General features: G+C 57.7%; 247 protein-coding genes, 2 tRNA genes and 2 pseudogenes. 122 read left to right on the forward strand and 129 right to left on the reverse strand.

Features of this window, described 5'->3' with window-relative positions:
* From ACR0AD_RS09830 to ACR0AD_RS09840, 3 genes are all read right to left on the reverse strand, one after another.
* The coding region (locus tag ACR0AD_RS09830; RefSeq protein ID WP_215675807.1) for a GTP-binding protein at window positions 1-91 on the reverse strand (91 nt) is incomplete at its 3' end.
* A 112-nt stretch (window positions 92-203) separates the two neighbouring features.
* Window positions 204-797 (reverse strand): hypothetical protein, encoded by a 594-nt coding sequence (locus ACR0AD_RS09835; RefSeq protein WP_480487110.1) that lies wholly within the window; start codon window positions 795-797, stop codon window positions 204-206.
* Window positions 798-893: 96 nt separating this feature from the next.
* The gene (locus ACR0AD_RS09840) at window positions 894-3,242 is read right to left on the reverse strand and encodes a DNA topoisomerase IV subunit A (RefSeq protein ID WP_480487112.1); all 2,349 of its coding nucleotides are present in this window, start codon (window positions 3,240-3,242) and stop codon (window positions 894-896) included.
* 201 nt (window positions 3,243-3,443) lie between these two features.
* On the opposite strand from ACR0AD_RS09840, the gene ACR0AD_RS09845 reads away from it, so the two are divergent.
* The 6 genes from ACR0AD_RS09845 to ACR0AD_RS09870 all read left to right on the forward strand — a co-directional run bounded on the left by ACR0AD_RS09845 (window position 3,444) and on the right by ACR0AD_RS09870 (window position 7,709).
* A complete protein-coding gene (locus ACR0AD_RS09845) occupies window positions 3,444-4,073 on the forward strand; it encodes an SH3 domain-containing protein (RefSeq protein WP_480483740.1) in 630 nt (209 codons plus the stop codon).
* Window positions 4,074-4,142: 69 nt separating this feature from the next.
* Complete coding sequence (locus ACR0AD_RS09850; RefSeq protein WP_480483741.1) at window positions 4,143-4,970, forward strand: SDR family NAD(P)-dependent oxidoreductase; 828 nt, start codon at window positions 4,143-4,145, stop codon at window positions 4,968-4,970.
* Between the two features lie 76 nt (window positions 4,971-5,046).
* Window positions 5,047-5,250 (forward strand): twin transmembrane helix small protein, encoded by a 204-nt coding sequence (locus ACR0AD_RS09855; protein WP_480473850.1) that lies wholly within the window; start codon window positions 5,047-5,049, stop codon window positions 5,248-5,250.
* Entirely contained in the window at window positions 5,250-5,822 is a 573-nt protein-coding gene (locus ACR0AD_RS09860) for a cob(I)yrinic acid a,c-diamide adenosyltransferase (protein ID WP_480483742.1), read from the forward strand. Before ACR0AD_RS09855 ends, ACR0AD_RS09860 begins: the two co-directional genes overlap by 1 nt.
* Before the next feature lie 199 nt (window positions 5,823-6,021).
* On the forward strand, window positions 6,022-6,780 hold the full coding sequence (locus ACR0AD_RS09865) for an electron transfer flavoprotein subunit beta/FixA family protein (protein WP_209506332.1): 759 nt from the start codon (window positions 6,022-6,024) through the stop codon (window positions 6,778-6,780).
* Entirely contained in the window at window positions 6,780-7,709 is a 930-nt protein-coding gene (locus tag ACR0AD_RS09870; RefSeq protein WP_480487114.1) for an electron transfer flavoprotein subunit alpha/FixB family protein, read from the forward strand. The genes ACR0AD_RS09865 and ACR0AD_RS09870 overlap by 1 nt, the downstream gene beginning before the upstream one ends.
* 59 nt (window positions 7,710-7,768) lie before the next feature.
* Here ACR0AD_RS09870 and ACR0AD_RS09875 read toward each other — a convergent pair whose 3' ends face one another.
* Window positions 7,769-8,572: a DUF6473 family protein gene (locus ACR0AD_RS09875; RefSeq protein WP_480487116.1), complete on the reverse strand. Its 804-nt coding sequence runs from the start codon at window positions 8,570-8,572 to the stop codon at window positions 7,769-7,771.
* 165 nt (window positions 8,573-8,737) lie between these two features.
* Here ACR0AD_RS09875 and ACR0AD_RS09880 point away from each other — a divergent pair, with 165 nt between their 5' ends.
* Window positions 8,738-9,613 carry a 3-hydroxybutyryl-CoA dehydrogenase gene (locus ACR0AD_RS09880; RefSeq protein WP_209506328.1) on the forward strand — a complete coding sequence of 292 codons (876 nt, stop codon included), beginning with the start codon at window positions 8,738-8,740 and terminating at the stop codon, window positions 9,611-9,613.
* A 47-nt stretch (window positions 9,614-9,660) separates the two neighbouring features.
* Here ACR0AD_RS09880 and ACR0AD_RS09885 read toward each other — a convergent pair whose 3' ends face one another.
* Genes ACR0AD_RS09885 through ACR0AD_RS09915 form a run of 7 tightly spaced genes read right to left on the reverse strand, consistent with a single transcriptional unit; the run spans window position 9,661 to window position 15,082 of the window.
* A complete protein-coding gene (locus tag ACR0AD_RS09885) occupies window positions 9,661-10,560 on the reverse strand; it encodes a lysophospholipid acyltransferase family protein (protein ID WP_480487118.1) in 900 nt (299 codons plus the stop codon).
* Window positions 10,561-10,600: 40 nt separating this feature from the next.
* Window positions 10,601-10,870 carry an HPr family phosphocarrier protein gene (locus ACR0AD_RS09890; RefSeq protein ID WP_209506323.1) on the reverse strand — a complete coding sequence of 90 codons (270 nt, stop codon included), beginning with the start codon at window positions 10,868-10,870 and terminating at the stop codon, window positions 10,601-10,603.
* 16 nt (window positions 10,871-10,886) lie between these two features.
* Complete coding sequence (locus ACR0AD_RS09895) at window positions 10,887-11,279, reverse strand: PTS sugar transporter subunit IIA (RefSeq protein ID WP_480487119.1); 393 nt, start codon at window positions 11,277-11,279, stop codon at window positions 10,887-10,889.
* A complete protein-coding gene (rapZ, locus tag ACR0AD_RS09900) occupies window positions 11,276-12,157 on the reverse strand; it encodes an RNase adapter RapZ (protein ID WP_480487121.1) in 882 nt (293 codons plus the stop codon). The genes ACR0AD_RS09895 and rapZ overlap by 4 nt, the downstream gene beginning before the upstream one ends.
* The gene (locus ACR0AD_RS09905; RefSeq protein ID WP_480483747.1) at window positions 12,154-12,624 is read right to left on the reverse strand and encodes an HPr kinase/phosphorylase; all 471 of its coding nucleotides are present in this window, start codon (window positions 12,622-12,624) and stop codon (window positions 12,154-12,156) included. Before ACR0AD_RS09905 ends, rapZ begins: the two co-directional genes overlap by 4 nt.
* 3 nt (window positions 12,625-12,627) lie before the next feature.
* Complete coding sequence (locus ACR0AD_RS09910; protein WP_480483748.1) at window positions 12,628-14,346, reverse strand: ATP-binding protein; 1,719 nt, start codon at window positions 14,344-14,346, stop codon at window positions 12,628-12,630.
* 31 nt (window positions 14,347-14,377) lie between these two features.
* Window positions 14,378-15,082, reverse strand: coding sequence for a response regulator transcription factor (locus tag ACR0AD_RS09915; RefSeq protein WP_267364197.1), 705 nt, complete (start codon window positions 15,080-15,082; stop codon window positions 14,378-14,380).
* Window positions 15,083-15,427: 345 nt separating this feature from the next.
* Here ACR0AD_RS09915 and ACR0AD_RS09920 point away from each other — a divergent pair, with 345 nt between their 5' ends.
* From ACR0AD_RS09920 to ACR0AD_RS09930, 3 genes are all read left to right on the forward strand, one after another.
* Window positions 15,428-17,026, forward strand: coding sequence for a phosphoenolpyruvate carboxykinase (locus tag ACR0AD_RS09920; RefSeq protein WP_480487123.1), 1,599 nt, complete (start codon window positions 15,428-15,430; stop codon window positions 17,024-17,026).
* Window positions 17,027-17,306: 280 nt separating this feature from the next.
* Window positions 17,307-17,693 (forward strand): hypothetical protein, encoded by a 387-nt coding sequence (locus ACR0AD_RS09925; protein WP_480483750.1) that lies wholly within the window; start codon window positions 17,307-17,309, stop codon window positions 17,691-17,693.
* A gap of 33 nt (window positions 17,694-17,726) precedes the next feature.
* Window positions 17,727-18,272: a hypothetical protein gene (locus ACR0AD_RS09930; RefSeq protein ID WP_267364195.1), complete on the forward strand. Its 546-nt coding sequence runs from the start codon at window positions 17,727-17,729 to the stop codon at window positions 18,270-18,272.
* Between the two features lie 4 nt (window positions 18,273-18,276).
* Here ACR0AD_RS09930 and ACR0AD_RS09935 read toward each other — a convergent pair whose 3' ends face one another.
* Entirely contained in the window at window positions 18,277-19,041 is a 765-nt protein-coding gene (locus tag ACR0AD_RS09935; RefSeq protein WP_480483751.1) for a sulfite exporter TauE/SafE family protein, read from the reverse strand.
* A gap of 144 nt (window positions 19,042-19,185) precedes the next feature.
* Here ACR0AD_RS09935 and ACR0AD_RS09940 point away from each other — a divergent pair, with 144 nt between their 5' ends.
* The 3 genes from ACR0AD_RS09940 to ACR0AD_RS09950 all read left to right on the forward strand — a co-directional run bounded on the left by ACR0AD_RS09940 (window position 19,186) and on the right by ACR0AD_RS09950 (window position 22,116).
* Window positions 19,186-20,877: an acyl-CoA dehydrogenase family protein gene (locus ACR0AD_RS09940; RefSeq protein WP_480487125.1), complete on the forward strand. Its 1,692-nt coding sequence runs from the start codon at window positions 19,186-19,188 to the stop codon at window positions 20,875-20,877.
* Window positions 20,878-21,128: 251 nt separating this feature from the next.
* Window positions 21,129-21,683: a hypothetical protein gene (locus tag ACR0AD_RS09945; protein ID WP_480487127.1), complete on the forward strand. Its 555-nt coding sequence runs from the start codon at window positions 21,129-21,131 to the stop codon at window positions 21,681-21,683.
* A gap of 40 nt (window positions 21,684-21,723) precedes the next feature.
* Entirely contained in the window at window positions 21,724-22,116 is a 393-nt protein-coding gene (locus ACR0AD_RS09950; protein ID WP_480487129.1) for an META domain-containing protein, read from the forward strand.
* Here the strand turns inward: ACR0AD_RS09950 and recO are convergent.
* The 4 genes from recO to era form a co-directional block, all read right to left on the reverse strand.
* Window positions 22,100-22,825 carry a DNA repair protein RecO gene (gene recO, locus ACR0AD_RS09955; RefSeq protein WP_267366372.1) on the reverse strand — a complete coding sequence of 242 codons (726 nt, stop codon included), beginning with the start codon at window positions 22,823-22,825 and terminating at the stop codon, window positions 22,100-22,102. The genes ACR0AD_RS09950 and recO overlap by 17 nt on opposite strands.
* 188 nt (window positions 22,826-23,013) lie before the next feature.
* On the reverse strand, window positions 23,014-23,802 hold the full coding sequence (locus ACR0AD_RS09960; protein WP_480487131.1) for a metallophosphoesterase: 789 nt from the start codon (window positions 23,800-23,802) through the stop codon (window positions 23,014-23,016).
* A 193-nt stretch (window positions 23,803-23,995) separates the two neighbouring features.
* Window positions 23,996-24,325: a DUF1491 family protein gene (locus ACR0AD_RS09965; protein ID WP_480487133.1), complete on the reverse strand. Its 330-nt coding sequence runs from the start codon at window positions 24,323-24,325 to the stop codon at window positions 23,996-23,998.
* The gene (gene era / locus ACR0AD_RS09970) at window positions 24,322-25,230 is read right to left on the reverse strand and encodes a GTPase Era (RefSeq protein ID WP_209506233.1); all 909 of its coding nucleotides are present in this window, start codon (window positions 25,228-25,230) and stop codon (window positions 24,322-24,324) included. The genes ACR0AD_RS09965 and era overlap by 4 nt, the downstream gene beginning before the upstream one ends.
* A gap of 160 nt (window positions 25,231-25,390) precedes the next feature.
* Here era and ACR0AD_RS09975 point away from each other — a divergent pair, with 160 nt between their 5' ends.
* The gene (locus tag ACR0AD_RS09975; protein ID WP_480487135.1) at window positions 25,391-26,773 is read left to right on the forward strand and encodes a multicopper oxidase family protein; all 1,383 of its coding nucleotides are present in this window, start codon (window positions 25,391-25,393) and stop codon (window positions 26,771-26,773) included.
* Window positions 26,774-26,824: 51 nt separating this feature from the next.
* On the opposite strand, the gene ACR0AD_RS09980 is transcribed toward ACR0AD_RS09975, so the two are convergent.
* The 4 genes from ACR0AD_RS09980 to acpS all read right to left on the reverse strand — a co-directional run bounded on the left by ACR0AD_RS09980 (window position 26,825) and on the right by acpS (window position 29,451).
* Window positions 26,825-27,301 (reverse strand): hypothetical protein, encoded by a 477-nt coding sequence (locus tag ACR0AD_RS09980; protein ID WP_480483757.1) that lies wholly within the window; start codon window positions 27,299-27,301, stop codon window positions 26,825-26,827.
* A gap of 154 nt (window positions 27,302-27,455) precedes the next feature.
* The gene (gene rnc, locus ACR0AD_RS09985) at window positions 27,456-28,133 is read right to left on the reverse strand and encodes a ribonuclease III (RefSeq protein ID WP_480483758.1); all 678 of its coding nucleotides are present in this window, start codon (window positions 28,131-28,133) and stop codon (window positions 27,456-27,458) included.
* Window positions 28,130-28,969, reverse strand: coding sequence for a signal peptidase I (gene lepB, locus ACR0AD_RS09990; RefSeq protein WP_480487137.1), 840 nt, complete (start codon window positions 28,967-28,969; stop codon window positions 28,130-28,132). The genes rnc and lepB overlap by 4 nt, the downstream gene beginning before the upstream one ends.
* Before the next feature lie 62 nt (window positions 28,970-29,031).
* Window positions 29,032-29,451 carry a holo-ACP synthase gene (gene acpS, locus ACR0AD_RS09995; protein WP_209506227.1) on the reverse strand — a complete coding sequence of 140 codons (420 nt, stop codon included), beginning with the start codon at window positions 29,449-29,451 and terminating at the stop codon, window positions 29,032-29,034.
* 126 nt (window positions 29,452-29,577) lie between these two features.
* Between acpS and ACR0AD_RS10000 the strand changes: the two genes are divergently transcribed.
* On the forward strand, window positions 29,578-30,426 hold the full coding sequence (locus ACR0AD_RS10000; RefSeq protein ID WP_480487138.1) for a CE1 family esterase: 849 nt from the start codon (window positions 29,578-29,580) through the stop codon (window positions 30,424-30,426).
* Between the two features lie 66 nt (window positions 30,427-30,492).
* Here the strand turns inward: ACR0AD_RS10000 and ACR0AD_RS10005 are convergent, their stop codons facing one another.
* From ACR0AD_RS10005 to folK, 7 genes are all read right to left on the reverse strand, one after another.
* The gene (locus tag ACR0AD_RS10005; protein WP_480487140.1) at window positions 30,493-30,975 is read right to left on the reverse strand and encodes a hypothetical protein; all 483 of its coding nucleotides are present in this window, start codon (window positions 30,973-30,975) and stop codon (window positions 30,493-30,495) included.
* On the reverse strand, window positions 30,972-31,598 hold the full coding sequence (locus tag ACR0AD_RS10010) for a LysE family translocator (RefSeq protein ID WP_209598778.1): 627 nt from the start codon (window positions 31,596-31,598) through the stop codon (window positions 30,972-30,974). The genes ACR0AD_RS10005 and ACR0AD_RS10010 overlap by 4 nt, the downstream gene beginning before the upstream one ends.
* Window positions 31,595-32,341 carry a pyridoxine 5'-phosphate synthase gene (locus ACR0AD_RS10015; RefSeq protein ID WP_480483761.1) on the reverse strand — a complete coding sequence of 249 codons (747 nt, stop codon included), beginning with the start codon at window positions 32,339-32,341 and terminating at the stop codon, window positions 31,595-31,597. The genes ACR0AD_RS10010 and ACR0AD_RS10015 overlap by 4 nt, the downstream gene beginning before the upstream one ends.
* Entirely contained in the window at window positions 32,341-33,033 is a 693-nt protein-coding gene (locus tag ACR0AD_RS10020; RefSeq protein ID WP_480473877.1) for a DUF2062 domain-containing protein, read from the reverse strand. Before ACR0AD_RS10020 ends, ACR0AD_RS10015 begins: the two co-directional genes overlap by 1 nt.
* Before the next feature lie 16 nt (window positions 33,034-33,049).
* Window positions 33,050-35,182 carry a RelA/SpoT family protein gene (locus ACR0AD_RS10025; RefSeq protein WP_480487142.1) on the reverse strand — a complete coding sequence of 711 codons (2,133 nt, stop codon included), beginning with the start codon at window positions 35,180-35,182 and terminating at the stop codon, window positions 33,050-33,052.
* Between the two features lie 26 nt (window positions 35,183-35,208).
* Window positions 35,209-35,562: a DNA-directed RNA polymerase subunit omega gene (gene rpoZ / locus ACR0AD_RS10030; RefSeq protein WP_209506215.1), complete on the reverse strand. Its 354-nt coding sequence runs from the start codon at window positions 35,560-35,562 to the stop codon at window positions 35,209-35,211.
* Window positions 35,563-35,656: 94 nt separating this feature from the next.
* On the reverse strand, window positions 35,657-36,226 hold the full coding sequence (gene folK, locus ACR0AD_RS10035) for a 2-amino-4-hydroxy-6-hydroxymethyldihydropteridine diphosphokinase (protein WP_480487144.1): 570 nt from the start codon (window positions 36,224-36,226) through the stop codon (window positions 35,657-35,659).
* A 145-nt stretch (window positions 36,227-36,371) separates the two neighbouring features.
* On the opposite strand from folK, the gene ACR0AD_RS10040 reads away from it, so the two are divergent.
* The 7 genes from ACR0AD_RS10040 (at window position 36,372) to ACR0AD_RS10070 (ending at window position 40,867) form a co-directional block, all read left to right on the forward strand.
* Window positions 36,372-36,947, forward strand: coding sequence for a LabA-like NYN domain-containing protein (locus tag ACR0AD_RS10040; RefSeq protein ID WP_209506211.1), 576 nt, complete (start codon window positions 36,372-36,374; stop codon window positions 36,945-36,947).
* Between the two features lie 189 nt (window positions 36,948-37,136).
* Window positions 37,137-38,087, forward strand: a complete 951-nt coding sequence (gene ispH, locus ACR0AD_RS10045) for a 4-hydroxy-3-methylbut-2-enyl diphosphate reductase (RefSeq protein WP_480483764.1) — start codon at window positions 37,137-37,139, stop codon at window positions 38,085-38,087.
* Complete coding sequence (locus ACR0AD_RS10050) at window positions 38,084-38,536, forward strand: DUF3429 domain-containing protein (protein ID WP_480487145.1); 453 nt, start codon at window positions 38,084-38,086, stop codon at window positions 38,534-38,536. Before ispH ends, ACR0AD_RS10050 begins: the two co-directional genes overlap by 4 nt.
* Window positions 38,533-39,120, forward strand: a complete 588-nt coding sequence (locus ACR0AD_RS10055) for a class I SAM-dependent methyltransferase (RefSeq protein ID WP_480487147.1) — start codon at window positions 38,533-38,535, stop codon at window positions 39,118-39,120. Before ACR0AD_RS10050 ends, ACR0AD_RS10055 begins: the two co-directional genes overlap by 4 nt.
* The gene (gene rnhA, locus ACR0AD_RS10060; RefSeq protein WP_480487149.1) at window positions 39,113-39,580 is read left to right on the forward strand and encodes a ribonuclease HI; all 468 of its coding nucleotides are present in this window, start codon (window positions 39,113-39,115) and stop codon (window positions 39,578-39,580) included. The genes ACR0AD_RS10055 and rnhA overlap by 8 nt, the downstream gene beginning before the upstream one ends.
* Entirely contained in the window at window positions 39,577-40,200 is a 624-nt protein-coding gene (locus tag ACR0AD_RS10065) for a trimeric intracellular cation channel family protein (RefSeq protein WP_267364069.1), read from the forward strand. Before rnhA ends, ACR0AD_RS10065 begins: the two co-directional genes overlap by 4 nt.
* A gap of 64 nt (window positions 40,201-40,264) precedes the next feature.
* Complete coding sequence (locus ACR0AD_RS10070) at window positions 40,265-40,867, forward strand: COG3904 family protein (protein ID WP_480487151.1); 603 nt, start codon at window positions 40,265-40,267, stop codon at window positions 40,865-40,867.
* 61 nt (window positions 40,868-40,928) lie between these two features.
* Here ACR0AD_RS10070 and ACR0AD_RS10075 read toward each other — a convergent pair whose 3' ends face one another.
* From ACR0AD_RS10075 to def (ACR0AD_RS10095), 5 genes are read right to left on the reverse strand one after another with little or no spacing between them, the layout of a single operon-like run.
* Window positions 40,929-41,147: a GlsB/YeaQ/YmgE family stress response membrane protein gene (locus tag ACR0AD_RS10075; RefSeq protein ID WP_480487153.1), complete on the reverse strand. Its 219-nt coding sequence runs from the start codon at window positions 41,145-41,147 to the stop codon at window positions 40,929-40,931.
* A 1-nt stretch (window position 41,148) separates the two neighbouring features.
* Window positions 41,149-41,385: a hypothetical protein gene (locus ACR0AD_RS10080; RefSeq protein WP_267364066.1), complete on the reverse strand. Its 237-nt coding sequence runs from the start codon at window positions 41,383-41,385 to the stop codon at window positions 41,149-41,151.
* A 10-nt stretch (window positions 41,386-41,395) separates the two neighbouring features.
* On the reverse strand, window positions 41,396-42,304 hold the full coding sequence (gene fmt, locus ACR0AD_RS10085) for a methionyl-tRNA formyltransferase (RefSeq protein ID WP_480487155.1): 909 nt from the start codon (window positions 42,302-42,304) through the stop codon (window positions 41,396-41,398).
* 53 nt (window positions 42,305-42,357) lie between these two features.
* Window positions 42,358-42,852, reverse strand: coding sequence for a peptide deformylase (gene def, locus ACR0AD_RS10090; protein ID WP_480487157.1), 495 nt, complete (start codon window positions 42,850-42,852; stop codon window positions 42,358-42,360).
* Window positions 42,849-43,367, reverse strand: a complete 519-nt coding sequence (gene def, locus ACR0AD_RS10095; RefSeq protein WP_209506185.1) for a peptide deformylase — start codon at window positions 43,365-43,367, stop codon at window positions 42,849-42,851. Before def (ACR0AD_RS10095) ends, def (ACR0AD_RS10090) begins: the two co-directional genes overlap by 4 nt.
* Before the next feature lie 94 nt (window positions 43,368-43,461).
* Between def (ACR0AD_RS10095) and ACR0AD_RS10100 the strand changes: the two genes are divergently transcribed.
* Window positions 43,462-44,634, forward strand: a complete 1,173-nt coding sequence (locus tag ACR0AD_RS10100) for a MalY/PatB family protein (protein ID WP_480487159.1) — start codon at window positions 43,462-43,464, stop codon at window positions 44,632-44,634.
* A gap of 151 nt (window positions 44,635-44,785) precedes the next feature.
* Here ACR0AD_RS10100 and ACR0AD_RS10105 read toward each other — a convergent pair whose 3' ends face one another.
* Entirely contained in the window at window positions 44,786-45,139 is a 354-nt protein-coding gene (locus ACR0AD_RS10105; RefSeq protein ID WP_209506181.1) for a hypothetical protein, read from the reverse strand.
* Between the two features lie 212 nt (window positions 45,140-45,351).
* Here ACR0AD_RS10105 and ACR0AD_RS10110 point away from each other — a divergent pair, with 212 nt between their 5' ends.
* Complete coding sequence (locus ACR0AD_RS10110) at window positions 45,352-46,341, forward strand: glutathione S-transferase family protein (protein ID WP_480487161.1); 990 nt, start codon at window positions 45,352-45,354, stop codon at window positions 46,339-46,341.
* Here ACR0AD_RS10110 and ACR0AD_RS10115 read toward each other — a convergent pair.
* The gene (locus tag ACR0AD_RS10115) at window positions 46,323-46,685 is read right to left on the reverse strand and encodes a response regulator transcription factor (protein ID WP_209506176.1); all 363 of its coding nucleotides are present in this window, start codon (window positions 46,683-46,685) and stop codon (window positions 46,323-46,325) included. The genes ACR0AD_RS10110 and ACR0AD_RS10115 overlap by 19 nt on opposite strands.
* Before the next feature lie 185 nt (window positions 46,686-46,870).
* On the opposite strand from ACR0AD_RS10115, the gene cobD reads away from it, so the two are divergent.
* Genes cobD through ACR0AD_RS10130 form a run of 3 tightly spaced genes read left to right on the forward strand, consistent with a single transcriptional unit; the run spans window position 46,871 to window position 49,928 of the window.
* Complete coding sequence (gene cobD / locus ACR0AD_RS10120; RefSeq protein ID WP_480487163.1) at window positions 46,871-47,836, forward strand: threonine-phosphate decarboxylase CobD; 966 nt, start codon at window positions 46,871-46,873, stop codon at window positions 47,834-47,836.
* The gene (gene cbiB / locus ACR0AD_RS10125) at window positions 47,833-48,753 is read left to right on the forward strand and encodes an adenosylcobinamide-phosphate synthase CbiB (RefSeq protein WP_480487165.1); all 921 of its coding nucleotides are present in this window, start codon (window positions 47,833-47,835) and stop codon (window positions 48,751-48,753) included. The genes cobD and cbiB overlap by 4 nt, the downstream gene beginning before the upstream one ends.
* A gap of 11 nt (window positions 48,754-48,764) precedes the next feature.
* Complete coding sequence (locus tag ACR0AD_RS10130) at window positions 48,765-49,928, forward strand: lytic murein transglycosylase (protein ID WP_480487167.1); 1,164 nt, start codon at window positions 48,765-48,767, stop codon at window positions 49,926-49,928.
* Between the two features lie 75 nt (window positions 49,929-50,003).
* On the opposite strand, the gene ACR0AD_RS10135 is transcribed toward ACR0AD_RS10130, so the two are convergent.
* From ACR0AD_RS10135 to ACR0AD_RS10155, 5 genes are all read right to left on the reverse strand, one after another.
* Window positions 50,004-50,804 carry a hypothetical protein gene (locus ACR0AD_RS10135; protein ID WP_480487168.1) on the reverse strand — a complete coding sequence of 267 codons (801 nt, stop codon included), beginning with the start codon at window positions 50,802-50,804 and terminating at the stop codon, window positions 50,004-50,006.
* Between the two features lie 271 nt (window positions 50,805-51,075).
* Window positions 51,076-51,426 carry a hypothetical protein gene (locus ACR0AD_RS10140; RefSeq protein ID WP_480487333.1) on the reverse strand — a complete coding sequence of 117 codons (351 nt, stop codon included), beginning with the start codon at window positions 51,424-51,426 and terminating at the stop codon, window positions 51,076-51,078.
* A gap of 53 nt (window positions 51,427-51,479) precedes the next feature.
* Window positions 51,480-54,935 carry a chromosome segregation SMC family protein gene (locus ACR0AD_RS10145; RefSeq protein WP_480487170.1) on the reverse strand — a complete coding sequence of 1,152 codons (3,456 nt, stop codon included), beginning with the start codon at window positions 54,933-54,935 and terminating at the stop codon, window positions 51,480-51,482.
* 140 nt (window positions 54,936-55,075) lie between these two features.
* Window positions 55,076-55,483 (reverse strand): hypothetical protein, encoded by a 408-nt coding sequence (locus tag ACR0AD_RS10150; RefSeq protein WP_480483776.1) that lies wholly within the window; start codon window positions 55,481-55,483, stop codon window positions 55,076-55,078.
* 44 nt (window positions 55,484-55,527) lie between these two features.
* The gene (locus ACR0AD_RS10155; RefSeq protein WP_480487172.1) at window positions 55,528-56,721 is read right to left on the reverse strand and encodes an aminotransferase-like domain-containing protein; all 1,194 of its coding nucleotides are present in this window, start codon (window positions 56,719-56,721) and stop codon (window positions 55,528-55,530) included.
* 150 nt (window positions 56,722-56,871) lie between these two features.
* Between ACR0AD_RS10155 and ACR0AD_RS10160 the strand changes: the two genes are divergently transcribed.
* Window positions 56,872-57,642, forward strand: a complete 771-nt coding sequence (locus ACR0AD_RS10160) for an FCD domain-containing protein (protein WP_480487174.1) — start codon at window positions 56,872-56,874, stop codon at window positions 57,640-57,642.
* 23 nt (window positions 57,643-57,665) lie between these two features.
* Here the strand turns inward: ACR0AD_RS10160 and ACR0AD_RS10165 are convergent, their stop codons facing one another.
* The 7 genes from ACR0AD_RS10165 to ACR0AD_RS10195 form a co-directional block, all read right to left on the reverse strand.
* Window positions 57,666-58,499: a hypothetical protein gene (locus ACR0AD_RS10165; protein WP_480487176.1), complete on the reverse strand. Its 834-nt coding sequence runs from the start codon at window positions 58,497-58,499 to the stop codon at window positions 57,666-57,668.
* Window positions 58,500-58,700: 201 nt separating this feature from the next.
* Window positions 58,701-59,261 carry a F0F1 ATP synthase subunit B gene (locus ACR0AD_RS10170; RefSeq protein ID WP_480487178.1) on the reverse strand — a complete coding sequence of 187 codons (561 nt, stop codon included), beginning with the start codon at window positions 59,259-59,261 and terminating at the stop codon, window positions 58,701-58,703.
* 5 nt (window positions 59,262-59,266) lie between these two features.
* Entirely contained in the window at window positions 59,267-59,818 is a 552-nt protein-coding gene (locus ACR0AD_RS10175) for a F0F1 ATP synthase subunit B' (RefSeq protein WP_209506152.1), read from the reverse strand.
* An 86-nt stretch (window positions 59,819-59,904) separates the two neighbouring features.
* Entirely contained in the window at window positions 59,905-60,129 is a 225-nt protein-coding gene (locus ACR0AD_RS10180) for a F0F1 ATP synthase subunit C (RefSeq protein WP_005981269.1), read from the reverse strand.
* A gap of 48 nt (window positions 60,130-60,177) precedes the next feature.
* A complete protein-coding gene (locus ACR0AD_RS10185) occupies window positions 60,178-60,963 on the reverse strand; it encodes a F0F1 ATP synthase subunit A (RefSeq protein WP_267366759.1) in 786 nt (261 codons plus the stop codon).
* Between the two features lie 2 nt (window positions 60,964-60,965).
* Complete coding sequence (locus ACR0AD_RS10190) at window positions 60,966-61,298, reverse strand: AtpZ/AtpI family protein (protein ID WP_480483780.1); 333 nt, start codon at window positions 61,296-61,298, stop codon at window positions 60,966-60,968.
* 184 nt (window positions 61,299-61,482) lie between these two features.
* The gene (locus ACR0AD_RS10195) at window positions 61,483-62,394 is read right to left on the reverse strand and encodes a DMT family transporter (RefSeq protein ID WP_480483781.1); all 912 of its coding nucleotides are present in this window, start codon (window positions 62,392-62,394) and stop codon (window positions 61,483-61,485) included.
* Window positions 62,395-62,478: 84 nt separating this feature from the next.
* Between ACR0AD_RS10195 and ACR0AD_RS10200 the strand changes: the two genes are divergently transcribed.
* Complete coding sequence (locus ACR0AD_RS10200) at window positions 62,479-62,814, forward strand: ArsR/SmtB family transcription factor (protein WP_480487180.1); 336 nt, start codon at window positions 62,479-62,481, stop codon at window positions 62,812-62,814.
* On the opposite strand, the gene ACR0AD_RS10205 is transcribed toward ACR0AD_RS10200, so the two are convergent.
* The 3 genes from ACR0AD_RS10205 to ACR0AD_RS10215 form a co-directional block, all read right to left on the reverse strand.
* On the reverse strand, window positions 62,811-63,224 hold the full coding sequence (locus ACR0AD_RS10205; protein WP_480483783.1) for a universal stress protein: 414 nt from the start codon (window positions 63,222-63,224) through the stop codon (window positions 62,811-62,813). The genes ACR0AD_RS10200 and ACR0AD_RS10205 overlap by 4 nt on opposite strands.
* 125 nt (window positions 63,225-63,349) lie before the next feature.
* Window positions 63,350-64,264: a DMT family transporter gene (locus tag ACR0AD_RS10210; protein WP_480487182.1), complete on the reverse strand. Its 915-nt coding sequence runs from the start codon at window positions 64,262-64,264 to the stop codon at window positions 63,350-63,352.
* Window positions 64,261-65,139 (reverse strand): LysR family transcriptional regulator, encoded by an 879-nt coding sequence (locus tag ACR0AD_RS10215; protein ID WP_480487335.1) that lies wholly within the window; start codon window positions 65,137-65,139, stop codon window positions 64,261-64,263. The genes ACR0AD_RS10210 and ACR0AD_RS10215 overlap by 4 nt, the downstream gene beginning before the upstream one ends.
* A gap of 119 nt (window positions 65,140-65,258) precedes the next feature.
* On the opposite strand from ACR0AD_RS10215, the gene ACR0AD_RS10220 reads away from it, so the two are divergent.
* Window positions 65,259-65,840: an FMN-dependent NADH-azoreductase gene (locus tag ACR0AD_RS10220; protein WP_480487184.1), complete on the forward strand. Its 582-nt coding sequence runs from the start codon at window positions 65,259-65,261 to the stop codon at window positions 65,838-65,840.
* A gap of 72 nt (window positions 65,841-65,912) precedes the next feature.
* Window positions 65,913-66,650 carry an aspartate/glutamate racemase family protein gene (locus tag ACR0AD_RS10225; protein ID WP_480487186.1) on the forward strand — a complete coding sequence of 246 codons (738 nt, stop codon included), beginning with the start codon at window positions 65,913-65,915 and terminating at the stop codon, window positions 66,648-66,650.
* Here the strand turns inward: ACR0AD_RS10225 and ACR0AD_RS10230 are convergent, their stop codons facing one another.
* Window positions 66,651-67,181 carry a prolyl-tRNA synthetase associated domain-containing protein gene (locus ACR0AD_RS10230; protein WP_480483787.1) on the reverse strand — a complete coding sequence of 177 codons (531 nt, stop codon included), beginning with the start codon at window positions 67,179-67,181 and terminating at the stop codon, window positions 66,651-66,653.
* 87 nt (window positions 67,182-67,268) lie between these two features.
* Between ACR0AD_RS10230 and ACR0AD_RS10235 the strand changes: the two genes are divergently transcribed.
* On the forward strand, window positions 67,269-67,784 hold the full coding sequence (locus ACR0AD_RS10235) for a hypothetical protein (protein WP_480483788.1): 516 nt from the start codon (window positions 67,269-67,271) through the stop codon (window positions 67,782-67,784).
* A gap of 3 nt (window positions 67,785-67,787) precedes the next feature.
* On the opposite strand, the gene ACR0AD_RS10240 is transcribed toward ACR0AD_RS10235, so the two are convergent.
* Complete coding sequence (locus ACR0AD_RS10240; protein ID WP_480487187.1) at window positions 67,788-68,675, reverse strand: sulfotransferase domain-containing protein; 888 nt, start codon at window positions 68,673-68,675, stop codon at window positions 67,788-67,790.
* Window positions 68,676-68,933: 258 nt separating this feature from the next.
* Here ACR0AD_RS10240 and ffh point away from each other — a divergent pair, with 258 nt between their 5' ends.
* From ffh to trmD, 10 genes are all read left to right on the forward strand, one after another.
* Window positions 68,934-70,442 carry a signal recognition particle protein gene (gene ffh, locus ACR0AD_RS10245; protein WP_209506127.1) on the forward strand — a complete coding sequence of 503 codons (1,509 nt, stop codon included), beginning with the start codon at window positions 68,934-68,936 and terminating at the stop codon, window positions 70,440-70,442.
* The gene (locus ACR0AD_RS10250) at window positions 70,442-70,996 is read left to right on the forward strand and encodes a GNAT family N-acetyltransferase (protein ID WP_480487189.1); all 555 of its coding nucleotides are present in this window, start codon (window positions 70,442-70,444) and stop codon (window positions 70,994-70,996) included. Before ffh ends, ACR0AD_RS10250 begins: the two co-directional genes overlap by 1 nt.
* The gene (locus tag ACR0AD_RS10255) at window positions 70,993-71,535 is read left to right on the forward strand and encodes a GNAT family N-acetyltransferase (RefSeq protein ID WP_480487191.1); all 543 of its coding nucleotides are present in this window, start codon (window positions 70,993-70,995) and stop codon (window positions 71,533-71,535) included. The genes ACR0AD_RS10250 and ACR0AD_RS10255 overlap by 4 nt, the downstream gene beginning before the upstream one ends.
* Window positions 71,532-71,828, forward strand: coding sequence for a chorismate mutase (locus ACR0AD_RS10260; RefSeq protein WP_209506121.1), 297 nt, complete (start codon window positions 71,532-71,534; stop codon window positions 71,826-71,828). The genes ACR0AD_RS10255 and ACR0AD_RS10260 overlap by 4 nt, the downstream gene beginning before the upstream one ends.
* Before the next feature lie 122 nt (window positions 71,829-71,950).
* Window positions 71,951-72,340, forward strand: coding sequence for a 30S ribosomal protein S16 (rpsP, locus tag ACR0AD_RS10265; protein WP_209506119.1), 390 nt, complete (start codon window positions 71,951-71,953; stop codon window positions 72,338-72,340).
* A gap of 12 nt (window positions 72,341-72,352) precedes the next feature.
* Window positions 72,353-72,988 carry a 5,6-dimethylbenzimidazole synthase gene (gene bluB / locus ACR0AD_RS10270; protein ID WP_480487193.1) on the forward strand — a complete coding sequence of 212 codons (636 nt, stop codon included), beginning with the start codon at window positions 72,353-72,355 and terminating at the stop codon, window positions 72,986-72,988.
* 6 nt (window positions 72,989-72,994) lie between these two features.
* Window positions 72,995-73,144: a hypothetical protein gene (locus ACR0AD_RS10275; protein WP_209506115.1), complete on the forward strand. Its 150-nt coding sequence runs from the start codon at window positions 72,995-72,997 to the stop codon at window positions 73,142-73,144.
* On the forward strand, window positions 73,137-73,640 hold the full coding sequence (gene rimM / locus ACR0AD_RS10280) for a ribosome maturation factor RimM (protein WP_267365325.1): 504 nt from the start codon (window positions 73,137-73,139) through the stop codon (window positions 73,638-73,640). The genes ACR0AD_RS10275 and rimM overlap by 8 nt, the downstream gene beginning before the upstream one ends.
* Window positions 73,640-74,455 (forward strand): hypothetical protein, encoded by an 816-nt coding sequence (locus ACR0AD_RS10285; RefSeq protein WP_480487195.1) that lies wholly within the window; start codon window positions 73,640-73,642, stop codon window positions 74,453-74,455. Before rimM ends, ACR0AD_RS10285 begins: the two co-directional genes overlap by 1 nt.
* Window positions 74,452-75,261, forward strand: coding sequence for a tRNA (guanosine(37)-N1)-methyltransferase TrmD (trmD, locus tag ACR0AD_RS10290; RefSeq protein ID WP_480487197.1), 810 nt, complete (start codon window positions 74,452-74,454; stop codon window positions 75,259-75,261). Before ACR0AD_RS10285 ends, trmD begins: the two co-directional genes overlap by 4 nt.
* Before the next feature lie 125 nt (window positions 75,262-75,386).
* On the opposite strand, the gene ACR0AD_RS10295 is transcribed toward trmD, so the two are convergent.
* The gene (locus ACR0AD_RS10295) at window positions 75,387-76,187 is read right to left on the reverse strand and encodes a glycoside hydrolase family 25 protein (RefSeq protein ID WP_480487199.1); all 801 of its coding nucleotides are present in this window, start codon (window positions 76,185-76,187) and stop codon (window positions 75,387-75,389) included.
* 379 nt (window positions 76,188-76,566) lie between these two features.
* Between ACR0AD_RS10295 and rplS the strand changes: the two genes are divergently transcribed.
* Both rplS and rpmE read left to right on the forward strand, forming a co-directional pair.
* Window positions 76,567-76,950, forward strand: coding sequence for a 50S ribosomal protein L19 (gene rplS / locus ACR0AD_RS10300; protein WP_267366771.1), 384 nt, complete (start codon window positions 76,567-76,569; stop codon window positions 76,948-76,950).
* An 11-nt stretch (window positions 76,951-76,961) separates the two neighbouring features.
* The gene (rpmE, locus tag ACR0AD_RS10305; RefSeq protein WP_267366773.1) at window positions 76,962-77,183 is read left to right on the forward strand and encodes a 50S ribosomal protein L31; all 222 of its coding nucleotides are present in this window, start codon (window positions 76,962-76,964) and stop codon (window positions 77,181-77,183) included.
* A gap of 54 nt (window positions 77,184-77,237) precedes the next feature.
* Here the strand turns inward: rpmE and ACR0AD_RS10310 are convergent, their stop codons facing one another.
* Window positions 77,238-78,848, reverse strand: a complete 1,611-nt coding sequence (locus ACR0AD_RS10310; RefSeq protein WP_480487201.1) for an MFS transporter — start codon at window positions 78,846-78,848, stop codon at window positions 77,238-77,240.
* Between the two features lie 486 nt (window positions 78,849-79,334).
* Between ACR0AD_RS10310 and ACR0AD_RS10315 the strand changes: the two genes are divergently transcribed.
* Entirely contained in the window at window positions 79,335-80,144 is an 810-nt protein-coding gene (locus ACR0AD_RS10315) for a division plane positioning ATPase MipZ (protein WP_480487203.1), read from the forward strand.
* A gap of 46 nt (window positions 80,145-80,190) precedes the next feature.
* On the opposite strand, the gene ACR0AD_RS10320 is transcribed toward ACR0AD_RS10315, so the two are convergent.
* The 3 genes from ACR0AD_RS10320 to ACR0AD_RS10330 all read right to left on the reverse strand — a co-directional run bounded on the left by ACR0AD_RS10320 (window position 80,191) and on the right by ACR0AD_RS10330 (window position 82,678).
* Window positions 80,191-80,733: a hypothetical protein gene (locus ACR0AD_RS10320; RefSeq protein ID WP_480487205.1), complete on the reverse strand. Its 543-nt coding sequence runs from the start codon at window positions 80,731-80,733 to the stop codon at window positions 80,191-80,193.
* A gap of 181 nt (window positions 80,734-80,914) precedes the next feature.
* Entirely contained in the window at window positions 80,915-82,186 is a 1,272-nt protein-coding gene (locus ACR0AD_RS10325; RefSeq protein ID WP_480487207.1) for an adenylate/guanylate cyclase domain-containing protein, read from the reverse strand.
* Between the two features lie 39 nt (window positions 82,187-82,225).
* Window positions 82,226-82,678, reverse strand: a complete 453-nt coding sequence (locus tag ACR0AD_RS10330; protein ID WP_480487209.1) for a MarR family winged helix-turn-helix transcriptional regulator — start codon at window positions 82,676-82,678, stop codon at window positions 82,226-82,228.
* A gap of 57 nt (window positions 82,679-82,735) precedes the next feature.
* Here ACR0AD_RS10330 and hmgA point away from each other — a divergent pair, with 57 nt between their 5' ends.
* The 7 genes from hmgA to ACR0AD_RS10365 all read left to right on the forward strand — a co-directional run bounded on the left by hmgA (window position 82,736) and on the right by ACR0AD_RS10365 (window position 89,621).
* Window positions 82,736-84,091: a homogentisate 1,2-dioxygenase gene (gene hmgA, locus ACR0AD_RS10335; protein WP_480487210.1), complete on the forward strand. Its 1,356-nt coding sequence runs from the start codon at window positions 82,736-82,738 to the stop codon at window positions 84,089-84,091.
* 215 nt (window positions 84,092-84,306) lie between these two features.
* The gene (gene fahA / locus ACR0AD_RS10340; protein ID WP_480483799.1) at window positions 84,307-85,563 is read left to right on the forward strand and encodes a fumarylacetoacetase; all 1,257 of its coding nucleotides are present in this window, start codon (window positions 84,307-84,309) and stop codon (window positions 85,561-85,563) included.
* 87 nt (window positions 85,564-85,650) lie between these two features.
* On the forward strand, window positions 85,651-86,601 hold the full coding sequence (locus ACR0AD_RS10345) for an MBL fold metallo-hydrolase (protein WP_480487212.1): 951 nt from the start codon (window positions 85,651-85,653) through the stop codon (window positions 86,599-86,601).
* A 134-nt stretch (window positions 86,602-86,735) separates the two neighbouring features.
* Window positions 86,736-88,346, forward strand: coding sequence for an FAD-dependent oxidoreductase (locus tag ACR0AD_RS10350; protein WP_480487214.1), 1,611 nt, complete (start codon window positions 86,736-86,738; stop codon window positions 88,344-88,346).
* A gap of 5 nt (window positions 88,347-88,351) precedes the next feature.
* Window positions 88,352-88,549, forward strand: coding sequence for a DUF2783 domain-containing protein (locus ACR0AD_RS10355; protein ID WP_209506076.1), 198 nt, complete (start codon window positions 88,352-88,354; stop codon window positions 88,547-88,549).
* Window positions 88,550-88,560: 11 nt separating this feature from the next.
* Entirely contained in the window at window positions 88,561-89,199 is a 639-nt protein-coding gene (maiA, locus tag ACR0AD_RS10360) for a maleylacetoacetate isomerase (RefSeq protein ID WP_480487216.1), read from the forward strand.
* Window positions 89,200-89,285: 86 nt separating this feature from the next.
* Window positions 89,286-89,621, forward strand: coding sequence for a DOPA 4,5-dioxygenase family protein (locus ACR0AD_RS10365; RefSeq protein WP_267365057.1), 336 nt, complete (start codon window positions 89,286-89,288; stop codon window positions 89,619-89,621).
* On the opposite strand, the gene ACR0AD_RS10370 is transcribed toward ACR0AD_RS10365, so the two are convergent.
* Window positions 89,618-91,246, reverse strand: coding sequence for an acyl-CoA synthetase (locus ACR0AD_RS10370; RefSeq protein ID WP_480483804.1), 1,629 nt, complete (start codon window positions 91,244-91,246; stop codon window positions 89,618-89,620). The two genes, ACR0AD_RS10365 and ACR0AD_RS10370, sit on opposite strands and share 4 nt — an antisense overlap.
* A 221-nt stretch (window positions 91,247-91,467) precedes the next feature.
* On the opposite strand from ACR0AD_RS10370, the gene ACR0AD_RS10375 reads away from it, so the two are divergent.
* Window positions 91,468-92,859 carry an aminotransferase family protein gene (locus ACR0AD_RS10375; protein WP_480487218.1) on the forward strand — a complete coding sequence of 464 codons (1,392 nt, stop codon included), beginning with the start codon at window positions 91,468-91,470 and terminating at the stop codon, window positions 92,857-92,859.
* Between the two features lie 91 nt (window positions 92,860-92,950).
* Here ACR0AD_RS10375 and ACR0AD_RS10380 read toward each other — a convergent pair whose 3' ends face one another.
* From ACR0AD_RS10380 to ACR0AD_RS10405, 6 genes are all read right to left on the reverse strand, one after another.
* Window positions 92,951-93,541, reverse strand: coding sequence for a YeeE/YedE thiosulfate transporter family protein (locus ACR0AD_RS10380; RefSeq protein ID WP_209598820.1), 591 nt, complete (start codon window positions 93,539-93,541; stop codon window positions 92,951-92,953).
* Between the two features lie 4 nt (window positions 93,542-93,545).
* Entirely contained in the window at window positions 93,546-94,094 is a 549-nt protein-coding gene (locus ACR0AD_RS10385; RefSeq protein WP_209506064.1) for a YeeE/YedE thiosulfate transporter family protein, read from the reverse strand.
* Window positions 94,095-94,318: 224 nt separating this feature from the next.
* Window positions 94,319-94,684, reverse strand: coding sequence for a 50S ribosomal protein L20 (rplT, locus tag ACR0AD_RS10390; RefSeq protein WP_039523695.1), 366 nt, complete (start codon window positions 94,682-94,684; stop codon window positions 94,319-94,321).
* A gap of 15 nt (window positions 94,685-94,699) precedes the next feature.
* Window positions 94,700-94,900, reverse strand: a complete 201-nt coding sequence (gene rpmI, locus ACR0AD_RS10395) for a 50S ribosomal protein L35 (protein ID WP_010443552.1) — start codon at window positions 94,898-94,900, stop codon at window positions 94,700-94,702.
* Between the two features lie 183 nt (window positions 94,901-95,083).
* Complete coding sequence (locus tag ACR0AD_RS10400) at window positions 95,084-96,634, reverse strand: alanine/glycine:cation symporter family protein (protein WP_480487220.1); 1,551 nt, start codon at window positions 96,632-96,634, stop codon at window positions 95,084-95,086.
* Window positions 96,635-96,647: 13 nt separating this feature from the next.
* The gene (locus tag ACR0AD_RS10405) at window positions 96,648-97,085 is read right to left on the reverse strand and encodes a universal stress protein (RefSeq protein ID WP_209506060.1); all 438 of its coding nucleotides are present in this window, start codon (window positions 97,083-97,085) and stop codon (window positions 96,648-96,650) included.
* A 208-nt stretch (window positions 97,086-97,293) separates the two neighbouring features.
* Between ACR0AD_RS10405 and ACR0AD_RS10410 the strand changes: the two genes are divergently transcribed.
* A complete protein-coding gene (locus ACR0AD_RS10410; RefSeq protein ID WP_480483856.1) occupies window positions 97,294-97,728 on the forward strand; it encodes an Lrp/AsnC ligand binding domain-containing protein in 435 nt (144 codons plus the stop codon).
* A 32-nt stretch (window positions 97,729-97,760) separates the two neighbouring features.
* On the opposite strand, the gene pyk is transcribed toward ACR0AD_RS10410, so the two are convergent.
* On the reverse strand, window positions 97,761-99,206 hold the full coding sequence (gene pyk, locus ACR0AD_RS10415; protein ID WP_480483807.1) for a pyruvate kinase: 1,446 nt from the start codon (window positions 99,204-99,206) through the stop codon (window positions 97,761-97,763).
* Window positions 99,207-99,349: 143 nt separating this feature from the next.
* On the opposite strand from pyk, the gene ACR0AD_RS10420 reads away from it, so the two are divergent.
* The 3 genes from ACR0AD_RS10420 to ACR0AD_RS10430 all read left to right on the forward strand — a co-directional run bounded on the left by ACR0AD_RS10420 (window position 99,350) and on the right by ACR0AD_RS10430 (window position 100,816).
* Window positions 99,350-100,087, forward strand: coding sequence for an N-formylglutamate amidohydrolase (locus ACR0AD_RS10420; RefSeq protein WP_480483808.1), 738 nt, complete (start codon window positions 99,350-99,352; stop codon window positions 100,085-100,087).
* Window positions 100,088-100,173: 86 nt separating this feature from the next.
* Complete coding sequence (locus ACR0AD_RS10425; RefSeq protein WP_480483809.1) at window positions 100,174-100,413, forward strand: DUF6868 family protein; 240 nt, start codon at window positions 100,174-100,176, stop codon at window positions 100,411-100,413.
* A gap of 88 nt (window positions 100,414-100,501) precedes the next feature.
* Entirely contained in the window at window positions 100,502-100,816 is a 315-nt protein-coding gene (locus ACR0AD_RS10430) for a DUF1244 domain-containing protein (RefSeq protein ID WP_267365127.1), read from the forward strand.
* 43 nt (window positions 100,817-100,859) lie between these two features.
* Here the strand turns inward: ACR0AD_RS10430 and ACR0AD_RS10435 are convergent, their stop codons facing one another.
* From ACR0AD_RS10435 to dgcN, 3 genes are all read right to left on the reverse strand, one after another.
* Window positions 100,860-101,720 carry a D-amino-acid transaminase gene (locus ACR0AD_RS10435; protein WP_480487222.1) on the reverse strand — a complete coding sequence of 287 codons (861 nt, stop codon included), beginning with the start codon at window positions 101,718-101,720 and terminating at the stop codon, window positions 100,860-100,862.
* Window positions 101,721-101,730: 10 nt separating this feature from the next.
* The gene (gene dgcA, locus ACR0AD_RS10440; RefSeq protein ID WP_480487224.1) at window positions 101,731-102,696 is read right to left on the reverse strand and encodes an N-acetyl-D-Glu racemase DgcA; all 966 of its coding nucleotides are present in this window, start codon (window positions 102,694-102,696) and stop codon (window positions 101,731-101,733) included.
* Between the two features lie 75 nt (window positions 102,697-102,771).
* A complete protein-coding gene (dgcN, locus tag ACR0AD_RS10445) occupies window positions 102,772-103,773 on the reverse strand; it encodes an N-acetyltransferase DgcN (protein ID WP_480487226.1) in 1,002 nt (333 codons plus the stop codon).
* Window positions 103,774-104,068: 295 nt separating this feature from the next.
* Between dgcN and ACR0AD_RS10450 the strand changes: the two genes are divergently transcribed.
* The gene (locus ACR0AD_RS10450; protein ID WP_480487228.1) at window positions 104,069-105,031 is read left to right on the forward strand and encodes an L-malyl-CoA/beta-methylmalyl-CoA lyase; all 963 of its coding nucleotides are present in this window, start codon (window positions 104,069-104,071) and stop codon (window positions 105,029-105,031) included.
* Window positions 105,032-105,082: 51 nt separating this feature from the next.
* Here ACR0AD_RS10450 and ACR0AD_RS10455 read toward each other — a convergent pair whose 3' ends face one another.
* Both ACR0AD_RS10455 and ACR0AD_RS10460 read right to left on the reverse strand, forming a co-directional pair.
* Window positions 105,083-105,661: a PA14 domain-containing protein gene (locus tag ACR0AD_RS10455; RefSeq protein ID WP_480487229.1), complete on the reverse strand. Its 579-nt coding sequence runs from the start codon at window positions 105,659-105,661 to the stop codon at window positions 105,083-105,085.
* Window positions 105,662-105,780: 119 nt separating this feature from the next.
* Window positions 105,781-106,233: an Lrp/AsnC family transcriptional regulator gene (locus tag ACR0AD_RS10460; RefSeq protein WP_480487230.1), complete on the reverse strand. Its 453-nt coding sequence runs from the start codon at window positions 106,231-106,233 to the stop codon at window positions 105,781-105,783.
* A 73-nt stretch (window positions 106,234-106,306) separates the two neighbouring features.
* On the opposite strand from ACR0AD_RS10460, the gene ACR0AD_RS10465 reads away from it, so the two are divergent.
* Together ACR0AD_RS10465 and ACR0AD_RS10470 are read left to right on the forward strand one after the other, a co-directional pair.
* On the forward strand, window positions 106,307-106,903 hold the full coding sequence (locus ACR0AD_RS10465) for a LysE family translocator (RefSeq protein ID WP_480487232.1): 597 nt from the start codon (window positions 106,307-106,309) through the stop codon (window positions 106,901-106,903).
* Window positions 106,904-107,088: 185 nt separating this feature from the next.
* Window positions 107,089-108,051: an acetyl-CoA carboxylase carboxyltransferase subunit alpha gene (locus tag ACR0AD_RS10470; protein WP_480487234.1), complete on the forward strand. Its 963-nt coding sequence runs from the start codon at window positions 107,089-107,091 to the stop codon at window positions 108,049-108,051.
* Between the two features lie 3 nt (window positions 108,052-108,054).
* Here ACR0AD_RS10470 and ACR0AD_RS10475 read toward each other — a convergent pair whose 3' ends face one another.
* From ACR0AD_RS10475 to ACR0AD_RS10485, 3 genes are all read right to left on the reverse strand, one after another.
* Complete coding sequence (locus ACR0AD_RS10475; RefSeq protein ID WP_480487235.1) at window positions 108,055-109,185, reverse strand: lytic murein transglycosylase; 1,131 nt, start codon at window positions 109,183-109,185, stop codon at window positions 108,055-108,057.
* 113 nt (window positions 109,186-109,298) lie between these two features.
* Window positions 109,299-109,946 (reverse strand): GntR family transcriptional regulator, encoded by a 648-nt coding sequence (locus ACR0AD_RS10480; protein WP_480473964.1) that lies wholly within the window; start codon window positions 109,944-109,946, stop codon window positions 109,299-109,301.
* 30 nt (window positions 109,947-109,976) lie between these two features.
* Window positions 109,977-110,672 (reverse strand): M48 family metallopeptidase, encoded by a 696-nt coding sequence (locus ACR0AD_RS10485; protein ID WP_480483820.1) that lies wholly within the window; start codon window positions 110,670-110,672, stop codon window positions 109,977-109,979.
* 100 nt (window positions 110,673-110,772) lie between these two features.
* Between ACR0AD_RS10485 and ACR0AD_RS10490 the strand changes: the two genes are divergently transcribed.
* The 7 genes from ACR0AD_RS10490 (at window position 110,773) to ACR0AD_RS10520 (ending at window position 114,638) form a co-directional block, all read left to right on the forward strand.
* Window positions 110,773-111,099 carry a TIGR02300 family protein gene (locus tag ACR0AD_RS10490; protein ID WP_267366159.1) on the forward strand — a complete coding sequence of 109 codons (327 nt, stop codon included), beginning with the start codon at window positions 110,773-110,775 and terminating at the stop codon, window positions 111,097-111,099.
* Window positions 111,100-111,242: 143 nt separating this feature from the next.
* Window positions 111,243-111,318 (forward strand) — tRNA-Ala (locus tag ACR0AD_RS10495).
* Between the two features lie 784 nt (window positions 111,319-112,102).
* The gene (locus ACR0AD_RS10500; protein WP_480487238.1) at window positions 112,103-112,444 is read left to right on the forward strand and encodes a hypothetical protein; all 342 of its coding nucleotides are present in this window, start codon (window positions 112,103-112,105) and stop codon (window positions 112,442-112,444) included.
* Between the two features lie 95 nt (window positions 112,445-112,539).
* Window positions 112,540-112,971 (forward strand): c-type cytochrome, encoded by a 432-nt coding sequence (locus tag ACR0AD_RS10505; protein ID WP_480483822.1) that lies wholly within the window; start codon window positions 112,540-112,542, stop codon window positions 112,969-112,971.
* A gap of 10 nt (window positions 112,972-112,981) precedes the next feature.
* Window positions 112,982-113,323: a copper resistance CopC family protein gene (locus tag ACR0AD_RS10510; RefSeq protein WP_480483823.1), complete on the forward strand. Its 342-nt coding sequence runs from the start codon at window positions 112,982-112,984 to the stop codon at window positions 113,321-113,323.
* A gap of 2 nt (window positions 113,324-113,325) precedes the next feature.
* Window positions 113,326-114,192 carry a copper resistance D family protein gene (locus ACR0AD_RS10515; RefSeq protein WP_480487240.1) on the forward strand — a complete coding sequence of 289 codons (867 nt, stop codon included), beginning with the start codon at window positions 113,326-113,328 and terminating at the stop codon, window positions 114,190-114,192.
* A gap of 11 nt (window positions 114,193-114,203) precedes the next feature.
* A complete protein-coding gene (locus ACR0AD_RS10520) occupies window positions 114,204-114,638 on the forward strand; it encodes a c-type cytochrome (RefSeq protein ID WP_480483825.1) in 435 nt (144 codons plus the stop codon).
* A 338-nt stretch (window positions 114,639-114,976) separates the two neighbouring features.
* Here ACR0AD_RS10520 and ACR0AD_RS10525 read toward each other — a convergent pair whose 3' ends face one another.
* The 6 genes from ACR0AD_RS10525 to ACR0AD_RS10550 form a co-directional block, all read right to left on the reverse strand.
* Entirely contained in the window at window positions 114,977-115,636 is a 660-nt protein-coding gene (locus ACR0AD_RS10525) for a DUF2461 domain-containing protein (RefSeq protein WP_480483826.1), read from the reverse strand.
* A gap of 12 nt (window positions 115,637-115,648) precedes the next feature.
* A complete protein-coding gene (locus ACR0AD_RS10530) occupies window positions 115,649-115,987 on the reverse strand; it encodes a TfoX/Sxy family protein (RefSeq protein WP_480556421.1) in 339 nt (112 codons plus the stop codon).
* Window positions 115,988-115,992: 5 nt separating this feature from the next.
* Window positions 115,993-116,214: an MAPEG family protein gene (locus tag ACR0AD_RS10535; RefSeq protein WP_480487245.1), complete on the reverse strand. Its 222-nt coding sequence runs from the start codon at window positions 116,212-116,214 to the stop codon at window positions 115,993-115,995.
* A gap of 24 nt (window positions 116,215-116,238) precedes the next feature.
* Window positions 116,239-116,625: a VOC family protein gene (locus ACR0AD_RS10540; RefSeq protein ID WP_480483829.1), complete on the reverse strand. Its 387-nt coding sequence runs from the start codon at window positions 116,623-116,625 to the stop codon at window positions 116,239-116,241.
* Between the two features lie 68 nt (window positions 116,626-116,693).
* On the reverse strand, window positions 116,694-117,929 hold the full coding sequence (locus tag ACR0AD_RS10545) for an RNA polymerase sigma factor (RefSeq protein ID WP_480487247.1): 1,236 nt from the start codon (window positions 117,927-117,929) through the stop codon (window positions 116,694-116,696).
* Window positions 117,930-117,932: 3 nt separating this feature from the next.
* Entirely contained in the window at window positions 117,933-118,304 is a 372-nt protein-coding gene (locus tag ACR0AD_RS10550; RefSeq protein ID WP_480483831.1) for a YciI family protein, read from the reverse strand.
* Between the two features lie 227 nt (window positions 118,305-118,531).
* On the opposite strand from ACR0AD_RS10550, the gene ACR0AD_RS10555 reads away from it, so the two are divergent.
* Entirely contained in the window at window positions 118,532-120,754 is a 2,223-nt protein-coding gene (locus ACR0AD_RS10555; RefSeq protein ID WP_480487249.1) for a HEAT repeat domain-containing protein, read from the forward strand.
* A 99-nt stretch (window positions 120,755-120,853) separates the two neighbouring features.
* Here ACR0AD_RS10555 and ACR0AD_RS10560 read toward each other — a convergent pair whose 3' ends face one another.
* On the reverse strand, window positions 120,854-121,759 hold the full coding sequence (locus ACR0AD_RS10560) for a LysR substrate-binding domain-containing protein (RefSeq protein ID WP_209598847.1): 906 nt from the start codon (window positions 121,757-121,759) through the stop codon (window positions 120,854-120,856).
* 178 nt (window positions 121,760-121,937) lie between these two features.
* Here ACR0AD_RS10560 and ugpB point away from each other — a divergent pair, with 178 nt between their 5' ends.
* The 5 genes from ugpB to ACR0AD_RS10585 all read left to right on the forward strand — a co-directional run bounded on the left by ugpB (window position 121,938) and on the right by ACR0AD_RS10585 (window position 127,044).
* A complete protein-coding gene (gene ugpB / locus ACR0AD_RS10565; RefSeq protein WP_480487251.1) occupies window positions 121,938-123,248 on the forward strand; it encodes a sn-glycerol-3-phosphate ABC transporter substrate-binding protein UgpB in 1,311 nt (436 codons plus the stop codon).
* A gap of 63 nt (window positions 123,249-123,311) precedes the next feature.
* Window positions 123,312-124,193 carry a sn-glycerol-3-phosphate ABC transporter permease UgpA gene (ugpA, locus tag ACR0AD_RS10570; protein WP_480473981.1) on the forward strand — a complete coding sequence of 294 codons (882 nt, stop codon included), beginning with the start codon at window positions 123,312-123,314 and terminating at the stop codon, window positions 124,191-124,193.
* Window positions 124,194-124,213: 20 nt separating this feature from the next.
* Window positions 124,214-125,050, forward strand: a complete 837-nt coding sequence (gene ugpE, locus ACR0AD_RS10575) for a sn-glycerol-3-phosphate ABC transporter permease UgpE (protein ID WP_209506351.1) — start codon at window positions 124,214-124,216, stop codon at window positions 125,048-125,050.
* A gap of 3 nt (window positions 125,051-125,053) precedes the next feature.
* Window positions 125,054-126,109: a sn-glycerol-3-phosphate ABC transporter ATP-binding protein UgpC gene (gene ugpC / locus ACR0AD_RS10580; RefSeq protein WP_480487253.1), complete on the forward strand. Its 1,056-nt coding sequence runs from the start codon at window positions 125,054-125,056 to the stop codon at window positions 126,107-126,109.
* Window positions 126,109-127,044, forward strand: a complete 936-nt coding sequence (locus ACR0AD_RS10585) for a glycerophosphodiester phosphodiesterase family protein (RefSeq protein WP_480487256.1) — start codon at window positions 126,109-126,111, stop codon at window positions 127,042-127,044. The genes ugpC and ACR0AD_RS10585 overlap by 1 nt, the downstream gene beginning before the upstream one ends.
* A 73-nt stretch (window positions 127,045-127,117) precedes the next feature.
* Here ACR0AD_RS10585 and ACR0AD_RS10590 read toward each other — a convergent pair whose 3' ends face one another.
* Both ACR0AD_RS10590 and ACR0AD_RS10595 read right to left on the reverse strand, forming a co-directional pair.
* Window positions 127,118-128,803 (reverse strand): tryptophan halogenase family protein, encoded by a 1,686-nt coding sequence (locus ACR0AD_RS10590; RefSeq protein WP_267365576.1) that lies wholly within the window; start codon window positions 128,801-128,803, stop codon window positions 127,118-127,120.
* A 65-nt stretch (window positions 128,804-128,868) separates the two neighbouring features.
* Window positions 128,869-130,395 carry a malonate--CoA ligase gene (locus ACR0AD_RS10595; protein ID WP_480487258.1) on the reverse strand — a complete coding sequence of 509 codons (1,527 nt, stop codon included), beginning with the start codon at window positions 130,393-130,395 and terminating at the stop codon, window positions 128,869-128,871.
* A gap of 280 nt (window positions 130,396-130,675) precedes the next feature.
* On the opposite strand from ACR0AD_RS10595, the gene ACR0AD_RS10600 reads away from it, so the two are divergent.
* The 3 genes from ACR0AD_RS10600 to ACR0AD_RS10610 are packed head-to-tail and all read left to right on the forward strand — an operon-like array spanning window position 130,676 to window position 134,425.
* Window positions 130,676-132,202 (forward strand): DUF4153 domain-containing protein, encoded by a 1,527-nt coding sequence (locus tag ACR0AD_RS10600; protein ID WP_480487260.1) that lies wholly within the window; start codon window positions 130,676-130,678, stop codon window positions 132,200-132,202.
* Between the two features lie 13 nt (window positions 132,203-132,215).
* Complete coding sequence (locus ACR0AD_RS10605; protein WP_480487262.1) at window positions 132,216-132,908, forward strand: response regulator; 693 nt, start codon at window positions 132,216-132,218, stop codon at window positions 132,906-132,908.
* Window positions 132,893-134,425, forward strand: coding sequence for a sensor histidine kinase (locus ACR0AD_RS10610; protein ID WP_480487264.1), 1,533 nt, complete (start codon window positions 132,893-132,895; stop codon window positions 134,423-134,425). The genes ACR0AD_RS10605 and ACR0AD_RS10610 overlap by 16 nt, the downstream gene beginning before the upstream one ends.
* 363 nt (window positions 134,426-134,788) lie before the next feature.
* On the opposite strand, the gene ACR0AD_RS10615 is transcribed toward ACR0AD_RS10610, so the two are convergent.
* Window positions 134,789-135,346 carry a DUF3604 domain-containing protein gene (locus ACR0AD_RS10615; RefSeq protein ID WP_480487266.1) on the reverse strand — a complete coding sequence of 186 codons (558 nt, stop codon included), beginning with the start codon at window positions 135,344-135,346 and terminating at the stop codon, window positions 134,789-134,791.
* A complete protein-coding gene (locus ACR0AD_RS10620) occupies window positions 135,343-136,203 on the reverse strand; it encodes a DMT family transporter (protein WP_480483840.1) in 861 nt (286 codons plus the stop codon). The genes ACR0AD_RS10615 and ACR0AD_RS10620 overlap by 4 nt, the downstream gene beginning before the upstream one ends.
* Before the next feature lie 116 nt (window positions 136,204-136,319).
* On the opposite strand from ACR0AD_RS10620, the gene ACR0AD_RS10625 reads away from it, so the two are divergent.
* Entirely contained in the window at window positions 136,320-137,708 is a 1,389-nt protein-coding gene (locus tag ACR0AD_RS10625; protein ID WP_480483841.1) for an aminotransferase-like domain-containing protein, read from the forward strand.
* An 83-nt stretch (window positions 137,709-137,791) separates the two neighbouring features.
* On the opposite strand, the gene ACR0AD_RS10630 is transcribed toward ACR0AD_RS10625, so the two are convergent.
* Both ACR0AD_RS10630 and ACR0AD_RS10635 read right to left on the reverse strand, forming a co-directional pair.
* Window positions 137,792-138,232, reverse strand: a complete 441-nt coding sequence (locus tag ACR0AD_RS10630) for a VOC family protein (protein WP_480483842.1) — start codon at window positions 138,230-138,232, stop codon at window positions 137,792-137,794.
* A gap of 67 nt (window positions 138,233-138,299) precedes the next feature.
* Window positions 138,300-138,776, reverse strand: a complete 477-nt coding sequence (locus ACR0AD_RS10635; RefSeq protein WP_480483843.1) for a cupin domain-containing protein — start codon at window positions 138,774-138,776, stop codon at window positions 138,300-138,302.
* 90 nt (window positions 138,777-138,866) lie between these two features.
* On the opposite strand from ACR0AD_RS10635, the gene ACR0AD_RS10640 reads away from it, so the two are divergent.
* Window positions 138,867-139,442, forward strand: a complete 576-nt coding sequence (locus ACR0AD_RS10640) for a hypothetical protein (RefSeq protein WP_480483844.1) — start codon at window positions 138,867-138,869, stop codon at window positions 139,440-139,442.
* 335 nt (window positions 139,443-139,777) lie between these two features.
* Here the strand turns inward: ACR0AD_RS10640 and ACR0AD_RS10645 are convergent, their stop codons facing one another.
* From ACR0AD_RS10645 to ACR0AD_RS10680, 8 genes are all read right to left on the reverse strand, one after another.
* Window positions 139,778-140,110: a GlcG/HbpS family heme-binding protein gene (locus ACR0AD_RS10645; RefSeq protein ID WP_480487270.1), complete on the reverse strand. Its 333-nt coding sequence runs from the start codon at window positions 140,108-140,110 to the stop codon at window positions 139,778-139,780.
* 696 nt (window positions 140,111-140,806) lie between these two features.
* Entirely contained in the window at window positions 140,807-142,855 is a 2,049-nt protein-coding gene (locus ACR0AD_RS10650) for an OmpA family protein (protein ID WP_480487272.1), read from the reverse strand.
* A gap of 9 nt (window positions 142,856-142,864) precedes the next feature.
* Window positions 142,865-143,233 carry a hypothetical protein gene (locus ACR0AD_RS10655; RefSeq protein ID WP_480487274.1) on the reverse strand — a complete coding sequence of 123 codons (369 nt, stop codon included), beginning with the start codon at window positions 143,231-143,233 and terminating at the stop codon, window positions 142,865-142,867.
* 7 nt (window positions 143,234-143,240) lie between these two features.
* Entirely contained in the window at window positions 143,241-143,681 is a 441-nt protein-coding gene (locus ACR0AD_RS10660; RefSeq protein WP_480487275.1) for a hypothetical protein, read from the reverse strand.
* Window positions 143,678-144,364 (reverse strand): extensin family protein, encoded by a 687-nt coding sequence (locus ACR0AD_RS10665; protein WP_480487277.1) that lies wholly within the window; start codon window positions 144,362-144,364, stop codon window positions 143,678-143,680. Before ACR0AD_RS10665 ends, ACR0AD_RS10660 begins: the two co-directional genes overlap by 4 nt.
* The gene (locus ACR0AD_RS10670) at window positions 144,354-144,593 is read right to left on the reverse strand and encodes a hypothetical protein (protein WP_480487279.1); all 240 of its coding nucleotides are present in this window, start codon (window positions 144,591-144,593) and stop codon (window positions 144,354-144,356) included. Before ACR0AD_RS10670 ends, ACR0AD_RS10665 begins: the two co-directional genes overlap by 11 nt.
* A 277-nt stretch (window positions 144,594-144,870) precedes the next feature.
* Window positions 144,871-145,518 carry an N-acetylmuramoyl-L-alanine amidase gene (locus ACR0AD_RS10675; protein WP_480487280.1) on the reverse strand — a complete coding sequence of 216 codons (648 nt, stop codon included), beginning with the start codon at window positions 145,516-145,518 and terminating at the stop codon, window positions 144,871-144,873.
* Window positions 145,519-145,806: 288 nt separating this feature from the next.
* Entirely contained in the window at window positions 145,807-146,796 is a 990-nt protein-coding gene (locus tag ACR0AD_RS10680) for a helix-turn-helix transcriptional regulator (protein ID WP_480487337.1), read from the reverse strand.
* A gap of 596 nt (window positions 146,797-147,392) precedes the next feature.
* Here ACR0AD_RS10680 and ACR0AD_RS10685 point away from each other — a divergent pair.
* Window positions 147,393-148,298, forward strand: a complete 906-nt coding sequence (locus tag ACR0AD_RS10685) for a hypothetical protein (protein WP_480487282.1) — start codon at window positions 147,393-147,395, stop codon at window positions 148,296-148,298.
* 230 nt (window positions 148,299-148,528) lie between these two features.
* On the opposite strand, the gene ACR0AD_RS10690 is transcribed toward ACR0AD_RS10685, so the two are convergent.
* Both ACR0AD_RS10690 and ACR0AD_RS10695 read right to left on the reverse strand, forming a co-directional pair.
* Window positions 148,529-149,341 carry a nucleotidyltransferase domain-containing protein gene (locus ACR0AD_RS10690; RefSeq protein WP_480487284.1) on the reverse strand — a complete coding sequence of 271 codons (813 nt, stop codon included), beginning with the start codon at window positions 149,339-149,341 and terminating at the stop codon, window positions 148,529-148,531.
* A 213-nt stretch (window positions 149,342-149,554) separates the two neighbouring features.
* Window positions 149,555-150,661, reverse strand: coding sequence for a hypothetical protein (locus tag ACR0AD_RS10695; RefSeq protein ID WP_480487286.1), 1,107 nt, complete (start codon window positions 150,659-150,661; stop codon window positions 149,555-149,557).
* A 104-nt stretch (window positions 150,662-150,765) separates the two neighbouring features.
* Here ACR0AD_RS10695 and ACR0AD_RS10700 point away from each other — a divergent pair, with 104 nt between their 5' ends.
* Entirely contained in the window at window positions 150,766-151,725 is a 960-nt protein-coding gene (locus ACR0AD_RS10700) for an IS481 family transposase (protein ID WP_480484919.1), read from the forward strand.
* Window positions 151,726-151,754: 29 nt separating this feature from the next.
* Here ACR0AD_RS10700 and ACR0AD_RS10705 read toward each other — a convergent pair whose 3' ends face one another.
* From ACR0AD_RS10705 to ACR0AD_RS10715, 3 genes are read right to left on the reverse strand one after another with little or no spacing between them, the layout of a single operon-like run.
* Entirely contained in the window at window positions 151,755-153,176 is a 1,422-nt protein-coding gene (locus tag ACR0AD_RS10705; RefSeq protein ID WP_480484920.1) for an FGGY family carbohydrate kinase, read from the reverse strand.
* Window positions 153,173-154,423, reverse strand: a complete 1,251-nt coding sequence (locus ACR0AD_RS10710; RefSeq protein WP_480484921.1) for an NAD(P)/FAD-dependent oxidoreductase — start codon at window positions 154,421-154,423, stop codon at window positions 153,173-153,175. Before ACR0AD_RS10710 ends, ACR0AD_RS10705 begins: the two co-directional genes overlap by 4 nt.
* Window positions 154,413-155,840: an FAD-dependent oxidoreductase gene (locus ACR0AD_RS10715; protein WP_480487288.1), complete on the reverse strand. Its 1,428-nt coding sequence runs from the start codon at window positions 155,838-155,840 to the stop codon at window positions 154,413-154,415. Before ACR0AD_RS10715 ends, ACR0AD_RS10710 begins: the two co-directional genes overlap by 11 nt.
* A 147-nt stretch (window positions 155,841-155,987) precedes the next feature.
* Here ACR0AD_RS10715 and ACR0AD_RS10720 point away from each other — a divergent pair, with 147 nt between their 5' ends.
* The 8 genes and pseudogenes from ACR0AD_RS10720 (at window position 155,988) to ACR0AD_RS10755 (ending at window position 163,521) form a co-directional block, all read left to right on the forward strand.
* Window positions 155,988-156,749: a DeoR/GlpR family DNA-binding transcription regulator gene (locus ACR0AD_RS10720; RefSeq protein ID WP_480487289.1), complete on the forward strand. Its 762-nt coding sequence runs from the start codon at window positions 155,988-155,990 to the stop codon at window positions 156,747-156,749.
* Window positions 156,750-156,825: 76 nt separating this feature from the next.
* Window positions 156,826-158,064, forward strand: a complete 1,239-nt coding sequence (locus ACR0AD_RS10725; RefSeq protein ID WP_480484924.1) for an NAD(P)/FAD-dependent oxidoreductase — start codon at window positions 156,826-156,828, stop codon at window positions 158,062-158,064.
* Window positions 158,065-158,180: 116 nt separating this feature from the next.
* Window positions 158,181-158,273 (forward strand): annotated as a pseudogene (locus tag ACR0AD_RS10730) (tripartite tricarboxylate transporter permease); the annotation flags it as partial.
* A gap of 137 nt (window positions 158,274-158,410) precedes the next feature.
* Window positions 158,411-159,289 (forward strand): GNAT family N-acetyltransferase, encoded by an 879-nt coding sequence (locus ACR0AD_RS10735; RefSeq protein WP_480487291.1) that lies wholly within the window; start codon window positions 158,411-158,413, stop codon window positions 159,287-159,289.
* Between the two features lie 33 nt (window positions 159,290-159,322).
* A complete protein-coding gene (locus ACR0AD_RS10740; protein ID WP_480487293.1) occupies window positions 159,323-159,790 on the forward strand; it encodes a VOC family protein in 468 nt (155 codons plus the stop codon).
* A gap of 449 nt (window positions 159,791-160,239) precedes the next feature.
* Window positions 160,240-161,268, forward strand: coding sequence for an SIR2 family protein (locus ACR0AD_RS10745; protein ID WP_480487294.1), 1,029 nt, complete (start codon window positions 160,240-160,242; stop codon window positions 161,266-161,268).
* Window positions 161,269-161,278: 10 nt separating this feature from the next.
* A complete protein-coding gene (locus ACR0AD_RS10750) occupies window positions 161,279-162,976 on the forward strand; it encodes an ATP-binding protein (RefSeq protein ID WP_480487296.1) in 1,698 nt (565 codons plus the stop codon).
* Window positions 162,973-163,521 carry a hypothetical protein gene (locus ACR0AD_RS10755; RefSeq protein ID WP_480487298.1) on the forward strand — a complete coding sequence of 183 codons (549 nt, stop codon included), beginning with the start codon at window positions 162,973-162,975 and terminating at the stop codon, window positions 163,519-163,521. Before ACR0AD_RS10750 ends, ACR0AD_RS10755 begins: the two co-directional genes overlap by 4 nt.
* Window positions 163,522-164,211: 690 nt before the next feature.
* On the opposite strand, the gene ACR0AD_RS10760 is transcribed toward ACR0AD_RS10755, so the two are convergent.
* From ACR0AD_RS10760 to ACR0AD_RS10775, 4 genes are all read right to left on the reverse strand, one after another.
* Window positions 164,212-164,288: transfer RNA gene (locus ACR0AD_RS10760), tRNA-Arg, on the reverse strand.
* Between the two features lie 64 nt (window positions 164,289-164,352).
* A complete protein-coding gene (locus ACR0AD_RS10765) occupies window positions 164,353-165,735 on the reverse strand; it encodes an ATP-binding protein (protein WP_480484751.1) in 1,383 nt (460 codons plus the stop codon).
* Between the two features lie 18 nt (window positions 165,736-165,753).
* Window positions 165,754-167,172 (reverse strand): dihydrolipoyl dehydrogenase family protein, encoded by a 1,419-nt coding sequence (locus ACR0AD_RS10770; protein WP_480484752.1) that lies wholly within the window; start codon window positions 167,170-167,172, stop codon window positions 165,754-165,756.
* A 3-nt stretch (window positions 167,173-167,175) separates the two neighbouring features.
* Window positions 167,176-167,907 carry a TVP38/TMEM64 family protein gene (locus ACR0AD_RS10775; RefSeq protein WP_480487299.1) on the reverse strand — a complete coding sequence of 244 codons (732 nt, stop codon included), beginning with the start codon at window positions 167,905-167,907 and terminating at the stop codon, window positions 167,176-167,178.
* 296 nt (window positions 167,908-168,203) lie between these two features.
* Between ACR0AD_RS10775 and rpmH the strand changes: the two genes are divergently transcribed.
* Genes rpmH through yidD form a run of 3 tightly spaced genes read left to right on the forward strand, consistent with a single transcriptional unit; the run spans window position 168,204 to window position 169,020 of the window.
* Entirely contained in the window at window positions 168,204-168,338 is a 135-nt protein-coding gene (gene rpmH, locus ACR0AD_RS10780) for a 50S ribosomal protein L34 (protein WP_005980833.1), read from the forward strand.
* Window positions 168,339-168,364: 26 nt separating this feature from the next.
* Window positions 168,365-168,790, forward strand: coding sequence for a ribonuclease P protein component (gene rnpA / locus ACR0AD_RS10785; RefSeq protein WP_267366122.1), 426 nt, complete (start codon window positions 168,365-168,367; stop codon window positions 168,788-168,790).
* Window positions 168,787-169,020, forward strand: a complete 234-nt coding sequence (gene yidD, locus ACR0AD_RS10790; RefSeq protein ID WP_480484753.1) for a membrane protein insertion efficiency factor YidD — start codon at window positions 168,787-168,789, stop codon at window positions 169,018-169,020. The genes rnpA and yidD overlap by 4 nt, the downstream gene beginning before the upstream one ends.
* Here yidD and ACR0AD_RS10795 read toward each other — a convergent pair.
* Complete coding sequence (locus ACR0AD_RS10795; protein ID WP_480484754.1) at window positions 169,017-169,952, reverse strand: alpha/beta fold hydrolase; 936 nt, start codon at window positions 169,950-169,952, stop codon at window positions 169,017-169,019. The two genes, yidD and ACR0AD_RS10795, sit on opposite strands and share 4 nt — an antisense overlap.
* 114 nt (window positions 169,953-170,066) lie before the next feature.
* Between ACR0AD_RS10795 and ttcA the strand changes: the two genes are divergently transcribed.
* The 8 genes from ttcA (at window position 170,067) to ACR0AD_RS10835 (ending at window position 178,031) form a co-directional block, all read left to right on the forward strand.
* A complete protein-coding gene (gene ttcA, locus ACR0AD_RS10800) occupies window positions 170,067-170,960 on the forward strand; it encodes a tRNA 2-thiocytidine(32) synthetase TtcA (RefSeq protein ID WP_480484755.1) in 894 nt (297 codons plus the stop codon).
* A gap of 44 nt (window positions 170,961-171,004) precedes the next feature.
* Window positions 171,005-172,561, forward strand: coding sequence for a putative bifunctional diguanylate cyclase/phosphodiesterase (locus ACR0AD_RS10805; protein WP_480484756.1), 1,557 nt, complete (start codon window positions 171,005-171,007; stop codon window positions 172,559-172,561).
* Window positions 172,562-172,687: 126 nt separating this feature from the next.
* Entirely contained in the window at window positions 172,688-174,517 is a 1,830-nt protein-coding gene (gene yidC / locus ACR0AD_RS10810; protein ID WP_480484757.1) for a membrane protein insertase YidC, read from the forward strand.
* Window positions 174,514-175,251 (forward strand): MOSC domain-containing protein, encoded by a 738-nt coding sequence (locus ACR0AD_RS10815; RefSeq protein WP_480487303.1) that lies wholly within the window; start codon window positions 174,514-174,516, stop codon window positions 175,249-175,251. The genes yidC and ACR0AD_RS10815 overlap by 4 nt, the downstream gene beginning before the upstream one ends.
* Window positions 175,248-175,901 (forward strand): ribosome biogenesis GTP-binding protein YihA/YsxC, encoded by a 654-nt coding sequence (gene yihA, locus ACR0AD_RS10820; RefSeq protein WP_480474029.1) that lies wholly within the window; start codon window positions 175,248-175,250, stop codon window positions 175,899-175,901. Before ACR0AD_RS10815 ends, yihA begins: the two co-directional genes overlap by 4 nt.
* A 60-nt stretch (window positions 175,902-175,961) precedes the next feature.
* Window positions 175,962-176,825, forward strand: a complete 864-nt coding sequence (gene argB, locus ACR0AD_RS10825) for an acetylglutamate kinase (RefSeq protein WP_480487304.1) — start codon at window positions 175,962-175,964, stop codon at window positions 176,823-176,825.
* Between the two features lie 22 nt (window positions 176,826-176,847).
* Window positions 176,848-177,534 carry a ferredoxin gene (locus ACR0AD_RS10830; protein WP_480487306.1) on the forward strand — a complete coding sequence of 229 codons (687 nt, stop codon included), beginning with the start codon at window positions 176,848-176,850 and terminating at the stop codon, window positions 177,532-177,534.
* Entirely contained in the window at window positions 177,531-178,031 is a 501-nt protein-coding gene (locus tag ACR0AD_RS10835; protein WP_480484761.1) for a SixA phosphatase family protein, read from the forward strand. Before ACR0AD_RS10830 ends, ACR0AD_RS10835 begins: the two co-directional genes overlap by 4 nt.
* A 44-nt stretch (window positions 178,032-178,075) precedes the next feature.
* On the opposite strand, the gene ACR0AD_RS10840 is transcribed toward ACR0AD_RS10835, so the two are convergent.
* The 17 genes from ACR0AD_RS10840 to rplO all read right to left on the reverse strand — a co-directional run bounded on the left by ACR0AD_RS10840 (window position 178,076) and on the right by rplO (window position 193,944).
* Window positions 178,076-178,867 (reverse strand): amino acid ABC transporter ATP-binding protein, encoded by a 792-nt coding sequence (locus ACR0AD_RS10840; RefSeq protein WP_480484762.1) that lies wholly within the window; start codon window positions 178,865-178,867, stop codon window positions 178,076-178,078.
* A gap of 12 nt (window positions 178,868-178,879) precedes the next feature.
* Window positions 178,880-180,178: an amino acid ABC transporter permease gene (locus tag ACR0AD_RS10845; protein WP_480487308.1), complete on the reverse strand. Its 1,299-nt coding sequence runs from the start codon at window positions 180,176-180,178 to the stop codon at window positions 178,880-178,882.
* Window positions 180,179-180,181: 3 nt separating this feature from the next.
* Window positions 180,182-181,414, reverse strand: coding sequence for an amino acid ABC transporter permease (locus ACR0AD_RS10850; protein WP_480487310.1), 1,233 nt, complete (start codon window positions 181,412-181,414; stop codon window positions 180,182-180,184).
* A gap of 123 nt (window positions 181,415-181,537) precedes the next feature.
* Window positions 181,538-182,554 (reverse strand): amino acid ABC transporter substrate-binding protein, encoded by a 1,017-nt coding sequence (locus tag ACR0AD_RS10855; protein ID WP_480474036.1) that lies wholly within the window; start codon window positions 182,552-182,554, stop codon window positions 181,538-181,540.
* Between the two features lie 205 nt (window positions 182,555-182,759).
* Entirely contained in the window at window positions 182,760-183,467 is a 708-nt protein-coding gene (locus ACR0AD_RS10860; RefSeq protein WP_480484764.1) for an ATP12 family chaperone protein, read from the reverse strand.
* A 3-nt stretch (window positions 183,468-183,470) separates the two neighbouring features.
* Window positions 183,471-184,142, reverse strand: a complete 672-nt coding sequence (locus tag ACR0AD_RS10865) for an HAD-IA family hydrolase (protein WP_480487312.1) — start codon at window positions 184,140-184,142, stop codon at window positions 183,471-183,473.
* The gene (locus tag ACR0AD_RS10870) at window positions 184,139-185,182 is read right to left on the reverse strand and encodes an RluA family pseudouridine synthase (protein WP_480487339.1); all 1,044 of its coding nucleotides are present in this window, start codon (window positions 185,180-185,182) and stop codon (window positions 184,139-184,141) included. The genes ACR0AD_RS10865 and ACR0AD_RS10870 overlap by 4 nt, the downstream gene beginning before the upstream one ends.
* A gap of 186 nt (window positions 185,183-185,368) precedes the next feature.
* Window positions 185,369-186,679, reverse strand: coding sequence for a replication-associated recombination protein A (locus ACR0AD_RS10875; protein ID WP_480484766.1), 1,311 nt, complete (start codon window positions 186,677-186,679; stop codon window positions 185,369-185,371).
* A gap of 3 nt (window positions 186,680-186,682) precedes the next feature.
* Window positions 186,683-188,068, reverse strand: coding sequence for a trypsin-like peptidase domain-containing protein (locus ACR0AD_RS10880; protein WP_480484767.1), 1,386 nt, complete (start codon window positions 188,066-188,068; stop codon window positions 186,683-186,685).
* Between the two features lie 65 nt (window positions 188,069-188,133).
* Window positions 188,134-188,541: a hypothetical protein gene (locus ACR0AD_RS10885; protein ID WP_480487313.1), complete on the reverse strand. Its 408-nt coding sequence runs from the start codon at window positions 188,539-188,541 to the stop codon at window positions 188,134-188,136.
* Between the two features lie 109 nt (window positions 188,542-188,650).
* Window positions 188,651-189,073 (reverse strand): 50S ribosomal protein L17, encoded by a 423-nt coding sequence (gene rplQ, locus ACR0AD_RS10890; protein WP_480474043.1) that lies wholly within the window; start codon window positions 189,071-189,073, stop codon window positions 188,651-188,653.
* A gap of 175 nt (window positions 189,074-189,248) precedes the next feature.
* The gene (locus tag ACR0AD_RS10895; RefSeq protein ID WP_480484769.1) at window positions 189,249-190,265 is read right to left on the reverse strand and encodes a DNA-directed RNA polymerase subunit alpha; all 1,017 of its coding nucleotides are present in this window, start codon (window positions 190,263-190,265) and stop codon (window positions 189,249-189,251) included.
* A 114-nt stretch (window positions 190,266-190,379) separates the two neighbouring features.
* Window positions 190,380-190,769, reverse strand: a complete 390-nt coding sequence (rpsK, locus tag ACR0AD_RS10900; protein WP_170462414.1) for a 30S ribosomal protein S11 — start codon at window positions 190,767-190,769, stop codon at window positions 190,380-190,382.
* A 15-nt stretch (window positions 190,770-190,784) separates the two neighbouring features.
* Window positions 190,785-191,153: a 30S ribosomal protein S13 gene (rpsM, locus tag ACR0AD_RS10905; protein WP_209505862.1), complete on the reverse strand. Its 369-nt coding sequence runs from the start codon at window positions 191,151-191,153 to the stop codon at window positions 190,785-190,787.
* A 201-nt stretch (window positions 191,154-191,354) separates the two neighbouring features.
* Window positions 191,355-191,999 (reverse strand): adenylate kinase, encoded by a 645-nt coding sequence (locus ACR0AD_RS10910; RefSeq protein WP_209505861.1) that lies wholly within the window; start codon window positions 191,997-191,999, stop codon window positions 191,355-191,357.
* The gene (gene secY, locus ACR0AD_RS10915; RefSeq protein ID WP_209505860.1) at window positions 191,996-193,360 is read right to left on the reverse strand and encodes a preprotein translocase subunit SecY; all 1,365 of its coding nucleotides are present in this window, start codon (window positions 193,358-193,360) and stop codon (window positions 191,996-191,998) included. Before secY ends, ACR0AD_RS10910 begins: the two co-directional genes overlap by 4 nt.
* Window positions 193,361-193,470: 110 nt before the next feature.
* Window positions 193,471-193,944, reverse strand: a complete 474-nt coding sequence (gene rplO / locus ACR0AD_RS10920; RefSeq protein ID WP_480487315.1) for a 50S ribosomal protein L15 — start codon at window positions 193,942-193,944, stop codon at window positions 193,471-193,473.
* A 319-nt stretch (window positions 193,945-194,263) separates the two neighbouring features.
* Here rplO and ACR0AD_RS10925 point away from each other — a divergent pair, with 319 nt between their 5' ends.
* Together ACR0AD_RS10925 and ACR0AD_RS10930 are read left to right on the forward strand one after the other, a co-directional pair.
* Window positions 194,264-195,298: a fatty acid desaturase gene (locus ACR0AD_RS10925; protein ID WP_480487316.1), complete on the forward strand. Its 1,035-nt coding sequence runs from the start codon at window positions 194,264-194,266 to the stop codon at window positions 195,296-195,298.
* Between the two features lie 19 nt (window positions 195,299-195,317).
* Window positions 195,318-195,398, forward strand: a pseudogene (locus ACR0AD_RS10930) (50S ribosomal protein L23); the annotation flags it as partial.
* 54 nt (window positions 195,399-195,452) lie between these two features.
* Here the strand turns inward: ACR0AD_RS10930 and ACR0AD_RS10935 are convergent.
* Window positions 195,453-195,992, reverse strand: coding sequence for a hypothetical protein (locus tag ACR0AD_RS10935; RefSeq protein ID WP_480487318.1), 540 nt, complete (start codon window positions 195,990-195,992; stop codon window positions 195,453-195,455).
* A complete protein-coding gene (locus ACR0AD_RS10940) occupies window positions 195,985-196,272 on the reverse strand; it encodes a hypothetical protein (RefSeq protein ID WP_480487320.1) in 288 nt (95 codons plus the stop codon). The genes ACR0AD_RS10935 and ACR0AD_RS10940 overlap by 8 nt, the downstream gene beginning before the upstream one ends.
* Window positions 196,273-196,986: 714 nt before the next feature.
* Here ACR0AD_RS10940 and rplB point away from each other — a divergent pair.
* The 18 genes from rplB to rpmD all read left to right on the forward strand — a co-directional run bounded on the left by rplB (window position 196,987) and on the right by rpmD (window position 205,701).
* Window positions 196,987-197,829: a 50S ribosomal protein L2 gene (gene rplB, locus ACR0AD_RS10945; protein ID WP_170531634.1), complete on the forward strand. Its 843-nt coding sequence runs from the start codon at window positions 196,987-196,989 to the stop codon at window positions 197,827-197,829.
* Between the two features lie 3 nt (window positions 197,830-197,832).
* Window positions 197,833-198,111, forward strand: a complete 279-nt coding sequence (gene rpsS, locus ACR0AD_RS10950) for a 30S ribosomal protein S19 (RefSeq protein WP_005980699.1) — start codon at window positions 197,833-197,835, stop codon at window positions 198,109-198,111.
* A gap of 3 nt (window positions 198,112-198,114) precedes the next feature.
* A complete protein-coding gene (gene rplV, locus ACR0AD_RS10955) occupies window positions 198,115-198,495 on the forward strand; it encodes a 50S ribosomal protein L22 (RefSeq protein WP_209505855.1) in 381 nt (126 codons plus the stop codon).
* A complete protein-coding gene (gene rpsC, locus ACR0AD_RS10960) occupies window positions 198,495-199,205 on the forward strand; it encodes a 30S ribosomal protein S3 (protein ID WP_209505853.1) in 711 nt (236 codons plus the stop codon). The genes rplV and rpsC overlap by 1 nt, the downstream gene beginning before the upstream one ends.
* Window positions 199,206-199,217: 12 nt before the next feature.
* Complete coding sequence (gene rplP / locus ACR0AD_RS10965; protein WP_267364819.1) at window positions 199,218-199,631, forward strand: 50S ribosomal protein L16; 414 nt, start codon at window positions 199,218-199,220, stop codon at window positions 199,629-199,631.
* A gap of 236 nt (window positions 199,632-199,867) precedes the next feature.
* The gene (locus ACR0AD_RS10970) at window positions 199,868-200,488 is read left to right on the forward strand and encodes a 2OG-Fe(II) oxygenase family protein (protein WP_480487322.1); all 621 of its coding nucleotides are present in this window, start codon (window positions 199,868-199,870) and stop codon (window positions 200,486-200,488) included.
* 149 nt (window positions 200,489-200,637) lie between these two features.
* On the forward strand, window positions 200,638-201,141 hold the full coding sequence (locus ACR0AD_RS10975) for a hypothetical protein (protein WP_480487324.1): 504 nt from the start codon (window positions 200,638-200,640) through the stop codon (window positions 201,139-201,141).
* A 202-nt stretch (window positions 201,142-201,343) separates the two neighbouring features.
* On the forward strand, window positions 201,344-201,550 hold the full coding sequence (gene rpmC, locus ACR0AD_RS10980) for a 50S ribosomal protein L29 (RefSeq protein ID WP_209505847.1): 207 nt from the start codon (window positions 201,344-201,346) through the stop codon (window positions 201,548-201,550).
* A 4-nt stretch (window positions 201,551-201,554) separates the two neighbouring features.
* On the forward strand, window positions 201,555-201,785 hold the full coding sequence (gene rpsQ, locus ACR0AD_RS10985) for a 30S ribosomal protein S17 (RefSeq protein ID WP_209505845.1): 231 nt from the start codon (window positions 201,555-201,557) through the stop codon (window positions 201,783-201,785).
* Window positions 201,786-201,860: 75 nt separating this feature from the next.
* Window positions 201,861-202,229, forward strand: coding sequence for a 50S ribosomal protein L14 (gene rplN, locus ACR0AD_RS10990; RefSeq protein WP_005621870.1), 369 nt, complete (start codon window positions 201,861-201,863; stop codon window positions 202,227-202,229).
* A 2-nt stretch (window positions 202,230-202,231) separates the two neighbouring features.
* Window positions 202,232-202,543, forward strand: coding sequence for a 50S ribosomal protein L24 (gene rplX / locus ACR0AD_RS10995; RefSeq protein WP_480474055.1), 312 nt, complete (start codon window positions 202,232-202,234; stop codon window positions 202,541-202,543).
* The gene (rplE, locus tag ACR0AD_RS11000) at window positions 202,536-203,096 is read left to right on the forward strand and encodes a 50S ribosomal protein L5 (protein WP_480484777.1); all 561 of its coding nucleotides are present in this window, start codon (window positions 202,536-202,538) and stop codon (window positions 203,094-203,096) included. Before rplX ends, rplE begins: the two co-directional genes overlap by 8 nt.
* Window positions 203,097-203,115: 19 nt before the next feature.
* Window positions 203,116-203,421: a 30S ribosomal protein S14 gene (rpsN, locus tag ACR0AD_RS11005; protein WP_142639784.1), complete on the forward strand. Its 306-nt coding sequence runs from the start codon at window positions 203,116-203,118 to the stop codon at window positions 203,419-203,421.
* Window positions 203,422-203,434: 13 nt separating this feature from the next.
* Window positions 203,435-203,827, forward strand: a complete 393-nt coding sequence (rpsH, locus tag ACR0AD_RS11010; RefSeq protein ID WP_209505841.1) for a 30S ribosomal protein S8 — start codon at window positions 203,435-203,437, stop codon at window positions 203,825-203,827.
* An 11-nt stretch (window positions 203,828-203,838) separates the two neighbouring features.
* Window positions 203,839-204,372: a 50S ribosomal protein L6 gene (gene rplF, locus ACR0AD_RS11015; RefSeq protein ID WP_039523384.1), complete on the forward strand. Its 534-nt coding sequence runs from the start codon at window positions 203,839-203,841 to the stop codon at window positions 204,370-204,372.
* A gap of 11 nt (window positions 204,373-204,383) precedes the next feature.
* A complete protein-coding gene (gene rplR, locus ACR0AD_RS11020) occupies window positions 204,384-204,743 on the forward strand; it encodes a 50S ribosomal protein L18 (RefSeq protein WP_010437103.1) in 360 nt (119 codons plus the stop codon).
* Window positions 204,744-204,930: 187 nt separating this feature from the next.
* Window positions 204,931-205,500, forward strand: coding sequence for a 30S ribosomal protein S5 (gene rpsE / locus ACR0AD_RS11025; RefSeq protein WP_209505839.1), 570 nt, complete (start codon window positions 204,931-204,933; stop codon window positions 205,498-205,500).
* Between the two features lie 12 nt (window positions 205,501-205,512).
* On the forward strand, window positions 205,513-205,701 hold the full coding sequence (gene rpmD / locus ACR0AD_RS11030; RefSeq protein ID WP_267364815.1) for a 50S ribosomal protein L30: 189 nt from the start codon (window positions 205,513-205,515) through the stop codon (window positions 205,699-205,701).
* A 101-nt stretch (window positions 205,702-205,802) separates the two neighbouring features.
* Here rpmD and ACR0AD_RS11035 read toward each other — a convergent pair whose 3' ends face one another.
* Window positions 205,803-206,234, reverse strand: coding sequence for a MarR family winged helix-turn-helix transcriptional regulator (locus ACR0AD_RS11035; RefSeq protein ID WP_480484778.1), 432 nt, complete (start codon window positions 206,232-206,234; stop codon window positions 205,803-205,805).
* 77 nt (window positions 206,235-206,311) lie between these two features.
* Between ACR0AD_RS11035 and ACR0AD_RS11040 the strand changes: the two genes are divergently transcribed.
* The 3 genes from ACR0AD_RS11040 to ACR0AD_RS11050 all read left to right on the forward strand — a co-directional run bounded on the left by ACR0AD_RS11040 (window position 206,312) and on the right by ACR0AD_RS11050 (window position 207,541).
* On the forward strand, window positions 206,312-206,680 hold the full coding sequence (locus ACR0AD_RS11040) for an antibiotic biosynthesis monooxygenase family protein (protein WP_171638091.1): 369 nt from the start codon (window positions 206,312-206,314) through the stop codon (window positions 206,678-206,680).
* A 21-nt stretch (window positions 206,681-206,701) separates the two neighbouring features.
* Window positions 206,702-207,163, forward strand: a complete 462-nt coding sequence (locus ACR0AD_RS11045; RefSeq protein ID WP_480487326.1) for a hypothetical protein — start codon at window positions 206,702-206,704, stop codon at window positions 207,161-207,163.
* Window positions 207,164-207,328: 165 nt separating this feature from the next.
* Entirely contained in the window at window positions 207,329-207,541 is a 213-nt protein-coding gene (locus tag ACR0AD_RS11050; protein ID WP_209505835.1) for a DUF1127 domain-containing protein, read from the forward strand.
* 283 nt (window positions 207,542-207,824) lie between these two features.
* On the opposite strand, the gene ACR0AD_RS11055 is transcribed toward ACR0AD_RS11050, so the two are convergent.
* From ACR0AD_RS11055 to ACR0AD_RS11080, 6 genes are all read right to left on the reverse strand, one after another.
* Entirely contained in the window at window positions 207,825-208,121 is a 297-nt protein-coding gene (locus ACR0AD_RS11055) for a 50S ribosomal protein L23 (protein WP_170609990.1), read from the reverse strand.
* Window positions 208,118-208,735, reverse strand: coding sequence for a 50S ribosomal protein L4 (rplD, locus tag ACR0AD_RS11060; protein ID WP_480487328.1), 618 nt, complete (start codon window positions 208,733-208,735; stop codon window positions 208,118-208,120). Before rplD ends, ACR0AD_RS11055 begins: the two co-directional genes overlap by 4 nt.
* Window positions 208,732-209,457, reverse strand: coding sequence for a 50S ribosomal protein L3 (rplC, locus tag ACR0AD_RS11065; protein WP_480487330.1), 726 nt, complete (start codon window positions 209,455-209,457; stop codon window positions 208,732-208,734). The genes rplD and rplC overlap by 4 nt, the downstream gene beginning before the upstream one ends.
* Window positions 209,458-209,475: 18 nt before the next feature.
* A complete protein-coding gene (gene rpsJ / locus ACR0AD_RS11070; protein ID WP_008756422.1) occupies window positions 209,476-209,790 on the reverse strand; it encodes a 30S ribosomal protein S10 in 315 nt (104 codons plus the stop codon).
* A 175-nt stretch (window positions 209,791-209,965) separates the two neighbouring features.
* Entirely contained in the window at window positions 209,966-211,693 is a 1,728-nt protein-coding gene (locus tag ACR0AD_RS11075; protein ID WP_480484782.1) for an amidohydrolase, read from the reverse strand.
* A 240-nt stretch (window positions 211,694-211,933) separates the two neighbouring features.
* On the reverse strand, window positions 211,934-212,124 hold a 191-nt coding region (locus tag ACR0AD_RS11080), incomplete at its 5' end, for an EF-Tu C-terminal domain-related protein (RefSeq protein ID WP_480487331.1).

The raw sequence follows: 212,124 nt of genomic DNA on the forward strand, positions 1-212,124 counted from the left end.
CTGCGGTCAGCGTCGTCTTGCCGTGGTCAACATGCCCAATCGTGCCGATGTTGACGTGCGGTTTTGTACGCTCAAACTTTTCCTTTGCCATTCCTCAGGCGCCCTTTTGCGATTTGGGGGACCCTTGGTCCCAGGTTACTATCTGCGCGCGCGAGATATTTGGTTCAAAGGGGAAAATCAAGCACATCCTGAGGGAAATGCGCTTATCCCGCCGGATTTTGCGTAACCTCGGTGGAATCGAGGGGCTGGATCAGGTCTGGCCGTTTTTCGAACCAACCTTTGTCTTCATGTTCTTCAGCCAGCCACTCTTCGACCCGGTCGGCAACTTTCAATGACAGACCGGCCATTTGTTCTTCTTTGGTGCGCTCGTGCCCCGACCCTTTCAGCGCACTGCCTCCGGTCGTGTCTTCCAGCACCTGGAACTGCTTTCCCTTGGCCAGAAACTTTTCTTTCTTCACGTCATAGACGTTGACCAACACAATCGCGGTGCTTTTGGGATTGTAGATGATCGGGATTCCCGGAGGCGCCAGCATGTAGCCTTCCAGGCTGATCCCGATGTCGTATTCCTGCGTGCCTTCATAACGGCCCAGACGAATATCGACCGCATTCTGGATGGCCTTCGTCCATTCGTCGGGCGTTGCGTCGCGCGACACTGGCCCTTGCACGGCCTTGTCAGCGAAGGCGTAGTTGACCCGCAGCTTGAATTCCCCCAGTGACTCGGGCGGTTCATAAACCTGTGTCTGGGTGCAAGCGCCCATCAGGGCCAATCCGGTGATCAGGGTCAGAATGCGCAACATGTCTCTTCTCGATAGGCCTGTTTTTCTTTGGTCTAGCGCACCGATACGGGTTGTGCCAAGCCGTATCGGTGGATTTCTACCGCAACCGAGGCCGGATCACGAAAACTTATAGTCCCGCGGGAAACCATAGGGCGCTTTTTTCCCTACGCTGGCGCGCTTGGACAGCCATTGGGACATATCTGCCTCATGCCGGGTCTTGTCGCCCCCCATGGACCATTTCAGGCCTTCCTCCCAGTTGAAGGTGGTGATGTCAGACAGACCGCCATCCAGCTCCAGCGTCCCCTGTCGCCCGCGTGCCATATTGTATTTTTGCAGGCGCACGCCCTTGCCGCGGGTCATTTCGGGCAATTCCTCGATCGGAAAGACAAGGAACTTGCCGTTCTGGGACACGATTGCAACGTGGTCGCCCTCGACCGGTATACAGATCACTGCTGTTTCGTTGTCCTTGACGTTCAGCACCTGCTTGCCGTTTCGCGTCTGGGCCAGCACGTCATCTTCGGGCACCATGAACCCGTTGCCCGCATCCGAAGCCACCAGCAGCTTGCGCCCCGGCTTGTGAATCAGGATATCGATGATCCCTGCCTCGTTCGGCAGGTCGACCATCAGGCGCAGGGGTTCGCCCATACCCCGCCCGCCGGGCAGGTTGGCCGCGCTGACTGTATAGAACCGCCCGTTCGAAGCGAAGACCAGCAACCGGTCGGTCGTTTCCGCATGGAAAATAAAGCGCGGCCCGTCGCCATCCTTGAACTTCAATTCACGGGTCAGGTCGATATGACCGGTCATGGCGCGAATCCAACCCATCTGAGAGCAGACGACCGTGATCGGTTCGCGGTCGATCATCGCCTCAAGCGGCACTTCTTCGACCTCGCCCGCTTCGGCGAACCGCGTGCGGCGTGCGCCGCCTTCGTAATCTTTGCCGAAGGTCTTTTTCGTCTCTTTCAACTGCTCGGCAATCCTGGCCCATTGCAGGCCTTCGTCGGCCAGCAGGTCTTCGAGGTTGGCGCGTTCCAGCATCAACTCATCACGTTCGCGGACCAGCTCCATCTCTTCCAGACGACGCAAGCTGCGCAGGCGCATGTTGAGGATCGCGTCAACCTGAATCTCGGACAACTCGCCCTCGCCCGGTTTGGGTGAGACATAGTCGGCCTCGCTGGTGGCGCGGATGTGGTCGATCCCCCAATCCTCGCGCATAAGCGCGGCTTTGGGGTCGTCGTCATAGCGGATGATGTCGATCACACGGTCGAGGTTCAGGAAGGCAACGATAAAGCCTTCGAGCACTTCCAGCCGGTGGTCGATCTTGGCCATGCGGTGGCGCGAGCGGCGGATCAGCACCTCTTGCCGGTGATCAAGGAAAGCGCGCAGCACTTCCTTCATCGAGCAGACTTTGGGCGTCACCCCGTCAATCAGCACGTTCATGTTCAGGCTGAACCGCACCTCGAGGTCCGAGTTGCGATAAAGCATGCCCATCAGCACTTCAGGGTCCACGTTCTTGGAGCGCGGCTCGAGGATCAGGCGGATGTCATCGGCGGATTCGTCGCGCACATCGGCAAGGATCGGGATTTTCTTGGTCTGGATTAGCTCGGCGATCTTCTCGATCAGCTTGGACTTCTGAACCTGATAAGGAATCTCGGTGACGATGATCTGCCATTGGCCGCGCCCCAGATCCTCAACCTCGTACTTGCAGCGTAGCCGGAACGAGCCTCGGCCAGTTCGATAGGCTTGCGCGATGTTCTCGGGCGGCTCGACAATCACGCCTCCGGTCGGGAAGTCAGGGCCGGGCACGTAGTTCAGCAACGTGTCATCGCGCGCGTCCGGCGTCTTGATCAGATGCAGACAGGCGTCGCAGAGTTCCGAGATGTTGTGCGGCGGGATATTCGTCGCCATCCCCACCGCGATACCACTTGCGCCATTGGCCAGCAGGTTCGGGAACTGTGCAGGCAGCACGACCGGTTCGGTCAGGGTGCCGTCGTAATTGTCGCGGAAATCAACGGCGTCTTCGTTCAACCCTTCCAGCAGCGCCTCGGCCACGATGGTCATCCGTGCTTCGGTATAGCGCGAGGCCGCCGGGTTATCGCCGTCGATATTGCCGAAATTGCCCTGCCCGTCGACCAGCGGATAGCGGACGTTGAAATCCTGTGCCAGACGCGCCATCGCGTCGTAAATCGCGGCGTCGCCATGCGGGTGATAGTTGCCCATCACGTCGCCGGAAATCTTGGCAGACTTCCGGAAACCTCCGGTTGCACTGAGTCGCAACTCTCTCATCGCATAGAGGATTCGGCGGTGAACCGGCTTCAACCCGTCCCGCGCATCGGGCAGCGCCCGGTGCATGATGGTGGACAGCGCATAGGTCAGATACCGCTCACCAATCGCACGGCGCAGCGGTTCCGCCACCTCGCCCCCACCTGTGGGGGCCTGCATGTTGGGGTCATCGATCGTATCGTTCATATATGATGTGATACGACGCAAGTGCGCCTTGGTAAAGCGAGCAGCACATAAATTGCTGGGGAAAAGTCGTGCTTTTTGCAACAGGGGGAGACACCGTGTTGTTTTCCCCCATTTTTCGACTCGTCCCCCGAAATATGCTAAGATCTCATCAATTGATTTGCTGCCATTTGTTGATGTTACGATTGCTTTGGGGGATGCGCCATGACGCGCCTGATACTTGTTACCTTTGCCGCGCTCGGCTGGACCTTTTACGTGATGAGCGGTGGCCCTGATTTTGAACCGCGCGGCGTGCGCCCTGCCAAACCGGGACGCGTGGCCGTAGTGGCAGAACCGGTTGCCCCGGTCGTTGAGCCTGCACCTGTCGAAGATTTGGTCACCCGTGCCGCAGTCAAACCCGCTCTGGTGGTTCCACCTGTTGCCGAGGCGGTAACCCAATTGGGTGAGACCGAAACAAAGGCCCTCCTCTCGCAGGTCGCGGCTGGCCTGAAAGCCAATCCCTCGCTGTTTCAAGACGAAAGCGTGACCCTGACCCTGGCATCACTGGAACAGGGTGTGACCGCACTGGAGCAGGTGGTCACCGACGCCGAGTTGCCCACAGTCGAACTGCCCACGCCTGCCGAGGCCCAGACCGACATCCGCGAGATTTCGGGCACCCGGGTCAATCTGCGCGATGGCCCCGGCACGATCTATCCCATCATCGGCAAGGCCGCGCTTGGCCAAAGGGTCGAGGTCCTGAGCGATTCCGGCACCGGCTGGCTGCGCCTGCGCGTGTTGCCCGCGCAACAGGTCGGGTGGATTTCAGCATCACTTGTCCGGAAAACATCAAACTGACGCCCGGACGTCATTGCCCTGCCGCAAACCCCGCCCTAGCTTTTGGCGGGGTTCAGCTTCGGAAGGCACATGCAGAAATCGATTCTTATTACGGGATGCTCGTCGGGCATTGGGCTGGACGCAGCACACGGAATGCGTGCGCGAGGCTGGCGTGTGTTTGCATCCTGCCGACAGCAGCGCGACTGTGATCGCCTGCGCGCGCAAGGGTTTGAAAGCCCCAGAATCGACTATACCGAGCCCGACAGCATTTCCTCGGGATTGTCATATGTACTTGAGGCAACGGGCGGAACACTGGACGCGCTGTTCAACAACGGCGCGCACGGGCTGCCCGGTGCGGTTGAAGACGTCCCGACAGACGCTCTGCGTCATATCTTTGAAACCAATGTCTTTGGATGGCACGAACTGACCCGACAGGTTATTCCCGTCATGCGGGAACAGGGTCACGGCCGGATCGTGCAATGTTCCTCGGTACTTGGTCTTGTTGCCTTCCCCTGGCGCGGCGCATATGTCGCCACCAAATACGCCATCGAAGGACTGACCGACACCTTGCGGCTGGAGCTGCGGGATACAGACATTCAGGTCGTTTTGATCGAGCCGGGCCCGATCACCTCAAAGCTCAGGGAAAAGGCAATCCCGGTGTTCGAAAAATACATCGACTGGGAGAACTCGGCCCTGCGGGAAAAATACGAAGGTTCGCTGCTGAAGCGACTATACGAAAACAGTGCGCCCGACTGGTTCGAACTGCCCGCCTCTGCCGTCACCGACAAGCTGGCCCATGCGGTCGAGGCGCGCCGCCCCAAACCACGCTACTATGTGACCACCCCGACATATGTCGCAGGGGTTCTGCGCCGGATTCTGCCCACAAAAGCCACGGATCGCATCCTTTCGGATATCTGAGACGTTATTTCCCGTTCGCTTTTCGTCACCTTGACGCTAGATGGGGATAATCGAAAAAACCGGACGGTGACTTTAAATGGACCCTTTAATGGTCATTCTGCTTCTGGCCATGGCGGCAGTTGTCGTTGTGTTAGCCCTGGGCATCGCGAATTTCGGCAAAGGCGGCATGGAAGCAGCTAAGAAAAGCAACAAGATGATGCGCCTGCGTATCCTCTTTCAGTTCATCGCCGTTATTTTGATCGTGCTATACGTCTATCTACGCGGGCAAGGGGTACAGTAATGGTTGTGCTCAACAAAATCTACACGCGCACCGGCGACGATGGCAAAACCGCTCTGGGCAATGGCGAGCGTGTGGCAAAGTATTCGGGCCGCGTTGCCGCCTACGGAACAGTGGACGAGCTGAATTCTTTTGTTGGCGTGGCCCGTACCGAGGCCGAAGGCAAAGTCGATGCCGCCTTGTCGCGGATTCAGAACGACCTGTTTGATCTTGGCGCGGATTTCTGCCGCCCTGAAATGGAGAAGGATGCCGAAGCGGACTATCCACCGCTGCGAATCGTATCCGCTCAGATCGACCGGCTGGAAGCCGAAATTGACATCATGAACGAAACACTGGAACCGCTGCGCAGCTTCATCCTGCCGGGGGGGTCGCGGCTGGCCGCGCATTTGCACGTGTGCCGCACCGTATCGCGTCGCGCCGAGCGATTGGCAGTCGAGTTGACAAATATGGAACCGGTTAACGACGTGGCCGTCAAATACCTCAACCGGCTAAGTGACTGGTTTTTCGTCGCGGCCCGTTGCGCAAACAATGATGGCAAGGACGACGTGCTGTGGGTTCCTGGCGCGAACCGCTGAATATTTCCCAGAAAATAGGCACAATGCGGGCAACAATCTTGCGTGCCTCAAGGTAAAAAACTGCAAAACGCGACGTCCCGACGCGACGACGTGACGATTTTGCTCTGTTTTGCGGGTGCAGCAGACGTTATCAAGTCCGACGAGAGCATTGGTGGAGTCGCCTTCGCGGCTTGCCGTTTTTTGAGGAGAAAGCGCTACAATGAAGGTACTGGTACCTGTCAAACGCGTGATTGACTACAATGTGAAGGTCCGCGTGAAAGCGGACGGTAGCGGTGTTGATCTCGCCAATGTCAAAATGTCGATGAACCCGTTCGACGAGATTGCGGTTGAAGAGGCCATTCGCCTGAAAGAGGCTGGCAAGGCAGACGAAGTTGTTGCCGTTTCAATTGGTGTGAAGCAGGCGCAGGAGACGCTGCGGACCGCGCTGGCCATGGGGGCTGATCGGGCGATTCTGGTTGTTGCGACGGATGATGTGCACACCGATATCGAGCCGCTGGCAGTTGCCAAGATCCTGGCCAAAGTGGTCGAGGAAGAGCAGCCCGGCATCGTTCTGGCGGGCAAGCAGGCGATCGACAACGACATGAACGCCACCGGTCAGATGCTGTCGGCCCTGTTGGGCTGGTCGCAGGGCACCTTTGCCTCGGAACTGGATATTGAAGGCGACAGTGCCAAGATCACCCGCGAGGTGGATGGCGGGTTGCAGACTATCAGCGTCAAGATGCCGACCATCGTGACCGTTGACCTGCGCCTGAACGAGCCGCGCTATGCGTCGCTGCCCAACATCATGAAGGCGAAGAAAAAGCCGCTGGATGAGAAAACCGCCGCCGATTACGGCGTCGACGTCACGCCGCGCCTGGAAATCGTCAAGACCGAAGAACCGCCGGCACGTGCCGCAGGTATCATCGTTGGCTCGGTGGATGAGCTGGTTTCGAAACTCAAAGAAGTGGGGGCTGTGTAATGGCTGTACTTCTGCTTGCCGAAGTCAATAATGGCGAACTGGCGCTGGACGCCACTGCCAAGGCAGTAAACGCTGCCAAGGTGCTGGGTGACGTGACCGTTCTGGCCGCAGGTGGCTCGGCCGCCGCTGCCGGCGAGGCTGCCGCCAAGATCGACGGCGTGTCCAAGGTGCTGGTTGCCGAAGACGCATCGCTGGGTCATCGCCTGGCGGAATCGACCGCCGCGCTGATCGTGGGTCTGGCCGATGGGTACGAGCATATCGTGGCCCCCGCGACCACCGACGCCAAGAACGTGATGCCGCGCGTCGCAGCCCTGCTGGACGTGATGGTGATCTCGGATGCCTCGGGCGTGGTCGATGGCTCGACGTTTGAGCGCCCGATCTATGCGGGCAACGCGATCCAGACCGTGAAGTCGAACGACGCCAAGAAGGTCGTCACCATCCGCACCGCGTCCTTCGATGCGGCGGGGACCGGCGGCTCGGCTGCGGTCGAGACCGTCTCGGTCGGCGACAATCCCGGCCTGTCGTCGTGGGTCGAAGACAAGGTGGCTGCAAGCGACCGTCCGGAACTGACCTCGGCTGGCGTTGTTGTCTCGGGCGGCCGTGGTGTCGGCTCGCAAGACGACTTCAAGCTGATCGAAGCTCTGGCTGACAAGCTGGGTGCCGCGGTTGGCGCATCGCGCGCCGCTGTGGACTCGGGCTATGCCCCGAACGACTGGCAGGTGGGTCAGACCGGCAAGGTTGTTGCCCCCGATCTTTATGTCGCGGTCGGCATCTCGGGCGCAATCCAGCACCTTGCGGGCATGAAGGATTCAAAGGTCATCGTTGCGATCAACAAGGACGAAGAAGCCCCGATCTTCCAGGTCGCCGACTTCGGACTGGTTGCCGACCTGTTCCAGGCAGTCCCGGAACTGACCGAAAAACTCGGCTGACCACAGCCCGGGATCTGAGCCCCACAATCACCAAAGGCCCGCCACCAAGCGGGCCTTTTTCAATTTAACCCCCTCAAAGCCACCTCAAGCTTCAAAGCTATCTCCCTGTGCGCGGAGGGGCCGAGCATATGCTCGGCCACAGGCTGTTGCAGCGTCCCGAACAACACGTCCTCGATCTCGTCTGACAAGGAGGACACACAGACCGTGCATTCCACTACATCGGCACACAACGGTCGAACCTGTTCGATCATGTCAGCATCGGGCAAGACAAGGTCGCGATGCCGGTCCTCCTGTCGCTGTATATGCAGCCAGAGAAGAACAACCCGTGGCTTGATCCGTCGCACCAGCTCGGATGTGTTGCGCAACCAAGTCTCTCGCAACTCCTGCGCCACAACCTCAAAACGCGCGTCCTTTATGGCCCGCAATCTCTCCAGTAAATGCCTGACAAAGTGGATTTCCGTGAAATCGACCTCAGGATAAAGGTCCTGCAAGTCGCACGAGGGTTCAAGAAACCGATCATTCCGACGCGAATGCACGCGATAAAACCTGTTCGACTGGTACGGCACGTCCAGCACTTGCAGCACACAAAGGTCTGATCCATTGACATGATTTAAGACCCCCGGATCAGCAAGCAACGCATCAGCCCCACAAAAAAGACTGCCAAAATTGATACAGGGTTGCGGCAATCTTTTGGCAAGCAATGCCGGGTACGGGTATTCCACGAACCGGCCAAACGTCTCTTCTCCACCCAGACAGGCCACATAAGGCGTCTCAAGATTTCCGTGCGGCGCCCGAAACCAAAGGTTTGATCCTGCATATTGGCACGCGGCCTCTGTGCCGTCGCTTACCCGATGAAAGCTCATACCAAGCCCCCCAAATTTTTCACCCAATTGCCAATTTGCGGCCTTAGGTATTGAGAATCTCCTAATGCGCGCATTTGAAGCAAAATTGACCGGTTCGATCCCCTTGCCGCCCGCCCCGGTCTGCCGATACTGTCCCGGTATCCTCCAGGGCAAAGGCAGCTGAACATGGAAGTTAAATCGGTCGGGGTGATTGGTGCGGGTCAGATGGGCAACGGCATTGCTCATGTTCTGGCTTTGGCGGAATACGATGTCTTGCTGAATGATGTCAGTCAGGATGCGTTGAACAGCGCAATGGCCACGATCGAAGGCAACATGGCGCGTCAGGCGTCACGCGGCAAGATCACTGACGATGCGATGCAGGCAGCCCTGAAGCGTATTACAACCACCCTTGAATTGCCGCAGCTGGGGCAGACAGATCTGGTGATCGAGGCCGCGACCGAGCGGGAAACGGTCAAACAGGCCATTTTCGAAGATCTGCAACCTCACCTTCTGCCGCATACGATCCTGACGTCGAATACGTCGTCCATTTCCATCACGCGTCTGGCCAGCCGCACGGACCGGCCCGAACGTTTTATGGGTTTCCACTTCATGAACCCGGTTCCAATCATGCAATTGGTGGAACTGATCCGCGGCATCGCAACGGATGAGGAAACCTTCAAAGCCTGCAAGGCGGTCGTGGACCGGCTGGGCAAAACGGCCGCCAGCGCCGAAGATTTCCCGGCTTTCATCGTTAACCGCATCCTGATGCCGATGATCAACGAAGCCGTTTATACGCTTTATGAAGGTGTCGGAAGCGTCCAATCCATTGATCAATCGATGAAGCTGGGCGCGAATCATCCAATGGGGCCATTGGAATTGGCGGACTTCATCGGGCTGGACACATGTCTTGCCATCATGAACGTCTTGCATGATGGTCTGGCTGATACCAAGTATCGCCCCTGCCCGCTTTTGACCAAATACGTCGAGGCAGGATGGCTGGGGCGCAAGACGCAACGCGGTTTCTATGACTATCGCGGCGAGGTGCCGGTTCCGACCCGCTAACAAAACCGCCCTTGCCAAGCACGGTGTCGGTCAGATGAAGACACGGGTCAGGATTGACCTGACTTGCCCAGCGACATTGTATGGTTTCTGAGCCACATCATGAAACCACGCGGGTCACGTTCCAGCTGTTCCATGTCCTGATCCGAGATCGGATTGCCAATGACCGGCGATTGCGGTTTTTTGCACGAGCGGACGATTTCATGCAGCAGCAACCCTTGCCGGAGGATCGGCGACAGCTTGTTTGCAATCTGATACCAGCGCGAGTTGCTGCCGGGAAAGAATATAGGCAGCACGCGCGCACCCGAACGGCGGATCATCTTTGCAGTGAACACATTCCACTCGCGCTCGACCGCGGGGCCGAACCAGTCATCCGAGGACATGACGACGCCGGACGGGAACAGCGCCACGACGCCGCCGTCTTTCAGATGGTCCATCGCCTTCCCACGCATTTCCAGCATCTTGGCCTGCGCCTCGGGGTCATGCGGAAACGGAACCGGGATCATGAAAGACGTCGCTGCCTCATCAAGACCCGTCAGGACCGAGCGGGTCAGAATGCGATAATCACTGCGGACCCGCCCGATCAACTCGGCCAGAATCATACCGTCCACCATCCCGTGAGGGTGGTTGGCAACGACAACCACGGGGCCGGTTTTTGGGATACGGGCGATCTGTTCTTGCGGTGTGGTCAGGTCAATCCCCATCACCTCAAGCGCGCCACCCCAGAACCGCTGCCCCCGGTAAAGTTCGTTCTTTTTCTCGAATTTATTAACCATCCGCAGAATGGTCAGCTTGCCCGTACACCATTCGATTGCGCGAATGGCCGTCGAAGTCCAGGCATCGTCGAAAGAGTTCGCATAGGTCAGAGTTCTACGATCGTAGATCTCGCCCTGATCTGCGGTCCCATCCACCACCGGGCTTGTCTTGGTCTCGTGCGTCGTTTCCGCCAATTCCTGGCCTTCCCGTTCTTTCTGTCCTGGCGAGGGCGGCTTAGAACCCCTCTCCGAACTTGTCGTTCACAAGCGCTTCCAGAGCTTCTGCCAATGCTTCAGCATCCGGTCCGGAGGTCTCGACGTCAATAGTTGTTCCGCGTGATGCTGCCAACATCAAAAGGCCCATAATACTGTCGCCTGACGCAGAAATCCCGTCCTTCGACACCTCGGCATGCGCATCGAAACCTTCCACTACCTCAACCAGCTTCGCCGAAGCGCGGGCATGCAGACCTTTTTCATTTATTATTTTCAGGCTTCGAGTGGTCATATTCATCAATCCGATTTTAGTCCAATGTCACATTTTGCGCATTGATGTATTTCCGTCCAGCTTCCATTGCCTGACGAACAGCATCACCAACGGGTAAGTGGCGGCTTTTGGCCAATTTAATGAGCATTGGCAGGTTTGCCCCATACAATATCCGCCGATCCTGAGGGGCGCAGGCCCGCAGACTCAGATTTGAAGGGCTGCCGCCGAACAGGTCGGTTACAACAACAACACCGTCGCCCATATCCACTTCGTCAGCCGCACAACAGATTTCCGCCTGTTTTTCATCCCTGTCGTGGTCGGGTTCGATCGCAATGGCCACAAGGCCGGGCTGCGGTCCGACCACATGCTGTGTGGCGGCCAGGTATTCCTGGGCCAAACCGCCATGCGCAACGATCACAATTCCGATCAATCCGACCTCACATTCAACGACCGACGTTCCATCTCGCGATGCCTAATTGCCACCTGCTGCCCATCCTCTGCAAGGGCCTTTGCAACGGCTTCTGCCATTGCGACGGATCTGTGTTGCCCACCCGTGCATCCGAAAGCCACCGACAGATGTGCTTTTCCTTCGGCCCGAAAGGCCGGCAGCAACAAGGTTAGCAAATCCATCACCCGTCCAAGAAAGGGTTCGTAATTCTTATCCGATTGGACATAGCGCGCAACGTCCGAGTGTCGCCCATCCGCCGCCCGCAACTCGGGGCGCCAATAGGGGTTTGCCAGAAACCGGCAATCAAAGACCATGTCCAACCCGCGGGGAAGGCCCCGCTTGTACGAAAACGACTCGATTGAAACTGCCAGATGTCGCCCCCCTTGAGGCGCAAACCAGTTTTCAACTTCTTCCCGTAACTGGTGCACGTTCAGTTGGCTTGTATCGATCAGGGTATCTGCAATTTCGCGAATGGGGGCCAACAGCTCTTTTTCACGCTGAACACCGGTCTCAGGGCTGGCATCTTTGGCGACGGGATGCCGCCTGCGGGTTTCCGAGAACCGGCGCACCAATACGTCGTCGCTGCAATCCAGATACAGAACGGTCAGATCCACCCGCGCCATGCGGCCCAGGCTTTCGGCCAGTTCGATAAACCCTATTGTCGAGAAATCGCGATTGCGGGCGTCAATGCCCAGCGCCATTGGGCGGTCGCTGTCCGCACTGTCCAGCAGGCGCAGCAACAGGCCCATCGGCAGATTGTCGATGGCCTCAAAACCCAGGTCTTCCAGTACATGAATGGCTGTGGATCTTCCCGCCCCTGATGGGCCTGTTACCAGCACGATCCGCCGTTGCTCTGTCATTTGTTCGGCCATTCCGGGTGTACACGCCCATTCTTCAGAAGCTGCATCAACGCTGCGGCCAAGTTGGGCACGCCCGCCCCACGAAGCAAGGGAACAGTTTGCCCCAGCAGCACGATTGTCGCCTCGGCAGGTAACCTTTGTGGCTCGTTTTGATCCAGATCCACAACATAGTCCAAGGGGACCGGTCCGAATACATCCGCTTTGATCAAACCAATGTGACGGGCCTCGATCAAACCCTGTATCTGCGGCACGGCGGCGGCAATGACCTGATGGTCCTGCCTTGACAGGTCGACCCGATCATCCGCGACCAGACCCGCCCCATAGGCCATCATCTGCAATGCTAGAGCCGATTTTCCCGCGCCCGAAGCACCGACAATCAACAGCCCGCGCCCGGCCACTGTTACGCATGAAGCGTGCACACAAGCGCTGTCCCGGTCTTTGGCGTCTGACAGAGAACCTGCTTGCATGAGTTATACAGGTAACCCCACTACAAAGCGTGCCCCTAGCGGGTCTGATGTAATATCCGCTTCGGTCGGGCGGATATTCTCAGCCCAGATTACGCCGCCATGGGCTTCGACAATCTGTTTCGAGATGGCCAGACCAAGCCCCGAATTGTTACCGAAGTGCTCTGCCGGGCGTTGCGAATAGAAACGCTTGAACACTTTGGTCAAGGCCTGTTCCGGAATACCCGGCCCGGTGTCTTCGACCACGACAAGAACACGGTTGTCTCGCTGACGTACCCAGACGCGGATGGCATCACTTTCTTCACAGAAGGAAATGGCATTGGTGATCAGATTGACGAACACCTGCGCCAGCCGTGCCTCAAGCCCGTTGATGACAATCGGTTCGGATGGCAGATCGGTGATATAGTCGATCCCCTTGGACCGCGCGTCTTCACCCAGATATTGACCGATATTGCCAATCAGCTTGAGCAGATCAAAGGGTTGTTCTTCTTCCTTAACCAGTTCCGCATCAAGACGTGACGCGTTCGAGATGTCGCTGACCAGCCGGTCCAGGCGCCGAACGTCATGTTCGATTACACCCAGCAGCTTGTCGCGCTGATCTTCGCGCTTGACCATGCGAAGCGTGCCAACAGCGGATTGCAGGCTGGCCAAGGGGTTCTTGATTTCATGGGCGACATCAGCGGCGAACTGTTCGTTTGCGTCGATCCGATTATACAGAGCAGTCACCATGCCCCGCAGAGCGCGGCTGAGGCGACCGATTTCATCCGGACGGGCGCTAAGATCAGGTATGCGAATGCGCCCCGGATTGACCCCTGTGCCCCGATCCTTACCCATTTCCGCCGCTGCGGCCAGGTCTGCCAACGGGTTGGCGATGGTCGAAGCCAGCACAAGGCTCAGGCCCACCGAAACCAGCAAAGCCACCACGAACATTTGCAGAATGCGCTCCTGCTCACGGCGGGCCAGTGCGTCGATCTCACCGGCGGGGCCTGTGATGGCAACTGCTCCGGCAGGGGTATCCTCGTAAAGAATCGGAGCAGCGGCTACGATCACGGTCTCACCTGCGGCGTCCTGAACTGCCTGAACCTGCCTTTGACCTGCCAGCGCCTGTGGGATAATTCCCTGCACCCGCTGTGCCAGAGTCGGTGCCTCGACCTCGGTCGACCAGTTGAGAAGGTTCGACACACCGATCCAGACCGCGTTCAACGTGTCGCTGATCACCGTGCTGCCGGTTTGCAGCTCGGAATTGGTTTGCAGAAGAACCGGCATGGCCGACACTTGCGGGGCACCGCGTGTCCAGCCAATCAGGGTGCCACTGGCGTCATAGACAAAGACTTCCCCGCCTTCAGGAAGTGTCAAACCTGACAGCGTATCTCTGACGTCGAGGTTGCCAGCATCCTGCGCGGTGTGCTGCGCACCCTGGCGCAGCTGGGTTTCAAAGACGTTGCTGACCAGCTGCGCATCGCCAAGCAGATTGCGCGCCGTCTGCTGAACCGTCTCTTTCCGCGAATCGTCCAGATACAGCAATCCTGTAACCAGGATCACCAGCGCGATCAGGTTGAAGGTGATGATCTTGCGCGCCAAAGGCGAGCCTCGCAGAGAAAACAGGTTTCTCTGGGACCGCTTTTCCCTCAGTTCCGCTGACTCGGTATCGTCGGGAATGACCCAGTCATCCCCGAGTACGACGTCACCGTCACGTAGTTCGCTGGCTGCTTCGGTGTCGCGCACGAGAGCCCATTACCCCTTGCTGGCGTGGCGCCTATTCTTCGTTGTACCGATAACCGATACCATAAAGGGTTTCGATCGCCGAAAACTCGGGATCAGCCGCGCGCATCTTCTTGCGCAGACGCTTGATGTGGCTGTCGATCGTCCGGTCATCCACATAAACCTGATCATCATAGGCCACATCCATCAGCTGGTCGCGGCTTTTGACGAAACCCGGACGCTGGGCAAGTGCCTGAAGAAGCAGGAATTCGGTCACGGTCAGGGATACATCATTCCCTTTCCAGCTGACCGCATGGCGCAGCGGGTCCATCCGCAAGTCGCCGCGTTCCATAACCTTTGTGTCGTTGCTATTGGCCGCAATCGCGTCGCCGCTTGTTGCTTCTTGCCGACGCAGCAGAGCGCGGATGCGCTCAACCAGCAACCGTTGCGAGAAGGGCTTTTTCACATAGTCATCCGCGCCCATGCGCAGACCCAGAACCTCGTCGATTTCATCATCTTTCGAGGTCAGAAAAATCACCGGCATCTGCGTTTTCTGACGCAGCCGTTGCAGCAGATCCATGCCATCCATTCGCGGCATCTTTATATCGAGTACGGCCATATCAGGCAGCTTTTTGTTGAACGCATCCAACGCGGCCTGGCCATCATTATAAGTTTCAACCTCGAAACCTTCGGCTTCGAGTGTCATGGATACAGACGTCAGAATGTTTCTATCGTCATCCACAAGTGCAATCTTTGACATCGGGCTCACCCCTATTCCTGCTCACTCGCGCAATAATTCGCTTATTTGTAAGGCATTGTTGGCGGTTTTAAGACGCCGAATCAATCCGTAACTGCGAATCGTGCCTTTGTTGCGGCAGGTCTGCGGCAAATTTGCCTTTATGCCCGCAAAAATATGCCCGGTTCTCGGTCATTGAATTTGTGATGGCGCTAAACCCGAACTTGGTTGCGCTAACTGCGTCAAACCCGCCTGTTCATGTCCTGAACGACCGTGGTAAGACGCGCCCAACCGCCGGTTTTCCCGGTACACTGCCCCAAAGGCGCCTCAGGGCCCAAAGCCCCCGCGCCGCCACAGGAGAAGATACACATGACATCTGGACGGGTTAACCCGCAATTCCGCCTCGAGGATCAGGGCATCGAGGGTCTGGGCAATGTCTATTATAACTTCATGGAACCGTCGCTGATCGAAGAAGCGCTGAAGCGCGGCGAAGGTACACTTGGGAATGGCGGTGCCTTTCTGGTCACCACTGGCAAGTTCACCGGTCGCTCGCCCAAGGACAAGCACGTCGTCAAAACCAGCAGCGTGGCTGACACTGTCTGGTGGGAAAACAATGCCGAGATGACCCCCGAGGGATTTGACGCCCTCTACCAAGACATGCTGGCCCATATGAAAGGCCGCGACTATTTCGTGCAGGATCTCGTCGGTGGTGCCGATCCGACCTACGCGATCAACGTGCGCATGGTGACCGAGCTTGCCTGGCACAACCTGTTCATCCGTCACCTGCTGCGTCGCCCGGATCGCGAGGATCTGGACGAGTTCACCGCGGACTTCACCATCATCAACTGCCCCAGCTTTCAGGCTGACCCGGCCAAACATAACTGCCGTAGCGAGACGGTTATTGCGCTGAACTTCGACCGCAAGCTGATTCTGATCGGCGGCACCGAATACGCGGGTGAGAACAAGAAATCCGTCTTTACCCTGCTGAACTACATGCTGCCGGAAAAAGGCGTGATGCCGATGCACTGCTCGGCCAACCATGCTGTCGGAAACGCGGTCGATACCGCCGTGTTCTTTGGTCTGTCCGGCACCGGCAAGACAACCCTGTCCGCTGATCCTTCGCGCACGCTGATCGGAGATGACGAGCACGGCTGGTCAGATCGGGGCACCTTCAACTTCGAAGGCGGCTGCTATGCCAAGACCATCAACCTGAACGCCGAAGCCGAGCCGGAAATTTATGCGACCACCTCGAAATTCGGCACAGTGATCGAAAACATGGTCTTTGACCCCGAGACCAAGAAACTGGATTTCGACGACGACTCGCTGACAGCGAACATGCGTTGCGCCTATCCGCTTGAGTATATCTCGAACGCCTCCAAAAGCGCGCTGGGTGGTCATCCGAAGAACATCATCATGCTGACCTGCGATGCCTTTGGTGTACTGCCTCCGATCGCGCGGCTGACGCCTGCACAGGCAATGTATCACTTCCTGTCGGGCTTCACGTCAAAGGTGGCGGGGACCGAGCGTGGCGTTACAGAACCGCAACCCACCTTCTCGACCTGCTTTGGTGCGCCGTTCATGCCGCGTCGCCCGGAAGTCTACGGAAACCTGCTGCGCGACAAGATCGCCCAGCACGGCGCGACCTGCTGGCTGGTCAATACAGGCTGGACCGGTGGCGCCTATGGTGTCGGCAGCCGGATGCCGATCAAGGCCACCCGCGCCCTGCTGACCGCAGCGCTGGATGGTTCACTGCGCGACGCCGAGTTCCGCAAGGACGCCAATTTCGGCTTTGACGTTCCCGTCTCTGTCCCGGGCGTCCCCGAAGTTCTGCTTGACCCGCGTCGGACCTGGGATGATCAGGCCGCATTCGACAAGCAGGCCGAGAAACTGGTGCAGATGTTTGCCGAGAACTTTGAGCAGTATCTGCCGTTCATTGACGACGACATCAAAGCCGTCGCAATCGGATAAACGAAAAAGGGGCCGTCAGGCCCCTTTCTTTTTGCCGATCCGTAGCTTTTTTGCTGTCCGCCGAATACTCATCTTATAGTTGTATGTCGTTAAAAGCACATACAAGTGCGTTGTTTCAAAGTGCGATCTGCGCTAGGCATATTTACTGTTGAGACGAAAAAGCCCGGCACATTCGCGCCGGGCACTGACTGAAAGGACTTTATGGAAGCTCATATGCGCACACTCACAACGCTGGATTGAGCAACCTAATCAGGCTTCTAGTCTAAGTAAACGGGGATGAGTGTCAACATGGGACTGGCTGGTTGGTATTGCTATCAGTGTGGTTCAAATGGTCGCGGACATGCGGCGGTTGGCACAGAAAACTACAGGTAACACCATGACGGAAATCTCGAAACTCACCGAACTACGCAAATTGATGCAAAGCATGGAGCGGACGCTTGGGCTGGAAAAACTATCTCCGGTTGAGCGCGACATCTATTACGCCGCGGAAGAGCTTTCAAAATCCACTCAGGAGGTGCGTACGTTCGGTTTGATCGAGCATACTTTGGTCCAAAGCATTTCACGCCCAACTTTTTTCCGCGCGCTGAAATCGCTGGTCGAAAAAGGCTATCTTTCGCAAAGCGGCAGCGCCAATCGCGGGCGGTACATCGTTCATGCCCCCAGATGACGCGCCCCGTGCGCGCACGGTGATGTGATCGCAATGCGCGGCTGGGCGACTGACACCCTTGCGGCTTCACTGGCTTATGTGCTGGCGTCGATACTGACCTTCGCCGTGCTTATGCCAATGCAGAACGTGTTTTTTCCGGAATACCCAAGCCGGGCGAGCCTGCTGTTTTTGCCACATGGCGTGCGGGTTCTGTCGGCCTGGCTGCTGGGGTGGCGCGCGGTATTTGCGTTGCTGCCGGGTGTGTTCATCGTCTTTGCTTATCTGGCGGGAACGGATGTTTTCCTGCCCACCCGCCTGCTGGCAATTGCTGTCGCGGTTCTGACAGTTCCTGCGGTTTTCTATCTGCTCAAGGCTGTCGGATGGGACCTGTTCCCCAACCCGAACCGCAAACCCTGCTGGATTTGCGTTATGGGCGTGGGCATAGCCACATCCATTCTGGTCTCTGGCCTGACCAATCTGGTCTTTGGCAGTGCAACGGTTGAGTACATCGCCTTCCTGATCGGCGACATCTCGGGCCTGTTCTTTCTGATGCTGGGTCTGTATTTCGCGTTCCGATTTGCAGACAGGCGACCGGGCTAGCGCCTTAGCCCATCAGGCCACGCCGCAGCAGGTTCAATCCCGCCACCAGTAAAACGAACAGCGTGGCCTTGCGAAAGCTGGCCTGATCGATGCGATCCTGCAGTTTCAAACCAACCCACATGCCAAGCATGGCGGGAAAGATCAGTATTACTGAAAACGGAACCGTTTGCACCCGCAGAAAACCGGACCAGACATGCGCGGCCAGTAACATGACCGCCCCCAATCCATAGATGACGCCCTGAATTCGGATCTGCTCGGCCTTCGGGGTATTCAAAGCCGTCAGATAAGCAACTGTGGGAGGACCCCAGATGCCCGACATGCCACCCACGAACCCGGCGACGCCGCCAACAATAGCCTCAACACCGGTTGATGGATGATGTAGCACCAGCCTGACGCCCAGAACCTGCACAAGGGCGAAGAAGGACACGAATGCACCGATCAGCAGCAGGAAGACCGAGCCGGGCACCAGCGTAACCAGCTGTGCGCTCAGCACCAGAAAAATACCGCCAACGACCAGGAACACCCGAAATCGTCGAATAGAGCTGAGTGCGGCGCTGGCGCCCCCGCGAAAAGCCTGAACGCCGTTGGTGACAAGGGTCGGCAGAATAAGCCCTGCCAGGGTCAGATCCGGTGGCAGAAACGAATTCAGGCCAGATACAAACACCATGGGCATGGCAAATCCAACCATGCCCTTGACCCATCCGGCGGCAAAGGCGACGGCGATGGCAAGTAACAGCTCTTGCGGCGACAGAAGGGAAAACAGGTCCATGCCTTCTAGATATCATCTGGATTTTCTTCTGCATTGCAAAAATGATAAGGTAATTTTTGAACTTTCTAGCAGCAAATTGAGTATTTTTGTTGCGCTGCACGTGCAGCATGATATGACCAGACGACCGAGGAAAGGACGCGATTCATGGCCCATGACGGACAGGATATGACCCAAATGACAACTGATGCAGTTTTGCCCGATCTTCTGGATTTAACGCGGGCCGCCGTGCCTGCTGTGGACGCCGTTTTTGAAAAAGCCCGCGCATCCGTGCGTGGCATGGTGACTGCTGAGGGCCGGGTTTCTGGCGCATTGATCGAAGCAAATCAGACCGCCGCGCATGGTCTGGCCTGGCTGGCGACATATTCGCAGTCGCTGCAACAGATGCAGCGCTGGGCAGAAGCGCTGCAAGCCGATGGTAAATTTGGCGAGATCGAGCAGTTGCTGCACCAGATAGCCTTTGGCGAATATCTGCATCAGGTCGCGGGCGGTATTCTGATGAACCAGGGCGAGGTGGTGCGTCTTCAGGATATGGGTCTTGGCTGGGACGCGCTGTCGGGCTTTCAATCGACCGAAGTACAGACCCTGATGGCACGGGCCAATTCTCAGGCCGCACGTAGCCGTCTGGTTGCGCTGATGCAGGATCAGGCCGGAGCTACGATGTTCGGCGCGTCCGGTCTGGATGAAGAGCTTGAGATGATCCGGGACCAGTTCCGCCGCTACGCGCAGGAAAAGGTCGAACCAAACGCGCATGACTGGCACCTGAAGGATGAACTGATTCCGCTGGAAATCATTGAAGAACTGGCGGAAATGGGCGTTTTTGGTCTGACCATCCCCGAGGAGTTCGGTGGGTTTGGCCTGTCCAAAGCGTCGATGTGCGTGGTGTCCGAGGAACTGTCGCGTGGCTATATCGGCGTGGGTTCGCTGGGTACCCGATCCGAGATTGCGGCCGAGTTGATCATCGCGGGCGGCACCGACGCGCAAAAGGCACAGTGGTTGCCAAAGATCGCCAGTGCCGAGATCCTGCCGACCGCCGTTTTCACGGAACCTAACACCGGTTCAGACCTTGGCAGCCTGCGCACGCGCGCGGTCAAGGATGAGAATGGCGATTACAAGATCACCGGCAACAAGACCTGGATCACCCACGCCGCGCGAACCCATGTGATGACCCTGCTGGCGCGGACCAACCCCGACAGCACCGACCACCGCGGCCTGTCCATGTTCCTGGCGGAAAAGACACCGGGCACTGACGAGAACCCCTTCCCGACCCCCGGCATGACCGGTGGCGAGATCGAGGTTCTGGGCTATCGCGGCATGAAGGAATACGAGCTGGGTTTTGACGGCTTCCACGTCAAGGGTGAGAACCTGCTGGGCGGAGAAGAAGGCAAAGGTTTCAAACAGTTGATGGAAACCTTCGAAAGTGCGCGCATCCAGACCGCCGCCCGGGCCATCGGTGTGGCACAGTGTGCGCTGGACATCGCCATGCAATATGCGATCGACCGCAAGCAGTTCGGAAAATCTCTGATCAACTTCCCGCGCGTGTCCGGCAAGCTGGCGATGATGGCGGTCGAGATCATGATCGCGCGTCAGCTGACCTATTTCAGCGCATGGGAAAAAGATCACGGCCAGCGCTGTGACCTTGAGGCCGGTATGGCCAAGCTGCTTGGTGCACGTGTGGCCTGGGCTGCGGCGGATAACGGGTTGCAGATTCATGGCGGCAACGGCTTTGCGCTGGAATACAAGATCAGCCGCGTTCTGTGTGACGCGCGTATCCTTAACATTTTCGAAGGGGCTGCCGAAATTCAGGCACAGGTCATCGCACGACGTCTGCTCGGGTGACCCATTTCGGCAGTCCTGTTTCCCCGACTGGCCCGGCGCTTGCGCCGGGTCTTTTTCCTGTATTGTACAATCTGTACGCGGTCCGAACCGTGCAGAGTACGTTTTGTACAAAACATTCCAATGCCCCTCGTGGCCCGCGTGACGGTCACAAATGACCCTCGTGCTTCAAAACTTCCCCCTTTGATCCCGCCCCTTTCACCGGTAGAGCATCAGCCGGACACGAGACGGAAAAATAACTTTTGGGAAACCGCATGACCCGATCTTTCCTTGCCATTTGGGCCGTTCTTGCGGCTCTTGCTCTGGCGGCTTGCACCACCTCGCAGCCGACGGTGAGCCGGAGTGATGTGGACGCGCTGGCGCAATCGATCCGGGGGCTTGGGGCGGATGTCGATCCGGCCGAGGCACAGCAAGCGGCCACGATTGCCTTTGCCTATTCGCAGCAGCTGAAGCAGGACTGGAATGTCACCGACCCGGCGATCATCCACAATGCCAAGATCATCAACGGGTTCCGCGAAAAGGGCCTGTGCAATGACTGGGCCGAAGCGATGACCAAACGCTTGCGGCAGGAAAATTTCCGGACGCTGGACCTGAACTGGGCCACGTCGCCTCCAACCCCGTTTCGCATCATCCACCATTCGGCATCGATCAGCGCCAAGGGGGACACGATGTATGACGGTATCATCCTCGACCCCTGGCGCAACAGCGGTGCCTTGTTCTGGGCGCCGGTGCGCGAGGATACGCGATACAACTGGGCACCCCGGCTGGAAGTGCGCGAGCGGCTTCTGAACGGGTCTTTGCCCTACTGACCCGGTTTCGCCGACAGGGCTGATACGCTAGAACCCTGCCATGACACGCCTGATCCTGACCCTGCCTTTGATGGCCCTGTTTCAATGCGACAGGGATGAAACCGTCGCCGCCTATGGCGCGGCAGACCGGACATGGGCGTTGCAGGAGATCGACGGACAGCCCTTTGCCGCCAGCGCCCTGCTGCGGTTCCCCGAAGAGGGCAGGATCGCCGGAAATGCCCCCTGCAACGGCTATGAGGGCACGCTGAACGCGCCCTACCCGTGGTTCGAAATTCAGGACCTGAGAGCAACGCGGGCCGCCTGCGCCGGGCTTGAGGCCGAAGGGGTCTATTTCGCCGCCCTTTTGGCCATGACCCAATCCGAAGTGTCGGGCGATGTGCTGATCCTGCGCAATGAGGACGGGCACGAGATGGTGTTCACAGCCGCCGAGTGACCTGATCCACGAACCGCGCGCGCGCCTCGGGCAAAGGGTTATGCCCCAGCGCAGGGGCGACGCGGTGGTTCAGGAAATATCCGGTTGTGCGCAAAGCCTCGGCAATCTCGGCATCCGGCGCGGTGCCTTCACCCCGCAGACAGGGCGGCAGCGGCAACAGCTTGTCTGCCCATTCCCCCGCTCCTTTGACACTGACAGCGCGCCCGGTCTTGGGCGACACATAAACCAGCCCCTCGGTCGTGCCGGTCGCGGCGCAGGCGGTCAGATCAAGGCCAAAGCCAAGCTCGTCCAGCAACGCCAGTTCCCATCGCAGGTAGGCCAGCGGCCATATCTCATCCTGTCCCAACAGGTCCATCAACCGCTCGGTCCGGGTATAGAGCGCCGGGTGCGCCTCTCGTTCGGGCAGGCAGAAGGACAAAAGCGACACGACGGCGTTCAGCCCGGACAGGGCCAGCCGCCCGGAAAACGCTGCCGCCGCGCGCGAGCGCAGGGGTTCGACCTGAAAGGTGCCGATATGTTCTTCCAGCCGCGCACGCCACAGCACATCCAGTTGCGCGCCGGGTTGCAGGATGGGTGCGATCTTGCGGCTGGTCCCGCCCCGCACCACACCGGCATGACGCCCGTGGGATTCGGTAAAGACCTCGATAATCGCCGAGGTTTCGCCGTGGCGGCGAGAGGTCAGTAGGATGCCGTGATCGCGCCAGTCCAATTCGGGGTCCTGTCGGTGATTAAGTTGTGGTGTTCCCAGAAAATCGTGAAGGGGTCCGTTCTGCAATGGTTTTGCACATCAAACGCGGAAAGATACGTCAATCGCTTGGTCCGACGGCAGGGGGCTAGTGGTTTAAGTGGGACGAAGTGCCAATTCGCTGCGGATGCGCCGAGGTCTACTATTCCCGCTTAGTCGTCCATACCGAGGGTGAAATCGCAGAATTGCGTATATTGCAGGGTCACGTTGCCGTTCGATATTTCAAGCACTCCGTATTGTGGTGCTTCTTTAGCAGGCTTGAAGCTATCCCAATCCCAAGGAGGACGCGGTGCTGGCGCTTGAAACGACAACGCACCCAATGTCGCGAAAGGGATACCACGAACTGTCCCACAGGTAGGCCTATGAACATGCCCCATGAATAAGTGCTTCACGTTTGTATGGCGGCAAACGACATTCAAAAAAGCTTCTTCGTCCTCAAGTCTGATTTCATCTTGTTTAGGCAATCCAAGCGCGAACGGCGGGTGATGCATGAAGATGTAAGCGGGGCGATCGTCATTCCTGCTCAACAGGCTATCCAACCAGCCTCGCCGCACTTCGCAAAATTGGCCTGCGTGGGAGCCAACCTTATGGGTGTCCAAGCAAACCACTGTACCGTCAGCGGTCTCTAGGGCGAATTGGATAAAATCAGGCATCGTGTCTTCGGGCAAAGGAAGATGGGATCTAAATCCACCCCTGTCATCGTTGTTTCCCATCATCGGATAGATATGCAACTTAGACTTGGCGAGGTATCCCGCCAATGCGGTGTAGTCACCCTCGATATCATCCCCAACCAAATCTCCGGACAGTATCGCGAAATCAGCGTCAGCGTGATGGGTGTTTGCATGATTGATGGCAGCAGCGAGCCGCGCTCGTGGGTTTAGCCCGTCGATTGTACCTTCATTCTGGAAATGAGGATCGGACATCCAAATGATTTTGGTCATTCTAATCCCTTAAACTTAGATTAAACAATTGTCGCCAGCTTCGGGTACGCTAACTGCAATAGCGAGTAGCTGCCAGTCTTGTATGGAGATTCCAGCCATTCCGCGACGACGGCAGCTTCGCGCGGAACTGGTACAGTTTGCTCTGTATGCAGCATCAGCGACTTGGCCTCAAAGCCGACATGCGTCTGGCCCGCTACTCCAGCCCCTCTTCGCCCAGCAGGTGTCGGCCTTGCCGGTCTTCGACCTCAATCACCCAGAGGTCGGGGTCAAAGCTGCGCTGGCGCTGGATGGCGTGATCCACGTCGCTCTCGGGGCCAGAGGAAAGTTCGACCCATGTGCGTTCGCCGCTCATCAGATCAAAGCTGCGTTGAAAGGCGGTGGCCTGCCCGTCGAGCGTGTTGAGCTTGACCAGAACCGCGCCCGCGGTGTCATCGCCATGGGCCACGACAAAGGCGGGGATTTCCTGAAACCGGAGCCGCGCCAGATAGGCGTGAACCCAGAAATCGGCGGTCAGGCGGGTCATGCGTTGCCGTCTTTGAAATCCAGACCCATTTCCGAATAGCGCTCGGATTCCTCAAGCCAGTTGGGCCGGACTTTCACTTGCAGGAACAGGTGGATCTTGCGGTCGAGGAACTCTTCCAGTTCCGCCCGCGCGGCCTGACTGACGGCCTTGATCGTCTCGCCCTTCTTGCCCAGAACGATGCCCTTGTGGCCGTCGCGCATGACATAGATGACCTGATCGATTCTGGCCGAGCCGTCCTTGCGTTCTTCCCAGGTCTCGGTCTCGACCGTCAGTTGGTAGGGCAGTTCCTGATGCAGGCGCAGGGTCAGCTTCTCGCGCGTCATTTCAGCGGCGATCATGCGCAGGGGCAGATCGGCGATCTGATCTTCGGGGTAAAGCCACGGGCCTTCGGGCAATTCGCCCGCCAGCCATTTGCGCAGGTCGTCGACGCCGTGGCCTTTTTCGGCCGAGATCATGAAGGTTTCGGCAAAGGGGTAGCGCGCATTCAGGTCGCTGGTCAGGGCCAGCAGTTTCTCGGACGGCACCTTGTCGATCTTGTTGATGGCCAGCGCGATGGTGCGGCCCTGCCCGATCTCGGCCAGCCCTTCGAGGATGCGTTCGACCCCTTCGGTGATGCCGCGATGCGCTTCGACCATCAGCACGACGATATCGGCATCGGCGGCCCCGCCCCAGGCGGCGGCGACCATGGCACGGTCCAGACGGCGGCGCGGTTTGAACAGACCCGGCGTGTCCACAAAGACCAGTTGCGCATCGCCTTCCATCGCAACGCCGCGGATACGGGCGCGGGTGGTCTGCACCTTATGGGTCACGATCGAGACCTTGGCCCCGACCATGCGGTTCAGGAGGGTGGATTTGCCTGCGTTGGGCTCTCCGATCAGGGCGATAAATCCGGCGCGTGTGGTCATGTGTCTGGCAATCCTGTCTGCAACTGCGCCCCCGTATAGCAGAAAGGTCCGGCGGGCCAGAGGGATTTGTCGCATTGCGGCCCTGCGTTTGCGGTGGCAGGACAGGCATAGATGCCCAGCCAGTTCCAGCCCGGCAGCAAATCCTTTCAATGAGGTTTTCATGAAACGTCGCGAGTTTCTTCTTGGAAGCGGTGCTGCCGCCGGTGCGTTCGGGTTGGGCGGATGGTCGCTGGCGGCAGGTGATGCAGCACAGGAGCTGGTGCTGCAACCTGCCAGTTACCGGCTGCGAGAAGGGCTGACCACAGGGATGGTCAGCCTGTCGCCCGATGCGCCGCCGCCGGTTCTGCATGGGCGGCAGGGCGAGCCTATGCGGCTGAGTGTGCGCAATACGCTGCCGGATTATACCTCGATGCACTGGCACGGGCTGCGCATTCGCAACGAGATGGACGGGGTGCCTTACCTGACCCAGATGCCCATCGGCGAGGGCGAAAGTTTCACCTATGAATTCACGCCACCGGATGCGGGGACCTACTGGTATCACCCCCATTGCATGACGATGGAGCAGATGGCGCGCGGGCTGACCGGCGTGATGGTGATTGCCGAGCCGGACGAGCCGGGGTTCGACAGCGAACAGGTGATCAATCTGCGGGATTTCCGTCTGGACGAGGATGACGCGTTCCTGCCTGCCTATACGGCGCGGGGTGCGGCGCGGGCGGGCACGTTTGGCACGGTGCAGACCGCCAACTGGCAGAGCACAGCAATTTATGAGCACGCGGCGGGCAGTCTGGTACGGCTGCGGGTGGTCAACACGGACACGACCCGCATCTATAAGCTGCATCCCGAGGGGGCCGAGACCCGGATCATCGCCTGGGACGGGCATCCGGTCGAGATCGACCTGCCGGTGCCAACGGCGGATGAACCGCTGTTGCTGGGCCCCGGTCAACGGGTGGATTTTGCCGTCCGGATGCCCGAGGGCGAAGGGCGGTCGGCGGACCTGATGGCCAAGTTTCCCGGCCAGCCGCACCGCGCCATGGCGCGCTTGCGGGCTAACGGCGCATCAGCGGCGCGCGATCTGCGAGAGCTGCGCCCGCTGCGTGCAAATCCCGTTGTGCGACCTGATCCAAACGGCGCGGAGCTGCATGAGTTCGTCTTTGGCTGGACCCCGGAGGGCGGTGCCCCGAATGACGGGTTCTGCGGCACGCTGGGGTATAGTTTCTGGTCGATCAACCGCAAACCCTGGCCGGGTGATGCAGCGCAGGGCACCGGGCCGCTGGCGGTTCTGGAACAGGGCAATAGTTATGTCCTGCGATTGCGCAACGAGTCGCCCAACCTGCATCCGATCCACCTGCACGGGCTGGCCTTCGTGCCGCTGCGATCCAACCTGCGCACCCTGCCTCCGCTGATGACCGACACGATGCTGCTGTTGAAGGATGAGGTGGCGGACATCGCGCTGGTGGCGGACAACCCCGGCGACTGGGCCTTTCATTGCCATGTGATCGAACATCAGAAAACCGGGCTGACCGGGTTTTTCCGGGTGGAGTGATAAATGAAAGCCGTCGGCCCGACACCGGACCGACGGATAGAACGGATCAGATCACGGGTGACGGCGCAGGATGGGGTTCAGCACGGCAACAAACACGATGCCGTACAAAACGTGGCCGATCAGCGCGACCCATGTGATCCCGACGAAGTTCAGGAACGGCGGCAGACCGGCAAAGGTCGTGACACCTCCGATTGCAAACACCCACAGACCGAATCCATAGATTGCCGAGGCTGCCAACATGTGGACCGGACCCAGTACCTTGACCCAGATTGGCTGGAAAATAAGGAACCAACCCAAAGGATAGGCAATCAGGCCGACAATGTAGAAATGCACGAAGAAGCCCAGAAAAGCGTTGCTGGGCAAACCCAGACTGGACAGCAAACTCTGCGCCAGACCTTCGGGTGACAGGTTGGCCCAGCCGATCCCCGGACTGACAACTTGCCCCCAGAAATCGAAGGCCATGGTTGCCACAAACCCGGCAATGAACAGGAAGCCGATATTGACGAGCGAGAGTTTTGCACGTTGCATTGGATTGCCTTAATACGTTGTTTCCCGAGTGCTTTGACCTGCCGCAGTCTGACGGGTGCCAAAACGACTGATACCCAGATACAGGTCGTCTGTCGTGGCTTCTATAGTCTTCAAGTTAGATTGAAGTTTGTGACAGGCCGAGCTTCAACAGGGATCAGCCGACCCGCTCCAGCAACGCCTTGGCAGCCGCTTGTTCGGCCTGGCGTTTGGAGCCCGCGGTGGCTTGTGCTTCGGTTCCGTCCTGAAGGCGGGCGGCGATGGTGAAGACGGGGGCGTGGTCGGGGCCGCTGCGTTTGACCTCGACATAGCTGGGCGGTTTCTGGCCGCGCGCCTGTGCCCATTCCTGAAGCGCGGTTTTGGCGTCGCGGGCGTCGGCCTCGACCTTGTGGATGCGGTCGCCCCAGAGGGCGAGGATGACATCGCGGGCGGCTTCGAACCCGGCGTCGCGGTAGATGGCGGCAATCACCGCCTCCATCGCGTCGCCCAGCAGCGCCTGTTTGCGGCGCCCCCCCGAGAGCATCTCGGACCGGCCCAGTTTCAGCACCGCGCCCAGATCGATCTGGCGGGCGACATCTGCACAGGCTTCTTTGCGGACCAGTGCGTTGAATCGGGGCGCAAGCTGGCCTTCGGAGGCTTTCTTGTCGGCCTCAAGCAGCGCAGTGGCCATGACAAGGCCCAGCACGCGGTCGCCCAGAAATTCAAGCCGCTGATTGTCGGGCCGGGTCGACGATGAGACCGAGCCGTGGGTCAGCGCACGCACCAGCAACTCGGGGTTGGCAAATTCATACCCCAAACGCTGCTGGAAAGCCTTTATCTCGGCTGAGAGCTTCAATTGACCGCCTTGAAGAAGCGATCCCCACGCCAGGTCCAGAAGAACAGCATGGACCGCCCGGCAGACGAGAACATGATCCGGTCGGCGCGACCGATCAGGTTTTCGTAGGGCACATAGCCAACCCCGCCAGCGGATTGCGGCAGGCGGCTGTCAGCCGAGTTGTCGCGGTTGTCGCCCATGAAGAAATAATGGCCCTCGGGCACGGTATAGATGCCGGTATTGTCCGAGCCCTGATTGCCGATATTCAGCACGTCATAGGTGACGCCGTTGGGCAGGGTTTCGATCAGGCGCGACTTTTCACAGGCGCCGCCAACACCGACGGGGCCGTTTTCGCAGCGGGGGCGCAGGCGTTGCGGGCCCTGCGGTTCGGCGATTTCGGTGAATATGCCGTCAGGCTGTTGCGGAACCGGTGTGCCGTTGAGGATGATCTGCCCCTCGCGGACCTGAATGCGGTCGCCCGGCAGGCCGATCAGGCGCTTGATATAATCGCGCCCGCTAACCGGGTGGCGGAAGACGATGACATCGCCGCGCACGGGATCGCCGCCCCAGATGCGGCCGCCGTCGTCGCCCTGCATCCAGCCGCAGAGATCTTCGGCGTCGATATTCAGGCCGACACTGGGAATGATCAGGCTGGGGCATGAGGCGTAGGAATAGCCGTAGGCCATCTTGTTGACGAAGAGGAAATCGCCGATCAGCAGCGTCTGCTTCATCGAACCGGAGGGAATCCAGAACGGTTGAAAGAAGAGGGTCCGGAACACGCCCGCGATCAGCAGGGCATAGACGATGGTCTTGATCGTTTCCCAGACGCCGCTTCCGGTTTTGGCTTCGTCGGCCATACTGCTCTCTCCAGTTCTCTGTGCTTGGCTTCGCTGCTACATGCGGGGGGGATGGGGTCAAGTCAAGGCTGTGTGACGTGATCTTGCAGAGGACGCGCCTCGATCACGACAAAGGCCTGTGCCCAGGGGTGGTCATCGGTCAGCGTGACGTGGATGATCGCCTCGTGCCCTGCGGGGGTCAGTTCGTTCAGGCGTTCGGCGGCCCAGCCTGTGACATGCATCACCGGCTGCCCGGTGCGCAGGTTGGTGACGGCCATGTCCTTCCACGAAATGCCCATGCGCAGGCCGGTGCCGAGCGCCTTGGAACATGCCTCTTTCGCGGCCCAGCGCTTGGCATAAGTACCTGCGGTATCCGCACGGCGTTCGGCCTTGCGCTGTTCGGTGTCGGTAAAGACACGGTTGCGGAACCGGTCGCCGAAACGGTCAAGCGTACCCTGAATGCGGTCGATATTTGCAAGGTCTGTGCCGATGCCGAGGATCATGTGGCTCTCATTTCTCTGGTCGGGCCAATCAACGGCAATTGATGACCACGCGCAAGCGGTTGGTTGCCGCATTCCGTGATATACTTTACCGGAATGTTCAATTTTTACGTTGGTGCGGGGGACGCAATGTCGAAAATTCCGTTCATGGCAATCGCGGTGGCTGGCATTGTCGCAAGCACCGTTTCCCCCGCTTTTGCACAGGATTGCGGAACCGAGGATACCCCCTGTCAGGTAGGAGAGTTGTCCTATCGGGTGGTTCTGCCCGAGGCCGCGCCCGAGCCGCCAGCTGTTATCTATCTGCATGGCTATGGGGCAACGGCGAATTCAGCCGTGAATCTTTCCGGCCTCGCGGCGGGCTTTACCGACCGCGGCATCGCCTTTATCGCGCCGAACGGTCAGGTCGACATTGGCAACCCCAAGGTGTTGGATTGGGGGGTGCATGATGGCTATCGCTGGCCGCGGGATGATCTGGCCGCGCTGGAGCAGATCAAGGAAGACGCCATTGCCCGTTTCGACCTGAACGCAGATCGCATTTTGCTGGCGGGGTATTCACGCGGCGGATCACTGGTTTGGGACAAGGCCTGCACGGATCATTCCTTTGCCTTTGCCTATGCCTCGGCATCAGGGGCCTTTTGGGAGCCAATGTGGCGGCGGTGCAGTGGCCCGGTTCACATGCATCATTCCCACGGATTTGCAGACCGGACCGTCCCGCTGGAGGGGCGTTTTGTGACCTTTGGGGACTATGATTTCGAACAGGGCAGCGTTTTGAAATCCATTGAAATTCTGACCAGAACCAATGGATGCGGGCAGATGGCAAACAGCGTTGCAACAGAGGGCGCAACCTGGCGAAAGAAGTGGACCGAGTGTCAGGACGGCTCTGTCACCCTGGCGCTTGGGCCACATGGCCACGGCAGGCAGCCCGGTTGGGGTGATGCCGTGGCGGAATGGTTTCTGGAAATCTCGAACGCGCCCTAGCGCCTCCACCGGAATTTGCCGAGATCTATTTGCGTGCGTTTGCCAGGTCTGTACCGATACCGAGGATCAGTTGTGTGAGCTTCTTTCACCGCCAAAAAGCGTTCGTTTTGCCTGTATCGATTGCGATAGCACGGCTCGGCAGATGCCTATAGAAACCGCTGCCCAAAACAGCAAAGCACCGTTTCTTAAAGCGAAAGCCGAAAAACCAAATTGGTGCCAATACCTGAAGTGGTAAAACAATGCTGCGAGTTGCATAGCCCACAACACCGCCACTGAAAGACCAACCATGTAGGCTGCGTTGTACCACAATGTGGCGTTTGCGGTTGTTTCAGAAAACCTCTTTGACCATGGATGTGTGAGAACCACTGCTGCCATAATGCTGGGGGTCACAAAGAAATCGACCGGAAAGAAAAACACACCTTCGAGGCCCAGTTTTTCCCGGGCAAAGCCCGACGAAACCGACAGCATCATACTAACAACGAAACAAACCACGTACCAAACCCGGTTAAACAACAAGGTTTTTTGCTCGGATGTCCAAAGGTTGATCACGACAACCGCACCGTCAGGATCTTGTAACTCGCCACGCCAAAGAACCCGGCGAAGGCGAAATCGAACCAGCGGCGGGCGCGGCGGTAGGTGCGGACCATGCGGGCGGATGAGAACAAAAACGCATAGCCGATGAAGATCATCAGTGATCCCGCGTACAGCATGGCGAAATAGCCCAGCAGCATCGGCAGGCTGGCATCGCTTGGCGCGACGATGGCATAGATCGACCCCCAGCTGAGGATTGCTTTGGGGTTGGTCAGGTGGATGGCGGCACCTTTGGCAAAGATCGTGGGCAGCGTGCCGGTGACCGGTTTGCCCAATGCGACCTCATCATCCGAGGTCATCGCGCGTTTCAGGGCCTTCAGCGCCAGCCAGCCCAGATAGGCCACGCCGACATAGCGGATCACTTCGAACAGCCAGACATTGGCCAGCATGACCGCCGACAGGCCCAGCGCTGCGGCAATGCCCCAGGCGGCCGATCCGGCGCAGATGCCAAGGGCAAAGGCCAGCCCCGCGGTGCGGCCTTCGTTCATGGCGGTTCCTGCAATGCCCATGGTGGCCGGGCCCGGCGAGCCCCCCGCCATCAGCCAGGCGAACCAGATGGCGATAAAGCCGGGCGTGATCACGCGCGCGCCTCGTCCATCAGGCGGCGCATTTCCCGAATGGCGGGGGTGAGACCCAGAAAGATCGCCTCGCCAATCAGGAAATGCCCGATGTTCAGTTCCATGACCTCGGGGAAGGCGGCAACCGGCTTTACGGAGTCGTATGTCAGGCCATGGCCTGCATGAACCTCGAGCCCCAGCGAATGGGCGAAGGTGGACATCTGGCGCAGCGATTCAAGCTCGCGCGCGGCGGCGTCCATGCGGCCTTCGGCGTGGGCGTCGCAATAGGCGCCGGTGTGCAGTTCGATCACCTCGGCACCGATACGGTGCGCGGCCTCGATCTGGCGCTGATCCGCGGCGATGAAGATCGACACGCGGCACCCGGCCTCGCGCAGGGGGGCGATGAAATGGGCCAGCTTGTTTTCCTCGCGCGCGACTTCGAGCCCGCCTTCGGTGGTGCGTTCCTCGCGCTTTTCGGGAACGATACAGACGGCGTGCGGTTTGTGGCGCAGGGCGATTTTCTGCATCTCTTCGGTGGCGGCCATTTCAAAGTTCAGAGGCACCGACAGAACCTCCATCAGCCCGTCGATATCGGCGTCCGAGATATGGCGGCGGTCTTCGCGCAGATGCGCGGTGATGCCGTCGGCGCCGGCCTCCTCTGCCAGCTTGGCGGCGCGCAGCGGGTCAGGATAGGCCCCGCCGCGCGCGTTGCGCACGGTGGCGACATGATCGATATTCACACCCAGACGCAGACGGCTTTCGGACATCATTTGGTTCCTTTTGCAGATTTTCGCCCCGACCTTAGCGATCTTGGCGCGGGACCGGCAGGTGTTTCTTCGGCCCGGCGTTTGATTTCTTCAAACTTTGCCTTGATCTTGGCGCGGCGGCGCAGCTGGTAGGTCAGGATCAGCGGCAGGCTGAGGTAGTAGCAGATGATGCCCGCCACGATACCGGGAATGATGCCGCCAATCATGTAGGGATAGAAAACGTCATCGTAGAACTGACCCAGCCCGTGCCAGTCGGCCACGCGGTCCGTGAACAGGGCAAGAAGATTGTCCTTGAGGTCGCCGATGGCGTCGGCAAACTTGCCCATCAGCCCCTGCGTGTCGCCTTCTTCATATTCGGTGCCCAGCAGGAAATGCCCGGTTTGCAGGCAGATCACCCCAATCGGGACATAGGTCAGGGGGTTGCCGAAGAACGTACCGCTGAGCGCGGCCAGAATATTGCCCTTGATCAGCCGCGCACCAATTGCGGCGACCAGAAAGTGCAGCCCATAAAACGGCGTGAAGGATGCGAAAACGCCCGCCCCGATGCCGCGGGCAATCCGGTCAGGGGAATCCGGCAGGCGGCGGACACGGTGTTTGACATAGTGGAAGGCGCGGGTCCATCCGCCACGCGGATAGACGAGTTCCGAAGCGACCTGAACAGGAGAGCGTCGGTCTCGGCGCTTGAATACCACCCGTGATCACCCCTTCTCAGCCAGCCGCGGTCGCGGTTTTGGTCCGGTCCCGATAACGCTCGACCGCTGCAACGTCGCTTTCAGCCTCAAGCATCAGCATCAGCGAATGCAACTGTTCAAGGTCGCGCAGTTCGACATTGATCAGCAGGCGGTAAAAATCCGGTTTGCGGTCCACAAATTCCAGGTTTGAGATATTGGCCTTTTTCTCGCCGATCAATGTGCAAATGCGCCCCAGAACCCCGGCATCGTTGCCGATGGTCAGATCCAGTGTCGCCCCATAGACGGCCGGGTGCGTGCCCGAATGCCAGTGCAGATCGACCCAGCGTTCCGGTTCGCTTTCATATTGGCTGAGCTTGTCGCAGTCGATGGCGTGCACCACAACGCCCTTGCCCCGGTAGGTAATGCCGACGATCCGTTCGCCCGGCAGCGGCTGGCAGCAGGGCGCGCGGTCGAATTTCTGGCCGGGCTCAAGACCGATCACGGCACGCCGCAGCGGGATGGCGTCGCCTTCATCCTTGGCCAGTTCTGGATAAACGGCCTGAACCACCTCATGGGCGGTCAGTTCGGCACTGCCCAAACGGGCCAGCAATTCATGCCGGTCTTTCAGGCGCAGGTGCTTGGCGGCGGTATCAAGCGCCTTGTCGGTGGCCTTGCGCCCCACATGGTCAAAGCCCGAGCGCGCCAGTTCCTTGCCCAGCTTGATGAACCGTTCGCGATCCACCTCGCGCAGGGCGCGACGGATGGCGGTACGGGCCTTGCCGGTGACTGCAATCTCAAGCCACGTGACCTGCGGTGTCTGCCCGTCAGCGGTGATGATATCCACGGACTGGCCGTTCTTCATCCGCGTCCAGAGCGGCACGCGAATGCCATCGACCTTGGCCCCCACGCAGGCATGGCCGATCCGGGTGTGGATGGCATAGGCGAAATCGATCGGGGTCGCGCCCCGCGGCAGTTTCACAACGTCGCCCTTGGGGGTGAAGCAAAAGACCTGGTCCGAATACATCTCGAGCTTGACGGCTTCGAGGAAATCTTCGTGATCATCCTCGTTGTCAAATTGCTCGGTCAGGTTGGATATCCACTTCGCCGGGTCGACGGCAAAGGGGTTTTCCGTGCGCACCCCGTCCCGGTAGGACCAGTGCGCCGCAACGCCGGTTTCGGCCACATCGTGCATCTGGCGGGTGCGGATCTGAACCTCGACCCGTTTGCCGTCGCGCCCTGAAACCGTGGTATGGATTGAACGGTAGCCGTTCGATTTCGGCTGGCTGATATAGTCCTTGAACCGCCCCGGCACCGCGCGCCAGCGCTGATGGATGGCCCCAAGCGTGCGATAGCAGTCTTCTTCCGTCTGCGTGATGATGCGGAACCCGTAGATGTCCGAGAGGCGCGAGAAGCCCTGATCCTTTTCCTGCATCTTGCGCCAGATCGAATAGGGTTTCTTGGCGCGGCCAAAGACTTCGGCCTCAATGCCTGCCTTTTCCAGCTCGTGGCGCATGTCGCCGGTAATGCGGTGGATCACATCGCCGGTTTCGCGTTGCAGCGTGATAAAGCGACGGATGATCGACTGGCGGCCTTCGGGATTCAGGACGCGGAACGCGAGGTCTTCAAGCTCCTCGCGCATCCATTGCATCCCCATGCGGCCCGCAAGCGGCGCGTAGATATCCATCGTCTCGCGCGCTTTCTGAACCTGCTTTTCGGGCCGCATCGCCTTGATGGTGCGCATGTTGTGCAGACGGTCGGCCAGCTTGACCAGAATGACCCGCAGGTCCTTGGACATGGCCATGAACAGCTTGCGGAAATTCTCGGCCTGTTTGGTTTCGCGGCTGGACAGTTGCAGGTTGGTCAGCTTGGTGACGCCATCGACCAGTTTGGCGACCTCATCCCCGAACAGGTCGGACACCTTGCCGTAATTGGCCTTGGTGTCTTCGATCGTGTCGTGCAGCAATGCGGTGATGATCGTCGCATCATCCAGACGCTGTTCGGTCAGGATGGCGGCAACGGCAACAGGGTGGGTAAAGTAGGGCTCGCCAGAGTGGCGGAGTTGCCCTGCATGCATCTGCTGGCCAAACTCATAGGCCAGCGCGAGACGTTCAGCATTCGTCTTGGGATTGTAGTTGCGGACCAGCGCAATCAGATCGTCAGCAGAAATCATCCGGCCCGCACCTTCGTCTTTGGAGCTTACCCCTGCCCTTGAGCCTCCATCAGAGCGCGCAGGAGCTTTTCTTCGGACATGTCGTCCATCGCAGGCTTGTCCGACTCGGCACCCATCAGCAGCGCCATCTGATCTTCTTCCGGCTCATCAACCTCGATCTGGGTCTGGTTGGCCTCGATCAGGCGTTCGCGCAGGGCGTCCGCGCCTTGGGTCTCGTCGGCGATTTCGCGCAGGGACACGACAGGGTTCTTGTCGTTGTCGCGGTCAACGGTAATCGCGGCACCGGCAGAAATCTCGCGCGCCCGATGGGCGGCCAGCATCACCAGTTCGAACCGGTTTGGAACCTTGTCTACGCAATCTTCAACCGTCACGCGGGCCATTGGGCGCTCTCCGTTTCTGAGTCCATGTCAGGAAGAGGTTTATCTAAGCGCGATTCCGCGCCTTGACAAGCAGGAAATGCTGCATTTGCAGGGATCACAGCGGCGTGACCGCTGCAACCTCGGATGGGGGCAGGTCGGCGACCATCTGGGAAACCGTGCGATCAAGCACGGGGTGGCGCCAGTCGGGCACAATATCCGCCATCGGCACAAGCACAAAAGCGCGGTCCTGAAGGCGCGGATGCGGCAGGATCAACTGTTCCGGTGCTTCTTGCCGCTGTGCCTCGGGCGGCAGAGTCAGCCAGCGGTCGAACAGGGCGCGGTCGGGCAGAATCTGATCGCCATAGCACACAAGATCCAGATCCAGCGTCCGCATTCCCCAGCGCTGCACCCGTTCACGACCGAACTGGTGTTCAACCTCGTGCAGTACGCGCAAAAGCTCGGCCGGGGATTTGTCGGTTTCGATCAGCACAGCCGCATTCACGTAATCCGGACCAGCGCCAGCGGGGAAGCAAGGCGTCGCAAAAAACCGGCTGACAGAGCGAATCACTACGCCCTGCTGCGAAAGTGCGTCAATTGCGCGCTGTAGCGTTACAGCGGGCCCATTTCCTCTCAGATCGAGATTTGCGCCCAATGCCACAACAGCGTTTGGCAATGAATTGTGCATATGCTACCCTATATTCGACACATTGCATACTTGCGATAACGGCCAAAAGTTCTAACTATAAGCCCACCAGATTGCGTCAATTTATAAAACACCCACTCACTCACGTAACGCGGCGCAGTCTGGATTATACCGGAAGGACCTATTTATGTTTTATAAGGACGAACGGCTAGCGCTGTTCATCGACGGCTCGAACCTTTATGCCGCGGCAAAAGCACTCGGTTTCGACATAGACTACAAACTTCTGCGGCAGGAATTCATGCGCCGTGGCAAGTTGCTTCGGGCTTTCTACTATACAGCGCTGCTTGAAAACGACGAGTATTCACCGATCCGCCCATTGGTTGACTGGCTTCATTACAACGGCTTCACCATGGTCACAAAACCGGCCAAGGAATACACCGACAGCATGGGGCGTCGGAAAGTCAAAGGAAACATGGATATCGAACTGACTGTCGATGCCATGGAACTGGCACCGCGTGTGGATCATATCGTGCTGTTCTCGGGTGACGGGGATTTCCGCCCGCTGATCGCCAGCCTGCAACGTCAGGGCGTTCGCGTGTCGGTCGTGTCAACGATCCGCAGCCAGCCGCCAATGATTTCGGACGAGCTGCGCCGTCAGGCCGACAACTTCATCGAGTTGGAGGATCTGCGTGACGTGATCGGTCGCCCGCCGCGTGAAATGCCGGCAGAGCATCGCAGCGTCGCGGTTGCAGGCGGCAGCTGATCCGGCACCACTGCCTGTTGATGGGAAAAATTCGCGCGGTCAGGACCGGGGTCCTGGCCGCGCTTCTTTAACTAAGGATTGGTGCTGAAACATCCTCTGACTAACAACGATTCGTGTCAGATGAATGACAATGTCCTGTCTGGACCAAGGCCGGGAAAAGACTTACCTGTGCCCTAAGGAGACAGCCGAATGACCAAGCCGCCACTGACACTTTATCTGGCCGCCCCCCGCGGGTTCTGCGCCGGTGTGGACCGCGCCATCAAGATCGTTGAAATGGCCCTGCAGAAATGGGGGGCACCGGTCTATGTGCGCCACGAGATCGTGCATAACAAATTCGTGGTCGACGGGTTGCGGGCCCAAGGTGCTGTGTTTGTCGAAGAACTGCATGAATGCCCCGATGACCGCCCGGTGATCTTTTCCGCCCATGGTGTTCCTAAATCGGTACCAGCCGAAGCCGCGCAGCGTGAGATGATCTATGTGGATGCCACCTGTCCGCTAGTGTCGAAGGTTCATGTCGAGGCGCAGCGCCATGCGGATGCGGGATTGCAGATGATCATGATCGGCCACAAGGGCCATCCCGAAACCGTTGGCACCATGGGACAGCTGCCCGAGGGTGATGTGCTGCTGGTCGAAACGGTCGAGGATGTGGCCGCCGTGCAGGTGCGCGACCCCGACGCGCTGGCCTTTGTCACCCAGACCACCCTGTCGGTGGATGATACCAAGGACATCATCGCAGCCCTTCAGGCCCGGTTCCCGGCCATTGTCGGCCCGCATAAGGAAGACATTTGCTATGCCACGACCAACCGGCAGGAGGCCGTGAAGGCCGTGGCCCCCAAGGCCGATGCGCTGCTGGTTGTGGGGGCTCCGAACTCGTCCAATTCCCGCCGTCTGGTCGAGGTTGCATCGCGCGAGGGGTGCAAATACGCGCAACTGGTCCAGCGCGCGACCGAAATCGACTGGCGCGCTTTGCAGGGCATCAAAAGCGTTGCGGTGACCGCTGGCGCATCGGCCCCGGAATTGCTGGTGAACGAGGTGATCGACGCCTTCCGCGATCACTATGATGTCACTGTCGAGCCGGTCGAGACCGCAACCGAAAACGTCGAGTTCAAAGTACCGCGCGTGTTGAGGCAACCGGCGTGATCGGCGTGCCGAAGGCGCCGCTCTATCTGGGGCTGGCGGGACTGGTCCCGTTTGTCTGGGGCGCGCTGACCTATCTGAACGGTGATCTGAACGCCTGGGGCGCGCGCAGCTTTGGCCCACGCTTTGTTGGCCCTTATGTGCAGCTGTTCTATGGCTCGGTCATCCTGAGCTTTATGTCAGGTGTGCTGTGGGGCTTTGCCACCAAGACCTCGGGCAGCAAGGCGGCGCTGTGTTATGGGCTGTCGGTCCTGCCTGCGCTGTGGGCCTTTGCCATGACAAGCGGCGGGCCGGTCACTGCAGGCACCAATCTGATCTACGGGTTCACCGGCTTGCTGCTGCTGGACGCCCTGTTTTCATACTGGCGGCTGACGCCGGTCTGGTGGATGCAGCTGCGTATCCTGCTGACCGCAATCGTTCTGGCCAGCCTAGCCGTAGGAGTGTACCTGTGAGCGACAAACGCACGATTGATGCCTATACGAACAGAGTAAACGAATATCTGGCCATTCCTCTGCCAGCCGAACAGCTCAAGACCCGTCAGGATTTTGCCGATGCGGTCGGTGCGGGCGGCTATGTGCTGGATCTGGGGTCAGGCCCCGGATCGGACAGCGGTTTCCTGATGCGTCAGGGGCTGAAGGTGCGGGCGCTGGATGCCACCCCCGCCTTTGTCGAACATGCCCGCCAGAACGGGGTGGACGCGCATCTGGGTACGTTCGACGATGTTACCGAAACCGCCGAATATGATGGAGTTTACGCCAGTTTTTCCCTGCTGCACGCGCCGCGTGCGGATTTTCCGCGTCACCTGAAAGCGATCCACACGGCCCTGAAGCCCGGCGGCCAGCTGTTTCTGGGCATGAAGCTGGGCACGGGCGAGCATCGTGACGATCTGGACCGCTATTACACCTATTACTCGGAAGCCGAGATCCGAGAGGCGCTGACCCAGGCCGGGTTCACGGTTGACCGCACGGTCGAAGGGATGGGCAAGGGTCTGGCCGGGTCGTACGACGGGTTTATTCTGGTGTTCGCCCATGCCTGAGTTGTTTGCCTATACAGATGGCGCCTGTTCCGGCAATCCCGGCCCCGGAGGCTGGGGCGTGCTGCTGCGCGCGATGGACGGGGACAGCGTTCTGAAAGAGCGGGAACTGAACGGCGGCGAGGCCGAGACCACCAACAACCGGATGGAGTTGCTGGCTGCCATCAGCGCGCTGGAGACGCTGGAGCGCCCGTCAAAGATCACCATTGTCACCGACAGCGCCTATGTGAAGAACGGCGTCACCGGCTGGATATTCGGCTGGAAGCGGAATGGCTGGAAAACCTCGAACAAGAAGCCGGTCAAGAATGTCGATCTGTGGCAGCGACTGGACGAGGCACAGGGTCGCCACGACGTGACGTGGGAATGGGTCAAGGGCCATGCGGGCCATCCCGAAAACGAAAAGGCCGATGAACTGGCCCGCGCAGGCATGGCGCCCTTCAAGCCGAAAAAGGCGCAGGCGTGAGCGCGCTGACGCTGCTGGATTATGCCTCGGTTCTGATCTTTGCGCTGACCGGGGCGCTGGTGGCCAGCCGGGCTCAGCTGGATCTGGTGGGCTTTGCCTTCATGGCCTGCCTGACCGCAGTTGGCGGCGGCACGGTGCGCGACCTGCTGCTGGACCGGCACCCGATCTTCTGGGTCGGCCAGCCGGATTACATCCTGATTGCCGTCGCGGCGGCGGTGTTTGTGTTCTTTACCGCGCATCTGGTGGAAAGCCGCTATAACTGGCTGGTCTGGCTGGACAGTTTCGCGCTGTCGGTCGCCGTTGCGGCCGGAACCGGTGCCGCGCTGTCACTGGATCAGCCCGGTATCATCGTCGTGCTGATGGGAGTGACGACCGGGTGTCTGGGCGGGCTGATGCGCGACGTGGTCTGCAACGAGGTGCCGCTGGTGCTAAAACAGGGCGAACTTTACGTCTCGTGCGCATTTGTGGGGGCGTTGACGGCGGTACTTGCGGTCAGGCTGGGGCTGGAGCCTGCCTTTGTGCTGGGCCTGTGCGCCCTTGTGTGCTGGGCCTTGCGGGCCGGGTCGCTGGTGTTTGGCTGGCAGTTGCCCGTCTACAAAAGCCGCCCGCCCCGCAACTGAACCTGTCGGTGGACGCGACCGGGGCGGGCTGATAGCTGTTTGGAACGCGCAGCCCGGAGGCCAAATGCCGTTCAGACTTACATCGATTGCGGTCTCACTGGCTTTGCTGGCCTCCTGCGGCGCATATTATGCGCCTGTCCACTTTGTTGCCGAGGGTGACCGGATCATCGCCTCGGGCACGATTGACGAAACGACGCTGTCCGCTTTTGAAGACGTCACCGCCGAAAATCCCGAAGCGCGCACGCTGGTGCTGCAATATATTGAGGGATCGGTGGATGACGACGCCAATGTCATCTTCAGCCGCGAGGTGCGCAGGGCCGGGTTCGATACCGTCGTGCCGTCGGACGGTCTGGTTGCCAGCGGCGGCACCGATCTGTTCCTGGCCGGACGCCGCCGCGTTTTGCAGCCGGGGGCCTGTGTGGGCGTGCACAGCTGGGCCGGATCGGGGCTGGTGGCCACGGAGCTGCCCGAGGATGACCCGGAACATGACCGCTATCTGGATTATTTCAGGGACATTGGCGTCGATGAGGCGTTTTACTGGTACACGCTGTATGCGGCCCCCGCCGACAGCATCCACTGGATGACCGCCGCCGAGGCGAACCGGTTCGATATGACGACGAAAGCCGCCCCGGCGCTTGGTTCAGCGCTGGAGTGCGACGAGCGCTGATCTGCTGCACTATCTTGTCGAGTGAAGGTTTCCGGGACGGAATGCGGGGCCAAGGAATATGCTAGCGGCGCAGGTAGGTCAGCCAGATCCAGATCACCAGCAATGCGCCCAGAACCGCGCCCGCAAAGCCCGACATCCAGCCAGCGTCGGGTATCAGAGACCACAGAAGGGGCCCACCGATCATAGCCCCAACAATGCCGATCAGCATCGTCGCCGGGAGCAACCTGGCGAGCAAAACTTCAAGCGCAGCTTGGATGATGATCAGAGCGACGATGGGCATGTCATTTTCGCCAATGGGTCGGCACGATGATCAGCGCGCCGATAGACGAGATCACCGCATCCAGACCGGGAGGGCCAAAGCTGATCCCGAACATGATGCGGATGAAGTAGAACAGGAACGCCCCGCCCACGCAGATGATGATCGACTGAAGATAGCCGTTATGAGTGAACCCGGTCTGTTCGGACAGATATCCGACGATCCCGGCAATCACGACGGTCCCCATCATCACCATGAACATCGGGCTTCTCCTAGGTCAGGCGGGTGCCGGTGGGAATGGGCCAGCCCCGCAGGAAGGTTTCCCTATCCTGCGCGCCTTTGCCCGCCCGTTGCAAGCGCAGCAGTTCGACCGCGCCCTGACCACAGGCCACGTGCAGGTCGTTGTTCAGAACCTCACCCGCTGCGCCCTGCCCGTCTGCCAGCCGCGATGCCAGCAGCTTGACGCGTTCGCCATTCATTTCGGTCCATGCGCCGGGAAAGGGTGACAGCCCGCGGATTTGCCTGTCGACCTCGACCGCCGGGCGTGCCCAGTCGATGCGGGCCTCGGACTTGTCGATCTTGGCGGCATAGGTCACGCCATCCTCGGGCTGCGGTTCCGGTATCAGGTCCGGCAGCTTGGCCAGAGCCTCGACGATCAGCGCGGCCCCCATGGCCGAGAGCCGGTCATGCAGGTGCGCGGTGGTTTCTTCAGCCTCAATCGCGGTTGCCTGTCGCAGCAGGACCGGGCCGGTGTCCAAACCGGCCTCCATCTGCATGATGCAGATCCCGGTTTCGGCATCGCCGGACATAATCGCCCGGTGGATCGGGGCGGCACCGCGCCAGCGCGGCAGCAGGCTGGCGTGGATGTTCAGGCAGCCGTGTCGCGGCGCGTCCAGAATGGGTTGCGGCAGGATCAGGCCATAAGCGACGACGACGGCGATATCGGCGTTCAGCGCGGCAAATGCGGTTTGTTCGTCAGCGGATTTCAGAGAGGTTGGGTGGCGAACGGGCAGGCCCAGCGCCTCGGCCCGGGCATGAACCGGTGTCGGGCGGTCTTTCTTGCCGCGTCCGGCGGGGCGCGGGGGCTGACAGTAGACGGCGGCGATGTCGTGCCCGGCCCTGACGAGTGCGTCCAGCACCGGGACCGAAAAATCAGGGGTTCCCATGAAGATGATGCGCATCGTTGGCTCCGGCAGTTGGGACGGGTGCCGGGCTGAAGCCCGGCCTACGGATGTCAGGGTTGTTTGCGGGCCTTGCGCAGCAGCATGTCACGTTTGACCTTGCTGAGCCGGTCGAAATACATCCGCCCGTTCAGGTGGTCGATCTGATGTTGTACGCTGGTCGCGTCGATCCCGACGAAATCGCGGCGGTCCAGCATGCCATGTTCGTTCAGGAACTTCACGGTCACCGCGCGCGGGCGTTTGATTGTGGCCGAGACGCCGGGCAGGTTCGGGCTGGCCTCTTCATGTTCGCGCAGTTCGATCGAGCTGTGCAGGATTTCCGGGTTTGCCAGACGCACGGCCCGGCCCCGTTCGGCAGAACCGTCAACAACGGCCAGCCGCAGCATCACCCCGATCTGTGGCGCGGCAAGACCGACGCCGGGCATCGCCTCCATCGTGTCGATCATGTCGTCCCAGATGGCGCGGATCTCATCGGTGATCTCGGGCACCTCATCCGCCTTGGTGCGCAGGCGTTTGTCAGGCCATGGCAGGCAGGTACGAACGGTCATGCACGGGCCCGTTCGCGTTTGAGCTTTTGCATCTTGCGGGTGATCATCTGCCGTTTCAGCGGCTTGAGATAGTCGATGAAAAGCTTGCCGTCCAAATGATCGATCTCGTGCTGAACACAGGTGGCCCAGAGCCCGTCAAAGGTTTCCTGTTGCAGGTTTCCGTCGCGGTCCATCCATGTCACATCGACCACTTTGGGGCGCGTCACCTCGGCGTATTGATCAGGGATCGACAGGCAGCCTTCCTCGTAGACATTGGTTTCTTCCGAGGCCGCGATGACCTGCGGGTTGAACATGATCAGGGGGCGCGGAGCCTCGCCTTCTTCCTTGACGCAATCCAGCACGATCAAGCGATCCAGCACGCCGATCTGTGGCGCGGCAAGGCCAACACCGGGGGCGTCATACATCGTTTCCAGCATGTCATCGGCCAGCGCGCGCAGGTCGTCCGTGAGGTCGGCCACGGGGGCGCAGACCTTCTTGAGACGGGGGTCGGGATAGATCAGGATGTTACGTTTCATGAGGCTGATTTAGGGCATCGTGCCCCGCGCCGCAACGCCCCCCTTGCACCTGCCCGATTTGCGGTTAGCTTTCGGTCGAGAAAATGGAGCAGACATGACTTTCAACGACCTGATCGACCGCCGGGGCACCAACAGTACCAAATGGGACAAGATGGAGATGCTGTATGGCGTCTCGCCCGAGGACGGGCTGGCCATGTGGACGGCCGATTCCGATTACCCGACAGCCCCCTGCGTGATCGACGCGGTGCGCAAGGCCGCGGATCACGGCGTGTTCGGGTATTCCTGGGCGCACCCGGAGTATCTGGCCTCGGTCCAGTGGTGGATGAAAACCCGCCACGATTGGGAAATCGACACGGACTGGGTTCTGACCACTCAGGGCTTGGGCAATGCAATCGCCCTGTCGCTGGATGTCTGGACCGATCACGGTGATGGCATCGTGATCTTTACCCCCGTTTACCATGAGTTTGCCCACAAGGTGAACAAATCGGGCCGCCGGGTCGTGGAATGCCCTTTGGTGCGGGACGGGGAAAGTTATGGCCTTGACCTGGACGACGCCCAGTCGCGGCTGGACGGGTCCGAGAAGATGTTGCTGTGGTGTTCGCCGCAGAACCCGTCGGGCCGGGTCTGGACACCGGAGGAACTGCGCGCCGTTGCCGCATTTGCCGAGCGTAACGGGCTGATCCTTGTGTCAGACGAGATTCACCACGATCTGGTCTATCCCGGCGCCAAATTTGTGCCGATGGATGTGGCGGCCCCGGATGCACGCCCGTGGACAGTGACGCTGACTGCGGCATCGAAGACCTTCAACATCGCCGGGCAGCGGACCGGCAACATGATCATTCCCGACCCCAAACTGCGCGAGGCGATGAAGCATCGGCTGGCAACGCTGGATTATGGCCCCAGCGCGTTGGGTGTGGCGATGATCACCGCCGCCTACAGCCCGGCCGGCGCGGATTGGGTGGATGCGCAGATCGCGCATCTGCAAGGAAACCGGCGTCTGTTCGATCAGACCATCGCCGAGATTCCGGGCCTGTGGTCGATGCCCTTGCAGGCAACCTATCTGGCCTGGGTCGATTTTTCCGGCACCGGCATGGATCACGCTGAATTTGTCCGCCGATTGCGCGAGGACGCGCGGATTGCAACCTCGTCCGGGCCGGGCTTTGGCACTGGCGGAGAGACCTTCGAACGGTTCAACCTGGCCACGCAACGGGCGCGGGTCGAGGAAGCTTGCGTGCGACTGAAACGGGCCTTTGGTGACCTGCAATAATCCAGGCGGTGGCTGGGTTGGCTGGCCTCACAATGGACCGCGCCTGTTGGCCGGGCGCGGACCTGAATGGCGAAATCCATAGCGATAGCCAGCCTAACGGCCTGTTGGGCGTTACCCTGACCTAACCCGGTACTACGATAGAACTCCGATCCTAGTCTTCGTAGCCCAGCAACGCGATGGGCGCATCCGGGGCGCGGTAGAAATCCAGCGGTGCCTTGTCATGGGCGGCGGTGCTGCGTTTGAATTCATACCGCATCTCGCCGCCTTCATCCTGATCGGCAATGATCAGGCATTGATACAGAAGATTGGCCCCGTCATAAATATCGACCAACCCGCGCAGGCGCGGTGTTGTTTCCGCCTCAACCGTGAAACCATCTTTCCACAATTTGAGAATTTTGTAGGTATTGTCGCCCATCTGGACACGAAGGCGACTGGCCTTTTTCAATGTGGCGATTCGGGCCGCGTCCAACTCGGCGCGTATTTCCTTTGAAACATAAGTACTCATAAAATCACTCCCCCGCTAATGACCTCTATTGTGCGGGAACTGTTGTAAAAATCCAGTGAACGCGTTCACGCAACGGGCTGTGCCTGCGGTTTGTTGCACAGAAATCCCAGCATTGCCTGTGCGCGCATGCAGGTCTTGTGCGCGGGCAAATGCATAGGAACAGGCGGGGCTTGGACCTATCTTTGGCCAAACGCCTATGCGGAGGATGAGATATGGGCCTGCTGGTCGATGGAAAATGGCAAGACACCTGGTATGACACCAAATCCACGGGTGGCGCATTCAAACGCAGCGCGGCGCAGTTTCGCAACTGGCTGACCGCCGATGGCCGCGCGGGACCGTCGGGCAAAAGCGGGTTCCGGGCCGAAGCCGGGCGGTATCACCTGTATGTCAGCCACGCCTGCCCCTGGGCGCATCGCACCTTGATCTTTCGCGCGTTGAAGGGGCTGAGCGATCTGGTTTCGGTCTCGGTCGTGCATCCCGACATGCTGGGTCACGGCTGGACCTTTGAGGCGGATGATCACGGTGCCACGGGTGACCGTCTTTACGGGCTGAGCTATGCACATCAGATCTATACCAAGGCGGATCCGTCCTATTCCGGTCGCGTCACGGTTCCGATCCTGTGGGACAAGGCGCAGGAGACCATCGTTTCGAACGAAAGTTCGGAAATCATCCGCATGTTCAATTCGGCCTTCAACGATATCACTGGCAATACGGACGATTACTGGCCCGAGGCGATGCGGGACGAGATCGAAGAGGTCAACACGCGCATCTATTCAGACGTCAACAACGGCGTCTACAAGTCGGGCTTTGCCACCACGCAGGACGCCTATGACGCTGCCGTACACCCATTGTTCGACACGCTGGACTGGCTGGAGGAGCGTCTGGCCCGGAACCGTTACCTGATGGGGGATCGGATCACCGAAGCCGATTGGCGGTTGTTCACAACCCTGATCCGCTTCGACCCGGTCTATCACCTGCATTTCAAGTGCAACTGGCGGCGCCTGGTCGATTACCCGAACCTATGGGCCTATACGCGTGAGCTGTATCAATGGCCCGGTGTCGCCGAGACCGTGAACATGGCCCACATTGTGCGCCACTATCACTACAGCCATGACAGCATCAATCCGCACCGGATCATTCCGGTGAACCCGGTACTGGATTACATGGAGCCGCATGGACGCGGTCAGCGCCCCGCAGCGTAATGTTCGACCATCGCCGCCAGATCCTCTGGCGGCGTTTCGCTTTGAACATAGGCACAGGCATTGGGACTGTGCGCAAAAATCGACCCGTCGGAAAAGAAGGTGGTGTTGGTGACAAAAATCACCCGCGCCTCGGGGCGGCGATAGCTGGCAAAATCGGCCACAGCCAATGCGCTTCCGGTTTCCAGAACCAGATCCAGCACGATGATATCAAAATCCGTGCCATAGAGCGCCAGAATGGCGGCCTCCTGAGCGTCAACCAGCGTGACTTCAGCGTCTTGCCGCTCCAGATGTCTTTTCCAGACCCGACCAAGGTCGGGGTTACTCTCAACAATCAGAACTTTCATTTGCAACAACCTCGGCACTTGGTATGGTGAGTGGTGCCGACCCCCGTGGTCCGTGATCTCGTTATTTCCTTAACAAAGTGTTAACAGCAGCCGCACGCTTGCGTGTTCGGGCGGATTTGCTTGTGTAAATGGCAAAAATCCGCTTGAAGCACCCCGAAACCGGTCAATCCCCGCAGAGAGAGCAGATGAGTACACTTGATCACGGCTTGGACCCCCGCGCAGTTCGCGACCACGGCGGGGGGCTGGACAGGGCGATTGTCAGGTATGGCGGAGCGCGTGCAGATTGGATCGATCTGTCGACCGGAATCAATCCGCATCCTTACGCCGTTGCGGGCCTGACCGCCGGGGATTGGGCCGAATTGCCGGATCACGGTGCCTTTGAACGGCTGAGTGATGCGGCCCGCAGGTTCTGGAACGTGCCGCAGGGGGCTGCAATCCTGCCGGCACCCGGTGCATCGGCTGTCATCTCTCGTATTCCGGCGCTGGCCGCGCCAGGGCGTGTCCAGATCACGCCGCCCACCTACAACGAACACGCCGCCGCCTTTTCGGCGCAGGGGTGGCGTGTTCAGCCTGAGAGCGCGACTGACGCCCGCGTGATCGTGCATCCCAACAACCCGGACGGGCGTATCTGGCAGGAAAGCGACGTCTCGGCCCCGCTGACCGTGATCGACGAGAGCTTTTGCGATGTCATGCCAGAGGTATCGTTGATCCATCTGGCGGAACGTCCCGGCGTGATCGTGCTGAAGAGCTTTGGCAAGTTCTGGGGGCTGGCCGGGATGCGGCTTGGGTTTGCCATCGGGCGGCCTGAACTGATCAACCGCCTGAACGACCTGACCGGACCCTGGTCGGTGTCCGGCCCGGCCCTACGGGTTGGGACACAGGCCTTGTCGGACGATGACTGGGCTGATGCCACGCGCGCGCGACTGGCGGATGAGGCGGCCCGGCTGGATGCGCTGATGCTGACCAGGGGCGCGGAAATTGTCGGTGGCACCAGCCTGTTTCGTCTGTATCGGGTTGATGACGCCTTGGGGTGGCAGGACCGGCTGGCCCGCGCCCATATCTGGAGCCGTATCTTTCCTTATTCAACAACCTTTCTGCGTCTGGGTCTGCCACCGGAAAAGGGGTGGGACAGGCTGGAGGCCGCGCTGTGAGCCCTGGCCTGATGCTGGTCTGCGCCATGTGTCTGGACGCCACTCTGGGAGAGCCCGACTGGCTCTGGTCCCGCGTCAAACACCCGGCGGTGATGATCGGCAACCTGATCGGATGGCTGGACAAACGCCTGAATTACGGGCGCGGTCGGCGGTTGAAGGGGGTGGCGGTGCTTGCCCTTCTGATCGGCGGCGCATGGGGCCTTGGGTGGGGTCTGTCCCTACTGGGGCCGGTGGTTGAAATTCTTGGCTGCGCGATTCTGCTGGCGCAAAAGTCGCTGGTTGCCCATGTCCGCGCGGTTGGTGACGGGTTGCAAACCTCGCTGGAAGACGGGCGGGCGCAGGTGGCTATGATCGTCTCGCGCGACACGCAGGATATGACCGAAGCACAGGTGGCGCGTTCCGCCATAGAAAGCGCGGCTGAAAACCTGAGCGACGGGGTCATTGCCCCTGCATTCTGGTTTCTGGTCGCCGGGCTTCCGGGGTTGCTGGTGTACAAGGCGGTGAACACCGCCGACAGCATGATCGGCTATCGCACCGAAACGTACTGCGATTTTGGCTGGGCCGCGGCCCGGTTCGACGACCTGCTGAACCTGATCCCTGCCCGCCTGACCTGCGTGATGATCGTGGCACTGTCCGGCCAATGGTCGCGCTGGTTTGAGATGGTGCGGGATGCGCAACGCCATATTTCGCCCAATGCTGGCTGGCCCGAAGCCGCCATGGCCCGCGCCCTGAATGTCGCGCTGGCAGGGCCGCGCAGCTATGACGGGCAGGTGCGCGATCTGGCCTGGGTTAATGGCGACGCCCCGCGCGAGATCGGCGCATCAGAAGTTTTTCGCGCATGTGACATGCTCTGGCGGGTTTGGGGGCTTGCGCTTGCGCTCGTGTCAGTGTGGGTTGGGGCCGAACTGATATTCTGACGGACCTTTTCATGCGTATACTCTCTGGCCTGATCGCCGCCGCCCTGTTTACCTCACCTGCGCTGGCGCAATGTGGAGGTGGATTTAACTCCTTTGTCAAAGGGCTGAAGACCGAAGCCGTGCAGCTGGGTTTGGACAAATCAGCGGTGAACGGGTTTTTTGACGGGGTGCAGCAGGACAGCGCCGTGCTGAAGGCCGACCGGGCGCAGGGCGTGTTTCAGAAGCCCTTTGTTGAGTTTTCCCGTCGTCTGATTTCGCAAAACCGGATTGAGCGCGGGCAAGCGATGTCGCGCAAATACGATGCGGTCTTTGATCGGATCGAGCGCGAGTATGGCATTTCCCGCGGGGTGCTGCTGGCCTTCTGGGCATTTGAAACCGATTACGGATCGTTTCAAGGCGACTTCAACACCCGCAACGCTTTGGTGACACTGGCCCATGACTGCCGCCGCCCGGAGCTGTTCCGGCCGCAGATCTTCGCCGCCATCGAGCTGTATCAGAACGGTGATTTCGACCCGGCCCGCACCACCGGCGCATGGGCCGGAGAGATCGGCATGGTGCAGATGCTGCCGCGTGACATACTGGAAAACGGCGTCGATGGTGACGGTGACGGGCATGTCCGCCTGAAGAGCTCGGCCCCTGATGCGCTGATGTCGGGGGCCAGAATGCTGTCTCATCTGGGATGGCGCGCGGGTGAGCCTTGGTTGCAGGAAGTCACCGTGCCCGCGCAGATGGACTGGTCCCTGTCCGGCCCCGGCAAACCGCTTTCGGTGGCGGAATGGCAGGCGATGGGCGTTCAGGCGCGTAGCGGGTCCTTGGCCAACCTGCCCGCCTCGCTGATCCTGCCACAGGGGCGCAACGGGCCTGCCTTTCTGGCCTACCCCAATTTCGACGTCTATTTCGAATGGAACCAGAGTTTTGTCTATGTTCTGACCGCCGCATATTTCGGAACACGGCTTGAGGGCGGCCAGATCTATGACGCGGGCAATCCCGCGCAGGGCCTGAATGGCGCACAGATGAAACAGTTGCAGACCAAGCTTCAGGCCAAAGGATATGATGTAGGCAAGATCGACGGGATCCTGGGGGCCGGAACACGGGATGCAACGCAGGCCGAACAGAACCGTCTGGGCCTGCCTGCGGATGCGTGGCCAACGATGGAGTTGCTGGAAAAACTCTGAGCCAGCGGCTCGCACTGCTGCGGTATGGCGCAAAACCCCAAGATTATTCGACGATATCGGCACCGACGCCGCTGATTATGTGACCGGATATTTCTCGGGGTCAATTCCATGTCTTTGACAAACAATATCAATGTAACTTCCCTTTGGAGGAATACCGCCGAACTTGCTGCGAATACCACTGCGGGTTTCGCCCTGGAAGTGGTGAAACCGGGCCCAATCGGGTTCGTAGTCTTCAATGTTCTCGACCGGGTCCAGAAACCCGCGACGCGGCCAATACAAATGCCAATGCTGGCCTCGGTCGATTTCACCGGTGACCCCCAGCGCCCAGCGGGTCACACTTGGGCCGGTTGTCGTCCACGGAAGATCGTAGAGCGTGATTGTCTCGCCCGCCTCATAGCGTTTGACCAGTTTTTCGATGTGATCACTGCCCAACCAAAACGGGATCGGGACTTCTGATTCAAGGAAATTCAGGATCAGCTTCAAGGCCAGAGATGTCTTGGGAAGGCGCAAGACGCAATTGTTCATCGCCTTGTTGCGCCAGACGACACCAAACAGATAGTCCGGTGGAACATCCAGCGGCCGGACGCAGTAGATATCCAGATCAACCCACACATAGTCGGTTTTTTGCAACATGTGGATCCGGAAGATGTCTGAATAGACCGCCATCCGTCTCCGGCCACCGGTCAGGTTTTCCGTGGTTTCATCTGTATAGATTCCGCGGGCATCATGAACGACGACGCCGTCGGGAACATCTATGTTCATATCCAGCACGTACAGGTTGAAGACATAGCCATGATCCAGAAAGGACTGAATGCATACTCTTTCAACGCAAGATAACGGCGCACCAAACCAGAAACTTGCAACTTGAAAATCCAAAACAGCACCTCTTGCCCAAAGCCGAAACGGGATCGCTGCTGCACTAACGAAGCGGTGCGTGGGTCGTCAACCGCGGCTGCTGTTTTGGCGCGACTTACCCTGCCTTGCGTCAGCGCGTTGTGTCGAGGTGCCCACAGTTTGGTTCTGGCCCCTCATTGGGCGCGCAATTTTAGGCTGGTGTTCCCAACAAAGCCGTTGACGTCTGCCGCGGGTTCAGATTGCTGCGCGGGTTGGTCCGTTGCCAACATGGCCGGCCCAAATTGTGACTTCTTTATTTGGGCCGCACCGGGTACCTATCCCCTTTCTGATCGATCAGGATCAGCCGCTCGCCACTGTGGACATACAGGTCGCAGCGGCTGAACCCGTTGCGATACGCGATGCAGACGGAACCGTCATCGGCGATGGAGTAGGTTCCGAATGCAGACCCCCCGCCCGCGTAGGTATAGGAATAAGCGCCCCCCGCCGAAAACTTGGCCTGACCATCATCGTAGAAGGTCAGCGTCTGGCCCGCGAGGGCGTCAAGCTCGGCCACTGTCAGCGGGACATCGCCAGATTTGACGGGCCAGTCAGCGGCGACAACCGGAGTGGCGGCGATGAGGGCGGGGATCAGGAAACGCGTCATGAGGCCAAGGTAGCGCGTTATGCCTGCAATCATCATAACGTTGCAGTGAGCGGTCAGGCCACCATCTGCTCGGCCTTCTTCAGGTCAACCGAGACCAGCTGGCTGACGCCCTGTTCCTGCATGGTGACGCCGAACAGACGATCCATGCGCGCCATGGTCACCGCGTGGTGGGTGATGATCAGGAAACGGGTGTCGGTCTGGCGGCACATCTCGTCCAGCAGGTCACAGAAACGGGTGACATTGGCATCGTCCAGCGGCGCGTCAACCTCGTCCAACACACAGATCGGGGCCGGGTTGGCCAGGAAAACGCCGAAGATCAGCGCGGTCGCTGTCAGGGTCTGTTCGCCGCCCGACAGCAGGCTGAGGGTCGACAGTTTCTTGCCCGGCGGCTGGCACATGATTTCCAGCCCCGCATCCAGCGGGTCGTCGCTTTCGACCATGACGAGATTGGCCTCGCCACCGCCGAACAGGTGCTTGAACAACATCGCGAAATTCGAGTTCACCTGTTCAAACGCGGTCAGCAGACGTTCGCGGCCTTCGCGGTTGAGGCTGGAGATGCCGCTGCGCAAGGCTTTGATCGCCTCTTCCAGATCGGCCTTTTCACTGCTGAGCGTGTCGAATTCTTCCTGAACGTCCTTACTGTCTTCCTCGGCCCGCAGGTTCACTGCGCCCATGGCGTCACGCTGGCGCTTGTGGCGGTTCACTTCGGCCTCCAGCGCATCCGCGGCGGGCATCTGGTCGGGGTTTACGTCCAGCTGGTTCAGCAGCTGGTTCGGGGTCAGTTGCTGGTCTTCGGCAATTCGTTCTGCTGCCGCAAGCACGCTTTCCTTTGCCGCGTCACTACGCGCCTCGGCTGCGGCGCGGTTTTCGCGAGCTTCCGAGGCCAGGCGTTCCGCCTCACGCTCGGCCATCACCACTTCGCGCAACTGTGTTTCTGCTTCGGCCAGCTTGTCGGCGGCATCGGCCCGCCGGGCTTCGGCGGCTTCGATCAACTCGTTGAGCTCTTCCCGTGCCTCGGCGATTTCGCCGGGGGCGGCCATGGCCTCGGTCAGTTCCTCTTCCGAGCTTTCCTTGCGCTCGGCCAGTTCCGAAATCCGTTTCTCGGCCGTTTCCAGACGGTGCCGCCAGCCACTCAGGTCCTTGGTGACCTCCTGCGTGCGGCGGGTGCGGGCGTCGCCTTCACGGCGCAGCTCATCATGGGTCGAGCGGTGGGTCAGCATGGTGATCCGCGCCGCCTCGACTGTCTGTTTGATGTCCTCAACCTCAGCGCGGGCGCTGTCGAGGTCACCCAGATCGTTCAGCGCCGCCTCGGCCTCGCGCAGCTGCACGCGGGCGGACATGGCGTCTTCCTTGTGACGGTCCACGGCAAGGGTCAGGGTTTCCAGCTTGCCCTGCGCGAGGTTGCGATCCGCCTCGGCGCGGCTGAGCTGGCGTGCGGTTTCGGCCATGCGCTGATCAGCGGCGCGGCGGGCTTCGCGCGCGCGGCGGTCGGCCTCGGTCACGTCCGCCAGTTGCTGCGACAGGGTTTCATGCGCGGCGCGGGCGCCATCGGCCTGCGCCTCGGTGCGGGCCAGTTCCTGTTTCAGCGCCTCAAGTTTATTGAGCTGCTCCAGCCGCAGCGCCGCCGCACTTGGCGCATCCTCGGCCCAGGCGCGGAACCCGTCCCAGCGCCACAGGTCGCCCGAGCGGGACACAAGACGCTGGCCCGGCTTCAACGACGCCTGCAGCCGCGCGCCCTGATCCGCATCGACCAGCCCGATCTGCGCGATGCGACGGCTGAGCCTGTCCGGCCCCGACACGTGCAGCGCCAGCGGGTCGACCCCATCGGGCAAGGGCTGATCGCTGTCATAACCTGCAACATGAACCCAGCCGGACGGGCCGTCACCTTCGACCAGCGGTGCACGGAGGTCATCGGCAAGCGCAGCACCCAGAGCCTTCTCAAAACCCGGTTCCACGCGCAGCAGGTCCATCACCTGCCCGCCTTCGGCCGTGTCGCGTTCCACCAGCTTGGCAAGCGCGGTGGTTTCGGCGCGGATTGCACCCAATTCACCTTCGGCCTCGGACCGTTGCGCGCGTGCCTCGGCTTCGCGGGCCTGCGTTTCATTGCGCAGCTCATCTGCGGCGGCCAGCGCCTCTTCGGCGGCCTCGGCGGCTTCGCGGGCTTCTTCCTCACCCTCCTGCGCGGTTTCAAACGCCTCGCTGGCGCGGGTCAGGGCTGTTTTGGCCTCATCCACGGCCAGCCGGGCTTTTTCCTCTTCCCCCTCAGAGCGAGCCAGTGTCTTGCGGCTGTCTTCGACCAGACGCTGCGCCGACTGGTGACGGGCGACAAGACGCGCCATATCTTCGGTCTGCTGCGACAGGTGGTCTTCGCGGTCCTGAAGGATCGAAGCCGCTTCGCGGGCAATTTCTGCGGCTTCCGCCACCTTCGCGTCATGCCCTTCTGCAGCCTTGGCCAGTTCGCGGGCTTCCCATTCCAGCCGTTCGATCATCTGGCCCGCATCGCGGTTCAGGCCGGTTTCCCGTTCGATATCCTTGCCGAGCTGATGGATGCGGCTGGTCAGCGTCTCAATGGTCTGGCGCGCGCGGGTTTCCTGATCGGTCAGTTGATCGCGCTGCACCTGCTGGCGTTGCAGGACAGCGGCGGCGATGGCCTCTTCCTCGCGCAGGGGGGGCAGGGTTTCTTCGATCCCGGCCCTTTTTGCTGCGGCGGCGCGGGCTTCGGCCTCGGCGCGGGAGGCCTCGGAAATCCGGTCCCTCAGCTTGTCTTCGGCCTGCTGGCGGGCCATGTCGGCCTCTTTCCAGCGGCGATAGAGCAGCATCCCCTCGGCCTGACGCAGCTGTTCGCCGATTTCGCGATAGCGTGCGGCCTGACGGGCCTGACGGGCCAGTTGCGCAAGCTGCCCGCCCAACTGCTCGAGCACGTCATCGACGCGGGTCAGGTTGGACTCGGTCGCTTTCAGCTTCAGCTCGGCCTCATGCCGGCGTTGGTACAGCCCCGAAATCCCGGCGGCCTCTTCCAGAATGCGGCGGCGGGCGCGGGGTTTGGCGCTGATCAGCTCGGCGATGCGGTTCTGCCCTACAAGCGCCGGGGAATGGGCACCGGTCGAGGCATCCGCGAACAGCATCTGCACATCGCGCGCGCGCACATCCTTGCCGTTGGTCTTGTAGGCGCTGCCGACATCGCGGGTGATCCGGCGCACGATTTCAAGCTGGTCGGTGTCGTTGAACCCCGCAGGCGCCAGACGTTCGGAATTGTCCATGGTCAAGACAACTTCGGCGAAATTGCGGGCGGGCCGTGTGGCGGCACCGGCAAAGATCACATCCTCCATCGCGCCGCCGCGCATGGATTTGGGGCGGTTTTCACCCATCACCCAGCGCAAGGCTTCCAGAAGGTTGGACTTGCCACAGCCGTTCGGACCCACCACACCGGTCAACCCGTCCGCGATGATCAGATCGGTCGGATCAACAAAGCTTTTGAAGCCGGTCAGTTTGAGCTTGCTGAAACGCAATGGCCGCGTGTCCCGTGATTCCTATGAATTGAAAGTCTGCGCAAGGGATGGGGTCCGAGTCAACGCAGTTGCGCAGGATATGGGAGATCAGTGCAAGTTATCCACAACATCTTGCCGAAATGCGCAGGAACACGCGTATGTCAGTATGGGCTGCATTCGAAGACCTGATAGCCGCTGTCGCCCCCGACATTTTCATAGATACCATAGTCGATACATTCATACCGGGGCGTCGAGACAGCGGTCAGCAACAGCCGTTCCCCCGCCTCGCGGTCACACCCCAGTACACCAACCGTGACAGCCGCGTCACCCAGCACGTCGAGGATCGGGCAGCCTGAAACCTGCGCCATGGCCAGCGCGGCGCGATCCCGAACAGGGCCAAGCCGCGGGGCGTATTGCGCGTTGATCCGCACCGCCTCGGCCAGATCGCCGCGCACGCGCACGTCGAACACACTACCGTTCACCGCCACGCGGGTGGCCGGAACGTCGCGGAAATGCGGGGTCCCGGCGGCGCAGGCGGCCAGCAGGAGCGGAGCGAGAAACCGGATCATGCCGCAGAGTTGCAGCAATTTGGTTAACAGAACCTTTCTGGACGTCAGGCGCGCAGAACTTCGCCTAACCGGCGGATACCTTCGCGGATCGTCGCCTCGTCCGAGTTCGAGAAGCTGAGCCGGATCGTGTTCGCCCCGCTGCCGTCGGGGAAAAACGCCTGCCCCGGCACAAAGGCCACTTTCACCGTATCCAGCGCCTGCGCCAGCAGGTCAGACCCGCTGATTCCCGACGGGAGTGTCACCCAGACGAACATGCCGCCTTCGGGGCGCGTCCAAGCCACCCCGTCGGGCATGTGCTGTTGCAGCGCACCCAGCATCGCATCACGGCGCGCGCGGTAAGTGTCGCGCACTTTCGGGATATGGGTGTCAAAGCACGCTTCCGCCACCTGATGCACGGCCATCTGGTTGATGGTCGCCGAATGCAGATCCGCCGCCTGTTTCAGCAGAACCATCTGCGAGATGATCGGCTTGGCCGCAACAACCCACCCCATGCGCAGACCCGGTGACAGGGTTTTCGAGAAGCTGCCACAGTAGATCGTCCGGCAGTTTTCGATCGATCCCTTGCGCTCCTGTTCCAGAGCCAGGATTGGCGGGATCGGATCGCCGTCATAGCGCAGTGCCTGATAGGCGCCGTCTTCGATCAACGCGCAGTCCAGTTCGTCGGTCAGGTCCAGCAATGCCTCACGACCCGGGCGGGTCAGGGTTTCGCCTGTCGGATTGGCAAAATCGGGCGACAGATAGGCGAATTTCACAGCGCCATCCCCTGCCGCAACCCTGAATTCATCGGCCCCCTTGTTGCCATTGAGCCGGTCAAAGCGCGGCTCATACGCGTTGAACGCGGCAAGCGCGCCCAGATAGGTGGGCCACCCGACCAAAGCCGTGTCGCCGGGGGACAGGAACAGCTTGCCCAGATAATCCAGCGCCTGCTGCGAGCCCGAGGTGATCAGGACGTTGTCCATGTCACATTCCACCCCGATTTCGCGCATGTGCTGCACCAGCCACCGGCGCAGGGGGGCATAGCCTTCGCTGACCGAATATTGCAGCGCCTGCGCCTGCATGTCCGGCCCCAATGCCTGCTGAAACGCCTGAGCGAAAGCTTCAGCCGGGAAAAGCGCGGGGTCCGGAATGCCACCTGCAAAGGAAATGATACCGGGCTGATCGAGCAGTTTCAGCAGCTCGCGGATTTCTGACGCCTTCATCCGGGAAGCCCGGGTGGCAAACAAAGGGTGATGGGACATGAGGCTCCTCCGATCTCATTTCGGCGCAGCCTATGCTTTCTCAAATTAAAGTCAACACTTCTGACCTAATATTTCAGCGGATGTGACCGGGTATTCTTGAACAGCCCCCCTGTCCATGGTCAAATGAGTTGACCAATTTCGGAACGGACCATGCCATTTCAGAAAGTTCAGACGGAAAAACTGTCACTTGCGGTCGTTCGCCAGATCGAGCTGTTGATCCTGCGCGGCATCCTGCGCCCCGGGGAGCGCCTGCCGCCCGAGCGTGAGTTGGCCGAACGGATGGGTGTGTCGCGCCCGTCCCTGCGCGATGCGGTGTCCGAGCTTCAGGAACAGGGGTTGCTGACAACAAAAGCCGGCTCCGGGATCTATGTGGCCGAGGTTTTGGGCTCGGCCTTTTCGCCGGCGCTGATCCGGTTGTTCAGCAGCCATGACGAGGCCGTATTCGATTACCTGTCCTTTCGCCGCGACATGGAGGGGCTGGCGGCGGAACGGGCCGCGCGGCTGGGATCAGAAAGCGACCTGAAGGTTGTTCAGACGATCTATGACAAGATGCGGGCGGCCCATGACCGGAACGCTGCGGACCAAGAGGCGCAGCTGGATGCCGAGTTTCATATGGCCATCATCGAAGCCAGCCACAATGTGGTGATGCTGCATATGATGCGGTCAATGTATGACCTGCTGGTGCAGGGTGTGTTCTATAACCGGCGGACAATGTTCCGGCAGCGCGCGACCCGCGAGGCCATTCTGGACCAGCACAGCACTATCAACGCAGCCCTTCAGGCCCGCGATCCGGCAGCCGCACGTCAGGCCGTCGAAACGCATCTGAGCTTTGTCGAACGCTGCATGATCGATCAGCAGAAGGCCGAGCGGAACGAGGCTGTTGCGCAGCAAAGGTTGCAGCACGAAACCCGTCAGGCCTAGCGCTTTCCAAGTGCCCTCAGGGATCAGGCGGCCCCGGTCTCGGGCTGGATCAGGTGTGACGGGAAAGGTGCGCCGCTGCCTTCGCCCAGATCGTCATTCGGGGCGATGGTTGTCAGGGCCGGGTCGATGAACAGCCGCGCGCCCCGGTCCCTGAGGTGTTTATGCAGCATCACATGCTCGCACACGAGGTCGCCCTTTTCGTCCCGGCAGGAATAGCGCAGGCCACGCAAGGCGCGGGTCTTGTACATTCCTGCACCGCCGAAGGCGCTGTCGACCGGTATCAGGGGCATATCGGACGGGATGTGGTACTGCCGGTCGAAAACCGCTGATTTCAGAAGAACTTTCCGCCACTTTCGGCGCCCGAACAGCGGTTTGCGCGTTGTCTGAATTCTTTGCCAGACGTCTTCGTCACACCAGCCCGCGCAACGCAGGGCGTAGATATCGTAATAGGCCGGTTGGGAATTGGCGAAGACACCTTCCCAGCGCGGTACGGACCGTTGTGCGGCAGTCAGAACCGTCTGAACGTCCAGACAGACATTCGGCCCGTTCAGATCCAGCACCAGTGTCAGGTCGTGACCGCTGTCGCGTTCTTCCAGCCTGTTGAGGACTGCGTTTCTGGCCGCCGTGATCCGCTCGACCCGGTCTGGCAGTCTGGACGCCAGACCATCCATGCGGACAAGGTCCACATTCGGGTCGCGGCGCGCGAATTCGGACAGAACCCGATCTGTACGATCGGCGTTGTCGTTTGTCGCGATGGTCACGGAATAGCGGTGCAAGCGGGTGGTCAGGTCTTCGATCCTGTTGATGCTTTCGATCAGCGCGGCCCCGCCGTTCCTGACCACCCCAACAATATTCATCGAAACGTCTTCGCCTGCCACGGCCCGTCTTTCCCTGCTCTTTTCGCACCCTTAGACCCCAAGCGGAACATTCAGACCCTCTGAAGGGTACAGAATCCGGGTGATGTTGCGGTCAATACAATCAGCCCCGTCACCAAAACAAAAGACCCGACAGCGCAATGCTCTCGGGTCATCTGCGTTTTTTACCGGCCGGTGTCCCCGTCAGTGCAGCTTGGCGCCCACATCTGCGATCGAGGCATCGATCAGCTTGTTCGCCTGCGCGGCTGTCATCTGCTTGGCCAGAACCGAGCTGGCAGCGGCAATCGCAACCGAAACGGCCTGATCGCGCACGTCTTTAACGGCAGAGGCTTCGGCCGAGGCAATCTGGTCCTGCGCAGCAGCCAGACGGCGTTCGATCGACTTTTCGAGATCGACCTTCGCCTGGTCCGCAGCCAGAGCCGCGTCCTGTTTGGCCGCCTCGACTATCGCGTCGGCCTGTGCCTGCACTTCACGCTGCTTGCGCTCGTACGAAGCCAGCAGGCTGCGTGCTTCTTCATGCAGGGCGCGGGCTTCGTCCAGCTCGGCCTTGATGCCTTCGGCACGGTTGTCCAGCGCACCGCCGATCATGCCCGGCACCTTGAAGTAGAACAGGACCGCGATGAAAACGATGAAGCCCAGAAGGACGACAAAGTCAGTATTGCCAAGCGAGAAGAACGGACCGCTTGCAGCCAGCGCGGGGCTGGCGGCACCAACGGTCAGGATAAGGGCAAGAGTGTTCCGCATGTCACTTATCCTTTCATCTGCGCGTCAATGGCACTGTCGATGGCTTTGGCATCCGCCTCGCCGCCCAGCGCGGTGACCAGTTCAGCCGCCGTATCCTTGGCGACCACTTGAATGCTTTCCAGCGCACCGGCACGGATTTCGGCAATTGCCTTTTCCGATTCAGCCGCCTTTGCAGCGATTTCCGCATCCGCCCTGGCAATCGCATCATCCAGACCAGCCTGGATTTCTGCGCGTGCTTCTGCCGCGATACGCTGCGCTTCGGCACGGGCATCGGCCAGCGCCTTGTTATAGGCCTCTTCGGCCTCGACCGCTTTGGCCTTCAGATCTTCGGCCGCAGCCAGGTCATTTGTAATGGTCCCCCGGCGCTCGGCCAGGATTGCCGCGATGCGGGGCAGAGCCACGCGAGACAGGACCAGAAAGATGACGACCAGCGTAATGACCAGCCAGAAAATCTGGTTGGGGAACCAATCGAAGCAGAGCTGCGGCATCCCGATGGCAGAGCCATGCGAGTCAACGCACGCGCCAACTACTTCTTCGCTAATGGGTTCAGTCGCCATGATGTCCTCCGTCGGAACGTTGTCTTTACAACAGGTGGGCCGCTATGGCTTGGACCCACCTGCGCGTAAGGATCAGGTTCCGCAGATTAGACGGCGAACATCAGCAGCAGCGAGACCAGGAATGCGAAGATCCCCAGGGCTTCTGCGAATGCGATACCGATGAACAGGGTTGCGGTCTGCGAAGCAGCCGCCGAAGGGTTGCGCAGGGCGCCGGCCAGGAAGTTGCCTGCAACGTTGCCCACCCCGATTGCGGCTGCGCCGGAACCGATTGCTGCCAGGCCTGCGCCGATGTGTGCGAGATCGCCTTCCATGATGTATCTCCTTACGAATTGGAAGTTTCGATGTTGGGTTATCGGACCTTAGTGCGAAGGATGCAGCGCATCTTTCAGATAAACACAGGTCAGAATGGTGAATACGTAGGCCTGAATGAAGGCCACCAGGACCTCGAGACCATACATTGCGGTGATCGCCAGAACTGACACAGGCGAAATCAGGGAAATTGCGGCAAAGCCTGCAAACACCTTGATCACCGCGTGGCCTGCCATGACGTTACCGGCAAGACGAATGGAGTGGCTGACGGGGCGTACGAAGTACGAGATCAGCTCGATGATCGCCAGGATCGGGCGCAGCGCCAGCGGCGCGCTGGAGACCCAGAACAGGCCCAGGAACGCGGCACCGTTCTTGACGAAACCCAGAATGGTCACGGTCAGGAACACGGCCAGCGCCAGCGGGATTGTCACGGCGAAATGCGATGTGGTGGTGAACGAGGTTGGGATCAGACCCAGGAAGTTCGCGGTCACAATGAACATGAACAGGGTCATGACATAGGGGAAGAACTTGACGCCGTCCTTGCCGCAGATGTCTTCCAGCATCTTGTAGATGAAGCCATAGGCCAGTTCCGCGATCGACTGCATCCGGGTCGGGACGATGGCACGCTTTGACGTGCTGAGAACCAGCAGGCCAAAGATCGCCACGATGGCCAGGAACAGCCACAGGGTCACGTTGGTGGGCGTGTACCAGGCAATCTCGCCACCGAACAGCGGCTTGACGATGAACTGGTCCATCGGGTGAAACACCAGGCTGCTGGCTTCTGCTGCGTGGTCTGCGCCTTCGGCGCCGTGTGCTGCGGTGGTCTCGCTTGCCACGTTCAGTCCCTCTCGTCCTTTTCGGCCTGCATATGGGCCGCTTGTTTATCTTGAACCTCTTTCGCGCTGCGGAGCATAACCTTCACGCCCGCGACAAGGCCCAGCAATGTGAACAGCACCAGAAAGATCGGGATTGTCCCGAGCAGGCTGTCCAGCCCGTATCCGATGCCAAATCCGATCCCCAGACCGGAAACCATTTCGATGACCATCCTCCAGGCAAGCTCGCCCCCGGATATGTCACTGTCAGCGCGGGCAGCCGGTTGTCTGGCCTTTTTCGCCGCGTCGATCTTGGCCTCAAGCTGCGCCATACGCTGCTTTTGGTCGTCATCGGTCACGGACGGAATCCTCGCGCTGTCTTGCGCATGGTGCTAAGGCGCGAAAGGCCCAGAGTCAACGGCGTTGATGGCGTGAAATGACGCAGGTTAGTGTGTTGTTTTTAAACTGTTATTACTGGTTAACTCGTCCAGCCAAATTGCTTGCCCATGCCCTGAACGGCAACAATCTCCCAAAAACCCATATTCAACCTTTTGGTTGATCTTTGTGCGTGCGCTGAGGCCACAGGTGTCGAACAAGGCGTCCGTCGATCAGCAAGAGCCCGGCAAAAATCGCCGCCATGCCCATCAAATGTTCGGGTTGCAGAGTTTCCCCCAGAACCCAGGTTCCAAGTATCAGGGCGGAAACCGGCGCGATCAGCGTGACGGTCGAAATGTTGGTTGGCCCGACTCTGGGCAGCAACCAGTAGAAGGCAATGAAAGCGGCCGAGGTCAGCACAAAACCGATCATCAGCAACGAAAGCCATGTTTCAGTGTGCTCGATCACCGGCAGGCCTTCACGCCAAAGCGCCAGGGGTAAAATCGCCAATGTCGCTCCTGTCAGGGCAAGGGCGACCAGCACCACCGGCTGCATGTCACGGAAGGCCCGCGCAATGTTGACGGAAAACGCGTAACAGATCGGCGCGCACAGGGTCAGCAGAACCGCCCAGAACTGAGAGGTTTCGCCATTGTGCAAAATCGGGACGGACAACACGACAATCCCGATGAAGCCGCACAACACGCCAAGGGATTTCAACAGCGTCGCACGCTCGCTTCCCGGCCAGAAATGCGAAACGATGACGGCAAAGGCCGGTGTTGTCGCATTCACGATCCCCGCCACGCCGGACGCGATATGCTGCTGCCCAAGCGCATAGAACGCAAATGGTGCGGCATAGCTGAGCGCCCCGAACCCCAGCAGACCGATGGCGCGCCCGAGTGTCAGGTGAACCGGCATACGGGCAGCAATCACATAGATCCAACAGCCCAGCGCCCCAAATGCAACACGCCCCAATGACACGGATAGCGGCCCAAGTTCGCGCAGCAATATGGCGTTGAACATGAAAGACATGCCCCACCCGATGCCAAGGACGCAGATCACCAGCCAGTATTTCAGCGCCATAGCCGCCCCCCTTGCGCATCACCGCTGCACAGTGACGTGATGGGGGAAATTGTCAAACGGGTTCTCGCCCATTAGGAAAGACCCATGTCCAACGATCTCGACACCGTGTTTGCGGCCCTTGCCGACCCCACCCGCCGCACCATTCTGGCGATGCTGCTGGAGGACGATATGGCCGTGACGGATGTGGCCGAGCCGTTCGAGATGTCGCTGGCGGCGATCTCGAAACATCTGGTCATCCTGACCAAGGCCGGGCTGATATCACAGGAAAAGCGCGGCCGGGTGAAATGGTGCAAGCTGGAACCCGACGCGCTGCGCACCGCTTCGGTCTGGATGCAGGGGTTCGGTCAGTTCGAACCCATCAACCTGGATGCGTTCGAACGGTTTCTGGAAGTCGAGCTTCCGATCTCGGACGAGACCTAGCGCACCACAAAGACCGACATGCTGGCATGTTTGGCCAGATATCCGGCGTGGCTGGAAAAGATGTAATCGGTGATCCGGGGCGCATGGGTGCCCACGATGATCAGGTCTGCACCGATCTCTTCTGCCGCGCGGGTCAGATCGCTGTCCACTTCGGCAGCAACATCGACCGAGTGTATCTTGCGCACCGCAACTTCGGCCGCGCCTTTTGATGCAAGCTGTTCGGTGAAGTCGGCCAGTTGCTTGTCGATCTCGGCCTCGGTTTCCGAGGATGCACCCATATGGGCCCCGCTGACACTGACCAGAGTGATCTTGGCGCCCTGCCATTTTGCCACCTGCGCGGCGACATCTGCGGCCTTGCGAACCTCGGGCGGCAGGTGGCGGTCAATCGGCAGCATGATATGTTTGAACATAATCTCCTCCTTTTGTCCGCCTTCCAAGGTAGTCCTGAGACCAAGGGCCTGCCTTGATCTGGCTCAACAGATTTTGCCTTTGGAATTCGTGGGCAATCCGTTCCGGTTTCAGACCGGAAGCGGCCTTATTCAGCTGCCCGGCGTTGAGGGCTGGGGCGCGGGGCCTCTTCTTTCAGCAGCATCAGCAGGGCAATGACCGTCAGCGCCACACCGCCCAGGATCAATCCCGTCGGGACAGGTTTGCCCAGCGCGATTTCCCACAGGATCACCCAGCTTGGCACCAGATAGGTATAGGCCATGACCTTGGCCGACGGCAGCCGAAGCGAGGAGAATTGCACCAGAACGAAACTAGCCGCTGTTGCGAAGAATGAGATATAGAACAACCCGATCCAGACGATGGCGGGAAGGGCTGCCCATTCGGTCGCCTTCAGGTCGGACCAGCCGAACAGGACCAATAACAGGCACCCGGCAACCAGCGTTCCGAACGTGAACACGACGGCAGGTTCTCCGCGGTTCAGCCTGCGGATCATGGGGGTGTAAATCGCGTGCGCGACACATCCCCAGAAATAGATGATCTCGCCCCCGCCGATCTGGAAGGCGCGGAACATCTGCCAGTCGGCCCGAAAGATCACCCATAGCGCCCCAATCGCACCGATGGTCAGGGCCATTGCCATGCGCGGCGTGGTGATCTGGCGCAGCAGGACCCAGCCCGCAATGGCCGAGACAACGGGGGTCAGGGTGAAAACCGCGGCAGCGCTGACCGGCGGGGCGGTTTGCAACCCGTAAAACATCAGGACAAAGTATGTGGCGAACAACCCGCCCAGCACCAGAAACCGCCAGGGCGCCTGCGCGGCACTGCGGGGCAGACCGGTTGTCGCCAATGCCGCCACACCAATCACCACAGCCGCGATGGCAAAGCGCACCGCGTTCAAGGCAGCAGGGGCAATTTCGTTGGCAATCATCGACCCAAGCGAGAAACTGCCTGCAACAAGGGCCGAAAAAGTCAGCATGGCCAGATGGCCGCGCATCTGCGGATTCATGGGCACCAGCCTTTGGAGGCCTCTTTCAAAAAACTCAGGAACGTTTGCACCTTGGTGGTTCGGTGCAGGTCCACATGGGTCACCAGCCACAGGTTGCCGAACCATTCCGGAAGCGGGTCGATCACTTCGACCAGAGTGTCATGACGGGCGGCCTCCCAACGGGCCATAAAGCCGATACCGGCACCGGCCAGAACGGCCTCGCGCATACAGAAATTGTTGGTGCAGCGAAAGGTGATGCGGTCGGCGGATACCGTGTTGCGCAGCCACCGGGTGAACGGCGCGCGGCTGCTTTCATCGTCAGAGCTGACGAAGTGGTGGTTTCCGAAATCCTCGATGCCCGAAGGTTTGCCGTGCCGTTCGATATACGAGATGCTGGCATAGAGGCCGACTTCTTCCTGCCGGAAGGGCTGCACAACGTTGTCGGGTTGATCCGGGGCCGATCCCGCACGGATTGCAACATGCGCCTCGCCATATTCCAGCCGGAACAGACGGTCTCCGGTCAGGTAGCGCACGATCAGCTCGGGGTGCATCTTTTGAAATTCGGTCAGCGTCGGCACCACCAATGGCGCGATGGAGCCCAGCGACGTCACCACCAGTTCGCCGGACACATCGTCACCGCGCCCCTTCATCCGGCCGACAAGCTGGTTGAACTGGTCTTCGGTAGCCTGCGCCACGCGCAGCAAATCGTCGCCCGCTTCGGTCGGGGTGTATCCCCGCGCATGGCGCTGGAACAGTTTGACACCCAACCGGGCCTCGATCGCGTCGATGTGGCGGATCACCGTGGCGTGGTGCACGCCCAGAACCTCGGCGGCACCGCTGACGGTTCCCATGCGTGCCACCTGATAGGCGGTCCTCACCTCATCCCAATTGTCCATCGTCACACCGCTCTGTGCAATTTCCAACAATAACTGTTGATGTATCCGAGTTTTGTTCGCAAACGCAACAGCCATATTGGGACCAGAACAAGATTACCCTGACCTTAAGGACCCAGAAAATGGCTAAAACCATCCTGCATATCGACGCCTCTGCCCGCCGCGTTGCTTCGACCACCCGCGACCTGTCTGACAGCATCGTCCGGCAGTTGGGTGCGGACCGCATCATCCGCCGCGACCTGGCTACCCCCCTGCCCCTGCTGACCGAAGACTGGATCGCCGCCAACTTTACCCCTGCCGAGCAGCGCGACGACCTGCAGCGCGACCGGCTGGCCCTTTCGGACGCGCTGGTGACCGAATTGCAAGAGGCCGATACCATCGTTATCGGCCTGCCGATCTACAACTTCTCGGTCCCCGCTGCATTCAAGGCCTGGATCGACCTGGTCGCCCGCGCGGGCCTGACCTTTTCCTATTCGGAGAACGGCCCAAAAGGGTTGCTGGAGGGGAAACGCGCCATTCTGGCAATCGCGTCGGGCGGTACTGCCGTCGGATCCGAGATCGACTTTGCCACCAACTATGTGCGTCACGTTCTGGGCTTTATCGGCATCCATGATGTGGCGGTCATCGCCGCGGATCAGATGGCGGTGAACCCCGAAGCCGCGCTGGAAAGCGCCAAAAAGGCGGTGACAGAACTGGCGGCCTGATCGCCTCTGGTCATTGAGCCCTGAAACGTCCAGTCTGCTGGTCAGATGGAACTGGCGGACTGGATGGCGCGCATGAAAAAGATCGGAATTCTGGGCGGTGTGGGCTGGGCCTCGACCGTGGACTATTACCGTGCCATTGCCGAGGGTGCCGGGCGTCACTTTGCGGCGCGCGGCCACGGCGCGCCCTTGCCGATCCCTGCCATGACCATCGAGTCCGTCACACAGGCCAAGACCCGCGCCTTGCGAGGTGTCGCCGGGGACGAAGCCAGCTGGGCGGCGTTTGATGCGGTGTTTCGCGACGCGCTGCTGACGCTGGAGCGCGCGGGATGCGATTTTGGCATCATAGCGTCCAACACCCCGCACGCGCGGCTGCACGCGATCAGACAGGGTGTTTCCATGCCCATCCTCAGCATTTTCGATGCAACGGCAGAGGCCACGGCCAGCACAGGTGTGTCAAACGCATTGGTGCTGGGAACAACCGTGACAATGCAGGCCACCAACTATGCGGATCGTCTGGCGGCCGAGGGGATCACCGCGAATGCGCGGCTGCCCGACTCCGAGATTTCCGAGATGCAGGCGATGATCGACAGTGATTTCTACGGTGGTGCCTCTGATGCGGCCCGCGCAAGACTGCTGGCCTTTTGCAACAAACATGCCCGTCCCGGAACCGCCATCCTGCTGGCCTGTACCGAGCTGCCGCTGGCCTTTCCAAAGTATCTGGATGACCCGGTATTCGAGGCCGATGGGCACCTGTTCATCAACCCGTCCGCCGCGCATGTCGCCGCCGCGCTGAAACTGGCGCTTGAGTGATCAGGGCAGCCACGTAATGGTGCAACCGATGCGATCGAAGAACGCCATCACGTCGGATTGTTTCATCACAACGGTACGGTCATTGACCAACGGGTGCATATAAATCACCTCGGCCCCTTGGGCGGCGGCGTCCATGAAGAATTGCACATTGTTCTGCACACCGTTGATCATCGCCAGCGGGCTGACCGCACCGGGGCGAATACCAAGGTTCTGCAACAGCCGGTCTGCCGACCCAAAGGACAGGGCGCCGACACCCAGTTCTGCGCCCAGCGCCTTTAGGTCAATCTCGCGGCTTTGTTCCAGCGTCACCAGGTAGTTGCGCTTTTTCTTGTCGCGCAGGTACAGGTTCTTGACCCGCAACGCGTTCTCGCCCGGCACCATGAACTGGCCTTCCACGGCCTTGGAGTCCTCGACCGTGCGCAAGGGAACATGGGTATGCAGGCGGTAGGGCAGCCCCCAGTCATCCAGCTGCGCCAACAGCGCGTCAGAACTGAGCGGCAATGTATCCTGAAATGTGGATGATGCGTCCATGGGGCCCTCCTGTTTGTAGCGCTCATCGCGCAACATGGCGGCGAATTCAAGCTGGGGCAGAGCAGAAAACGGTGTTAGCGTGCCGCCATGAAAGTCACACGAAACACTCCGACCCAACTGATCCTTGCCGACACGCCCTGGTTCATTGGAATCATGCTGGTCTTTTTCATATTGACCTTTGTCGGCGCAGGGCTGGTCATGGTCAGTGACGGCGGCGAGAATATCTGGTTCGGGCTGTTCTTTGCTCTAATCGGCGGCGGGCTAGGTGTCGGGGCGTTCTGCGTTTTCGTGCGGCGGGTTCAGGTCATTCTGGACCGCACAAAGAACCGCATTCTGATCCGCAGGCAGTCTGTCTTTGGCTATGAAGCGGTCGAGCATCAGCTGTCCAGCCTGTCCCATGCCGAAGTTGAAAGCTCGACTTTCCGCAGCGACAGCAGCAGTTCGACGCTGTATCGCCCGGTTCTGGTGCTGGACAAGGGAATGAGCGAAGGGCGTCATCCGATTGTCGATGCGTTCTCGAACGGGCGCGGCGCGCATAAACTGGTTGACGCGGTCAACGCATGGCTGCCCGCGCAGCAGGAAGACACGAAGGAACAGGCCTGACGATTACAGGACTTGTCCGTGCTCCAGCCAGGCTCGATCGGCCGGTGTCACCATTTCGGACAGGCGCGCGTCGTATCGGGCCATGTCATCGGCGGTCAGCTTGCCCTCCCATTTGTTGCTGGTCCCGGACGAGAAGAACTGCGCGTAGTCCTGAAACGCGCTTTTGAAACCAGGCTGCTGCGAAGCGCGCCGGGCGTTTTCCTTCATTGAACCAAAGCTTGCGGCCTCAGCGATATCGTCGATCATTTCTGGTGCGATCTCGGTCCCCAAGATGTTTGCGATCCGCGCCGCCTGCCCCGGCAAATCGCGGCTGAGTTCCGCGTAATGCAGGAAATGAATGTTTGGCAGATGCCGGAACGCGCGGAATGAACGGTAATGGTGGAGGTATGAGGCCAGTGTCAGATCGTCGGTGCCCTTTGACGAGGCGGGCCGGTCCAGAAACATCGCGAAGGCTTCGGAAAGATCATCTGGAAACAGGTAGTCCAGCCAGTCGTCTTTCATGTTTTCCACATGGCGGCGCAGCGAGAAATGCACGTCAACCGGATGACGATGCACCACCAGATAGGTCGCATCCGGGGAATAGGTGATCCCGTCCAATGGCGTGTGGGTCTTGATGCATCGCCTGTGCGTTTGTGCGGCAAGTATTCTGTCCTGCTCCTCACGATTTCTGAAACCGCAATCCAGCCAGGGTGAGACCGCGTTGTTGTACACGGCTGGATCCGCGGTTTTGGTGATCAGCATTCGTACCAGCGTCTGCGTCCACGTGGTGCCGCATTTGGGAGGCGTGCAGACAAAGATGTCGTCGGGACGGATTATGAAGTCGGACCAGATATCGGTATTCGTGACTTCACCGACATAATCCTTGGTGCGCTGCGGCAATGGTTGACTCATGACCAAACTCCAAAACTGACCCCGACCTTTGGACGCTACACCAAGTGGCCAGATGCTCAAAGCGTTTGCCTTGACTCGCAGCGCCCAGAGGCGTAGATGACCTCCAAACATCCGGAAGCGTCTTGATCTTCCGGTCCCTTGAGTCGTTCAGGGATCGCCCCCCACCAGCGAGTTTCGCCCGTGGGGGCGTTTGTGCATTTAACCGACGCATCCTATCTAGGGCGCGCCATCAGATAACCGGCTAAGGAGGCCGAAGGCATGTTTGAAAATCTATCCGAACGCCTTTCCGGCGTCTTTGACCGGTTGACCAAACAGGGTGCTCTGTCTGAAGAAGACGTCAAGACCGCCCTGCGCGAGGTCCGTGTTGCCCTGCTTGAGGCCGACGTCTCGCTGCCGGTGGCGCGTGAATTCGTCAAGAAGGTGCAGGACCAGGCAACCGGTCAGGCGGTGACCAAGTCGATCACCCCCGGCCAGCAGGTCGTCAAGATCGTGCATGACGCGCTGGTCGATACCCTGCGTGGTGAGGAAGACCCCGGCAAGCTGAAGATCGACAACCCGCCTGCCCCGATCCTGATGGTCGGTTTGCAGGGTTCGGGTAAGACCACCACCACTGGTAAACTGGCCAAGCGCCTGAAAGAGAAAGAGGGCAAGAAGGTCCTGATGGCCTCGCTCGACGTTTATCGCCCGGCGGCGATGGACCAGCTGGCGGTTCTGGGCGCGCAGGTCGGCGTTGATACGCTGCCGATTGTACCGGGCCAGAAACCCGTCGACATCGCCAAGCGCGCCAAGCAGCAAGCCACATTGGGCGGCTATGACGTCTACATGCTGGATACCGCCGGTCGCCTGCATATCGACGAAGTGCTGATGGACGAGGTCGAGCAGGTCCGCAATGCGGTTGACCCGCGCGAGACCCTGCTGGTTGTTGACGGCCTGACCGGTCAGGTCGCCGTTGAAGTGGCCGAAGAATTCGACGCCAAGGTCGGTATCTCGGGCGTGGTCCTGACCCGGATGGACGGGGACGGGCGCGGTGGTGCGGCGCTGTCGATGCGCGCAGTGACTGGCAAGCCCATTCGCTTTGTCGGTCTGGGCGAGAAGATGGACGCGCTGGAGACCTTCGAGCCGGACCGGATCGCCGGACGTATTCTGGGCATGGGCGACATCGTTGCCCTGGTCGAAAAGGCCCAGGAAACGATGGAGATGGAACAGACCGAGCGCATGATGAAGCGCATGGTCAAAGGTCAGTTCAACATGAACGACCTGAAAATGCAGCTGGAACAGATGATCCAGATGGGTGGCATGCAGGGCATGATGGGCATGATGCCGGGCATGGGCAAAATGGCCAAGCAGATGGATCAGGCGGGTCTGGACGACAAGATCCTGCGCCAACAGATCGCCTTGATCCAGTCCATGACCAAACGCGAGCGCGCCAACCCGCAGCTGCTACAAGCCAGCCGCAAGAAACGGATTGCAGCCGGTTCGGGGATGGAGGTCAGCGACCTCAACAAGCTGCTCAAGATGCACCGGCAGATGTCGGACATGATGAAGAAGATGGGCAAGATGGGCAAAGGCAAGATGCTGAAACAGGCCATGAAGGGCATGTTCGGCAAAGGCGGCCCCAGCCCCGAAGACATGGCAGCCGGCATGGACCCCAAGGCACTGGAACAGGCGGCCAAGGCAATGGGCGGCAAAATGCCCGGCGGACTGCCCGGCCTGGGCGGCGGCATGGGGCTGCCTCAGGGCCTGAGCGGGTTTGGCAAGAAGAAGTAATGAACGCCGTCGCCCAACATATCCCCCGGCTTGAAACCGAGCGCCTGATCCTGCGCGCGCCGTCCGAGGCTGAACTGGACGCCGATAGCGCGTTTTTCGCCAGCGATGCGGCGAAGTTCGTCGGCGGGCCACTGCGCCGGGATGAGGTCTGGCGACTGATCGCTTCGCTGCTGGGCCACTGGTCCCTGCGCGGTTACGGGTTCTGGAGCGCTGAGGAAAAAGCCTCGGGCACTTATGTCGGGCGGATCGGGCTTTGGTGCCCCGAAGGCTGGCCCGAACCCGAGATCGGCTGGACACTGATGAACCATGCCACCGGCAAGGGTTACGCGACCGAGGCGGCACTGGCCGCACGGTCTTATGCGTATGATGTTCTGGGGTGGGAAACGGCGATCTCGCTGATTGATCTGGACAATCATGCCAGCAAGGCGGTGGCGAAACGGCTGGGCGCGCAGTTCGAGTATCACTATGACCACCCCAAATTCGGCAAGTCCGAGATTTGGCGGCACCCCGCGCCTGCCGATCTGGTGAATGGCGGGATGGAGGCCTACGCATGACCGCGTTCACCATCCCCACCGTTGAAACCGAACGCCTGATCCTGCGTGCCCCGCATCTGGATGATCTGCCTGCGCTGACCGCATTCTTTGCGACCGAGCGCAGCCATTTGGTGGGCGGACCCCGGGACGCGCTGGAAAGCTGGGGCATGTTGGCCAGACGCCTTGGGCACTGGGCGTTGAAAGGATTTGGCCTTTGGCACCTGACCGAGAAATCCAGCGGTCGGTTCGCAGGCAACGTCGGACTGATTGACGCCCCCGGCTGGGACGAGCCTGAACTGGGCTGGACCGTGATGGAAGATTTCGAAGGCAAAGGGTTTGCCTATGAGGCGGCGCTTGCCGCCCGGTCCTATGCGGCGCGGCATCAGGGCCTGAACGGGTTGATTTCGTATATCGCCCACGAAAACGACCGCTCGCGCGCTTTGGCCGAACGGTTGGGTGCAACGCTGGAGCGCGACAATGCCGAACTGCTGGGCCAGCCCTGCCAGGTGTGGCGGCACCCCAAGATTGACGTTTCGACACCCGAAAGGACCGGCCAATGAACAACCCCGTGACACGCGCGGCTGCATTGCTGAAAGAGCATCGCGAAAGCATCGACCGGCTGGACGCGATCCTTGTCTATACGCTGGGCGAGCGGTTCAAACACACACAGGCCGTTGGCAAGCTCAAGGCCGAACACAACCTTCCCCCGTCCGATCCCTCGCGTGAGGCCACGCAGATCGCACGGCTTGAAGACCTGGCGAAAGAGGCCGATCTGGACCCCGATTTCGCCAAGGCTTTTCTGAATTTCATCATTCAGGAAGTCATCCGACACCACAGGAAACACCAAGGGTGAACCAGAGGTTCAGCAAGTTAGAAGTGAACCAGAGGTTCAACAAACACCAGAATTAACCGGAAAAGACACCGGCCAATCAAATACACGCCTCCGGCGTGATGCCATTCAAAGGAGATACCACCATGGCAATGAAAATTCGTCTCGCCCGCGCAGGCTCGAAAAAACGTCCGTTTTACCGCATCGTGGCGGCTGACAGCCGGATGCCGCGCGACGGCCGTTTCATCGAGAAACTGGGCACCTACAACCCGCTGCTGCCGAAAGACAGCGAAGAGCGTGTGAAAATGGACATGGAACGCGTTCAGCACTGGCTGGATCAGGGCGCCCAGCCCACCGACCGTATCGCGCGTATGCTGGAAGCAGCCGGCACCCGTGACAAGGCCGAGCGCAACAACCCCAACAAGGGCACCCCGGGCAAGAAAGCTCAGGAACGCGCGGAAGAGAAAGCTGCAAAGGCTGCGGAAGCTGCCGAAGCGGCTGCTGCACCGGCTGAAGAAGCGGCTGCAGAAGAATAAGCAGGCCGAAGCGTGCGGGATCAGACCTTTACTGACGCATTTCGCACGCAGTTCGATCTGTTGTTGCGGCTCCGGCGCGATGTGCGCCGGTTCCGCGGCGACGCAGTAGACGAGGCAGTGCTTGCGCGCTGCCTCGACGCGTTTCGGCTGGCCCCATCCGTGGGGCTGAGCGAACCCTGGCGCGTGATCCGCGTCGAAAGCGCAGCGGCCCGGGCTGCGGCGCTAAGGAATTTCCAAACCGCCAATGATGACGCCCTGGCGGGCTATTCCGGCGACAGGGCGCAGCTTTACAGCCGCCTGAAACTGTCGGGGATGCAGGAAGCGCCGGTGCAACTGGCCATCTTCTGCGACGACAACACCGACAAGGGAATGGGTCTTGGCGCGGGCTCGATGCCCGAGATGCGGCGCTATTCCGTGGTCTCTGCGATCACCCTGTTCTGGCTGGCCCTGCGGGCCGAGGGGCTGGGGCTGGGCTGGGTATCCATTCTGGACCCCGAACAGATGGCGCGCGATCTGGATGTGCCGGGCAACTGGCGTCTGATCGGGTATTTCTGTGTCGGATGGCCGGAACAGATCTCTGACACCCCCGAACTTGAGCAGGTTGGCTGGGAAAACCGGGCCGACAGCCTGAAGATCGAAACAAGGTAGGGCCGCATGTTCGGATTGATACGCCTTCCCATTCTGCTGCTGATCGCCTTTATTGTGGGCGTGTTCTTTGAGCGCAACAATCAGCGCGAAGCCTGCGAAGGGCTTGGCGAGTGGAGAAACGGGATCTGTTTGACGACGGGGGCTGCCAATGAATGATCTGATCTGCGTCGGCAGCGTCGCGGGGTCTTATGGTGTACGTGGTGAAGTGCGCCTGAAAAGCTTCTGCGCCGTTCCCGAAGATATCGAGACGTATTCGCCACTGACGGATGAAACCGGCAAGGAACGTTATCCGGTGGTTCTGACGCGTACGATCAAGAACGGTTTTGCCGCCCGTCTTGGCGGCGTCGAAACCAAGGAACAGGCGGATGCCCTGAACGGTTTGCGCCTGTTTGCGCGGCGCGATCAGTTGCCCTCGTTACCCGATGACGAGTTCTACCACACAGACCTGATTGGGCTTGAGGTCTATGACACCGGCGGCACCCTTCTCGGCAAGGTCAAATCCGTGCAGAACCACGGGGCCACGGACCTGCTGGAACTACACGGGCCGGGCCTGAAGGCGACGGTTCTGCTGCCGTTCACGATGCAGGTGGTGCCAACCGTCGATCTGGAACAGGGCCGCATCGTGGCCGACCCGCCCGAAGGCCTGATCTGATGCGACGTGTTCTGCTGCATCTGGGTTTTCACAAGACCGGCATGACGGCAGCACAGTCCTTTCTGCATGAAAACCGCGAGCTGATCTGGCCTCATTTCGCTCTGGTCCTTCCGTATAAGACCCGCAAGGCCGGTTTAAGCGAAGCGGCCACGCGCCATTCGATCTATCGACTGGATGACACGCTGGCGGGTTTTGGCGGTCAACTGCACACTTTTTTCGACGGTCTGGATTTCGGAGCACGCCGAGGATTGATCCTGAGCGAAGAGAATTTTCTGGGCCTGCGCCCCAGCAGGAACAAAATCGAAGGATACGGGGCCGCACCCGAACTGGCGGAAACGGTCGTCAGCGTGCTGCGCCGCCGTCTGGTGGGCGAAGAAACCGACATCACCGTCTACCTGTCGTTACGCAATCGCGATGTGTGGTTGCGCAGCCTTTGGGCCCACGATCTGCACCTGTCGCGCATGGTTCAGGACCTGGACGGCTATTGCGCTGATCTTGCGCACCTGCCATCGCTACAGAACACGGCAGACCGGATCAGGGACCGGTTGCCAACTGTCACGGTACGGACCGCGTGGATGGAAGCGCTGAAAGGCCACCACCTTGGATTGGGCGCACCATTTGCCGAATTTCTCGCCCTGCCACCCGGGAAATCTGCGCAGCTTGTGAAGCCCGTGCATGAAAGCCCTCAGCTGTCCGACGACGTTCTGAGGGAAATGCTAGCCCTGAACCGATCATCGCTGGACGAAGCGGCATTGATCACTCAGAAAAAGGCCCTGATTCGAACCGCCCAACATGAACTGGCCCGCCAGAAATGACTGACAAACCCGGCAAATCCCATGGTCGCAAGGCGATCCGGGCCACGCTGAAACCGCGTGAGCTGATGACACCCACCCCGGACCTGCACGGCGTCTGGAAAGCCAAGGTTATCACCCTGTTTCCAACTGCCTTTCCGGGCGTTCTGGGGGAAAGCCTGACCGGCAAGGCCCTGCAGGAGGGGTTGTGGCAGCTGGAAACCGTGGATTTGCGGCAATTCGGCGTCGGCAGGCATCGCAACGTGGACGACACGCCCGCCGGGGGCGGCGCGGGTATGGTTTTGCGGCCCGATGTGTTGGGCGAAGCCATCGAGCACACCATGGCGGGCATTCAGGGCAACTGGCCACTGATTTACCTCAGCCCGCGCGGGCGGCGCATGGACCAGCGCATGATGCAGACCCTTGCACGCTGCGATGGCATGACCCTGCTGTGTGGCCGGTTCGAAGGCGTGGATGAGCGCGTGCTGGAGCATTACGGTGTGCAGGAGGTCTCGTTGGGGGATTTCGTGATGACCGGCGGTGAGATTGCAGCACAGGCCCTGATTGATGCCACGGTGCGCCTGATCCCCGGCGTTCTGGGCAATCAGGCCTCGACCGAAGAGGAAAGCTTTTCCTCGGGCCTGCTGGAGCATCCGCAGTACACCCGTCCTGCGGATTGGAAAGGCCGCCCGATACCCGAGGTTCTGATGTCGGGCCACCACGGCCGCATCGCCGAATGGCGTCACAAGATGGCTGAGGACGTTACCCGCGAGCGGCGCCCGGATATCTGGGCCGACTATGAAAAATCCTGGTCGGATTCGTCTGAGTGATAGGCCGGATTGTTGCGCACTTGCCGCAGGTCTAGTGTGCGCAACGCCTTTGGGGAAGAGCGGGAGCGCCGGTTGGACCATCTGGTTGGCGGCGGCACTATGGAAACCTACGGCGCACCAAAGACCTAACCCCCGGCCTTCCATCTGGCCCAGACGTCTGGCGTGCCGTTGAAGGTGTTGATGTCTACCCGGCCCTGAACGCCTGGCACCAGACCGGTGCCGGTATATTGCCAGAACCGCCAGACCGCGCGGGGATAGACAGTGCGGGGGTGGCCCGCAACCGATCTCAACCAGAACTCGGTCTTGGGCAGGCGCCCGATATCGGTGTCTTCAAAGAAATCCACCGTGGTATAGACGATCGGGCGGCGGCCATAATGTCGTTCGAGAATGTCCAGAAAACGCTGCGCCTCGGCGCGGACGGTTCTGCCATCGGGTCGCAGCGTGCAGGTCTTGGAATGCGGCGTCCATTCCATATCCAGCACATGCGGCAGGTCTGCCCCTTTGGGCACGTTCTGGATGAACCAGCGGGCCTGTTCCCGGGCCGAACGGCAGAAATAGTAATAGTGATAGGCGCCCCAGGGCACACCAGCCGACTGTGCGCCGCGGCGGTGATCATCGAACAGGGGATCGGCCACGTCGCCGCCTTCGGTCGCTTTCAGAAACACAAAGCTGACGCCTGATGCCCGGGCCGTGCGCCAGTCAATCGGCCCCTGCCAGCGTGAAACGTCAAGGCCATGGATCGGGTATTGTCCGGGGTGACGCCCTTCCCAGTCATGGGGATCCGCGTCGCCGAAATCGGGGTAGATCACAAGCGGTGCTGTCCTGTCCACGCCCGGAACGGGTTCGACGGCCTGAGGTTTCGGGCCGCCCCGCCCGCAAGACATCAGCGCGACGGCCGTTATGGCCAGCATGAATGCCAATCGCATCATAGGGTCCTGTCTGAAATATCTGCTCATATTATTTGCCTCAGAATGCCTGATCTGGGCCGCTTGGCAACGCCTTACTTTCAGGCTGGCGGATTCCTACCGGCGCCTTGGGCAAGACAGGGCGTTTTTCCCTTGATCCCTGCCGGCAATACCCTTAAACGACCGCAATCCGGTGCCGCGTTCTGCGTCTCCGGTGTTTTGGTTTGCACCATGGCGTGACGTCCCGTTTTCTTCGGCAGGGATGCGTCGGGTCAGGCCAGACCAAAGGAACATTCGATCTGACCTCTGGCGGGCTGTACGCAGGACCCGGTGAAGACCAAGAGCTCTCAGGCCGTGCCCAACTTCGTGGACCAACCACGAGCAGATAGGAGAAACTGCGATGGACCTGATCGCACAGCTTGAGGCGGAACAGATTGCCGCCCTGGGGAAAGACATCCCCGATTTCAAAGCCGGTGACACTATCCGTGTCGGCTATAAGGTGACCGAAGGGTCGCGCACCCGTGTGCAGAACTACGAAGGCGTCTGCATCGCGCGCAACAACGGCAGCGGCATTGCCGGTTCGTTCACCGTTCGCAAAATCTCGTTTGGCGAAGGCGTGGAGCGTGTGTTCCCGCTGTATTCGACCAATATCGACAGCATCACCGTTGTCCGCCGTGGTCGCGTTCGCCGCGCCAAACTGTACTATCTGCGCTCGCGTCGCGGTAAATCCGCACGTATCGCAGAGGTCACCAACTACAAGCCCAAAGCTGGCGCCGAAGCGTAAGGAGCGGAAAGATGAAAAAAGACATCCATCCCGATTATCACGTCATCGACGTCAAGATGACCGATGGCACCGTCGTTCAGATGAAATCCACCTGGGGCAGCGAAGGCGACCAGCTGGCACTGGAAATCGACCCTTCGGTACATCCTGCATGGACCGGTGGTTCGTCGCGCCTGTTGGACGCTGGCGGCCGCGTGTCGAAGTTCAAGAAGAAATACGAAGGCCTGGGTTTCTGAACCTTTGCCACAGTCTTTCAAAGGAAGGTCGCCAGCGGGCGGCCTTCTTTCGTTTCAGGCCCCTGCTTTCCCCGGTTTCTGATCCTTGGGTTTCGTGAGTTCGGCCGCGTCGTGCAATGGCGGAACCGGACCGCGCAGCAACAGCAGCGCGATCACCAGCCCGATACAGGCCGCGATAGCAGCCATGAGCATCGCCGCATCAAACGCATTATCCCGCAGGTCACGCAATGCTTTGGCCAGTGTTGAACCTGTTGACGGGTCAAGCCCGGCAATCAACTGTTCCACCTGTGTTGCCGTGCCATGCGTCAGGGCGCGCGCAAGGTCGCCGCGCTGTGCCGACCCGTCGGGTAGCGCCGCGATGACTTCGGACAGGCCGGAGCGGATGGTCAGGGATGCGGCCAGACCGCCAACAACCGATCCCATCGTGGCCCCGAAATACAGGAATGTGTTGATCACCCCGGACCCCTGTCCGACATGTTCGTCGGGCAGCAACCGAAGCCCGAGACGGGGCAGCAACGAAAAACAAATGCCGATGCCAACCCCCACAATGATCAGCTTCCACCAGATTTCAGCATAGCTGTCGATGTTCGAGGTTGTTGTCAAAAGCAGGAAGCCGCAGGCCATCAATCCCATTGCGACGGTCACCGGCCATTGAAAACTGTATGGCGCAAGCAGGCGCGGAGCGGTGACGGAAATGACAAACATGCTCAGGCTTAGCGGCAGTATCGCGACGCCTGCCTCAACCGGTGAATAGCCGAACGCGTCCGGGGATTGGACGAACACGTTGAAATAGATAAAGAAACAAAACAACGCAAATCCCACAAAGAACATCCCCGTTGCCGCCATAAGGTAGCGCGGGTGCCGGAAATATCGGAACTCGACCAGCGGATCGTCGCTGCGCCGCGAGGTATAAACCAGACCGACAGCCGCCAAAGCGGCGACCCCCAAAGGAACAATGGTCAGGGCATTGTCCCATCCGCGTGCTTCACCGTTGCTGAGTGCGAATGACAATGGACCCAGAAGCAAGACAATGGCTATCGCCCCTGCGGTATCGAATTTCGCACCCTGAAGGCGCGTATCCGGGACATAGTTTTTCCTGCTGACCTGCAGGCCGATCACAAACGCAATGGCAAGCAACACAAGGTCCGTGGCGAATACACCGCGCCAGCTCAGGAAGTTGGCAAAGCTTCCTCCGACTATGGGCCCGACGCCTATCGCAAGGCCCACGATTGCGCCCCAAACACCGGTCACGCTGGCCCGTTGTTCCTCGGGCGTTGCGGCGGTCAGCAGGGACAATGAGGTGCCGAACAGGGCCGCCGCCCCCGCCCCCTGCGCGCCACGCCCAATCAGCAGCATCGCCGCGTTCTGTGAAAACAACACAGAAGCAGAGCCGCAGGCAAACACGATCATGCCAAAGAAAAAGACACCCATCTTGCCCGTGATGTCCCCAAGCCGACTTACAATCGTCACAAGGGTCGCGCTGGCCACTGTGTAGATCGCCATCACCCATTGCAGGCCCGAAGGCGTCAGGTCGAACTCGGCCTTCAGATACGGAAGGATGGTCGCAACAGCGGTGGTGTTGAAGCCAACGACCATCATGCAAATGGCCGTCATTGCAAGAACAACGCGTGAACCGCCTGAACTTTCCGCAGCAGTGTCCGGCATGCCAATGCCCCTTTCACCTGCTTTGAAGATGAACCGAAGAGGACCCGTGCAAAGCCTGCAAGGTTATTCGGTGTAAATCTGTTTGGTATTTAACCAAATTTTCCGCCCCCCGCATAGTTTTCACGATCCGGACCAAGCGGCGTCACCGCGAAAGGACCCTTTGGGAGCGCGATCTGTACATGTGTGAATCAGGCAAACGGCGCGATTGATTCCAGTGCGGATCGTTGCAGGCAGCGGTTGTTCAAGATGTTCGGGACTAGGCGCCGACACGGCGATATCGCTGCCAAGACCGTGATCGGATAGCCGATCAAGGCAGATCACCAGACTGGTGCCTTCCCGTAACCCGCGCACTGCGCTGTGTTTTCCAAAATAGAGTCCGATAATGCCCAAAAGCGCCGCTTGAGGTTCTTTTCATCGCAGGCGACACAACATATAGTGGGTGCCAACAACGTGTAGTCAAACACGGCAAGACTTGGGAATACAAGCATGGCACATATCATTGTGGTCGGTAACGAAAAAGGCGGCGCTGGCAAATCGACCGTGTCGATGCATGTGGCAACCGCATTGGCCCGACTGGGGCACAAGGTCAGCACGCTTGATCTGGACCTGCGGCAACGCAGCCTTGGACGGTATTTCGAGAACCGGAACAACTTTCTGAAAAGCGCGGACCTGACACTGCCCAGCCCACGCCATCACGACCTGCCCGAGATTGATGCCAGCACGTTGAAGCCGGGCGAAAACATCTATGACCACCGCCTGTCTGCTGCCGTGTCGCAACTAGAAAGCGACAGTGACTTTATCCTGATCGACTGCCCCGGCTCTCATACCCGGCTGAGCCAGGTGGCCCATTCGCTGGCCGACACGCTGATCACCCCTTTGAACGACAGTTTCATCGATTTTGACCTGCTGGCGCGGATTGATTCAAAGGGTGAGAAAATCCTTGGCCCGTCCGTCTATTCCGAGATGGTCTGGAACGCCCGGCAATTGCGAGCGCAGGCCGGGCTGAAGCCCATCGACTGGGTCGTTGTGCGCAACCGCGTCGGCACCCAGCGCATGGTCAACAAGGAAAAGATGCAGCGCGCGATCGAAATGCTGTCGCAGCGTATCGGCTTCCGCGTCGCGTCGGGCTTTTCCGAACGGGTGATCTTTCGCGAACTGTTTCCCCGCGGCCTGACCCTGCTGGACCTCAAGGATATTGGCGTCAAACAGCTGAACATCTCGAACATCGCAGCACGGCAGGAACTGCGCGACATGATGCGAGAGCTGAACCTGCCGGGTGTCGAAGTCGATTTCTGATCAGCTGTATTGGAGGCTGGGACGCGGACGAAGCGGATATCTATCGTCAATGAATATCGTTCTGGTGTGCGGGAACTCTTGGCACATCAATCGCCAAGGAACTGACCCATTTACATTCGTGGCCGTTACGAGCAGCGACGATCCGGTCTTCAACATGACTTGCTTCCCAAACAGCAACGCATTCCAATCCAAGGCACTCGCTCAGAAGCGCTGGCCGTTCCCAGCCTTGCTCCGCAAAGTCTGAATGATAAAGCGAAAGAGCCCCGGAAACATTGTCCTGCTTGAAACGGTAGTCTTCCTTCATCACATCACTTCGAGGCTCAACCCAGCCAACTTTCAGCCAAAAACCTCTGCTAATAACGTCACGGTAGACAAAGGACTTGAACAATATCGGTAGGTGAATCAGATCTTTGATTGCCGGGCGCTCTGAGAAATATCCTTCAAAAACCGCGACGAAATACTCTTCCCCAAGTTGCCCATATGCCCAACAGTTTTCAGCTATTGGAATCTCAACTAACGCCCCAGCTTGCCAGCGCTGCCGTTTTGTAGCTTGGCCTCTTTGTGCTCGTAGAAAGTTATTCGTGCCCATGCTTCGTGCATCGCACGCTCAGCACCTATTCTCAATGTCAAAGAAGGCCTCAAACCAGCCCTTCGTTCAAGGCCTCACTGCCCTCGAACATCCGCTCCAACCCGCCGTTCTTGTCCGGCAGAACAAATGTGCTCCCTCACGGCTTTCAGCTTTGGAACCGCTGAACGGAATAGCCTCGGTTTCACCCGGTAACTGATGGCCCGCCGGAACTGTATACCGTGAACAGCTCTTTGGGTTCGTTCACCCCGCGCAGCATGTAGCGCCCGACCGAGATGAGGTCTTGCGCGCAGGGGCGTGCCGCGACCGCGACGTCGTCCGAGATCAGGATTCGCTGACCCAGCGACCGGTGCATTCCCGCGATGCGGGCGGCCTGATTGACGGCGGGGCCGATCACCGTGAAATCCAGCCGTGTTTCGGACCCGATATTGCCATACAGGATTTCGCCGGAATGCAGGGCCAGCGTGAAATTCGCAACCGGCAACCCCTGCGCCTGACGTCTGGCGTTCAATTCATCCATACGGGCTTGCAGCAAGGGCACCGCGCTGAGCGCGGCACGGGCGTCCTCGTCGATTTCGCCGACATCGAACATGGCCATCAGCCCATCGCCCATGAATTTCAGGATATTCCCACCCTTGTCGTGCACAACGCCCACGGCCACGGCCAGGTAATCATTGAGCATGTCGATGATCTCGTGACCCGGCAGATCTTCAGACAGGTTGGTGAACCCTTCCAGATCGAAATTCCAGATCACCGCATCGATCTGCTGCAATGATCCGCGACGAATCTCACCCGACAGGACGCGGCGCCCGGCATCACGACCCAGATAGACCCGCATCAGGTCTTCGGTCAGGTTCTGGTTCTTGGCGGATTTGAGCGCCAGCCCCAGATGCGGCAATACCGCATGAATGTGCCTGAGATCGCTGTCATCAAACCCGGACGGCGCATCGCTGGCCCAGGACATCAGGACGCCATCACTGACTTTTTTGGTACCGTCGGGGCGCATCTTCCCCGACCCCTCATACGAGATGCCGGTGGCATAATAATCGGTCGCCCCAACCTCTCTCAGGTCGTTCAACAACGGAAATCGGCTGGGTTCATTATGGTCGACCAGTTTGACCCGGATTTCATCCAGATCCTCGTTCAGCAGCGCATAAAGCGGGCTTTGTTGCCACATTTCGCTGGGCGTATCCGTGTTTTCAAACTTCTCGGATTCACCGCCGGTGCTTTTGTACCAGCTATATCCGGTTCCGCCATAAACCGGGTGCAAGGTCGACTGCGCCGCATGAAACCGCATCAGCGGAATGCCCATATCGACCAGGCTGGTGCAGAAGCCTTCCAGCAACTCTTCCTGCCCGGCACCCTCAAGCCCCTTCTGGACCAACCAGTCGATCAGGGTGTGTGTGGACACCTTGGCAGGTTCGAATGACGTCATTTCAAATTCCGTATCAAGCATGACACATATCTGGGGACGGCAGGTGCCAATTACCAGTGGTCAGTCCACACCAGCCAACCGTCGCAACATCTGGCGCAGCAAGGCGGCCTCTTTTTCGCTGAACAGGTCCGACAGCCTGGCGTCATAGCTTGCCGCCACCCCGTACAAGTCGCGATACACGGCTTGCCCGGCGGGTGTCAGTGTCAGCCATTCCGCCCGCCGATCAGCCTCGTCCCGTGTGCGTTTCAGGTACCGGCGCTCCTCGAGCTTGGAGACTGCACGGCTGATCTTGGTCTTGTGCATTCTGGCCCGTTCACCAATTTCCTTGGCGGTCATTTCGCCAAACAGCCCCAGATGGAACAGCACCCGCCATTCGGTTCTGAGCATTCCGTACCGCCCCTTGTAGACAGCCTGAAATTCCAACGAGGCGCGCTCGGCCGCCTGGTTCAGCAGGAACGGCAGAAAATTCTGCAGGAAAAAGTCATCATTTTTTTCAGATTCGTCATGTGTCATGCTTGTTAGTTACAAAATCAACTATTAACCGACAAGCAGCAAACGGAGGAATACGTAATGAACCGTCCGACGGATCCGCATTCATTGACGCAAGCAGCAACGCCTGTTGGTACCCATGCCGGTTACATGCCCGGCTTTGGCAACGACTTTGAAACCGAGGCGCTGCCCGATGCGCTGCCGCAGGGGATGAACAGCCCGCAAAGGTGCAACTACGGGCTTTACGGTGAACAGCTGAGCGGCACGGCCTTTACCGCCAACCCGCCTGAACGCACCTGGTGCTATCGTATTCGCCCGTCGGTAAAGCATTCGCACCGTTACGAAAAAATCGACCTGCCCTATTGGAAATCGGCCCCCTGCATCGACCCGAATGTGATCAGCCTGGGCCAGTATCGTTGGGATCCGGTGCCGCATTCCGACGAAGGTCTGAACTGGATGACCGGGATGCGGACCATGACGACGGCGGGGGACGTGAACACCCAGGTTGGCATGGCCTGCCATATCTATCTGGTCACCGAATCCATGGTCGACGACTATTTCTTCTCGGCCGATTCCGAGTTGCTGGTGGTGCCACAGGAAGGACGCCTGCGCTTTGCGACTGAACTGGGAATCATTGACCTTGAGCCCAAGGAAATCGCGATCATCCCGCGTGGACTGCTCTACCGGGTTGAAGTCCTGGAAGGCCCGGCACGCGGCTTTGTCTGCGAGAATTACGGCCAGAAGTTTGAACTGCCGGGTCGCGGTCCGATCGGGGCCAACTGCATGGCCAACCCGCGTGATTTCAAAGCTCCGGTCGCTGCCTATGAGGATCGTGAAACCCCGTCGACCGTGACGATCAAATGGTGTGGCCAGTTTCATACCACTAAAATCGGACACAGCCCGTTGGATGTGGTGGCGTGGCACGGCAATTATGCACCCTACAAATACGATCTGCGCAACTATTGCCCGGTTGGCGCGATCCTGTTTGACCATCCCGACCCGTCGATCTTTACCGTTCTGACGGCACCCTCTGGCCAGCCCGGCACCGCAAATATCGACTTTGTCCTGTTCCGCGAACGCTGGATGGTGATGGAGGATACGTTCCGCCCGCCCTGGTATCACAAGAACATCATGTCCGAGCTGATGGGCAACATCTACGGTCAATACGATGCGAAACCGCAGGGCTTCGTTCCCGGTGGCACCAGCCTGCACAACATGATGATCCCGCATGGCCCCGACAGGGAAGCCTTTGACAAGGCGTCCTATTCCAATCTGGGGCCGGAAAAGCTGGACCAGACGATGTCGTTCATGTTCGAAACCCGGTTCCCCCAGCACCTGACACCGTTTGCCGCCAATGAGGCACCGCTGCAGGACGACTATATCGACTGCTGGACATCGCTTGAGAAGAAGTTCGACGGCACACCGGGCAAGAAATGACCCTCAGACCGGGTTCGCCAGACGGCACCCGTCCTGACGGCGATGAACATACCCATTCCGGTTGCAGACGTCTTGTCGCCGCAACCGGAAAACAAAGACGGGACCCTGGCAGTCGACATGCTGCAACTGCGCCCGCTGTGGGCTTTGGCGCCTGTCTATTCGGGGTTATGATCGTTTCGAACCACGTACCAAATATAGCAAAATAGGGGCAAAATATGCCTTTGATGAAGTCCTGGGTGGCCTCGGCCAATGACGCGGCGCATCCGTTTCCACTGAACAACCTGCCTTACGGTGTCTTCTCGACCGAAGGCAATGATCCGCGCTGCGGCGTGGCCATCGGTGACATGATCCTCGACGTTACCGCCGCCGAAGCCGAGGGGTTAATCACCCTAAGCGATGAGCCGCTGTTCGATCTGCCGTTCTGGAACCCTTTGATGGAGGAAGGCCCCGCCGTCTGGGCGGCCCTGCGTGAGCGGCTGATCAGCATTCTGGCCGAGGGCTCGGACGAGCAAAGCAAGATCGAACCGCTGCTTGTACCGCAGGCCGAAGCCCAGATGCACTTGCCCTTCGCGGTCAGCGAATACACCGATTTCTACGCCGGGCGAAACCATGCCTTCAACGTGGGCACCATGTTCCGTGGCCCGGAAAACGCGCTGCCGCCGAACTGGTTGCATATTCCGATTGGCTATAACGGACGGGCGTCCTCGGTCGTGGTGTCCGGCACGGATATCCGCCGCCCGTGGGGACAGCTGAAATCCCCCGATCAGGACCTGCCCGCCTTCCTGCCCTGCCGCCGCTTTGATATCGAGTTGGAGATGGGCGCCATCGTGGGCACGCCCTCGGATGGCCCGATAACCGTGCAGGAAGCTGACGACCATATCTTCGGCTACGTTCTGCTGAACGACTGGTCGGCACGTGATATACAAGCCTGGGAATACCAGCCGCTGGGCCCGTTTCAGGCCAAGGCAACCGCAACCTCGATCAGCCCCTGGATCGTGACCAAGGCTGCACTCGAGCCGTTCCGCTGTGACACGCCAGCCCGCGAGTTCGCGCTGCTGGACCACCTCAAGGATTGCGGCCCGATGCTGTATGACATCGATTTGGCCGTCTCCATGGCACCCGAAGGCCAAGACGCCACGACCATCGCGCGAACCAACTACAACCAGATGTACTATTCCGCCGCGCAACAACTGGCCCACCACACCACATCGGGATGCCCGATGAACACGGGCGACCTGCTGGGGTCAGGCACCATATCCGGCCCAACCAAGCCCGAACGCGGATCACTTCTGGAACTCAGCTGGGGCGGGAAAGAGCCGCTGACGCTGGACACAGGTGAAACCCGAAGCTTCATCGAAGACGGCGACACGATGACCCTGACCGGCGCTGCCAGGGGCGACGGCTATACTATCGGGTTCGGCGACTGTACCGGCACCGTTCTGCCTGCACTCAACTCCCCATTCGAACGATGACGCACTGAGCTTCATCTTTTTCCAAATACTCCCGCCGGAGGCATCCAACCCCTGCCTTCCGCGCAACCGCAAAAGGACAAAACCAAGATGGCCAAAGCATTCGCGTCCCAGGGGGACATGTCGGAAAAGAAAATCTCGTTCACTGAAGTGGGCGAAGGGCTTTATGCCTTTACCGCCGAGGGCGACCCGAACTCGGGTGTGATCATTGGCGATGACAGCGTGATGATCGTCGAGGCGCAGGCGACCCCGCGCCTGGCCAACAAGGTGATCGAATGCGTGCGGTCTGTGACCGACAAGCCGATCACCCATGTGGCGCTGACCCACTACCACGCCGTACGCGTGCTGGGCGCCAGCGCATTTGGTGCCGGTCAGGTGATCATGTCCGACACCGCCCGCTCGATGGTTGTGGAACGCGGGCAAGAGGATTGGGACAGCGAATTCCAGCGCTTCCCGCGCCTGTTCGAAGGGCATGAAAGCATTCCTGGCCTGACCTGGCCCACCACCACCTTCAGCGACACGATGACTGTTTATCTGGGCAACCGCCGGATCGACCTGATGCATCTGGGGCGCGCCCATACCGCCGGTGATATCGTCATCCATGTGCCTGACCAGAACGTGATGTTCACCGGCGACATCGTCGAATATCACTCGGCCTGCTATTGCGGTGACGGGCATTTCAGCGACTGGGGCGACACGCTGGACGAGATCAAGTGGTTCGATGTCGACGCCATCGCACCGGGACGCGGCGACGCGCTGGTTGGCAAGGACATGGTCAATGCCGCCATCGAAAACACCCGCGATTTCGTCGAAAGCACCTACCGCCCCGCAGCCAAGGTTGCGGCGCGCGGTGGCAGCCTGAAAGAGGCTTGGGACGCAGTCCGCGCCGAATGTGACCCTAAATTCGCCAGTTACGCGATCTACGAACACTGCCTGCCGTTCAACGTCGCCCGCGCCTATGACGAAGCCCGCGGTATCGACACGCCTCGCATCTGGACCGCCCAACGCGATCTTGAGATGTGGGAGGCCCTGCAAGGGTAAGGAAAAACGGCCCAGTTTGATCCAGATCGTTTTAGGCGGCAGGATTCAGTGAAACCATATGCCAAAGGCTTCGGCACGTGCTGCCGGGGCACAGGACATGCAGCACTTTGGCGCATCTGCTTGGGGGGAAGCCCATGAACAAGATCTTTGAAACTCCGCTTTACGGCTATGAACGCAGCCCCGATCAGGACAGCCCGACGCCGGTTCGGCACAAGGTTATCGTGATCGGCGCGGGTCCGGTTGGTCTGGCCGCCGCGATTGATCTGGCGCAGCAAGGGGTCGACGTCGTGGTTCTGGACGAGAACGACAAGGTCAGTTTCGGCAGCCGCGCCATCTGTTTCTCGCAACGCACGCTGGAAATTGCCGACCGGCTGGGATGCGGACGCCGACTGGTCGACAAGGGCGTCCTGTGGGATCGGGGCAAGGTGTTCTTCGATGACCGACAGGTCTATGACTTCAACCTGCAACCGGATGAAGGTTATGCCAACCCTGCCTTCATCAACCTTCAGCAATACCATTTTGAGAACTATTTCGTTGAACGGGTCCGCGAGTTGCAGGCAGAAGGCGCACCGATTGAGATACGCGGGCGCAACAAGGTCGAGGCGATTGGCACGCATGACGATCACGTGCGGCTGGAGGTCGGGACGCCCGAAGGACCTTACACAATCGAAGCCGATTGGCTGATTGCCTGTGATGGCGCGACATCCCCTGCCCGGCGGATGTTGGGCATTGATTTCGAAGGACGGATTTTCGAAGACAACTTCCTGATTGCAGACGTGATCATGGATGCCGATTTTCCGTCTGAACGCTGGTTCTGGTTCGATCCGCCGTTCAATCGCGGGCAATCCGCATTGTTGCATAAACAGCCCGACAATGTATGGCGCATCGACCTGCAACTGGGTTGGGACATCGACAAGGAACGCGAAAAGCGCCCCGAGAACGTGATCCCCCGCCTCAAGGCGATGCTTGGGGATGATGTCGAATTTGAGCTGGAATGGGTCTCGATCTATACGTTCCAGTGCCGTCGCATGGAAAGCTTCCGCAAGGGCCGTGTCCTGTTTGCGGGCGACAGCGCGCATCAGGTCAGCCCCTTTGGCGCGCGCGGGGCCAATTCCGGCCTTCAGGACACCGACAACCTGTGTTGGAAACTGAAGCTGGTTCTGGATGGGAAAGCGCCTGAAACTCTGCTGGACAGCTACAACACAGAACGCGTGTACGGGGCCGACGAGAACATCCTGAATTCCAGCCGGTCGACCGATTTCATCACCCCAAAATCCGAAATGTCGCGGATCCTGCGCGATGCGGTTCTGGACCTGAGCGAACATTATGACTTCGCGCGCCCGCTGGTGAATTCGGGCCGCCTGAGCCAGCCCTGCACCTATGACGGATCCTCGCTGAATTCCGCGGACGCGCTGAACGGCCCGGCCGGAACGCGCCCGGGTTCGGCCTGTCCCGACGCTCCGCTTGGTGACGAGTTTCTGCTGCCCAAGCTTGCAGGCAAGTTCACGCTTTTGACCATTGATGCAGACGCCCCTGATACCCTGGAAGAAGATGGGATCGAGGTCACGCGACTGGCGCTGTCGGTCAAGGATGATATGACGCTGGCCCTCAAACGCCGCTATCTGGGTGACGCGACCAGCGCGGTCTACCTGATCCGCCCGGACCAGCATGTGGCGGCCCGGCGTGACAGTTACGAAGAAAACACCTTCCGGCACGCGATCCGCAGAGCCTGCGGTAAGGAGTAAGCCCCATGTCAGACCTGATCCTAACCCCGAACATCAAAAACGCCGATGACTTCTATGCCGAACTTCTGGCCGCGCATGAAGGCCTGGAAAAAGCAGACAGCGACGCGCTGAATGCGCGGCTGGTGCTGGTGCTGGCCAACCACATCGGTGACAGTACGGTTCTGACGGACGCCCTTCGCGCTGCCGCTTTGACTGACAGTTGACAGGCCCGGACGTGAGCGACGTCGTCCTTTATGACTATTGGCGGTCCTCGGCCAGTTATCGGGTGCGGATCGCCCTGAATCTGGCCGGGATCGCGTATCGCCCGGTTGTTGTCGATCTGGTGGGCGGCGCACAAAAGGGCGATGAACATATCGCGCGAAACCCACAGGGCTTTGTGCCGGTTCTGGATATTGACGGGCTACGGCTGACGCAATCGCTTGCCATCCTCGACTATCTGGACCGGACCCGGCAGTTGAACCTTCTGCCTGATGATCCGGCGGAACGCGCGCGTGTTCAGGCGCTGGCTTATGCGATCGCCGTCGACATCCACCCAGTCTGCAACCTGTCGGTTGCGCGCTATGCCACGACCCTGAGCCATAACGCCCCCGACATGCCCGGCGACTGGATGCGGAATTTCATCAAACCCGGGTTGCAGGCGTTCGAAACCATGTTGGGTGATTTCGAACAGGCCCCCTACTGTGTTGGGTCAAAGCCCGGTCTCGCCGACCTCTGCCTGATCCCGCAGATCTATAACGCGCGCCGGTGGCAGGTTGATTTGTCGGATATGCCCCGCCTGCTGCGGGTTGAAGAGGCCTGCGCCGATCACCCCGCCTTTGTCGCGGCGCATCCCGACGCACATGCGCCGCACTAAACCTGCACAGACCCTGTTTGCATGTGCAGCTAGGTTTTTATCGTTTTGAGCCTTAGCTTTGAGCCAACAAAGCAGATGAGGTTTCTATGCCCGAGATCACCGGCTATCACGCCCATATCTATTTCGATGCCGACACGCAGGACACCGCGCAGCAGGTCTGTGAAGAGGCGGCCCGCCTGTTCCCTGTTCAAATGGGCCGGATGCACGCCCGAAACGTCGGCCCCCATCCTCGCTGGAGCTGCCAGCTGGGCTTTGCCGCTGGGGCGTTCGATCAGGTCATCCCATGGCTGATGCTGAACCGGCAGGGTCTGACGGTCTTCACGCACCCGGAAACCGGTGAACATCTGGAGGATCACCGCGACCGCGCGATCTGGATGGGTGAGATGCTGGCGTTGGACCTGTCGATATTCGACAACCTTTAACCCAGCGCCCGTGCCTGATCCCGCAGAACGAATTTCTGCACCTTGCCGGTTGATGTCTTGGGCAGGGTGCCGAACACCACCGTTTTGGGTGCCTTGAAATGGGCCATCCGGTCGCGACAGAAGGCGATAAGCTCTGCCTCGGTTGCTGCTGCGCCGGGTTTCAACTCGACAAAGGCGCAGGGCGTTTCGCCCCATTTCTCATCGGGACGGGCCACCACGGCAGCCTCCATCACCGCCGGATGCTTGTAGAGGATGCCTTCGACCTCAACAGATGAGATATTTTCGCCGCCCGAGATGATGATGTCCTTTGAACGGTCCTTGAGCGCGATATAGCCATCGGGGTGCATGACACCCAGATCACCGGACGCGAACCAGCCACCGTGAAAGGCCTTGTCGGTAGCGTCGGGATTCTTGAGGTATCCTTTCATCACCACGTTGCCCTGCATGAATATCTCACCCATGGTTTCGCCATCAGCCGGAACCGGTTCCAGCGTTTCCGGATCGGCCACCATCAGTCCGGACAACGCGGTATAGCGCACCCCTTGCCGCACCTTGAGGGCCGCGCGGTCTTCAGGCCCTTTGCTGTTCCATTCGTCTTTCCATGCGCAGACAACCGAAGGCCCATAGGTTTCGGTCAGGCCATAGACATGCGTGACCTCGACACCCATCGCCTCCATCGCTTCGATCACGGCCGCAGGCGGCGGGGCACCTGCCGTCATCACCTTGATCTGGTGGTCAAAGTCCTTCAACTCATCCGGAGCGTGGGCCAGCATGTTCAGAACGATCGGCGCACCGCAGAAGTGGGTCACTTTCTCGTCCCGGAAAGCAGCATAGATCGGTTCGGCCCGCACCGCGCGCAAGCAAACGGAAACACCTGCATTGGCTGCCATGGCCCACGGGAAGCACCAGCCGTTGCAGTGGAACATCGGCAGAGTCCACAGATAGACCGAATGCTTGGGCATATCCCAGTCCAGCAAATCGGACTGCGCATTCAGGGTCGCGCCGCGATGGTGGTAAACCACGCCCTTGGGGTTGCCCGTGGTGCCCGAGGTATAATTCAGGGTGATCGCGTCCCATTCGTCCGCTGGCAGTGACCAGTCAAACGCGGGGTCGCCTTCGGCCAGCAGGGCATCATAGGTCAGGCGGCCCAGCTTTTCACCGCCGTCGAAGGTGGGGTCTTCGATATCGATGACCAGAATGTCATGATCGACCTGTTGCAGCGCATCTTTCACCACATCCGAAAACTCGGGGTCGACCAGCAGCGCCTTGGCTTCGGCATGGCTCAGGATGAATGCGACAATCGGCGCATCCAGCCGTGTGTTGATTGCGTTCAGAACAGCGCCCGTCATGGGCACGCCAAAATGCGCCTCGTACATTTCCGGGATGTTGGCCGCGATTATCGAAACGGTATCGCCCCGTCCAATCCCACGCGCTGTCAACGCACTCGCCAGACGCCGGCAACGGGCATAGGTTTCAGCCCAGGAATACCGGCGATCCCCATAAACCACGGATGGATAATCCGGGTAGACCTGCGCCGTCCGTTCAATGAACGTAAGGGGCGACAGGGGTGTGTAATTTGCCCGGCATTTGTCCAAATGACGCTCGTAGATATGTGTCGCTGCCATCCGCTGTCCTCCCGAAACGCAGTTTGGGCGAATTGAGCACAAAGTTCGCGTTCTGACAAACCCGTAGAAATACGGCGGCAAAACTGACTGGCGATACGGGATGATACGATCTGGCCCTATCTACATCCGGGCTTTCGCGGTGATCTGAAGCATCTTAAACACATGCCGGGATGAGGCATTTCCATATCCCGTGCACCGCTTCCTCACTGAAAGGACATGTCATGGACGGCACGTTCAACGAAAACGATCTTTCCCGCGTGGTCGAGGCCGACCGCGCCCATATCTGGCACCATCTGATCCAGCATAAACCCTTTGAAACCAATGACCCACGCATCATTGTCGAGGGCAAGGGCATGCGTGTCTGGGACCAGAAAGGCAAAGAGCATCTGGATGCGGTTTCCGGCGGCGTCTGGACCGTCAACGTCGGCTATGGCCGCGAATCGATCTGCAAGGCGGTTTACGACCAACTGATGAAGCTGTGCTATTTCGCCAATTCGGCCGGTTCGATCCCGGGTGCGCTGTTTGCCGAGCAACTGATCGACAAGATGCCGGGCATGAGCCGGGTCTATTACACCAACTCAGGTTCCGAGGCGAACGAGAAGGCGTTCAAGATGGTGCGCCAGATCGCGCACAAGAAATATGGCGGCAAGAAAACCAAGATCCTGTACCGCGATCGGGACTATCACGGCTCGACGCTGGCGACCATGTCGGCAGGCGGTCAGGACGAGCGCACGGCGCAATACGGCCCCTTCGCACCTGATTTCGTGCGCGTGCCGCATTGCATGGAATATCGCAAGCATGAGCTGGATGGCGCACCCGAAGAGAATTTCGGCGAATGGGCCGCAGATCAGATTGAAGCCGTCATCCTGCGCGAAGGCCCCGATACCGTAGGTGCGCTGTGCCTTGAGCCTGTAACAGCGGGTGGTGGTGTAATCGAAGCGCCTGAAGGATACTGGCAGCGCGTGCAGGAGATCTGCAAGAAATACGATGTGCTGCTGCATATCGACGAGGTTGTCTGTGGCGTGGGCCGCACCGGCACATGGTTCGGGTACCAGCAATACGGTATCAAACCCGATTTCGTGACCATGGCCAAGGGCGTTGCATCGGGTTATGCCGCGATTGCCTGCATGGTTACCACCGAGGAAGTCTTTGACTTGTTCAAAGACGATGCCGCGGACCCGATGAACTATTTCCGCGATATCTCGACCTTTGGTGGGTGCACCGCTGGTCCGGCAGCGGCCATCGAGAACATGCGCATCATTCAGGATGAAAACCTGTTGCAGAACTGCACGGACATGGGCGCGCGTATGACGAACAACCTTCTGGCGCTGATGGACAAGCACAAGGTCATCGGCGATGTGCGCGGCAAAGGCCTGTTCCTGGGGGCCGAACTGGTTGTGGATCGTGGCACCAAAGAGCCGGTGGACGAGAAACTGGCGCAGGCGGTTGTGGCCGACTGTATGGCGCAGGGTGTGATCATCGGCGTGACCAACCGCTCGATCCCCGGTCGCAACAACACGCTGTGCTTCTCGCCTGCGCTGATAGCTACAGCCGATGACATTGACCAGATCACCGACGCGGTTGACGGCGCGCTGGGGCGTGTGTTCGGGTAAGATCACCGATATTGGCTAAAAAGAAACCGGCGCGTGTTGCGCCGGTTTTTTTGTCGGGATGCCGGTCGTGAATGTGTACGCTCAGCCGTGATTATTCGGCCGCAACACCAACCTTTTCGCCAGTTGCGATCAGGCTGTCCGGAAGAACGAAAGCAACCAGAACAAAGACGGCACCCAGTGCGATACCGAGAATATCGCCGGACATTAACAAAACACCCTCGTAAGCGGATCCCGGAACTGTACCCAGGGTGACTTTGCCGCCAGCAATTCCATCGAGCAGACCCGTGGCCTTCCAGGCCGGATATGTCGCCATGTAGGCCGCAGCACCCAACAAACCACCGACGATGAAGAACAAGGCGTCACGGCGACCGGACGCAGCGGCGCAGACCCCTGTTCCCGGACAGTAGCCCGATGCAGCCCAGCCCGCACCCAGTAACAATCCGCCAATGAAGACACCGACATAGGCCGATTTCACCGACATATGGCCTACATCCACAAACCCCAGCATTTGCCCGCCAAACATGAGGATCGAACCGGTTCCGATTGCCAGGAGGATCGTTTTCATCAGGTGGAGTCGACGCAGTGTCAACATACCCACAATCCAATTTGGATTCGCCGCGCCAATCCGGTCAAGTACGGCTCCGAAAGCGGCGCCAATGATGATCGCAAGAATGATTTCCATCGCCTTATCCTTTCCGGTAGATCAGCATTGCTGTAGGAATTGCCGCTGCAAATGCTCCGGCTGCAAAGATATAGCCTGACAGGGCTGTCTGCATCATACCGGACATCATGTGACCGGATGTGCACCCACCCGCCAACCTGGCCCCATAGAGGACGACAAAGCCGCCCAATAGCGCGACCAGGTTTCGGGCCCAGGGCGTGTCGCCATAGTTTTCGCGCCAGATCATGGGCAGCTTGCCCTCGCCGCGTTCCAGACCGCCGCGCGCCTTGACCGACAAGAACGCCCCTGCGGCCATAGCCAAAACGAAGACAAAGCTGTAATTCAACGGATTGGATACGTATTTGGCGTATTTGCCATTGGATTTCGCCATGTATGCGTTGCTTGAACTGTAACCGTCATCCGTCTGTGTTACGAATTCTGAATTGACGGTGTCCGCAATAATTCCGTCAAGGATGACGAATTGGGTCGAAACACCGATCGGCTTCACCAGAAGAACTGCCCCGAAGAACACGAGCCCTAGCAGAACACCTCCAACTTTCCAGTTTAGTGTCATGATTTCACCCTTCTCACTTATATTCATAAAATCATATATAATATGATCCGAGGGCTGTTACATGATCTAGATCAAACCGGTCATGCCTGAAACTGGTTGGCGTCATCCCAATGCAGAAGGGATGGATGCCCTGATCCAAGAAGCGCTTGGAATGCACCGCATGTTGCAACAAAAAAGACCGCCCCAAAGGGACGGCCTTTCTTTCACTGTCTCTTTTCAGAGGTTCAGGCAGCCAGAGCAGCCTGAGCTTTGGCGACGATCGCGCCGAACGCTTCCGGTTCGTGCACGGCCAGGTCGGCCAGAACTTTGCGGTCCACTTCGATACCGGCCAGGTTCAGACCGTTGATGAAGCGGGAATATGTCAGAGCCTCGTCATGGCTGCGCACAGCAGCGTTGATCCGCTGGATCCACAGCGCGCGGAAGTTGCGCTTGCGGTTCTTGCGGTCACGGGTCGCGTACTGGTTGGCCTTGTCGACGGCCTGAGTTGCGACTTTGAAGTTGCTCTTGCGACGACCATAATAGCCTTTTGCGGCCTTGATGATCTTCTTGTGACGGGCGTGAGTTACGGTTCCACCTTTAACGCGGGACATCTCTTACATCTCCTCTTAGCGGTCGTAGGGCATGTAGCCCTTGACGATCTTTGCGTCGGGGGCGGACAGGGTGGTGTTGCCACGGGCGTCGCGGATGAATTTCTTGGTCCGCTTGATCATGCCGTGCCGTTTGCCGGCCTGGCCAGCAAGGACCTTACCGGTCGCAGTCACCTTGAAGCGCTTCTTGGCGCTTGATTTGGTCTTCATCTTAGGCATTTCCGTCTCCTTTTTCGGGTTCGGTTTCAGACGCGACTCGGCATGCCATCTCGGCCGGTCACGCGATCAGAAGCGCCGTTTACGCAAGTTCGGTCATACTGGCAAGGGGGTTTGGACCAGAATCTGTGCTTTTTGCAGCCTGGTCAGGCACCGGGGCGACACAAGCCGCCCCGGTGATTGGATTTAGTGTTCGAATTTGCGGATTTCACCGCTTTTCAGCCTTGCGGAGTAGGACGCCAGTTCCTGCCGCACCACTTTCATCAGGAAGTAGAGAGCAAAGACGTTCACAACCGCCATCGCAAAGATCGCCGCATCCGAGAAGTCGATAACGGGGCCGAGGTTGGCCGCAGCGCCGATCACCACGAAGACACAGAAGATGACCTTGAAGATCAGCTCTTTTGTGTGTCCTTCTCCGAACAGGTAGGTCCAGGCCTTGAGGCCATAGTAGGACCAGCTGATCATGGTCGAGAAGGCAAACAGGATCACCGCAATCGCAAGGATGTACGGGAACCAGCTGAACGCGCTGCCAAACGCGGCAGAAGTCAGGCTGACACCGGAATTTCCATCCACTGTTGCGATGGCGGAACCCGCTTCGTTCAGCATGTAGTTGCCGGTTTCAGGATCGATGATCAGCTGTTGCGTGATGATGATCACCAGCGCCGTCATGGTACAGATCACGACGGTATCGATGAAGGGTTCAAGCAGCGATACAAAACCCTCGGTGATCGGCTCCTTGGTCCGAACCGCCGAGTGCGCGATAGCTGCAGAGCCCACGCCCGCCTCGTTCGAGAATGCCGCGCGCTTGAAGCCCTGGATCAGCGCGCCGACCATGCCCCCTGCAACGCCCAGCCCCGTGAAGGCACCGGCAAAGATCTGACCAAAGGCCCAGCCGATCATGTCCGCATTCATCGCGATGATGACCAGTGCAGTGGCAACATACAGCACACCCATGAACGGCACGACCTTTTCAGTCACCCGAGCGATGGATTTCAGACCGCCAACAATGACCATGAACACGACCGCAGCAAAAACAATACCGGTAATCCAGCCCGGATAGTCGCCAACGATACCTGCGATCTGCTGATGTGCCTGGTTGGCCTGGAACATGTTCCCGCCGCCCAACGCGCCCAGAATACAGAAGATCGAGAACAGCACCGCCAGGATCTTGCCACCGGGCAGACCCAGCTCGTCAAAGCCCTTGGACATGTAATACATCGGGCCACCTGAAACGGTGCCATCTTCGTATTCGTTGCGGTATTTCACGCCCAGCGTACATTCGGTGAACTTTGATGCCATACCCAGAAGGCCCGCAAGGATCATCCAGAAGGTTGCACCCGGCCCACCGATGCCAATGGCAACGGCCACACCTGCGATATTCCCCAAGCCCACAGTGCCGGACAGCGCCGTGGCCAATGCCTGAAAGTGGCTGACCTCGCCCGCGTCGTTGGGATCGGAATAGTCACCTTTGACAAGGCTGATCGCGTGACCAAAGAACCGCAACTGCACAAGCGCGAAATACAGTGTGAAAACCGATGCAGCAATCACCAGCCACATGACGATCCACGGAAAGCTGGTTCCGGGCAGCGGTGCAAAGATGAAGCTGACAAACGGTCCGGTCAGGTTTGCAAAGGCCTGATTGATTTTTTCATCCAGTCCCGGCGCCTCTTGTGCAAGGGCAGGGCTGGCGGCAATGGTGGCGGCCGTTACGGCGCCAAGTGTTTTTAGCGTTCTCATTTTAGCCCTCCCCTCAGTTCACGACCGTAACCGGAACGTCGGCATGCATTACCAGATATTGCGTCGAACTGCCGAACAGGCGTTTCTTGATCCCGTCCGCAGATGCCCGACCCACGACGATTTGCGAGCCTCCGTTTTCGACCGTGATGGCGTTCAGCGTTTCCGCAACATCGCCATGGCGCACAATGCCCTGCGCTTCGAATCCCGCAGCCCTGAGGGCCTCTACAGCAGGTGTCACGACACGCGACATTGCCAGGTCAACCTCTTCTTCGCGGCGCTTGTGGCGCTGGGCGTTTTCTTCAGGTGTCTGGAATGTGTAAGGTGACCATTCGATCACATAAGCGACCAGCAAATCGCACGTTCCGATCAGCTTTGCCAAATCCTTGGCAAAGGCAATCGCACGCTCGCCGGTTTCAGTCCCGTCGAGTCCTATGACAATCTTTGTTGTCATTTCGTTCCTCCGTTTTTGTTGTTAAGGCCGGGGCCCACGCCCCCGGCAGGGCGGCCGGAACTTGGAACTTTTCAACAAGACCGCCCTTTGGTAAGTATTAGGAAATTTCACTAGGAATTGGAGATTTTTTTGGGCCAATTTCAGTGTAATTTATCGTATTACGCCAAAAATACAGGGAATTTTACTGATTAGCAGAGATTTAGACAATATCGATCAACGCATCCTGCACGAGCTGGAGGCCAATGGCAGGCTCTCGATAGTTGAGTTGGCGGCGCGTGTGAACCTGACCAATACGCCCTGTTCCGAGCGTGTAAAACGACTTGAGAAGAATGGCTATATCAAAGGGTACAGAGCCGTTGTCGACAAAGAAAGAATGGGGCTGGCACTGCTGACCGTGGTGCAGGTATCCCTGGTCGCAACTGCGGAACAATCCCTTGTGAAATTCAATGAAGCCGTTCGGAGTGTTCAGGAAATCGAAAGCTGCCTGATGGTGGCGGGCTCGTTTGATTATCTTCTGACCGTTCGAACGCGCGATATTGCGCATTTCCGGCTGGTGCTGGGCGAGAAGATCAACAAGCTGCCGGGCATACACCAGACCAGCTCTTTTACAGTTATGGAGATTGTAAAAGAGCCGGTTGGCTGACACGACACTCGGGCCCGAGTGTCGGCCTTCGGTTATTCCGGATCCGTGCTGTAGATCAGCCGTTCATCACACGGGGCCACGCGCAGAATGTTAGTCGTGCCCGGTACGTTGAACGGGACACCGGCCGTAACCACGATCTGATCGGTTTCGGTTGCAAACCCCCCTGCCCGCGCCGCGCGGGCCGCGTTGACCACGGCGCTTTTGAACCGCTGGAGTTCTGGCGTCATGACGCAATTGCAACCCCAGCTCAGGCAAAGCCTTCGCGCAGTTCCCATCAGCGATGTCATCGCAATGATCGGAACACCGGGACGTTCACGGGCTGTCAATGAGGCGGTGGTTCCACTTTGCGTAAAGCAGCAGATGGCCTTGATATCGGTCTTTTCAGCAATCTCGCGGGCAGCCGCAACAATGGCATCGGCCACAGTGCTTCCTTTTGCCGTGCGGGACGCGGCGATAATCTGGGAATAGGTCGGGTCGGCCTCGACCTCGATGGCTACCTTATTCATGGTCTGCACGGCCTCAACCGGATAAGCACCTGCCGCCGATTCCGCGCTGAGCATAATGGCGTCCGTGCCCTCATAGATCGCGGTGGCCACATCCGACACTTCGGCGCGGGTGGGCATCGGGCTTTCGATCATGCTTTCCAGCATCTGGGTGGCGACAATGACCGGCTTGGCGGCACTACGGCACTTGCGGACCAGCCGCTTCTGAATGGGCGGCACCGCAGATACCGGCAGTTCCACCCCCAGATCGCCCCGCGCCACCATGATACCGTCCGAGGCATCGAGGATGTCGTCGAACGCCTCGACCGCCGCCGGCTTTTCGATCTTCGACAGAATCGCAGCGCGTCCATCAGCCAGCGCGCGGGCCTCGAACACATCCTTGGCGCGTTGCACGAAACTCAGCGCCAGCCAGTCAACGCCCAACTGGCAGACAAACTCCAGATCACCACGGTCCTTCTCCGACAAGGCCGCCAGCGGCAGTACCACATCCGGGACGTTCACACCTTTGCGGTTCGAGATCGTACCGCCGACCTCAACTGTGCAATTGGCAAAGTCCTGACCACAATCCTCAACGATCAGACGGATCTTGCCGTCATTGACCAGAAGGCGCGCGCCCGGTTCAAGGGCCGCGAAAATCTCGGGGTGCGGCAGGCACACGCGGGTGGTGTCGCCGGGGGCTGGATCAAGGTCCAGACGGAACGCCGCGCCCTCTTCCAGTTCCTCAGCATCATTTGCAAAAACACCAACCCGCAGCTTGGGGCCCTGAAGATCAGCCAGAATGGCAATCGGGCTGTCCAGATCCTTTTCAACCTGCCGAATGATCCTGTGGCGTTCGCGAATCTCATCATGGCTGCCGTGGCTCATGTTCAGACGGAACACATCCGCCCCGGCTTCGTGCAGGGCGCGAATGGTGTCATAGTCACTGGACGCCGGTCCCAGCGTCGCCACGATTTTTACATTTCTCAGGCGTCGCATTGGTCTTGACCTCCTCATGCCGGCTCAGATTGCACAGATCAGCTTTTGCAAAATGTTACCGCAAACACTGCTATGGCGCTTATTGCGCAATTCCCTTTTTAAAGCAACTGCCCTACACCTGCGACAAACTAGATGACAGGCTTATGACTTACACCCCGTTTTTCGTTCACGGCGCGGATCGCCCGTCCCGATGGCTGATCACATGCGACCACGCAACCAACATCGTTCCCCCCGAGGTCAATGACGGAGACCTTGGCCTGCCGCGCGAGGATATGGAGCGCCATATCGCCTATGATGTCGGCGCGTATGAGGTATCAAAACATCTGGGCGAGATTCTGAACGCGCCGGTGATTGCCGCCAATTTCTCGCGCCTCGTAATCGACCCGAACCGAGGGGAAGATGACCCCACGCTGTTGATGAAACTGTATGACGGGTCGATCATTCCCGGCAACCGCAATGCCGATGCCGCCGAACGCGAACGCCGCCTGAACATGTGCTATCGCCCCTACCACACAGCATTGGCCGAGTTGGCGGCACTGCCACATGCGGTAATTGTGTCGATGCATTCCTTCACGCGCCAGTTGCGTGGACGTGACCCCCGACCATGGCACATTGGCGTATTGCACACCCCGGACGAGCGGTTTTCGCGCCCTTTGATCGACCGGCTGCAACAGGAAGATGACCTGTGCGTTGGTGTCAATGAACCCTATACCGGCGTTTTGCCAGGTGATGCGATTGACAAGCACTGCACCGCTTTTGGCCGTCCCAATGCATTGATCGAGCTGCGCAACGACCTGATCGCCGATCATGCCGGACAACGGCATTGGGCCGAGCGGCTGGCGATAATCCTGCAAGAAGCATTGGACGCCAGCGACCTTTGACCGCAAGGTTTGCAGGGACGTTCCACCCCTCACGCCATTGTGAGCAATGCCTCTGATCCCCATATATTGCGGGAAAGGGGATCGTCATGACACATGAGTTTCTGACAACGTTTTTCGGTTGGGTGGCCGCGCTTAATATCGCGGTTTTGCTGTTCACCACCGTCATGATTCTGCTTTTGCAGGACTGGATCGCTGGCATTCACGGCAGGATGTTTCAGATGGATCGCGCCGACGTGAAACGTGCCTATTTCAGATACCTTGCCAACTACAAGATCCTGACACTGATCTTTTGCATCGTGCCCTGGCTAGCCTTGAAACTGATGTAGGTAGCGCTGACCACGAGCGCCGTTGTTGTAACGACACGGCAGGATTGTTAGGTCAAACGCAACACACACTGCCTTCCGGAGCCACATGATGGACAAGCAAACCGAAATCGAACTTCAGGCTGCCGCCTTTCGTCGGCTGCAAAAGCACCTGATGGAAGACCGCACCGATGTGCAGAACATCGACATGATGAATCTGGCCGGGTTCTGCCGAAACTGCCTGTCACGGTGGTATCAGGAAGCGGCCAATGAAAAGGGGATCGAGATGGGCAAGGACGAGGCCCGAGAACTTTTCTACGGCATGACCATGGATGAATGGAAAGCCAATTATCAAACCGAGGCCAGCGCTGAAAAACAGGCCGCTTTCAAGGTCGCGTTTGAAGAGAATGTAACGAAAAAGGGCTAGGCCCAATACGAAAAAGGCCCGCCAGATTGGCGGGCCTTTTTCTTTAGATCGCCGCCTTGCGGCTTTCGTCCAGATAAATCTCGCGCAAGCGTTTTGCAATCGGCCCCGGCGTACCGTCACCCAGCGCAACTCCGTCGATTTCAACCACCGGCATCACAAAGGCACTGGCCGAGGTGGTGAATGCTTCGTCCGCCTCTTTGGCTTCGTCGATGGTGAACAGACGCTCTTCGATTTCCATCTGCGCCTCAGCCGCCATGCGCAGCACGGCCTTTCGGGTGATGCCGTGCAGGATGTCGTTGGACAGCGGGCGGGTGACAATCTTGCCGTTTTTGACGAAATAGGCGTTGTTGCTGGTGCCCTCGGTCACAAAGCCGTCCTCGACCAGCCATGCGTCGTCGCACCCCGCTTTCTTGGCCATCATCTTGCCCATCGACGGGTAGAGCAATTGCACCGTTTTGATGTCGCGGCGGCCCCAGCGGATGTCTTCGATCGAGATGATCTTGGCGCCTTTCCTTGCCGCCGGGCTGTCAGCCAGCCCCGGCTTGTTCTGCGTGAACAGAACGAGGCTGGGCTGGGTATCTGCCGACGGAAACACAAAATCCCGGTCGCCATCGCTGCCGCGCGAAACCTGCAGATAGACCAAACCTTCCTCGATACCGTTCAGCTCAATCAGCTTACGGTGGATTTCCAACAGTTCATCCTTGGTGCAGGGCTCGGCCATCTCCAGCTCGTCCAGCGAGCGCTTCAGACGGACTGAGTGACCTTCGAAGTCGATCAGCTTGCCGTCCAGCACACTGGTGACTTCGTAGACCGCGTCCGCAAACAGGAAGCCACGGTCAAAAATGGAAACCTTGGCCTCGGTCTCCGGCAGATATTCGCCATTTACGTAAACAGTGCGGATCATGTTCGTCTCCTCAACCCCAAAGTGCGGCCGCAGGCGGGTGCACTCCGGCGTCGTCAAAATCCAGCGGGGTGTCGCGGTCTTCGGCCAACAGAAGCGGGCCGTCAAGGTCCGTTACCATCGCACCCTGCGCCAGCAATGTCGCAGGTGCCATGGCAAGCGAGCTGCCGACCATACATCCCACCATAATGTCATAGCCTTCGGCTATCGCCGCTTTGCGCAACTCCAGCGCCTCGGTCAGGCCCCCGGTCTTGTCGAGCTTGATGTTGATGACATCATATTTGCCCTTCAACTTGGGCAGGCTGGCGCGGTCATGGCAGGACTCGTCAGCACAGACTGGCACCGGGCGCTTCATCCCGATCAATGCGTCGTCATCTCCTGCGGGCAAGGGCTGTTCCACCAACGCCACGCCCAGCCGCACCAGATGCGGCGCGAGGTCGGCGTAAACCTCGGCCGACCAGCCTTCGTTTGCATCCACAATGATCTTGGAGTTCGGAGCCCCTGCTCGCACTGCCTCAAGCCGGGGCATATCATCGGGCGTGCCCAGCTTGATCTTCAGAAGCGGGCGATGCGCGTTCCCGGCGGCCTGCGCCTGCATTGCCTCAGGGGTGTCCAGCGACAATGTATAGGCGGTGATCTCGGGGCCGGGCTTGGGCAGACCTGCCAGGTCCCAGGCGCGTTTGCCGTTTCGTTTGCACTCCAGATCCCACAGGGCGCAATCCACGGCGTTCCGCGCGGCACCTGCTGGCAGCAGATCCATCAGCGTCTGGCGGGTGAAATCCGCGGGCAGACCGGCAATCTCGGCCTCTACGGACTCCAGCGTTTCGTCATAACGCGCATAAGGAACGCATTCGCCCCAGCCCTGATGAGTTCCGTCCGACACCCGAACCGTCAGCACCTTTGCTTCGGTCCGCGACCCGCGCGAGATGGTGAAGACCTGCGCCAGCCGGAACACATCGCGAGAAACCTCAATCTGCACGCACCCGTTCCTTCATCTTTTCCCAAATACTCACGCCGGAGGCGAAACAGCCCCGCCACCGGCGCATTGTTCAGATCACATTGCGGCCAGCGCGTCCACCAGCTTGCCCGAACCAAAGCGGAACGGGTCGGTCGCGGGCAGGCCCATATCCGCTTCGATCTTGGCCAGGTAGGCGGTCGCGTCAGCCTCGGACATGTGCTGCGTGTTGACCGAAACGCCAACAACCTGACAATCCGGGTTTGCCACTTTGGCCAGCGCCAGCGCGGTGTCGCGCAGGGCCTCCAATGTCGGCAGTTGATAGGTTGGCAAGCCGCGCATATGCGCACGGGTCGGTTCATGGCTCAGGATCAGGGCGTCCGGCTGGCCGCCATGGATCAGTGCCATGGTCACGCCGGAATAGGATACGTGGAACAATGATCCCTGCCCTTCGATCAGATCCCAGTGATCCTCGTCATTGTCCGGTGTCAGCCATTCGACCGAACCAGCCATGAAATCGGCAATGACTGCGTCCAGCGGCACACCGTCACCGGTGATCAGGATGCCGGTCTGGCCGGTCGCGCGGAAGGTCGATTTCATCCCGCGCTCACGCATCTCGGCGTCCATCGCCAGCGCGGTGTACATCTTGCCAACCGAACAGTCTGTTCCGACGGCCAGACACCGCTTGCCCTTGCGCTTAATCCCGTTTGCGATCGGATAATCGATCTCGGGCACCCGTACATCATGCAGTTTTCGCCCGGTTGCTTCGGCAACGGCTACCAGGTCGGGCTCATCCCGCAGCAGGTTATGCAACCCCGAGGCCAGGTCGAACCCTTCCTCAAGCGCCATAACCAGAACCTTTTTCCAGTCCTGGCTGATCACACCGCCGCGGTTTGCCACGCCGATCACCAGCGTCTTGGCTCCGGCTTCTTTCGCTTCGGTCAGGGTCATGTCAATCAGGCCCAGATCGGCCTTGCAGCCATCCATTCGATACTGGCCCACGGCGTTTTCCGGACGCCAGTCCTTGATCCCAACAGCCACTTTGGCCGCCAATTGGTCGGGCGCATCGCCCAGGAACAGCAGGTACGGTGTCTCGATCATTGCGGTCACTCCTTTGATTCCGGGGCAGGCTAGAGAAGCGGCAAAACGAGCGCTTCGCGTTTTGGCCCGTCAACCACGAGCTATGCGCGAGTTTCTTGTGCAATATTCGCAATATGCGCAAAAATCTTCGAAGTTTTCAAAATGATTAAACTTTAATCGCCCCAGTCGGGCAGTTTTGAAGCCGCTTTCTGCAACCGCATTGCCGCAGATGCACAATCGCTCTTGCGCCGCACCACGCAATTTAATACCTCATTGAGCAGAAAAATCGTAATTTCATTACTCAGACGAGGTCCAGATGAGCTTTCGCATCCAACCTGCCGCACCGGCGCGCCCCAATCGCTGTCAGCTGTTTGGCCCGGGGTCGAACACCAAACTGTTCCCGAAGATGGCAGCATCCGCCGCAGATGTGATCAACCTCGATCTTGAAGACTCGGTTGCACCTTCGGACAAGGATGCGGCCCGCGCCAATGTCATCGAAGCACTGAACACCGTGGATTGGGGCAACAAATACATGTCCGTTCGCATCAACGGATTGGACACCCCGTACTGGTATCGCGACGTTGTCGATGTACTGGAACAGGCGGGCGACCGTCTGGATCAGATCATGATCCCCAAAGTCGGCTGCGCGGCGGATGTCTATGCGGTAGACGCACTGGTCACTGCCATTGAACGCGCCAAAGGTCGTGCCAAACCGATCAGCTTCGAGGTTATCATCGAATCCGCAGCTGGCATCGCCCATGCCGAAGAAATCGCGGCCTCCTCGCCCCGTTTGCAGGCTATGAGCCTGGGAGCTGCGGATTTTGCTGCCTCGATGGGGATGCAGACAACCGGCATCGGCGGCACGCAGGAAAATTATTACATGCTGCACGAGGGTGCGAAACACTGGTCCGACCCATGGCATTGGGCACAGGCCGCCATCGTTGCCGCGTGCCGCACCCATGGCGTGCTGCCAGTCGACGGGCCCTTCGGTGATTTCAGCGATGACGGGGGGTACATTGCGCAGGCCAAACGCTCGGCCACGCTGGGCATGGTCGGTAAATGGGCGATCCACCCCAAGCAGATCGCGCTGGCCAATCAGGTGTTCACCCCATCAGAAGAAGCCGTGTCAGAGGCCCGAGAAATTCTCGCCGCGATGGAACAGGCCAAAGCCAATGGCGAAGGTGCGACAGTTTACAAAGGACGTCTGGTCGACATCGCATCGATCAAGCAGGCCGAGGTAATCGTGGCACAGGCCGAACTGATCGCGGCCAACGGCTGAGAAACAAATAAAGGCGCCTGACCCGGCGCCTTTTTCATGTGTTTTCTGGCGTCACCGCCCAAAGACTGCATTCGGCGTCCAGGTGAACCTTTCGCCCTTTTTTCCCGACTTCATCATCAGGCAGGATGTTCCAAGCTTCTGGAAATAGATAATCTTGAGCGGGTACCACCCGGCCTTGGGCACTTCGACTTCGGTCCGCTGGTTGGCCTCGCAGCCCTGAATACCCGTGACATAGCCGATATTCTGGCCTCCGACGAATGCTTCTATCCCGTCATTCGACCAGGTTTCCAACTCGTAAACCCCAGGCGAGTCGAACCGCATATATCCCGTAATCTCGGCGGCAACATTGTAAGCTCCGTCGAATGTCATGACATTGTCACCCTGATTGGTGTCCCTGTAATCCAATCCCTGCAACGGTTGCCCAGGCTGTGCTTTGGACAGCATGCTTTTTGCCTGACTCAGATCGCGGATCTTCTTGTGTTGATTGCCCGTGCCAATGTATTTCACATTCAGCCCCGCCTTCGGAGAAGGCTGCGGGTTGGCAGGTTGCAGTTTCAGCGGGGCAGACAAGGCGGCCCCGGCAACCACTGACAAGGCAACTGCGGCCGCCACTGTTCGAACGCGTTTCATCGTAATCTCCCTGTTTGCGTGCCGTTATGGCTGTGCATATCCCCTGGCAACGTCATTTCCACGACATTAGGCCGTGAGTTTTCGCCCTGCAAGTGAGTGTGCCTTCACAATTCAAGACGTCACGCCCGTAAATTCTTGGGCGAACCCATAACCACATAGGATGTGATCGAGGTGACATGCGGCAGCGTTCCCAACACCTCGGTATGGAAGGTCTTGTAAGACGGCAGGTCTGCACATTCGACCCGCAGCAAGTATTCGATTGTTCCCGTGATGTTGTGGCACTCAACAACTTCCGGCGCTTGTTGGAGCGCGCGTTCAAACCCCTCCTGCGCGGCCTTCGTATGCTCGCCCAGCCCTACACCGATGTAGGCGACAAAGCCGATACCCATCGCCGCCGGGTCCAGCACCGCGCGATACCCCGTGATCACCCCGGCCCGCTCAAGTTCTTGCACGCGGCGCAGGCAGGCCGAAGGGGAAAGGCCCACACGCTCGGCCAGGTCGAGATTGCTGATCCGTCCGTCACGGGTCAGTTCCTGCAATATCTGGCGGTTTATCCGGTCATTTTTCATCATTGATTGCACAATTACAGGAAACACGCACAAAAAAGCAATTTCATTTGCCGCAGCGCGGACAATACTTCGCTCCATGACTTATGACATCCTGATGGCCCTGATTGCTTTTGCCTTCGTAACCTCGATCACACCGGGGCCGAACAACCTGATGCTGATGGCTTCGGGGGCGAATTTCGGCTTCCGACGCTCGATCCCGCATATGTTGGGCATTGGGCTTGGCTTTACCTTCATGGTGCTGCTTGTCGGGGCCGGTCTGGTGCAGGTCTTTGACCGGTATCCCGTCAGCTATACGGTGTTGAAAGTCCTGTCGGTGATCTATCTGCTCTATCTGGCCTGGAAGATCGCGCATGCCGCGCCGGCAAACAGCGCCGAAGCCACCGGCGTGCCCATGACATTTCTGCAAGCCGCAGCGTTTCAATGGGTAAACCCAAAAGCCTGGGCCATGGCCCTGACCGCCACCACGGCCTATACGCCAGATCGGACGATGTATGCGATTGCCATCGTTGCGTTTGTCTTCGGAGCCGTCAACTTACCGTCCGTCAGCACATGGACCGTTCTGGGACAGCAGATGGCCCGGATGCTGACGAACCCGCGCAGATTGGTCCTATTCAACTGGACAATGGCTGTGCTGCTTGTGGTTTCGCTCTATCCCGTGCTTTGGCCGGGGTGAGTTTCCTCAAAGGTCGATTTCAGCGATTGTTTTGCTGGGCATGTCGGGAATGTGCTGACAAGCAAGCGAATCTCTTAATCTGATCAACGGCTTTTGACATGAAAGATGCCGCTTCCGTGTCATCTAGTTGCATCTGAGGCCAGCCAGCGGCATATAGCTAGGAAATTTCACGCAGATGAGGCGTCATGACCCAGTATCTGGATTTCGAAAAACCGCTGGCCGAGATCGAAGGCAAAGCTGAAGAGCTGCGCGCGCTGGCCCGTGCCAACGAAGAAATGGATGTGGCCGAAGAAGCCGCCGCGCTGGATGCCAAAGCCTCCAAGCTGCTGGATGAACTCTATCGCGACCTGACACCCTGGCGGAAGTGCCAGGTGGCGCGTCACCCGGAACGCCCGCATTGCAAGGATTACGTGGACGCATTGTTCACCGAGTTCACACCGCTGGCTGGTGACCGGAACTTTGCCGACGATCTGGCCGTTATCGGTGGTCTTGCGCGCTTTAACGATCAGCCGGTGATGGTGATCGGCCACGAAAAGGGCAGCGATACCAAGTCGCGGATCGAACGCAATTTCGGGATGGCCCGCCCCGAGGGGTATCGCAAGGCCGTGCGCCTGATGGAGATGGCGGGGCGTTTTGGCCTGCCTGTCATTACCCTGATCGACACCGCCGGTGCCTATCCCGGCAAAGGGGCCGAGGAACGCGGTCAATCCGAGGCGATTGCCCGGTCGACCGAGATGTGCCTGAAAATCGGCGTGCCGCTGGTTTCGGTCATCATCGGCGAAGGCGGCTCGGGCGGCGCTGTGGCGTTTGCGACCGCAAACCGCGTGGCGATGTTGGAGCATTCGGTCTATTCGGTGATCTCGCCGGAAGGCTGCGCATCGATCCTGTGGAAAGATGCCGAAAAGATGCGTGAAGCGGCCGAGGCGCTGCGTTTGACCGCTCAGGATTTGCACAAGCTGGGCGTATGTGACCGGATCATCCCGGAACCCAAGGGTGGCGCACATCGCGATCGACCGGCAACGGTTGAGTCGGTGCGCGCGGCCATCACCGCCATGTTGACTGAACTGGACGGCAAGGATGGGGCGGACCTGATAAAGGACCGCCGTCAGAAATTCCTTGATATCGGGTCGAAGGGGCTGGCGGCGTAACCGTCAGCCACCCAACCTGCGCAGCAACGCAACCGAAGGCTCACCTGTCACGGGCAGACCGTTGGCGCTTTGATAAGCGCTGATGGCTGTGGTGGTGTTGTTTCCGATCACGCCATCTGCGCCTTGCGTGTCATACCCCGCAGATGTCAGGCGGCGCTGCAATTCCTTGCGGTCGTCCAGCGTAAGCCCACTTGCATCCGGCCCGAACGAGGCCTGAAACGGCGCCCCGCCCGCGATCCTGTCCGCCAGATGACCGACGCCGATCGCGTAGCTGTCCGAGTTGTTATAGCGTTTGATTACCTGGAAATTGCGGAACACGGCGATGCGGGGGCCCGGTATTTGCGGCTGCAACACGGCCACCGGAGTACCGGAAACACGCCCCGCCTCTCCGCCCCAGGGTTGACCCCGCACCCAACCTGCGCGCGACAGGTAAGCAGCGGTGGAAGCCAGCGAATCCGTCGGATCATCCGACCAGATGTCGCGCCGCCCGTCGCCGGTGAAATCCACGGCATAGGCTAGATACGAGGTCGGAATGAACTGCGTGTGCCCCATCGCCCCGGCCCAACTGCCGGTCATGTTGGCAGGCGTGGTATCGCCGTTCTGAAGGATCTTCATCGCCGCGATCAGCTGGCTTTCAAAGAACTGCCCGCGTCGGCCATCATAAGCCAGCGTAGACAGCGCCGATACAACGGGCACATCACCGCGGCGCGCGCCATAGCGGCTTTCCAGCCCCCAGACGGCCACGACGATTTCCTTATCCACGCCATATTGCGCCTCGATCCGCGACAGAGTGCCGTTATGTTGCCGCAGCATCTGCTGGCCGGTGCTGATCCGCTCGTCCGACGCCGCGATGGCTAGGTAATCTTCGAGGCTGCGCTTGAATTCGACCTGATTTCGATCGCGTTCGATTACGTCGGGCAAATACCCGGCCCCCTGAAAGGCGCGGTCAACGGTTGTCCGGGAAATCCCCTGCGACACTGCCCTGCCCTTGAAACCGGCAACCCAGGCATCCCACCCGGCATTGGGAACAGCCCGCATCCGGGTTGCAGGCGTGCCGGACGGAGCGGCGCCACCCGTGCAGGCGGCCAAAAGCGTTGATCCGAGGCAAATGGAAAAGGTCCGGCGAGTTATCATGGTTTGGGTCTGCTCTTGTTTGTGATTTGCCGCAAGAGTAACCCAGCCGGGTTGCACAGGCCAGAACAGTGACACCTTGGAAGGGCGCTTTGACGATGTCGGCAGGAAGCCGCTCAGCTGACCAGCAAACGCAGCCCTTGTGTCACATCCGAGCGCACTGCCAGCCGTAATCCCGGCTCGTCCCCGGCCTTGAGCGCGGCGATGATCAGCTTGTGGTAATGTGGCGGCTCTGCGCGCCTGAGACGTCCGTAAAGCGCCCGCATCGTCGGCCCAAGCTGCAGCCAGACGGTTTCGGCAATGGCCAGCATCGCAGGAGCCTGAGCGCGCAGATACAGGGTTCTGTGAAATTCCAGGTTCGAACGTATATAGCCAACCGCATCCCGTTTGGTCACCATCTCGGCAACTGTCATGTTGATGCTCTGCAACCTATCGATCAGGGCCATGTGTGCCCTGGGCAAGGCCCGGCTTGCCAGTTCGACCTCAAGCAAGGCGCGCAAGGCAGCCAGTTCCTCAATCCGGTCATTCGTCAGCTCTGGGGTCGATACCCGGCCCGATGTCGACAGGAACAATGCCCCTTCTGCGGCCAGGCGGCGCACCGCCTCTCGCGCCGGGGTCATTGAAACGCCGAACTCCTTGCCGATGCCCCGCAGGGTCAGGGCCTGCCCCGGTGCCATCTCACCATGCATGATCCGGGATCGCAGTGCCCGGTACACCCGGTCATGTGTTGCGGTCTGGGTTTCGGAAGGGCGTGCGGTCAACATATGCTCATGTGATCACAAAAAGGCGCCACGTCAACTCGGCTCGGTATCAAATCTGTAGCGATGCAACTCGGCCCCGTTGTCGCGCAACCAGCGGCGGGGCGGCTTATACGGGCCAAATATCTTTTCGACCTGCGCCCAGAAGGCAGGCGAGTGGTTCATCTCGGCAAGATGTGCCACCTCATGTGCCGCGACATAGTGCAACACATCAGGAGGCGCCAGAATAAGGCGCCACGAAAACATCAATCCGCCATGCGAGCTGCACGACCCCCAACGCGACCGCGTGTCACGCAGGCTGAGTGTCGTGTACGAACGCCCCAGCATGGCTGCATAATCATCACAGGCTCCGGTCAACCGGTCCCGCGCCAGTTCCTTCAGGAACCGGCCCAACCTGCGGGCCTCGGCTCCTGTGGGCACGGCAACCTCATCTGCATTCAGCAGAACCCGCCGCCCGGTTGCAGGAACGATTCGGCGCGCTTTCCCTTCGATCGGGATCACTTGCCCAAACTGCACGGTGGTCATATCGGGCCGACCCTGAAGATGCTGCCGGATCCACCCTTCTTTGGTGCGCGCAAAACTCAAGGCCTCAGATTCCGGCACGCCATTCGGGTAAGTCAACGTGACGCGCCCATCCAGCTGGGAGATTCGCAGGCTGATACGCCGCGCCCGAGCCGATTTGCGCAATCTCAGTGGCACCGGCGGTGTCCCTGGCAATGCGTGCTCTCCCATATCGCGACCTCTCTTGCGCAAAGACTTTGACAGTGCCCTCTGCCTGTGGCAGGTGAGCTGAATCATTTAGACGACTCACCTGATATCAAGGGGATTTGACATGCCCAAGGAAGAATGGGGCGTAAAGCGTGTTTGCCCGACAACCGGTAAGCGGTTTTACGACCTGAACAAGGACCCGATCATCAGCCCCTACACTGGCGAGATCGTGGAGCTTGAAACATCCAAAAGCCGTATGATCTCGGCGGATGCAGAAGACGCAGCTTCGGTCAAAGCACGTGAAAACACGGCGGATGACGATCTGGTTCTGGACGATGATGACAACGTCGACGTGGATTTGGATGACGATCTGCTGGACGATGATGATGACGACAATGATGATGTTTCTCTGGACGACATCACCGACATGTCATCAGACGACGACAACTGACCAAGTAAAAGGCGATCCCCAGGGTCGCCTTTTTCACCTGAGGAGCAGCCCGGGTGAAAATTCGCGCCCGATTCAAACTTTGGACTTGCACTCGCTGCCGCTGTCTCCTAAACGTCCGTCCACCGTACCGATGGTACAATGATGGGGCCTTAGCTCAGTTGGGAGAGCGCTTGCATGGCATGCAAGAGGTCAGGGGTTCGACTCCCCTAGGCTCCACCAAAACCTAACAATACAACCAGATAGCAAGCATTAGAGCGGTGTGACACACAGGTGTGACACAAAATGAAGCTGTATGCATATCTCTCTCTGTCCCGACACGGCATCTACTACTTCCGTTGGCCCTTGCCCGACACAAGACCAAGCACCAAACGTCGGGCAGTGCATTGATCTGTCGCCCACCAGCCCCGGAAAACATCCTTCCAACGGATCAGAGGCCGACGATGCACTAACAATCAAACTGGACCAGTCAGATGAGGCTGTTCACTATCAACAGCGGCCTCGTGATCACCAAACATAAACTGGCTAAACTGGTTGTTTGCGAGTGCGCCTTTGCTAAGTAGCTTACTCAAACGCCCCACAACGAGCTTCGCCGATAGCGTCATGGTGAGGTCCATAGCAACCCTCTGCACCATGGCCGTGCCAGTCACCGTGGTGATGCCTGTCCGTGCATGCGGCCATAGCTATGAGTATAGCCAAAAACGCCACCGTTCCCCGGGTTGCTTTTATGCTTATGCTCTGACCCATTTGCGAAGCACCTTGCCAACAACTTGGCAAACTACGCTTTGACACATGTCAACACTCAACCACAGCGTCGCCCAAATCACTGCAGTTAGGGGGGTATTAAGACGGTCCTTCTCGTGTTGCTGTCTAGGAAAAGGGGAAGCTTCAATCAATTGTCCGAACAAAAAACTGGTCGTGATCCGAAAAACCAAAGGGCTGGCGTTGTCATGCTTGGTCTACTGCAGTAGCGTCCTGAACCATGGTCATCCGACGATACTCACTATTGGTACTCGCTGGCATTCTGGTCATCCTGACCGGGCTTGTTGGCGTTGCTCACGCGCGATCGGATGGCTGCATCGGTCTTGGCTGTGAAAGCCACATGCAATCGGCAGAACACATTTTCGTGGCGAATAACAGCATCGCCAAATCGACCCTACACAGCCACCACGACCCGGACAATTCAGGAACCGGCGAGTGTAATCCCACTATCTGCCAAGCAGTTGTTTTGCTCGCCCAAATCGGGGAAGCCGCGAAGAGTCAACGTGAAATTGCACCCGAGTTCCAGGTTGGAGCCCAAGCCAAGCCGATTGAGCCGGATAACCCTTACAAGCCCCCTGACTTTTGAAGCAGCGTAAATCCTTGCGAAATTCTGCGACCTGCGCGTGCCGCTGTTCGCAGTGAATCGCAGCACTACCAGCTTCCAAAAGTCAGGATCAACTCATGAGAAAAAGTCTCTTATTCATCGGCGCAGGCACCGTCGCAGCCGTCGCCGCTTTCATAACCCTTCGGCCCGGCCCAATCGAAGAGGCCACATCGCCAGAGACAGGCACAGGCGGCGCCATAGTCGCAATTCAGATGCCGCCAATCGAGGGCAACGCAGTAATCGGTCAGCGTGTCTTTGATGTCTCTTGCGCTGCTTGCCACGGCGTCAATGCGGTCGGTGTAGAAGGCGCGGGACCGCCTCTGATCCACAAGATATACGAGCCCAGCCACCACGCTGACGAAGCCTTTCAGAGGGCGGTTTCACAAGGTGTAAGAAGCCATCATTGGCAGTTTGGTGACATGCCGCCGGTCGAGGGATTGACGCGAGGTGACGTTGCCATGGTGATCGCGTACATTCGTGAAATTCAACGTGCCAACGGAATAAATTGAGGACAGGACCATGAAAAAGATCGTAACTCTCGCAATCATGGCTGCTATTCCCAGCGGGGTACTGGCGCATTCCAAGGCCGAAGAAACGACACCTGCCAATGGGGCGACTGTAACCTCTGTGCCCGCTGAAATTGGCCTCAGCTTCACCAAGGACATCCGGCTGACGCGGATAGAGATGGCCCATGAAGAACACTCGGCAGTAAGCCTAGATTTGGGGGACCAGACAAGTTTTAGTCAGGAGTTCACGATCCCACTGCCGGGCAATGGAACCGGCACCTATGTCATCGAGTGGCGTGGTTTAGGTAAAGACGGCCATGCGATGCAGGGCGAGTTTTCCTTTTCCGTGGAATGAGCATGCCAGACATTTGGGGAGTTGTCGCAATCCTCGCAAAGCTGGTGCTCTACATCGGCTTTGCTGGGTCCACCGGGCTTGTCGCCGTTAAGTGCCTTTTTTCCGAACTAGTCGCGCCGGTAAGCCTTGCGATGAAACGCCAAGCCTTGGTCTTGGCGTGGCTTTCCCTCGCAGCAACGGTATTTGGTTTCATGCTCCGAGGAGCCGCCTTAACGGGCGGAGTTGACGGCATGGTCGATCCAGAGATGCTTGGCTTGCTTTGGCAGACCTCCGTAGGCGACGTACTTGCTTATCGCCTTTCAGGCGCAGTTTTGATCCTTGTGGGACTGTCTGTTCCTCGCTTTGGTCTATGGATCGCGCTGTTGGGTGGCACATTGGCCATGTGGTCCTTTGCACAGATCGGACATGTACCGGAACTGGAGAGTGTTGGCGTCCAATTGTTGCTGCTGTTGCACCTGCTGTGTGTGGCCTTTTGGGTGGGTATATTTGGCCCGCTGCGGAGTATGGCTCTCATGCCTGAACACCTGACAGATGCAGCAGTGTTAGGGCACAGGTTTGGACAGGCTGCTGCACTTATTGTGCCAACGCTAGTCGCGGCGGGTCTGTGGATGGCTTGGTTGCTTGTCGGCAATCTCCAAGGGCTCTTGTTCACCGGCTACGGGCAGACGCTTTTGATCAAGGTGTTTCTTGTGGCACTGCTGTTGATCCTCGCCGCTGCCAACAAGCTCCGATTTGTTCCGGCCATGCAAAGTGGAGAGGCAATAGCAGCGCAACGCCTCGCCCGATCCATCGAGGTTGAGGCAATAATCGTATTAGTGGTGCTGGCGACAACGGCGACACTCACGAGCGTACTAACGCTTCCGAGTTAAGGTAGGTAGAGATGAACAATCACCTTTGCGCACTGGCTATATGCAGCATTGGTACGAGCCTTGCTGCAGATCATGAGTTGATAGATAGAGACCTAGCGAATGGGCAGGAACTCTACGCAGTGCACTGTGCCTCATGCCATGGAGTGAATCTGGAAGGACAACCTGACTGGCAAACACCCAACGATGACGGGGTGTTGCCCGCGCCACCACATGACGTGACAGGGCACACTTGGCACCACGACAACCAGCTACTGTTCGAGTACACCAGACTAGGTGGGGCAGACGCATTGGCAGCACGCGGCATTAAAGACTTCAACAGTGGTATGCCGGGTTTCGAGGGCACGCTGACTAACGAAGATATTTTGGACGTGCTGGGTTACATACGCTCCACATGGCCCGACGATGTTCAGCAAATGCAGGCCAGCCGCAACCTTCCCCACCAGTAAAAGACAGCTGGCCTCGTAAAGGTTTGGACGTACACAGTACACCGTAGCAGGTTGTGCAACTTCAAGTGTGACTTCAAGAGAAGCCACAGTGCAAACAAGAAATCTACAATAGTATTTACGATCAGTGTATCAGGCGTTCGGCGGCGTTTCCCGCAGGCTCCACCATATCCAAACAGAAAAAACAGAGGGCAAACACTGGAGCGGCGTGGCACACAGGTGCGACCCAAAATGAAGCTGCATACTTATCTCTCACTTTTCAGACACAGCGTTGAACGATTGAGGTCGGCACCTTGGCGATATCCATCGAGCCTATGTTCCCCGCATATGGAAAGATGGGGTTACTCGACCCGAGAAAGCAGCAGAAAAACAGGTAAGAGGTCGTCGAACAATTCTATAGTTCTTTCAATGAGGTTTGGTTCGATTGCAAAGGCGGGATTTCCCAGATCCGTCCAGACGGTAAAGCCTTTGCGGCGCAATGCTTCTTCATTTGGATGATCTTTGTCAAAAGCGGAGGGAACACGTTTCAATTCAGGATCCCCGACCCGGAATCCACGCTTTCGCATCTCAGCGGCAAGCTGTATCACCACTGCCCCCTTGGGGCCTGCCATCTCTGTTCGAAAGGCATCCAACGCTTCCTTTTCGTACTGAAACACCCCGCAGCCAAGCGCCAGATCGTCAGGTGAGAGCCCAAAGAACCACATCGGTGGCTGATCCGCATTCCCGTCAGGGATAAACGCAATATGCAGGTGTGCGTTGTAAGGTGTTTTGTCCTTGGAAAATCGGACATCCCGATGAACACGAAAAATCTTGCTGCTGTGGGTCTGGCCAGTCAGATCACGCAAGGCATCCGCCATGTTATCCGCGAAGTGCCTGCTGGCCTCCTTCAAATGGGTCTCGTAAACTGCCTTGTTGGCTGCAAACCATTCCTTCGTGTTATTGGCCCGCAAGTCCCTTAGAAAACCAAGCGCTGCGGGTGAGAAACTTTCAAATTTGGCCATTGATTTCTCCGTTCAGTCTTTCGCGGGAAGGGCTGCGGCGTGTTCGAGACAAAGGTGTAACCAGCGCAGCAAAGCGGCGTCATCGCAATCACTCTCATCCACGCGGATAAAACCACCCAGTTTGCGTGCGCCGTGAATCACTTCCTGAGCCTCAGGGTCCGCCAGCGCAATGCTTTCGTTGTCCTTGCCCACCCGGAACATGAAACGGCCCAGCCCGTCGTTATGCCGCCGCGCCCCGCACAGCATGTTGCCGTTCAAGAAAAAGCAATTGCCACCCATCATGCGCTTTTCTGAAATGCCCACATGCGCGGCCAAAGCGTCACGAATGCGTGCGTTGAGGGTTTCATCCACCGGCATCAGCTGGATGCCTCAGGCTGCCGGTGGATCGACGGCGTGAACGAAACATATTCGACGAAGTTTCCATGTGACCGCATTACGCGCAAGAGCCTGTTGCCCCCATCCCATAACGGATGGATACCCGCCCTGGACCGACGCAGGCCAAAAGCAGTCGCCAGTGGAACGGTTACCCAGACAAATACCGCCGCAATAACCTGCACGATGTGCGAATATTGTTCCATCTGCGCCCTCCTTTCAGGCAGTTCTCAGGGTCTCATGCTTTCATAAGTGATCAATGCAAAGCGGGCACCTTGCGGGTCGTTCAGCGTGGCCATGCGCCCGACACCCGGCATATCCATCGCGGGTTGAAGAACTGTGGCGCCTTTGGCTTCGGCCTTTGCAACACTCGCATCCACGTCGGCCACTGTGAAGAAGATCGTCCAGCTTCCACGCTCTTCCGGCATTGGTGAAAAGCCTCCGATAGCGGTCTCGCCCACAACTGCGGCCGAATAACTTGACCCATCCTGCATCGGCATATCGCTGATCGTCCAGCCCAGCACATCCTGATAAAAGGATTTGGCCTTGCTCTGATCCGGCCCGGAATGCCCGATCCATCCTGAATTTCCGACAGCCGTCATCTCAAGTATACTCATGGGTACCTCCGTTGGTTACGCCCGCCACATACGGGTCTGACCCAAGGACGTATGAGGAGTGTGTTTTCCTACAGGCCCTCCAATTCTTCTTTGCTAATTTTGATTTTTTCGTTGATCACGTCGCATTCCAACGCGGTGGGAGAAAGCGCCAACACGGTTTCAAAGGCGGAAATGGCGTCTTTATGATCCCCCGCTTCTTGCAAAAGGCCACCTCGCATCGCGTGAAACCAACGATAGTTGGACAGCTCCTGTGACAGAGGATCCATTGCCTTCAAAGCATATTGTGCGCCGTGTAGCTTGGCCTGTGCGGCAATCTGGTTGAGCCGGATCACAGGTGTCGGCTGCAATGCGTAAAGGGCGGCGTAGTGGCTTTCGATTAACGCCCAGTTGGTTTCTTCGGACGAGGTTGAACAGGCATGTGCCTGGGCGATTGCAGCCTGGATGACATAGACCCCGCGGTGGCCAATCCGCTGGGCTTTTTGCAACAGGGATGTAGCCTCAGCGATATTCGAGCGATCCCAAAGATCGCGGTTCTGATCGTCGAGTGCGACGAGCTTGCCTTCCGCGTCAATCCGGGCCCGGCGCCGGGCGTGTTGAAACAACAACAGCGCCAGCAATGCGGCCTGCTCGCCCATTGCAGGGAACAATGCGGCAAGAAGGCGGGCAAGCCGGATCGCTTCTTTGCACAGCGTGAGCTTGATTTGCTGCGGCCCGGCCGAGGTCGACCACCCTTCGCTGAACATCAGATAAACCATTGTCGAGACTTCGCCCAACCGGGCTTGTCTTTCAGCCGGGCTTGGCGTTTCAAAGGCGACCGGGTTATTTGCTATTTTCTTTTTGGCGCGGGTAATGCGCTGTTCCATGGTCTTGGACTTGACCAGAAATCCGCTGGCGATCTCATCGACGCTCAGCCCCGCGACCACCCGCAAGGCGATGGCGATCTGATCCCGCCGGTCCAGTTCCGGGTGACAACAGATGAACAGCAAGCGCAGGACATCATCCCGCATCTCGTCAGGGTCGGGTGTTTCCGCCGGCATCGGTTGAAACTCCTCTGCGTGGCGCGACAGGATTGCCGCGCGCCGCCGGGATTTGCGTAAATCATCCAGACCCGCATTCCGGGCCGTGGCCAGAAGCCATGCCAATGGATCACGAGGCGCCCCGTCCTGAGGCCAAACCGCCAAGGCTTTCAGGCAGGCGTCGGCAAAGGCCTCCTCTGCGGTGTCCAGATCCCGAAAAGCCCGCGTCAGGGCAGCAATGGCGCGCGGGCGTTGTTCAGCAAATGTGGCCTCCAGCCAGTCTGACATGATCTATTCCGACGATATGGCACCCCCGGCCCAGGCCACAGGCCGAACTTCCAGCCGCGCGACCGGTGAAGAGATCAGTTTTGCATGTTCCAACGCTTCTTCAAGATCTTTGAAATCAGCGGCGTAAAACCCAAGGAAGTTTTCCTTGGTCTCGGAAAACGGGCCATCGGTGATCAGGGGGGCAGCACCTTCGGACGCCGCCGGTTCGACCATTACCGCTGACGTTGGCGGCATCAGTTTTATCGACACAAACTCTCCGCGTTCCGACAAAACCGCTTGCAGGGCGCGATGGCCTGACATCACTTCGTCCTGGCGATCTTTCGGCAATGCCTCGAACACGCCCGGTTCCCCATAAATTGTGATTGCGTAGATCATTTTCGCCTCCATGCGTTGGTCGCATTGTGCAAGGACGCGCGACGCCATGCAAATCCGACAACACGCAGAGCCGACAGATTGCCCAGACCGCTTTTGTCTAAAAACCCAGCAGTCCGGGCTTCCATTGCCATCCAGATAACAGGTCGGGGGATTTCAAAAACCGGAGCAAAACCGGTACCTTGAAAACCGGTTCCCAGAAAAATGGCTAAATGGTAGGCTGCGAGACTATGGAAAGCCGGCCAAATCGTCGATTAGCAGCCATCTTAGCCGCCGATATCGCAGGCTATTCAAGATTGGTTGGCTTGGATGAAGAAGGCACCATCGACAAGCTGCGCCGGATCCGCGCTGAAGTTATCGAGCCCTTGATCGCCGGGTATTCAGGGCGCATTGCGAACACAGCCGGTGATAGTTTTCTGATCGAATTCCCCAGCGCAGTCGATGCGGTTCGCGCTGCAGTCGAGATACAGGCCGAACTGTCGAAAAGAAACTCGGATACCGAACCTGATCGCGCAATCGTTTTTCGGATCGGTTTGAATGTCGGCGATGTCGTCTCGAACGCCGATGACATCCTGGGTGATGGTGTCAACGTTGCCGCACGGCTTGAGGCGCTGGCAGAACCTGGGGGGATTATCGCCTCGCAGGCGATTGTCGGATACGCGCGCAACAAGGTGCCCTTCGCCTTTACGCCAATTGGCCCGCAATCCGTCAAGAATATCGCGGACCCCATTGAGGCGTTCCGCGTCGAAACAGATGCGTTGACCCCGGCGGTAAAGCAAAAAACGAAGAAAGCGCCGCGTTTAATGAAGCTAGCTGCAATCCTGATCGTGTTGGGCGCGACCGGGTATATCGGGACAAAGACATGGGAAAAGGGTCAGTTGCGCGCTTCTGAAGCACAGATGGCTTACCCTCTGCCGGACCTGCCCTCGATCGCCGTGCTTCCCTTGACGAATTTCACCAGCGACGCGTCCAACAAGATGTTGACAGATGGCGTTTCCGAGGATCTGATAACGGACTTGTCCCGCATATCAGGGTTATTTGTCATCGCCGGAAACACATCCTTTGCATTTCAGGACCGCGACATTGATGTGGCAGGTTTTGCCGAGAAACTGGGCGTTCGCTATGTCGTTGATGGAAGCCTTAGACGTAGCGGAGAAGGTTTTCGGGTCAACATCCGCCTGACGGACACGTTGAACGGCAGATTGATCTGGGCGGAACGTTTCGACGGTGAAATCGATGAGATCTTCGACCTGCAAAACAACATTGTACTGGCGATTGCGCGCGAGTTGGATGTCCCGCTCGACACGCAAAGCCGGATTGCTATCGAAAACATAGAGACTGAAAAGATCGAGGCGCGCGAAGCGTTCCAGCGCGGGTGGGCGCTTTATTCACGCTTCAATGAACAGGACAATCTGGCCGCAATTCCGCATTTTGAGCGGGCTGTCGAGTTGGACCCGAATTATGCGCGCGCCTGGGCGATGTTAGCTATGGTACATTTGCGACCGCACATCTTCCACCACTGGTCAGGCTTTGCGAATGCTGAAGAGCAGATGCATATCGGGCTGTTCTATAAATACTACCGTGAACTGACGCATCAGGACACCTCGCTTATCCACGTCATCAGGGCAATAGTCGCTCTCAACCTTCCGGACTGGGACAGCGCCGAGGGTGTAAGTCGGGGAACAGAAGAAGCGAGACAAGAAGCCGCGAAAGCCATTGCCCTGCAACCAAGCGACCCTGAAGCGCATGTGACAATGGGATGGGCCTTGATCGCGGGTGGCGAGCCAGAAGAAGGGCTGGCATTTGTACAGGCTGCAATGCGCCTCGACCCGGAATACCCCAGCCACTACGCGCTATTTCAAGGTGCTGCGCTGTTTGCGATGAATGATCTGAAAGGTGCAGAGGCCGTTATTAGGTCTGAGCTGGACCGAAACCCGCAGGCAGTTGAGTTGATGCCATTTTCAGCGTCGGTTCTGGCCTTGAATGGCGATCGAAGCAGCGCGCGTGCAATGATCGAACAATGGCAGAATGGAAAAAACGAGAAGGTTCTGGGCGAAGCGGTGCGCGATTATTTCTTTATCGTGCGATGGATCGGCGAGCATCAGCATTTGAACAATCGCTTGAAAAACGGCCTTCAATTGGCCGCGCTTCCGCCGAGCACGACAGTTGCGAGCCTCAAAGCTGATCTGATGCGCGGAGATGCCAAGGAACAACGTGACGCGGCTCAGTCTTTGGCGCTCTTTGGAGCTGACGCAGCCCCAGCCGTTCCGGAACTGATCATGCTGTTGGGCAGCCCTTCGGTTTTTGTCAGAAAAGAAGCCGCCAACGCATTGGGTGAAATCGGCGGGAAAGCATCCCCCGCTTTGCCTGCATTGGAAGCAGCCGCAGACGGGTCTTTGTCGGGTAGATTTGCCGCCCGAGCCATTGAACAGATACGCGGAGCCTCACAATAACGACGACTTTGGGCGTATTCGATCCCTTGGCTCCTGCTTTTTCTGGAGAGTGTTGGCTGGAAACGCGGGCAGGTATCCTTCGTCCCGGTGACCGCAGCCTCACGCAAGTGTTCTGAACGCATTCAGACTTTCGCTGAAATGCTCGATGAACTCCAGTGTTATCAAAGACGGCTGCTTCAGAACCGGGCGTACCAGCGAAAGTGTATGCGGCAAAAACGGCTTGAATGGCCTGTAGCTTAGCCCCCGGTCTGTGTAATGGACAGCGTCCAGTTCGCTGACGATTGAGACACCAACGCCTTTTATGGCCAATTCACATGCCGCCGTGAATTGCCGGACTTCGATATGAGAGTTGAGTGTAACATTGGCCTGCTGAAATGCCTTCGAAAGCCGTCCGAAAAAGTCGCTGTCGCGCCGCGTATGTATGATGTTCTCATCTGCAAGATCGGATGGCGTCACCTCCGAGAGGTTCTCAAGCGCGTGATTTTTCGGGAATACGCAAACCGTGCGCACATCTACATTTCTGCTTTCGACCCCCGGATGACCGTTAAAGCCATCGGTGATTCCAAAGTCATATTGTTCGCCAACCATCCATTCCAATATCCGTTCCGGCCTGTCCGGTTCGATCGTCATGGTGACACCTGGCCGGTCTTTCAGAAAACTTGCCACAACATCCGGCAGATGGCTGGTGGCGAAACCGGGCAGGCAGGCGACGCGGATATGCCCGGCTTTACGCTGTGTGATATTCTGACTCGCGTCCGATATCTGCTTCATCAATTCCAGGACACGGTCCACGCTGGGTTGCAGATAGCGAACTTCCTGGGTTGGCACCAATCGCCCTTTGCGGCGATCAAAAAGTTGAAAACCAAACGATTTTTCAAGATCCGACAGCAACCTGCTGACAGCTGGTTGGCTCACCCCCAAATCGGCGGCCGCTGCTGTGACCGAACCATTGGTGGTCACCGCCATGAGTGCTTCCAATTGCCGAATTCTCAAAGTTTGTCTCATTGCAGACCCAGTTCCGCTTTTTTATTCACACTGTATAACATTGTATTATGTTTTTTGCCAATAAGTAGGGCTTGAATTATATTTCTGTAACGGTAACGTCGTGAAATCGTCATGTGTGTCGAATACGCGTTGCAGTCGGTACTCAACGAAGCATCAAACCTGATGCATGGGAGGAATCATGAAAAAGAATTTGCTTGGCGCTCTTGCCGTTACAACTGCCTTGTCCCCCTTGGCGGCAATGGCACAAACCGAAGTTCAATTCTGGCATGCCTTTACCGGCCGCCTTGGCGAACTTGTCAAAGCGCAGGTTGAAGAATTCAACGCCGGTCAGGATGAGTTTGTCGTGGTCGAAAGCCACAAGGGCAACTATTCAGAAACCCTGAACGCTGGCATTGCCGCTTTCCGTGCCGGCGAACAGCCACACATCCTGATGGTTTTCGAGGTTGGCACCGCAACGATGATGTCAGCAAAAGGCGCGATCAAGCCGGTCTACGAAGTCATGGCTGAAAGTGGCGCGTCTTTTGATCCCGATGCCTATATCGGCGCGGTGAAGGGTTACTACACCACCACCGACGGTGATATGTTGTCGCTGCCGTTCAACTCGTCCACGCCGGTCTTGTGGGTCAACCGCGACGCCATGCAGGCGGCAGGTGTTGATCCTGATACTGACCTGTCAACTTGGGAAAAAGTCGGCGATGTGCTGGAGCAACTCAAAGCCGGAGGCGAGGACTGCCCGCTGGTGACGGCATGGCAAAGCTGGATTCACCTGGAAAACCTGTCAGCCTATCACAACGTTCCGTTTGCATCGCAGGACAATGGTTTTGCCGGTCTGGACACAGAACTGATGCTGAACGGCCCGGTACAGGTCGCGCACCTGAGCGCCATGGGTGACTGGGCCAAGGATGGGAAATTCATCTATACCGGTCGCAGAAATGAAGGCGGCGCAAACTTCAGGGCCGGAGAATGTGCCTTGTTCACCGAAAGCTCGGCCGGGTATGCCGGGATCAAAGCCGAGGCCGAGTTCGACTTTGATGTGCGCCCGCTGCCGTATTGGGAAGCGGTCACAAGCGAGCCTCAAAACACCATCATCGGCGGTGCATCCCTATGGGTGATGGAAGGTCATGATCCCGAAGAATACAAAGGCGTTGGCGAGTTCCTTAGCTTCTTGTCCTCGTCCGACGTTCAGGCGGCATGGCACCAGAATACCGGCTATCTTCCGATTACCGCAGAAGCCGGTGAAGCGACTCGTGCGGCCGGTTTCTATGATGAAAACCCGGGCACCGATATCGCTGTGATCCAGATGACCGCGAAAGAGCCGACAGCAAATTCGAAAGGTCTGCGTCTGGGATCGTTCGATCAAATCCGCGGTATCATCGATGAGGAGCTTGAGGCCATCTGGTCCGGCGAGAAATCCGCCCAGGAAGCCATGGACAGCGCAAAAGAACGCGGTGACGCGCTTCTGCGCAGGTTCGAATCGGCAAATCAATAAACCTCTGAAATCCGGTGCGGGCTCGGCAGAGCCCGCATCCACTTTTCCCGGCGGGTCATCAGGATGGAAAAACGCGTCACATTTCGCGGCTGGCTGTTGCCATTGGCGCTGATCGCCCCACAGGTCGCCATTTCTGCCGTATTCTTCTTCTATCCCGCTGCACAAGCTGTATGGCAGTCGCTGTTCATCCCAGATCCGTTCGGGTTGTCGTCCAAGTTCGTCGGTCTGGGCAATTTTGAATTTCTGCTAAGCGACAAGTTTTATCGCGCATCCTTCGTAACCACGGCGGTGTTTTCGACGCTTGTTACGCTCTGCTCCATGATCCCGGCCCTGTTTCTGGCTGTCATTGCAGATCGGCTGATCAAAGGATCCGGAGCTTATCGGACGCTGCTGATTTGGCCTTATGCAGTCGCTCCCGCGGTTGCAGGTGTGCTCTGGCTGTTCATGTTCAACACGCGCGTCGGTGTCGTGTCGTGGTATCTTGGACAGCTGGGCTATGACTGGAACCACGTCTTGAATGGCACCGAGGCGATGGGGCTTGTGGTTGTCGCTTCGGCCTGGGGGCGCATCAGTTATAACTTTTTGTTCTTCTTCGCCGCACTCCAGTCGGTTCCGCGGTCGGTCATCGAGGCCGCAGCGATCGATGGCGCACGGTTCTGGCGCAGGTTTTTCACGATTGTCCTGCCGTTGCTGTCACCGACAGCGTTTTTCCTGCTTGTAGTGAATGTGGTCTATGCGTTCTTTGAAACTTTCGGCGTAATCCACACAATCACCGGTGGCGGTCCGCAGCAGGCCACGACCATTCTGGTCTACAAAGTCTTTTCAGACGGGTTCGTCGGTCAGGATCTGGGCTCGTCTTCGGCGCAATCGGTCATTTTGCTGATTGTCGTCGGCCTTCTGACCGTCATTCAGTTCAAGTACGTGGAAAAGAGGGTGCATTACTGATGGCAGCCCAACAGCACGGAATGGTCGAAAAGCGCGGAGCGGGTATCTGGCTGACACATGCCCTGATGATCCTTGGCGTTCTGGTCATCTTCTTTCCGATTTGGCTGGCATTTGTCGCCTCAACCGTTACCCAGCCGGAAGTTGTATCACCACCCATGCCGCTTTTGCCGGGTGATCAGTTCTGGGAGAACTACAAGGCAGCCCTGTTTTCCGGCGTGAATGTCCCCGTCGCAACGATGCTGTTCAACAGCCTTGTAATGGCCATCGGGATTGCAGTGGGCAAGATCATCATTTCACTGCTTTCGGCATTTGCAATCGTCTATTTCCGCTTTCCCGGTCGAACAACGTTCTTTTGGCTGATCTTCCTGACCCTTATGTTGCCGGTCGAAGTGCGCATCGTTCCGACATTTGAGGTCGTGGCCGGGTTCGGCATGCTCAACAGCTACTACGGGCTGATCTTTCCGCTGATCGCCTCGGCCACGGCGACCTTCCTGTTCCGTCAGTTCTTTCTGACAATCCCGGACGAGCTTGCCGAAGCTGCGCGTGTGGATGGTGCCCGGCCTATGCGGTTTTTCATCGATATCGTCGTACCGATGAGCCGGACAAACATCGCGGCACTGTTCGTCATCCTGTTTATCTATGGGTGGAACCAGTATCTGTGGCCGCTGCTTATCACCACCGACCCTGAAATGAACACCATTGTGATGGGCATCAAGCAGATGTTCCCGTCTGGCGATGATGTAGCTGATTGGCCGGTCATCATGGCAACCTCCATTCTGGCGATGATCCCGCCGGTCATCGTGGTGGTGTCGATGCAAAAGCTTTTTGTCCGCGGCCTTGTCGATAGCGAGAAATAGAAAATGGCAACAGTAACCCTGGAGAATGTCAAAAAGAGCTTTGGCCCGACAGATGTCATACATGGCATCGACATCCACATCGAAGATGGCGAGTTTATTGTCATCGTCGGCCCTTCGGGCTGCGGAAAATCCACGCTGTTGCGGATGGTGGCAGGGCTTGAGACCGTGACCGCGGGTGAAATCCGGATTGGTGCGGAACGGGCCAACGAAAAAGAGCCGATGGATCGCGACATTGCCATGGTGTTCCAGAACTATGCGCTCTACCCGCATATGTCGGTCCGGCAGAACATGGGCTATGGCCTGAAGATCGCAGGGTTGCCCAAGGCCCAGATCGATCAAAAAGTGACCGAGGCGGCCAGGCTATTGCAGCTTGAACCATTGCTGGATCGCAAACCCAGACAATTGTCAGGCGGCCAACGTCAGAGAGTGGCTATGGGTCGCGCGATTGTCCGTGAACCTGCGGTGTTCCTGTTTGACGAGCCTCTTTCGAACCTGGACGCAAAGCTTCGCGTGCAGATGCGGCTTGAGATTCGTGAACTACAGGAAAAACTGGGGATCACGTCGCTTTATGTAACCCACGATCAGGTTGAAGCCATGACAATGGCCGACAGGATGATCGTCATGAACGGCGGTATCGCCGAACAGGTTGGCACACCGCTAGAGGTATACGAAACGCCAAGAACCCTGTTTGCGGCACAGTTCATCGGCAGCCCCGCGATGAATGTCTTTGAGGCCCAACGCGAAAACGGAACCGTCATGATTGGTGGGGTCGCGGTTGGTTCGTCGCAGGGCCCTGATACTGCCTTCAAGCTGGGGGTACGACCCGAGCATCTATTGCTGGATGACAATGGCACAATTGAGGCTACGATTCAGATGGCAGAGCCACTGGGGGCAAACACGCTGTTGCACGGTCAACTGACCGGCTTGGGCGATCCGATCACGATCAGCCTTCCGGGTGTGCACCCGATCGAAGGCCGACATCCGAACATGCGGTTTTCTGTGTCCTCAGACCATATGCATATGTTTGACCGATCCACCGGTGAAAGGCTGGAAGGCTGATGGCATTCCCTCAGGTCGAGGCTTTCCGGGGGGGCGACAACGTGATCCGCATCGTAGGCCACCGGGGTGCGCGAGGTGTGTTGCCTGAAAACAGCATGATTGGCTTCGACTTTTCGCTGTCCATTGGCGTGCCGCTTCTGGAGTTTGATGTTGTCCTCACGGCTGACGACATCCCCGCCATAACCCATAATCACCGGCTGCACGCCCCCAGTTTTCGCGATGCTGACGGTCAGTTTTTGACCGGGGAAGAGCCGAAGGTTTCAACTCTGACGTTTGAGCAGATTCAGAAGTTCGATATCGGGCGGTTGGATGGGAATTCTGCCTATGGTCGGCGATTTCCAGATCAGGCGCTAATGGATGGCGTTCGCGTTCCAAGACTGCTTGACCTGCTGGATCTGGTGAGTGACCCCCAACATAGCGATGCCTGTCTGATGCTCGAGCTGAAATCGGACTCCGATTTGGCCCATGACGCGCGCTACAGAGAGAAGTTTGTCAGTCTTGTCCTGCAAGAGGTTCGTTCCAAGGCCGTGTCGTCGCGTGTGGTGCTGCACAGTTTCGACTGGAATCTGTTAGAAGAATGTCAGCGGCAAGCGCCGGATATACCATCTTCTTATCTGACCCAACTTCCCGAAAACGCCGAGGATTTAGGGGAGGATTCGTCCAAAGCAGTCTGCCCGGATTTTCGCGGCCGCGAAGGCGATATTCCGCGATTGGTTAAGCAAGCGGGTGGCTCACTGTGGTGCCCGTATTATGCGGATGTAACTGCTGAAAACGTCGAACTGGCCAAAGATTTGGGCCTTTGCGTTGCGGTCTGGACGGTCAATGACCCTGAAGATATTGCCAGGATGATCGACCTGCGTGTGGATGCCATTGTTTCTGATTATCCGGGTCGGGTTCAAAGGCACTTGTCTGACCGGGGTAAAAACTGGCGCTAAACCGCCCTGAAGGCCGGGGCTGAATGCCTCGTCCTTCAGTTTCTTAAATTTCCTTCGTAAGGGCAGAGAACCGCTAGAACAGTTGCAAATCCTTCGCGCCGCTTTGGATTTCAGCAAAGTTCGGCATGTTCTGGATCGTAACAGGTGCGGGTTTCGTGCCCGGCATCGCAACCGTCGGTTTCGCCACGTTCGCCATCCCAAAGACCGGTTTTTCCAGCTCACCCCGGATATCGCGCAGCAGCGTTTTATGATCCGGCATCACTTTGACTATCTGCGCAAGATCCTCTTTCGCACGCTGCATGCCCTGGAACCAGATCACTTTCTTCAACGGTCGCAAACGATCTCGGATGCCGGTACCGTAACCCGTATCATAGACCTGTTTACCCAACAGAACCGTTTGATAAACACGATGGTCAAACAGCGTGGCAAATTCCACATCGTGATCCATCGGCAGACGGTGCTGCCACAGCTCCAGATTCTCGGCCAGCCGATCCGGTATCTTCATCTCTGTCCGCGCGTCGATCCAATAGGGATCATCCTTTCGGTTGCCCAATCGGTAGTGCAGGCAGATGAATTCCAGAACCTCGTTATAAAGCTTGTCCATCTGCCGGTTGTATCTTGCCCGCAGTGACGGTGCGACGTCGCGCGTCGGCAAGTGTTCTGCAAACCAGCGCACTGCGTGGTCAATCATGTGGATCGCGGTACTTTCCAACGGCTCGATAAACCCGCCGGACAGACCAATTGCCACACAATTCTTGACCCAGGCATTGCGCACGCGCCCGACGCGCATCGGGATGATCCGCGGTGTCAAACCCTTGCCGCTGTCACCCAGCCATTCAAGATATTCGTCGGCCGCCTGATCATCCGTTCGATGCGCCGAGGAGAACACATAGCCTGTACCCACACGATTGTAGAGCGGCACCCGCCACGTCCACCCCGCGCCCAGCGCGGTCGACCGCGTGAGGCTTTCGATTTTATTGGGATTGCGGTGTTCAACCTGCAACGCCATGGCGCGGTCATTGGGCAGATAGTCCGAATAATCCAAAAACGGCTCGCCCAGTGCCTGATTGATGATCAGGCCGCGGAACCCGGTGCAATCGATGACCATTTCGATGTCATGACGTCCTGCCCGCTCCAGCATCAGATGGCTGACGTTGCCTTGTTCATCCAGCTCGACCTTCTGTACCTCGTCCTGGATATGCTCGACGCCGCGCTTTGTGCAGACCGTGGTAAGCATACCCGCAAACTTCACCGCATCCAGATGATAGGCATAGCCAAAACGCTGTTCAAACTCGGGCTGACCCAGCTGCCGCGCGCCTTTGCACAGACGTCCCAGATGATCGTGAGGCGAGATGGACTGTGTAAAGTCCCGCTCTCCGTTGCCAAAGCGCAGGAAATACTCGGCGGCGTCCAACCCTTCCAGCATCTGGCCATGGGCAAAGGGGTTCACGTAATCGATGCGTTTTCCTTTGGGGTCTTTGTTCCAGTTGCAGAACTTCACACCCAGCTTGAAGGACGCGTTTGTCTCGCGGAAAAAATCCCGTTCGGAAATGCCCGCCTGACGCAGCGTGACCGGCATGCGCGGCACCGTAGCCTCACCAACACCCACGGTCGAGATATTGGGGCTTTCGATCAGGCAGATATGTGGTCGGTCTTTTGTTGCTGAAGTGCGTGAAAACACCATGTCCAGGATCAACGCGGTCATCCAGCCTGCCGTGCCGCCACCTACGATGGTGATTTTGCGCAAACGATTGTTCATATTCTTCTGTCCCCATTGGTTTTGAGGACTATATCAAGTTTCCGACGCTTATCTAGGCTCTGCCATTATGTGCCTTGTGACCCGGCTTTGAACATGTCCCTAAACTGGTCACGCAAGATGTTCTTTTGGACTTTTCCCATTGTATTGCGGGGCAATTCACCCAGTTGAATAAGCGTGCGGGGATGTTTGAACCGCGCCAGGCTGTCGCGCACTGCAACCATGACCGCGTCGAGATCCGGAGACTGCCCGGGTTCCGCTACAATCAGGCCCAGCACGGTTTCACCGAAGTCGGGATGCGGCACGCCGATCACTGCGCTCTCCAGAACACCGGGGTGGCTGTCCAGAACCAGCTCAATTTCCTTGGGGTAGATATTGTAGCCACCCGAGATGATCAGGTCCTTGTTGCGCCCGACGATATGGACATACCCATCTTCGTCGACCCGTCCCAGATCACCGGTGATGAAAAACCCGTTTTCGCGCAGCTCGGCAGCCGTCTTTTCCGGCATCTGCCAATATCCCTTGAACACGTTTGGGCCACGCACTTCGATCTCACCGATTTCACCCTTCGGCAAGGGGTCGCCGACTGCATCGCATATCTTCAGTTCGACCCCCGGCAAGGGAAACCCGACCGTGCCCGCGCGACGTTCGCCGTCATAGGGGTTTGAGGTGTTCATATTGGTTTCAGTCATGCCATAGCGTTCTAGGATACGATGCCCGGTACGCTCCTGGAATTGTGCATGGGTATCCGCCAGCAATGGGGCCGAACCCGATACGAACAAGCGCATATGTTTGGTCAGCTCGCTGGTAAAACGCGCGTCTGCCAGCAGGCGCGTATAGAAGGTCGGAACGCCCATCATCGACGTGGCTCCGGGCATTCTGTTAATGATCTGATCCGGGTCGAATTTTGGCAGCCAGATCATGCTTCCGCCGACAGCCAAAATGATATTGGTGGCCACAAACAGCCCATGCGTGTGAAAGATCGGCAGCGCGTGCAACAGAACGTCTTCCGACGTGAACCGCCACTCTTTGACCAGTGTCCGCGCATTGGACAACAGGTTGTTCTGGGTCAGCATCGCGCCTTTTGAACGTCCGGTGGTGCCCGACGTGTAAAGAAACGCCGCCAGATCCTCACCGTCCCGATCCACGGTCGCAAAGCTGTCTGGCATTGCAACCGCCAGATCCATCAGCGAGCCCGAGCCATCCGCATTCAGCGTTTCCACCCTGCCCCCAAAACGCACGGCAATCAGGGTCAGTTGGTCTTTGCTTCGGCCATCGCAGACAACAAGTGACGCGCCGCTGTTTTCGATGAAATACGTCAGTTCGTCCACGGTATAGGCGGTGTTCAGCGGCAGGAAAACCAGGCCTGCCTGCGCGCATGCCGCGTATAGCGCCAGCGCCTCAGGCGATTTATCGACCTGAGCCGCAACCCGGTCCCCGGGTTTTAGGCCCAGTTGCGTGGCCACATGGGCGATCCGGGCGGCTGTACTCAGAAAGTTTCGATAGGTGACGGTCGTCCCGTCTGTCAGGTGCAGGAAAGCCGTATCTTTGTCGGCGTGAATGCCAAACAAATCATCATAGAGAGGGTTAGCCATGTTCGATCCTCCGTTTCCCCAGCCATAACGGCGAACCGCTTCTTAGGGGAAGGTTCAACTGTGTCACACTGCGCTTTTGCTTGCAGTTCAATGCCTGATCGCGTCGCTTTTATTGCCCGGCGCGAGTTGCAGCTCGGAACCCGTGGTGGGTAATGCCTTTCACCGCCTCTGCACATTTTCTGCACGAAAGCCCCATGAAGGCTGCGGATACGTCGCGCCAAAGATGCAAGCGCCGCAGGCAATCTGCCGGGAAAGGAAACCTGCAAGCAGGAGACAGGACATGAGGCAGGAACTGACAATTCGCGGCGTGCCGGACAGCATCGTGCTGGACGCGTGGTGGCTGGGAAAGATGGACGAGGCCCCCCGATGGGGAGGCAACAGACGACAGCAGAGTGGCTCTCTGATGTCCACGCTGAAAATGCGCCATGCGATCCCGCTTCTTGCATCGCTGGTAGCGCTTGCTGATTGGTTGTTTTGGGAACAACCGCTAGGCATTTCTGTCTCAGTCTTCGCGCTGGTCTTGTCCGCCGCGATCATGGCGATGAAACCCCGGCGGGCGACTGCAACGGAATGGCTCATAGCCGCCGCATTTGCCTTGTTCACCAACCTGCCGGTGGCCATCGATTTGCAGCTTCTATCGTTATTGTTCAGCCTTGCTGGTTTGGTCAGTCTGGCCACCTGGGCGCTATTCGGTCAGGCCGTAAACGAACGTCTGCTGCTGCGCTCCGCCCTGCGCCTGCCTTCCATCGGCGCGACGCTTTTGCTGCGCGACACATGTCGCACCGCAGTGGCCGCCGATCTTGGGTCCGACAGCCGCCGCCACGCAGCCTCGCTGGCCTTGCCGCTGCTATTGGGTACGGTCTTCCTTGCCTTACTGGCCGCCGCCAATCCGGTGCTGGAAGATCTTCTGGCAGAGCTGGACCCAAGTCTTCTGTTCGAAGGGTACTTTTGGCTGCGGCTTCTGTTCTGGGGTGTTATGGCCTCGCTGCTGTGGCCGTTCCTAAACCTCAGCGATCCATGGCTGGGCGGCATTGCCCGCCCAGCCACCATGCCGAAGACAGGCCCAAGCCGGGCTGCATTTCTGATCAATCCAATCTCGGTGCGCAATTCGCTGTTGCTGTTCAACCTGATGTTCCTTGTACAAACCGTGATGGACCTTGGTATCCTGACCGGCGGTGTATCCCTGCCTCAAGGGATGAGCTATGCCGCTTATGCCCATCGGGGCGCTTATCCGCTGGTGGCGACGGCCCTGATGGCGGGCGTATTCACTCTGGTCACTCACAGCATGATCGGCGCGGACCGGACGTTGCGCATTCTGATCTATATGTGGTTGGCGCAAAACGTGTTCCTGGTGCTGACAGCTGCCATCCGGCTGCATCATTACGTCGACGCCTATGCGCTTACCTATTTGCGGGTGGCCGCCTTCATATGGATGGCGCTGGTTTTCACCGGTTTGCTGCTGATCGTGGTGCAAATCCAACGCGGCTTTGGTACAACCTGGCTTCTGCGGCGTTGTTTTGCAGCGCTTCTGGTGGTCTTGTATATCTGCAACTTTGTGAATTTCGCATCAGTCATTGCCAGCTACAATCTGAGCCACGGCAGCGCTCTGACGCAACAGGATACCGGTTACATATGCAGCCTTGGTGCTGATGCTTACCCCGCTATCCGCGATCATGAAACCAGAACCGGACAGCAAGTCTGTGACGTATGGATGCGATATGATCTGAAAAAGGATGCAATCACCAACTGGCGCGAATGGGGCTTTCGGAGATGGCGAATCCAAGCCTATTATCGGCAGCAGAGTTGAAGGACCCCATTTGATGCCTGCACGCATTCTTGTTGTCGACGATGATCCGGATATCCTTGAGGTAACAAGGTTCGCGATTGAAAAGGCAGGCTATGCGCCACTTCTGGCCAGCGACGGCCTGACCGCGCTTGATACAAACCGTCAGGAAAGCCCCGATCTGATCGTGCTGGATATCGGGTTGCCCGAAAAGGATGGTCTGGAAGTATGCAGGGACATCCGCAAATCCTCGGACGTGCCGATCCTGTTCCTGACCGCCCGCGATGACGAGGTCGACCGTATCGTCGGGCTGGAGCTGGGCGCCGATGATTATCTGACGAAACCCTTTTCCCCACGCGAATTGGTGGCCCGGATCAAGGCCATTCTGAAACGCAGCGCTCCGACACCTGCCCAGCCCGATCCGGTGTTGTCGCAAGGCAGCCTGCACCTGGATGCAGAGCGTCACCTGTGCAGGTTCGCTTCAACGCCCGTGACGCTGACCGGTTCGGAATTTCGGCTGCTGGCAACTCTGATGGCCCGTCCCGACCGTGTTCTGTCAAGGGCGCAGCTGATCGATGCGCTTTACGGCTACAACATCCACGTCTCGGACCGCACCATTGACAGCCATATACGCAATGTCCGTGCCAAGCTGGCCCAGGCCGGCTGTGCCGAAGGGATCGTGACCATTCACGGTGTCGGCCTCAGGATGGGTGCATGCACGCCCGGCTGAACCGCAAATGGCGCCCCAGATTGTGGACCATCGTTCTGCTGGTGCTGGGCATTGTCCTGTGCCTGCCCTTTGCCGGGCTGATCCTGTTCCGTTTTTACGACAGTCAACTGGTGCAACAGACCGAAGAAAGCCTGCTGACACAGGCTGCGGTCATGTCAGCGGCGTATGCCGAGCTTTATGCAGATGCAGCCGGGATCAAGCCGCCCCGCCCGAGTGCAATCTCAACCGAGCACGCGGTGTTCCCGTCACTGTCGGTCAATCGCGAAACGGTTCTGCCGCCGCGCCCGGACGCGCGACCCGCAACCGTCCGACCCGGCTCGGTCTATCAGGCAATCGCCGCCCCGCTAAGCCGCATCGCCAACGCCGCACAGGCGCAAACCCTTGCGGGTTACCGGATGCTGGACCTCGATGGGAACGTGTTTGCCGGTACTGCGGAAATCAGCCAAAAGCTGGGTCATGTTGACGAGGTTCGCGAGGCCCTTTCAGGGAAAACCGTCTCGGTCGCGCGCACCCGCGTGCGCGAGGATGCAACGCCTGCACTTTATACCCTCAGCCGCGGTGCCCGCGTGCGCGTTTTCGTGGCGATGCCAGTGTTCGTGGATCAGACCCTTATCGGGGCGGTTTACCTGAGCCGTACCCCGAACCATATTTTCCGCTTTCTGTACGGCGAACGTTTCAACCTTGCCAAAGCCGCGGCATTTGTTGCTTTGTCCGCGGCGCTAATCGGGTACGTGTTCTGGCGGTTCATCACCCGGCCGATCCACCTGTTGATCCAGCGCAGCCAGATGGCGGGCCATGGTGGTCAGGCATGGGAACCACCAGACCAGCTTGGCACGCGGGAAATTGCGGATCTGAGCCAGAGTTTTCAATCGCTGACGGAACGCTTGCAGGACAAGCAGGACGGATTGAAAACGTACACCGCCCATGTCACCCACGAGCTGAAGTCACCCCTCACTGCCCTGAAAGGTGCGGCAGAGCTGCTGCGCGACGATGATTTGCCACCCGCGCAGAAACACCGCCTGCTGGACACTGTAGAAAAGGGCGGAAAGCGGATGGAGGATCTGCTGGCCAATATGCGCGCCTTCAGCCTTGCCGATCAGAGCGCCATTAACGGTACATGCTGTCTGAACGACATCACTGATCAGGTCGTTCAGACGTTCCCGGCGCTTGCCATCAAGGCTGAGAACGATCACCTGCCCTTACCCGTCGCGGCGCCCACCCTGCACATCATACTGACACATATGCTCGAGAACGCTCAGCAACACGGCGCGCAGGATGCCGTGCTGACAGCCTATCAAAACGACGGTGTCATCTGTCTGAAAATTGCGGATAATGGCCACGGTATCAGTGAAGGGAACAAGGACAAGATTTTGCAGCCCTTCTTTACAACAAAAAGAGAGGCCGGTGGCACGGGTATGGGCCTGAATATTGTCAAAGCGACCATGGAAGCAATTGGTGGGCAACTCAGTGTTGTGCCAAGCAACCAAGGCGCTTGTTTTCTTCTGACTTTTAATTAATCGGGCGCGCAAGCCGCCTGTAAAAGGGGCAACATTCGCCGTTCAGAAGCGCGGAGGTTCTGTCTATCGAACCGCAGTCGCAGACTTTGCGCTTAGCCGCCATTCGCTCTGACACCGCTGCGCGTTTTGACACATCAATGTCCGAGTGGCGTCAACTTTGCTAAGGATTAGTTCGGGTTGATTACCAAAAGTGAGAAAGGTCCGACGCTTTCTAAATGGCCCTTTCCGAGCGCCGCCAGCATATTGTTCAGGTTGTGTCGTGTCTTTCCACCGAGACCTGTTTTCGCACGAGAGGCGGTACCACTCTCAACCGCACCATCGAACAGTCGATCGCGTTTTTTTCGACCCAAACTTGGCAATCAGTCAGCCTTGCGGCGTGTACCAGATTGGAGACGTGTAGGCACGCTCCTGCTGCGAAGTAGGAGCGCCTTCAGGGATGTCGATACCGTAGCGGTATGCGTCGTAGACGTACCAGGGTGGTGTCGGAATCTCGAGCACACGCGCGTAATAGAAAGCCGGGCGCGTCGGGTCGAATTCAGGATCAGTCCAGATTGTCGCAAGTTCCGCGGCACCAATGGTGTTGGTCCAAGTTGCGGAAGCAACATCCACAGTATCACCAACGGGCGGAACCTTTCCGTCGCTGCCAGTTTCGCGTTCGTCTGACCAGGCGACGTCAAAGACTTTCTCATCGGTCGTCCCGTCCTCATTGAGCCAACCTTTCACGATTTGCACGCGGTCGAGGTTAGCGCCAATTGGATCACGAAGGGCTGCCACCATGAACCTTGGTGCCTGTGCACCTTCGGAGGGGGCCCTAAGGTCGGCACCCATCGGTACGCCTTTTGCATATCCAACCGTCGCCGGAATGCGGGCTGCGACCGCGGCTTCCGACTTGGGCAGTGGATGGCAGGAGTGGGCCGTCACGCGAAACGCTTTGCCCCCGCAACGCAAATCACCACAAAGATCGTGACACTGATCATGGATGGCGCAACGGGCTCGGCGAGCAAAAGAGCCGCAAGAGTCAAACCGAAGAACGGCTGAAGAAGCTGAAGCTGTCCAACGCCTGCTGTGCCGCCAAGTGCAAGGCCACGATACCAGAATATGAAACCGATTAGCATCGAAAAGATCGAGACGTAGCCTAGACTGAACCAGACCGGCAAGGTCAGCTCGTTTAACGTGGGTGGCCATGTCAGAATCGCGAAAGCAGCCATAATAGGTAAGGATAGAACCAGCGCCCAGGAAATCACCTGCCATCCGCCCAATCGGCGCGACAACTGCGCTCCCTCAGCATAGCCCAACCCGCATGCCACGATCGCCGCTACCATAAAGAAACCGCCAATGAGCGAACCGCCAGCGCCTTGGGAGAGCGCGAAACCAACGACGGCGGAGCTGCCAAGGATTGAGAATACCCAGAACAACGCGGTCGGACGCTCACCACCACGCAGCACGCCAAAAGCAGCGGTGCTCAAGGGCAATAAGCCGATAAAGACGATCGAATGCGCAGCTGTGATGTGTTGCAGTGCCAGTGCCGTCAAAAGCGGAAAGCCGATCACCACACCGAAGGCAACTACAACAAGAGAAATCAGATCCGTGCGCAAGGGTCGCTTCTCTCTGAAAAGGGCCAACAAGAAAATTGCAAGAACCGCCGCCAGAACCGCACGGGCTGATGTCAGGAAGAGCGGGTCTAGGCTACTTACAGCCACCCGCGTGGCGGGTAGTGATCCGCTGAAGATCAACACACCGAGTAGTCCGCTGCCCCAGCCAGAAAACGAGGAGTTCATAAAGAAAGATCCCTTTTGGGACCTTGTAGCTGGAGTGGTGGGAAAAATGCAGATACAAAGCGATACAATTCACGTAAACTGTACTGTTCATCAGTCCCATACAAAGGCAATCTTATATGGCCGTTGCAACCCGTAGAGCTCTTGTGATGGAACACATAACGCGTCTCATCCGATCGCGGGCACTGGGTGCGGGTGAAAAACTTCCCTCGGTCCGGGGCCTCGCAACGCGCTTGGGCGTGTCACCTTCGACAGTGGTTGAGGCCTATGATGTCTTGGCTGCAAAAGGAGCTATTTTTGCTCGACGCGGCTCAGGTTTCTATGTGTCAGACCGCGTACAGCCGTTCGAGGTTTCACAGACCGGGCCGCTGCTTGAGCGCGAGATTGATCCGCTCTGGGTTGCGCGACAATCGATTGACGCCAGCGAGGGCATGGCAAAGCCTGGATGTGGCTGGATGCCTGCCGATTGGATGCCTGTCGAGTCGCTCCGGCGAGCGATGCGCCGAGTGGCACGTGGCAACGACAATATGCTTACAGATTACAGCTGTGCACAGGGCCATTCTGGTCTGCGCCAGCATGTGGCACGAATGCTGTGCGACCAGAACATAGAGGTAGATCCCGATACTGTTTTGCTCACCAATTCCGGATCGCTGGCGCTGGACTTGATTTGTAGATTGCTTCTCAAGCCCGGTGATACCGTTTTGGTAGATGATCCTTGTTATTTCAACTTTCAGGCCCTTCTAAGAGCGCACCAGATTTCCATTGTCAGTGTGCCCTACACGCCTATCGGCCCCGACCTTGCCGCATTTGAAAACGTGCTTTTGAGAGAGCGCCCACGGCTCTACCTGACCAACTCGGCATTGCACAACCCAACGGGCGCGACACTCACTGCAGCGACTGCACACCGTGTGCTGTCTTTGGCCGAAACCTATGATTTGCAGATCGTGGAAGATGCTATTTTCTCTGAGTTCGAACCTGATCTTTCGCCAAGGCTGGCTTCACTGGATGGGCTGAATAGGGTTCTCACGATTGGGAGCTTCTCCAAAACCCTTTCTGCATCGTTGCGATGTGGATACATAGCAGCGCGCCCTGACTGGATTGCGTCTCTGACTGAGCTTCAGGTTGCGATCAGCTTCGGAGGCCCCAGCCCAATGGTGACAGAATTGCTACATTCAGCGCTCACTGATGGCAGCTATCGCAAACACATGGAGGCGCTTAGGGACAAATTGGATCGCGTCCGCGCGCGTTCAATCGAAGAATTAAATACGCTGGACATAAGGCCTTTCGTGAAGCCCAGAGGTGGATTTTATCTATGGTGCGAACTGCCCAACGGGCAGGATGCTGCTGCGATGGCGCGAAAAGCTCTTAAGAAAAATGTTGTTTTGGCACCCGGAAATGTCTTTAGCCCAACTCAATCAAAGAACTCGTTTCTACGTTTTAACGTAAGCCAGATGGCCGGAAAGACACTATCGCAAGTACTTCGTGATCTGATGAGTGACGCTCAATAAGAACGTCTGCTTCAAGGAACGGTCAAAGACTTTGCCCCTCTAGGTAAATGTCCGGTTAGGGCCGCAAGGAGTTCGGCCTTGGGTTAATCGGTATTGGCAGCAATGACTTCTATTACATTACCGTCCGGATCCTGAGCAAAGAACGACCGACCATTCCAGGGCAGACTGTCGGGCCATGAGCGTTCGCGAATGATCATTTTCAGGCCTTCGAAACGGGACCGCTCCAGATCGTATTGGGCGTCGGGAACCTCAAAGGCGATGTGGTCGAGCGTTGAAAGCGAAGCATCGATGGAGTGTCCTCTCTCGAATAGAGCGAGAAGTTGCGGGTGCCCGACTTTGCCCAGCGGCGAATTCAGTGCGCCGACTTCCAGAAAAACCACACCGGCTTCGCGGTGATGGAATTTGAAGCCCAGAAAATTTTGATAGAACGCAATTGCCCGGTCCAAGTATTCAACACGAATGGCGATTTCTGCGATGCGAAACATGGTAGTGGTCCTCTCTTGCGGGCGCACACGCGATGCCATTGTGACATTCAAAAAAAACGAAGCATTGACCATAAGCAGCCGCTGATAGCCGTCGATTCATCGCTCTTTAGGCGCGGTGATCTGCAACCTCCGGCGCGAGTATCGTCATGCCCAAGGAAGATGCTTTTGCAACCAGGGCCGGGATATCTGGAGGACCGCTCGGCGGCAAAGGCCGCGTTGCGCCCTCGGGCAATTCGGATCCGACGGACGTAAAGAACCGCTCGTGCATCACGCCGGGGGCGTTCACTATCAGTAGTTTCGCTTCCTCTGAGACACCGGAAAAGGCGTGTATCGCTCCATCAGGGACTGTTAGAAACATGCCTTTCTTCGCAACGATGTCTTCTCCATCGACGTGAAAAGCAACTTCACCATCCAGTACGTAGAATGCTTCCATTTCGCCGGCGTGCATATTTGGTGGGGCACCTGCGCCCTTTGGAACAATGCACTCTATGACGCAGTACTTGCCGTCGGTTTCGTCAGGATACGCCAGAAATTTAACGACATTTCCCAAGACATCGTAGGTGCGGTGACGTTGGACGTTCATTGGCTTCTCCTTGTTGATTCTAGTTCGCATATACGTAATTATGATACATATGTCTCATTTTGAGGCAAGTGTCTTATTTTGGAGTGCTTGATGGCGCCAAGTCTCAGCAAACGATCCAGAACCCGCGAAGCGATTCTTGAGGGCGCGCGAAGTCTGATGTTGCGTGGCGAAACCGTAACCGTTGCGGCCGCAGCGGCAGAGAAAGGAATTTCGCGCGCGACTGCGTACCGGTATTTTTCGGACCCGCAGATTTTGGCCAACGAAGCAGGACTTGCCGTGGCTGTGCGTCCTTACGAAGAGGTGGTCGCAGGACATGAGGGCGCGCGGAAAAAAACGATTGCGGTCGCTCTGTATATTTTCGACCTCTCAGTCGAAAATGAAGCGGCCTTCCGTCAGTTCCTTGCGCGTAGCTTGGATGCCTGGCTCGTGCATGGTCCCGGCGACAGGCGCGGCGCGCGGCGGGTCGAAATGTTCAGAAACGCCCTTTGCTCGGCAAATCTTTCACCCACTGAGAAGACCCGTTTGGTGAACGGGCTGACAGCAGCATCAGGTTCGGAGGCCATGATAGCTTTGTATGATATTGCCAAAACCGACCCAAAAGCGGCGCGCGCTGCAATCCGCGATGTCGCCGAGGCGCTCCTGGACAAGTTCGGAGTCACCGAATGAAGTGCGCCGCTTCCGACCGCCAAACGTGATCGAGCTAAAGACTGCGCGCCAGGCAAGACATCAACGCCAAACCAAATTGACCATCTTCCGCAAAAGCTCCGCGGTGTTCAACAGAAGTACTGAGCGCACAGCCAAGGCCTGCAAGACTGGCTGCGATCGCAGCAGCAGACCAGAGCGCTGAGTGTCTGTTGGGGGCCGCGAGTGATGGTGTTGCGCAGTGCACAAATATCCACTTCTTGAATGATGTCGCCCAGGGCAAACGCCTTTTGATTGACGCACAACCGCGGCCCATTGCGCTGCAAACAGCCCCGCATGCCGTGGCGGTAAAACTCGATTCAATCGCCCAGACCAATAGCCGCCAAACCAGCCAGAACGCACTGAATATCATCAGGACCAGCTGCGCCGGACACACCCATAGTACCGATCAATACACCGTCTTCAAAAATGGGAACTCCGCCATCCCAAGCACACAGGCCCGGACGGTTCAGCAGACCCATTTCCAAATTCGGATGCGAGGACATGCGTTCAGCAAACGCCCGCGTGGTTTTTCCCAGACCTCGAATACCATGGACAGGTGCCATGTCTTGAACCCGATGTAGCTGGCCAAAATAGATGCTGTGATAGATGTCATCCCGGACGCCCCCAAAGATCCAACTTTCATCACCCAAATCTGGCGCGCCGATTTCATACCCCCGCGGCCGTCACCGCCGCGACACGCCGCGCAGTTTTCCTCGAAAATCAATCCATCGGCTTTAGCCGCCGTCGCATCATGTTGCTGTCCAGACAGGGACAAATCAAATTCCTTGACACCTTTGACCTGCTGTTTTCGATCATGCCATCCGCTCCAAAGGCAAGCATCTGTGCAATCCTTGTACCGTCATGACGCGCGTTACTGTCCCCTTGTGGGCCAGTGGGATTTGGGCAAGCCAAACGCCCCTGCCCATCAGGGGTAAGACGCTGCCTTCCCCCTCGGGCAACCTATTAGACAAAACCGTGTCCTCGGCTGTGCCTGCGGGCCGCACCACTATTGTCGAATAGCATTGCCTCGCCCCCATCCGCGTCGCCATGTGGCAGATCAGCAGGAACAGGCGCTTTCGGCGCCTTATCTGCAAATCAGTCCTGATTTTCCCAATAGGAAGTCAGGATCAATGAAATCGGTCTAAGTGCTGGCTGAAGGAAGTGAGGCGAAAATGGCAAGGTCCTGTCGCTGGTGCAGAACTAATGTCGCCTTTTAGGGAATGTCAGGCGACACATAGTATTGCCATTAACCAACAACTAAGCCTTTGATTTCGAATCATTCAAAATTTCATACCCGCACAGATATTGCCATTTGCGACTCAAAGGCCTTCCATCGACATCTACCGCTATTTATTTGCCAATTGAGCGGAATCAGTGTTGGCGGGGGGCATTGCCGGTATGAGGCAATACTCGACCTCGACCCGTCTGGCAGATTCGAATTGCTGTGACGCCACCGGATCTATAGCCTCGCCTTGCTCATAGGTCAGGATGGTGATCCTGTCGTCTTCCAGTTTGCGGTTCCCTATGGCGCTGGCTTCTGACGATGACAGGCCGAACATGTACTCCACCAGCAATTGCTTGATCCGATCAGCACGCCTGTCAGCAAGTTTCCTATTATTCTCAGGCAAGCCGGAGGTACTCGCGCGTCCTTTCAACTTTACAATCAGCCGCCCCTTACTGGGATCATGCCTCTCCATCCTTTCAGCAAAATCCATGACCTTTTGGTTGTCAATCGGATCGACCATTCCCTCGTTAAAATAAATTGCTGTAGGCATTTCATTTTCAGCCTCGGGGCGACACGCATTCAGAGCGTCCGATCCCAATTGGTCAGAGAGTTGACCCAAATAGACCTGCAAAGGACGTAACGGATCTTTATCGTCTGATCCCGCTAACGCCTCGGCAGCAACAGCCAACGAGTTTGCCGCGCCGCCAAGATCCTCCAAAGTGTCTTCCAGGGCGGTTCCATCAGTCAACTCAGCAACAAATTTGACTGTCAGGTGTTTCTGGGTTTCGCTTACGGTTGCAGGTTGCAGCACCACAACAGGCGGCCGTTCCCTCAGCAGCTTCACCTCTTGTGCCAGACGCGCAATTTGAACTTCGACAACAGTTGGCGGGTCCGGCAGCAATTTCTTCACATTCGAAACAAGCGCTATTGCCGAAGTTGCCAATTTATACGCTTTTTGAGCGTACTCAGCCGGAAACGACAGCCTGGTATTGCCATCATCGAGTTGGAACTGTTTTATCGTAGAGGCATTGAGGAATACGAGCTGACCGCGTTGACCAACCGGAGCAAGCGCCGCCCATCCGCCATATTTACCGAGATGGAAAACGGGTTTGGATATCACCGAACCTGTTCGCCCAGCGGACAAACCGGCGTCCACGATCCTAGCGTTTTCCAAAGCAGGGGGAACCGACATGACAATCCTGCCGCATGGTATTCGAGCGGTGAGTGGTAGTCCCAGTTTCTCTGCGCCATTCAGAATGAATCCTCCGACGGAGATCTTTTTACAATTCTTCGAAGCGGTTTCAATTTGTTCGTTCACTTTCCCAGCAATAGCCTTGGTCTTAAATGTCAGGCTAACTGCCAGAATTGCGATCACTCCACACCTGACCAATACCGAACTGATCCCCTTATGTTTGTTGTTCAGAAGCGCCCCAACCCAAAAACCAACTAAACTATCGGTTCTCTCGATCCACATTTTACGAGTGGCATCGTAGCTATCCCGCATTCGGCTTCTCTGAGCGATTTCTGCTTGTTTACCGCGCTCAAAGTCGCGTTGAATGCGCGCCTTCGCTGTATGTTCCAAATTCCTGCCAAGCCCGAGCCACCAACGAATTTGACCGGCAAGAAACTTGATACGGTGCTTCAACATCAAACCTGCCAATTGAAGCCATTCGCCCTTGAGCACCGTTGCAATTTTCGGAGAGATCATGACCCCGCCAACGCGGAAAACCACCCAAAGGACGAGTGCGACGAATAGGTAAAGTAAAGCAAAAACAATAACTAAGACCAAAAATTCAGCGGACACAAACCGCTCGAATGTCGAACTGTTGTCGCCAATGGGCAAAACGATGCCCAGTTCATGGCGCCAGACACGTTCAAGAAGCACCCCAATAGTCGTTCCTGTAACCACAAGCAGCCCAGGAGTTGAAAACACCATATCGGCCAGACGTGAGGGTTGCTTGGCAGAAGCCTTTGCGGCGAGGCCCAAGAGTTTCGTGATTTCACCAGATTTCAAGCTGGTTAACACAGCGGTCTTTTCTTTGCTCAAGTTGGCCAGATGCTCTTTGCACAGCAGCCCGTCACCGTCACCGACCGCATCTTTGGGACAACGCTGTCCTTTGTCGACGGCCACACAGCGGCCGTCGGGCGAGTTTTTTGCTCTCTTTGTCATGACATATCCTCACCGCACAAGCTGAGGCGCTATGTTCAGACCCGTCAGGTTTCGCACGGCGTACCCAAGGGCACGGACGGCTGTATCGAGGATGGTCTGCCGAAACTCGAAAGTCTCGTATTTCAGACCATTCAGATACACTTTCATAGCGCGCTTATGTGACCGCATCAGGAATTCAGCATTCTGCTTGCTGATCCGATTTGCGGCAAAATCGATCTGCGTTTGAATTACGGCTTCTGAGATGCTTTTCAGATAGCCGCTCGCCTGCTCTTTACTCTCGGCGAACCAGGTTTGGGCTTCGGAAGAAATCGCGGCACCTAAACCATTTAGCAAATCATCTACAGAGCTGGGTTTGAAGTTTTCGTAATCAAATGCCATGACAACCTCACTGCAAAATGTTGTTGATAGGGATGGCACAGGTCACCTGTACCAGGGTGTAGGCTTGAGACTGGCCGAGCCCAACAGTCCGATGCTGCTGAGCCATTTCAGTGACGCCGTCGACGCAATCCGTCAGGTCTGATGCCAGCAGCTTGGCCGCTTTGGTGGCCGGCCTGCCATCGTTACTTTCTGCCCGGTTTTTAACCCAGCTTCGGGTGACCTCCAACTGCGCAAGCGCATCGGCATAGCGCGTGGCGGCACCGTTATAGGAGCCAGGCCCCTTGAAATCGCCCAGCTGCGCAGATGCCACCAGCGACGAGACACTCTGCAAACCATCTGCTGCGGATTTTGTGACCTGGTTGGGAAAGGCCGGTTCAAAATAAGTGCATCCACTGAGGGCAAGGCCAATCCCGGCAACAATCAAAGCTGTCTTCGAAAAGTAGGTCATGCAATCAGCCCTCCTTGGTTCAACTCCCGAGCCCGGTCCGTCGCGATGTCGATACTGGCCTCGATAAACCCGACCCAGTTCGACCGGATCGACAGGCCACCCAGCCCAAGCTCTTTGCGCACTTCGCGCTCGATCGATTGCGTTTCTGGCCCCCTTACCCCATCGATGGTAAGCATCTGGTCAAACAGGAATTTCAGGGCGTTTTGCAGGTAAAGCACTCGGCTTTTGGAATGCCGCTGAAAACCAACCGGCTCGCCATTATCAAAATGGATATGATCGCGATGGGCGGAGTCGTAGCCAGAAGTTAGCACTGTTCCAAAATTCTGGCGCAGCACACCTTCGATCGCCAGATATTGATGCGGTTGCGTAGCCAAGGTATCGGCCACCCAGATGAAGCCGTTATCGAACACCAGGCCGTCCAGATCGAACGCTCGGCCCTTGTGGTGAAGACTGTATCCAATTCCAGTTCCATCGACGCCGCCAAACAGGATAGCCGTGACCTGCCCAAGATCCATCGCCTCGAGCACCTGGAACATTTCGCCGAATGCGATGTCCGTTTGAAGCGCAAAGACCGTATCGACATGAGGATGCGCGCGAAAACCGCACTTGCCGTAGTTAGCTACCGGATCCCGGTCATAAAGCAGCGAGACGTCGCCAAACTGACTGATCCGATTACGTGCCATGGGCATTCACCCCTTGGTCATCGGTGATGATGCCATCGTTGGCACTTGGGGGCACAAAGTACCCGACCAGAAACACGATAATTGTGATCAGCGCAGCCGACACCGCGCCGGGCAACTTAGCACCCAGGAAGAACTCTTCGACTACATAGATAAAGACCGTCGCAACTGCCGCCCCGACAGAGCCGAAGACAACCTTTCGCGCAGGCAGGTTTGTTGACATCTGAGCCATGTGATACCTCTAAATAACTGTTTCTGAATGGCGCCAAACTTTCTCAAGCGCCTAATTTATTGAAGAAAAGTATCGTTTGCCTTGCCGAACAACCTCGCCCGACAGGGCTGTGCCTGCGGATATAGCGGCGATGCAGTCCAACGTTGAATTTCAGTTTTACGTCAGCGGCGCTCAGTCGATCTCCTGAGTTTCAGGGATCATTTCTGAACATCGAAGCGTCCGCTATTGAACCACCCTAGCTATTCAAAAAAAGCGAAAAGCGGGTGGTTCGCAGCCCTTAGAGCCACCGGTCAACCTTAAAGCCCGGGCATGCTTTGGCTGCGTAGTCGTTATGACCGCTAACTCTCTTGATCAGCGTCCGCCCCTGAATATCCGAGATCAGATTGCGCAATGCGACATCTTGGGCGTCCGTAAAATTGTCGGTAAAGGCATCGTTTTCAGATGAGCCGAAACCGCCAACCAAAGAGATACCAATCGTACCGGCGTTGTGGCCCGCCACATGCGCGCCCACAACGGTTTCAGCACGTCCTTTCGCGATGCCGCCATCGCGATCAATCATGTAATGATAGCCGATATCTTTCCAACCGCGATCTGACACGTGCCATCTGCGGATTTCAGCAGCCTTTTCTTCGACAGATCGTCCCGCATACCATTCTGGGCGGGTAGCTGTGCAATGGACAATGATTTCATCCACGGTATGACGAGCACTACCCTGATAAATCATCCCGCCTGTACTGACGGCTGCGGCGACTTTTTGCATCTCGGCCGGTTCACCATCGTTTTCAAGCCAAAGTTCAGCTGCCGCACGGGTCCGTCGACCAAAATCACCATCGATCGGACCAGGATTGTATCCCAGAGCCTTCAGCGCTTGCTGAATAGACGTGACTGCGGTTGCCGGATTGGTGATCGAAGCGAAGTTCGTCATAAGAATCTCCTTTTCCAATAAAATTTAGCCGTTGGAGGCAAGGTCAAAATCGTCTCTTAAAAGCACTTGGTTGCGAGCTAAAAATGCCAGTTGTCGAGCAGCTTAATGGGAACAAACGCAGCGATCATGATCCAAACAGATCATGACACGACAACTAATTTTGAAATGTGAAAAAGCTGGATCGCCTTGAATCCCCTACCATCAAATTGCGGAGGCGATCGCTTCATTCCCTAAACATCCTAGTGCAGATGTTTCCGTTCAAAATCAAAACACCACACATACGCGATGTTAGGCTACCGGAGGCAATACACGAAGAATTAAACGTATCAGTTCGTGCCTGCTGTTCACACCTGTTTTTGCAAGCACCGCAGAAACTTGGTTCTTTGCCGTTGTCGGACTAGTGTTTCGATGCTCAGCAATCTCAGCGACGCTTGCGCCTTCTGCAATCCATCGGCAAACCTCGGTTTCCGCTGGAGTTAATCCATATAGGGCCGTGAACCGCTCCAGTCTTAGATACGGAACTCGCTCTGGATCGACTATGGTGATCAGGGCTCCATCCAGGTTGTTCTCAAGCTCTGCATTGCTATCACTCAGCGGGGCAATGTCTAAAAGATAAGGCGTCAGGCCAGATGGTCGCGAAACTGACAAAAGCGATTCATGACGATTGGCTTGCCCCTGCGCTGTGGATCCGATGTCAAATATGTGCGCTTTGATTTTCGAAGTCACATCCGGATCAGAGGTTACAATTCTTCCGTCACGGGCCAGTGTTATTCCATCTTGTGCTTTCAAGATCTTTTTTGCTTCTGCGTTTTTGACAATCACCTGCCCATCCGGCAGCGCTATCGCAATTCCGGCCTGCACATGATCCAACGCTGTGAGAGTTGCTTTGTATCTCGCCTTCAAGAAGGTAAATACGCGTCCTATCTCCAGAGCCTTCGTCAGATGTGGAAGCAATGCAAGAGATCTCTCACATGCTGACCGAGGTACCTTGGAGTCCTGTTGGTCGAAGCCAAGACTCATTGCATCAAACCAGACTGGATCAGTGTTGAGACGTATTCCAATTCGGCGGGCAACACCTGTCCGCCTTTTCAAAAATGCATAATCCTTGCGGGCGTCCAAGACTTCGGCTGCAAGTCCGGTTGCCAGGTCTGGTACCGGTTGATGAGCAGGCTGAGTTCGAAGAAAATCCCAATCCTGATTTTGCAGTCGAGAGAGCCAAGCCCCGTAGTACCACCCTGCTGGTGTGCGGGAAAAATCCAGATAAACACTCGACATCATCGTCAAGTCTTTTGCTCCGGCCTTTTGGCCCCTGATCACTAAGGCTATGGCCTTCGCGCCAACGACAGAGGTCGTTGCATCTAAAGCTCTGCGCCAGCGCCCAGGATTAACCGCTGTGTCGTATATAGTTTCGAGGGCCTTATAGCCCCTAACATCTAGCTCCAACTGTCACCTCCAGAGTTCAATGGCCGCAATGGAAACTGAGATACCCTAATGCGAATTGACGCCATGGACGACTTGATCGGTCTTCGCCGCACCTTCTAACATAACTGCTAAAGCCGTAACGCGCGACCAAAGATCGAAATCGGGAAAATCCGACCGATTTGGCAACCAGTGAAATGTACAGTGTTTGAAACCTTTTCCTGGCAGACTTCGCAACCTTCGGCTGAAACGCTTCTCCATAACAAACCGCGAACATCCTTGAAGCGGTTTTATGTGAAGCGATCTCTGGTTGAGTAGTGGCCCTTCAGTGGAACGAGTACATAAGGCAGCCTCGCGGGACAAAGCAGGCTTTGAAAGTGATTGTATGAATGGCTGGTTCGCGTATTTCATAGTCGACAGCTCAACTCAGGGCTTCGATCTACGAGAGGACAGTCATGGGCATAGTCAAACACATGATGATGGAGATGGAGGAAGCCCAATGGGAAGCGGTCGACGTAGATTTCCAGTGTCCACACTGCAAGGAAGCCGTCGATGGCCACACTGAGCTTCCAGTTGTCTATGACAATGGAGATCAACATCACTTCCCTATCTCAATTCGGTGTGCTGTGTGCGGCACTCACTACGATGCTTGGGTCAAAACTGATTGGGACGCCTGCGAAATCGAATTGGACGGATACCCTGAGGTATCAGTTAAGGCGGTACCCGTGCAGGGATACTTCAACGACTACGATGATTACGATCACGACTACTACGAATGGCTTGAACAGCAGGAGCGCCCACACAGAGAGGTTTTCCGCACGCTTTGCCAAACATTAGACAACGTCGAAGAGCTCTGCACGTCAGAGGTGGATGAACAACAGTCCCACATGTTGAGAAGAATGCTGCTTGCTCAAAGTATTACCGCAATGGAAGTCTTCTTCGCGGACACACTTATACCTTCAGCCTCTGCCAGCTTAGAAGTGCAAGAAAAATTGCTAAAATCAAAAAGAATAGGAATCGGCGCGACCAAATTTCTTTTGTCGGACGCGGCTGGCAAAGCAGACTTTGCGAAGGAGCAATTGGTCGGGTATCTGCGTGCAGTTTCTTTTCATGACATATCGAAAGTGACTAAGCTCTTTCAGATCGGACTCGGGATCGACATACTTCCCGACGAAGTTGAACTGAAAAAGGTGGAAACAGCCATCAAGCAACGTCATGATTGCGTCCACCGGAATGGCAAAGACCGCGAAACTGGCAAAGAACTGGAAATTTCGAGCGAGTGGCTTTTAGACCTAACCGCAAGTCTGCGGAACATGCTTAGAGCGGTTGACGAAAAGGTCGAAGCAAGAGATGCGCAATAAAAGGCGTCGGCTCCCGCTCAGCGGTATTTGTAGTCATCGATGCATCATGCGGCATCTGCCACTTTGGGCTCCTTTGGAATCTTCACCGCACGCTGCACTTGGGTCCGGTTTTGATTTCTTGGAAAAAATACAATAGCAGAAAGCCCCTGCACATCGTAGTTCGGGTGTTATATGCACCGGTCTCTCGTTGAACGCCCGATCTGCTGTCACATGCCTTCGATATTGGCATTTCAAACCTCGGCAAATTCCTTAACGATGTGCCTCAGCAAGCTATTACCCTCGGCCATGAGGTCGAGGCGATCTTCGTTCTTTTTCACATCGGATGCCCACGCCATTTGATCGTGTATGAAATCGTCAATGATCGCTATGCGTGATCCACGGCCCATTTCCTTGGTTTTGCTTTTTAAAACCAAAAGTCTGTCAATATGCCCCAATAGGTCAGATGACAGGTTCTGATCTTTAATGAGATCATGCAGGTTCATCGGTGGTCGCGTATTGGGTATCTGCCTGATCCACGAGATCGCCAAAGCGGGTCTCAGGATGTAGAAATACGTTTTGAAGCTCACATTCTGGCTCTCACCAACATGCTTGTCCCACTGTTTCTGTGCCAGGTTGCGATAGTGGTGCAGACAGGATTCGCCGAAGGTCGTCTTGGCTGCGAAGGCAATCAGCCGTTCACATATCGCATCATTCCATCTGTACCTGATGGGACTGGATAACCATTCCAACATCACTGGGTTAGGTTTGATCAACAAACCAAGCGCTTTGCGAATATCCCACCCGTTTATGTCCCAATCGCCCTCAAGGGGCAGTTCGATGACATCGCGACCGGGCTCAATACTCAGATACCAGTCTGGCCGATGTACATAGATGAAGCGTACATCGTAATCGCTATCGGGAGACGGGAAACCCCATGCACGGCTACCGCTTTCAATGGCGAACAGCACTCGGACATCATGATCCGCTTCTAAAGCGATAAGCTTGGATTGGATGACCTGCTCGATCTCAGGCGAAACGCTAGAGGTGAAAGTTGGACGGGTCATCGTGTTTCTCGCAGTGTCAAGACAGCCATCTGGGAAGGTACAACACAGTTTTTGTCAACAGGAACTAGGCAAGCAACCGCGGAACTATGGCCATCGGAGGCGGTATTATCATGTCCCAAACCCCACTATTATTGTTGAGCATGCGTGGCAGAGCACCTTGCCAACTCCGCCACGCACACTGGTTCAAATATCCTTTGAGACCATCAAGTCAGATTAACTCGTTACTCTGGTCGCCAGTTCCCGAACCACGTCTCGTGTCTCGTTCGGGTAGGCACGAACAAACCCAGCCTCGCAGGGGATTGTCTCAACTTCTCTGCGATCCAGTGCCGGAGCTAAATGGATCGCGGCGATCTCAAACTGCTCTGCCATTTGGCCCAGCGTTACATAGTGTTTTTCAAAAGCCTGAATACTCTCTTCAGTGATGTAGCAACGATAATGCTGCGTGTCCGGGTTTCGCAGCTTTACCTGCTTAAGGTATCCACAATCCCGCAAGAGCCGGATTGACCCGATACTAATTCTCAAGCGCGCCGCTGCATCCAGAAGCGACAGATCACCAGAAAACACGCGCTCCGATTTTTCCAAGATCTCAGCGCAGTCTATAAGAATTCCAGCCAACCCCTCTACGTCCGGATCTCTCCAAACGCCGGTCAGTCGGCCTGCTGCCCAATCGGCGACAACGCGAGCCAGGGCCACCCTGCTCTGTCGGCTGTACTCCGAGAGGGGCAACCTATGACGTGCCCGAGAGGCAATGCGCAGGCCTTCAAGCCTAGTCAGCAAGGTCTGTACCGAGGACGATGAAACATAGCGCAGAGACGTTCCAAAACGATAGGCTTCCAGAACATTATGCCGGATCAGTGCCTTAACATGGACCGGATGGATATTCAGCTGGACCGCGGTGGATTTGGTATTCTGCAACCCAGACCAGAAGTCGAGCACGGCAGCCAGATCCTCATGGCTGACATCTTTCATGTATGACAGGTCGCTCGCATTTATACCGCGAAGATGGGCGAGAATACCTCGCACCCGAACCTCGCCGACCCCATGTAGCTCCCGCGCGCGTTCAAGCGTGATGAGTTTGGGCGCTGAGATTTCCGTACCCAGAACTTTTGCGCCGGTCTGCAGCGGATAGTTTTCACGCACAAAATCCTGCACACAAGCCCTGAGGACTGCTGTCGCCGGGTCCTCTTCAGTTTCCTTAAGCCAGGTGTAGAATTCGCCCATACGGGCATGATTGCGATGATTTTTACGGTCTCGCTTGCTAAAAACAGTGGTTGTCTCGGATGCCGCGCATGGAAGTGCTTGTTCGACACATGACATCATGGCTCCGGCAAAACTTTGGACAGCGCAGCTGTCAGCTTGACAACTAGGTGTTTGATCCCACGGTTTGATGGTGTGATCCTTTCGTTTGAATGGAAGGAAGCACTATGGGACAAATTCGTCATGGCAGCGCCTCGACCACGCACGCCATCAGAGCTCACATACAGCGATCGCAAGCTTCGATCACGGAGCTGAGCCGGGAACTGGGGATCAATCCCAAGACCGTAGCCAAATGGCGGAAGCGCAAAACGGTTGAGGATCAGAAGACCGGGCCGAAGGAACCACGCTCGACCGTTCTCAGCGAAGAAGAGGAAGCCATGGTTGTTACGTTCCGGCGGCATACTCTGTTGCCTCTGGATGACTGTCTCCATGCTTTGCAGTCGTCAATTCCACACCTCACACGGTCTTCTCTGCATCGCTGTTTGCAACGTCACGGGATATCACGCCTTCCAGACATGAGTGGAGACAAGCCCAAACGGCAGAAGTTCAAGAGATATCCCATCGGCTATTTCCACATCGATATCGCTGAAGTCAGAACCGAGGAGGGCAAGCTCTATCTCTTTGTAGCCATTGACCGGACCAGCAAGTTCGCAGTCGCGCAGCTTTTCGAAAAGGCCAATCGCCAGACAGCCTGGGAGTTTCTGGAGCACCTTCTTGAAGCCGTGCCGTACAAAATTCACACGATCCTGACAGACAATGGCATCCAGTTCGCAGAGCAGCCCCGGAACCGCGACAGCGTCACATTCCGCAAGATGCGTTTTGACCTAATTTGCGAGGCCAACGACATCGAACATCGTCTGACCAAACCGAACCATCCTTGGACCAATGGACAGGTGGAGCGCATGAACCGCACCATCAAAGACGCGACCGTAAAGCGGTATCACTACGATAGCCACGACCAACTGCGCAGCCATCTCAGCGACTTCCTGCAAGCCTACAACTTCGCGCGTCGGCTCAAAACTCTGAGCGGTCTCACTCCCTACGAATGCATCTGCAAAATCTGGACATCAAAACCAGTTCGTTTCATTCTAAATCCGATCCACCAGATGCCGGGACTGAACACCTAGCATGAAGTTGAAATACGTTCTTTGCCAAATCACTCCCTTCCCCATTCCTGCGCGAGGGCAATCGCTTTGGCGAAGGTATTTTGGTGGTTTTGAGTTCTGTCGGGGTTGATTTGGCGGTTTAGTTGCGCCGGGACGTTTTGTATGCCGATGACCTCACCGGCAAGACATGCGGTGCCCAGCGCGGTCACTTCGGCATTCTTCTGAAGGCGCAGGGATTGCTGGAATGCATTTACCAAAACGTGACAAAAATAGGGATTGGCCGTCAAACCCCCATCGATTGAAAACATGCTGCGGGCAGCCGTGGTTTCTGTCATTGCGCGCATCACCTCAGCGGCGCGAAAGGCGATTCCTTCCAGCAAGGCTTGCATCAAATCCTTGGGCCCATCGTCAAGCCCAAGCCCAAGCCATGTTCCACGTGCACGCCTGTTCCAATGGGGGCAGCCAAGCCCGGCAAGTGCCGGAACAAAGGCAAGGCCACGGGAAATGGCACTTGGTTTATCGAAGGCGTTGATTTCGTCGAATTGGTTGAACAATCCCAATCCGCGGGCCCAATTAACGGCGGCTCCAGCCGCAAAGACGCCGCCATCAACGGCATAATTTACCGCTTGCCCTTGTTTGCGCCAGGCAATGGTCGGCAATAGGCCTTTGCTGTGTTCCCGACAGATTGTGTCGCCGGTTAACATCAGCGCAAAAGCACCGGTGCCAAAAGTCACTTTTCCTTTGCCCGGCAGGCGACAGCCAGCGCCGTAAAGCGCCGCCTGTTGATCCACGATCAACGCGGTCAGAGGGGTCGTGGTTTCGCTGCCTTGGATCTGTCCAAAATCACCGGTATTCGAAACAATCTTGGGCAAAGTATCGATCGGGACGCCAAAAAGCGCGCAAAGATCCGGATCCCAATCGCAGGTCTCAAGATTCATCAATGCGGTGCGGGAGGCCGTCGAAACATCGGTGATGCAACGCCCGGCCAGACGATCAACGAAAAATGCATCACTCGTTCCCAACCGCAAGCTACCACGCCTATGGGCCTTTTGCGCCTTTGGTTCGTTTTCAAGGATCCAGCCCAGTTTGCTTGCCGAGAAATAACTATCAAGCGGCAATCCGGATCTGGAAAGTGTAAGGTCTTGGGCGCCGTCGGCCTTCAGCCGGGCCACCACATCATTCGTCCGTTCATCCTGCCAGACAATGACGGGGCTTAGGGCCTCTTTGGTGATGGCATCCCAAGCAAGGCAGCTTTCCCCCTGATTGTCGATCCCGACCGCGTCCAGTGGCCCGGCCGCGTCAAGACAAGCTTGAATATTCCGGATCAACTCTTCCGGATCATGTTCAACCCAGCCAGGTTTTGGCAATATCTGACGATGCCCAATCGCCTTGGCAATATGGGTTTTTCCTGTGCTGTCGTGAACCAGAATGCGGGTGCTTGTAGTGCCCTGATCAATCGCGCCTATTCTCAATCCTGTTCCTCCAGCCCGATAGTGATGCTTGTGGTCGCGCCATGCGCCAGAAGGGGGGCAATCGGCACGAGAATCCGGCGCTCGGGCACGGAATTTATGGATCGCGACCAGATGGTTTTGCCATCCGCCGAAATCACAAGCCGCCCACGCGCGGGGCGGTTCAGGCGAAGTTGTAGATTGGGCATATGCGCCCCGAGACAAGCTGTGGACAGGTGCTGAGGCAGAACATAGCGTATTGCCGGGCTCGTGATCCGAATTGGCGTTTGGCGCCGGGGCTCGGCCCTGTCCGGTTGCCCAAGCGCCTGAACAATAATCCGCGCGGCTTGCCGTCCCTCTTCAGCGCACCATCCATGGGTTTCAATGGGTCTAAGCAGATTGCCCGCACATAAATAGCTGGGATCAGAGGTCGTCATGAATTGATCGATCAAGGGCCCGCCCGTTTTCGGGTCAATCGCAAGATGGCCATTGCGCATCAAGCTTGCTTCGGGGCGGAACCGGCCTGTGCAAATGACACCATCGGCATCCAAAACCTTTTTACGGCCATCGGCGCGCTCGATTTCTATGCCCTCGACACGGTTTTTGCCCAAAATCCGCGTCAATTTGGTCTGGGACAGAATGGGAACACCCAAGACAGCAGGCAAAAGGCGGCTGAATGCCCGCGCTGTGATTCGCGGGTTTTCCTCGATCATCGCGACGGGCTGAATGCCCGCATGTCGGCAGGTCAGCAATGCAGAAAAAGACACAAGCTCGGTCCCCAGAATCGCGGGTTTTTTGAAGGGGACAAGACCTTCAATATAGCTGAAAGCCTGAAGCGCGCCGGTGGTGATAACCCCTTGGGGGCGGCTTCCTGAAATGAACCGCTGAGGGCGGCTTGCTTCACGCGCGCCCGTACACAGAACAACGCGCCGCGCTGTGATCGTTGCGGTTCCTGCATGGCTGCTTAGCTCGAGCGTGCCGCCCGGGTGAAGCGCGGTCACGGTTGTGCCGGTGCGCAGATCGACCCCTTTACGTTCGGCATCTTCGACTTTGCACCGCGCATAATCAGGGCCCTTCAGAAGGCGGTTATATTCGGTGATCCCGAACGGATAATGGCCACAATGGCGGGGAATACCCCCGGCCTCGGCCTCGCGTTCAAGGACGATCACCCGCTCGACACCAAGATGCCGCAATTCAGCCGCCAGTGTCAAACCGGCGGGGCCGCCCCCCACGATTGCAACATCACACAGCTCTTTACGCTCAACGGTCATGGGGATTTTGGCCTTCTACGCATATAGGAACATCAAGCACATCACCTGTGGCCGCCGCAACTGCGGCCATGCAATAGAAGCCTTGGCAAGTTCCCATGCATACACGGGTCCGGCGCTTCAATCCGGCAAAGCTGCGAGGGGCCAAAGGGCCAGCAAGGGCGTTTTGGATATCGCGATGGGTTACTTTTTCGCAATGGCAAATGATCCCGCCATTACCGGGCCGTTGCCAATCCCGCTGATGATAATCGGACAAATGTTGCAAGGCGATTTTTTCAGGCATAGAAACCGGTGGGTTTGCAAAATGTTGTGCGCCCAAAGCGTCACCATGGGTTTTGATAATATGTTCCGCCAGCCCCAGTGCCGCACTCAGACCGGTCGAGCGGATGCCGCCAATATTGACATAGCCCATATCAGGCCGCGCGATGATACGATATTCCTTACGTTCCGTCGCGGGACGGATGCCCGCATAGACACTTGTCACTTCGCTATCGGCCAAAGCTGGCAGGATATCAATCGCCTGCGCCCGCAAGCTAAGAAGCGTCTCTCGTTCGACCGAGGCATCCTCGCGGCTGTCTTGTTCTTCGGCTGTTGGCCCCACAAGGATATTGCCAAAAATCGTGCGGCACAGAACAACCCCCTTGGTCCGGTCATTCGGCACCGGAAGAATGATCGAGCGCAAATGACGCGCGGCAGCCTTGTCGAAAATGACAAACTGGCCTTTGCGGGGTTTGATCTTGAACGTCGCCGTGCCCAAAAGCCTTTCTTCGACGATATCGCCATATAAACCGGCGGCATTCACCACCGCTTTCGCCTTGATGCACCCGCGCAAGGTATTCAGCGACCATATGTCATTGTCGCGCCTTGCCGACATGATTTCGGCGCCTGGAATAAATGATGCACCATGGGCCAAGGCTTGCGTCAGATAAGCATAAGGGGTTGTCCAAGGGTCTATTATATGCTCGCCAGGTACCTCGAACCCGGCGATGACCCGATCGGATAAGGCCGGTTCGCGCGCCAAAATATCGTTGCGATCGATCCATGCTGCATCATCGACACCGTTTTCATGGGCTTGTTGCAAAAGACCAGATAATTTTTCGGCCTCTTGATCGCTCCAGGCCAAAACCATCGCGCCGGTTTCATGCAGGGGAAGGCCAAGATCTTCACGTATCGTCAGATAAATCTCGCGCCCCCGGGCAACACATTTCTGTTCGAGCGATCCAACCGGCGCGTCAAAACCCGTATGCAAAATGGCGCTATTGCCCTTCGAGGCCCCGTCCAAAGGGTCCATAGCTTTTTCAAGGACAGCCACGCGCGCCCCTTCCAAAGCCAAGCCACGGGCAATCGCCGCCCCGATAATGCCCGCCCCTATGATGGCAATATCAAAACAGTCCTCGGGCATTTCTTCACGCTTAAGCATTCGCACTACCGTTGCGGTGAACCCAGAAATTACTTGTTTCGGTCATATTTTTCGGTATATTTCGAGTCAATAACACGTATTCGGTCAACTTACTACCGTTTTGCAGAAGGGGGCGAGCGTGTTTTTGATATCTGTTCGGACAGGAATTTGACCGCACGCGCAACCGAGCGGCGGAAACACATATCCGCCATGGTGGCCACATTGGGAGAGGTCAGCGTAGAGACATTGGCCCATGAGCTCGGTGCCTCGCCCGAGACTATACGCCGCGATCTATCGGTGCTGGAAGATGCCGGAAAGCTTTTGAAAATCCATGGGGGCGCAAAACAAGTCCCCCAGAATGATGAAGGCCCGTTCTACGCGCGCATGAAGGCCAATTTGGCGGAAAAGCGGGCCATCGCCGATAAGCTTTCCGCATGGTTGCAGGGCGATCAGATGGTCTTTTTGGACACGGGCTCGACAACACTTATTGCCGCCGAAGCGTTGGTCAGGAAAAACTCGTTAAAAATCGTCACGAATTCCCTGAAGATTGCCGGGCTTCTGGCCGCAAAACCTGACGGGCCCAAGGTTTTCATGCTTGGAGGCTGGGTTGAAGGCGATAATAGCGAAACCATTGGCAGCGCGACGGTCACGGAAATCAACCGTTTCAACGCCGATTACGCGATCATCACGGCCGGAACCATCTGTCCAAAAAGTGGGGTTTGCGATTTTAGTTTTGACGAAGCCGAAATTGCACGGGCGATGACACGCAAGGCAAAACGAACCGTCATATTGGCCGATGCGTCAAAGCTCGGGCGGCGTGCCGCCTATCCGGTATGTGCCTTGGCGGAAATCGACATTCTTATATCCAATGCTCTGCCAAGTGCAAAAATGCGTGATGCGCTGTCACAAGCCAGGGTTCAGGTGCTATGACCGGCGCGCCCGAACGCCTTCTTGCACCGCTGCTTCATCCCCGCACAGACCTATTCTCTCCCCTTTCGAGGTTCTAATGGACGTTTTTGATCATATCATTGTTGGCGGCGGTGTGATTGGCGCGTCAATCGCCTATCACTTGGCCTGCAAAGGCGCTGGAAAAATCCTGTTGCTAGAGCGCAATGAGCTTGCAAGCGCAGCATCAAGCCGGGCGGCAGGATTGCTTTTGCAAGCATCAACCAAGCCGGCAAATACACCAATGGCAAAGCAAACCATTGAAACCATACGTAAACTTGAAGACGAGCTGGGCGAAAACGCGGATTTTCATCAGGTCGGCTCGTTGCGTATTGCCGTGTCACAAGCGCGTGTGGCGGAGTTGCAGACCACGGCCAGGGATGCGCTGAAATGGGATATTCCGGTGCAATGGCCCAGCATTGCCGAAATTGGCGAAATGGTGCCGTGGTTGAATACCGATACCATCCTAAAGGCGGCCTTTATGCCTACCGATGGCTATATTGATCCTTATCTTCTGACGATGTTCTATATTCGGGCCGCGCGAGCGCGTGGGGTCGTGATCCGGCCGCGCACCAATGTGAAAGATGTTCTGCGCGACAAAGGAAGGGTTGTGGGTGTCTTGACCGATACCGATAGGATTGCCTGTCGCACCGTTATTGATGCCTGTGGCGCTTGGGCGGCCGTATTTTCGCAACACGCGGGTTTTCCCTTGCCCATGGCCCCGGTACGCAGCCATTATTGGATGACCGAACCCTCGGATATCTATGGCCTAGAACACCCGATAACGATCCTTGCCGATATTGGCGCCTATACACGCCCCGAAGTTGGGGGATTGGTCCTTGGCGTGCAAGAAACCCGTTCCGCAACATTTGACGCTCGCGCGCTGCCAGACGACCCCGCCACATTTTCGCCCACAAAAGGCGAAGAGCATTGGGATGTCCTTGCAGATGCCTATCAGGGCCTTGCGCAATTCTTCCCAGCAATCGAACATGCCGAATTTTCCCATTACATGGCCGGACTATCTTCATATACACCGGATGGAAAAATGCTGCTTGGACCTGTTCCAGAGATCTCTGGCCTTTATGCCGCGGCGGGCGCTTGCGGTCACGGCATCACGCTTTCCGCCGGAATAGGCGACGCGATCAGCGATTTGATCTTAGGGCAACAACCCGCTTTTGATATCGACCCTTTCCGCACGGATCGATTTGGTAAGGTAAACCCTTTTGAGGAAGCCTTTCAATTGCGCTGCGCCGCTGCCCGAGCCTCAAAAACCCGCGCCGATATAGCTAACCCTACATAAATTGATTCAAATTTTGTGCTTGAAGAGTTGTTCTGGTGATTGTCCTGTTTTCCGTCTTAAGGCTTTTACCTTTGCCCTTTTTTGTTCGATTGGGTTGAGGTCTGGTGAGTATAGGGGAAGGTATCGCGGCGGCGGAATCTGCCAATAATGCTGACGTCGCGGCGACATTGATCCCAACCCTGACTTTAGGGGTCCCGGGAACGTCGGTGATGTTTGACTTTTCCGTCGCAGCATTGACCCAACAGAACCCCGGTCGAACTCCCAAATTTCCAGCACCAAATGTCAGCTCTTGAGAAATCATCAGAAAGCGCTTGAGTGATCAATTTATCTGACTAAAGTCAGCTAAATGCAGATTGATCAAATATCCCGTATTCGAAATTTCGGTCGTTCCGTAGCTGTTGAGGTCGGTGCGCTCGAAGATTCCTTTCTAAACCGTGGGCGACCGCTTGGTGCGGCGCGCGCTCTGAATGCAATAGGGCTTGGATACGAAAACGTTTCAGACCTCCGTGCCTTCCTGAAGCTCGATACGGGCCTTCTCAGCCGCTTGCTTCGCGGCCTTGAAGCCGAAGGGTTGATCGTGACAACTCCAAACCCAGAAGATCGGCGCAGCCGCATCACAAAACTTACGAAAGCGGGCGAAGAAGAATTCGATATCTACGAACGCCTCTCCAACGAACGAGCCGCGACCATTTTAGAGCGACACAAGGATGCACGGCGATTGCTCGATGCTATGGATATTGTCACTGTGGCGCTATCACGGGAGAACATTGTCTTTGAAGAAGTGGATTATGCGTCCGACATTGCCACGAAATGTCTAAACGCTTTTGCCGCAGAACTAAGCCAGAGACTCAACCTTGAATTTGATCTCAAGAAATCGGGTGATCCTGAGCTTTCACAGATGAAGCATCCCTATGGAACTTTTGTTGTAGCGCGGCTTGGGGACATGCCTGTCGGCTGTGTCGGTGTGAAAGGAAACGGTGGCTCAATTGCCGAGATAAAACGGATGTGGATTGCTCCTGCCGCGCGAGGCTTAGGATTGGCGCGCAAACTGATGACCTCGACCGAAGGCGCAGCGCGAGATTTAGGAATCAAAACGCTCCGATTGGACACCAACAGCACTTTGTTCGAAGCTGTCGGCTTGTATCGAGCTATGGGCTGGGCCGAGATAGACAGGTTCAACGATGATCCTTATCCTGACTTGTTCTTTGAAAAGCAGCTATCGTGAATAGCAAACTGATGATCTTGGAGAAATACCGGTTTGGATGATCCATTTAAAAGGCCCAAGATCAGAACAGGCTTGTTTTATCAGTTTCCCGACCAGGCTTTAGACTGGCTCGAAACCGCGTTTGGCTTGACTCGGTTGATCGACGTGCGGGACAAATCGGGTGGTCTTGTTCACGCTGAAATGCGGTTCGGCGATTGTTCCATTGTAATTGACGGTGAGTGGCCCAATTTCGTCTCAAGTCCGCAGTCGCTGGATGGGAACACAACACAAGTAATCTATGTGCAGATTGATAGCGGTTTAGACGCGCATTGTGCCAACGCGAGGCAATATGGAGCGGAAATCGTATCTGAGCCGAAGGATCAATACTACGGCGACCGCATCTATCGTGCCAAAGACCCCGAAGGACACATTTGGACATTCTCACAAGCAATAAAGTGTGTGGGTCGTGTTGAAGCAGAACGCCTTGGTGGGGTGGGGATCACTGGATGGCACAGCGAATAACGAAAGAGCCGGACCCTTTTGGGTCAGAAAAGCGTGACGGTTGGGTCGGTTTTGCGTGACACGGCCAATTGATCAGATTCAGAAAATCGACAGCACCGAGTCACAGATGCGCGACGTTCCGCAGCGGCTTAGTGGCGCTCTTATCTTGCCCAACAGGCTGCTGGCACGGCTAATGTCGGCAGGGTCCTGCTTGGTGTGATTTCGTCCAACTGAGATTGAATGTCCCCAAGTGGTGGCGGGGCGTAGGCGCATCGTACTATAGCACTAGAGAGCGTCCCGAATGTTCTCTAGTGCAGAAAGGCTACCAAGCTTTGGCTACTGAGGCAGCCAATCAACTAACTGAGCTTTACGATGTTTTGCTTGAAAAGTCGTTGTAGTGTTTGGGAAAATTGGCTGTTATTGCAGAGGCGAGCAACTCCGGCACAACACACTTTATTGGATAACATTTTTTGAGTATTGAAGAATTCATCCCCAAAACGCGAAATGGTATAGACAACCTTGGCTTCCTATTTGGAGCCGGCACCTCGTTTGAATCCGGTTACCCTTTGGTCGCGGGGTTGACCCAGGAGGTTGTAGGTGCGTTACAGACTTCAGAACGTGAAACATTGGACGAAGTGCTTACAGCATTCAATAAATCGTACAATGAGGAAAAGTCAGCACCCAACATTGAAGAAATCGCCGATCTGGCTATTGAACACCATACCAATAGCCAGCAACAGAGATTTGCCACTCTAAGGGAAAAAATCCGAGATCTAGTGCGCGATGCCATTTTGGGCGTTGAGAAACCCGATATTTCTAACCAAGTTTCCTTTTTTGAGCGCTTAAAAGTCAGGGCCTTCGATCGCCCAACTGACGTTTGGGTGTTTACAACGAACTACGATTTGCTGCTTGAAGATGCCTGCGCGGAAGTGGGCCTAAAAGTCGTAAACGGGTTCGTCGGAGCGACTATGCGGTGTTTTTCTGAGAATGAATTCTCGCTTACTTCGGGAACAACTTCTGGACCTCGTTTCAATCCAGATAACGCACTTACAGTTCGAATCGTCAAATTGCATGGGTCAGTGTCTTGGTTTCAAAAGGGAGAGCGTATTTTTGAGGCATTTCCGGGTGCTATACCGAAAACGGCTTCACGTTACATGGTACTTCCCCGGCGTACAAAAGTGATTGAAACGCTGGCCCCCCCCTACGATCGGCTTTTTCACCTATCCAGCTCGGTTTTGGGGGCAAAATGCCAGTACCTTGTTGCGTCAGGGTTTAGTTTTGGCGACAGCCACATAAACGACACGCTGGTTACACCTAAGATTTCTTCTGGCTCACTGTCGTTCACGAACTTCTGTGCCTTTGAGCCACCTACCCTCGCCTCACTACGAAATCGGCCGAATGTGCTTCACATATGCAAAGACAAGATTGTCCACGGCGGTCAAGAAATCGAAACCCACAACGAAACTTGGCAATTTGGCAAATTTGTAGAGCTGTTTTAGGAAAATTTTTATGAAATATCAGATTGGGAAAGTTATTGAAGTTAAGGGCGATCAAATCGCAATTTCTCTTCGGGAGTACGATGAGACGGATGGCAGTGGTGTTCCTGAAGAGATGGCTATTGATGTAGCCACCCCAGCGGGCCCTGAGAACATTGTAATCGGCCAGCCGGGATCCTTTATAGAATTGTCTCTCCCTAATGGTGCGTTGCTGTGCTTAGTGATTGAAACGCGCATGAAAGAAGCTTCGGTTAGTGCTACCGAGCTAAAAGACGCGAATTCTAAAGGCGAATTTGTGATCGATCAGGTTTCTCGACAGCTCATCTCAATCCCTGTCGGAACACTAAATGCATCTGGGAAATTCGAACGCGGAGCAACCATCCTCCCAACTGTTAACGCACCGGCTTTCGCAGTTCTCCCCAAGACGATTAACGACATCTATACGAGCTTCGCAGAGGGGGACTTTTCCATTGGAAAGCTGTCGCTACTTCCTAACCAAGAGGCCAAGTTAAACCTTGATGCGTTCTTGGGGCGTCATGCTGCCATACTCGGACAAACTGGAGGGGGGAAATCCTGGACAGTAGCATCTATCCTCCAAAAGATCGCGGCCTTTCCACAATCGACGATCTTGCTTCTGGATCTTCATGGCGAATACGCTGGCGCTTTTGGCGATGAGGCCGAAGTAGTCTCAGCATCTGACATTGAAATGCCCTATTGGTTGATGAATGCGGAAGAAATTCTAAGCTTGATGATCGACCGAGCAGAATCCACAGCACCCAACCAGAACGCGAAGTTCAAAGAGTTGCTCCAAGCCGCAAAGGAAGGTAACGCCGAGAACATTGCGCTAAAATTGGAGAAAATTACTATTGATACTCCAGTGTTTTTTGACCTCGACAGCATTATCGAACAATTCCGGGAACTCGACACGCAGATGGTTCAAGGTTCTACCAAGAAGGTCAAAGGACCGTTGCACGGACAGTTTACCCGGTTGTTGATGCGTCTTGAATCACGGCTCAATGATCGACGCTATGACCTTATTTTTAAGCCCAAAACTTTCAAAACTAGCGCCTCAATGGACGATCTCTTTCGAAAAATTCTCGGTGAAGAAACCGGCAATCGAAAGAAGATAGTTGTGCTAGATCTGAGTCCGGTCCCGTTTGATGTACGAGGTGCATTGATCTCTTTAACGCTTCGCTGCCTTTTTGACTTCTCGTATTGGTATAGCCGGGTCAAAGGGGAACGCTTTCCTATCTCAATATTCGCTGACGAGGCCCACATTTACCTCAGTGACACAGCCAACGACTCTGCGCCAAGAGAATCTGCCGAACGCATTGCAAAAGAAGGTCGTAAGTATGGGATCAGTTTGACGGTTATCAGCCAACGGCCTAGAGAGATGTCCTCAACTATTTTGTCACAATGCGGTAGCTTTCTTTGCCTCAGGATATCCAACCCTGACGACCAAGCATACGTACGCAATCTACTACCAGATTCGGTACGTGGTATCACATCCATGTTTTCCTCTCTAAGGCGAGGAGAAGCGATATTGATCGGTGACTCGATGATGATGCCAACACGCATTCAAGTTGACCGGCCCAATCCCGAACCAGACAGTAATGATGCCTCGTTCAAAAATCTGTGGAGCAAGGACCCGCAAGATCTGGATGTAGCTGCTGTTTTGAGTGCATGGCGCAACCAGAAGGTCAAAACATGAAACCTGGACGAGATCTGCTTAGAGAAATCTTTTTTAGAGCTCTTCATGAGTTCACTGAGACTGAAGTCGAGAATGTTATGAATGGCACAAGCGAACGCAACTTGTGTGCTCGTTTAGGCTTCACCCTGGAAACCGGAGTAAAGAAGTCTGGTATAGTAGGATACTACGCAGATCCTGAGTACAACCGCAAACAACAAGGGAGAGTTAAAACCATCTTGGATGAACACGAGCAGATCGTCAAAATTACCTGTGATCTGATCCTGCATAGTAGAGGAGAATTCATAGATGGGGATAATCTGATTGCGGTGGAAATGAAGCGGCGCGAACATCCCGAAGTAGATAAGCAAACCGACCGAATTCGACTGCGTGCGATGACCAAGGCATCATACGATGATGTCTGGTCTGCAGATGGGGTGACGCATCCTGAACATGTTTGTGGCTATATGCTTGGTTACTTCATCGAACTTGATGCACAAGGACGTAGATTTCTTATTGAAGAGTATCAATCTGGCGGAATCCACCAGACAGTTGAACTAAAGTTCTAGGCGACCTGTTTTTTTTCCGACGAACGCTGGCAACTGGAAAGCTGTATAGCGAGTGAGTGAATGTCTAGTTCGACTGGATACACTGCATCATGGTTGAGCCACACGGAGTGAACAGTATGGGCCGTAAAAAGCAACTTTGCAAAGTCGGCTTTATGCGCAAAGCTGCCTTTGGTCGGGCCCAATGTTGCAAACGCAGCGAAGGTCTGCTTGGTGGCGCTCTTATCTTGCCCAACAGGCTGCTGGCACGGCTAATGTCGGCAGGGTCCTGCTTGGTGTGATTTCGTCCAACTGAGATTGAATGTCCCCAAGTGGTGGCGGGGCGTATCGCCCCGCCGCCTCTGTTCGTGGGCCAGCGGGATTTGGACGAGCCAAACGCCCCTGGCTGTCAGGGGGAAAGCGCTGCCTTCCCCCTCGGGCAACCCTATTAGACAGGGCCGTGTCCTCAGCTGCGCTTGCGGGCCGCACCACCCCTGTCGAATAGCATTGCCTCGCCCCCTTCCGCGTTCGCCACGTGGCAGATCAGCAGGAACAGGCGCCTACGGCGTCTGATCCGCAAATCAGCCCTGATTTTCCCAAAAGAAAGTCAGGATCAATGAAATCGGTTTGGGTACTGGATGAAAAATGTGAGGCCAAAAAGGAAAGGTTCTGTCGCTGGTGGCAGAACTATGTGCCGCCTCACAGGGAAACCAGTGGCGGACCGAGGAGGATTCGAACCCCCGACCCCTTGATTCGTAGTCAAGTACTCTATCCAGCTGAGCTATCGGTCCGCGTTGGTGAGGCGCTGTTTAGACCTGTGGTCAAAGACGTGCAAGCCGATTCTTCAAAAAAAAATCAAAAAGTCATGTCTCCACGCGGAAGCCTGATTTCAAAGATCGTTCCATCGGGTCCGGTCTCCTTCAGTGTCAGGTTACCGCCATGCCCGCGCACCAGTTCCTGTGAGATTGCAAGGCCCAGGCCAGAGCCTCCTTTGCGGACCCCACCCTGAAACGGTGTGAACAGGTTTTCACGTGCTTTTGGCGGAAGACCCGGCCCGGTGTCGCGAATTTCAAGACACCAGGCATCCTGATATTCACACCCGACGATGGTGATGTGACCCGGCTTACCCGAGGCTTCCAACGCCTGTCTTGCGTTACGCACGAGGTTCATGATGACACGAAACAACTGCTCGGGGTCGGCGCGGGCGATCAGATCTTCCGGCACTTCGTTCACGATCTCGACGCAGCCCCCTGCGACCGCCAGCTGTTCGCTGGTGGCGACATCAGCCGCAATTGTCCGCAGGGGCACCATCGTCAAGGTGGGCGCAGGTTCTTCTGCACGGCCGAATGCCAATGTGCTTTCACACAGCGATACAGCACGGGTGATCGAATTCACCAACTTCGGAGCCATTCGCCGGACCAGCGGGTCATCACTGGATTCGATCCTGTCCGTGAACAGCTGCGCCGATGTCAGAATGTTGCGCAGGTCATGGCTGACCTTTGCAACCGCCCCACCCAGTTGCGCCAACCGCTCGCGCTGTTTGAGAGCCTGCGTCAGTTCCGTTTGCAGCATCTTCAGCGCTTCTTCCGCCTCGCGCAATTCTGTCACTCTGGAATTCGGAGAGATGATGCCGCGCGCATCTTCGGGTGCGCTGGCATAGCGCTGCATATATCCAACCACGCTTTTGATGGGCCGGACAAGAACCACGCGCACCGCAAGGAACAGTAAGGACGCCGTGATGATCGAGATGACAAAGGACAGCCCCAGAATGCGCAGGCCGTAATCAACCATCGCCATACGGAGGGGAGCGCTGTCGATGGTGACCTCGATCAGCAGTCCCGCGCCCTTGACCGGCTCGCCAATGATACGAATGACTTCATTTTCAGGTATGAATATCCGGCTCACCGCATCCCGGATCAAAATCCATGGACCGGCATCCCGTAGATCAAATGTTTTGGTGATTGCCTCTGGAATCGGAGACGACAGCATGAGTTGGCGGACTTCATCCCGACGCAACACAACGTTGTAGACACCGGCATTCGCCAGCAATTCCGCCTCAAGATCTTCGGCCAGCATATCATCTGCCAACAAAGCCAGCGATGCGATCTGAGCGCGTTCCAGACGGTTCAGTAGGAAATCCTCGCGGAACCGGGCTATCGACGGGACAAAGATCAGGATTTCGGCCAACATAACGAAGACCGTCGTCAGGATCAGAAATCGGCCCGACAGCGAGTTCAATTTACGCTCCTTTACAGGTCAGGGAATCCAACGCTGAACAAACCTGACCACACGTTTAACTGTCTGATTCTCAAACAGCCTTGGAGAGAAATAAGCGCCAGCAACGCGTTTGTTAAGCTCTCCGATTGTCGGATAGGGTGAAACCATAGCAGCGATCTGTCCCATCTTCAGATTATTGGCCAAAGCCAGCGACCACATGTTTATCAACTCGCCCGCCTGATGGCCCACAATCGTGGCGCCGACGGGCCTGCCCTTCACCACCATGACCTTTATGAACCCTTTGGTTTTGCGCTCGGCCAAAGCGCGGTCATTGTGGTGAAAATCAAAGCGCGCAACCTCCAGCCTGTCGCCATGCCGGTCGCGGGCCTGAGCTTCGGTCAGACCTACCTGTGCCAGTTCAGGATCGGTGAACGTTGCCCATGGGATATGCGCCGTTTTCGCCCTGGTGGGCAGGCCGAACAAGGCGGATCGAATGATGATACCCGCATGATACCCGGCAACATGGGTGAATTGCAGCCCCCCCACGACATCGCCAATCGCATAGACCCGGCGGTTTGACGTCCGCAAGCTGCCATCCGTCTTGATTCCGTTTCTGGTGCGGTCAATTCCCGCCGCAGTCAGTTTCAGACGCTCGATATTGGCTTTGCGCCCTGCGGCGATCAAAAGGTGAGAGCCCCGGTGAATATCGCCGTTCTCGGTCACGACCTCCACAACGCCATCCTTTCCGCGAATCTGGGCCACCACGGCGTTTTCGTGGATCACGACACCTTCACTGCGCAAAGCCTCCAGCACAACGGACGCGGCCTCGGGGTCGTCTTTGCCCAACGCCTTTTGCCCTTCAACGACTGTTACTTTACAGCCCAAACGGACATGAGCCTGCGCCATTTCCATACCCACAGGACCACCGCCAATGATCAGCAGGTGTTCCGGACGCTCGCGCAGGTCGAAGATGGTTTCGTTTGTTTGATAAGATACAGTGTCCAGACCAGGGATTGGCGGAACCATTGGCGACGACCCGGTCGCAATCACGATCCGGCGCGCGGTGATGACATGATCTCCGGCCTGCACTTTGGTCGGGGAGATAAAGCTGCCATATTCGCGGATCACCTGGACACCCAAACCTTCAAAGCGTTCCTGGCTGTCCATCGGTTCGATCTGGGCAATCACATCCCGCACATGATCCTTCGCCGCCGCATAGTCGATCTGAGGGTTTACATCGGCCACGCCAAACGCGGCGGAATGCGCCTGACCAAAGGCCGCTTTGCCGCTTGCGATCAGCGCTTTCGACGGGACGCAGCCGAAGTTCAGGCAGTCGCCGCCCATCTTGTGCCCTTCCAGAAGGATCACCTTCGCACCCATCTGGCTGGCACCGGCCGCAACCGATAACCCACCGGACCCGGCCCCAATGACCAGGATATCTGTCTTGAGGTGTTGCATGGGTCAGGCGTCCTTTCCGCCACGCAGGGACTTGATGACAATCGGCAAAGCAGCCAGCACACACAAGCCGACAATGGGGCCAATGACGAAGGGTTCCCACAACAAAGATACGTCCGGTGTTTCGCCACGGTCGAACACACCGCCCAGCCCAACGCCGATCCAGGTGTAAACGATACCCCCCGGAATAATGCCCAGCGCCGTCGTGATCAGAAAATTGCGAAATTTGACGCCCACCAGCGCAGGCACCAGATTGGCCACAAAGAACGGCACAACCGGGACAAGCCGCAGCAGGAACAGCACCGAGATTTCGTTCTCGCGCAACCTGTCTTTCAGCTTCCCAATCGTCCCCTTTGAAGCATCCAGCCGGGCCGTCAAAGCATTGCCCAACCCCCAGCGGGCAGCCAAAAAGATGGCCGATGCGCCAATAGTGGCCGAAAATACATTGAACACCGTTCCGGCAAACAGTCCAAACAGGAACCCACCTGTCATCGAGGCGACAGCAGCCCCGGGCAGCGAAAACGCGACGATTACGATATAGACGGCAACGAACCCGGCCACCATGGCCCAATAGTTTGCGTCCCGCCACGCCAGCAACGCTTCGCGGTTGTCGCGCAGGGTTTCGAAAGTCAGGTAATCACCCAGCGTGAAAAACCCCACCGCGGCGACACCGAGAATCACCAGCAAGGGGATATGACGCGCCAACCCGTTTCGTGGAGCGTGGCTTGTTTCGGACATCTGGCCTTCCGGTTCTTCTTGCTTCATCTTACGCCCAACATGCGCTGCTTGCGCTTTTGGCAACAGGGGGTTCACGGGGCCTTGATCTATGTGGCCGCGAACGTGACAGTTTCAGACGATAATCGACCGATTTGAAATCTTTTCTGCATCCGGTTTACAGAATTGTTGCAAAAGCCGCGAAAACCGGACCGTTGGGGTTTGACTTACACTTCGCTTGGCAGTAGAGGACGGGCTTCGAACACTAGGGCCAGGCGAATCCGCGCCGCACCCGACCGCTATAGATTGGAGACGGAGCGATGAAACGCACCTATCAGCCTTCGAACCTGGTTCGCAAACGCCGCCACGGTTTCCGCGCGCGCATGGCCACCAAAGCCGGCCGCAAGATCCTGAACGCACGCCGCGCCCGCGGCCGCAAATCGCTGAGCGCGTAAAACCGCCCACCGATCAGGGTATGAACATGACGCCGCCGGAGGCCCCTGAGGATGGTAAGAACCACCCCGGGAATACGCCCCCGGCGGCTTCTGTTTGTCTACCCACATCCCTGACGATCCTGAAAAAAAGAGCCGATTTCCTGAAAGCCGCCCGCGCGCGCAGGCAGGGAACGTCTTCGATGATGGTGCAGGCCCGCAGACGCGCTCCGGATGAAGCGGTGGGGCTGCGCGTTGGCTTTACCTGCTCAAAGAAAGTCGGCAACGCCGTGGCCCGCAATCGTGCCAAGCGCCGCCTGAGAGAAGTCGCACGGGCCGTCTTGCCTGTGTCTGGTCTTGAAGGTTGGGACTATGTGCTGATCGGGCGGGCTGATGTAACCGCCGATCTTCCTTATGACGTCCTGCTGAGCGACTTGCGGTATGCGCTTCGCAAAGTGCATGCGGATCGCAAATGACCTTTCTGTCCCATATCGTCGCCCTGCCCGTTCGCGCGTACCGGCTGATTTTCAGCCCCTGGGTTGGTTTCAACTGCCGCTATCAGCCCACATGCTCGGCCTATGCACTGGAAGCATTGGAAAAACATGGCGCGATCCGGGGATCGTGGCTGGCTGCACACCGGATATGCCGATGCCACCCCTGGGGCGGTGACGGTTACGATCCGGTGCCCGACAATTCCGACCCTTAAATCAACGCCAGGTTGCCGCGGTCGGTGAAGCTGCGGGTCGGAATGACCTCTCGGTCCAGTTTCCCCATCAACGTATGGTGCAAGTCTTCGAAAAACCGAGGCGAATCAAAATACCAATTGTGTGTCGCCGAAGGCCCATCCCCGTATTCATCGCGGGTATTCTTGAAATGGGACCCGCAATACAGATTGACCGCTTTCTCAGGCCGGTCGTTTGGCATTCCGACACGGCCCAGTCGGCGCGATACTCCGACACGCTTGACCTCTGAAATCGACAAAACCTCGTCAAAGGGGCTGTAATAGCATGTCAGCCTGGTACAACGTCGCATCAGAGAGGACGTCTTGGAACTGCCGTCACGGAACGATTTCGCGGATACATCCGCCGCGACAAACGCGATCTGACTGGTCATCCAGCTGTGTTGCGCGGTTTCATGGTCGTCATCGGCATAATCCATGGCTTCGCGCACCAAGAACGTGCCCATGGAATGCGCCAGAACATGGACGTTATACCGGCAATCCGCGGTCTGCATCCTGGACAGCCGCGTGATCCCGTGACTGAACAATTTTTCTGCCGCACGCCGCGCGTCAGCCCGGTCAACGTTATAGCCCAGAACCGATCCATCGCTTGGCCAATCATAGCTGATGACCACACCGTTAAAGCCATGCGCCTCGAGACCGGTGCGTATTTTGCGGTGACGTTCCAGCATCTGATATTGCTCGGTATTGAACCCGTGCACGAAGACGACAATATGCCCATTCTCGGTAGCCGTCGCCCCGGCTTCGGCCTGAATCCGGCTTATCCATTGAGACTGCGGTATTTCATGCTGCCGTGCCGGTTGCCCGACATTTCCCGGAATAGCCAGATATCGCGCGGCACCCATCTTGTTTGAATAGTGATCGCCGCTGCGGGCGCGGACCGAAAAGAAGTAGTCCATAATATACCTCCTGAAAAATACGCGCAGGGTAACACGGGTGCAACTACGCTCCAAACGCGGTTGATCCTGCTTCTACGCCTTGCCCGGGCCTTCGGTCCACTGTAACCACGGCGCATGTTTGATGATGCAGACGATATCCACCCCCTGTTTGCCGGCGCGCCCTCGACAACCGAGTTCAAGAAGCTGCGCAAACGTATTGTGCGCCAGACCCGTGAAGCGATCGAGCAATACGGGATGGTGGATCCGTCCGCCCACGACAAGGATGGCAAGCCACCCCGCTGGCTGGTCTGTCTTTCGGGTGGCAAGGACAGCTATACATTGCTGGCCGTTCTCTACGAGCTCAAATGGCGGGGCCTGTTGCCTGTCGATCTGCTGGCCTGCAATCTGGATCAGGGCCAGCCGGGCTTTCCGGCCACGGTCCTGCCCGAGTTTCTGGGTCGAATGGACGTACCGCATCGGGTCGAATATCAGGACACATATTCCGTTGTGATGGACAAGGTCCCGCAGGGCCGGACCTTTTGCGCCCTGTGTTCCCGTTTGCGCCGTGGCAACCTCTATCGCATCGCGCGCGAGGAGGGATGCTCGGCGGTCGTTCTGGGGCACCACCGCGACGATATCCTTGAGACGTTTTTTATGAACCTGTTCCACGGCGGTCGTCTTGCCACGATGCCGCCGAAACTGGTGAACGAAGAAGGCGATCTTTTTGTATTCCGCCCGCTCGCCCATGTCGCCGAAGCCGATTGCGAGAAATTTGCAAAGGCGATGCAATACCCGATCATTCCCTGTGACCTGTGCGGCAGTCAGGATGGGTTGCAGCGCCAGCAGGTCAAACAGATTCTGGATCAATGGGAAAAGAACAGCCCGGGTCGGCGACAGGTTATGTTCCGAGCGTTAACAAATGCGCGGCCATCGCACCTTCTGGATGGAAAGCTATTTGATTTCATTAACCTTTCGCTAAATTCCAACGAAAATTCCGGGAATTTGGAAGAGATTCCGCTTCTGCGTTAACGACTGACTCAGACTGGTTTCATAGGCTTTGCCTTGTGCAGATCATGCCCAAGGCCAGAAAGCTGATGCGGAACCATCCCCTTACCGACCGTTTTGTCCATTCGTTGAAAACCGTTCTGGGCGGCCCAGCCGCGCTGGCCTTTGTTCCGGCGCTTTGTCTGAGTGCATTCTGGATTGGGGGTGAACAGGCCCTGGTTGCACTGGCCCTGATTTTGCCTCTGATCGTCGCAGGCATCAATGCGTTCGCAGCCAATCCGTCGCGTAAGGGGCTTTGGCGTCCAGGCGGTCTGCTGTCAAAGGACCAGTTTGAAACAGTTTTGGAGAAGGTATTTGCCGACGCCCGCCTGAAGGGGGAAAACTCGGCCTGTTTCGCGGTGGTTCTGGATGACTTTACGCAATTGCTTGATCTGCACGGACAGGCGGCGGCAAACCACGTTGCACAGCAATTCTGCTCGCGCGTTTTGTCCATGATCCGCTCAAATGATTGCGCAACCCGGATGGGTGGAAACAGGATGATGGTTGTTCTGCACCCGGCACGGCAACTGGATTTGGAAGCTTGTATTCAGATGTCGGGCCGTATGCAAAACGCCGTAGAAGATCCCATCATGCTGAATGGTACCGGCGTGTATATGTCCTGTTCCATCGGCTTTTGCCTGAGCAGCAATATCACTGACGGCTCTGCAATCGATTGGCAGGAGGCCGCAAATAACGCCCTTTTGGAGGCACAACAAAACGGGCCATCCACGATTCGCGCTTTTTCCTCTCAGACGCGCAGACGGGCACAGGTCAGGATCAACTTGCGCAAAGAATTCGAAGCGGCGCTGGACAGCGGTGAGATCCGTCCATGGTTTCAACCCCAGATCTCAACCGATACCGGGCGTATCAGCGGGTTTGAAGCTCTGGCCCGCTGGGAACATCCGAAAAAAGGGGTTCTTGCCCCCAATGTGTTCCTGCCCTTTGCCGAACAGGCCGAACTGATGGACCGGTTGGGTCAGGCCATGCGGCATCATTCCTTTTCCGCAATGCGCGACTGGGATCGGTCCATGCTGTCGGTGCCGCGCATCGGGATCAACTTTTCATCTGACGAACTGCGCAATCCGGGCCTGATCGACCGTCTGAAATGGGAACTGGATCAATTCGATCTGACCCCTGACAGGCTGGCGGTCGAGGTGTTGGAGACCGTGTTCTCCAGACGGCCCGACGATGTCATAACCCGCAACGTCACCGGGCTTGCCGCAATGGGGTGCTGTATTGATCTGGACGATTTCGGGACAGGACATGCCTCGATCGGTTCTATCAAACGGTTCAACGTATCGCGCATCAAGATCGACAGGTCTTTTGTTGCCAAAGCGGATCTGGACCCAAGCCAGCAACAGCTTGCCAGCGCCATTCTGATGATGGCAGAACGTTTGCATCTGGAAACTCTGGCCGAAGGTGTCGAAACGCCGGGTGAGCACGCTTTGATGGCCCAACTGGGTTGCGATCATGTTCAGGGATTTGGCATCGGCAAGCCCATGCCATTCGAAAAAACCAAGGATTGGATCACGTCTTACCGCAACAAGGTCGACGGTGTTCCCAAAATCGGGCGGAAAACGCGGTAGGGAACCGGAAATCGCGGTAAAGAAGACCCCTCCGTGACGAAATGACGGGCGATTCCGCTTGACCTTTGGGTCTGCACTCTGTTGAACCCTGCGGGTGTCTTTCACTGCTCAAGGTGGCTGTCCCCGATGGACGATCAGAACAAGAACCTTATCCTCGCAACCGCGCTCAGCTTTATCGTGATCCTGGTCTGGTTCGTGCTGTTCCCCCCTCCGGAACAGACGACAACCCCGGATCAGGCTGAAGTAACCAGCGTCGAAGGCAGTGAGGTTCAGACGCCCAGTGCGGCCGACACCAGTACTGTCGGAGAGGCAACTGCGGCAGCTGCCGAAGCTGAACCCGAGGCCGAAGCGCCCCGCATCAATATCGACACGCCCCGCCTGACCGGTAGCCTGTCGCTTGCTGGCGGTCGGATCGACGAGCTGTCATTGAAAGACTACAAGGTCTCGCTGGCCGAGGATTCTCCGATTGTCGAGTTGTTGTCGCCAGTCGGATCGCAATCCGCCTATTACGCCCTCTATGGCTGGGCTCCTGGCGCGGGCCTGACCGGTGCAGATGTTCCCGGACCAAATACCATCTGGACGCTTGAGCAGGGCGAAACCCTGGGTGTTGACACACCTGTGACGCTGGCCTGGGAAAACGGCAATGGACTGACGTTCCGCCGCACCATCGCGGTTGACGAGAACTACATGTTCACGGTCACGCAATCTGTCGAAAACGCCACCGGGGTTGAAATTGGATTGGCACCTTATGGCATTCTTGCGCGCCACGGCATTGGCGAAGACGGGGACCTGCCGGACCTGAAGAACTTCTTCATTCTGCATGAGGGTGTGATCGGTATGGCCGACGGCACTCTGACCGAAGTGGACTATGGCGACGTTCGTGATTTCGATATCGACCCGGACGAGCGCGCTCAGGCCGAGGTGTTTCAGGTCAAGGAAAACGGCTGGATCGGGTTCACTGATCACTTCTGGATGACCACGCTGATCCCGGAACCCGGTTCTGCGTTCAAGGCGGCTGCCAAATACGACTCGCGTCGCAAGATTTACCAGACAGAAACGGTACTTCCGACGCTGACCGTGGCACCGGGTGCGACCGAGCAGGTGACAACCCAGCTGTTTGCGGGTGCAAAAGAGTGGGAGACCATCCGCGAATACCAGGCTGACGGTGTGCAGAAATTCATCGACAGCATCGACTGGGGCTGGTTCTTCTTCCTGACCAAGCCGATTTTCTGGCTGCTGCACAACATTCATGCACTGATCGGCAATATGGGTTGGTCCATTATCGGCCTGACGCTGATCATCAAGGCAATCCTGTTCCCGCTGGCCTTCAAATCCTACGTCTCGATGGCGAAGATGAAGGAACTGCAGCCGCAGATGGAAGCCCTGAAGGAAGCCGCGGGCGACGATCGTCAGAAGATGCAACAGGGCATGATGGAGCTGTACAAGAAGGAAAAGGTGAACCCCGCTGCCGGTTGTTTGCCGATCCTGTTACAGATCCCGATCTTCTTTTCACTGTACAAGGTGATCTTCGTCACGATCGAACTGCGTCAGGCACCGTGGTTCGGCCCCTTCCAGGACCTGAGCGCACCTGACCCGACCTCGATCATGAACCTCTTTGGCTTGCTACCCTGGGCCGGCCCGCAGCCGGACACCCTGATGGCGCTTATCTTTATCGGTATTCTGCCGCTGCTGCTGGGAATCTCGATGTGGCTGCAACAGAAATTGAACCCGGCACCAACCGATGCCACACAAGCGATGATCTTCGCGTGGATGCCGTGGGTCTTCATGTTCATGCTGGGCGGTTTTGCCAGCGGTCTGGTCGTGTACTGGATTGCGAACAACACGATCACCTTTACCCAACAGTATCTGATCATGCGCAGTCAGGGCTATACGCCGGACGTGTTCGGAAACATCAAATCCGGATTTAAGCGATTGCCGAACACGGACAAGAAATGAGCGGAACAGTTTCAGGCCTTTGGCGTCACCCGATCAAAAGCCATGGGCGTGAAGCCTTGAGCCAGATTACCCTCAACCCCGGGCAGACCATGCCCGGGGATCGCGTTTGGGCCGTTGCCCATGAAGCGGCCAAGACCGACGGAACGGAATGGGCCCCGTGTGTGAATTTCAGTCGCGGTTCAAAAGCCCCCAAGCTTATGGCGATTTGGGCGAAACTGGACGGCGAGCAGGTCACGTTGCACCACCCGGACCGCCCGAATCTGAGCTTTCATCCTGACACAGAAGAATCGGTTTTCCTGGACTGGGTAAAACCGCTTATGCCCTCGGATCGCGCTGCGTCCGCCCGAATTGTCCGGGTGCCCGGGCGCGGCATGACCGATACCGATTTCCCGTCAATCAGCCTGTGCAACATGGCCTCTCATCGCGCTGTTGAACAAAAGCTGGGCCAGTCTTTATCTGCGGCACGGTGGCGGGGAAACATCTGGTTCGAAGGCCTGCCTGAGTGGGATGAATTCGACTGGCTGGGCCGTGACCTTCGCATTGGCGAAACCGTACTCCGGGTTCGCGAGCGTATCATTCGCTGTCTGGCCACCACTGCAAATCCGGAAACCGGCGAACGCGACGCGGATACTCTGGGCGCGCTGAACAGCTGGGATCATCAGGATTTCGGTGTCTATGCAGAAGTCATTCAGGGTGGTGAAATCCGCCTGAATGATACGCTGGAGTTGCTATGACCACGCTTCCGTTTCCGCTGGCCGAAGAGCCGGATGACTTCGCCAAAGAACGCGGTCGCAAACTGTTTGCCGGCCCGTCTGAATTTATCAAAGGCGTGGTCGCCATGACGGGCCTGCCCGCCCCTGACCGGTTGGAGGTTTGCTTTGCCGGGCGCTCGAATGTCGGCAAATCCAGCCTGATCAACGCGCTAACCGGAACCAAGGGTCTGGCGCGTGCCTCGAACACACCTGGCCGCACGCAAGAAATCAACTTCTTCACGCAAGGCCCAGACCTCTATCTGGTGGACCTGCCGGGCTATGGGTATGCCAATGCACCGGTTAACGTGGTTGAAAAATGGCAGAAGCTTCTCAAGCAATACCTGAGCGGTCGTCAGACACTGCGCCGTGCCTTTGTCCTGATCGACGCGCGACACGGGGTAAAACCGGTCGACGCTGAAATCATGAAATTGCTGGATACCAGTGCCGTGACCTTTCAATGCGTCCTTACTAAGGCCGACAAGGTCAAGGCCAACGAGCGCGAGAAGGTTCTGGAACAAACCCGTGCGGCTTTGTCCAAACATCCCGCAGCATTCCCGGAAATCGTCCTGACCTCGTCCGAAAAAGGCGACGGGATTCCGACCCTGCGCTCGATCATTGCGCATCTGGAATAGCTTCGCCCTTGGCAGCGCGGTGCAAAGGCCCTAACACGGACGGTCAGAGGGACCTTAGCAATGAAGACACGTGACATGAACCGGGACTGGATCGCCACCGCAGCAACCCTGAACAGCGCATTGCCCTATCTGCAGCGCTATGATGGGGCCATCGTCGTCATAAAGCTGGGCGGGCATGCCATGGGCAGTGACGAGGCGATGGAGAGCTTTGCCCGCGATGTCGTCTTGATGCGGCAGGTCGGCGTGAACCCGGTTGTTGTGCATGGCGGTGGTCCAATGATCAACGCGATGCTGGACAAGCTTGATATCCAGTCCGACTTTGTGAACGGCAAGCGCGTGACCGACACGGCAACCGTCGAAGTTGTCGAGATGGTTCTGTCTGGCTTGGTGAACAAGCGCATCGTTCAGGCGATCAATGGTCAGGGCGGCTCGGCCGTGGGTTTGTCGGGAAAGGATGCAAACCTGATGATCTGCGACCAGACGGATGCGTCTCTGGGTTATGTCGGCACCCCTTCCGAGATGAACCCGAAAATCCTGCATGATCTGTTCTCGCATGATGTGATCCCGGTAATCGCCCCGCTGGGTGCGGGGCGTGAGGGTGAAACGTTCAACGTGAATGGCGATACGGCAGCCGGGGCGATAGCCTCGGCATTGAAAGCTGACCGCCTTCTGCTGCTGACTGATGTCTCGGGCGTCAAGAACGCGGCGGGCGACGTGGTGACCGAGCTGAAAGCCGGCCAGATCCGCGAGATGACCCGCGAAGGCACCATCGCGGGCGGTATGATCCCCAAGACCGAAACTGCCCTCGATGCCCTGCACAGCGGCGTTCGGGCCGTCGTGATACTTGACGGGCGCGCGCCAAATGCGGTTCTGCTTGAACTGTTCACGGAACATGGCGCCGGGTCGCTGATACGGCCAGACTGATCGCAGCAACAGCCGAGGGAAGATGACAGACCTTGCGCAACCTTCCTCAGTTCCGGATGCGGAAACCTATGGCCGCGTAGAACATGCGGCGCGTCAGGCGGGGTTGATTGTCATGGGTGCGCTGCATCCTCATCGCGTGGCGGCCCGGCAACTTGACACTGGCACGCTGGTCTTGCTGGGCGCGGGTCCTGATTTCTGGCCTGCTCTGAAAGCCTCGCCCGAATGGCGGGGGCCTGATCCAGTAGACCGCTGGTCAACCAGAGTCGTCGGCCAGATGGCACATGCGTTCGGTGCACAGGCCTATTTCCCCTTTGGTGGTCCGCCCTATGCGCCATTCATCGACTGGGCCCTGAAATCGGGACGCACTTTCAGCAGCCCGGTGGGGGCCTTGGTACATGACACGGTCGGCATGATGATCTCATATCGCGGCGCACTGCATTTCGCCCATGAGCTTGCGATCCCCGAGGCGTCCGGCGTTTCCCCCTGTGACACCTGCGCCGCACCGTGCACGACGGCCTGCCCTGTCGGCGCGCTGAACGCGCAAAACTTCTATGACATCGCAGCCTGCCACAACCATCTTGATACCGCTAAGGGGCAGTCCTGCATGACGGGCGGCTGTCTGGCCCGCCTCGCTTGCCCGCTCAGCGCTGGCGCAGGGCGCGACCCCGAACAATCAGCCCATCATATGATGGCCTTTCACCCGTCGTGACCCGCACCCTGATCCTGACGCGTCACGCCAAATCCAGCTGGGACAATCCGGGACTTGGCGACCATGAACGCCCCCTGAACAAGCGTGGGCGCAGGTCTGCCCCCGCCATTGGTGCATGGCTGCGCGATAACGGCTGGCTGCCGGAAGAAGTGCTAAGCTCGACGTCAACCCGCACCCGCGAGACATGGGCCCGGATGGGGTTAAAGGCCGATAAGGTCCGCTTTCACAAATCGCTCTACCACGACGCCGATGCCGAAGACATGTTGCGCGAGTTAGCAGGTGCCACGGAACCGACTGTGTTGATGCTGGGCCATAACCCCGGAATCGCCGAATTCGCCAACCGCCTTGTGCAACGGCCGCCGGATCACATGCGCTTTTTCGACTATCCGACTTGTGCAACCACTGTGATGAAATTCGACGCCGACAGCTGGTCAGACGTGCGCTGGCATATGGGCGCGGTGCTGGGCTTCACCACTGCGCGTGAGTTGCTGGAATAGAAAAAGGCGGGGCAAAACCCCGCCTTTCCACTATCTTGAAACGTTCAGTGTCCCAGAATCTGGCTGAGGAACAGCTTGGTCCGCTCGCTTTGCGGGTTGTTGAAGAACTCTTCAGGTTCGTTCTGTTCCACGATCTGACCGGCATCCATAAAGATCACGCGGTTGGCGACCTGACGGGCAAAGCCCATCTCGTGGGTCACACAGAGCATGGTCATGCCTTCTTCGGCCAGTTCGATCATGGTGTCGAGCACCTCTTTGATCATCTCGGGGTCCAACGCTGATGTCGGTTCATCGAACAACATGATCCGCGGCATCATGCACAGCGAGCGGGCGATCGCCACACGCTGCTGCTGACCACCCGAAAGCTGACCAGGATACTTGTCGGCCTGCTCGGGGATTTTCACCTTTTCAAGGAAATGCATCGCGCGCTCTTCGGCCTCTTTCTTAGGCGTCTTGCGCACCCAGATCGGGGCCAGCGTGCAGTTCTCCAAAATGGTCAGGTGCGGGAACAGGTTGAAGTGCTGGAACACCATGCCAACCTCGGACCGGATCTTGTCGATGTTCTTGAGGTCATTCGACAGCTCGGTCCCATCCACGATGATCGTGCCCTGCTGGTGTTCCTCCAGCGCGTTCAGGCAGCGGATCAGGGTAGATTTCCCTGACCCGGACGGACCCGCAATAACAATCCGCTCGCCCTGATTGACGGTCAGATTGATGTCGCGCAGCACGTGAAAGGACCCGTACCACTTGTTCATGTTGGTGATTTCGATGGCGACCTCGTCGCTCACCTGCATTTTGGAACGGTCGATTTCGCGGTCAATTGCAAGTTCAGACATGTGTTGAACTCCTTAACGATGATCCGTGGCAAGGCGACGCTCGAGCCACTGAGAATATTGAGAGATGCCGTAACAGACGACGAAGAACAGAAGCGCGGCAAAGCCCAGAAGCTCCCAATAGACGCCGTTCCATTCGGTTGACGCCAGGATGGGACCCCGGATCATGCCCACCAGATCGAACATCGAAATGACCGAAACTAGTGTGGTGTCCTTGAACAGGCCCACGGCCACGTTCACAATCCCGGGGATCGAGATCTTCAGCGCCTGCGGCAGGATGATCAGCCGCATCGCCTGCGGGTAATCAAGGCCCAGACTGTCTGCTGCTTCGTACTGCCCACGTGGAAGCGCGGCCAGACCGCCGCGGATCACCTCGGCGATATAGGCGGCTGAGAACATGGTGATCATGATCACAACGCGCAGGAACAGATCGACAGTGCTGTCAGGCGGGAAAAAGTAGGCCAGCATCACCGAAGCTACGAACAGCAGCGTGATCAGAGGCACGCCGCGGATGAATTCGATGAAGATGACACAAACCCACTTGATCAGCGGCATATCCGACTGACGACCCAGCGCCAGCGCGATACCCAGCGGCACCGACAGCGACACACAGGTCACACCCAGCATCATGTTCAGCATGAATCCACCCAGGTCACGGCTGGGAACGTAAGTCAACCAAGCGTTTTCTGACGCGCCTTCAGGGATCAGTACTGCGCCGACATTCCAGACTATCAGTGCAATGACGATGGCACCAAAGAACCCGGCGGCAAAGCTGTTCTTACCCAATTTCTGGAACACCGTACCCGCAGCGATACAGCCCACCAGCGCAACCAACGGCGCAAGGATTGTACCACCCCAGATCAGCCAGAACGCGATAAACGGGTAAAGCCCGGTAAAGATCAGCAGCTTGCGCGGTAGATCGAAAAACAGCACAGGGGCAAAGGCCACCAACATCAGCACAAAGGCCAGATTCGGGCGCCAGTATTCTTCGGCCGGGTATTTAAAGCCGTAGATCAGTTGCGGCCAACGTTCAGTCAGAACCGCGAAGCACGCACCAGTCTTACCTGCCAGAATTTCGCGGCATTCCGCCAGCGAGTTCGCATTCCAAACTCCATTCAGAATCCACGGTAGCGTGTTCTTCAAAATGAGGTAGATCAGGATCAGCGAGATCACCGTCAGGATCGTGTTAGCCACACCCGAGAACAAGTTCTCGCGCATCCACTTGGCCACACCGACCTCGTTTGCTGGGGGCGGTGAGGGGGGGATTGTACCTTCGGCCACGAAGGCGATCGAGTTCGTCGTTTGATCACTCATGGCTCAGCGCTCCTTCAACTTGACGGATGCGTTGTAGATGTTCATCACCATCGAAATCAGCAGCGAGGCTGTCAGGTAGAACAGCATCAGCAGCAGAACACATTCGATTGCACGACCTGTCTGGTTAAGCGTGATACCACCCAGCGTTGCGGTGATATCCGCATAGCCCACGGCAATCGCCAGCGACGAGTTTTTGGTGATGTTCAGGTACTGCGAGATCAGTGGCGGGATAATCACCCGCAACGCCTGCGGCAGGACCACGAGGTTCATGATCCGTCCAGGGCGAAGACCCAGCGCCGCGGCAGCCTCGGTCTGACCTTTGTTGATCGCTTGAATACCCGCACGTACGTTTTCGGCAATGAAGGCACCGGTGTAAATCGACAGGGCGAACCACAATGCGATTAGTGGTGCACCGATTTGAAGACCCCCGCGCAGATTAAATCGGTTGGCCAAAGGATCAGGCAGGTCCCATGACAGTCCCAACAAAAATAGAACAACGATAACCGGCAAGAACCAAATCGCAGCGTTCAACAGCAGGGTGTTCGGTCTGACGCCTGTTTCCTCTTGTTTGATCTGGGCGTTTTTTTTCACTAACCGCGTAGAGAAATAGGACGCGACCAATACTGCAATTACAAGCAACCAGTTCGCAACGCCGCCAAAACCACCTGTAAAGTAGGGAAGCGGTACGTAAATTCCCCGGTTGGTGAAGGCAAAGAGTCCGAGCACCATTCCACGATCGGCATCTTCACCCAAATAGGCCCTTGGTGCGGGCATCGTAGCGGTGATGATGAAGAAGATGATAAGGATCCAGATCAGAACCGGAATATTCCGGAAGATCTCGACATAAAACGCCATCAGCTTTGAGATTAGCCAGTTGTTGGACAAGCGCAGAACACCCGCGAGAACACCAAAGATGGTCGCGGTTATGCAGGCCAGAAAGGCGACCAGCAGCGTATTGAGAATACCCACAATCGCCGCCCGCCCATGAGAGGCCTGGCTGTCATATTCAATGAGGCGTTGGTTGATATCGTACCCAGACGGATCGCCAAGGAATGAATAGGAAATGTTAAGGCCAGCGGCCCTGAGGTTCTGGATCAGGTTGTTGCCCAGATACCAGATGCTAAGCGCAATAACGATTGCCGCAATCACCTGAAATGTCATCGAGCGATAGCGGGTATCGTTTATGAGCATCGACAGCCGAAAATCAGCTTTCGGCGGGTCAGTCATAGTCGACATATTTTGGAATCCCCGTGGCTTGCGGACTTTGTTTTTGTGGCGAGGTTGTCCCCGCTCTGCGTCCGTTCGCGTAAGTTTTGGTGAAAAAGGGCGCAGGTTGCCCTGCGCCCTTCTCCGTCGATATTAGCGGAACGGCGGCGAGTACAGCAGGCCGCCTTCGGTCCACTGTGCGTTCAGGCCGCGTGCCAGACCAATCGGGGTTTCTTCACCGATGTTCTTGGCAAACACTTCGCCATAGTTGCCGCCGGCTTTGATCGCCTTGGCTGCCCAGTCAGCGTTCAGACCCAGCATCTCGCCCAGGGTGCCTTCGGTACCCAGCAGGCGGTTGATTTCGGGGTTTTCGGTGCCAGCGGCCAGTTCATCGATATTGGCCGAGGTTACGCCCAGTTCTTCAGCCGAGATCAGCGCGTTCAGAGTCCAGCGCACAACGTCGCCCCACTCGTGGTCGCCGTGACGGACCAGCGGGCCCAGCGGCTCTTTCGAGATGATTTCAGGCAGCAGGATGTGATCACCGGGGTTTTCGAATGTGGCGCGGGTTGCCGCCAGACCCGAAGCGTCGGTGGTGTAAACGTCACATGCGCCAGCCAGGTACTGCTGCTGTGCTTCGGCGTTGGTTTCGATCGGAACCGGTTCGTAGCTGATGTTGTTCGAACGGAAGAAGTCCGCCAGGTTCAGCTCGGTTGTGGTGCCGGTCTGGATACAAACGGTTGCGCCGTCCAGTTCCTTGGCCGAGCTTACGCCCAGTGCCTTGGGAACCATAAAGCCCTGACCGTCATAGTAGTTCACACCGGTGAATTCGAACTTCAGGTCGACGTCGCGGCTGAAGGTCCAGGTGGTGTTCCGCGCCAGCATGTCGATCTCGCCCGAGGCCAGAGCGGTAAAACGTGTCTTACCGGTGGTCGGAACGAATTCTACCGCGCTTGCATCGCCCAGAACAGCAGCAGCAACGGCACGGCACAGAGATACGTCAAAGCCCTGCCATTCGCCATTGGCGTCAGGAGCAGCAAAGCCAACCAGACCGGTGGTCACACCACAGTTCAGCTTGCCGCGCGCTTTAACGTCGTCAACGGTCCCTGCCACGGCTGCGCCAGCAGCAAGACCGGCAATCGTTGCCGCGCCCAAGATTACGGATTTTTTCATTTTTACCTCTTCCTGATTTCCCGCCCCATCAGAGGCGGCTCTGCCCGGCAAGTGGATGCCGGATAGGTTACTCCAAAGGTGTCTCCCCTTTAGTGGCACTGAGTTTGGGCGTATTCATAAACAAACGTCAAGGGTCGGATCATCGAAAACGATGGATCAGACCCCAACCAATTTGAACATTTGGCCAAAAATCGGAAAATAAGGATCAAACCGACATATCAAAGAAGCGTTTAGCATGCAGAAATGCGGCTTTCTTCGTTTCGGCAACCGCATGGGCCTCGTCATCGTGACCCCATTGTTCGATCTGCCAGGTTTCGTCCAGCCTCGAAATGCGCCATATTTCGGCCGGTTCGCGCCAATCCATGGCCGCCGCAAACCCGAGAATCAATGACCCTGACAAGCTGACCAGATCGTGGAACGCCGCCAGTTGAAACGCATCCAGCGCATGGACGCGAGCACGCAGCGCCGACAGGGCAGCGGCAGATTGCGGCTTGTGCAACACACCTATAACCGGCTGCAAGCGAGCAGACAGCGCAGCCTCGGCCCAGTCCAGTGCCGGATCCCATTCGGCGCTTTGACGTTCCTGCAACTCTGTTGGATGTGTCGCTCGATAGCACAGCAGATCAGAATCGCCGTAATCCGCAAGCATATCGGCAACTTCCCCGTGCTGGGACCGAACCTTGTCGATTGCCGCATTCGCCGAACGGGTGCATGGCATCGTCGACGGATCTACCTCTTTCTGCTGGGCATCCCATTCTGACGCAACCGCTTCGGCCATGGCGCGGGTCGGCAGGATCAACGCCGCTTTGGCAGGGGTCTTGACGCGGCGGCCATCCAGTTCAACCGTAAACCCGCCGTCGACCTCGGTAATCCGGCTTTCTTTCCAGAAGCGTTTCGGTTTCCAGTCACTCATGTTTCAGTTCCATATCCCGGCCAGCGCAGTGGGCAACTGGTCAAAGGTCTCAATCACGCAGAAGGCCGAGGTCAAAGCAGACCGATCATGGTACCCCCATGCCACGCCGATGCCGCGCACCCCGGCAGCGGCAGCCATGTCCATGTCATAGCTTGTATCGCCGACCATCACCGCGCAGTCGGATTCGACACCGGTCTCGGCCAACGCGGCCTGCACCATGGAAGGATGCGGTTTCGACGGATGGTGGTCGGCGACCTGCCGGGTGACGAAGTAGCGCTCAAGCCCATGCACTTCGATCAACGCATCAAGTCCGCGCTTGGATTTGCCGGTTGCCACCCCAAGAAGCACTTCGGGTACGGCGTGCAAGGCTTCAATCGCCTCTCGCGCGCCGGGATAGAGCGGAGAGCTGGCAGCGCCCAAATCCAAGCGATGCGCGTGATAAGCTTCCTTGTACCCTTCAACGAGATCGTTCTGTACCGAGGAAGGTTGGTCCGGCACCAATCGTGCGATGGCATGTGGCAGGGACAGCCCGACAATGGACAGGATCACCTCTCGCGTCGGTACAGGTACCGACGCGGCCTGAAAGCTGGTGGTCATGGCGTGAACGATACTGCCCTGACTGTCGACCAGAGTGCCATCGACATCAAATAGAACCAGCCGCAGGGGTGCGCTCATTGCAGCGCCTCAAACGGGTCGTCGGCGGCCAGATCCTCGGTCCAGCCGAAGGTGTCCCAGCTGTGTTTCATATGTTCTGGCAAGGGCGCTGTCACGGTCACAGGTTTGCGCGTGATCGGATGCAGGAATGACAGTCGCCGCGCGTGCAGATGCAGCTTTTTGCTGATGATCCCACCCAATTGTGCGCCCCAGCCATCACCCAGGTTTTCCTGCCCCGAGCCACCGTATTTGCCGTCGCCTATGATCGGATGCCCGATCGCTGCCATATGCGCGCGCAGTTGGTGGGTGCGGCCCGTGATTGGCTCCATCGCCACCCAAGCGGCGCGCCCGGCCACCCGGTAGAGGGTCGCATAATGTGTATGTGCCCGTTTCGCACCGGGGGTGCTGTCGATCTCGTTCATATGGACGGGGATCATCTTTTCACCCTCGCCGTGGGCGCCATGACCGGCTGCTTTCACAAGACCCGTCTTGATTTCACCCAGATATGGCGTGGGAACACCTGCAACCAGCGCCCAGTAAATCTTGCGTGTATCGCGGTGACGGAAAGCGGCTGTTAGCCCCTTCGCGGCTTCACGCGTGCGGGCCAGCAGCAGAACACCTGACGTATCCTTGTCCAGGCGGTGAACCAGACGCGGGTTTTCGTCATACCCAAACCGCAACGCCTCGGACAGGCTGTCGACATGCCGGGTCTGCCCGCTGCCGCCCTGTACCGGCAGGCCCTGCGGCTTGTTCAGGGCCAGAATGTGATCATCACTGTAGATCACGCAGGACTGGATCATCTTGGCATCCGCATCCGAGATACGATGCTTGACCTCAACCGGTTTGTGATCAGGCCCCGGCAATGGCGGCACACGAACCACCTGCCCGACCTCCAATCGGGTCGAGGCCTTGGCCCGGCTGCCATCCACACGCAGTTCTCCCTTGCGGCACATCTTTTCGATGCGGCCCTGGCTGACATGCGGGAACAGGCGGCGCAACCAGCGGTCCACACGCTGATCGCCGTCCCCTTCAGCGACTGTAATCATCTGTACGCCACTCATGCCATTGCCCCTTGCGCCGCGCGGGTGATCCGCCCGGATTGCGTCTTTGTCCGTGTCCCAGAAATCATGGGGGTCTCTCGCGCGCAACGCGGCAAGAGTCAAGGTATCAGACAGGAACCTTTGGCGTTCGTGGGGGCTCAGCGCCACCCGCCACTTCTCGGCGCGGTCAATACATTCCCAGCCAGCCTAGCTGTTGCGCTGGGTCCGAAGCTTGGCGAAGTAATCGAGGCGCTTTTTCAGCTCACGCTCGAACCCGCGCTCGACCGGTTGATACAAAACCGGGCGTTTCATCGTTTCGGGAAAATAGTTCTGACCGGAAAACCCGTCTTCGGCGTCATGGTCATACGCATAGCCAGCACCATATCCCTGATCCTTCATCAGTGATGTGGGGGCATTCAGGATATGTTTGGGTGGTGGCTCGCTGCCTGATTGCTTGGCCAGCCGCATCGCTGCCTTATAGCCGACATAAGCACCGTTGGATTTCGGGGCCAGGGCCAGATAGACCAGCGCCTGCGCCAGCGCCAGCTCACCTTCGGGAGAGCCGAGCCGCTCATACGTTTCCCAGGATTGCAGGCAGATGGCCTGCGCCTGCGGGTCGGCCAGACCGATATCCTCGACCGCCATCCGTGTGATCCGACGCGCCAGATAGCGCGGGTCTTCGCCCCCTGTCAGCATTCGCGCAAACCAGTACAGCGCCGCGTCCGGGTCGGACCCGCGCACCGATTTGTGCAGGGCTGAAATCAGGTTGTAATGTTCATCGCCCGACTTGTCATATTTCGCCGCCCGCCGCATCAGCCGCGTCGACAGCGCGTCCGTGTCCAGTGGCGCATCCACCTTCCAGGCCGAGACCTGTTCGATCAGGTTCAGCAACGCCCGCCCGTCACCATCGGCCATTTCCTGCAACGCATCGCGGGCTGCGGGTGTCAACGGCAGCGCGCGGTCCAGCTCTTTTTCGGCGCGCTGGGTCAGGCGTTCAAGATCGGAAAGGCCAAGCCGTTCCAGCACCAGAACCTGCGACCGGCTGAGAACCGCGGCGTTCAGCTCAAAGGACGGGTTCTCGGTCGTTGCCCCGACCAGAAGGATCGTGCCGTCCTCCATATGCGGCAGAAACCCGTCCTGTTGCGCCTTGTTGAAGCGGTGTATCTCGTCCACGAACAGCAAGGTCCCCTGCCCGTTCTGGCGCCTGATCTTGGCCGCTTCGAAAACCTTCTTCAAATCCGGAACACCGGTGAAAATCGCACTGATCTGAACGAATTGCAGATCGGTTTCCTGCGCCAGCAACCGTGCGATCGTCGTCTTGCCGACACCGGGCGGCCCCCAGAAGATCAGGCTGGACAGACTGCCTGACGCCAGCATGACCCCCAGCGGTGCATCCGGGCCAAGAACCTGTTCCTGACCGATGACCTCGGCCAGTGACTGCGGGCGCAACCGGTCCGCCAGGGGACGGTGTGGCGCAGCGGTGGGTTCCGTTGGCCCTGTATCGAACAGATCGCTCACGGGTTACAGCCGGAACCGCAATGAGACTGACCGGCCACCGCGCAGAAGACCCATCTGCACACGACGACCCGGATCTGTCAGCGCATTCTCCACATCCCCAGGACGTTCGATGTCATTGGAATTGATGCTTTCAAGAATATCCCCCGATCGCAAACCCGCGCGTCCACCATAGGGGCCGGGATCAACAACAACGACACCTGTCTGGGACAGTGGCAAGCCCATATCGGAGATCACCGCAGGATTGACGCGGGACACCACCAGCCCCGGCAGGACAGTGTCTTCATCCAATGTCGTCTTTTCAGCGGCGGGGGTTTCCGGCGCTTTGATCAGTGCCACCTCAACCTCTTCGCTCTGGGTGCCGCGCAGCCGTGTCAGAACCGATGTCCCCCCCACCCCCGCTACGGACATGCGAAACTTCATCTCGGCAGGCGAGTTCACTTCGTCCCCGTCCACATGGGTCACGACGTCCCCCACCTTAAGCCCCGCCTCGCGCAGCGGGCTAAGGTCATGAAGGTCCGAGATGACAACACCCAGCGGGATGGCAAGACCAAGGGATTCAGCAATATCCGCGCTCATATGTTGACCGGTCATGCCTGCCCAGGGGCTGATAAAACTGTCATTGCCCTGCTGGGCCTGTTTCAGAAACTCGGCCACAAGATTTGCGGGGATGGCAAAACCGATGCCATTCGACCCGCCCGAGCGTGTTAGAATAGAGGTGTTGATCCCGATAAGGTCCCCGTTCACATCAATCAGCGCACCGCCGGAATTCCCCGGGTTGATCGCTGCATCTGTCTGAATGAAATACCCGCGTGCATTGCCTGTCGCAGTACCTGTGCGCGCCAAGCCCGAGATGATACCAGAGGACACCGTTTGCCCCACCCCGAACGGGTTGCCGATGGCAAGGGCCAGTTCGCCAACCTCGACCTGATCGGAATCGCGCAGGGTCAGGTAGGGCAGGTCTTGCGCCTCTTCCAGACGCAGAATCGCAATGTCGCTTTCTTCGTGCCCCAGTACGACTGTGGCAGAAAACTCGCGCCGGTCGGTTGTCACGACCCTGATTTCGGTCGCCGAGCCTACAACATGGTAGTTGGACACAACGTAGCCATCTTCAGACAGGATGACCCCGGAACCCAGCGAGTTCTGAACCCGCGGCTGCGGCGTTCCCAGGCTGCCGCCAAAGAAATCCCGAAAGAACGGGTCCGAGTAAAACGGGCTGGCCCGCCCCTGCCGCACGATCTTGGCGTAGATATTCACCACCGCAGGCGAGGCCTTTTTGACCACCGGAGCAAAGCCCAGAGAGATTTCGGACTGCGATTGCGGGACGCGGGTTTCGGCAAATGCTGGCAGGGCCATGACAAGCATAAGAGAGATAAAGGATGCGCGGATCATGGGGGCTCCGGATTTGATTATCTTTGGGATATGCGGGGCAAAGGCAATAAATGCAAGCCGCGCGCTCAGCTTCGGCGGCGCAGGAACTTGAGCCCGGACCAATCGGCGTCAATCGCGCAAACCTTTACGTCGACCCAGCCCAGCGGCAGGATTTCACTGCGCAGCATATCCTCGGTCACACCTGCGTGCAGGGGCGAAGATTTCTTGGCCCAGGAGACCCACAGCATTCCTCCGCTCCGTATGTGGGCGATTTGCTCAGCGGCCAATTCGGCGATCTGGTCCGGATGGTTCAGGAACATGTGAACCGCATCCGCAGGATCGGCTGCAGGGTCGAACAGAACACCGTCGGCGCCTGCAGTCAGGTTGGGATAATGGGCAGGAGCGTTGAGCGTACGGACCGCATATCCGGGTTTGAAACCCAGTTTCGACCAGAGCGGTTTGCCTGAGTATCCTGCTGCGGGTTCACTTGCCATAACAGCCTGAACTTATGGCGCAAATCGAATGAAGGCAATTGGTTAGCTGAGGCACAAAAAAGCCCGCCCGATTGCTCGGGCAGGCGCATCAGGTCGATGACCGTCGTGCTTATTCTTCGGCTGCGGCCTCTTCGGCGGCAGCGCGGGCTTTGTCCGCGGCGCCTTTGGCATCGATGTCGCGATCGACGAATTCGATGATCGCCATCGGAGCCATGTCACCATAGCGGAAGCCGGCTTTCAGGATGCGGACGTAACCGCCCTGACGCTCGGCATAGCGGGGGCCCAGAACTTCGAACAGCTTGGCGACGTCTTTGTCTTCTTTCAGCTGAGCTGCGGCCTGACGGCGGGCGTGCAGGTCGCCGCGCTTGCCCAGGGTGATCAGTTTTTCGATGATCGGGCGCAGTTCTTTTGCTTTGGGCAGAGTTGTCTTGATCTGCTCATGTTCGATGAGCGAGCCAGCCATGTTTGCAAACAGAGCCTTGCGGTGCTCATGAGTACGGTTCAGGCGGCGGTAACCACGTGCGTGACGCATTTTTCAATTCCTTCTTTCGCGTTTTGCTTTGTCCGGCCTCCGATGCGTGTCAGAGGCTCACCTTGGGGCGGGATTGCCCGGATTGTACGTTTTGTACCGGCTTTCAGACCCCATTGGTCCGAAATGTACAAAACCTGCGACGGCAGGTTGGCCCCGCCGCCGCAGCCGAAGATGCTTAGAACGCGTCTTCGAATTTCTTTGCCAGATCTTCGATGTTGTCGGGCGGCCAGTCCTCGACATCCATGCCGAGGTGCAGACCCATGCCGGACAGCACTTCCTTGATCTCGTTCAGCGACTTGCGGCCGAAGTTCGGGGTGCGCAGCATCTCGGCTTCGGTCTTCTGGATCAGGTCGCCGATATAGACGATGTTGTCGTTCTTCAGGCAGTTTGCCGAACGGACCGACAGTTCCAGCTCGTCCACTTTCTTGAGCAGCAGCGGGTTGAACTCCAGACCATCGTCTTCGTCCTGACGGTTTGCCGATTCCGGCTCGTCGAAGTTGACGAAGATCGACAGCTGATCCTGCAGGATGCGCGCGGCATAGGCCAGTGCGTCATCGGGGGTGATCGAACCGTCGGTGTCGATCTTCAGGGTCAGCTTGTCATAGTCCAGAACCTGACCTTCGCGGGTCGGCTGCACGTCATAGGCGACTTTCTTGACCGGCGAATAGATCGCGTCGATCGGGATCAGGCCGATGGGCGCATCTTCCGGCTTGTTCTTTTCAGCCGAAACGTAACCCTTGCCGGTGTTGACGGTCAGCTCCATGAACAGGTCGGCGCCGTCGTCCAGGTGACAGATGACGTGATCGCGGTTCAGAACCTCGATGCCTGCGCTTTCGCTGATGTCACCAGCCGTAACGATTGCCGGGCCTTTGGCATTGATCGACAGGCGCTTGGGGCCTTCGACTTCCATGCGCAGGGAAACCTGCTTGAGGTTCAGGATGATGTCGGTGACATCTTCACGCACACCCGCCACGCTCGAGAACTCGTGCAGGACGTTGTCGATCTGGACGCTGGTGATGGCCGCGCCTTGCAGCGAGCTCATCAAAACGCGACGCAGGGCGTTGCCCAGGGTCAGACCAAAACCACGTTCCAGCGGTTCGGCAACCAGGGTCGCCTGACGCGCAGGGTCGTTGCCCGGCTTGGCTTCCAGCTGGGTCGGCTTGATCAATTCTGCCCAATTCTTGTGGATCATGTAATCCCTCCATTCCTGCCCGCGCCCCATGACCAACAAGGTGCAGACGCCCGAGGTTCAAAATGACGTGCTGGGGCCGTGCAAAAACACAGCCCCAGCTTAATTCCAGATCGCTTAGACGCGACGACGCTTCGGCGGACGGCAGCCGTTGTGAGCAATCGGGGTCACGTCGCGGATCGACGTGATGTTGAAGCCCACGGCAGCCAGTGCGCGCAGAGCCGATTCACGACCCGAACCGGGGCCCTGAACTTCGACTTCCAGCGTCTTGACGCCATGTTCCTGCGCTTTCTTGCCTGCGTCTTCCGCAGCCATCTGCGCGGCATACGGAGTAGATTTCCGCGATCCCTTGAAGCCCATGGTACCGGCAGACGACCACGAGATGGCGTTGCCCTGTACGTCCGAGATCAGGATCTTGGTGTTGTTGAAGGTCGAGTTCACATGGGCAACGCCCGATGCGATGTTCTTGCGCTCTTTGCGCTTGATGCGAGTCTTATCGCGTGCCATCGGTCAGACCCTCCCTTATTTCTTCTTACCGGCAATGGCCTTTGCGGGGCCTTTGCGAGTACGAGCGTTGGTGTGGGTACGCTGACCGCGAACCGGCAGGTTGCGGCGGTGACGCAGACCGCGATAGCAGCCCAGGTCCATCAGACGCTTGACGTTCATCTGAACTTCGCGACGCAGGTCACCTTCGACGGTGTAGTTGGCGTCGATATGTTCGCGGATGGCCAGAACTTCGGCATCCGACAGTTCATTGACGCGGCGGTGCGCTTCAATGCCCACGGCTTCGCAGATCGCGTTGGCCGAGGTGTTGCCGATACCGGTGATATATGTGAGGGCGATTGGAACCCGCTTTGCAGTCGGGATGTTTACGCCGGCAATACGTGCCACGTGTCACTTTCCTTTTTGTTGCGGTTCCGTAACTCCGGAACCTTTTTTCACAACACTTTACCGTGGCAGTGACGCCAGAGGGTCCAGTATTATTCGAGGTGGTCGGGGCATTTGGGACGAATCCCGCATGCGGTCTTGATTCCCTTTAGGGATGGGGGTCGATATGGGCTTTTGGTGGGGCCGTCAAGCCCCAACTTTCGGTCAACCCAGTATCGCCTCGATCGAGGCCGTCACTTCCTTGATATCCGCCAGCCCGTTCACGGGGCGCAGATCGCCCTTGGCGTAGTAATAGCCAATCAGCGGAGACGTCTTCTTGTAGTATTCCATCAGGCGCGTGCGCAGGCTGTCTTCGTTGTCATCGGCGCGGCGCTGGAAGTCATTTTCCTTGCCGCAATTGGTGCATTTGCCATCCGCCGGGATCGGCTTGGTGTTGTCGTTATAGACTTCACCACATCCGCCGCAGGTTGAGCGTGCGGTGATCCGGCCCACCAGCGCGTCGTCATCAACGCGCATCTCGATCACGGTGTGCAGCGACTGGCCCAGCTTGGTCAGCAGAGCGGCCAGCGCATCGGCCTGCGCCAGCGTTCGGGGAAAGCCGTCAAAGATGAAACCGGCGCCTGTTTCGGTGGTCAGTTTCTCTTCGATCAGGCCGATCACGATTTCATCGGTGACCAGCTTGCCCGCATCCATGATCGCCGCAACCTTCCGGCCCATCTCCGTGCCCGAGGTTTTGGCTTCGCGCAGCATGTCGCCCGTGCTGAGCTGCACCATGCCGCGTGTTTCAACCAGATGACGCGCCTGCGTTCCTTTCCCTGCCCCCGGGGGGCCCAACAGAATGATATTCATCGACGAGAGGGTCCCTTCCTGCCGCGTTTCTTGCTTTTGCCGCGCAGTTGAGACTTTTCGATAAGCCCTTCGTATTGATGCGCCAGAAGATGGCTCTGAACCTGCTGGATCGTGTCCATGGTCACGGAGACGATAATCAGAACCGAGGTGCCACCGAAATAGAACGGGATGGCAAATTGGCCCCGCAGGATTTCAGGCAGCAGACAGACGGCAGCCAGATAGGCCGACCCCAGCACCAGTACGCGGTTGACCACGTATTCCAGATACTCGGCGGTTTTCTTGCCGGGGCGGATACCGGGCACGAACCCGTTCTGCTTTTTCAGGTTGTCCGCCACATCATCCGGCTTGAACGACACGTTGAACGTGTAGAAATACGCAAAGAACACGATCATCGACGCGAAGAACAGCAGATACAGCGGCTGTCCGGGGCCGAAATTGGCCAGCAGCCACGACATGACCGGCCCGTTTGCAGCGCCCGACGAGAAGGTCGAGATCGTCACCGGCAGCAGCAGCAGCGAGCTGGCAAAGATCGCCGGTATCACGCCCGCGGGGTTGACCTTGACCGGCAGGTGGCTGGAGCCGCCTTCGTAGATTTTCATCCCGGCCTGACGGCGTGGGTACTGGATATGGATCTTTCGCAGCGCCCGTTCCATGAAGACCACGAACATGATGACGGCAATCACCATCACGATCACGCCAACAATCACGGCGGGGCTGATTGCGCCCGAACGGCCCGACGCGAAGAACTGCGCCAGGGCGGCGGGAACCTCGGCGATGATGCCGACGAAAATGATCAGAGAAATACCGTTGCCGATGCCGCGCGCGGTGATCTGCTCACCCAGCCACATCAGGAACATGGTGCCGCCGACCAGCGTGATCATGGTCGACATGCGGAAGAACAGGCCCGGATCGGTCGCCAGATCGCCCGATTCCAGCGACACAGCCAGACCGTAGGCCTGCACGGTGGCCAGTGCCACGGTGCCGAAACGGGTGTATTGGTTGATCTTCTTGCGGCCCTGCTCGCCCTCTTTCTTGAGCTGTTCGAGCGCGGGAACCATCGATGTCAGCAGCTGTACGATGATCGAGGCCGAGATATAGGGCATGATGCCAAGGGCAAAGATGCCCATTCGGCCAAGCGCCCCGCCCGTAAACATCGAAACCATGCCGCCGATGCCCTGCCCCGCCTGTTCCATGAACTCGCGCAAGGCTGCTCCGTCGATCCCCGGCACCGGAATGAAGGTGCCCAGACGATAGACGATCAGCAAACCCAGCGTGAACAGGATGCGGTTGCGCAGATCGGTGGCCTTGCCAAGGGCAGCCCAGCTTGTGTTGGCTGCCATTTGTTCTGCTGCTGATACCATAAAGTCGGTCTCTCTTATGCAAACGCCGCCCGGAACCGTTTTCCGGCTCGGACGGCGTCTTGGAAAACTCTGAAGTCTATGTAAGCGGGTCTTTGCCCGCTCACAAGCGCTTACTCTGCCGCAGCGGCTTTTGTGACTTTCAGTGAACCGCCCGCTTTTTCAACTGCCTCGACAGCAGCTTTCGACGCACCGGTCACTTCCAGATCAACCTTGGCGCTGATCTCGCCTTTGGCCAGAACGCGAATACCATCCAGCTTGCGGCGGACCAGACCGGACGCAACCAGAGCGTCTTCGGTGATCGCAGCGTTGGCGTCCAGCTTGCCGGCTTCGACGAATTTCTGGATCAGGCCCAGGTTGATGACGGCGAATGCCTTGCGGTTGGGCTTGTTGAAGCCACGCTTGGGCAGACGCTGGTACAAGGGCATTTGACCGCCTTCATAGCCGTTGATGGCCACACCCGAGCGGGATTTCTGGCCTTTGATACCACGGCCACCCATTTTACCTTTGCCGGAACCCGGACCACGGCCAACGCGGGTGCGTTTCGGTGCGGCGCCAGGATTGTCGCGCAATTCGTTCAGTTTCATTTCGCTTCTCCTAAGCCGGATATGACCCCCGAAGCGTGATGGGCCAAACACGGCATTTCTTGGTTTTGATTCTCGCGGCCGAAAAGCCACCGCAGGCGTATAGGCCCGATGGCAGGGCTTGGCAAGACTGTAGATCGCCAGCCGCTCGGCCTGACCGGCAAAAGCCCCGGGACCGGCCCCGCGGGTGAACCCAAAAGGACACCTTCACCGGGGTCTGACCGAAAATCGAGCACGAAATATGGCGATTTTGGCAATTATCGCTTGCCATGACCGGGCGGTAGTCTATCCGGATTGCCACAAACAAGAACTTGGCAGGCGCATGACTGAAACCACTCTCTCGACCCGGAAACAGCCGGAGACTACCGCTGCACGTGACTGGGTCACAACGCTTGCCAAATATCGCGAACCCGACCAGCTGCGCAGCGCGTTTGAGCTGGGCGTCAGTATCATCCCCTTCTTCGCGCTCTGGGCTTTGTCCTGGATGTCGCTGTCGGTCAGCTATTGGCTTGCTTTTGCGATTTCCGTTCTCAACGCGGCCTTTCTGTTGCGCCTGTTTGCCATCCAGCACGATTGCGGGCACGGCGCGTTCTTCAAGAACCGCACGGTCAGCGACTGGGTTGGACGCGCGATCGGAGTTCTGACGCTGACACCTTATGATGTCTGGCGCCGCACGCATTCCACACATCACAACAGTTCCGGCAATCTGGGCAAGCGCGGGATGGGCGATATCCACACCCTGACCGTGGCCGAATATCAGGCGAAAACCCCGATGAACCGGTTCTGGTATCGTGTGTATCGAAACCCGATCACCCTTTTTGTCTTTGGCCCCGGTTATCTGTTCCTGTTTCAGAACCGCCTTCCACTGGGCCTGACCGACAGCGTCCGGTTCTGGGTCAGCGCGATGGCCACCAATCTTGCCATTCTGGTTGCGCTTGTGGCCATCTACTATTTTGGCGGGCTGATGCCGATGGTACTGATCTTCCTGCCCTCGACCCTGATTGCCGCCACCGCCGGGGTATGGCTGTTCTATGTGCAACACCAGTTCGAGGACACGCATTGGGACGCCGATGAAGACTGGCAGTTGCACGAAGCGGCGCTGCACGGAAGCTCTCATTATATATTGCCGTCCGTGTTGCAGTGGTTCACCGCCAATATCGGTATCCACCACGTGCATCACCTGTACAGCCGCATTCCGTTCTATCGCTTGACCGAAGTGCTGCGCGACCATGATGAACTGGCCAACAGCAATCGGATGACCATCCGCGAAAGCCTCGCCAACGCGCGCCTGCACCTGTGGGATGAGCAAAGCCGCCGACTGCTGTCCTTCGCCGAGGCCCGCGCGCTTTACGGGTGAGGGGTAGGTCTGTGGTTAACTGCGCCGTCGGAAAGACGTCAAGAAATTTTATGTGACCCTGGAAGAGGGCAACACCATCGACGTGTCCACCGGTCTCTAATCGAATCCGTCTTTGGAGAGAGATAAAGGCCCCCGCGAAAGCGGGGGTTTTTTGTTAGGATGGCGCGCCCAACTGTGGTCCAACGCTGAATTTGACGGCATTTCGCGCCAAGTCGGCTCCGGGGCTCGTGATCAATACCCATGTAGCAAATGCGATTTTGCTTTTTGTTTCAGCTTCGCAGAGTTTTCTGATGCTGACCTCTGCAATCGTCACCCATTGTAGAGCTTCGGCGGCAGTAGGTCGACACATCGGGTCATAGTCGACACGTTTTCGTGCGTCTTGAAGCTGAACAAAAATGTTAGCAAATCCCTTAATCTCATCAGGGAAATTAATAGAACTAGCTTTTGCGCAAGCGTTCTTGCATGAACCGTGTGAAAGGCCACGATAGACCTCTACCCATGCGCGGTTTGGACGTTCTTCTCTGTCCTCGCCAACTAAACTGTGAGCGGAAACTCTTGCAAGTGCGTGAAAGACTGCGAAATATGCGGTGCTAATCGCTCGCCTTAGATCAGTTTGGGTAACGTCTGCGTTTTCTGCGTTAAGCAACTTCTTGGCCGTAGCGACTAAGTCTTCAGCCAACTGTTCGTCAGGCATGTACCTCGTGTCCAATAGAGGGGGTAATGATCGGAAAAAATTTGCTCCACTTGTCGCCTTTTTCGGCGAGTGAGCGGCGCACTTTGCCAGTTAAACCAAAGTAACCTTCTGCGAAAGCAGTAGGGTCTACAGTGGTGTTCACGATCAGAATGATCCTGATTTCACGGGCTTCTGCATCAATGGTTACATCTTCGATTTTTATCTCTGTCACTAATTCTTCGGGGAACGCTTCAGTGACAGCGGCTTCTAGCCGCTTGAGCACTTGGTCCGGAATATTCATTTGTTATCTCCCTATGTCGCCACGATTACATGGCATGGCGCATATTCAAAGAAAAAAATGATGTGACTCATCTGCTGGGTACGTAATATTGAATTTAGCTGTTAACAATAGCTTACCATGGCAAACGTAGGGGCAGATTGTCGCTTGACGCCACACCCCGAAATATGTTGGTTGGTCTTTGGATGCCCGTCGTCATCTCTATTCCTCTCCGGCTTCTAAGGTGAAGACTTAAGAGGGGTTTTCACGAGCGCAGACTTAAATCTGCAGTCGTGACTAAGGAGAAACTCTATGACGACATGTAGTTGGCCGAAACCGGTGCGCGTTCGCGCGTATACCCGGTTTCGGAATGGGCGCTGGGAATACGTAGTATCCCATTGCCGGAGTTATCCGTCGTAAGGCGCTGCAACGCCAATGACGTTCTGTAGTTAAGATGGCGGGCATCTACCAACAATAGACTAAAGTGACAAGCGAGAATAGTTGAACAACTATTTTGTGAATTCTTTGCAATGTTGCCGTTTAGATTCACTCTACCCCCCCCTTGCCACCCACCGCCAACACTGCTAAACGCTCCCAATCTTGCGGCCTCGGATTCGTTCCGGGGCCTTAGATATTTTGCAACCGGGGACCTTCGGGGCCCTATACCTTTGGCACCTACGGGGGCCTATCACATAGCGGGGGACCTCCCCTGCACTTGCTAAACGGAAGACAGAAAGCATGGCACTCAAGTCGTACAAGCCGACGACGCCGGGCCAGCGCGGGCTGGTGCTGATCGACCGTTCGGAGCTTTGGAAAGGACGTCCGGTCAAGTCTCTTACAGAGGGTTTGACCAAATCGGGCGGCCGGAACAACACCGGACGGATCACTTCACGCCGCCGCGGCGGTGGCGCAAAGCGTCTCTACCGGATCGTTGACTTCAAACGGAACAAATTTGATGTCGCGGCAACCGTCGAGCGGATCGAATATGACCCGAACCGGACCGCGTTCATCGCACTGGTAAAATACGAAGACGGCGAGCAGGCGTATATCCTGGCTCCGCAGCGTCTGGCTGTTGGTGACAAGGTCATCGCGTCGGCAAAGGCCGATATCAAGCCGGGCAACGCAATGCCGTTCTCGGGCATGCCCATCGGTACCATCGTTCACAACATCGAGATGAAGCCTGGCAAAGGCGGTCAGATCGCACGTGCGGCCGGTACTTACGCGCAATTCGTGGGCCGCGATGGCGGTTACGCTCAGATCCGTCTGAGCTCGGGCGAGCTGCGCATGGTCCGTCAGGAATGCATGGCCACCATCGGTGCCGTGTCCAACCCCGACAACAGCAACCAGAACCTTGGTAAAGCCGGTCGTATGCGCCACAAGGGCGTGCGTCCGTCGGTTCGTGGTGTTGCTATGAACCCGATCGATCACCCGCATGGTGGTGGTGAGGGTCGTACCTCGGGTGGCCGTACGCCGGTTACGCCGTGGGGTAAGGACACCAAGGGTAAGCGTACCCGCAACAAGAACAAAGCGTCCCAGAAGCTGATCATCCGCTCGCGGCACGCCAAGAAGAAGGGACGTTAATCCATGTCTCGCTCTGTTTGGAAGGGTCCTTTCGTCGATGCTTACGTGCTGAAAAAAGCCGAAGCAGCGCGCGAGTCGGGCCGCAACGAAGTCATCAAGATCTGGTCGCGTCGTTCCACCATCCTGCCCCAGTTCGTGGGTCTGACCTTTGGTGTGTACAACGGCCAGAAGCATATCCCGGTAAACGTCTCGGAAGACATGATCGGTCAGAAGTTCGGTGAATATTCGCCGACACGGACCTATTATGGCCACGCCGCAGACAAAAAAGCGAAGCGGAAGTAAGTCATGGGCAAGGAAAAGAACCCCCGCCGCGTGGCTGAAAACGAAGCAATGGCGAAAACGCGCATGCTTCGCACCAGCCCGCAGAAACTGAACCTGGTAGCAGCTATGATCCGCGGCAAGAAAGTCGAGAAGGCCCTGACCGACCTGACTTTCTCGAACAAGCGTGTCGCGCAGGACGTCAAGAAGTGCCTGCAGTCCGCAATCGCGAATGCCGAAAACAACCACAACCTGGACGTTGACGAGCTGATCGTCGCCGAAGCCTGGGTTGGCAAGAACCTGGTCATGAAGCGCGGTCGCCCGCGTGCCCGTGGCCGTTTCGGCAAGATCATGAAGCCGTTCTCGGAGATCACCATCAAGGTGCGTCAAGTTGAGGAGCAAGCCTAATGGGACATAAAGTCAATCCGATCGGCATGCGCCTTCAGGTCAACCGCACCTGGGACAGCCGCTGGTACGCAGATACCAAGGACTACGGTGATCTTCTTCTGGAAGACCTCAAGATCCGTGAGTTCATTCAGAAAGAGTGCAAGCAGGCCGGTGTTGCCCGTGTGATCATCGAACGTCCGCACAAGAAGTGCCGCGTTACGATCCACACCGCACGTCCTGGTGTCATCATCGGCAAGAAAGGTGCGGACATCGAAGTCCTGCGCAAGAAGCTGGCTGCGATGACCGACAGCGAACTGCACCTGAACATCGTCGAAGTGCGCAAGCCCGAACTTGACGGTCAACTGGTTGCCGAGTCAATCGCTCAGCAGCTGGAACGCCGTGTTTCGTTCCGCCGCGCGATGAAGCGTGCCGTACAGAACGCCATGCGCATGGGCGCCCTGGGTATCCGGGTGAACGTCGCTGGCCGTCTGGGTGGTGCCGAAATCGCACGGACCGAATGGTACCGCGAAGGTCGTGTGCCGCTGCACACGCTGCGCGCCGACATCGATTACGCACATGCCGAAGCGATGACCCCCTACGGGATCATCGGGATCAAGGTCTGGATCTTCAAAGGGGAGATCATGGAGCACGATCCGCAGGCACGTGACCGTAAAGCACAGGAACTCCAGGACGGCCCTGCACCTCGTGGTGCTGGTGGCGGTCGTCGCTAAGGAGGGAAAGATATGCTTCAACCAAAGCGTACAAAATTCCGCAAGTTGCACAAAGGCCGGATCAAGGGCGAAGCCAAGGGCGGCTCTGATCTGAACTTTGGCACCTACGGCCTGAAAGCGATCGAGCCTGAGCGTGTAACCGCACGCCAGATCGAAGCTGCACGTCGTGCCATGACGCGTCACATGAAGCGTCAGGGCCGTGTCTGGATCCGCATCTTCCCCGACACTCCGGTCACTGCAAAGCCGATCGAAGTTCGTATGGGTAAAGGTAAGGGTTCGGTCGACCGCTGGGTTTGCAAGGTCAAGCCCGGTCGCGTGATGTTCGAGATCGACGGCGTCAATGACGACATCGCCCGCGAGGCCCTGCGCCTGGCTGCGATGAAGCTGCCGATCAAGACCCGCGTCGTGGTTCGCGAAGACTGGTAAGCGATCCGGGGGCACCCCCGCTCGTGACAAGATTGACCCCCGTCGGAACACCGGCGGGGGTTTTTCTATAGGGGGCTCTGCCCCCGTCGCGCGTGCCGCGCGCCTCCCCCGGGATATTTTGGGCCAGATGAAGCAGGGGATCCGTTCTTCATCTGGCTGCAAATATCCCGGAGCGCGAGGCAGAGCCTCGCAAAACAGCCATCGCCTTCACCGCGCGGCTGGTTTAAGACAGCGCCATGCCACAGATTGAATCACTTTTCGTCACCCGCCTCTATCGTGCCTCCTTGTCCGAATTCGGTCCCCCGATCGATGCGGAGGAGTTGGAAAGCTCATGCCTTGTCATCGCCGAGGATGACGAGGCCGGTCAGGACTGGTGCGAAGAAAACGGCTATCCCGGTTACACCAGCTATGCCTCGCTGACCGACCTGCCCTGGCGGTTTCCGATATTCGCCGATCTGGTCAAAGCGCTGGACAGCCATGTGGCGGCTTTTGCCAAGGATCTGGAGTTTGATCTGGGTGAAGGTGAGCTGAAGCTGGAAGACCTGTGGATCAACATCCTGCCCGAAGGCGGCATGCATTCCAGCCACCTGCACCCGCACAGTGTGATTTCCGGCACCACCTATGTGGCGATGCCAGAAGGCGCGAGCGCGCTGAAACTGGAAGACCCCCGTTCGGGCCGCATGATGGCCGCGCCGACACGGCTGAAAGGCGGGCGGCGCGATTTGCAGCCCTTCATCTATATGAAGCCGCAGGTGGGCGATGTCCTGCTATGGGAAAGCTGGCTGCGCCACGAGGTGCCGATGAACATGGCCGAGGAAGAGCGGATTTCGGTGAGTTTCAACTATAAGTGGGACTGACCGTTTCTGGCAGGGCTGACTTCTGCACCTGTTTGATTGATCGGGATCAAGCACACTTAAGCCTGCTCGTTGTAGACTCCGCTCCAATGCGTCGGTCTGCCTGATGAGTCGGACCGGAGTGCCGCGTATCTGGTTTGATCGGACACACCGTGCTGAGATTTGTCACATTGATCATAGGGCTACTGGTCTCAAGCGCGACTGGCGTAGTGGGACAGGAGGTCGACCCGCACCGCATCTACGAAAACAGCTGTTCCGGATGCCACGCCCCCCATTCCGGTGATTTCGTTTGGGATGAGCTTAATGTGTCAGATGGCGTGCTGGTCGGAGCCCGGTCCGGACGGGCGGTCGAAAATTACTTGCGCTCCGGTCATGGCGGGGTGACTACGGACAAGGCCGAGGTACTGCTTGCTCATTTCCGGATTATCCGGGACTCGGGCGGTGTCTTCATCGAGAAATGCCGTATTTGCCATGTGACCGCCGTGGAGCTTGTGCGAAACAATCTGATCCTTGACGAAGGGAAGCTGACGGGGCGATATACCGGGCGTGACATCGGAGCGTTCCTGGACGGTCATGGCCGTCTTTCGCCGGAAGAGGTTTCCGAGATGCTGTCCGTATTGACCAGAGTGGCAAATAGCCAGGGTCTGACACGGTGACACAAGCGGGTTTTTGATTTCGGGAAATTCCCTGTTCCCGCATGGCAAACTTTCCCTTGCCACCCCACCCCTAACCCCCTATAGAGCGGCATCTTGCGGTCTCCCGGCGTTGTCGGGCGATTCGTATGTCTATCATTCATCCACCAGGTCAAAGGTGACCCGAGTACGGGGCCTTCTGGTGTTTTGAGCAAAGGAAAAGGCGATGAACGCCCAAGAACTGCGTGACAAGACCCCTGATCAGCTCCGCGAGGAACTGGTCAACCTGAAGAAAGAAAGCTTTAACCTGCGCTTTCAACAGGCAACCGGTCAGCTGGAAAACACTGCTGGCATCAAAGCGGCCCGCCGCAACGCTGCCCGCGTCAAAACCATCCTGAACGAAAAGGCCGCTGCCGCGGCATCCGAGGAGTAATCAGATGCCCAAGCGTATCCTGCAAGGCACCGTGACCAGCGACGCCAACGAACAGACCATCACCGTGCTGGTCGAGCGCCGTTTCAAGCACCCGCTGCTGCACAAAACCGTTCGTAAGTCCAAGAAATACCGGGCTCATGACGAAAAGAACGCCTTCAAGGTCGGCGACTCTGTACGCATCATCGAATGCGCGCCGAAATCGAAGACGAAACGTTGGGAAGTTCTGGAAGCGTAAGCTTCCGGGATTTTTCATTTGTCGAAACCCTGGGGGATTTAATCAGACCAGCCCCCACAGGTCGGGAGAAACCACATGATCCAGATGCAGACCAATCTGGATGTCGCTGACAACTCTGGCGCACGCCGAGTTCAGTGCATCAAGGTCCTGGGTGGTTCCAAGCGTAAATACGCCTCCGTTGGCGACATCATTGTCGTCTCGGTGAAGGAAGCCATCCCGCGCGGCCGCGTAAAGAAAGGTGACGTCCGCAAGGCCGTCGTCGTACGCACCGCCAAAGAAGTCCGTCGCGAAGACGGCACCGCGATCCGTTTCGATCGCAACGCCGCCGTCATCCTGAACAACAACAACGAGCCCGTAGGTACCCGTATCTTTGGCCCCGTTGTTCGTGAACTGCGCGCGAAGAACTTCATGAAAATCATCTCGCTGGCTCCGGAGGTGCTGTAATTATGGCTGCTAAACTCCGCAAAGGCGACAAGGTCGTCGTGCTGTCCGGCAAGGACAAGGGCAAAGAGGGAACTATCACCTCGGTTGACCCCAAAGCCGGTAAAGCTGTGGTCGATGGCATCAACATCGCCATCCGCCACACCCGCCAGTCGCAAACCTCGCAAGGTGGTCGCCTGCCTCAGGCAAACCCGATCGAGCTGTCGAACCTGGCACTGCTGGACAAGAACGGCAAAGCAACCCGCGTTGGCTTCCGCATGGAAGGTGACAAGAAGGTGCGTTTCGCCAAGACCACAGGGGACGTGATCGATGCTTGATAACGCAACCTACACCCCGCGCCTGAAAGCGCAGTACGCCGAGACCATCCGTGCCGCTCTGAAAGAAGAGTTCGGCTACAAGAACGACATGCAGCTGCCCAAGCTGGAAAAAATCGTTCTGAACATCGGTTGTGGTGCTGAGGCCGTCAAAGACTCGAAGAAAGCGAAAGCCGCTGTCGAGGATCTGACTGCAATTGCCGGTCAACAGGCCGTCTCAACCAAGGCGAAGAAGTCGATCGCGGGTTTCCGCGTCCGGGAAGACATGCCGCTGGGTGCGAAAGTGACCCTGCGCGGTGACCGGATGTACGAATTCCTGGATCGTCTGATCACGATCGCAATGCCGCGCATTCGTGACTTCCGCGGTGTTAAGCCCTCTTTCGATGGTCGTGGCAACTTTGCCATGGGCATGAAAGAGCACATCGTGTTCCCGGAAATCGACTTCGACAAGGTCGACGAGGTCTGGGGCCTGGATATCGTAATTGCCACCACAGCGAAAACCGACGCTGAAGCAAAGGCACTGTTGAAAGCATTCAACATGCCGTTCAACGCGTAAGCGCCGGGAGGATTGAGACATGGCTAAAAAAGCAATGATCGAACGCGAGAAGAAGCGCGAACGCCTGGTGGCCAAATATGCCGCAAAGCGTGCCGAGCTGAAAGAAATCGCGAATGACGAGAGCAAGCCGATGGAAGAGCGTTTCAAAGCGCGTCTGAAACTGGCGAAACTGCCGCGCAACAGCTCGGCTACCCGTCTGCACAACCGTTGTCAGCTGACCGGTCGTCCCCACGCTTACTACCGTAAGCTGAAGGTCAGCCGTATCATGCTGCGCGAGCTGGGTTCTGCTGGTCAGATCCCCGGCATGGTGAAATCGAGCTGGTAAGGGAGACATAGATATGAATGATCCTATCGGCGATATGCTCACCCGTATCCGCAACGCGCAAATGCGCGGCAAGTCCACCGTATCCACTCCGGCGTCGAAGCTGCGTGTTTGGGTTCTGGACGTGCTGGCGGACGAAGGTTACATCCGTGGCTATGAAAAGACGACCGGTGAAAACGGTCATCCGGCCATCGAAATCAGCCTGAAATACTACGAAGGCACCCCTGTCATTCGCGAACTGAAGCGGGTTTCGAAACCCGGTCGCCGCGTATACATGGGCGTCAATGACATCCCGCAGGTCCGTCAGGGTCTGGGCGTGTCGATTGTCAGCACTCCGAAAGGTGTGATGTCGGACGCAAACGCTCGCTCCAACAATGTTGGCGGCGAAGTGCTCTGCACCGTCTTCTAAGGAGGTCTGCAATGTCTCGTATTGGTAAAAAACCGGTCGAGCTGCCCAGCGGCGTTACCGCCTCTGTGTCGGGTCAGACCATCGAAGTCAAAGGTCCGAAAGGCACCCGCAGCTTCACCGCCACCGACGACGTGACGCTGTCGGTTGAAGACAACGTGGTCAAGATCGACCCTCGCGGCATGTCCAAGCGTGCCCGCCAGCAGTGGGGCATGAGCCGCACCATGGTTGCCAACCTGGTAACTGGTGTGACCGAAGGCTTCAAAAAAGAGCTGGAGATTCAGGGTGTGGGTTACCGGGCGCAGATGCAGGGCAACACCCTGAAGCTGAACCTGGGCTATAGCCACGATGTTGATTTCACGGCTCCGGAAGGTGTCACCATCACCGCACCGAAGCAGACCGAAATCGTTGTGGAAGGTATCGACCAGCAGCTGGTGGGCGAAACCGCGGCCAAAATCCGCGAGTGGCGCCGCCCCGAGCCGTACAAAGGCAAGGGCATCCGCTATAAGGGCGAGTTCATCTTCCGCAAGGAAGGCAAGAAGAAGTAAGGACGCAGACAATGGCAAACAGCAAAAGAACCCTGTTTCTGAAGCGCCGCCTGCGCGTTCGGAACAAACTTCGCAAGGTCAACGCGGGTCGTCCGCGCCTGTCCGTACACCGTTCGAACAAGAACATCTCTGTTCAACTGATCGACGACGTACGTGGCGTGACTCTAGCCTCGGCCTCGACCCTGGAAAAAGATCTGGGTGTTGTTGGCAAGAACAACGTCGAAGCGGCGACGAAAGTCGGCGCGGCCATCGCCGAGCGTGCCAAGAAGGCAGGCGTCGAAGAGGCCTATTTCGATCGTGGCGGCTTCCTGTTCCACGGCAAAGTGAAGGCTGTCGCCGACGCTGCGCGTGAAGGTGGTCTGAAGATCTGATGGTGTGCCGGGCTGAAGCCCGGCCTACCGGAAACGACGCCGTAGGCCGGGCTTCAGCCCGGCACCCGGCACTTTGAAGGCGGGTCCGCCCGCCTCGATGATCGGGGAGCCCCGGAATGTCATTCGCGGGTTCACTTCGATTGAGTAATTGGCGCCGCGAGCGCCTCTAGAGGAAAAGGGATGCCAAATGGCAGAACGTGAAAACCGTCGGGGCCGTGGCCGCGACCGTGAAGAAACACCGGAATTTGCAGATCGCCTGGTCGCAATCAACCGCGTGTCGAAAACCGTAAAAGGTGGTAAGCGCTTTGGCTTCGCCGCTCTGGTGGTTGTCGGCGATCAGAAAGGCCGCGTCGGCTTTGGCAAGGGTAAAGCGAAAGAAGTACCTGAAGCCATCCGCAAGGCGACTGAGCAAGCCAAGCGTCAGATGATCCGCGTACAGCTGCGCGAAGGTCGGACCCTGCACCACGACATCGAGGGCCGTCACGGCGCTGGTAAAGTGGTTATGCGCGCCGCGCCTGAAGGTACCGGTATCATCGCCGGTGGTCCGATGCGTGCCGTGTTCGAAATGCTGGGCGTCAAGGACGTTGTCTCCAAGTCGCTGGGCTCGCAGAACCCCTACAACATGATCCGCGCCACCATCGACGGCCTGCAGAAAGAGCAGAGCCCGCGTTCGGTTGCCGCACGTCGTGGCAAAAAGGTTGCTGACATCCTGCCCAAGCGGGACGACGCACCGGCTGCTGCTGAAGCAGAAGCATAAGGAGAGCACGTCATGGCAAAAACCATCGTCGTCAAACAGGTCGGTTCGCCGATCCGCCGCCCCGCCGAACAGCGCGCAACCCTGATCGGCCTGGGCCTGAACAAGATGCACAGAACCCGTGAGCTGGAGGATACTCCTTCGGTGCGCGGCATGATCCGCAAGATCCCGCATCTGGTAGAGATCATCGAAGAGCGCGGCTAAGCCCGCAGCTTCGAAGACTTAGAAACGCCTCCGGCCTCGGTCGGGGGCGTTTTTTGCTTAATGGCTTGCATGCCGGTGCCGTGAACTGATCCTCCGTCAATTCACCCTGAGCGCATGCCGCCTATGACTCGACGCATATAGTTCATGAATTGTGCGCGCTCAGGGTCATTCAAGACCTGTAATGCATCAGCATTCACGTTCTGAGCTGCCTCGTAGGCGCTGTTACGAAGTGCTGCGGCCTTCTCGGTCAACCAAATCAATTGCGCCCTGGCGTCAGCAGGGTTCTTCGTTCTTTTGATCAAGCCATCACGTTCCATACGGTTAAGCGTGTTGGCCAATGTCGCCTGTTCGACGTCAATTTTGGTCAGCAGATCCTTTTGCGTCACACCGTCTTTGAGCCAGAGTTCCAGCAAGATTGGGAATTGCCCGACGACGATGCCAAAGGGCGCAATGCGTTGCTGCAACTCCTTTGCGAACAATCGTGCCATGTGATTAACCAGATACCCGGCCGAGTTTTCTTTTTCGAAGTCCATGTCCTGGATTTACACTTGAATAGCATGCTATGCAATTTTATATAGCTTGCTATATTTCAGAATCGAAGGGAACCGAAATGGCTCGTATCAAAGAGTTGGACACGATCGTCACGCTGGCAGATCAGATGCAGACCGAGGAAGGACCGGTGGTGCTGATCAACCTGTTTACGGTGGACGCCGAAGACGAAAAGGCGCTGCTTCGGGCATGGGCGCATGATGCGGATTTCATGAAATCGCAACCGGGATATATCTCGACCCAGCTCCATCAGGGTATCGCGGGCAGTTCGACCTTTGTGAACTACGCGATCTGGCAGAACGTGCAAAGCTTTCGCGACGCATTCACTCATCCCGAGTTCCAGCGTCGGATCGCGGACTATCCAGCAAGCGCAGTGGCCCGGCCACATCTTCTTCGCAAGCTCGCAGTCGAAAACCACTGCGTCGCCTGACCCTCATTTGGGAGTAGCAACATGTTAAGAACCATCCACCCCATCACCGGAGTAGTAGGTTTTCTTACGATCCTCGTATTCTGGACATCCACTTTGTACAGTGAGTTATTTGCAAACCATGAGACCGTCGCGGCAGTAAAGTCCATGATCGTCAGCGGGCTATTTGTTCTGGTGCCTGCAATGGTGATTGTCGGTGCATCCGGGGCGACACTTGGGCGTCGCCGAAAAGATGCCCCTGCGCTCGCCAAAAAGAAACGGATGCCGATCATTGCTATGAACGGGCTCATCGTCCTTGTTCCAGCCGCCGTCTACCTGAGCGCAAAGGCAAACGCGGGCTCGTTTGATACCAGCTTCTATATTGTACAGATCATGGAACTGATTGCCGGGGCGACCAATCTGACACTGATGGGGCTGAGCATACGTGATGGTCGGGCGATGGCCGCCCGCAATAAAACGCGCAAAAGAAATGAAAGCGGCGTGTGATTGACGTGGCCCACGACATGTATAGCCATTCAATAGATGCATATCGGCTAGACCAAAATCTGCGTTGTTAGCGATAGCAAACGCTCCTATCTCTGCCTTGTCCAATGAAGGAACTCAAAAGGAAACGTCAGGGAATACGCCCTGATACGAGAAAGGAATACAGAGATGACAACTGCGACACTGACCCATACCGGCTTCAACTTCGGCACCCGGATCGCTGACATGATCACACGGATCAAAACAGCCCGCGCACGCGCTGCTGAGTATCAGCGCACCTATACCGAGTTGCAGCGTCTGAGCAACCGTGAGCTGGACGATATCGGCATCCGCCGCTGCGACATCGCAGATATCGCGCACCGGCACGTATATTGCTCGTAACCACTCACACAATTGAAACGACCCAAAGGCGCCTTAGGGCGCCTTTTCTATGTTCAGTGCAGGCCCTGCCCCGCGAGCAGGCCGCTCAGCGGCCGTCAGAGGGTGCGATAGCTGTTTGATGCGGCCCACAGTGCCGGTGACGCCAGAATTGCCCTGAGCGGCCGCTGGAGGGCGTGTGACCGCCCTGCCCTGACGCGCAAACCCAGAGCTTTGACGCCTGAAACGAAATCGGCCCCGGAGGAGTGATCCACCGGGGCCGAAAAATGTCGCTGTAAGCGTTGGATCAGAGACCGGTGCTTACGTCGATTGTGTTACCCTCTTCCAGGGTCACATATGCTTTCTTGACGTCTTTCCGACGGCCCAGCTGGCCGCGGAACCGCTTGACCTTGCCTTTGGTCACGGTGGTGTTCACCGCCTTGACCTTCACACCAAACAGTGCCTCAACGGCCTCTTTGATCTGCGGCTTGTTGCTTTCGATCGCCACTTCAAAGACAACCGCGCCATTTTCGGACGCCATGGTCGACTTTTCGGTGATGATCGGCTTGCGGATCACGTCGTAGTGTTCTGCCTTCGCGCTCATTTCAGACGAGCCTCCAGTGCTTCGACAGCCGCTTTGGTGAGCACCAGGGTGTCACGCTTGAGGATGTCATAAACGTTTGCACCCATCGACGGCAGGATATCCAGACCTTCGATGTTGCGCGACGCCTTCAGGAACCCTTCGTTCACGGTCGCGCCGTCGATGACCAGAGCGCGTTTCCAGCCCAGGTTTGCAACCTGTTTGGCCAGTGCGGCGGTCTTGCCTTCGGATTCGGCGTTCTCGATCACAACCAGTTCACCTGCTTTGGCTTTGGCCGACAGAGCGTGGCGCAGGCCAAGCTTGCGGAACTTCTTCGGCAGGTCGTGGCCGTGCGAACGAGGGGTCGGGCCCTTGTAAACACCACCCTTACGGAAGATCGGCGCGTTACGGTCACCATGGCGTGCGCCACCGGTGCCCTTCTGGCGGTAGATCTTCTTGGTCGAGTAGCTGGTTTCCGAGCGGGTCTTGACCTTGTGGGTGCCGGCCTGCGCGTTGTTACGCTGCCAACGGACCACACGGTGCAGGATGTCCGCGCGCGGCTCGAGGCCGAACAGGTCTGCATCCAGCTCGATGTCGCCGGCCTTGCCGCCGTCCAGTTTGATTACATCAAGTTTCATGCTTCACCACCTTCCGCGGATACTTCGTCCGCAGGTGCTTCGGTTGCAGCCGATTTCACAGCAGCCGGGAAAGGCAGGCCTTCCGGTGCTTTCTTCTTCACGGCGTCCTTGACGGTGACCCAGCCCGATTTCGGTCCGGGAACGGCGCCTTTGATGAAGACCAGACCACGGTCGGCGTCGGTTTTGACAACTTCCAGGTTCTGGGTGGTAACACGGGCAGCACCCATGTGACCGGCCATCTTCTTGCCTTTGAACACCTTGCCCGGGTCCTGACACTGACCGGTCGAACCGTGCGAACGGTGGCTGATCGACACACCGTGCGAGGCGCGCAGACCACCGAAGTTGTGGCGCTTCATCGCACCGGCAAAGCCTTTACCGATCGAGGTGCCCGACACGTCAACCTTCTGACCAGCCAGGAAGTGTTCTGCCGAGATTTCGGCGCCCACTTCGATCAGGCCATCTTCGGAGACGCGGAACTCGGCCAGCTTGCGCTTGGGCTCGACCTTGGCAGCGGCATAGTGACCGCGCATGGCCTTCGAGGTGCGTTTTGCCTTGGCAGCACCAGCGCCCAGCTGAACGGCGGTGTAGCCGTCTTTTTCAGCGGTCCGCTGTGCAACAACCTGCAGGTTGTCCAGGTGAAGAACGGTCACAGGGATCTGCTTGCCGTCTTCCATGAACAGGCGGGTCATGCCAACTTTTTTTGCGATAATACCAGAGCGCATATTCTATACCCTCCGATCTTACGACTGCAGCTTGATCTCGACGTCCACACCAGCAGCCAGGTCGAGCTTCATCAGCGCGTCCACGGTCTGGGGGGTCGGATCAACGATGTCGAGCAGACGCTTGTGCGTGCGGATCTCGAACTGGTCGCGGGATTTCTTGTCAACGTGAGGGCCACGGAGAACCGTGAACTTCTCGATCTTGTTCGGCAGCGGGATCGGGCCGCGCACATTCGCGCCGGTCCGCTTGGCAGTGTTGACGATCTCTTGCGTGCTGGCATCCAGAACGCGATAGTCAAATGCCTTCAGCCGAATACGGATATTTTGGCTTTGCATAGTAACAGCCTTTTATCAGGCGTTGAGGTTGAGAGGAGGACAGACGCGCATCGCCAACCCTCATCGAACCCAAAAGGCGGGAATCATCCCGCCTTGATGTTCTTGTTGAGAACCTGCGCGTATTAGTGGGGTTGGCGGGGTTTGACAAGGGGCAAACGTCACAAAGAACACCGTTTTATTCGCCGCCAGACACGCCATTGGTTAGCCATGCGTCTTCTACCTTCATCCCTTGGTAAACCGCATGCAGATACAGATGGGCAATCACAGGATCATTTGAGAACGGCGAGTAATCCAATTTGCCCTCTCGGACACCCACTTCGGCTTCATAAACAATCTCGTCGCCCTTCACGGTTACAAGCACTTCTAATTCCGCCAGTGTTTCTGGGTCAACGGATGTGGGGTCGTCTGACAGGATCACGAAATCCGCAACTTTGCCAACCTCAATGGACCCCTTTTCATCTTCCTCGAAATGCTGCCAAGCGGGCCAGATTGTCATGGCTTTCAAGGCAGTCATAACATCGACCCTTTGATGCGGCCCCAAAATATCTCCAGAGCGTGTGCGTCTAGTAACCGTCGCAGCAAGAACACGCATGCTATCTGGAAAGGCCACCGGGGCATCGTGGTGTGTGCCAAACATCATGTCCCGCTCGAGCAGCCATCCTGTGGGTGAGATATTGTCTGCATTGACCGGCCCAACGGTGTGATCACGATGCCAATCCCCCCAGTAAAACGTGTGCATCGGGAAAAGCGATGGGAATACGCCGAGGCGTTTAAAACTCGCAACCTGATCCTCTCTTAGAAACTGACCGTGGATCAGAACCGGACGATTCCCCGGGTCGCCATACTTCATCTGTGCCTCTTCGAGAGCTGCTATCAGCATGTCAGAAGCCCCTTCCCCGTTAGAGTGCACAAGGATTTGGAACCCATTTTCGTAACACCAATTAACGGCGTCCTGTAGCTGCTCCATCGTAATAGCAGCATACCCTGAATAACCGGCGGAGTAGCTTCCGACTGGATCATAATAGGGCCGATCCCTCAAAGCCGTGAAACCCTGAGGCGAGCCGTCAATCGTTAGCTTGCAGCCCCCGACCCGAACCCGGTCGTCGTAGTTCTTGGAGGTGTTTGCACCTATATATTCCCTAGCCTCAAGAACATCCGGGAAGGCTACCACGTCAATTGGGAGCCCATCTTCGGCGGCAACTTTCTTGAGAACGTCAACAATTTCTCCTGAGGTTCGGCCTTCTTGTCCGGTCGTGTATCCAAACTGTGCCCAAAGTTCGGTTCCAGCTTTGGCAAATGCCGCCAGGCCTTCTTCACCCAGATTTCCCAACATGGGCACAAGGACCGAAAAGAACGCATACTCTTCCAGAACACCGTTTGGCTCACCGGCGTCATCGCGTTGAATCACTCCGCCCGGAGGGGCTTTTGAAGCGGCTGTGATGCCTGCCAACTCTAGAGCTTTCGAGTTTGCTACTCCCAAATGCCCGGACTGATGAACGATAACGACCGGCAAGTCCTCAGACACAATGTCCAGTTCTTGTCGCGTAGGGTGGCGCAGTTCCTTTAATTGAGCATTGTCGTAACCAAAGCCGATGATCATTTTGACCTGTTCAACGGCTTGCGCATTTTCGTCGGCCCAGTCAGTCAACGTGGCTTGCAGACTGGCGATATCAACGACTTTCCCATCAGGCGGCGCAAGAAGGTTGGCGGACAATGCCTGCAACCCCCCCATGACCACATGACCGTGGCTATCTACAAAACCCGGAAGCATCGCGCGGCCTTCCAGGTCAAACGTTTCGGTTTCTTCACCGCGATGCATCGACAAATCAGACAACGACCCCACAGCAAGAACGCGTCCGTCTTTGACTGCGACCGCTTCAGCGGACGGAGCCTTATCGTTCATCGTTAACACAGGCCCTCCGAGATAAATCCTGTCCGCGATCTGCTGTGCGGACGCTGATGTGGATAAATAAACAAGTGCAGCAACTAGACCAACTGAACGCGCCAATAAGTGCATGCTGTGACCTCTTTCTAATTGTGATGCCTCAATATGAGAGAAGTAGCATTACAATCAGCTTAGGCAAAAACGAAAAAAGGGCGTCCCGAGGGAAGCCCTTTTCGTTGGTTCATTCGCTTGTGCGAATTATTCAGTAATCTTCGACACGACGCCGGCGCCGACGGTGCGGCCGCCTTCGCGGATGGCGAAGCGCAGGCCCTGCTCCATCGCGATCGGTGCGATCAGTTCAACGCCGAACGACACGTTGTCGCCGGGCATGACCATCTCGGTGCCTTCCGCCAGGGTCACGGTGCCGGTCACGTCAGTGGTCCGGAAGT

Source organism: Ruegeria sp. BH8 (assembly GCF_056538065.1).

Bases quoted from the DNA above. Each gene is read 5' to 3' on its own strand.
- ACR0AD_RS09835 (WP_480487110.1), bottom strand. From the start codon at position 797: ATGTTGCGCATTCTGACCCTGATCACCGGATTGGCCCTGATGGGCGCT.
- ACR0AD_RS09840 (WP_480487112.1), bottom strand. From the start codon at position 3,242: ATGAACGATACGATCGATGACCCCAACATGCAGGCCCCCACAGGTGGG.
- ACR0AD_RS09845 (WP_480483740.1), top strand. From the start codon at position 3,444: ATGACGCGCCTGATACTTGTTACCTTTGCCGCGCTCGGCTGGACCTTT.
- ACR0AD_RS09850 (WP_480483741.1), top strand. From the start codon at position 4,143: ATGCAGAAATCGATTCTTATTACGGGATGCTCGTCGGGCATTGGGCTG.
- ACR0AD_RS09855 (WP_480473850.1), top strand. From the start codon at position 5,047: ATGGACCCTTTAATGGTCATTCTGCTTCTGGCCATGGCGGCAGTTGTC.
- ACR0AD_RS09860 (WP_480483742.1), top strand. From the start codon at position 5,250: ATGGTTGTGCTCAACAAAATCTACACGCGCACCGGCGACGATGGCAAA.
- ACR0AD_RS09865 (WP_209506332.1), top strand. From the start codon at position 6,022: ATGAAGGTACTGGTACCTGTCAAACGCGTGATTGACTACAATGTGAAG.
- ACR0AD_RS09870 (WP_480487114.1), top strand. From the start codon at position 6,780: ATGGCTGTACTTCTGCTTGCCGAAGTCAATAATGGCGAACTGGCGCTG.
- ACR0AD_RS09875 (WP_480487116.1), bottom strand. From the start codon at position 8,572: ATGAGCTTTCATCGGGTAAGCGACGGCACAGAGGCCGCGTGCCAATAT.
- ACR0AD_RS09880 (WP_209506328.1), top strand. From the start codon at position 8,738: ATGGAAGTTAAATCGGTCGGGGTGATTGGTGCGGGTCAGATGGGCAAC.
- ACR0AD_RS09890 (WP_209506323.1), bottom strand. From the start codon at position 10,870: ATGACCACTCGAAGCCTGAAAATAATAAATGAAAAAGGTCTGCATGCC.
- rapZ (WP_480487121.1), bottom strand. From the start codon at position 12,157: ATGACAGAGCAACGGCGGATCGTGCTGGTAACAGGCCCATCAGGGGCG.
- ACR0AD_RS09905 (WP_480483747.1), bottom strand. From the start codon at position 12,624: ATGCAAGCAGGTTCTCTGTCAGACGCCAAAGACCGGGACAGCGCTTGT.
- ACR0AD_RS09915 (WP_267364197.1), bottom strand. From the start codon at position 15,082: ATGTCAAAGATTGCACTTGTGGATGACGATAGAAACATTCTGACGTCT.
- ACR0AD_RS09920 (WP_480487123.1), top strand. From the start codon at position 15,428: ATGACATCTGGACGGGTTAACCCGCAATTCCGCCTCGAGGATCAGGGC.
- ACR0AD_RS09930 (WP_267364195.1), top strand. From the start codon at position 17,727: ATGCGCGGCTGGGCGACTGACACCCTTGCGGCTTCACTGGCTTATGTG.
- ACR0AD_RS09935 (WP_480483751.1), bottom strand. From the start codon at position 19,041: ATGGACCTGTTTTCCCTTCTGTCGCCGCAAGAGCTGTTACTTGCCATC.
- ACR0AD_RS09940 (WP_480487125.1), top strand. From the start codon at position 19,186: ATGGCCCATGACGGACAGGATATGACCCAAATGACAACTGATGCAGTT.
- ACR0AD_RS09945 (WP_480487127.1), top strand. From the start codon at position 21,129: ATGACCCGATCTTTCCTTGCCATTTGGGCCGTTCTTGCGGCTCTTGCT.
- ACR0AD_RS09950 (WP_480487129.1), top strand. From the start codon at position 21,724: ATGACACGCCTGATCCTGACCCTGCCTTTGATGGCCCTGTTTCAATGC.
- ACR0AD_RS09960 (WP_480487131.1), bottom strand. From the start codon at position 23,802: ATGACCAAAATCATTTGGATGTCCGATCCTCATTTCCAGAATGAAGGT.
- ACR0AD_RS09965 (WP_480487133.1), bottom strand. From the start codon at position 24,325: ATGACCCGCCTGACCGCCGATTTCTGGGTTCACGCCTATCTGGCGCGG.
- era (WP_209506233.1), bottom strand. From the start codon at position 25,230: ATGACCACACGCGCCGGATTTATCGCCCTGATCGGAGAGCCCAACGCA.
- ACR0AD_RS09975 (WP_480487135.1), top strand. From the start codon at position 25,391: ATGAAACGTCGCGAGTTTCTTCTTGGAAGCGGTGCTGCCGCCGGTGCG.
- ACR0AD_RS09980 (WP_480483757.1), bottom strand. From the start codon at position 27,301: ATGCAACGTGCAAAACTCTCGCTCGTCAATATCGGCTTCCTGTTCATT.
- lepB (WP_480487137.1), bottom strand. From the start codon at position 28,969: ATGGCCGACGAAGCCAAAACCGGAAGCGGCGTCTGGGAAACGATCAAG.
- acpS (WP_209506227.1), bottom strand. From the start codon at position 29,451: ATGATCCTCGGCATCGGCACAGACCTTGCAAATATCGACCGCATTCAG.
- ACR0AD_RS10000 (WP_480487138.1), top strand. From the start codon at position 29,578: ATGTCGAAAATTCCGTTCATGGCAATCGCGGTGGCTGGCATTGTCGCA.
- ACR0AD_RS10015 (WP_480483761.1), bottom strand. From the start codon at position 32,341: ATGTCCGAAAGCCGTCTGCGTCTGGGTGTGAATATCGATCATGTCGCC.
- ACR0AD_RS10025 (WP_480487142.1), bottom strand. From the start codon at position 35,182: ATGATTTCTGCTGACGATCTGATTGCGCTGGTCCGCAACTACAATCCC.
- rpoZ (WP_209506215.1), bottom strand. From the start codon at position 35,562: ATGGCCCGCGTGACGGTTGAAGATTGCGTAGACAAGGTTCCAAACCGG.
- folK (WP_480487144.1), bottom strand. From the start codon at position 36,226: ATGCACAATTCATTGCCAAACGCTGTTGTGGCATTGGGCGCAAATCTC.
- ACR0AD_RS10040 (WP_209506211.1), top strand. From the start codon at position 36,372: ATGTTTTATAAGGACGAACGGCTAGCGCTGTTCATCGACGGCTCGAAC.
- ispH (WP_480483764.1), top strand. From the start codon at position 37,137: ATGACCAAGCCGCCACTGACACTTTATCTGGCCGCCCCCCGCGGGTTC.
- rnhA (WP_480487149.1), top strand. From the start codon at position 39,113: ATGCCTGAGTTGTTTGCCTATACAGATGGCGCCTGTTCCGGCAATCCC.
- ACR0AD_RS10070 (WP_480487151.1), top strand. From the start codon at position 40,265: ATGCCGTTCAGACTTACATCGATTGCGGTCTCACTGGCTTTGCTGGCC.
- ACR0AD_RS10075 (WP_480487153.1), bottom strand. From the start codon at position 41,147: ATGCCCATCGTCGCTCTGATCATCATCCAAGCTGCGCTTGAAGTTTTG.
- ACR0AD_RS10080 (WP_267364066.1), bottom strand. From the start codon at position 41,385: ATGTTCATGGTGATGATGGGGACCGTCGTGATTGCCGGGATCGTCGGA.
- fmt (WP_480487155.1), bottom strand. From the start codon at position 42,304: ATGCGCATCATCTTCATGGGAACCCCTGATTTTTCGGTCCCGGTGCTG.
- def (WP_480487157.1), bottom strand. From the start codon at position 42,852: ATGACCGTTCGTACCTGCCTGCCATGGCCTGACAAACGCCTGCGCACC.
- def (WP_209506185.1), bottom strand. From the start codon at position 43,367: ATGAAACGTAACATCCTGATCTATCCCGACCCCCGTCTCAAGAAGGTC.
- ACR0AD_RS10100 (WP_480487159.1), top strand. From the start codon at position 43,462: ATGACTTTCAACGACCTGATCGACCGCCGGGGCACCAACAGTACCAAA.
- ACR0AD_RS10105 (WP_209506181.1), bottom strand. From the start codon at position 45,139: ATGAGTACTTATGTTTCAAAGGAAATACGCGCCGAGTTGGACGCGGCC.
- ACR0AD_RS10110 (WP_480487161.1), top strand. From the start codon at position 45,352: ATGGGCCTGCTGGTCGATGGAAAATGGCAAGACACCTGGTATGACACC.
- ACR0AD_RS10115 (WP_209506176.1), bottom strand. From the start codon at position 46,685: ATGAAAGTTCTGATTGTTGAGAGTAACCCCGACCTTGGTCGGGTCTGG.
- cobD (WP_480487163.1), top strand. From the start codon at position 46,871: ATGAGTACACTTGATCACGGCTTGGACCCCCGCGCAGTTCGCGACCAC.
- ACR0AD_RS10130 (WP_480487167.1), top strand. From the start codon at position 48,765: ATGCGTATACTCTCTGGCCTGATCGCCGCCGCCCTGTTTACCTCACCT.
- ACR0AD_RS10140 (WP_480487333.1), bottom strand. From the start codon at position 51,426: ATGACGCGTTTCCTGATCCCCGCCCTCATCGCCGCCACTCCGGTTGTC.
- ACR0AD_RS10150 (WP_480483776.1), bottom strand. From the start codon at position 55,483: ATGATCCGGTTTCTCGCTCCGCTCCTGCTGGCCGCCTGCGCCGCCGGG.
- ACR0AD_RS10155 (WP_480487172.1), bottom strand. From the start codon at position 56,721: ATGTCCCATCACCCTTTGTTTGCCACCCGGGCTTCCCGGATGAAGGCG.
- ACR0AD_RS10160 (WP_480487174.1), top strand. From the start codon at position 56,872: ATGCCATTTCAGAAAGTTCAGACGGAAAAACTGTCACTTGCGGTCGTT.
- ACR0AD_RS10165 (WP_480487176.1), bottom strand. From the start codon at position 58,499: ATGAATATTGTTGGGGTGGTCAGGAACGGCGGGGCCGCGCTGATCGAA.
- ACR0AD_RS10170 (WP_480487178.1), bottom strand. From the start codon at position 59,261: ATGCGGAACACTCTTGCCCTTATCCTGACCGTTGGTGCCGCCAGCCCC.
- ACR0AD_RS10175 (WP_209506152.1), bottom strand. From the start codon at position 59,818: ATGGCGACTGAACCCATTAGCGAAGAAGTAGTTGGCGCGTGCGTTGAC.
- ACR0AD_RS10180 (WP_005981269.1), bottom strand. From the start codon at position 60,129: ATGGAAGGCGATCTCGCACACATCGGCGCAGGCCTGGCAGCAATCGGT.
- ACR0AD_RS10195 (WP_480483781.1), bottom strand. From the start codon at position 62,394: ATGGCGCTGAAATACTGGCTGGTGATCTGCGTCCTTGGCATCGGGTGG.
- ACR0AD_RS10200 (WP_480487180.1), top strand. From the start codon at position 62,479: ATGTCCAACGATCTCGACACCGTGTTTGCGGCCCTTGCCGACCCCACC.
- ACR0AD_RS10205 (WP_480483783.1), bottom strand. From the start codon at position 63,224: ATGTTCAAACATATCATGCTGCCGATTGACCGCCACCTGCCGCCCGAG.
- ACR0AD_RS10210 (WP_480487182.1), bottom strand. From the start codon at position 64,264: ATGAATCCGCAGATGCGCGGCCATCTGGCCATGCTGACTTTTTCGGCC.
- ACR0AD_RS10215 (WP_480487335.1), bottom strand. From the start codon at position 65,139: ATGGACAATTGGGATGAGGTGAGGACCGCCTATCAGGTGGCACGCATG.
- ACR0AD_RS10220 (WP_480487184.1), top strand. From the start codon at position 65,259: ATGGCTAAAACCATCCTGCATATCGACGCCTCTGCCCGCCGCGTTGCT.
- ACR0AD_RS10225 (WP_480487186.1), top strand. From the start codon at position 65,913: ATGAAAAAGATCGGAATTCTGGGCGGTGTGGGCTGGGCCTCGACCGTG.
- ACR0AD_RS10230 (WP_480483787.1), bottom strand. From the start codon at position 67,181: ATGGACGCATCATCCACATTTCAGGATACATTGCCGCTCAGTTCTGAC.
- ACR0AD_RS10235 (WP_480483788.1), top strand. From the start codon at position 67,269: ATGAAAGTCACACGAAACACTCCGACCCAACTGATCCTTGCCGACACG.
- ACR0AD_RS10240 (WP_480487187.1), bottom strand. From the start codon at position 68,675: ATGAGTCAACCATTGCCGCAGCGCACCAAGGATTATGTCGGTGAAGTC.
- ffh (WP_209506127.1), top strand. From the start codon at position 68,934: ATGTTTGAAAATCTATCCGAACGCCTTTCCGGCGTCTTTGACCGGTTG.
- ACR0AD_RS10250 (WP_480487189.1), top strand. From the start codon at position 70,442: ATGAACGCCGTCGCCCAACATATCCCCCGGCTTGAAACCGAGCGCCTG.
- ACR0AD_RS10255 (WP_480487191.1), top strand. From the start codon at position 70,993: ATGACCGCGTTCACCATCCCCACCGTTGAAACCGAACGCCTGATCCTG.
- ACR0AD_RS10260 (WP_209506121.1), top strand. From the start codon at position 71,532: ATGAACAACCCCGTGACACGCGCGGCTGCATTGCTGAAAGAGCATCGC.
- rpsP (WP_209506119.1), top strand. From the start codon at position 71,951: ATGGCAATGAAAATTCGTCTCGCCCGCGCAGGCTCGAAAAAACGTCCG.
- ACR0AD_RS10275 (WP_209506115.1), top strand. From the start codon at position 72,995: ATGTTCGGATTGATACGCCTTCCCATTCTGCTGCTGATCGCCTTTATT.
- rimM (WP_267365325.1), top strand. From the start codon at position 73,137: ATGAATGATCTGATCTGCGTCGGCAGCGTCGCGGGGTCTTATGGTGTA.
- ACR0AD_RS10285 (WP_480487195.1), top strand. From the start codon at position 73,640: ATGCGACGTGTTCTGCTGCATCTGGGTTTTCACAAGACCGGCATGACG.
- trmD (WP_480487197.1), top strand. From the start codon at position 74,452: ATGACTGACAAACCCGGCAAATCCCATGGTCGCAAGGCGATCCGGGCC.
- ACR0AD_RS10295 (WP_480487199.1), bottom strand. From the start codon at position 76,187: ATGCGATTGGCATTCATGCTGGCCATAACGGCCGTCGCGCTGATGTCT.
- rplS (WP_267366771.1), top strand. From the start codon at position 76,567: ATGGACCTGATCGCACAGCTTGAGGCGGAACAGATTGCCGCCCTGGGG.
- rpmE (WP_267366773.1), top strand. From the start codon at position 76,962: ATGAAAAAAGACATCCATCCCGATTATCACGTCATCGACGTCAAGATG.
- ACR0AD_RS10310 (WP_480487201.1), bottom strand. From the start codon at position 78,848: ATGCCGGACACTGCTGCGGAAAGTTCAGGCGGTTCACGCGTTGTTCTT.
- ACR0AD_RS10315 (WP_480487203.1), top strand. From the start codon at position 79,335: ATGGCACATATCATTGTGGTCGGTAACGAAAAAGGCGGCGCTGGCAAA.
- ACR0AD_RS10320 (WP_480487205.1), bottom strand. From the start codon at position 80,733: ATGGGCACGAATAACTTTCTACGAGCACAAAGAGGCCAAGCTACAAAA.
- ACR0AD_RS10325 (WP_480487207.1), bottom strand. From the start codon at position 82,186: ATGCTTGATACGGAATTTGAAATGACGTCATTCGAACCTGCCAAGGTG.
- ACR0AD_RS10330 (WP_480487209.1), bottom strand. From the start codon at position 82,678: ATGACACATGACGAATCTGAAAAAAATGATGACTTTTTCCTGCAGAAT.
- hmgA (WP_480487210.1), top strand. From the start codon at position 82,736: ATGAACCGTCCGACGGATCCGCATTCATTGACGCAAGCAGCAACGCCT.
- fahA (WP_480483799.1), top strand. From the start codon at position 84,307: ATGCCTTTGATGAAGTCCTGGGTGGCCTCGGCCAATGACGCGGCGCAT.
- ACR0AD_RS10345 (WP_480487212.1), top strand. From the start codon at position 85,651: ATGGCCAAAGCATTCGCGTCCCAGGGGGACATGTCGGAAAAGAAAATC.
- ACR0AD_RS10350 (WP_480487214.1), top strand. From the start codon at position 86,736: ATGAACAAGATCTTTGAAACTCCGCTTTACGGCTATGAACGCAGCCCC.
- ACR0AD_RS10355 (WP_209506076.1), top strand. From the start codon at position 88,352: ATGTCAGACCTGATCCTAACCCCGAACATCAAAAACGCCGATGACTTC.
- ACR0AD_RS10365 (WP_267365057.1), top strand. From the start codon at position 89,286: ATGCCCGAGATCACCGGCTATCACGCCCATATCTATTTCGATGCCGAC.
- ACR0AD_RS10370 (WP_480483804.1), bottom strand. From the start codon at position 91,246: ATGGCAGCGACACATATCTACGAGCGTCATTTGGACAAATGCCGGGCA.
- ACR0AD_RS10375 (WP_480487218.1), top strand. From the start codon at position 91,468: ATGGACGGCACGTTCAACGAAAACGATCTTTCCCGCGTGGTCGAGGCC.
- ACR0AD_RS10380 (WP_209598820.1), bottom strand. From the start codon at position 93,541: ATGGAAATCATTCTTGCGATCATCATTGGCGCCGCTTTCGGAGCCGTA.
- ACR0AD_RS10385 (WP_209506064.1), bottom strand. From the start codon at position 94,094: ATGACACTAAACTGGAAAGTTGGAGGTGTTCTGCTAGGGCTCGTGTTC.
- rplT (WP_039523695.1), bottom strand. From the start codon at position 94,684: ATGTCCCGCGTTAAAGGTGGAACCGTAACTCACGCCCGTCACAAGAAG.
- rpmI (WP_010443552.1), bottom strand. From the start codon at position 94,900: ATGCCTAAGATGAAGACCAAATCAAGCGCCAAGAAGCGCTTCAAGGTG.
- ACR0AD_RS10400 (WP_480487220.1), bottom strand. From the start codon at position 96,634: ATGAGAACGCTAAAAACACTTGGCGCCGTAACGGCCGCCACCATTGCC.
- ACR0AD_RS10405 (WP_209506060.1), bottom strand. From the start codon at position 97,085: ATGACAACAAAGATTGTCATAGGACTCGACGGGACTGAAACCGGCGAG.
- pyk (WP_480483807.1), bottom strand. From the start codon at position 99,206: ATGCGACGCCTGAGAAATGTAAAAATCGTGGCGACGCTGGGACCGGCG.
- ACR0AD_RS10420 (WP_480483808.1), top strand. From the start codon at position 99,350: ATGACTTACACCCCGTTTTTCGTTCACGGCGCGGATCGCCCGTCCCGA.
- ACR0AD_RS10425 (WP_480483809.1), top strand. From the start codon at position 100,174: ATGACACATGAGTTTCTGACAACGTTTTTCGGTTGGGTGGCCGCGCTT.
- ACR0AD_RS10430 (WP_267365127.1), top strand. From the start codon at position 100,502: ATGGACAAGCAAACCGAAATCGAACTTCAGGCTGCCGCCTTTCGTCGG.
- ACR0AD_RS10435 (WP_480487222.1), bottom strand. From the start codon at position 101,720: ATGATCCGCACTGTTTACGTAAATGGCGAATATCTGCCGGAGACCGAG.
- dgcN (WP_480487226.1), bottom strand. From the start codon at position 103,773: ATGATCGAGACACCGTACCTGCTGTTCCTGGGCGATGCGCCCGACCAA.
- ACR0AD_RS10450 (WP_480487228.1), top strand. From the start codon at position 104,069: ATGAGCTTTCGCATCCAACCTGCCGCACCGGCGCGCCCCAATCGCTGT.
- ACR0AD_RS10455 (WP_480487229.1), bottom strand. From the start codon at position 105,661: ATGAAACGCGTTCGAACAGTGGCGGCCGCAGTTGCCTTGTCAGTGGTT.
- ACR0AD_RS10460 (WP_480487230.1), bottom strand. From the start codon at position 106,233: ATGATGAAAAATGACCGGATAAACCGCCAGATATTGCAGGAACTGACC.
- ACR0AD_RS10465 (WP_480487232.1), top strand. From the start codon at position 106,307: ATGACTTATGACATCCTGATGGCCCTGATTGCTTTTGCCTTCGTAACC.
- ACR0AD_RS10470 (WP_480487234.1), top strand. From the start codon at position 107,089: ATGACCCAGTATCTGGATTTCGAAAAACCGCTGGCCGAGATCGAAGGC.
- ACR0AD_RS10475 (WP_480487235.1), bottom strand. From the start codon at position 109,185: ATGATAACTCGCCGGACCTTTTCCATTTGCCTCGGATCAACGCTTTTG.
- ACR0AD_RS10480 (WP_480473964.1), bottom strand. From the start codon at position 109,946: ATGTTGACCGCACGCCCTTCCGAAACCCAGACCGCAACACATGACCGG.
- ACR0AD_RS10485 (WP_480483820.1), bottom strand. From the start codon at position 110,672: ATGGGAGAGCACGCATTGCCAGGGACACCGCCGGTGCCACTGAGATTG.
- ACR0AD_RS10490 (WP_267366159.1), top strand. From the start codon at position 110,773: ATGCCCAAGGAAGAATGGGGCGTAAAGCGTGTTTGCCCGACAACCGGT.
- ACR0AD_RS10505 (WP_480483822.1), top strand. From the start codon at position 112,540: ATGAGAAAAAGTCTCTTATTCATCGGCGCAGGCACCGTCGCAGCCGTC.
- ACR0AD_RS10510 (WP_480483823.1), top strand. From the start codon at position 112,982: ATGAAAAAGATCGTAACTCTCGCAATCATGGCTGCTATTCCCAGCGGG.
- ACR0AD_RS10515 (WP_480487240.1), top strand. From the start codon at position 113,326: ATGCCAGACATTTGGGGAGTTGTCGCAATCCTCGCAAAGCTGGTGCTC.
- ACR0AD_RS10520 (WP_480483825.1), top strand. From the start codon at position 114,204: ATGAACAATCACCTTTGCGCACTGGCTATATGCAGCATTGGTACGAGC.
- ACR0AD_RS10525 (WP_480483826.1), bottom strand. From the start codon at position 115,636: ATGGCCAAATTTGAAAGTTTCTCACCCGCAGCGCTTGGTTTTCTAAGG.
- ACR0AD_RS10535 (WP_480487245.1), bottom strand. From the start codon at position 116,214: ATGGAACAATATTCGCACATCGTGCAGGTTATTGCGGCGGTATTTGTC.
- ACR0AD_RS10540 (WP_480483829.1), bottom strand. From the start codon at position 116,625: ATGAGTATACTTGAGATGACGGCTGTCGGAAATTCAGGATGGATCGGG.
- ACR0AD_RS10545 (WP_480487247.1), bottom strand. From the start codon at position 117,929: ATGTCAGACTGGCTGGAGGCCACATTTGCTGAACAACGCCCGCGCGCC.
- ACR0AD_RS10550 (WP_480483831.1), bottom strand. From the start codon at position 118,304: ATGATCTACGCAATCACAATTTATGGGGAACCGGGCGTGTTCGAGGCA.
- ACR0AD_RS10555 (WP_480487249.1), top strand. From the start codon at position 118,532: ATGGAAAGCCGGCCAAATCGTCGATTAGCAGCCATCTTAGCCGCCGAT.
- ACR0AD_RS10560 (WP_209598847.1), bottom strand. From the start codon at position 121,759: ATGAGACAAACTTTGAGAATTCGGCAATTGGAAGCACTCATGGCGGTG.
- ugpB (WP_480487251.1), top strand. From the start codon at position 121,938: ATGAAAAAGAATTTGCTTGGCGCTCTTGCCGTTACAACTGCCTTGTCC.
- ugpA (WP_480473981.1), top strand. From the start codon at position 123,312: ATGGAAAAACGCGTCACATTTCGCGGCTGGCTGTTGCCATTGGCGCTG.
- ugpE (WP_209506351.1), top strand. From the start codon at position 124,214: ATGGTCGAAAAGCGCGGAGCGGGTATCTGGCTGACACATGCCCTGATG.
- ugpC (WP_480487253.1), top strand. From the start codon at position 125,054: ATGGCAACAGTAACCCTGGAGAATGTCAAAAAGAGCTTTGGCCCGACA.
- ACR0AD_RS10585 (WP_480487256.1), top strand. From the start codon at position 126,109: ATGGCATTCCCTCAGGTCGAGGCTTTCCGGGGGGGCGACAACGTGATC.
- ACR0AD_RS10590 (WP_267365576.1), bottom strand. From the start codon at position 128,803: ATGAACAATCGTTTGCGCAAAATCACCATCGTAGGTGGCGGCACGGCA.
- ACR0AD_RS10595 (WP_480487258.1), bottom strand. From the start codon at position 130,395: ATGGCTAACCCTCTCTATGATGATTTGTTTGGCATTCACGCCGACAAA.
- ACR0AD_RS10600 (WP_480487260.1), top strand. From the start codon at position 130,676: ATGAGGCAGGAACTGACAATTCGCGGCGTGCCGGACAGCATCGTGCTG.
- ACR0AD_RS10605 (WP_480487262.1), top strand. From the start codon at position 132,216: ATGCCTGCACGCATTCTTGTTGTCGACGATGATCCGGATATCCTTGAG.
- ACR0AD_RS10610 (WP_480487264.1), top strand. From the start codon at position 132,893: ATGCACGCCCGGCTGAACCGCAAATGGCGCCCCAGATTGTGGACCATC.
- ACR0AD_RS10620 (WP_480483840.1), bottom strand. From the start codon at position 136,203: ATGAACTCCTCGTTTTCTGGCTGGGGCAGCGGACTACTCGGTGTGTTG.
- ACR0AD_RS10625 (WP_480483841.1), top strand. From the start codon at position 136,320: ATGGCCGTTGCAACCCGTAGAGCTCTTGTGATGGAACACATAACGCGT.
- ACR0AD_RS10630 (WP_480483842.1), bottom strand. From the start codon at position 138,232: ATGGCATCGCGTGTGCGCCCGCAAGAGAGGACCACTACCATGTTTCGC.
- ACR0AD_RS10635 (WP_480483843.1), bottom strand. From the start codon at position 138,776: ATGAACGTCCAACGTCACCGCACCTACGATGTCTTGGGAAATGTCGTT.
- ACR0AD_RS10640 (WP_480483844.1), top strand. From the start codon at position 138,867: ATGGCGCCAAGTCTCAGCAAACGATCCAGAACCCGCGAAGCGATTCTT.
- ACR0AD_RS10650 (WP_480487272.1), bottom strand. From the start codon at position 142,855: ATGACAAAGAGAGCAAAAAACTCGCCCGACGGCCGCTGTGTGGCCGTC.
- ACR0AD_RS10655 (WP_480487274.1), bottom strand. From the start codon at position 143,233: ATGGCATTTGATTACGAAAACTTCAAACCCAGCTCTGTAGATGATTTG.
- ACR0AD_RS10660 (WP_480487275.1), bottom strand. From the start codon at position 143,681: ATGACCTACTTTTCGAAGACAGCTTTGATTGTTGCCGGGATTGGCCTT.
- ACR0AD_RS10665 (WP_480487277.1), bottom strand. From the start codon at position 144,364: ATGGCACGTAATCGGATCAGTCAGTTTGGCGACGTCTCGCTGCTTTAT.
- ACR0AD_RS10670 (WP_480487279.1), bottom strand. From the start codon at position 144,593: ATGGCTCAGATGTCAACAAACCTGCCTGCGCGAAAGGTTGTCTTCGGC.
- ACR0AD_RS10675 (WP_480487280.1), bottom strand. From the start codon at position 145,518: ATGACGAACTTCGCTTCGATCACCAATCCGGCAACCGCAGTCACGTCT.
- ACR0AD_RS10680 (WP_480487337.1), bottom strand. From the start codon at position 146,796: ATGATGTCGAGTGTTTATCTGGATTTTTCCCGCACACCAGCAGGGTGG.
- ACR0AD_RS10685 (WP_480487282.1), top strand. From the start codon at position 147,393: ATGGGCATAGTCAAACACATGATGATGGAGATGGAGGAAGCCCAATGG.
- ACR0AD_RS10690 (WP_480487284.1), bottom strand. From the start codon at position 149,341: ATGACCCGTCCAACTTTCACCTCTAGCGTTTCGCCTGAGATCGAGCAG.
- ACR0AD_RS10695 (WP_480487286.1), bottom strand. From the start codon at position 150,661: ATGATGTCATGTGTCGAACAAGCACTTCCATGCGCGGCATCCGAGACA.
- ACR0AD_RS10700 (WP_480484919.1), top strand. From the start codon at position 150,766: ATGGGACAAATTCGTCATGGCAGCGCCTCGACCACGCACGCCATCAGA.
- ACR0AD_RS10710 (WP_480484921.1), bottom strand. From the start codon at position 154,423: ATGACCGTTGAGCGTAAAGAGCTGTGTGATGTTGCAATCGTGGGGGGC.
- ACR0AD_RS10715 (WP_480487288.1), bottom strand. From the start codon at position 155,840: ATGCTTAAGCGTGAAGAAATGCCCGAGGACTGTTTTGATATTGCCATC.
- ACR0AD_RS10725 (WP_480484924.1), top strand. From the start codon at position 156,826: ATGGACGTTTTTGATCATATCATTGTTGGCGGCGGTGTGATTGGCGCG.
- ACR0AD_RS10735 (WP_480487291.1), top strand. From the start codon at position 158,411: ATGCAGATTGATCAAATATCCCGTATTCGAAATTTCGGTCGTTCCGTA.
- ACR0AD_RS10750 (WP_480487296.1), top strand. From the start codon at position 161,279: ATGAAATATCAGATTGGGAAAGTTATTGAAGTTAAGGGCGATCAAATC.
- ACR0AD_RS10755 (WP_480487298.1), top strand. From the start codon at position 162,973: ATGAAACCTGGACGAGATCTGCTTAGAGAAATCTTTTTTAGAGCTCTT.
- ACR0AD_RS10770 (WP_480484752.1), bottom strand. From the start codon at position 167,172: ATGCAACACCTCAAGACAGATATCCTGGTCATTGGGGCCGGGTCCGGT.
- ACR0AD_RS10775 (WP_480487299.1), bottom strand. From the start codon at position 167,907: ATGTCCGAAACAAGCCACGCTCCACGAAACGGGTTGGCGCGTCATATC.
- rpmH (WP_005980833.1), top strand. From the start codon at position 168,204: ATGAAACGCACCTATCAGCCTTCGAACCTGGTTCGCAAACGCCGCCAC.
- rnpA (WP_267366122.1), top strand. From the start codon at position 168,365: ATGACGCCGCCGGAGGCCCCTGAGGATGGTAAGAACCACCCCGGGAAT.
- yidD (WP_480484753.1), top strand. From the start codon at position 168,787: ATGACCTTTCTGTCCCATATCGTCGCCCTGCCCGTTCGCGCGTACCGG.
- ACR0AD_RS10795 (WP_480484754.1), bottom strand. From the start codon at position 169,952: ATGGACTACTTCTTTTCGGTCCGCGCCCGCAGCGGCGATCACTATTCA.
- ttcA (WP_480484755.1), top strand. From the start codon at position 170,067: ATGTTTGATGATGCAGACGATATCCACCCCCTGTTTGCCGGCGCGCCC.
- ACR0AD_RS10805 (WP_480484756.1), top strand. From the start codon at position 171,005: ATGCCCAAGGCCAGAAAGCTGATGCGGAACCATCCCCTTACCGACCGT.
- yidC (WP_480484757.1), top strand. From the start codon at position 172,688: ATGGACGATCAGAACAAGAACCTTATCCTCGCAACCGCGCTCAGCTTT.
- ACR0AD_RS10815 (WP_480487303.1), top strand. From the start codon at position 174,514: ATGAGCGGAACAGTTTCAGGCCTTTGGCGTCACCCGATCAAAAGCCAT.
- yihA (WP_480474029.1), top strand. From the start codon at position 175,248: ATGACCACGCTTCCGTTTCCGCTGGCCGAAGAGCCGGATGACTTCGCC.
- argB (WP_480487304.1), top strand. From the start codon at position 175,962: ATGAAGACACGTGACATGAACCGGGACTGGATCGCCACCGCAGCAACC.
- ACR0AD_RS10830 (WP_480487306.1), top strand. From the start codon at position 176,848: ATGACAGACCTTGCGCAACCTTCCTCAGTTCCGGATGCGGAAACCTAT.
- ACR0AD_RS10840 (WP_480484762.1), bottom strand. From the start codon at position 178,867: ATGTCTGAACTTGCAATTGACCGCGAAATCGACCGTTCCAAAATGCAG.
- ACR0AD_RS10845 (WP_480487308.1), bottom strand. From the start codon at position 180,178: ATGAGTGATCAAACGACGAACTCGATCGCCTTCGTGGCCGAAGGTACA.
- ACR0AD_RS10850 (WP_480487310.1), bottom strand. From the start codon at position 181,414: ATGTCGACTATGACTGACCCGCCGAAAGCTGATTTTCGGCTGTCGATG.
- ACR0AD_RS10855 (WP_480474036.1), bottom strand. From the start codon at position 182,554: ATGAAAAAATCCGTAATCTTGGGCGCGGCAACGATTGCCGGTCTTGCT.
- ACR0AD_RS10860 (WP_480484764.1), bottom strand. From the start codon at position 183,467: ATGAGTGACTGGAAACCGAAACGCTTCTGGAAAGAAAGCCGGATTACC.
- ACR0AD_RS10865 (WP_480487312.1), bottom strand. From the start codon at position 184,142: ATGAGCGCACCCCTGCGGCTGGTTCTATTTGATGTCGATGGCACTCTG.
- ACR0AD_RS10870 (WP_480487339.1), bottom strand. From the start codon at position 185,182: ATGAGTGGCGTACAGATGATTACAGTCGCTGAAGGGGACGGCGATCAG.
- ACR0AD_RS10880 (WP_480484767.1), bottom strand. From the start codon at position 188,068: ATGATCCGCGCATCCTTTATCTCTCTTATGCTTGTCATGGCCCTGCCA.
- ACR0AD_RS10885 (WP_480487313.1), bottom strand. From the start codon at position 188,541: ATGGCAAGTGAACCCGCAGCAGGATACTCAGGCAAACCGCTCTGGTCG.
- rplQ (WP_480474043.1), bottom strand. From the start codon at position 189,073: ATGCGTCACGCACGTGGTTACCGCCGCCTGAACCGTACTCATGAGCAC.
- ACR0AD_RS10895 (WP_480484769.1), bottom strand. From the start codon at position 190,265: ATGATCCACAAGAATTGGGCAGAATTGATCAAGCCGACCCAGCTGGAA.
- rpsK (WP_170462414.1), bottom strand. From the start codon at position 190,769: ATGGCACGCGATAAGACTCGCATCAAGCGCAAAGAGCGCAAGAACATC.
- ACR0AD_RS10910 (WP_209505861.1), bottom strand. From the start codon at position 191,999: ATGAATATCATTCTGTTGGGCCCCCCGGGGGCAGGGAAAGGAACGCAG.
- secY (WP_209505860.1), bottom strand. From the start codon at position 193,360: ATGGTATCAGCAGCAGAACAAATGGCAGCCAACACAAGCTGGGCTGCC.
- rplO (WP_480487315.1), bottom strand. From the start codon at position 193,944: ATGAAACTGAACGAATTGCGCGACAATCCTGGCGCCGCACCGAAACGC.
- ACR0AD_RS10925 (WP_480487316.1), top strand. From the start codon at position 194,264: ATGACTGAAACCACTCTCTCGACCCGGAAACAGCCGGAGACTACCGCT.
- ACR0AD_RS10935 (WP_480487318.1), bottom strand. From the start codon at position 195,992: ATGCCTGACGAACAGTTGGCTGAAGACTTAGTCGCTACGGCCAAGAAG.
- ACR0AD_RS10940 (WP_480487320.1), bottom strand. From the start codon at position 196,272: ATGAATATTCCGGACCAAGTGCTCAAGCGGCTAGAAGCCGCTGTCACT.
- rplB (WP_170531634.1), top strand. From the start codon at position 196,987: ATGGCACTCAAGTCGTACAAGCCGACGACGCCGGGCCAGCGCGGGCTG.
- rpsS (WP_005980699.1), top strand. From the start codon at position 197,833: ATGTCTCGCTCTGTTTGGAAGGGTCCTTTCGTCGATGCTTACGTGCTG.
- rplV (WP_209505855.1), top strand. From the start codon at position 198,115: ATGGGCAAGGAAAAGAACCCCCGCCGCGTGGCTGAAAACGAAGCAATG.
- rpsC (WP_209505853.1), top strand. From the start codon at position 198,495: ATGGGACATAAAGTCAATCCGATCGGCATGCGCCTTCAGGTCAACCGC.
- rplP (WP_267364819.1), top strand. From the start codon at position 199,218: ATGCTTCAACCAAAGCGTACAAAATTCCGCAAGTTGCACAAAGGCCGG.
- ACR0AD_RS10970 (WP_480487322.1), top strand. From the start codon at position 199,868: ATGCCACAGATTGAATCACTTTTCGTCACCCGCCTCTATCGTGCCTCC.
- rpmC (WP_209505847.1), top strand. From the start codon at position 201,344: ATGAACGCCCAAGAACTGCGTGACAAGACCCCTGATCAGCTCCGCGAG.
- rpsQ (WP_209505845.1), top strand. From the start codon at position 201,555: ATGCCCAAGCGTATCCTGCAAGGCACCGTGACCAGCGACGCCAACGAA.
- rplN (WP_005621870.1), top strand. From the start codon at position 201,861: ATGATCCAGATGCAGACCAATCTGGATGTCGCTGACAACTCTGGCGCA.
- rplX (WP_480474055.1), top strand. From the start codon at position 202,232: ATGGCTGCTAAACTCCGCAAAGGCGACAAGGTCGTCGTGCTGTCCGGC.
- rplE (WP_480484777.1), top strand. From the start codon at position 202,536: ATGCTTGATAACGCAACCTACACCCCGCGCCTGAAAGCGCAGTACGCC.
- rpsN (WP_142639784.1), top strand. From the start codon at position 203,116: ATGGCTAAAAAAGCAATGATCGAACGCGAGAAGAAGCGCGAACGCCTG.
- rpsH (WP_209505841.1), top strand. From the start codon at position 203,435: ATGAATGATCCTATCGGCGATATGCTCACCCGTATCCGCAACGCGCAA.
- rplF (WP_039523384.1), top strand. From the start codon at position 203,839: ATGTCTCGTATTGGTAAAAAACCGGTCGAGCTGCCCAGCGGCGTTACC.
- rplR (WP_010437103.1), top strand. From the start codon at position 204,384: ATGGCAAACAGCAAAAGAACCCTGTTTCTGAAGCGCCGCCTGCGCGTT.
- rpsE (WP_209505839.1), top strand. From the start codon at position 204,931: ATGGCAGAACGTGAAAACCGTCGGGGCCGTGGCCGCGACCGTGAAGAA.
- rpmD (WP_267364815.1), top strand. From the start codon at position 205,513: ATGGCAAAAACCATCGTCGTCAAACAGGTCGGTTCGCCGATCCGCCGC.
- ACR0AD_RS11035 (WP_480484778.1), bottom strand. From the start codon at position 206,234: ATGGACTTCGAAAAAGAAAACTCGGCCGGGTATCTGGTTAATCACATG.
- ACR0AD_RS11040 (WP_171638091.1), top strand. From the start codon at position 206,312: ATGGCTCGTATCAAAGAGTTGGACACGATCGTCACGCTGGCAGATCAG.
- ACR0AD_RS11045 (WP_480487326.1), top strand. From the start codon at position 206,702: ATGTTAAGAACCATCCACCCCATCACCGGAGTAGTAGGTTTTCTTACG.
- ACR0AD_RS11050 (WP_209505835.1), top strand. From the start codon at position 207,329: ATGACAACTGCGACACTGACCCATACCGGCTTCAACTTCGGCACCCGG.
- ACR0AD_RS11055 (WP_170609990.1), bottom strand. From the start codon at position 208,121: ATGAGCGCGAAGGCAGAACACTACGACGTGATCCGCAAGCCGATCATC.
- rplD (WP_480487328.1), bottom strand. From the start codon at position 208,735: ATGAAACTTGATGTAATCAAACTGGACGGCGGCAAGGCCGGCGACATC.
- rplC (WP_480487330.1), bottom strand. From the start codon at position 209,457: ATGCGCTCTGGTATTATCGCAAAAAAAGTTGGCATGACCCGCCTGTTC.
- rpsJ (WP_008756422.1), bottom strand. From the start codon at position 209,790: ATGCAAAGCCAAAATATCCGTATTCGGCTGAAGGCATTTGACTATCGC.
- ACR0AD_RS11075 (WP_480484782.1), bottom strand. From the start codon at position 211,693: ATGAACGATAAGGCTCCGTCCGCTGAAGCGGTCGCAGTCAAAGACGGA.